At 61.7% G+C, this 230,686-nt stretch carries 197 protein-coding genes, 8 tRNA genes and 3 pseudogenes (2 of these 208 running past the window's edge); 129 read left to right on the top strand and 79 right to left on the bottom strand.

What is annotated here, in order from left to right:
- Together HX866_RS14220 and HX866_RS14215 are read right to left on the bottom strand one after the other, a co-directional pair.
- On the bottom strand, positions 1-198 hold the 5' end (the start) of the coding sequence (locus HX866_RS14220) for a LysR family transcriptional regulator (protein WP_177092377.1). Its footprint begins 693 nt before the window's first position; the window shows 198 of its 891 coding nt (coding positions 1-198); the start codon lies at positions 196-198; the stop codon falls past the left edge of the window.
- Between the two features lie 100 nt (positions 199-298).
- The gene (locus HX866_RS14215; protein ID WP_177092376.1) at positions 299-538 is read right to left on the bottom strand and encodes a hypothetical protein; all 240 of its coding nucleotides are present in this window, start codon (positions 536-538) and stop codon (positions 299-301) included.
- A gap of 217 nt (positions 539-755) precedes the next feature.
- Here HX866_RS14215 and HX866_RS14210 point away from each other — a divergent pair, with 217 nt between their 5' ends.
- Positions 756-1,316 carry an NADPH-dependent FMN reductase gene (locus HX866_RS14210; RefSeq protein ID WP_177092375.1) on the top strand — a complete coding sequence of 187 codons (561 nt, stop codon included), beginning with the start codon at positions 756-758 and terminating at the stop codon, positions 1,314-1,316.
- Here the strand turns inward: HX866_RS14210 and HX866_RS14205 are convergent.
- Complete coding sequence (locus tag HX866_RS14205) at positions 1,313-1,975, bottom strand: TetR/AcrR family transcriptional regulator (RefSeq protein WP_177092374.1); 663 nt, start codon at positions 1,973-1,975, stop codon at positions 1,313-1,315. The genes HX866_RS14210 and HX866_RS14205 overlap by 4 nt on opposite strands.
- Positions 1,976-2,028: 53 nt before the next feature.
- Between HX866_RS14205 and HX866_RS14200 the strand changes: the two genes are divergently transcribed.
- Entirely contained in the window at positions 2,029-3,132 is a 1,104-nt protein-coding gene (locus HX866_RS14200; protein WP_177092373.1) for a DUF2855 family protein, read from the top strand.
- A gap of 26 nt (positions 3,133-3,158) precedes the next feature.
- Here the strand turns inward: HX866_RS14200 and phnX are convergent, their stop codons facing one another.
- On the bottom strand, positions 3,159-3,986 hold the full coding sequence (phnX, locus tag HX866_RS14195) for a phosphonoacetaldehyde hydrolase (protein ID WP_177092372.1): 828 nt from the start codon (positions 3,984-3,986) through the stop codon (positions 3,159-3,161).
- A gap of 124 nt (positions 3,987-4,110) precedes the next feature.
- Positions 4,111-5,235 carry a 2-aminoethylphosphonate--pyruvate transaminase gene (locus tag HX866_RS14190; protein WP_177140016.1) on the bottom strand — a complete coding sequence of 375 codons (1,125 nt, stop codon included), beginning with the start codon at positions 5,233-5,235 and terminating at the stop codon, positions 4,111-4,113.
- A 113-nt stretch (positions 5,236-5,348) separates the two neighbouring features.
- Here HX866_RS14190 and HX866_RS14185 point away from each other — a divergent pair, with 113 nt between their 5' ends.
- Positions 5,349-6,233 carry a LysR substrate-binding domain-containing protein gene (locus tag HX866_RS14185; RefSeq protein WP_177092370.1) on the top strand — a complete coding sequence of 295 codons (885 nt, stop codon included), beginning with the start codon at positions 5,349-5,351 and terminating at the stop codon, positions 6,231-6,233.
- On the opposite strand, the gene HX866_RS14180 is transcribed toward HX866_RS14185, so the two are convergent.
- The gene (locus tag HX866_RS14180; RefSeq protein WP_177124520.1) at positions 6,179-8,011 is read right to left on the bottom strand and encodes a type VI secretion system Vgr family protein; all 1,833 of its coding nucleotides are present in this window, start codon (positions 8,009-8,011) and stop codon (positions 6,179-6,181) included. The genes HX866_RS14185 and HX866_RS14180 overlap by 55 nt on opposite strands.
- Before the next feature lie 214 nt (positions 8,012-8,225).
- On the opposite strand from HX866_RS14180, the gene HX866_RS14175 reads away from it, so the two are divergent.
- Positions 8,226-8,930, top strand: coding sequence for a YebC/PmpR family DNA-binding transcriptional regulator (locus tag HX866_RS14175; protein WP_100942741.1), 705 nt, complete (start codon positions 8,226-8,228; stop codon positions 8,928-8,930).
- Between the two features lie 45 nt (positions 8,931-8,975).
- Here HX866_RS14175 and HX866_RS14170 read toward each other — a convergent pair whose 3' ends face one another.
- Entirely contained in the window at positions 8,976-10,286 is a 1,311-nt protein-coding gene (locus HX866_RS14170) for a leucine-rich repeat-containing protein kinase family protein (RefSeq protein WP_177092367.1), read from the bottom strand.
- Between the two features lie 99 nt (positions 10,287-10,385).
- Complete coding sequence (gene zapE / locus HX866_RS14165; protein WP_177092366.1) at positions 10,386-11,531, bottom strand: cell division protein ZapE; 1,146 nt, start codon at positions 11,529-11,531, stop codon at positions 10,386-10,388.
- Positions 11,532-11,854: 323 nt separating this feature from the next.
- Here zapE and HX866_RS14160 point away from each other — a divergent pair, with 323 nt between their 5' ends.
- From HX866_RS14160 to HX866_RS14125, 8 genes are all read left to right on the top strand, one after another.
- Complete coding sequence (locus HX866_RS14160) at positions 11,855-12,391, top strand: Csu type fimbrial protein (protein WP_177092365.1); 537 nt, start codon at positions 11,855-11,857, stop codon at positions 12,389-12,391.
- 257 nt (positions 12,392-12,648) lie between these two features.
- Complete coding sequence (locus HX866_RS14155) at positions 12,649-13,161, top strand: Csu type fimbrial protein (RefSeq protein WP_177092364.1); 513 nt, start codon at positions 12,649-12,651, stop codon at positions 13,159-13,161.
- Between the two features lie 101 nt (positions 13,162-13,262).
- Positions 13,263-13,787 carry a Csu type fimbrial protein gene (locus tag HX866_RS14150; RefSeq protein ID WP_177092363.1) on the top strand — a complete coding sequence of 175 codons (525 nt, stop codon included), beginning with the start codon at positions 13,263-13,265 and terminating at the stop codon, positions 13,785-13,787.
- A gap of 16 nt (positions 13,788-13,803) precedes the next feature.
- Entirely contained in the window at positions 13,804-14,340 is a 537-nt protein-coding gene (locus tag HX866_RS14145; protein ID WP_177093332.1) for a Csu type fimbrial protein, read from the top strand.
- Between the two features lie 5 nt (positions 14,341-14,345).
- Positions 14,346-14,846, top strand: a complete 501-nt coding sequence (locus tag HX866_RS14140) for a Csu type fimbrial protein (RefSeq protein WP_177100375.1) — start codon at positions 14,346-14,348, stop codon at positions 14,844-14,846.
- Positions 14,847-14,881: 35 nt separating this feature from the next.
- Positions 14,882-15,676: a fimbrial biogenesis chaperone gene (locus tag HX866_RS14135; RefSeq protein ID WP_177092361.1), complete on the top strand. Its 795-nt coding sequence runs from the start codon at positions 14,882-14,884 to the stop codon at positions 15,674-15,676.
- 76 nt (positions 15,677-15,752) lie between these two features.
- Complete coding sequence (locus tag HX866_RS14130; protein WP_371319253.1) at positions 15,753-18,044, top strand: fimbria/pilus outer membrane usher protein; 2,292 nt, start codon at positions 15,753-15,755, stop codon at positions 18,042-18,044.
- A gap of 23 nt (positions 18,045-18,067) precedes the next feature.
- Positions 18,068-19,033, top strand: coding sequence for a Csu type fimbrial protein (locus tag HX866_RS14125; RefSeq protein WP_177093330.1), 966 nt, complete (start codon positions 18,068-18,070; stop codon positions 19,031-19,033).
- Between the two features lie 8 nt (positions 19,034-19,041).
- Here the strand turns inward: HX866_RS14125 and HX866_RS14120 are convergent, their stop codons facing one another.
- The 7 genes from HX866_RS14120 to HX866_RS14090 form a co-directional block, all read right to left on the bottom strand.
- Positions 19,042-20,094, bottom strand: coding sequence for an ABC transporter substrate-binding protein (locus HX866_RS14120; RefSeq protein WP_177092360.1), 1,053 nt, complete (start codon positions 20,092-20,094; stop codon positions 19,042-19,044).
- Positions 20,095-20,127: 33 nt separating this feature from the next.
- Positions 20,128-21,243, bottom strand: coding sequence for an NAD(P)/FAD-dependent oxidoreductase (locus HX866_RS14115; RefSeq protein WP_177092359.1), 1,116 nt, complete (start codon positions 21,241-21,243; stop codon positions 20,128-20,130).
- On the bottom strand, positions 21,240-22,595 hold the full coding sequence (locus tag HX866_RS14110; protein WP_177092358.1) for an FAD/NAD(P)-dependent oxidoreductase: 1,356 nt from the start codon (positions 22,593-22,595) through the stop codon (positions 21,240-21,242). The genes HX866_RS14115 and HX866_RS14110 overlap by 4 nt, the downstream gene beginning before the upstream one ends.
- A gap of 132 nt (positions 22,596-22,727) precedes the next feature.
- On the bottom strand, positions 22,728-23,018 hold the full coding sequence (locus HX866_RS14105) for a (2Fe-2S)-binding protein (RefSeq protein ID WP_177140015.1): 291 nt from the start codon (positions 23,016-23,018) through the stop codon (positions 22,728-22,730).
- Between the two features lie 7 nt (positions 23,019-23,025).
- The gene (locus HX866_RS14100; protein ID WP_177092356.1) at positions 23,026-23,820 is read right to left on the bottom strand and encodes an ABC transporter permease; all 795 of its coding nucleotides are present in this window, start codon (positions 23,818-23,820) and stop codon (positions 23,026-23,028) included.
- Entirely contained in the window at positions 23,821-24,696 is an 876-nt protein-coding gene (locus tag HX866_RS14095; protein WP_121138463.1) for an ABC transporter permease, read from the bottom strand.
- On the bottom strand, positions 24,693-25,721 hold the full coding sequence (locus tag HX866_RS14090; protein WP_177140014.1) for an ABC transporter ATP-binding protein: 1,029 nt from the start codon (positions 25,719-25,721) through the stop codon (positions 24,693-24,695). The genes HX866_RS14095 and HX866_RS14090 overlap by 4 nt, the downstream gene beginning before the upstream one ends.
- A gap of 246 nt (positions 25,722-25,967) precedes the next feature.
- Between HX866_RS14090 and HX866_RS14085 the strand changes: the two genes are divergently transcribed.
- Positions 25,968-26,801, top strand: a complete 834-nt coding sequence (locus HX866_RS14085; RefSeq protein ID WP_177092354.1) for an IclR family transcriptional regulator — start codon at positions 25,968-25,970, stop codon at positions 26,799-26,801.
- Between the two features lie 21 nt (positions 26,802-26,822).
- Here the strand turns inward: HX866_RS14085 and HX866_RS14080 are convergent, their stop codons facing one another.
- On the bottom strand, positions 26,823-27,572 hold the full coding sequence (locus HX866_RS14080) for an anti-sigma factor family protein (protein ID WP_177092353.1): 750 nt from the start codon (positions 27,570-27,572) through the stop codon (positions 26,823-26,825).
- Positions 27,569-28,075, bottom strand: a complete 507-nt coding sequence (locus tag HX866_RS14075) for an RNA polymerase sigma factor (RefSeq protein WP_177092352.1) — start codon at positions 28,073-28,075, stop codon at positions 27,569-27,571. Before HX866_RS14075 ends, HX866_RS14080 begins: the two co-directional genes overlap by 4 nt.
- Positions 28,076-28,260: 185 nt before the next feature.
- Here HX866_RS14075 and HX866_RS14070 point away from each other — a divergent pair, with 185 nt between their 5' ends.
- A complete protein-coding gene (locus HX866_RS14070; RefSeq protein WP_177100383.1) occupies positions 28,261-29,340 on the top strand; it encodes a catalase family peroxidase in 1,080 nt (359 codons plus the stop codon).
- Entirely contained in the window at positions 29,337-29,876 is a 540-nt protein-coding gene (locus tag HX866_RS14065) for a cytochrome b (RefSeq protein ID WP_177092350.1), read from the top strand. Before HX866_RS14070 ends, HX866_RS14065 begins: the two co-directional genes overlap by 4 nt.
- Before the next feature lie 151 nt (positions 29,877-30,027).
- Here the strand turns inward: HX866_RS14065 and HX866_RS14060 are convergent, their stop codons facing one another.
- Positions 30,028-30,744, bottom strand: a complete 717-nt coding sequence (locus tag HX866_RS14060) for a FadR/GntR family transcriptional regulator (RefSeq protein WP_177140013.1) — start codon at positions 30,742-30,744, stop codon at positions 30,028-30,030.
- 352 nt (positions 30,745-31,096) lie between these two features.
- Here HX866_RS14060 and HX866_RS14055 point away from each other — a divergent pair, with 352 nt between their 5' ends.
- The 4 genes from HX866_RS14055 (at position 31,097) to HX866_RS14040 (ending at position 35,699) form a co-directional block, all read left to right on the top strand.
- The gene (locus HX866_RS14055) at positions 31,097-32,452 is read left to right on the top strand and encodes an MFS transporter (protein ID WP_177140012.1); all 1,356 of its coding nucleotides are present in this window, start codon (positions 31,097-31,099) and stop codon (positions 32,450-32,452) included.
- A gap of 28 nt (positions 32,453-32,480) precedes the next feature.
- Positions 32,481-33,833, top strand: a complete 1,353-nt coding sequence (gudD, locus tag HX866_RS14050) for a glucarate dehydratase (protein WP_177140011.1) — start codon at positions 32,481-32,483, stop codon at positions 33,831-33,833.
- Positions 33,834-33,943: 110 nt separating this feature from the next.
- Complete coding sequence (locus HX866_RS14045) at positions 33,944-34,936, top strand: diaminopimelate epimerase (protein WP_177140010.1); 993 nt, start codon at positions 33,944-33,946, stop codon at positions 34,934-34,936.
- A 184-nt stretch (positions 34,937-35,120) separates the two neighbouring features.
- Positions 35,121-35,699: a hypothetical protein gene (locus tag HX866_RS14040; protein ID WP_177124513.1), complete on the top strand. Its 579-nt coding sequence runs from the start codon at positions 35,121-35,123 to the stop codon at positions 35,697-35,699.
- A 6-nt stretch (positions 35,700-35,705) separates the two neighbouring features.
- On the opposite strand, the gene HX866_RS14035 is transcribed toward HX866_RS14040, so the two are convergent.
- The 3 genes from HX866_RS14035 to HX866_RS14025 are packed head-to-tail and all read right to left on the bottom strand — an operon-like array spanning position 35,706 to position 38,721.
- A complete protein-coding gene (locus HX866_RS14035; protein ID WP_177140009.1) occupies positions 35,706-36,677 on the bottom strand; it encodes a hypothetical protein in 972 nt (323 codons plus the stop codon).
- On the bottom strand, positions 36,674-37,918 hold the full coding sequence (gene codA, locus HX866_RS14030) for a cytosine deaminase (protein ID WP_177124511.1): 1,245 nt from the start codon (positions 37,916-37,918) through the stop codon (positions 36,674-36,676). Before codA ends, HX866_RS14035 begins: the two co-directional genes overlap by 4 nt.
- Before the next feature lie 26 nt (positions 37,919-37,944).
- Positions 37,945-38,721, bottom strand: coding sequence for an AraC family transcriptional regulator (locus tag HX866_RS14025; RefSeq protein WP_177140008.1), 777 nt, complete (start codon positions 38,719-38,721; stop codon positions 37,945-37,947).
- A 109-nt stretch (positions 38,722-38,830) separates the two neighbouring features.
- On the opposite strand from HX866_RS14025, the gene HX866_RS14020 reads away from it, so the two are divergent.
- A complete protein-coding gene (locus HX866_RS14020; RefSeq protein ID WP_177092341.1) occupies positions 38,831-39,640 on the top strand; it encodes a sulfite exporter TauE/SafE family protein in 810 nt (269 codons plus the stop codon).
- Positions 39,641-39,792: 152 nt separating this feature from the next.
- On the opposite strand, the gene uvrB is transcribed toward HX866_RS14020, so the two are convergent.
- Positions 39,793-41,808, bottom strand: coding sequence for an excinuclease ABC subunit UvrB (gene uvrB / locus HX866_RS14015; RefSeq protein ID WP_177092340.1), 2,016 nt, complete (start codon positions 41,806-41,808; stop codon positions 39,793-39,795).
- Positions 41,809-42,133: 325 nt separating this feature from the next.
- Between uvrB and HX866_RS14010 the strand changes: the two genes are divergently transcribed.
- On the top strand, positions 42,134-43,330 hold the full coding sequence (locus tag HX866_RS14010; protein WP_177092339.1) for an amino acid aminotransferase: 1,197 nt from the start codon (positions 42,134-42,136) through the stop codon (positions 43,328-43,330).
- 55 nt (positions 43,331-43,385) lie between these two features.
- Here HX866_RS14010 and HX866_RS14005 read toward each other — a convergent pair whose 3' ends face one another.
- Together HX866_RS14005 and HX866_RS14000 are read right to left on the bottom strand one after the other, a co-directional pair.
- On the bottom strand, positions 43,386-44,021 hold the full coding sequence (locus HX866_RS14005) for a hypothetical protein (RefSeq protein WP_177092338.1): 636 nt from the start codon (positions 44,019-44,021) through the stop codon (positions 43,386-43,388).
- Positions 44,022-44,312 (bottom strand): hypothetical protein, encoded by a 291-nt coding sequence (locus tag HX866_RS14000; protein WP_177140007.1) that lies wholly within the window; start codon positions 44,310-44,312, stop codon positions 44,022-44,024.
- 568 nt (positions 44,313-44,880) lie between these two features.
- Between HX866_RS14000 and HX866_RS13995 the strand changes: the two genes are divergently transcribed.
- Positions 44,881-46,209, top strand: a complete 1,329-nt coding sequence (locus HX866_RS13995; protein ID WP_177092337.1) for an OprD family porin — start codon at positions 44,881-44,883, stop codon at positions 46,207-46,209.
- 45 nt (positions 46,210-46,254) lie between these two features.
- Here HX866_RS13995 and HX866_RS13990 read toward each other — a convergent pair whose 3' ends face one another.
- Genes HX866_RS13990 through HX866_RS13975 form a run of 4 tightly spaced genes read right to left on the bottom strand, consistent with a single transcriptional unit; the run spans position 46,255 to position 49,242 of the window.
- Positions 46,255-47,025 (bottom strand): GGDEF domain-containing protein, encoded by a 771-nt coding sequence (locus HX866_RS13990; RefSeq protein ID WP_177092336.1) that lies wholly within the window; start codon positions 47,023-47,025, stop codon positions 46,255-46,257.
- 22 nt (positions 47,026-47,047) lie between these two features.
- Complete coding sequence (locus HX866_RS13985) at positions 47,048-47,437, bottom strand: DUF1987 domain-containing protein (protein WP_177092335.1); 390 nt, start codon at positions 47,435-47,437, stop codon at positions 47,048-47,050.
- Between the two features lie 19 nt (positions 47,438-47,456).
- Positions 47,457-48,026: a SiaB family protein kinase gene (locus HX866_RS13980; RefSeq protein ID WP_177093329.1), complete on the bottom strand. Its 570-nt coding sequence runs from the start codon at positions 48,024-48,026 to the stop codon at positions 47,457-47,459.
- Complete coding sequence (locus tag HX866_RS13975) at positions 48,019-49,242, bottom strand: SpoIIE family protein phosphatase (RefSeq protein ID WP_218179117.1); 1,224 nt, start codon at positions 49,240-49,242, stop codon at positions 48,019-48,021. Before HX866_RS13975 ends, HX866_RS13980 begins: the two co-directional genes overlap by 8 nt.
- A gap of 266 nt (positions 49,243-49,508) precedes the next feature.
- On the opposite strand from HX866_RS13975, the gene HX866_RS13970 reads away from it, so the two are divergent.
- The 8 genes from HX866_RS13970 to HX866_RS13935 all read left to right on the top strand — a co-directional run bounded on the left by HX866_RS13970 (position 49,509) and on the right by HX866_RS13935 (position 54,742).
- Positions 49,509-49,781 (top strand): BufA1 family periplasmic bufferin-type metallophore, encoded by a 273-nt coding sequence (locus HX866_RS13970; protein ID WP_177092333.1) that lies wholly within the window; start codon positions 49,509-49,511, stop codon positions 49,779-49,781.
- Complete coding sequence (locus tag HX866_RS13965; protein WP_177092332.1) at positions 49,778-50,215, top strand: DoxX family protein; 438 nt, start codon at positions 49,778-49,780, stop codon at positions 50,213-50,215. Before HX866_RS13970 ends, HX866_RS13965 begins: the two co-directional genes overlap by 4 nt.
- 56 nt (positions 50,216-50,271) lie before the next feature.
- Positions 50,272-51,036, top strand: coding sequence for an alpha/beta fold hydrolase (locus HX866_RS13960; protein ID WP_177140006.1), 765 nt, complete (start codon positions 50,272-50,274; stop codon positions 51,034-51,036).
- Between the two features lie 58 nt (positions 51,037-51,094).
- Positions 51,095-51,361 (top strand): BufA2 family periplasmic bufferin-type metallophore, encoded by a 267-nt coding sequence (gene bufA2 / locus HX866_RS13955; RefSeq protein WP_177092330.1) that lies wholly within the window; start codon positions 51,095-51,097, stop codon positions 51,359-51,361.
- Between the two features lie 77 nt (positions 51,362-51,438).
- The gene (gene bufB, locus HX866_RS13950) at positions 51,439-52,284 is read left to right on the top strand and encodes an MNIO family bufferin maturase (protein ID WP_177100401.1); all 846 of its coding nucleotides are present in this window, start codon (positions 51,439-51,441) and stop codon (positions 52,282-52,284) included.
- Complete coding sequence (locus HX866_RS13945; RefSeq protein ID WP_177140005.1) at positions 52,281-53,027, top strand: HvfC/BufC N-terminal domain-containing protein; 747 nt, start codon at positions 52,281-52,283, stop codon at positions 53,025-53,027. The genes bufB and HX866_RS13945 overlap by 4 nt, the downstream gene beginning before the upstream one ends.
- Positions 53,028-53,125: 98 nt before the next feature.
- Positions 53,126-53,407, top strand: a complete 282-nt coding sequence (locus HX866_RS13940; protein WP_103498967.1) for a metal-sensing transcriptional repressor — start codon at positions 53,126-53,128, stop codon at positions 53,405-53,407.
- A gap of 27 nt (positions 53,408-53,434) precedes the next feature.
- Entirely contained in the window at positions 53,435-54,742 is a 1,308-nt protein-coding gene (locus tag HX866_RS13935; RefSeq protein WP_177100405.1) for an MFS transporter, read from the top strand.
- A gap of 46 nt (positions 54,743-54,788) precedes the next feature.
- On the opposite strand, the gene HX866_RS13930 is transcribed toward HX866_RS13935, so the two are convergent.
- Positions 54,789-56,144, bottom strand: coding sequence for a hypothetical protein (locus tag HX866_RS13930; RefSeq protein ID WP_177092326.1), 1,356 nt, complete (start codon positions 56,142-56,144; stop codon positions 54,789-54,791).
- Between the two features lie 443 nt (positions 56,145-56,587).
- On the opposite strand from HX866_RS13930, the gene HX866_RS13925 reads away from it, so the two are divergent.
- Positions 56,588-56,663: transfer RNA gene (locus HX866_RS13925), tRNA-Asn, on the top strand.
- A gap of 103 nt (positions 56,664-56,766) precedes the next feature.
- Here the strand turns inward: HX866_RS13925 and HX866_RS13920 are convergent.
- Positions 56,767-58,158: an aldehyde dehydrogenase family protein gene (locus HX866_RS13920; RefSeq protein WP_177140004.1), complete on the bottom strand. Its 1,392-nt coding sequence runs from the start codon at positions 58,156-58,158 to the stop codon at positions 56,767-56,769.
- A gap of 100 nt (positions 58,159-58,258) precedes the next feature.
- Here HX866_RS13920 and ptrR point away from each other — a divergent pair, with 100 nt between their 5' ends.
- Positions 58,259-59,137 (top strand): putrescine utilization regulator PtrR, encoded by an 879-nt coding sequence (gene ptrR / locus HX866_RS13915; protein WP_177140003.1) that lies wholly within the window; start codon positions 58,259-58,261, stop codon positions 59,135-59,137.
- A gap of 56 nt (positions 59,138-59,193) precedes the next feature.
- Here ptrR and HX866_RS13910 read toward each other — a convergent pair whose 3' ends face one another.
- The 5 genes from HX866_RS13910 to HX866_RS13890 form a co-directional block, all read right to left on the bottom strand.
- Complete coding sequence (locus tag HX866_RS13910) at positions 59,194-59,796, bottom strand: phage tail protein (protein WP_177124502.1); 603 nt, start codon at positions 59,794-59,796, stop codon at positions 59,194-59,196.
- Positions 59,783-62,575: a hypothetical protein gene (locus tag HX866_RS13905; RefSeq protein ID WP_177140002.1), complete on the bottom strand. Its 2,793-nt coding sequence runs from the start codon at positions 62,573-62,575 to the stop codon at positions 59,783-59,785. Before HX866_RS13905 ends, HX866_RS13910 begins: the two co-directional genes overlap by 14 nt.
- Before the next feature lie 122 nt (positions 62,576-62,697).
- Positions 62,698-63,039: a hypothetical protein gene (locus HX866_RS13900; RefSeq protein ID WP_177092321.1), complete on the bottom strand. Its 342-nt coding sequence runs from the start codon at positions 63,037-63,039 to the stop codon at positions 62,698-62,700.
- A 37-nt stretch (positions 63,040-63,076) separates the two neighbouring features.
- Positions 63,077-63,658, bottom strand: a complete 582-nt coding sequence (locus HX866_RS13895) for a hypothetical protein (RefSeq protein WP_177140001.1) — start codon at positions 63,656-63,658, stop codon at positions 63,077-63,079.
- Between the two features lie 67 nt (positions 63,659-63,725).
- The gene (locus HX866_RS13890) at positions 63,726-64,274 is read right to left on the bottom strand and encodes a hypothetical protein (protein ID WP_177092319.1); all 549 of its coding nucleotides are present in this window, start codon (positions 64,272-64,274) and stop codon (positions 63,726-63,728) included.
- Positions 64,275-64,574: 300 nt separating this feature from the next.
- On the opposite strand from HX866_RS13890, the gene HX866_RS13885 reads away from it, so the two are divergent.
- The 10 genes from HX866_RS13885 to HX866_RS13840 all read left to right on the top strand — a co-directional run bounded on the left by HX866_RS13885 (position 64,575) and on the right by HX866_RS13840 (position 77,918).
- On the top strand, positions 64,575-67,124 hold the full coding sequence (locus HX866_RS13885) for an ATP-binding protein (protein ID WP_256344924.1): 2,550 nt from the start codon (positions 64,575-64,577) through the stop codon (positions 67,122-67,124).
- A 130-nt stretch (positions 67,125-67,254) separates the two neighbouring features.
- Positions 67,255-67,677 (top strand): hypothetical protein, encoded by a 423-nt coding sequence (locus tag HX866_RS13880; protein WP_177124498.1) that lies wholly within the window; start codon positions 67,255-67,257, stop codon positions 67,675-67,677.
- Between the two features lie 100 nt (positions 67,678-67,777).
- Positions 67,778-68,119, top strand: coding sequence for a hypothetical protein (locus tag HX866_RS13875; RefSeq protein WP_177139999.1), 342 nt, complete (start codon positions 67,778-67,780; stop codon positions 68,117-68,119).
- 101 nt (positions 68,120-68,220) lie between these two features.
- Positions 68,221-69,486 (top strand): TolC family protein, encoded by a 1,266-nt coding sequence (locus HX866_RS13870; RefSeq protein ID WP_177124497.1) that lies wholly within the window; start codon positions 68,221-68,223, stop codon positions 69,484-69,486.
- Positions 69,483-70,715 (top strand): efflux RND transporter periplasmic adaptor subunit, encoded by a 1,233-nt coding sequence (locus tag HX866_RS13865; RefSeq protein ID WP_177139998.1) that lies wholly within the window; start codon positions 69,483-69,485, stop codon positions 70,713-70,715. The genes HX866_RS13870 and HX866_RS13865 overlap by 4 nt, the downstream gene beginning before the upstream one ends.
- Positions 70,712-73,831, top strand: coding sequence for an efflux RND transporter permease subunit (locus tag HX866_RS13860; protein WP_177139997.1), 3,120 nt, complete (start codon positions 70,712-70,714; stop codon positions 73,829-73,831). The genes HX866_RS13865 and HX866_RS13860 overlap by 4 nt, the downstream gene beginning before the upstream one ends.
- A gap of 146 nt (positions 73,832-73,977) precedes the next feature.
- Positions 73,978-74,292: a cyanide-forming glycine dehydrogenase subunit HcnA gene (gene hcnA / locus HX866_RS13855; protein ID WP_177124495.1), complete on the top strand. Its 315-nt coding sequence runs from the start codon at positions 73,978-73,980 to the stop codon at positions 74,290-74,292.
- Positions 74,289-75,689 (top strand): cyanide-forming glycine dehydrogenase subunit HcnB, encoded by a 1,401-nt coding sequence (gene hcnB, locus HX866_RS13850; protein ID WP_177124494.1) that lies wholly within the window; start codon positions 74,289-74,291, stop codon positions 75,687-75,689. The genes hcnA and hcnB overlap by 4 nt, the downstream gene beginning before the upstream one ends.
- 3 nt (positions 75,690-75,692) lie before the next feature.
- The gene (hcnC, locus tag HX866_RS13845; RefSeq protein WP_177139996.1) at positions 75,693-76,937 is read left to right on the top strand and encodes a cyanide-forming glycine dehydrogenase subunit HcnC; all 1,245 of its coding nucleotides are present in this window, start codon (positions 75,693-75,695) and stop codon (positions 76,935-76,937) included.
- Between the two features lie 60 nt (positions 76,938-76,997).
- Positions 76,998-77,918 (top strand): LysR family transcriptional regulator, encoded by a 921-nt coding sequence (locus HX866_RS13840; RefSeq protein WP_177124492.1) that lies wholly within the window; start codon positions 76,998-77,000, stop codon positions 77,916-77,918.
- 6 nt (positions 77,919-77,924) lie between these two features.
- Here the strand turns inward: HX866_RS13840 and HX866_RS13835 are convergent, their stop codons facing one another.
- The 3 genes from HX866_RS13835 to HX866_RS13825 all read right to left on the bottom strand — a co-directional run bounded on the left by HX866_RS13835 (position 77,925) and on the right by HX866_RS13825 (position 79,669).
- Entirely contained in the window at positions 77,925-78,866 is a 942-nt protein-coding gene (locus HX866_RS13835) for a cupin (RefSeq protein WP_177092309.1), read from the bottom strand.
- A 148-nt stretch (positions 78,867-79,014) separates the two neighbouring features.
- Positions 79,015-79,329 (bottom strand): helix-turn-helix domain-containing protein, encoded by a 315-nt coding sequence (locus tag HX866_RS13830; RefSeq protein WP_177092308.1) that lies wholly within the window; start codon positions 79,327-79,329, stop codon positions 79,015-79,017.
- The gene (locus tag HX866_RS13825; protein ID WP_177100435.1) at positions 79,319-79,669 is read right to left on the bottom strand and encodes a toxin; all 351 of its coding nucleotides are present in this window, start codon (positions 79,667-79,669) and stop codon (positions 79,319-79,321) included. The genes HX866_RS13830 and HX866_RS13825 overlap by 11 nt, the downstream gene beginning before the upstream one ends.
- 271 nt (positions 79,670-79,940) lie before the next feature.
- Between HX866_RS13825 and HX866_RS13820 the strand changes: the two genes are divergently transcribed.
- From HX866_RS13820 to HX866_RS13810, 3 genes are all read left to right on the top strand, one after another.
- Positions 79,941-81,110 carry an aromatic ring-hydroxylating oxygenase subunit alpha gene (locus HX866_RS13820; RefSeq protein ID WP_177139995.1) on the top strand — a complete coding sequence of 390 codons (1,170 nt, stop codon included), beginning with the start codon at positions 79,941-79,943 and terminating at the stop codon, positions 81,108-81,110.
- Positions 81,111-81,171: 61 nt separating this feature from the next.
- The gene (locus HX866_RS13815; protein ID WP_177139994.1) at positions 81,172-82,833 is read left to right on the top strand and encodes a choline dehydrogenase; all 1,662 of its coding nucleotides are present in this window, start codon (positions 81,172-81,174) and stop codon (positions 82,831-82,833) included.
- Between the two features lie 14 nt (positions 82,834-82,847).
- Positions 82,848-83,903 carry a GlxA family transcriptional regulator gene (locus HX866_RS13810; protein WP_177092304.1) on the top strand — a complete coding sequence of 352 codons (1,056 nt, stop codon included), beginning with the start codon at positions 82,848-82,850 and terminating at the stop codon, positions 83,901-83,903.
- A gap of 78 nt (positions 83,904-83,981) precedes the next feature.
- Here HX866_RS13810 and HX866_RS13805 read toward each other — a convergent pair whose 3' ends face one another.
- The 6 genes from HX866_RS13805 to HX866_RS13780 form a co-directional block, all read right to left on the bottom strand.
- Positions 83,982-84,743 carry a class II aldolase and adducin N-terminal domain-containing protein gene (locus HX866_RS13805; protein ID WP_177092303.1) on the bottom strand — a complete coding sequence of 254 codons (762 nt, stop codon included), beginning with the start codon at positions 84,741-84,743 and terminating at the stop codon, positions 83,982-83,984.
- A 94-nt stretch (positions 84,744-84,837) separates the two neighbouring features.
- Positions 84,838-86,100, bottom strand: coding sequence for an Nramp family divalent metal transporter (locus HX866_RS13800; protein ID WP_371319261.1), 1,263 nt, complete (start codon positions 86,098-86,100; stop codon positions 84,838-84,840).
- 159 nt (positions 86,101-86,259) lie between these two features.
- The gene (locus HX866_RS13795; RefSeq protein WP_177092301.1) at positions 86,260-88,086 is read right to left on the bottom strand and encodes a glycoside hydrolase family 15 protein; all 1,827 of its coding nucleotides are present in this window, start codon (positions 88,084-88,086) and stop codon (positions 86,260-86,262) included.
- Between the two features lie 106 nt (positions 88,087-88,192).
- A complete protein-coding gene (locus HX866_RS13790; RefSeq protein ID WP_177092300.1) occupies positions 88,193-88,630 on the bottom strand; it encodes an SH3 domain-containing protein in 438 nt (145 codons plus the stop codon).
- A 21-nt stretch (positions 88,631-88,651) separates the two neighbouring features.
- On the bottom strand, positions 88,652-89,596 hold the full coding sequence (locus tag HX866_RS13785) for a 2-hydroxyacid dehydrogenase (RefSeq protein ID WP_177092299.1): 945 nt from the start codon (positions 89,594-89,596) through the stop codon (positions 88,652-88,654).
- A gap of 64 nt (positions 89,597-89,660) precedes the next feature.
- Positions 89,661-90,665 carry a GlxA family transcriptional regulator gene (locus tag HX866_RS13780; protein WP_177139993.1) on the bottom strand — a complete coding sequence of 335 codons (1,005 nt, stop codon included), beginning with the start codon at positions 90,663-90,665 and terminating at the stop codon, positions 89,661-89,663.
- 120 nt (positions 90,666-90,785) lie between these two features.
- On the opposite strand from HX866_RS13780, the gene HX866_RS13775 reads away from it, so the two are divergent.
- Positions 90,786-91,334, top strand: coding sequence for a cysteine hydrolase family protein (locus HX866_RS13775; RefSeq protein WP_177092297.1), 549 nt, complete (start codon positions 90,786-90,788; stop codon positions 91,332-91,334).
- A 61-nt stretch (positions 91,335-91,395) separates the two neighbouring features.
- Here the strand turns inward: HX866_RS13775 and HX866_RS13770 are convergent, their stop codons facing one another.
- Complete coding sequence (locus tag HX866_RS13770; RefSeq protein ID WP_177139992.1) at positions 91,396-92,820, bottom strand: aldehyde dehydrogenase family protein; 1,425 nt, start codon at positions 92,818-92,820, stop codon at positions 91,396-91,398.
- 103 nt (positions 92,821-92,923) lie between these two features.
- Here HX866_RS13770 and HX866_RS13765 point away from each other — a divergent pair, with 103 nt between their 5' ends.
- The gene (locus HX866_RS13765; RefSeq protein ID WP_177124482.1) at positions 92,924-93,847 is read left to right on the top strand and encodes a LysR family transcriptional regulator; all 924 of its coding nucleotides are present in this window, start codon (positions 92,924-92,926) and stop codon (positions 93,845-93,847) included.
- On the opposite strand, the gene HX866_RS13760 is transcribed toward HX866_RS13765, so the two are convergent.
- Positions 93,825-95,315, bottom strand: coding sequence for an MDR family MFS transporter (locus HX866_RS13760; protein WP_177093327.1), 1,491 nt, complete (start codon positions 95,313-95,315; stop codon positions 93,825-93,827). The genes HX866_RS13765 and HX866_RS13760 overlap by 23 nt on opposite strands.
- Positions 95,316-95,364: 49 nt before the next feature.
- Positions 95,365-96,411, bottom strand: a complete 1,047-nt coding sequence (locus HX866_RS13755; protein WP_177139991.1) for an HlyD family secretion protein — start codon at positions 96,409-96,411, stop codon at positions 95,365-95,367.
- A 227-nt stretch (positions 96,412-96,638) separates the two neighbouring features.
- Here HX866_RS13755 and gltX point away from each other — a divergent pair, with 227 nt between their 5' ends.
- The 9 genes from gltX (at position 96,639) to HX866_RS13710 (ending at position 101,697) form a co-directional block, all read left to right on the top strand.
- Complete coding sequence (gene gltX, locus HX866_RS13750) at positions 96,639-98,120, top strand: glutamate--tRNA ligase (protein ID WP_177092293.1); 1,482 nt, start codon at positions 96,639-96,641, stop codon at positions 98,118-98,120.
- A 224-nt stretch (positions 98,121-98,344) separates the two neighbouring features.
- A tRNA-Ala gene (locus HX866_RS13745) sits at positions 98,345-98,420 on the top strand.
- An 87-nt stretch (positions 98,421-98,507) separates the two neighbouring features.
- Positions 98,508-98,583, top strand: a tRNA-Glu gene (locus HX866_RS13740).
- A 57-nt stretch (positions 98,584-98,640) separates the two neighbouring features.
- Positions 98,641-98,716 (top strand) — tRNA-Ala (locus HX866_RS13735).
- A 76-nt stretch (positions 98,717-98,792) separates the two neighbouring features.
- Positions 98,793-98,868: transfer RNA gene (locus HX866_RS13730), tRNA-Glu, on the top strand.
- 191 nt (positions 98,869-99,059) lie between these two features.
- On the top strand, positions 99,060-99,599 hold the full coding sequence (locus HX866_RS13725) for a TetR/AcrR family transcriptional regulator (protein ID WP_177092292.1): 540 nt from the start codon (positions 99,060-99,062) through the stop codon (positions 99,597-99,599).
- Between the two features lie 50 nt (positions 99,600-99,649).
- The gene (locus tag HX866_RS13720; RefSeq protein WP_177092291.1) at positions 99,650-100,084 is read left to right on the top strand and encodes an acyl-CoA thioesterase; all 435 of its coding nucleotides are present in this window, start codon (positions 99,650-99,652) and stop codon (positions 100,082-100,084) included.
- Positions 100,085-100,176: 92 nt separating this feature from the next.
- Positions 100,177-101,136, top strand: a complete 960-nt coding sequence (locus tag HX866_RS13715; RefSeq protein WP_177092290.1) for a tRNA dihydrouridine synthase — start codon at positions 100,177-100,179, stop codon at positions 101,134-101,136.
- Positions 101,137-101,247: 111 nt separating this feature from the next.
- Positions 101,248-101,697, top strand: coding sequence for an Hsp20 family protein (locus HX866_RS13710; protein WP_177092289.1), 450 nt, complete (start codon positions 101,248-101,250; stop codon positions 101,695-101,697).
- A 69-nt stretch (positions 101,698-101,766) separates the two neighbouring features.
- Here the strand turns inward: HX866_RS13710 and HX866_RS13705 are convergent, their stop codons facing one another.
- Together HX866_RS13705 and HX866_RS13700 are read right to left on the bottom strand one after the other, a co-directional pair.
- Entirely contained in the window at positions 101,767-105,072 is a 3,306-nt protein-coding gene (locus HX866_RS13705; RefSeq protein ID WP_177092288.1) for a sensor domain-containing protein, read from the bottom strand.
- A 69-nt stretch (positions 105,073-105,141) separates the two neighbouring features.
- On the bottom strand, positions 105,142-106,032 hold the full coding sequence (locus tag HX866_RS13700; protein ID WP_177092287.1) for a LysR family transcriptional regulator: 891 nt from the start codon (positions 106,030-106,032) through the stop codon (positions 105,142-105,144).
- Between the two features lie 160 nt (positions 106,033-106,192).
- Between HX866_RS13700 and leuC the strand changes: the two genes are divergently transcribed.
- From leuC to HX866_RS13665, 7 genes are all read left to right on the top strand, one after another.
- Positions 106,193-107,611: a 3-isopropylmalate dehydratase large subunit gene (gene leuC, locus HX866_RS13695; protein WP_177093326.1), complete on the top strand. Its 1,419-nt coding sequence runs from the start codon at positions 106,193-106,195 to the stop codon at positions 107,609-107,611.
- A 10-nt stretch (positions 107,612-107,621) separates the two neighbouring features.
- Positions 107,622-108,266 (top strand): 3-isopropylmalate dehydratase small subunit, encoded by a 645-nt coding sequence (gene leuD, locus HX866_RS13690; protein ID WP_177092286.1) that lies wholly within the window; start codon positions 107,622-107,624, stop codon positions 108,264-108,266.
- 159 nt (positions 108,267-108,425) lie between these two features.
- On the top strand, positions 108,426-109,190 hold the full coding sequence (locus HX866_RS13685) for a class I SAM-dependent methyltransferase (protein WP_177092285.1): 765 nt from the start codon (positions 108,426-108,428) through the stop codon (positions 109,188-109,190).
- A 57-nt stretch (positions 109,191-109,247) separates the two neighbouring features.
- Positions 109,248-110,330 (top strand): 3-isopropylmalate dehydrogenase, encoded by a 1,083-nt coding sequence (gene leuB, locus HX866_RS13680; RefSeq protein ID WP_177092284.1) that lies wholly within the window; start codon positions 109,248-109,250, stop codon positions 110,328-110,330.
- Between the two features lie 68 nt (positions 110,331-110,398).
- Positions 110,399-111,511, top strand: coding sequence for an aspartate-semialdehyde dehydrogenase (gene asd / locus HX866_RS13675; RefSeq protein WP_177092283.1), 1,113 nt, complete (start codon positions 110,399-110,401; stop codon positions 111,509-111,511).
- 248 nt (positions 111,512-111,759) lie between these two features.
- Positions 111,760-112,758 (top strand): aspartate-semialdehyde dehydrogenase, encoded by a 999-nt coding sequence (locus tag HX866_RS13670; protein WP_177139990.1) that lies wholly within the window; start codon positions 111,760-111,762, stop codon positions 112,756-112,758.
- A 208-nt stretch (positions 112,759-112,966) separates the two neighbouring features.
- On the top strand, positions 112,967-115,555 hold the full coding sequence (locus HX866_RS13665) for a FimV family protein (protein ID WP_177139989.1): 2,589 nt from the start codon (positions 112,967-112,969) through the stop codon (positions 115,553-115,555).
- Positions 115,556-115,623: 68 nt separating this feature from the next.
- Here the strand turns inward: HX866_RS13665 and HX866_RS13660 are convergent, their stop codons facing one another.
- Positions 115,624-116,283 (bottom strand): M24 family metallopeptidase, encoded by a 660-nt coding sequence (locus tag HX866_RS13660; protein WP_177139988.1) that lies wholly within the window; start codon positions 116,281-116,283, stop codon positions 115,624-115,626.
- Positions 116,284-116,484: 201 nt separating this feature from the next.
- Between HX866_RS13660 and truA the strand changes: the two genes are divergently transcribed.
- From truA to HX866_RS13530, 26 genes are all read left to right on the top strand, one after another.
- Positions 116,485-117,309: a tRNA pseudouridine(38-40) synthase TruA gene (gene truA, locus HX866_RS13655; RefSeq protein ID WP_177100571.1), complete on the top strand. Its 825-nt coding sequence runs from the start codon at positions 116,485-116,487 to the stop codon at positions 117,307-117,309.
- Positions 117,310-117,374: 65 nt separating this feature from the next.
- On the top strand, positions 117,375-118,007 hold the full coding sequence (locus tag HX866_RS13650) for a phosphoribosylanthranilate isomerase (protein WP_177124476.1): 633 nt from the start codon (positions 117,375-117,377) through the stop codon (positions 118,005-118,007).
- 94 nt (positions 118,008-118,101) lie between these two features.
- Entirely contained in the window at positions 118,102-119,022 is a 921-nt protein-coding gene (accD, locus tag HX866_RS13645) for an acetyl-CoA carboxylase, carboxyltransferase subunit beta (protein WP_177092278.1), read from the top strand.
- Positions 119,019-120,326, top strand: coding sequence for a bifunctional tetrahydrofolate synthase/dihydrofolate synthase (folC, locus tag HX866_RS13640; RefSeq protein ID WP_177139987.1), 1,308 nt, complete (start codon positions 119,019-119,021; stop codon positions 120,324-120,326). Before accD ends, folC begins: the two co-directional genes overlap by 4 nt.
- Positions 120,310-120,975, top strand: a complete 666-nt coding sequence (locus tag HX866_RS13635; RefSeq protein ID WP_177139986.1) for an SPOR domain-containing protein — start codon at positions 120,310-120,312, stop codon at positions 120,973-120,975. Before folC ends, HX866_RS13635 begins: the two co-directional genes overlap by 17 nt.
- Positions 120,976-121,071: 96 nt before the next feature.
- Complete coding sequence (locus HX866_RS13630; protein ID WP_177092275.1) at positions 121,072-121,629, top strand: CvpA family protein; 558 nt, start codon at positions 121,072-121,074, stop codon at positions 121,627-121,629.
- A 41-nt stretch (positions 121,630-121,670) separates the two neighbouring features.
- On the top strand, positions 121,671-123,176 hold the full coding sequence (purF, locus tag HX866_RS13625) for an amidophosphoribosyltransferase (protein WP_100942976.1): 1,506 nt from the start codon (positions 121,671-121,673) through the stop codon (positions 123,174-123,176).
- A gap of 63 nt (positions 123,177-123,239) precedes the next feature.
- A complete protein-coding gene (locus HX866_RS13620; RefSeq protein ID WP_177100483.1) occupies positions 123,240-124,451 on the top strand; it encodes an O-succinylhomoserine sulfhydrylase in 1,212 nt (403 codons plus the stop codon).
- A gap of 190 nt (positions 124,452-124,641) precedes the next feature.
- Positions 124,642-124,717 (top strand) — tRNA-Val (locus HX866_RS13615).
- A gap of 57 nt (positions 124,718-124,774) precedes the next feature.
- Positions 124,775-124,851 (top strand) — tRNA-Asp (locus tag HX866_RS13610).
- A gap of 108 nt (positions 124,852-124,959) precedes the next feature.
- Positions 124,960-125,036 (top strand) — tRNA-Asp (locus tag HX866_RS13605).
- A 410-nt stretch (positions 125,037-125,446) separates the two neighbouring features.
- The gene (gene tssA, locus HX866_RS13600; RefSeq protein ID WP_177139985.1) at positions 125,447-126,466 is read left to right on the top strand and encodes a type VI secretion system protein TssA; all 1,020 of its coding nucleotides are present in this window, start codon (positions 125,447-125,449) and stop codon (positions 126,464-126,466) included.
- Positions 126,467-126,495: 29 nt separating this feature from the next.
- A complete protein-coding gene (gene tssB, locus HX866_RS13595; protein ID WP_177092272.1) occupies positions 126,496-127,011 on the top strand; it encodes a type VI secretion system contractile sheath small subunit in 516 nt (171 codons plus the stop codon).
- Positions 127,012-127,049: 38 nt separating this feature from the next.
- On the top strand, positions 127,050-128,540 hold the full coding sequence (gene tssC, locus HX866_RS13590) for a type VI secretion system contractile sheath large subunit (protein WP_177092271.1): 1,491 nt from the start codon (positions 127,050-127,052) through the stop codon (positions 128,538-128,540).
- Positions 128,541-128,611: 71 nt separating this feature from the next.
- Entirely contained in the window at positions 128,612-129,085 is a 474-nt protein-coding gene (locus tag HX866_RS13585) for a type VI secretion system tube protein Hcp (protein WP_177092270.1), read from the top strand.
- Between the two features lie 70 nt (positions 129,086-129,155).
- The gene (locus HX866_RS13580) at positions 129,156-129,650 is read left to right on the top strand and encodes a type VI secretion system baseplate subunit TssE (RefSeq protein ID WP_177092269.1); all 495 of its coding nucleotides are present in this window, start codon (positions 129,156-129,158) and stop codon (positions 129,648-129,650) included.
- Entirely contained in the window at positions 129,625-131,508 is a 1,884-nt protein-coding gene (tssF, locus tag HX866_RS13575; protein WP_256344923.1) for a type VI secretion system baseplate subunit TssF, read from the top strand. Before HX866_RS13580 ends, tssF begins: the two co-directional genes overlap by 26 nt.
- Positions 131,493-132,494, top strand: a complete 1,002-nt coding sequence (tssG, locus tag HX866_RS13570; RefSeq protein ID WP_177139984.1) for a type VI secretion system baseplate subunit TssG — start codon at positions 131,493-131,495, stop codon at positions 132,492-132,494. The genes tssF and tssG overlap by 16 nt, the downstream gene beginning before the upstream one ends.
- Positions 132,495-132,575: 81 nt before the next feature.
- Positions 132,576-132,965, top strand: a complete 390-nt coding sequence (locus tag HX866_RS13565; RefSeq protein WP_177092267.1) for a DUF4280 domain-containing protein — start codon at positions 132,576-132,578, stop codon at positions 132,963-132,965.
- A 16-nt stretch (positions 132,966-132,981) separates the two neighbouring features.
- Positions 132,982-134,910: a type VI secretion system Vgr family protein gene (locus tag HX866_RS13560; protein WP_177139983.1), complete on the top strand. Its 1,929-nt coding sequence runs from the start codon at positions 132,982-132,984 to the stop codon at positions 134,908-134,910.
- Complete coding sequence (gene tssJ, locus HX866_RS13555; protein WP_177139982.1) at positions 134,897-135,403, top strand: type VI secretion system lipoprotein TssJ; 507 nt, start codon at positions 134,897-134,899, stop codon at positions 135,401-135,403. The genes HX866_RS13560 and tssJ overlap by 14 nt, the downstream gene beginning before the upstream one ends.
- On the top strand, positions 135,396-136,733 hold the full coding sequence (gene tssK, locus HX866_RS13550) for a type VI secretion system baseplate subunit TssK (RefSeq protein WP_177139981.1): 1,338 nt from the start codon (positions 135,396-135,398) through the stop codon (positions 136,731-136,733). Before tssJ ends, tssK begins: the two co-directional genes overlap by 8 nt.
- Positions 136,733-137,920, top strand: a complete 1,188-nt coding sequence (gene icmH / locus HX866_RS13545; RefSeq protein WP_218179696.1) for a type IVB secretion system protein IcmH/DotU — start codon at positions 136,733-136,735, stop codon at positions 137,918-137,920. Before tssK ends, icmH begins: the two co-directional genes overlap by 1 nt.
- A 58-nt stretch (positions 137,921-137,978) precedes the next feature.
- Positions 137,979-141,236, top strand: a complete 3,258-nt coding sequence (locus tag HX866_RS13540; RefSeq protein WP_177139979.1) for an ImcF-related family protein — start codon at positions 137,979-137,981, stop codon at positions 141,234-141,236.
- A gap of 315 nt (positions 141,237-141,551) precedes the next feature.
- Positions 141,552-142,247 carry a response regulator transcription factor gene (locus HX866_RS13535; RefSeq protein ID WP_177139978.1) on the top strand — a complete coding sequence of 232 codons (696 nt, stop codon included), beginning with the start codon at positions 141,552-141,554 and terminating at the stop codon, positions 142,245-142,247.
- Between the two features lie 105 nt (positions 142,248-142,352).
- The gene (locus HX866_RS13530) at positions 142,353-143,282 is read left to right on the top strand and encodes a DUF2242 domain-containing protein (RefSeq protein WP_177139977.1); all 930 of its coding nucleotides are present in this window, start codon (positions 142,353-142,355) and stop codon (positions 143,280-143,282) included.
- Between the two features lie 363 nt (positions 143,283-143,645).
- Here the strand turns inward: HX866_RS13530 and HX866_RS13525 are convergent, their stop codons facing one another.
- Together HX866_RS13525 and HX866_RS13520 are read right to left on the bottom strand one after the other, a co-directional pair.
- Positions 143,646-144,686: an AraC family transcriptional regulator gene (locus HX866_RS13525; RefSeq protein WP_177124466.1), complete on the bottom strand. Its 1,041-nt coding sequence runs from the start codon at positions 144,684-144,686 to the stop codon at positions 143,646-143,648.
- Positions 144,683-145,822, bottom strand: a complete 1,140-nt coding sequence (locus HX866_RS13520) for a nitrilase-related carbon-nitrogen hydrolase (protein WP_177139976.1) — start codon at positions 145,820-145,822, stop codon at positions 144,683-144,685. Before HX866_RS13520 ends, HX866_RS13525 begins: the two co-directional genes overlap by 4 nt.
- Positions 145,823-146,034: 212 nt before the next feature.
- Here HX866_RS13520 and HX866_RS13515 point away from each other — a divergent pair, with 212 nt between their 5' ends.
- Together HX866_RS13515 and HX866_RS13510 are read left to right on the top strand one after the other, a co-directional pair.
- Entirely contained in the window at positions 146,035-148,071 is a 2,037-nt protein-coding gene (locus HX866_RS13515) for an NADPH-dependent 2,4-dienoyl-CoA reductase (protein ID WP_177092257.1), read from the top strand.
- Between the two features lie 241 nt (positions 148,072-148,312).
- Positions 148,313-149,230 carry a 1-aminocyclopropane-1-carboxylate deaminase/D-cysteine desulfhydrase gene (locus HX866_RS13510; RefSeq protein ID WP_177124464.1) on the top strand — a complete coding sequence of 306 codons (918 nt, stop codon included), beginning with the start codon at positions 148,313-148,315 and terminating at the stop codon, positions 149,228-149,230.
- An 11-nt stretch (positions 149,231-149,241) separates the two neighbouring features.
- Here HX866_RS13510 and HX866_RS13505 read toward each other — a convergent pair whose 3' ends face one another.
- Entirely contained in the window at positions 149,242-149,793 is a 552-nt protein-coding gene (locus HX866_RS13505) for a cytochrome b (RefSeq protein ID WP_177092255.1), read from the bottom strand.
- 190 nt (positions 149,794-149,983) lie between these two features.
- On the opposite strand from HX866_RS13505, the gene HX866_RS13500 reads away from it, so the two are divergent.
- The 3 genes from HX866_RS13500 to HX866_RS13490 are packed head-to-tail and all read left to right on the top strand — an operon-like array spanning position 149,984 to position 152,135.
- Positions 149,984-150,331: a metalloregulator ArsR/SmtB family transcription factor gene (locus HX866_RS13500; RefSeq protein ID WP_177124463.1), complete on the top strand. Its 348-nt coding sequence runs from the start codon at positions 149,984-149,986 to the stop codon at positions 150,329-150,331.
- A gap of 44 nt (positions 150,332-150,375) precedes the next feature.
- Complete coding sequence (locus HX866_RS13495; protein WP_177139975.1) at positions 150,376-151,662, top strand: arsenic transporter; 1,287 nt, start codon at positions 150,376-150,378, stop codon at positions 151,660-151,662.
- 14 nt (positions 151,663-151,676) lie between these two features.
- On the top strand, positions 151,677-152,135 hold the full coding sequence (locus HX866_RS13490; RefSeq protein ID WP_177092252.1) for an arsenate reductase ArsC: 459 nt from the start codon (positions 151,677-151,679) through the stop codon (positions 152,133-152,135).
- A 175-nt stretch (positions 152,136-152,310) separates the two neighbouring features.
- On the opposite strand, the gene HX866_RS13485 is transcribed toward HX866_RS13490, so the two are convergent.
- Entirely contained in the window at positions 152,311-153,261 is a 951-nt protein-coding gene (locus tag HX866_RS13485) for a DUF1853 family protein (protein ID WP_177124462.1), read from the bottom strand.
- A gap of 88 nt (positions 153,262-153,349) precedes the next feature.
- Here HX866_RS13485 and HX866_RS13480 point away from each other — a divergent pair, with 88 nt between their 5' ends.
- From HX866_RS13480 to HX866_RS13435, 10 genes are all read left to right on the top strand, one after another.
- Positions 153,350-154,240: an NAD(+) kinase gene (locus HX866_RS13480; RefSeq protein ID WP_100942950.1), complete on the top strand. Its 891-nt coding sequence runs from the start codon at positions 153,350-153,352 to the stop codon at positions 154,238-154,240.
- Entirely contained in the window at positions 154,237-155,211 is a 975-nt protein-coding gene (locus HX866_RS13475; RefSeq protein WP_177100575.1) for a metallophosphoesterase, read from the top strand. Before HX866_RS13480 ends, HX866_RS13475 begins: the two co-directional genes overlap by 4 nt.
- Positions 155,208-156,080 carry a rhomboid family intramembrane serine protease gene (locus HX866_RS13470; protein WP_177092249.1) on the top strand — a complete coding sequence of 291 codons (873 nt, stop codon included), beginning with the start codon at positions 155,208-155,210 and terminating at the stop codon, positions 156,078-156,080. The genes HX866_RS13475 and HX866_RS13470 overlap by 4 nt, the downstream gene beginning before the upstream one ends.
- Before the next feature lie 27 nt (positions 156,081-156,107).
- Positions 156,108-156,368 (top strand): YeaC family protein, encoded by a 261-nt coding sequence (locus HX866_RS13465; protein WP_100942947.1) that lies wholly within the window; start codon positions 156,108-156,110, stop codon positions 156,366-156,368.
- Entirely contained in the window at positions 156,365-157,195 is an 831-nt protein-coding gene (locus HX866_RS13460; RefSeq protein ID WP_177124460.1) for a DUF2797 domain-containing protein, read from the top strand. Before HX866_RS13465 ends, HX866_RS13460 begins: the two co-directional genes overlap by 4 nt.
- A 12-nt stretch (positions 157,196-157,207) precedes the next feature.
- Positions 157,208-159,865 carry an aminopeptidase N gene (gene pepN / locus HX866_RS13455; protein WP_177124459.1) on the top strand — a complete coding sequence of 886 codons (2,658 nt, stop codon included), beginning with the start codon at positions 157,208-157,210 and terminating at the stop codon, positions 159,863-159,865.
- Between the two features lie 411 nt (positions 159,866-160,276).
- Positions 160,277-161,329 (top strand): WD40/YVTN/BNR-like repeat-containing protein, encoded by a 1,053-nt coding sequence (locus HX866_RS13450; protein WP_177124458.1) that lies wholly within the window; start codon positions 160,277-160,279, stop codon positions 161,327-161,329.
- Between the two features lie 18 nt (positions 161,330-161,347).
- Complete coding sequence (locus tag HX866_RS13445; RefSeq protein WP_177092245.1) at positions 161,348-163,732, top strand: efflux RND transporter permease subunit; 2,385 nt, start codon at positions 161,348-161,350, stop codon at positions 163,730-163,732.
- A 217-nt stretch (positions 163,733-163,949) separates the two neighbouring features.
- Positions 163,950-164,225 (top strand): DUF5629 family protein, encoded by a 276-nt coding sequence (locus tag HX866_RS13440; RefSeq protein WP_177124456.1) that lies wholly within the window; start codon positions 163,950-163,952, stop codon positions 164,223-164,225.
- A 213-nt stretch (positions 164,226-164,438) separates the two neighbouring features.
- Positions 164,439-164,618: a hypothetical protein gene (locus tag HX866_RS13435; RefSeq protein WP_121138726.1), complete on the top strand. Its 180-nt coding sequence runs from the start codon at positions 164,439-164,441 to the stop codon at positions 164,616-164,618.
- A gap of 122 nt (positions 164,619-164,740) precedes the next feature.
- On the opposite strand, the gene HX866_RS13430 is transcribed toward HX866_RS13435, so the two are convergent.
- The 11 genes from HX866_RS13430 to HX866_RS13380 all read right to left on the bottom strand — a co-directional run bounded on the left by HX866_RS13430 (position 164,741) and on the right by HX866_RS13380 (position 178,548).
- The gene (locus tag HX866_RS13430; protein WP_177139974.1) at positions 164,741-165,352 is read right to left on the bottom strand and encodes a glutathione S-transferase; all 612 of its coding nucleotides are present in this window, start codon (positions 165,350-165,352) and stop codon (positions 164,741-164,743) included.
- Positions 165,349-168,990, bottom strand: a complete 3,642-nt coding sequence (locus HX866_RS13425) for an SbcC/MukB-like Walker B domain-containing protein (RefSeq protein WP_177139973.1) — start codon at positions 168,988-168,990, stop codon at positions 165,349-165,351. Before HX866_RS13425 ends, HX866_RS13430 begins: the two co-directional genes overlap by 4 nt.
- Positions 168,987-170,231, bottom strand: a complete 1,245-nt coding sequence (locus HX866_RS13420; RefSeq protein ID WP_177139972.1) for an exonuclease SbcCD subunit D C-terminal domain-containing protein — start codon at positions 170,229-170,231, stop codon at positions 168,987-168,989. The genes HX866_RS13425 and HX866_RS13420 overlap by 4 nt, the downstream gene beginning before the upstream one ends.
- 20 nt (positions 170,232-170,251) lie before the next feature.
- Complete coding sequence (locus HX866_RS13415) at positions 170,252-171,901, bottom strand: BatD family protein (protein ID WP_177139971.1); 1,650 nt, start codon at positions 171,899-171,901, stop codon at positions 170,252-170,254.
- A complete protein-coding gene (locus HX866_RS13410; protein WP_371319260.1) occupies positions 171,898-173,655 on the bottom strand; it encodes a vWA domain-containing protein in 1,758 nt (585 codons plus the stop codon). Before HX866_RS13410 ends, HX866_RS13415 begins: the two co-directional genes overlap by 4 nt.
- Positions 173,655-174,731 (bottom strand): vWA domain-containing protein, encoded by a 1,077-nt coding sequence (locus HX866_RS13405; RefSeq protein ID WP_177092238.1) that lies wholly within the window; start codon positions 174,729-174,731, stop codon positions 173,655-173,657. The genes HX866_RS13410 and HX866_RS13405 overlap by 1 nt, the downstream gene beginning before the upstream one ends.
- The gene (locus HX866_RS13400; protein WP_121138738.1) at positions 174,724-175,218 is read right to left on the bottom strand and encodes a DUF4381 domain-containing protein; all 495 of its coding nucleotides are present in this window, start codon (positions 175,216-175,218) and stop codon (positions 174,724-174,726) included. Before HX866_RS13400 ends, HX866_RS13405 begins: the two co-directional genes overlap by 8 nt.
- The gene (locus HX866_RS13395) at positions 175,215-176,159 is read right to left on the bottom strand and encodes a DUF58 domain-containing protein (RefSeq protein ID WP_177092237.1); all 945 of its coding nucleotides are present in this window, start codon (positions 176,157-176,159) and stop codon (positions 175,215-175,217) included. The genes HX866_RS13400 and HX866_RS13395 overlap by 4 nt, the downstream gene beginning before the upstream one ends.
- Positions 176,160-176,167: 8 nt before the next feature.
- A complete protein-coding gene (locus HX866_RS13390) occupies positions 176,168-177,127 on the bottom strand; it encodes an AAA family ATPase (protein ID WP_100942931.1) in 960 nt (319 codons plus the stop codon).
- Between the two features lie 210 nt (positions 177,128-177,337).
- Positions 177,338-178,090, bottom strand: coding sequence for a CDP-diacylglycerol diphosphatase (locus tag HX866_RS13385; RefSeq protein ID WP_177139969.1), 753 nt, complete (start codon positions 178,088-178,090; stop codon positions 177,338-177,340).
- 101 nt (positions 178,091-178,191) lie between these two features.
- Positions 178,192-178,548 carry a hypothetical protein gene (locus HX866_RS13380; RefSeq protein WP_177139968.1) on the bottom strand — a complete coding sequence of 119 codons (357 nt, stop codon included), beginning with the start codon at positions 178,546-178,548 and terminating at the stop codon, positions 178,192-178,194.
- A gap of 213 nt (positions 178,549-178,761) precedes the next feature.
- Between HX866_RS13380 and HX866_RS13375 the strand changes: the two genes are divergently transcribed.
- The 8 genes from HX866_RS13375 (at position 178,762) to HX866_RS13340 (ending at position 195,271) form a co-directional block, all read left to right on the top strand.
- Positions 178,762-179,739: a glycosyltransferase family 2 protein gene (locus HX866_RS13375; protein ID WP_371318773.1), complete on the top strand. Its 978-nt coding sequence runs from the start codon at positions 178,762-178,764 to the stop codon at positions 179,737-179,739.
- Between the two features lie 76 nt (positions 179,740-179,815).
- Entirely contained in the window at positions 179,816-180,622 is an 807-nt protein-coding gene (locus HX866_RS13370; RefSeq protein ID WP_256344921.1) for an ABC transporter permease, read from the top strand.
- Positions 180,612-181,958 (top strand): ABC transporter ATP-binding protein, encoded by a 1,347-nt coding sequence (locus HX866_RS13365; RefSeq protein WP_177139967.1) that lies wholly within the window; start codon positions 180,612-180,614, stop codon positions 181,956-181,958. The genes HX866_RS13370 and HX866_RS13365 overlap by 11 nt, the downstream gene beginning before the upstream one ends.
- Before the next feature lie 95 nt (positions 181,959-182,053).
- Positions 182,054-182,848, top strand: a complete 795-nt coding sequence (locus tag HX866_RS13360; RefSeq protein WP_371319252.1) for an ABC transporter permease — start codon at positions 182,054-182,056, stop codon at positions 182,846-182,848.
- Positions 182,849-182,861: 13 nt separating this feature from the next.
- Complete coding sequence (locus HX866_RS13355) at positions 182,862-183,605, top strand: ABC transporter ATP-binding protein (RefSeq protein ID WP_177092233.1); 744 nt, start codon at positions 182,862-182,864, stop codon at positions 183,603-183,605.
- Between the two features lie 17 nt (positions 183,606-183,622).
- Positions 183,623-184,684, top strand: coding sequence for a glycosyltransferase family 2 protein (locus HX866_RS13350; RefSeq protein ID WP_218179695.1), 1,062 nt, complete (start codon positions 183,623-183,625; stop codon positions 184,682-184,684).
- Between the two features lie 402 nt (positions 184,685-185,086).
- Positions 185,087-189,946 (top strand): NAD-glutamate dehydrogenase, encoded by a 4,860-nt coding sequence (locus HX866_RS13345; protein ID WP_177092232.1) that lies wholly within the window; start codon positions 185,087-185,089, stop codon positions 189,944-189,946.
- A gap of 411 nt (positions 189,947-190,357) precedes the next feature.
- Complete coding sequence (locus HX866_RS13340) at positions 190,358-195,271, top strand: dermonecrotic toxin domain-containing protein (RefSeq protein ID WP_177092231.1); 4,914 nt, start codon at positions 190,358-190,360, stop codon at positions 195,269-195,271.
- 63 nt (positions 195,272-195,334) lie between these two features.
- On the opposite strand, the gene HX866_RS13335 is transcribed toward HX866_RS13340, so the two are convergent.
- Positions 195,335-195,598 (bottom strand): DUF4404 family protein, encoded by a 264-nt coding sequence (locus HX866_RS13335; RefSeq protein WP_177104810.1) that lies wholly within the window; start codon positions 195,596-195,598, stop codon positions 195,335-195,337.
- 125 nt (positions 195,599-195,723) lie between these two features.
- Positions 195,724-196,335: an HAD family phosphatase gene (locus tag HX866_RS13330; protein WP_177139966.1), complete on the bottom strand. Its 612-nt coding sequence runs from the start codon at positions 196,333-196,335 to the stop codon at positions 195,724-195,726.
- Between the two features lie 195 nt (positions 196,336-196,530).
- On the opposite strand from HX866_RS13330, the gene HX866_RS13325 reads away from it, so the two are divergent.
- The gene (locus HX866_RS13325; RefSeq protein WP_177092228.1) at positions 196,531-197,217 is read left to right on the top strand and encodes an MlaA family lipoprotein; all 687 of its coding nucleotides are present in this window, start codon (positions 196,531-196,533) and stop codon (positions 197,215-197,217) included.
- Between the two features lie 63 nt (positions 197,218-197,280).
- Here the strand turns inward: HX866_RS13325 and HX866_RS13320 are convergent, their stop codons facing one another.
- Positions 197,281-197,577: a PilZ domain-containing protein gene (locus tag HX866_RS13320; RefSeq protein ID WP_177092227.1), complete on the bottom strand. Its 297-nt coding sequence runs from the start codon at positions 197,575-197,577 to the stop codon at positions 197,281-197,283.
- Between the two features lie 277 nt (positions 197,578-197,854).
- Here HX866_RS13320 and rssB point away from each other — a divergent pair, with 277 nt between their 5' ends.
- Complete coding sequence (gene rssB / locus HX866_RS13315; protein ID WP_177092226.1) at positions 197,855-199,036, top strand: two-component system response regulator RssB; 1,182 nt, start codon at positions 197,855-197,857, stop codon at positions 199,034-199,036.
- Positions 199,036-199,518, top strand: a complete 483-nt coding sequence (gene rssC, locus HX866_RS13310) for an anti-sigma factor antagonist RssC (protein WP_177092225.1) — start codon at positions 199,036-199,038, stop codon at positions 199,516-199,518. The genes rssB and rssC overlap by 1 nt, the downstream gene beginning before the upstream one ends.
- Positions 199,519-199,780: 262 nt before the next feature.
- Here the strand turns inward: rssC and dusA are convergent, their stop codons facing one another.
- Positions 199,781-200,782, bottom strand: a complete 1,002-nt coding sequence (gene dusA / locus HX866_RS13305; RefSeq protein ID WP_177139965.1) for a tRNA dihydrouridine(20/20a) synthase DusA — start codon at positions 200,780-200,782, stop codon at positions 199,781-199,783.
- Between the two features lie 299 nt (positions 200,783-201,081).
- Between dusA and HX866_RS13300 the strand changes: the two are divergent.
- Positions 201,082-201,351: pseudogene (locus HX866_RS13300) on the top strand (transposase); the annotation flags it as partial.
- Between the two features lie 81 nt (positions 201,352-201,432).
- On the opposite strand, the gene HX866_RS13295 reads toward HX866_RS13300, so the two are convergent.
- Positions 201,433-202,497 carry a lipocalin-like domain-containing protein gene (locus tag HX866_RS13295; RefSeq protein WP_177104855.1) on the bottom strand — a complete coding sequence of 355 codons (1,065 nt, stop codon included), beginning with the start codon at positions 202,495-202,497 and terminating at the stop codon, positions 201,433-201,435.
- 489 nt (positions 202,498-202,986) lie between these two features.
- On the opposite strand from HX866_RS13295, the gene HX866_RS13290 reads away from it, so the two are divergent.
- From HX866_RS13290 to HX866_RS13260, 6 genes are all read left to right on the top strand, one after another.
- Entirely contained in the window at positions 202,987-203,289 is a 303-nt protein-coding gene (locus HX866_RS13290; RefSeq protein ID WP_177125178.1) for a putative quinol monooxygenase, read from the top strand.
- A gap of 119 nt (positions 203,290-203,408) precedes the next feature.
- On the top strand, positions 203,409-203,942 hold the full coding sequence (locus tag HX866_RS13285) for an N-acetyltransferase (RefSeq protein ID WP_177104857.1): 534 nt from the start codon (positions 203,409-203,411) through the stop codon (positions 203,940-203,942).
- A gap of 37 nt (positions 203,943-203,979) precedes the next feature.
- Positions 203,980-204,141 carry a hypothetical protein gene (locus tag HX866_RS13280; protein WP_177125179.1) on the top strand — a complete coding sequence of 54 codons (162 nt, stop codon included), beginning with the start codon at positions 203,980-203,982 and terminating at the stop codon, positions 204,139-204,141.
- Positions 204,142-204,398: 257 nt separating this feature from the next.
- A complete protein-coding gene (locus HX866_RS13275; protein WP_177139964.1) occupies positions 204,399-211,028 on the top strand; it encodes a DUF3320 domain-containing protein in 6,630 nt (2,209 codons plus the stop codon).
- 950 nt (positions 211,029-211,978) lie between these two features.
- Positions 211,979-212,497 carry a GNAT family N-acetyltransferase gene (locus tag HX866_RS13265; protein ID WP_177139963.1) on the top strand — a complete coding sequence of 173 codons (519 nt, stop codon included), beginning with the start codon at positions 211,979-211,981 and terminating at the stop codon, positions 212,495-212,497.
- 98 nt (positions 212,498-212,595) lie between these two features.
- Positions 212,596-213,543, top strand: coding sequence for a 2-hydroxyacid dehydrogenase (locus tag HX866_RS13260; protein WP_177125181.1), 948 nt, complete (start codon positions 212,596-212,598; stop codon positions 213,541-213,543).
- A 39-nt stretch (positions 213,544-213,582) separates the two neighbouring features.
- Here HX866_RS13260 and HX866_RS35055 read toward each other — a convergent pair.
- The 5 genes and pseudogenes from HX866_RS35055 to HX866_RS13240 form a co-directional block, all read right to left on the bottom strand.
- A pseudogene (locus tag HX866_RS35055) lies at positions 213,583-214,179 on the bottom strand (methyl-accepting chemotaxis protein); the annotation flags it as partial.
- A 258-nt stretch (positions 214,180-214,437) separates the two neighbouring features.
- A pseudogene (locus tag HX866_RS35050) lies at positions 214,438-215,277 on the bottom strand (MCP four helix bundle domain-containing protein); the annotation flags it as partial.
- Positions 215,278-215,517: 240 nt separating this feature from the next.
- Positions 215,518-215,925 (bottom strand): hypothetical protein, encoded by a 408-nt coding sequence (locus HX866_RS13250; protein ID WP_177092220.1) that lies wholly within the window; start codon positions 215,923-215,925, stop codon positions 215,518-215,520.
- A 47-nt stretch (positions 215,926-215,972) separates the two neighbouring features.
- Positions 215,973-217,499 carry a DHA2 family efflux MFS transporter permease subunit gene (locus HX866_RS13245; RefSeq protein ID WP_177139962.1) on the bottom strand — a complete coding sequence of 509 codons (1,527 nt, stop codon included), beginning with the start codon at positions 217,497-217,499 and terminating at the stop codon, positions 215,973-215,975.
- Positions 217,496-218,728: an efflux RND transporter periplasmic adaptor subunit gene (locus tag HX866_RS13240; protein ID WP_177139961.1), complete on the bottom strand. Its 1,233-nt coding sequence runs from the start codon at positions 218,726-218,728 to the stop codon at positions 217,496-217,498. The genes HX866_RS13245 and HX866_RS13240 overlap by 4 nt, the downstream gene beginning before the upstream one ends.
- Before the next feature lie 151 nt (positions 218,729-218,879).
- Here HX866_RS13240 and HX866_RS13235 point away from each other — a divergent pair, with 151 nt between their 5' ends.
- Positions 218,880-219,701, top strand: coding sequence for an AraC family transcriptional regulator (locus HX866_RS13235; RefSeq protein WP_177139960.1), 822 nt, complete (start codon positions 218,880-218,882; stop codon positions 219,699-219,701).
- A gap of 35 nt (positions 219,702-219,736) precedes the next feature.
- Here the strand turns inward: HX866_RS13235 and HX866_RS13230 are convergent, their stop codons facing one another.
- Both HX866_RS13230 and HX866_RS13225 read right to left on the bottom strand, forming a co-directional pair.
- Positions 219,737-220,543, bottom strand: coding sequence for a polysaccharide lyase family 7 protein (locus tag HX866_RS13230; RefSeq protein ID WP_177139959.1), 807 nt, complete (start codon positions 220,541-220,543; stop codon positions 219,737-219,739).
- 667 nt (positions 220,544-221,210) lie between these two features.
- Entirely contained in the window at positions 221,211-222,131 is a 921-nt protein-coding gene (locus HX866_RS13225; protein ID WP_177092215.1) for a LysR family transcriptional regulator, read from the bottom strand.
- 176 nt (positions 222,132-222,307) lie between these two features.
- On the opposite strand from HX866_RS13225, the gene HX866_RS13220 reads away from it, so the two are divergent.
- The 6 genes from HX866_RS13220 to HX866_RS13195 are packed head-to-tail and all read left to right on the top strand — an operon-like array spanning position 222,308 to position 229,216.
- Positions 222,308-222,925: a thermostable hemolysin gene (locus HX866_RS13220; RefSeq protein WP_177092214.1), complete on the top strand. Its 618-nt coding sequence runs from the start codon at positions 222,308-222,310 to the stop codon at positions 222,923-222,925.
- Positions 222,922-224,487: an AMP-binding protein gene (locus tag HX866_RS13215; RefSeq protein WP_177139958.1), complete on the top strand. Its 1,566-nt coding sequence runs from the start codon at positions 222,922-222,924 to the stop codon at positions 224,485-224,487. The genes HX866_RS13220 and HX866_RS13215 overlap by 4 nt, the downstream gene beginning before the upstream one ends.
- Positions 224,462-225,343, top strand: a complete 882-nt coding sequence (locus HX866_RS13210) for a TauD/TfdA family dioxygenase (RefSeq protein ID WP_177092212.1) — start codon at positions 224,462-224,464, stop codon at positions 225,341-225,343. The genes HX866_RS13215 and HX866_RS13210 overlap by 26 nt, the downstream gene beginning before the upstream one ends.
- Before the next feature lie 9 nt (positions 225,344-225,352).
- Positions 225,353-226,480, top strand: a complete 1,128-nt coding sequence (locus HX866_RS13205; protein ID WP_177139957.1) for an aminotransferase class III-fold pyridoxal phosphate-dependent enzyme — start codon at positions 225,353-225,355, stop codon at positions 226,478-226,480.
- The gene (locus tag HX866_RS13200; protein WP_177092210.1) at positions 226,458-227,798 is read left to right on the top strand and encodes an aspartate aminotransferase family protein; all 1,341 of its coding nucleotides are present in this window, start codon (positions 226,458-226,460) and stop codon (positions 227,796-227,798) included. Before HX866_RS13205 ends, HX866_RS13200 begins: the two co-directional genes overlap by 23 nt.
- Entirely contained in the window at positions 227,795-229,216 is a 1,422-nt protein-coding gene (locus tag HX866_RS13195; protein ID WP_177092209.1) for an amidase, read from the top strand. Before HX866_RS13200 ends, HX866_RS13195 begins: the two co-directional genes overlap by 4 nt.
- Before the next feature lie 6 nt (positions 229,217-229,222).
- Here HX866_RS13195 and HX866_RS13190 read toward each other — a convergent pair whose 3' ends face one another.
- Both HX866_RS13190 and HX866_RS13185 read right to left on the bottom strand, forming a co-directional pair.
- Entirely contained in the window at positions 229,223-230,134 is a 912-nt protein-coding gene (locus HX866_RS13190; protein WP_177092208.1) for a DMT family transporter, read from the bottom strand.
- 186 nt (positions 230,135-230,320) lie between these two features.
- Positions 230,321-230,686: the 3' portion of a cyanate transporter gene (locus HX866_RS13185; RefSeq protein ID WP_177092207.1), read on the bottom strand. It continues 825 nt past the right edge of the window; 366 of the gene's 1,191 nt are visible here — the last part of the coding sequence; its start codon lies beyond the right edge, outside the window; its stop codon occupies positions 230,321-230,323.

Here is a 230,686-nt window from a genome sequence, read left to right as displayed (position 1 = left end):
GGGTTGCAACTCGCGGGTTTCACGGGTCGCCTGCATCCGCCCGCGTACGCTGGCGAACAGCAGAAACCCCAGCTGCTGCTCGGCATCCTGCAGAGTAGCGCTGACGGTGGCCGTGGGCAGTTGCAGCAACTCGGCAGCGGTGCCGAGGTTGCCGGTCTGCAGAAGGGCCTGGATTACTTCGATATGGCGTAAACGCATGCTTGAAGTCCGTGTCCAGCCGGGAGGAGGTCAGTGGACTGATCCTAACTCAAGTCTGCGCACATGACTTCAGGTGGCTACCTGTACCTGTTGTCCCAGGTCAGGAAGCCGCGGTCGAGGTTTCGGGTTCACGGGTGAGCGTGATCCCGGATTGAACCAGTTGGAAGGAATGGTCGTCGATTTTATTGACGCGATCGCCAATGGCCAGTTTGTAGGTGGTGACAGGCTCCGTGCCGGCCAGGCCTTCGGCTGGAGGCGTGGATTCCTGGAATTCATGCACGGAATAGACGCGGCCTTCCGCATCCCTGGCATGAAATTGTCCGACGAGTACTGCGGCCATCTGTTTAGAACCTCTGGAAATGAACACCCGATTTGCGGCTCAGTAGACCGTTGTTTGGCGGGGGAAGTTTTGCGTGTTGGAAAAAATAGTCGCTCTACTCTACAGGCTCCAGGGCATCGATGGGGAAAGCAGTGGACTGACGGGGAAAAATCGTCGGGACAAGGGCGCCCGATCATCTATAACTAATGTTCCCTAGCCCAGATAGTCGAGAGTGCTCATGAGCAACGTCTATACGGTCGCTGTCCTGGTCGGCAGCTTGAGAAAACACTCCATCAACCGCAAGGTCGCCCAGGCCCTGGCCGCACTGGCACCGGCGAACCTGAAGCTGAAAATCGTCGAGATTGGCGATTTGCCCCTGTACAGCGAGGACCTCGATGTCGACGAGCCACCGGCCGCCTACAAGGCTTTTCGCGAGCAAGTCAGGGCCACCGACGCCGTGCTGTTTGTCACCCCGGAATACAACCGTTCGGTGCCCGGGGTTCTGAAAAATGCCATCGACGTCGGCTCGCGGCCTTATGGCAAGAGTGTCTGGAGCGGCAAGCCGGGCGCGGTGATCAGTGCTTCGCCGGGGGCGATCGGTGGTTTTGGCGCCAATCACCATCTGCGCCAGTCCCTGGTGTTCCTCGACGTACCCTGCATGCAACAGCCGGAAGCGTATCTGGGCGGTGCAGGCAGTGCGTTCGACGAGGCCGGCCACTTGTCGGAGTCGGTCAAACCCTTCCTGCAAAGCTTTATCAATGCCTACGGGCAATGGGTTGAACGCAACAGGAAGGTCTAGGGCGGATTTTCCAGGCGCTGACGGATCAGCCCCTGGGTTTCCTTCAACCAGGCATCAATCTGCGTCGGCGATAGCTGCGCAGTGATGCAGTAGCGCCGCCCACCCCAGACCAGTACCAGCCAGGCATCAATGCTTTCCTGCAAAGGTCGGGGGGCGAGGTCGGTGCAGGCGTCGAAGGCCTCCCGCCATTTCTGCGACAGCTCCTGGAATACCCGTTGATGGTGCTTGGGCTCGGCGATCTGGTGCTCGAGCATCAGCAGCGGGTAATCGAACAACGGCTGGTCCGCGCCTGCCGGATGACCGCTGAGGTGCACCAGCCGTTCGACCCGCGTCGGCCAGTCCAGGCCCTCGGCCTGGATCACCTGCTCATCGAGTTGGCGCAGCAGGCGCTCGACGCTATGGCGCACATAACCGGACAGCAGCGCAGCCTTGCTCGGGAAGTAATCGTACAGCGTACCGATGGCCACCCCGGCTTCCAGGGCCACCGCACGGGTGGTCAGGGCGGGCCAGCCGCTGCGTTGCCAAATCCGAACAAAGGCCTCGTAAATGGCCTCGACGGTGAATATGGCCCGGGCCTGGCTGGGCCGCTTGAGCGGCTTGGCGCGGGACTTGAGGCTGTGTGCAGCCGGCTTGCCGGTGTTTCCGAACCCGTTCTTCATGGTCTGCCATTAAGCTGGTTCCACCCGCAATCGTCGCAGAGAGGAGTCTGATTATGCCAAGTGCCAGCACGGTAACACGACTGATCACCCGCAAGAACGGCCTCGACCAGAGCCGCATCGAAGTGCAGGAACGGGCCCTGGTGGCCGGCCCGGGCGAGGCGATCCTCAAGATCGAACGCTGCGCCCTGACCACCAACAACATCACCTACGCCGCCTATGGCGACTCGATGAACTACTGGGGCTTTTTTCCTACCGGGGAGGCGGAGTGGGGGCATATACCGGTCTGGGGCTTTGCCGATGTGCTGGTGTCGAATGTCGACGGGGTGACGGAGGGGGAGCGCTTCTACGGTTATTTTCCTCTGGCCAGTCATCTGTGGATGAAACCGCAGCGGGTGACCGAGCGGGGCTTTTATGATGGCGCAGAACACCGCAAGGACCTGACCTCGGCCTATAACCAGTACACCCGTTGCAGTTGGGACCCTTATTACCGTGCGGATAGCGAGGATCTGCAGATCCTGCTCAAGCCGTTGTTCCTGACGTCGGCGATGCTCGCCGACTTCCTCCAGGACAACCAGTTCTTCGGCGCTACGCGCCTGGTGTTTTCCAGTGCGTCGAGCAAGACCGCCTTTGGGACGGCGGTGTGCCTGGAAGGCCGTTCCGAACTGACCCGCGTGGCCCTGACGTCCGCGTCCAACCGAGGGTTTGTCGCCGAACTGGGCTGTTATGAACAGACCTTGGCCTATGACGAATTGGACCAGCTGGAAGCCGATCAGCCGACCCTGTATGTGGATTTTTCCGGTGACCTGGCGCTGCGTGACCGGGTGCATCAGCACCTGGGCCGGCAGTTGCTCTACAGCTGTTTCGCCGGCTCCGCGCAAACCACGGGCGAGGCGCAACTCACGGCTATCGAAGGGCCGCAGCCGGTGTTCTTCTTTGCCCCGATCCAGATCCGCAAGCGTAACGCCGAATGGGGCCCGGAGCGGGTGAGCCAGTACATCGGCGAGGGTCTGTTGCGGTTCTACCAGGAGGTGAGTGCCGGGCCGACGCCGCTGCTTGAGGTGGTGGTCGGTGAGGGTTACGCCGCGGCCGAGCAATTGGTCTCACGGCTCTATCACGGGCAGGTGCCGCCGGCCCAGGGCAATATCATCAAGCTCTGAAACCCCGGGCCTGGCAGGTATCGCGATCAATCGCCCTGGGGCATTTCACCCTTCGCCAGGCGCTGGTTGATATCGGCGATCACCTGCGGCAGGTCGTTGAGCGTGTCGACCAGGTAGTGCGGCCGGGAACCGGCGAACAGCTGGTGGATACGCTGGCGCTCGGCGTCCAGGGTGGTCCGGTCGAGGGCGCGGTATTGTTCGTAGGTCAGCCCCAGTGCATTGCCGGAACAGACCAGGGCAACGGTCCACATCCCGGCCCGGCGACCTTCGAGGATCCCCGGTACGGTGTCATCGACCTTGACGCAGGCGGCGACATCGTCGATGCCCAGGGCAATCACATTGGCCAGGGCCTGGGCCGGCCAGGGACGACCGTTCGGCACCTCATCGGTGGCCACCACGTGATCGGCGACATAACCATTGCTGGCGGCCAGGGCCACGACCTTTTCCATGACCCGTGCCGGGTAGCCCGAGCACGAACCGATCTTCAGTCCCTGCTGGCGCAGTGCGCTGATGGTCTCCAGGGCGCCGGGAATCAGTGCCGAGTGTTCGGCGATCTTCTCGATCTGCAAGGGCATGAAGCGCTCGTAGATGGCGGTGACGTCGTCATCGCTCGGCGCGCGGCCGAACGCCTTGCGGTAGCGTTCGGTGATCGCCGGTTGGTCGCACAGCGTGCGGATATGGTCCCACTTGCCCATGCCCATCGGGCTGCGGGCTTCTTCGATGGAGACCTGCACGTCGAATTCGGCGAAGGCTTCGACGAAGATCTGGGTTGGGGCGAACGAGCCGAAATCGACAACGGTGCCGGCCCAGTCGAGGATCGCCGCTTGCAGTTGGGTGGGGTTGCGGTAGTTCATGTCAGTCAGCCTTGAATACGATAGTAAAAGTTGGAATGCAGATCTTGTAGGAGCCGGCTTGCTGGCGATGAGGCCCTTGCGCCCTGCAGCGCTCTTCAGGGCGCTATCGCTGGCAAGCCAGCTCCTACAGTCGATGGGCTATAGGTTCCAGCACTTCCATTTCCCTCAGGACCTCGGCGATAGCCGCAACCGCCGCCTGCATATCGTCGCGTCCGACCTGGCCGATACAGCCCACGCGAAACGTCTCGACCTGGGTCAATTTTCCCGGATAAAGAATGAAGCCCTTGGCCTTGACCCGTTCGTAGAACGCCTTGAACTGGTAGCGCGGATCTTTCGGTGCATGAAAGGTGACGATGATCGGTGCCTGGATCGCTGCCGGCAGAAAGCTGCGCAGGCCCAGCCGGGCCATTTCCGCCAGCAGCACCTGGCAGTTATCGACATAGCGGCCGAGGCGAGCGGGCAGGCCGCCTTCCTCGTGGTACTGCAACAGCGCTTCGTGCAGCGCCGCGACCACATGGGTCGGCGGGGTGAAGCGCCATTGGCCGGTCCTGGCCATATAGGCGTGCTGATCGTGCAGATCCAGCGCCAGCGAATGGGAATTGCCGGCGGCTGCGGCCAGGGCTTCCTTGCGGGCAAATACAAAGCCCATCCCCGGTACGCCCTCCAGGCATTTGCCGGAAGCGGCGATCAGCGCATCGAATGGCACCTGGCGGGCATCGATGGGCAGGGCGCCAAACGAGCTCATGGCATCGATGATCAGCCGTTTACCGTGACGAGCGACCACCTCGGCGATCTCCACCAACGGATTGAGGATGCCGGTGCTGGTTTCACAGTGGATCAGCGCGACATGGCTGACGCCCGGGTCAGCCTGTAACAGGCGCTCGACATCGGCGGCGATGGTGGGCTGATCCTCGGCGGTTTCGAAGGTACTGAATGAACAACCCAGGACTTCACAGATTTTCGCCAGGCGCTGGCCATAGGCGCCATTGATCAGCACCAGCACTTTGCCGTCCCGTGGCACCAGGGTGCCGATGGCGGCCTCCACGGCAAAGGTGCCGCTGCCTTGCAAGGGCACGCAGTGATGGCTGTCGGCGCCGTTGAGGATTGCCAGCAGTTGTTCGCACAGGCTGGCGGTCAGCTGGTTGAAGCCCTCGTCCCAGGAACCCCAGTCCTGGCTCATCGCCTGGCGAGTGCGGGCCGAAGTGGTCAGTGGACCTGGGGTGAGCAGGACGGGAGCGGCAGTACGCATGCGGGTTTCTCGCGGTGGGGATCGTTGACGGGATACAGGGCATAAGTTGCCGTTTGACTTGCCATCAATCAAATTGTTTGTTGTTATGCGAGCCATCAGTGAGGCCGATAGTCATGAACCTGTTCCAACTGCGCGCATTCGATGCCGTGGCCCGTGAAGGCAGTTTTACCCGTGCCGCCGCGCGCCTGTTCATCAGCCAGCCGGCCGTGACCGGACATATCAAGGCCCTGGAGGAGCACTACCAGGTCACCTTGCTCAGGCGCACGGCGCGGCGTGTCGAGTTGACCGCCGAGGGCACCCGGCTGGCGGCGATTACCCGGGCCATGTTCGGCCTGGCCGAGGAAGCCCAGGCCATGCTCGAAGCCAATCGACAGTTGTTGACCGGACGCCTGGAAATCGCCGCCGACGGACCGCACATGGTCATGCCGATGCTCGCCCGCCTGCGGGCGCGCTATCCGGGGATTACCGTCAACCTGAGGCTGGGCAATGCCCAGGAAACCCTGGCGGCGCTGTTGTCCGAGCATGCCGATGTGGCGGTTCTGACCGAGGTCGAGCCGCGCAAAGGCTTGTATCTGCAAGCCCTGAGCGAGTCGCGGATCTGTGCACTGGTACCGCAAGGACATCCGTGGCTGGCCGAACCCGAGGGCATTGCCCTGGAGCAACTGGACCAGGTGATCATGGTGCTGCGCGAGCCGAGTTCGATCACCCGGCGCACGTTCGATCAGGCCTGTGGGCAAGCCGCCGTGACGCCGCGAGTACTGCTGGAACTGGACAGCCGCGAAGCGGTGACCGAAGCGGTGGCGGCGGAGTTGGGGGTGGGTATCGTCTCGTCCCTGGAGGTGAGTCACGACCCCCGGGTGCGGGCGCTGCCGATCAACGGTGCCGGCCTGAGCAACCGCCACCAGATCGGTTGCCTGGAGCGCCGCAAGGAACTGCGCTTGATTCAGGCGTTCCTCGGGCTGGTGCCGGAAACAACCGCGTCACTCAGCCCGTCCTGAAGAAAGCCCTGGCGCTGGAGCAGGCTCCAGCGCTGCTGGATGTACTCGTGCAGGGCCACGCATTGTCCGGGGTAGAGCAACCACAACTGTTCCGGCGTGGCCAACAGCTCCTGTGCCAGTCGCCGCCTGCTGGCGGGGCTCAGCAGGGCGGCTCCATGGCGGTCACTGCGACCTTCGAGAAGAATGTCATCACGACTCAGGCGTGCCAGTTCCTTGAGCCCGGGCCGGTGCATTCGCACGACGTACCAGATGTTTTCGCACAGGCAACGGGTCGGTCCTGGCGCGGGTTCATAGGGCTGCTCATACAGATAGAACTCCCCGGGATCATCCTCCGGCGTGGCGACGCTCGTCTGCGCCTCCCACGCCGTGGCGCCGCCGGGCAGCCCGTCGACCAACGGTGGCGGGTCGGAGGCGGCATACAGGTCCCGGTCGCTGAGGAAGCCGCAGATCACCGGCTGGTCCGGTTCGTTCTCGACAAAATCGATCAGCACCCGGCTGCCGACCCGGGGGGCCTGGCCTTCCGCGATGCCGGGCCAGACCCAGCAGCCCGGTGCACTGTCCGCGGGGTGGGTGCTGTTCGGCAACTGCACCCGCAGGCGCCCTTGCGCATCGGGCCGGGCGCTGCCGGCATGTGGCCCGAGCACGTTGCCGATCTGATAACCCTGCGCTGTCGAGCGTTTCTCGCGTAAGGAGGGACGGAACGGTGTGGCCCAGGGGATCGCCCGGAAGTGATTGCTGTAGCCATCGGCGAAACATTCGTCATGCAGGTCATCGTCATCCTCGACACTGAAGGCATCGACGGGGTACGGGTCCAGGGACTGTTCGCCCAGATGTTGCACTTCGGTGATCAGCCATTGATCGTTGAGCGCCTGTCGTGGATGGCCGCCGATCCGGCGGACTTCGCCGCTGCGCAGGCTGTCCAGGTTGCTGTAGCCCTGGATCTGGCGTTGTTCGCAGCGCAGCCGTTCGAGGATGCGCTGGCTGCGTTGCTGTTCGTGGCGCTGGCGCGGCGTGGCGCTGGCGGCGTGCAAGCCGTAGGCGTTGGCCTGGTTCGCGGCGCCGTCGTCGGCTGCCTGGGGTGGCCAGGCAGACGTATGGCCGGGCAGTCGGCTGTCATGGCTGGCGAGCATCTGGTGACGCTCGTAGAGTTGGCTGATAAAGGGCTGTCCAAGTTCCGAAGCGCCCTCGTGACAGGGCACTGTACCGGCCTGCTCGGGAAAGCTCTGCGGGTCTTCGGCGAACACCAGGACATGTCGTTGCGGCGTCTGTTCGAAGCGATAGTGGATGCCTTCTTCCTCGCACAGCCGGTTCAGCAACTGCAGGTCGTTTTCATCCTGCTGCAGGCACAGGGCGCGGGGCGGGTACAGGCCGCGTTCGAGTTCGAAGCGGTAATCGGCGGCCTCCAGGTCGTGGGCTTCGAGCAGCCGCAGGAGAATCGCCGGTACGCTCAGGTCGCAGAACGCCCGACGTCGCGGGCCGCGCGCTAGGGCTTGCAGGCGTGGGACCAACACCACCTGGTAATGACATAGCCGTGGCTCCAGGTAGCGGCTGCTGATTTCGTCAATGATCCCATGCCAGCAGCCCTGCCCGCTGCCCATACTCAGGCGGGCCGGGCGATGCAGCAGGGTCTCCAGGTCCAGGGCAGTGTCGCCCAGCAGTTCCATTTCGAAACGAAAGGGTTCGTTCAAGGCCTCACGGCCCTTGAAGCGGATGACCGGCAAGGGGTCAGGGAGCAAGCCGATGGTCAGTGAGATCTGTCGTTCCTTGTCCTGAGGCATTTCATCTCTTCTCCACGGATTTGCGGCAGAGGGTACGAAATGCCATGGGCGCCTGGACACCGCAAAACGATGTTTGGGAAATTGCCTACAAACATCAGGGTAGAGTCGCAATCTTCGTCAGGTTTTGGTCGATTGGCGGAGACTGGCCGTATAAACTGGGCGGCAAAGCGTCGGCCAATAAATGTCACGACGCCTCTGATCGAGAGAGTGAGTAATGGGCGCACAGTGGAAGGTTAAACACAAAGAAGCGGCGGCCAACGCCAAGGGCAAGATCTTTGGCAAGCTGGTCAAGGAAATCACCATCGCCGCCCGCAACGGTGCAGACGTCTCTACCAACGCGCACCTGCGCCTGGTGGTCGAGCAGGCAAAAAAAGCCTCGATGCCCCGTGAGACCCTGGAACGCGCCATCAAGAAAGGCTCGGGCCAACTCGGCGAAACCGTGCAGTACCATCGCGTGACCTACGAAGGCTTCGCCCCGCACCAGGTGCCGCTGATCGTTGAATGCGTGACCGATAACATCAACCGCACCGTGGCGGAAATCCGCGTGGCATTCCGCAAGGGTCAGCTGGGGGCGTCGGGTTCGGTGTCCTGGGACTTCAACCATGTCGGTCTGATCGAAGCGTCCCCGGACAGCCCCGATGCCGATCCGGAAATGGCGGCCATTGAAGCGGGTGCCCAGGATTTCGAGCCGGGCGAAGAGGGCGCGACCCTGTTCCTCACCGAGCCGACCGACCTTGACGCCGTCCAGAAAGCCCTGCCGGAGCAAGGCTTCACCGTGTTGTCGGCCAAGCTGGGCTACCAGGCGAAGAACCCGGTCAGCGGCCTGAGCGATGAGCAGATGGCTGAAGTCGAAGCCTTCCTCGAAGGCCTGGACAACCACGACGACGTGCAAGACATGTTTGTCGGTCTGGCGGGCTGATTCCCCTGGCCCCCCTGTGAGCAGGGGGGCTATGGACCTGGCCGTTTATGCCAGCGTTGCGCAGATCGCCTCGAATCCCGGCCGGGCCAGCACATCCGGCTGGATACAGCGCAACTGCAGGGCCTTGAGCGATTCAAGCGTGGATTGCTCCATGCCCCCATCGATCCGCTCCAGCAACTCCCCGAGCAAAATCCCGAACGCCCGCACCTCGATACGTTGCAGGGCACGGGTTTCCAGGCTGTCGGTCGGCGCATGGAACGACGCGGCGCCAAAATCCCCGAGCAGACAATCCCCGGCTTCGTTGTAGAGAATATTGTGGGCGTACAGGTCGCCATGGCACAGCCCCAGGCGATGCAGGTGCGCACCCACCGAAGCGACCCCGCGCGCCATGCGCAAGGCCTGTTCGGCACTGAAGCGGGTTTCGTCCCGGTACACATCACGGCTGCACGAATCGAGACTCGGCAGGGCCGCGAGATTGGCGAATTGCCGGTCGATCAGCTCCATCACCAGACCTGCCTGGCCATCGGGATGGCCGGCGATGCGCCCTTCGACCTTGATCAGGTTCGGATGCAGGCCCGCCGCGATGCAGGCGTTCATTTCATTCAGGGGCGAACCGTCGCTGGTCATGCTGCCCTTGTACAGCTTGACCGCCACCGCCTGGGCCGGTGTTGTCGGATGGCTCCAGCGGGCCTGGCTGATCACCCCCGAAGCGCCTTCGCCCAGGCGTTGCTCAAGTTGCAGCTCGCTCCAGTCGATGGTCGGCGTAGTGTCGCCCACCAGCACTTCGCCGGTGTGATCGAGTTTCGGGTTACCGGCATAGGCGATCCAGGCCAGGCCTGGCAGGGTCAGCAGCCACTCGGGCAACTCATCCAGCTGGTTGGCGGCGATGCGGATCAGCTCCAGCTTATGGCAGTCCGCCAGGCTGGCGGGCAGGCTGCGCAGCCGATTGCCAGCCAGCATGAGCTTTTGCAACAACGGCCGGCGGCCGAGTTCTTCCGGCAGCTCGCTGATGCGGTTGTCGGTCAGGATCAGCCAGCGCAGCAGCGGCGGCAGGGCGGCGGCCGGCACCTGCTCGATACGGTTGGCCTTGAAGGCGATCATGCTCAGTTGCGCGCACTGGCCCAGGCACAGGGGCAACTCGGTGAACAGGTTGTCCGAACAGAACAGGATGCGCAGGTGTGGCAAGCGGTGCAGGTCGTCCGGCAGGCTGGTCAGCGCATTACCGCTCAGATTGAGGATTTCCAGGGAGTCGGCCAGTTGGAAGATTTCCCGGGGGAACTCGGTCAGCCCGCAGGACAGGTCGAGTCGCTTGATACCGGTCAGTTGGCCGGCGCGCAGTTGGGCAAGGGTATCCATAAGCGGGCGTGAGTACTCGTCGCGATCATCGAAAAAAGATCGCCATGATAGCAATGTTGTTCAGCGAGGGCGCTGTGATGAGCGAATGCAGGTCAGGTGTCAGCCCTGGTCGCTGACCTCGGGCCCGACTTCGAGCAACTGACCCAGCCGGCTGCGGGTCCGCGCCAGGTCGATGGCGTTGCCGCCGAGGCTGTCACGCAGTGGCCGCTCGCCGATCAGCAGCAGGCGCTTGTCCTGGTCGTAGAGCACGTCGATCAGGTTGATAAAGCGCTGCTGGGCCGCGATCGAGCAGTCTTCCAGGTTGGGCAGTTCGTCGATGATCCAGGTGTCGAAGCGCCGGCACAGCTCCAGGTAGTCCATCACCGCCGTGGGCTGGTCGCACAGGTCGGTGAACTCGAAACGCACGGTGCGCTCGCTACACAGGCGCACGCTCAGTTGCCGGGCGCCAACCCGCAGGGCGAACGCCGGGGTCTGGCGTTGCGGCAACCGCAGGGTCTCGCGCTGGGCCGGGCTGCCCGGCCAGATGTACTGGCCCTGGGTGAACTGCTGCTGGGTATGGCTGCGGGGTTGGCTGCGGTAGTCATGGGGACCGCCGACTTCCATGACTTCCATACGGGTGTTGATCAGGTCGATCACCGGCTTGAAACGAGCGTGATAGAGCGGGTTGGGCAGCAAGCCTTCGGGCGGGTAATTGGAGGTCACCAACAGCAGCACGCCCCGTTGGAACAGGGCCTTGAACAGCCGGCTGATCAGCATGGCATCGCCGATGTCATGGACATGGAACTCGTCGAAGCACAGCAGTCGACAGTCCTTGAGCAGTTCGTCCAGGGTCCGGCCCAGGGCATCCGGCGTTTCCCGGTGACGGAACATGCCCTGATGCAGCAGGGTAAAGAAATCGTGGAAGTGCACCCGCTGCTTCTCGGCAATCGGCACGGCCTGGAAAAAGCCGTCCAGTAACCAGCTCTTGCCACGTCCGACCGCACCGTGCAGATACAGGCTGCGCTGGCGGCCCTGGGGGGCGCTATGCAGCAGTGTGCTGGCCTGCTGGGCCATGCGCTCGATGACCCGCTGTTGACTCAGGCTCAGGGTGTAGCCCTGGTGGCTGGCTTTATGTCGGAAATACTCGTGCACGTCGTGGGACGGCGGCACGACGCTGGACTTGCCGGCGAAAGCCTTGCCAAAAAAACGACGTAAGGCGGGCCAACGGGATTTTACGCCAGGGCGATTGGGGGGCAGAGCGGCCAACGAAGAAGATCCCCTTGCGTAAACATCCAGAGCATCTGGGTCATGGTGGTATGACAAACATCGGGCCTTGGGAGGCACAACGTTATCTTGCCGACGGTCGCGCTAATTTAACCAATGCTCAATACGCCGACCAGCGATCTCTAAAGCGCATGGCAGCCGCTTGACTGCGGTTTTGCCCCCTGAGTCCGGGACATGAGCCCCTGGGTTCATTCGTCCGATAGATCAGAAACAGGATGAAGGCACATAGCCATATCGTTTAATCTTTAACCAGTGGATACCCGACCCGTGTGTGAAACCGGCCCTGAACCCAGTGGAATCGATTGATGAAACACCTCAAGCGTGCTGGGACGGTTTTAGGCCTTGTCTGTCTGCTGGTCAACACGGCGCAGGCAGCGGTCAGCGGGCAGATCCAGGCCCAGTTGATTGTCAGCGCCGGCTGCCAGGTCACCAGTGCCGGCGGTGGGGGTACCGGGAATAATCCGGGACTGCTGGATTTCGGTAGCCAGGGGCCGACCTGGACGGCTCCATTGAATGCCCAAATGCACAGCAGCAACGGCAACCTGGCAGTGACGTGCGGTGCTTCGTCCAGTGGCCCCACCAGCTTCACCGTGAGCATCGACGGCGGCACCCATGGCGACGGCACTGCCCGTTACCTGAGCAACGGCAGCCGGAGCGTTCCCTACCGACTCACCGTCGACGCCGCCGGCACCGACAACTATCGCATCGGCCAGCAACATACCTTTGCCGCGGGCAGCGGCACGCAGATAGCGATTCCTGTCTATGGCGCCGTATTGGCCAACAAGGGAGCCCTGCCAGCCGGTACTTACAGCGATACCCTGACCGTGACGCTGGACTGGTAACACCACCATTGCGTTGCCGTCTGCCCGCGTTCGCAGTGTGATTGCGGAGCCGGGTTTCCGGGCATTGTCGCTGGGGCGGATCATGCGGTCCATAGAGGTTTTTCCAGTGGAAATCAGGGTGAATTCGCGCCGATAAGACAGGAAAAGACCTACAAATTGTTACCGGATGTCTTACTTGACTGGAATCATTTTCCTTCACTGCTAACCTGATTTTTAGCAAGCCATTCCTCAAAAGGATTGAGGCCGTGAATGGATCTATGGTTTTGGCAATCTTGAGCGCGCTGTGTAGCGTGCCGACATTGGCCGCGCAACTCCAGGTAGAGGTGCGGGTCAACGTACAGCGTGGTTGCCAGTTGGTCGGCGTAACCCGTGATGCGGGCATCGAACAGCTGGGCGTGCTGGATTTTGGTGATATTGCTCGTCTCGACGGCCCGGCGGGGGCGCTGGGGGCTGCGTTGCCCAATGATCGTCTGCCGCGGCTGGAATGCAATCCCGACACCCCTTATCAAATGCGCATCGACGGCGGCCTGCATGGCGGTGTCGGCGATGTCCGCTATCTGGCCGGCAGTACGCCCGGCAGCACCATTCCTTATCGACTCTACCGTGATCCGGCGCGACGTTTTGCGCTGCCGGTCAATGAGCCCCTGAGCGGTACCGTGCCTGAAAGCGGTTCGGTTGAATTGCCGCTGTATGGGCGGATCGAGCCGTTGGCGCAGATACCGCGGGTCAGTCGTTATACCGATCTGGTGAAGGTGACCGTCACCTGGTAGCACCGTTTACGCAGCACCTGTCGGTGGATCCGGCAGGCAAGGGAACGCCGCCCAGGGTGGGTGGCCAGTAGGTTCAATCCTGATGGAATTAGGATCGGCATATGAAGTCTGGCAACCACGCATTGATCGCTGTCGGCAGCTTGTTCTTTCTGTCCGACAGCGCTTTCGCGACGATCACCGGGCAGATCCAGGCCCGGCTGGTTATTTCTTCCGCCTGTGAGGTGAGCAGTGGCACCGTCACGAGTTCGAGCATGCCGAATCGGCTGGACTTCGGTAGCCAGGGCCCGACCTGGACTCGCCCTCTGAGCGCCAACCTGCAAGGCAACAGCAGCAACCTTCAGGTGGCCTGCAATTCCCAGGTGACCGGCTTCACCGTGACTATCGACGGTGGCGCTAACGGCGACGGCACTTCCCGTTACCTGAGCAATGGTCGGCAAACCATTCCCTACCGACTGTTTATCGATGCCGGCGGCACCGACACCTACAGCATCGGTCAGCAACGCAATTTCGCGGTGGGCAACGGCAACCAAGTACCGATTCCGGTCTATGGCGCCGTGGTCGCGAATACCAACGCCCTGCCGGCAGGCACCTACAGCGACACCCTGACGGTCACGTTGGATTGGTAACTCAACAGAGGAAAGCATCATGCAGCTTGTATCGCGACTCGGTTTGTCATTGCTCGGCCTGACGCTGATCACCAGCGCCCATGCCGCCACCACGGTCACCGGCCAGATCAACTCGACCCTGATCCTGACCAGCAGTTGCCTGGTCAACGGCGGCGCTGGCAGCAGCGGCCTGAACTTCGGTTCGTTGAATTTCGGTACCACCACCAGCCTGTTCACCAACACCGGTACACAATTGGTGGCGGCCGGTGGCGGGGCGGTGTCGATCCAGTGCTCCTCCGGGACCACGCCCACGGTGACCGTCCAGAGTGGCCTGCATGACGGCCAGTCCGCCGGTGGCACCCGGGCCCTGTACGACGGTGTGGCGAACTTCGTGCCCTACGATCTCTACACCGACTCCGGGTACAACAACCTCCTGACGAGCACCGGGGTGATTCCCCTGGCGGCCAGTACCGGGGCTGCCCAGACCATCAATCTCTGGGGGCGGGCGGTGGGTAAACCCGGGCTGCCGGCGGGGACTTATACCGACACCATTGCCGTACAGCTGAGCTTCTAAGTGCGATGGCCGGGCATGGCTGTGCCGTCTTGCTGCTGGTCTGCGCGAGCAGCCTGCCGCTGCCGCTGGCGGCGGTCACCAGCAGCAGCTTCCAGGTCAGCGCAAGCATTGTCGCCGGTTGCCTGGTGGTGGGCGGGGGCTCCAACTACGGCAACCTGAACTACGGCAGTTACTCGGCGTTATCCACCAGTACGGTGTCGACCTCGTTGACCAGCGGGGTGCAATTGCAATGCACGCCGGGGGTGACCTTGAACATGAGCGTCGACGGCGGGCAGAACAACAGCAGCGGCCGGCACATGAAGCTCGGCAGTGGCAGTGCGCAGTTGGCTTATCAGTTGTTCAGCGACGCCGGCCTGAGCCAGAGCCTGGGGATCAGCCAGAGCGTGAGCGTGGCCTATAGCAATGCGAACAACATCAGCCTGCCGCTCTACGGGCGGGTGGTTTTACCAGGGAATCAGCCGGCGGGGACCTACAGCGATGTGCTGCAGGTACAGCTGTCCTGGTAGGGGGCGTTTTAATTGAAGCGACAAGGAGTTTGCCTATGTGTTCACCCTCCCGGCGCTTGCAGGCCGTGCATTACGGACTGCTGGCCATGCTTTTGCTGGGTGCGGCCAGGGTCCAGGCGGCGAGTTCGGTGCTGATCTGGCCGATCGATCCGGTGCTGGAGGCCGATCAACAGGCCAGTGCGTTGTGGCTGGAGAATCGCGGTAATCAAACCGCCAACCTGCAGGTCCGGGTATTCGCCTGGAGCCAGAGCGGCTTCGACGACCAGTACCAGAACCAACGGGATGTGATCGGCAGTCCGCCGGTGGCGCGGATCGAGCCAGGCCAGAAACAGTTGGTGCGCCTGACCCGCACCCGGGAAGTGCCTGCGGGTCAGGAACAGGCCTATCGCATCATCATCGACGAGATTCCGGCGGCGAAAGCGCCGAACGGGCCGGAGTCGGACGGCAAGACCGCAGCGGCGATCCAGTTCCAGATGCGTTACTCGGTGCCGTTGTTCGCCTACGGTGCGGGGCTCTGGAGCAAGCCGGACCTGACGCGCCAGCGCGATCCGAAGGGCGCCGGGGTCGCCGAACTGAGCTGGCGCAAGGTGAGCCAGGGCGGGCACTCCTACCTGGAGATTCGCAATCGCGGTGCGGTGCATGCACGGCTGACCGATGTGGCGATCAAACAGGGCGGCCAGACTCGACCGGTGGCCGAAGGACTGATGGGTTATGTGTTGCCAGGCGCAACCATGCGTTGGCCGCTGCCGGAGCCACTGGCCGGTGGTCAGGAGTTGCTGCTACGGGTCAACGGTGCGCCGCAGACCCAGAACGTCAAGGCGGATCAGTGAATAACAGGGAGTGAGCTGAGTGTGGGCTCGTTATATCCAATGTCTGCCATGGATCGCGACGGGGTGTTGCTGGCTGATGTTTATCCCCAGGGCCGATGCCGGTGAGTTGCCGCCACCGCCCACCAGCCTGGAGGCGATACCCGATGCGCAGCTGTACCTCGAATTGCTGGTCAACCAGATGGACACCGGCAAGGTCATCGTGGTCGATCAGCGCGCGGGCCAGTTGTTTCTGCCGGCCTCCGACCTGCAGGCGCTTGGCATGAAATTGCCGGCGTCGGTGGCCGCCGAAGTGGCCCTCGACCAGTTGCCGGGTTTGCACAGCGAATACGACAGCCAGGGTCAGCGCCTGTTGCTGACCGTGCCGCCGGAATGGCTGCCGGCGCAGTTCCTCGGCAACCGCCAGGCTTACCCGCGCACCCAGGCGCTGACCAGTTTCGGCGCACTGCTCAACTATGACCTGTACCTCAACGACACCGATGAGGCCGGCACCTACCTGGCGGCGTGGAACGAAGTGCGGGTGTTCGATACCTGGGGCACCGTTTCCAACACCGGGCAGTACCGCCGTAGTTTCGGGGCGAGCGCGGGCAGCGGGTTGAACAACGGTTATCTGCGCTATGACACCACCTGGCGTTATTCCGACGATGAGCGCCTGATGACCTATGAGGCCGGCGACGTGGTCAGCAGTTCCTTGCCCTGGAGCAATTCGGTGCGCCTGGGCGGTGTGCAAGTGTCGCGGGACTTCAGCGTCCGTCCGGACCTGGTCACCTATCCCTTGCCGCAATTCGCCGGCGAGGCGGCGATACCGTCCTCGGTGGACCTGTTTATCAATGGCTTCAAGTCATCCAGCAATAACGTGCAGCCCGGTCCCTATACGCTGACCAATATTCCGTTCATCAACGGTGCGGGCGAGGCGGTGGTGGTGACCACCGATGCCCTCGGGCGGCAGGTGTCCACCACGGTGCCGTTCTATGTCACCAGCACCTTGCTGCAAAAGGGCCTGGCGGACTTCGCGGTCACCGCCGGTAACCTGCGCCGCGATTATGCCCTGCGGGATTTCGGCTATGGCCCGGGTGTGACCTCCGGCAGCCTGCGTTACGGCCTGAGCGACAGTTTTACCCTGGAAAGCCACGCTGAAGCGTCCAGCGACCTGACCCTCGGCGGGATCGGCGGCAACCTGCGCCTGGGCAACCTGGGGGTGCTCAACAGCGCTATCAGCCAGAGTCGTTACGATGGGCGCCAGGGGCAGCAGATCAGCCTCGGCTACCAGTACAGCAGCCAGCGCTACAGCCTGTCCTACCAACGGATCGAACGGCACGACCAGTATGCCGACCTGACGGTGATCGACACGCCCACCCTCAGCCTGAGCAAACGCAGCGAACAGATCACCGCCAGCCTCAACCTCGACAGCTGGGGCAGCCTGGGGGCCGGTTACTTCGATATCCGTGCCGCCGACGACAGCCGCACCCGCTTGCTCAACCTGACCTGGAACCGTCCGCTGTGGGGCAACAGCAGTTTCTACCTGTCGGCCAACCGAGAGATCGGCGACAGCAACTGGGCGGTCCAGGCCCAGGTGGTGATTCCCTTCGACCTCAGCGGCAGCTTGAGCATGAGTGTCGAGCGCAGCAAGACCGGCCAGAGTCGCGAGCGGGTCAACTTCAGTCGCGCCGTGCCGACCCAGGGCGGCGTGGGCTACAACCTCGGCTACGCCCACGGCCAGGGCCCCGATTATCGCCAGGCCGACCTGACCTGGCGCCTGCAATCGGTGCAGTTGCAGGCCGGCGTGTACGGCAGCAGCGATGCGCAAACCCGTTGGGCCGACGCCAGTGGTTCGCTGGTCTGGATGGACAAGCAGGTGTTCGCCGCCAACCGCATCGACGATGCGTTCGTGGTGGTCAGCACCAACGGTTACCCGAACATTCCGGTGCGTTACGAAAATCAGTGGGTGGGCGAAACCGACAAGTCCGGGAAGCTGCTGGTGACCGGGAGCAGTGGCTACTATCGCGGCAAATACGAAATCGATCCGTTGAACCTGCCGGCCAATGTCCAGAGCCCGAATGTCGAGCAGCGAGTGGCGGTGCGCCGGGGCAGCGGTTACCTGCTGGAGTTCCCGTTGAACCGGATCATTGCCGCGAGCATTGAACTGGTGGATGCGCGGAACAAACCGTTGCCGTTGGGGGCCAATGTGCTCCATGAGCAGACCGGGGCCGCTGCGGTGGTGGGCTGGGACGGCCTGGTCTACCTGGAAAACCTGGCGCAACAGAACAGTTTGAAGGTGACCCTGGCCGATGGCAGCACCTGCCACGTGCAGTTCGCCATGGAAGCGTCCGCCGAACAGGTGCCGCTGATCGGTCCGTTGGTCTGCCGATAGACATAAGGAGGTGTCGGGTGAGAATGAGCTGTGTGCTATTGGCTGTGCTACTGAGTGGCTTGGCGTCCCAGGCCCAGGCGCTGTGCACGACGGCTGCGACGACGCCGGTGGCGTTTGGCCCGGTGAGTTCGATCCTGGTGCGGACCACAGTGCAATCGAGTTCGACCACCAACGCCGGATTGCGCTGTACCGGTTCGTTGCTGAGCCTGCTGACCTTGAACGACCATGTCTATGCCACCATCACCTCGGCCACCAGCGGCATGGTCGGTCCCACCGGGGATATCATCGGCTACAACATTTATGCGACCAACAACACGGGTGCGGCGTATCTGATCACCCGGGGCACGCCCTATGATTTTACCCGTAACAGCATCCTTGATCTGCTGGGGCTGTTCGGCGGCTCGACCCCCAAGACGGTGCCGATTTACATGGGAACGGTGATTGGCAGCAATGTCGCGGCGGGGATCTACAGTGAAACCCTGAGCATTTACTGGGACTGGAATTACTGTTCCGGGATCGGCCTGCTGGGGGTCTGTCTCGGCCGCGATATCGGCACCGGCACGCAAACCATCACGGTGAACCTGACGGTCGTCAACGACTGCGCGATCAGCGCGCCGAATATCAGCTTTGGCGGTTTTCCGGTGATCAGCGCGTTTGGCCCGGTCAACCAGACCATCAATATCTCCTGCACCAAGGGCAGTCTCTATACCGTTGGCCTGGACCCGGGCCAGAACGCCAGCGGTGGTCGGCGGCGGATGATCTCGGGGAGCAACTACCTCTCCTACGATATCTTCAAGAGCGCCGGTAGCACGATCTGGGGCAGTGTCGCCACGGCGCGACGTTCGAGCACCGATGCGGAGGTCAATCCGGGCACCGGCTCGGGCACCGGCAGCCAGTTGTTCAACTACAACGCCAAGGTCTACCCCGACCAGACCACGCCGCCAGCCGGGGCCTACAGCGACAACGTGATTCTGGATGTGGGGTTTTGAGAGGGGGACTAGCGCTCGATACTGCGGTTCCAGCGCGCGTTCCACTCAGGCCGCAGCAGGTTGACCTGATCCCAGTCGATGGCCACCGCAGTGTCCAGGTATTGCTTCATGGCCTCGACCTGGCCGCGGGTCTTGTCGGTGGTCGGGGTGTTGGGGTTGGACGGGATCTGGTCGCCATCTTCCAGCGCCGCCGCCTGGGCCTCAGGTGTCAGAAGGAACTCGGCGAGCTTTTGCGCCAATGCCGGCTCCGTATTGTTGGCAATCGCACACTCGGCGACGTTCAGCACCACCGCGCCTTCCTTGGGTTGCGCATACTCCACCGGGATCCCCTTGAGCTTGAGCGCGGTGACCTGGGTCGGCGTCAGCGGGAACAGCGCCGCCTCGTCGGTCTGGACCATCTCCGAGAGCTTGGCCGAGCTCGGGATGTACTCCAGCACATTACGCCCCACGCTGCCCTGCCAGGCCTTGAAACCCGGTTCGACATTGGTCTCGCTGCCACCCTGGATCCGGTTGAACATCAGGAACCCGTGCAGGCCGAAGGTCGAGGAGGACATCGACTGGAACACCACTTTGTCCTTGTACTTGCTGTCCGCCATGTCCATCCACGAGGTCGGCGCGGCCCAGCCTTTTTCCTTGAACAGTCGTGTGTTGTAGGCCAGCCCCGTCACCCCCAGGCTGACCGCCACCGCCTGGTCCTTGATCCGGCCCTTGACCGGGATCTGCGCCAGGGTCGGGCTGTCTTCAAGCTTGCTGCACAGGCCCATGGAGATCGCCCGGTACATGATCCCGTCATCCAGGAAGATCACGTGCAACTGCGGGTTGTCCTTGCTCGCCTGGACCTTGGCGAGGATGTCGGCGGACGTGCCCGGCACAATGACCACCTTGACGTGATTGGCCTTTTCGAAAGGCGGCAGCACCTTGTCCGTGTACAAGCGCTCCATGGTCCCACCGTTCATGCCCAGGTACAGCGTGGGCTCGGCCTGGGCCGGCGCGGCGCCGAACAGGGCCATGAGAGGCAGGCAGGACAAACCGATCAGGGCATTGCGTTGAGTCTTCTTCATGGCGCGATCTTCCTCTGGGTTCTGATGGCCCGCTCAAACGGCGGGAGTGGCATGGAAACGGGTAATGGAAAAAGCTTCGATCGGTGTCGACGACTGGCCCTGGCACACCAGTTCGGCCAGGACTTCACCCACCGCCGGACCGATCTGGAAGCCCGCTCCGGCAAAACCGAAGGCGTGCAGCAGGCCTGGTTGGGTACTGCTCGGGCCGATGACCGGCTGACGATCGGGCAGGTAGCCTTCGGTGCCGCTCCAGGTTCGAATCGCCTGGGCACCTTGCAGAAACGGATAAAGCTCGACGGCCTGGCGGAGGATCTCGAGCACGGCGGTCTGCCCCGGTCGGGCACGGGCGTGGTCGAGGGCAAAACCCTGGCCGCCGCCCAACACGCAGTTGCCGCGAGTGACCTGGCGGGCATAGATGCCACCGCCCTCGACGCCGGTGCTGGCGTCCATCACCAGCGGCAAGGGTTCGGTCACCAGCATCGCCGGATGACCGGAATGCATCGGCACCGCTTCACCGAATTGCGCGGCGAGACTGCCGGCCCAGGCGCCGGCGCAATTGAGCAGCCAGGGCGCACGGACCTCAAGGCCTTGCTGGGTGCGCAGGACAAAGCGCCGGCCGTCATGCTCGACCGCGGTCACCTCGCTCTGTTCCAGCACCGTCGCGCCGCGCAGGCGTGCGGCCCGGGCAAACGCCGGAGAGACCAGCCGGGGGTTGGCATGACCGTCGTCGGGGCAGAAGGAGGCGCCCTCGGCGACCTGGCCGACCCAGGGAAAACGTCGGCGCAATTGCTCGCGATCCAGCACTTGCAGGTCGAGCCCGAAACCCTGGCTGCTGTCGGCATAGGCTTGCAGAGCGGCCAGGTCGTCGAGACTGCGGGCCAGCTTGAGATGCCCTGAACGCTGGTATTCGCCGTCAATGCCGATCAGTTCCGGCAGGCGCGCCCAGATCCCGTGGGCGCGCTGGGACAGCGGCAACTGCGACAGTGGCCGGCCCTGGCGGCGCACACCGCCGTAGTTCACACCGCTGGAATGGGCGCCGCAAAAGTCCCGCTCCAGCAGCGCCACGCTGCGGCCCTGTCGGCTCAAGGCGAGGGCCGCCGAAGCGCCGACGATGCCGCCACCGAGAATGACCACCTCGACTTCGATCATGGCGCGACCTCCACGCCAAAGGGCAGCGGCTTGATGGGTGCCTGGGTCCGCAGACGGCCAATGCTGTCCAGGGCCAGGCCGCTTTCGCAGGCGATGATTTCCGCCGCCGCCGAGCCGCAGATCCGGCCCTGGCAGCGGCCCATGCCGACCCGGCAATGGGCCTTGACTCGATTGATCTCCCAATGGCCTTCACGGACCACCGCGCGCACCTCACCGACGCTGACTTCTTCGCAACGGCAGAGCATCAGCGTGTCCGGGGCCTCGATGGCCCAGCGCTCGGGGAAGGGAAAGGCCTGTTCCAGCCCCTGGCGGAAGGCGCCGATACGTTGCAAGTGAGCCTCCAGAAACCCTGTCCGCTGCGGATCAATGCTGCGCCCGAGGTCTTCCAACAGCGCCAGGGCAGCCCGTTCGCCGGCCATTTCCGCGGCATCGGCGCCCATAATTCCGGCACCGTCGCCGGCCAGGTAGACCCCCGGCACACTGCTGCGCCCGCTGCCGTCGCGTTCCGGTAACCAGGCACGATTCAATGGGTTCCAGCTGAAGTGGCAGCCCAACAGATCGGCCAATTGGGTTTCGCTACGCAGCCCATGGGCGAAGGCCAGCGCGTCGCAATCAAGGGCATGCAGGACCTCGCCCTGGCGCCAGCGCAACGACTGCACACTCTGTTCGCCGTCGACCTGCAGTAGGTGGGCGTCCTGGTGCACCGGGATGCCATGGGCGGTCAGCCAAGCGCGGTAATACAGGCCCTTGGCGAGGGTCAGTGGTTGGTTGAGCAAACCGGGCAGGGCGCGGCACTGGGCGCTGAAGGGCGAGCTGTCGAGCACCGCCAGCACCTTCGCCCCGGCCTTGGCGTATTGATAGGCCACCAGATACAGCAGCGGCCCGCTGCCGGTGAACACCACCCGCTGACCGATGGCACAGCCCTGATACTTGAGGGCAATCTGCGCGGCACCGAGGCTGTAGACGCCGGGCAAGGTCCAGCCGGGGATCGGTAGCACCCGGTCGGTGGCGCCGGTGGCAACAATCACCTGCGAGTATTCCAGGCGGCCGGCTCGACCTTGTTGCAGTGTGTCGAGTGCGCCGTCCTCGGCGTTCCACACCAGGGTGTCGGGCCGGTAGTCGAGTTGTTCGCGCAGACCGTCCAGGGTCTGATGGATCGCGACCGCTTTGCGGGCTTCGAAGCCATAGAGCTTCACCGGCGAACGGCGGAAATTTTCCGGCTGACGCCGATAGATCTGCCCGCCGCCGCGCGCGCTTTCATCCAGCAGGCAGGGGCGCAGGCCATGGGCGACCAGGGTTTGTGCGGCACGAATGCCGGCCGGGCCGGCCCCGACGATAACGATCTCAGACATGGACTACGCCCCCAGTAGGAGCAAGCTTGCTCGCGATGGGCGTCAACGATAACGCGGGTATCCTGGTACTCCGCGGTGCCTGGGCCACCATCGCGAGCAAGCTCGCTCCTACAGGGGTGGAATTTGCGTAGGTCATGGCGTGTTTCTCCCTTCCCGAGTCACCTGCTGCCCGGCTTCGAGCATCGTCGAACAGGCCCGTACCCGGCGCCCGTCGGCCAATCTGACCCAGCAATCCTGGCAGGCGCCCATCAGGCAGAATCCGGCGCGGGGTTCACCGCTGAAGTCGCTGTGGCGCAGATAGTCACCGGCAGTAAGCAGCGCGGTCAGCAAGGTATCGCCCTGCAAACCCCTGGCCGGCTCGCCGTCGAGGGTAAAGTCCAGGGCCGGGCGTTCGCCTTCGGCCAGTCGTTTCAGCAGCGCCATGTCGACCTCATTGTTTGCCTACCAGGACCCGGTCCAGGCCGTAGACCCGGTCGAGCAGAATCATCGTCAGCGCGGTCAGCGCGATCACCAGGGCCGAGACCGCGGCCATCATCGGGTCGATGGATTCGGTGGCGTACACGTACATGCGCACCGGCAGGGTCTGGGTCGAGGGTGAGGTGACGAAGATCGACAGGGTCACTTCGTCGAAGCTGTTGATAAAGGCCAGCAACCAACCGCCGGCCACGCCGGGCAGGATCATCGGCAGGGTGATCTGGCGGAACAGGGTGAAGCGCCCGGCCCCGAGGGACTCGGCGGCCTGCTCGGCGCTGCGGTCCATACCGATGGCCGCGGCCAGCACCAGGCGTAGCACGTAAGGCGTGATCACCAGGACATGGGCGGCGATCAACCAGGCGAAGCTGCCGTTGACTCCCATCAGAGCGAACAGCCGCAGCAGCGCCACCCCGAGCACCAGGTGCGGGATGATGATCGGCGAAAGAAACAGGCCATTGAGAAAGTCCCGCCCGGGGAACTGATGACGGGTCATCGCCAGGGCTGCCGGCACGGCGATCAGGGTCGCCAGACTAGCCGCACTGAAGGCCAGGATCAGGCTGTTGTAGAACGCCTGGACAAAGTCCGCACGTTCGAACACCGCACGGAACCAGCGCAATGAAAAGTCCGTGGTCGGCAGGCTCAGGGTGTTTTCCGGGGTGAACGCCACCAGGCAGACCACCACCAGCGGCGCCATCATGAACACCACGATCAGGCTGTGGAAAAACAGGGCCAACGGGCCGTTTCTGGACATTTACGCGGCCCCCAGGGATTTCTTGTAGCGACGCTCGATCATCCGGTTCCACGACAGCATGATCAGCAGGTTGAGCAGCAACAGCACCACGGCAATTGCCGCGCCCATCGGCCAGTTGAGTTCCGAGAGGTACTGGTCGTAGACCAGGGTCGCGACCATCTTCAGTCGGCGTCCGCCGAGCAGGCCGGGAATCGCGAAGGAACTGGCGGACAGGCCGAACACGATCAGCGTGCCGGACAATACGCCGGGCATCACTTGCGGCAACACCACCAGGCGCATCACCGTGGTGTGGCTGGCACCGAGGGACAGCGCGGCCTGTTCGGCGGCCGGGTCGAGCTTTTGCAACGACGTCCAGACCGGGATGATCATGAACGGCAACATCACGTGGACCAGGGCGATCACCACCGCGAAGGGCGTGTAGAGCAGCTTCATCGGCGCCAGGCCGAAGGCTTGCAGGCTTTGGTTGACCAGGCCGTCGGCACCGAGCAAAAGGCTCCAGCCGAAGGCCCGGACCACCACCGAAATCAGCAGCGGGGTGAGGATCAGGATCAGGAAGATCGAACGCCAGGGCGTGCCCATGCGACTGAGGATGTAGGCTTCCGGCACACCGATCAGCACGCAGAGCAGGGTGGTCAGGCCGCTGATCCAGAAGGTCCGCAGGAAAATCTCGTAGAAATACGGATCGCTGAACAGCACGCCGTAGTGTTCCAGGGTGTAGGCGTCGTTCTTGATCCCGGTCTGGTAATCGAAGACGTTGAACGACAGCACGGCGGTCAGGCCCAGCGGCAGGATCAGCAGGCCGAGGTAGAGCAGCAAGGCCGGTGCCGACAGCAGGTAGCCGCGCCGTCCCTGGCGCATCCGCGTGAGCAGGTTCATGCCGGTACCTCGCTGTTCTCCAGCACCCGCAACAGCTCGGCCGGCCAATCCAGGCCCACCACCGTGCCTTCGTTCAGCGGCGCCGAACCGTCATTGCGACGCACCACCGTGAGCTCGCCGACTGTGCTGTCGATCCGGTACAACCATTGGCTGCCGAGGAAGAACCGGCTGATGATTTTGCCGGGCAGACGCCCGTTGCCGGCGGCCAGCAGGTCGATCTTTTCCGGGCGCAGGCTCAGGGTCAGCGCCCCTTCGCCCTGCAGCTGGCGTACTTGCGGGCAGCCGCCGGCATCAAGGTCTCCCGGCAGCAGGTTGGCCTTGCCGACGAAGCCGGAAATAAACCGCGTGCGTGGGTGTTCGTAGAGTTTGTAGGGCTCGTCGATCTGGGTGATGCGCCCGGCCTGCATCACCACCACACGGTCGCTGATGGACAGCGCCTCGGCCTGGTCGTGGGTGACCATCAGGGTGGTGATACCGACTTCGCGCTGGATACGGCGAATCTCGAACTGCATCTCTTCGCGCAGGTTGGCGTCGAGGTTAGACAGCGGTTCGTCGAGCAACAGCACGGGCGGTTCGATCACCAGGGCCCGGGCGAGGGCGACTCGCTGGCGTTGGCCGCCGGACAGCTCGCGGGGATAACGTTCGGCGTGCTGGTGCAGACGCACCAACTGCAACACCGTCGCTACCCGTTTGCGCACTTCGGCGGCCGGCACTTTGCGCATGCGCAGGCCGAAGGCGACGTTGTCCGCGACGGTCATATGGGGAAACAGCGCGTAGCTCTGGAACACCACGCCGAGGCCACGACTGCTGGGCTTGGCGTGGGTGATATCGCGGTTGTCGAGGAGAATCGCACCGGCGCTGACCTCGACGAAGCCGGCGATCATTTGCAGGGTCGTGGTCTTGCCGCAACCGGAGGGACCGAGCAGCGAGACGAACTCGCCCTTGTCCACCGAGAGATGCGTGGCGACCACGGCATCGATCTCTCCATAACGCTTGCACACGCCTTCAAGTCGTAGAAAGGCCATAACTGCGTTCCACCTGTGTGTTGTTGTGCGCGCCGAGGCGCGCTTTTTTTGTCATGGGCAGAGACGAAAGGGTATTGCCGGGGTGCGTGGTGCTCGACGTGCGTCGGCTACCGGTGTTGTTCGAATCGCCCCTTGTGGACGCAGAGTAGGACGAAGACTAGGATGGGCGGAAGAGTGAATTTCACTGAAAGAATGATTATTTTTACTTTCATTCATTCAATAAATTTTTAGATGAGAAAACCGTCAATGGATTCCACTGAGCGGAATGATAAGAAAAGTGAAGTTGGTGTCAGCGCGGTGTCGCGGCTGTTTGCCGTGTTGCGCAGCCTGGGGGAGACGCCGGAGGGCGGCGAACGGGTAACGCAGCTGGCCGAACGGGTCGGTTTGTCCCAGCCGACCACGCACCGCTTGCTGCGCAGCCTGGTGGACGAAGGCATGGTGGAGCAGGACGGGCGCAGCAAGCGCTATCGCTTGAGCCTGGATTTTTTTGCCCTCGCGGCCCGGGCCGGGCAGACCGGCAATCTGCGCGAACTGGTGCGGCCGGCGTTGCTGCGCTTGTCGGCATCGTTAGGGGATTCATTGTTCCTGCTGGCCCGCAGCGGTTTTGATGCGATCTGCCTGGACCGTAGCGAAGGACCGTTTCCGATCCGCACCTTTACCGGCGATATCGGTGGGCGCGTGGCCCTGGGCGTGGGGCAGGGCAGCCTGGCGATCCTTGCGTTCCTGCCGGAAGAGGAGCGGGAAACGGTGATCCGTTACAACCTGCCGCGGCTGCGGGACTTCCATCTGTATGACGAAGTGCTGCTGCGTTCGGAGGTGGAGAATGTGCGCAAGCTCGGTTATGCCGGTCGCAACACCGGGGTGTTGCAGGGCATGGCGGGGGTCGCGGTACCGATCCTGGATCGCGAGGGACGGGCGGTGGCGGCCTTGAGCGTTGCCACCATCAGCGACCGCCTGGGGCCGGATCGTTTGCCGACGGTGGTGGAGTTGCTCAAGCGCGAGGCGGCGGCGATCGGGCCGCGGATCAATCCGTTTGATCCGTTGTTGCGGCGCCCGTCGCAGATTTTCGGGCAGAAATGACCGTTTTCTACCTGAGAGTCCTCAGAACCGGGTCGTCTGCTGCAGCAGTTGCGCCGCCGGGCTGTTCGCCTGGGTCACCATGGCGTAGTTGTAGCCGCTGCCGGACCAGTACTCGGCCTGCAACTCGCCGTCACGTCGCCCGCCGCGCTCCAGCAGATGGTTCTGCGGTCCCGGTGGCCTTACGTAGTAGCTGATCCGCTGCCCTTGCGGGTTTTCATACAAGACCATGGCCGCCGCGCCCTGTTCGGTGCTCAGCAAGCGCGCACTGACCGGCTTGAACCCGGCGTTCTGCAAGTTCGGCAAGCGGTTGGCCTGGGTGAAGTAGCGGTCGAGCCAGCCTTGCAGGTCGCCGCTCTGCTCAACCTTGAAGTCCGCCGGAAGGATGTCCTGGGTGGCGAACATGCGATAGGCCTGCACCGCATCGGCCATCGGCGCGGGCATCGGGAAGGTCATCTGCCGGGCCTGCCAGCCGCTGACACCGCCGAGGGTCACGGCAATCAGCAACATCGCGGCACTGGCCAGATGGCGACGGGACTGGCCGCGCAAACGCCGGCGAATCATCGCCGGGTCCAGCGCCGGGTTCGCCGGCATTTGCAAGGCACCTCCCAGGGCCGCCCGCAGATGCTGGGCATCGCGCTGCCAGTCGCGGACCTGTTCAGCCAGTTCCGGGTTGCTTGCCAGGTACGTCTCCAGCATCTGCCGGTCGGCGTCGCTGAGTTGATGATCGACGTAGGCGTGCAGGTCACGCTCGCTTGGAGGAATAGTGATCATTTCAGTATCCGCAGGGAGGGGCTGGTGATTTCGCCTTCGCTGAGCTGGCGCAGGGCCTGGCGGGCGCGGGACAAACGCGACATCACGGTGCCGGTGGGGACGTCGAGAATCTCGGCGACCTCCTTATAACTCAAACCTTCTACCGAGACCCAGAGCAACAGCGCCCGTTGCTCGGTGGGCAGCAGCTCGAAGGCTTCCAGGGTCGACTGGGCCACCACGGTGCGTTCCACCGAGGGCTGGGCGTCGTCGCGGCCGGTAAAGAATTCGAGCATCCGCGCATAACGCTTGCCGCGGCGGTGGGAGTCGATGAATTGGCGATACAGGATCGAGAACAGCCAGGCGCGCAGGTCGCCTTCGGCCCGCTTCTCACCCCAACTGGACAGGGCTCGCTCCAGACTGGCCTGGACCAGGTCGTCGGCGCTGCTGGGGTTGCGCGTCAGCGACACGGCGAAGCGCCGCATCCGCGGGATCAGTTCACGTAGCTGTTCATCGAGATCGTTCATGGAATCCTGCAGGTTCTTGACCCGTTACTACGCTTGGACTAGCAAGACGCCTGGCCTTGAAGGTTATTCCAACGGCTGGAAAATAAATATTCGAAAAATAAATCGGAGGGCCTGGAATAAACCGGACCGGCCTTCGTCTTATAGCTCCTTCACCGTGTGGCCGCCTGAGGCCCTGGAGTTTTTTCATGGTAGATCACACACCACCGCCCCTCAGCGGTTCGAGCAAGGTCTTGCGCCTGGCCGGCATCGCCGCCGTGCTCGCGGCCCTGGTCGGGGCCTTTGCCTATGTCAACGGTCGACTTGATCCGGGACGCCTGACCCCAGGGCGCATCGTCAACACCTTCGAGAAAAACAACGGCGTGCATGCCGGCTACCGGCGCAATCATGCCAAGGGCGTGTGCGTGGCCGGGTATTTCGAAAGCAGCGATGCCGCGCGCGCCTATTCCACCGCCCAGGTCTTTCGCGAAGGCAGCGTGCCGGTGGAAGGTCGCTTCGCCTTGCCCAGTGGCAATCCCTATGCCCCGGACAGCAGCGTACCGATTCGCAGCCTCGGCTTGCGTTTCACCCAGGCCAACGGCCAGCAGTGGCGTACCGGGATGAACAGCATGCCGGTGTTTCCGGTGGGCACTCCCGAGGCGTTCTTCGAGCAACTCAAGGCCGCTTCACCCGACCCGAGCACCGGCAAGCCGAACCCGGCGGCCATGGCGGCGTTCTTTGCCAGCCACCCGGAAACCCTGCCATTCCTGCAATGGGTCAAGACCGCCAAGCCGTCGGCCAGTTACGCCACTGAAAGTTATAACGGTCTGAATGCCTTCTACCTGGTTGACGCGGCCGGAAAGCGCCAGGCCGTGCGCTGGGGGCTGGTGCCGCTGAGCCAGGACGCCGTGGGTGCCACGGCGCCGGACGGTGCCGACTTCCTGGCCAAGGACCTGGCCCAGCGCCTGGCGGCGGGGCCGTTGAAATGGCAGCTGCGCCTGACCCTGGCCAATCCCGGTGATCCGACCGACGATGCCAGTCGGCAATGGACCGGCGAGCACAAGGTGCTCAACGCCGGCACGCTGGTGCTGGAAAGCACCCAGCCCCAGGACGACGGCGATTGCCGCGATATCAACTACGACCCGTTGATCCTGCCGAGCGGCATCGAAGCCTCGAGCGATCCCCTGCTGGCGGCGCGTTCGGCGGCCTATGCCAGTTCCTATATGCGTCGTACCAGTGAAGTCGGCTCCTTGCCCGCTGCCCATTCGTCACAGGAGTCCCGCCCATGAGCGCCCCTTCGAATCACTTCGCCCCGCTGGCGCGCCTGCTGCATTGGTTGATGGCGCTGATGATCCTGGCGATGCTGTTTATCGGTGCCGGCATGGCGGCCTCGGTGTCCGAGCGACATGAATGGTTGCTGCATCTGCACAAGCCGCTGGGGATCGCGATTCTGCTGTTGGTGGTGGTGCGTCTGGTGGTGCGTTTCAGTACCCATCAGCCAGCGCTGCCGAATGATTTGCCGGGCTGGCAGGTGCTGGCGGCGAAGCTGTCCCATGTGTTGCTGTATACCTTGATGCTGGTGTTGCCGCTGCTGGGTTGGGCGATGATTTCGGCGGCGGGGGATCCGGTGATGCTGAGTGAGTCGTTGCGGTTGCCGTCGATAATTTCGGCCAATCCGACGGTCTTTTCTTTCCTGCGCAAGGCCCATGGGTACCTGGCGTATCTGTTGTTCCTGACGGTGTTGATGCACCTGGCGGCAGCGCTGTTCCATGGCTGGATTCGTCGGGATGGGGTGCTGGAAAGCATGGTGCGCGGCAAGGATTGATGTCGCCAGGCCCCAAGTCTTGCGGCGGGACACGGACCTGTAGGAGCCAGCTTGCTGGCGATGGCGATTGGCGTGGCACCTCAAGGTTCAGCCTGTCGGCTGATCGCGAGCAAGCTCGCTCCTACAGTGAGTGTGAGTCCCTAAGGGCGGGCTATTCGCGGGAGAAACGTTCGCGGCTGTTGCTCAGGTGCGTCCACATCGCTGCCCGCGCCGCATCCGGGTCCTGGCGGCGGATGGCGTTCAGGATCGCCTCGTGCTCCAGGCTGGCGAGTTGGCCCAGTTGCACCAGGTCGGCATCGCCGCGCTCCGCTCCCGGCACCCGGGTACGCGGAATCATCGAGCTGCCCAGGTGCAGCAGGATCTCGGAAAAGTAGGCATTGCCGGTGGCTTCTGCGATCAGCAGATGAAAACGCTGGTCGGCGGCCACGCAACTGTCGTTGTTGGCCAGCAAGCTCCGATACTCGTCCAGCGCCGCACGCATCTGCTGCAGATGCGTGTCGCTACGCCGCCGTGCCGCCAGCGCCGCAGCCTGGGTTTCCAGGCCCAGGCGCAGCTCCAGCAGATCGCGCACGCTCAACGCGGTTTCCACATTCAGGCGCAAACCGTGGGGCTCCTGGCGTTCCAGCACGAAACTGCCGACACCATGATGGGTTTCCACCCAGCCCGCCGCCTGCAACTTGGAAATCGCTTCGCGCACCACCGTACGGCTGACCTTGTGCTCGGACACGATGGCACTTTCCGACGGCAGCTTGTCTCCCGGTTGCAAATGCCCCAGGCGAATCTGCTGGGTCAGGTGATCAACCAGGTCATGGGCCAGGTTGGGGCTGCGTTTGCGCCGTGGCGCGCTGGGACGGGTTTCAGTATTCATGGGCGTGTCACGCAGGGGCGAGGGCAAAGCTTAACACTCGTATGACAAGAGGCGTAGCCACAGTCACCAGCATGTATGACAAGTTGAAGTCGAGAACGGATGATTCCGATCAATGACGTTGATCAAACAGCCGCGAATGATTTTATTGGGTATTTTTAATTTTATAAAAATACTTATAAATCAAATATATAGATATTTTATTGAGTGATTTTACGTTTGGAATCGGCAATTTTTCCCTGAAAATCACCGCAGAAGCACTTGTTGAGCTATTTTTCTACTCGTATGATGACTGTCGACTGGCTCGTCTGATCCAGCACCCCCGCACACAAAAATAACCCGTGGGAGACCTGTCGTGAACAACACTCTAGATCCGTCCGCCGCAGCGGAACGCGATTCCCTGCTGGCCGTCGCCGTGGCGAAGGTCAAGCGCCATGTGCTGCCGCTGTTCGTCATCATGTTTATCGTCAACTACATCGACCGGGTGAACATCGGTTTCGTGCGCACGCACCTGGAACATGACCTGGGGATCGGCGCTGCCGCCTACGGTTTTGGTGCCGGACTGTTCTTCATCGGTTATGCGCTGTTCGAAGTGCCCTCCAATATCCTCTTGCAGAAGGTCGGCGCGCGGCTCTGGCTGACACGCATCATGTTCACCTGGGGGTTGGTTGCCACGGCGATGGCCTTTGTCCAGAACGAAACCCACTTCTATATCCTGCGTTTCCTGCTGGGTGTCGCCGAAGCCGGGTTCTTTCCCGGGGTGATCTACTACTTCACCCGCTGGCTGCCAGGGGTGGAGCGTGGCAAGGCGATTGCCATCTTCCTTAGCGGCTCGGCCGTGGCCTCGCTGATTTCCGGTCCGCTGTCCGGGGCCCTGTTGCAGATCGAAGGCTTCGGCTGGCACGGCTGGCAGTGGATGTTCATCATCGAAGGGCTGGCCTCGGTGGTGCTCTGCGGCTTCACCTGGTTCTGGCTCGATTCCTCACCCAAGGACGCCAAGTGGCTGAGCGTCGCCGAACAACAACGGCTGGTGCAGGTCATCGAGGACGAACAGCAGCAGCGCGATATGTCGATGCCGGTCAAGCCGTCGATCTGGAGTTTGCTCAAGGACCGCCAGATCCTGCTGTTCTGCGTGCTGTATTTCTGCATCCAGTTGACCATCTATGCCGCCACCTTCTGGCTGCCGAGCATCATCAAGAAGATGGGCCAGCTCAGCGACCTGCAGGTGGGCTTCTTCAACTCGATTCCCTGGCTGATCTCGATCATCGCCATGTATGCCTTCGCGGCGGCCTCGGGCAAGTGGAAACATCAGCAGGCCTGGGTTGCCTCGGCACTGCTGATCGCGGCGTTGGGGATGTTCATGTCCACCACTGGCGGGCCGATTTTCGCCTTTGTCGCGGTGTGCTTCGCCGCCATCGGTTTCAAGTCCGCGTCGTCGCTGTTCTGGCCGATTCCCCAGGCTTACCTGGATGCGCGGATCGCCGCGGCGGTGATCGCCCTGATCAACTCCACGGGTAACCTCGGCGGTTTTGTCGCGCCGACGACCTTCGGCTGGCTGGAGGAGCACACCGGTTCGATCCAGGGCGGTTTGTACGGCCTGGCGGCGGCCTCGGTGATCGCCTCGATCCTGGTGTTCTTTGCCCGCACCCAGCCCAAATCGACTCCTGCATCACCGGGTGCTGCCAGCCCGGTCCTGAACAAATCCCATTGAATACTGCGGTTGAACACAGGTACGAATCATGACGACCAACACTTCGCACGCGGCCGGACAGGCCCCCGTCATCACCGCTTTGCAGGTCATTCCGGTGGCCGGCCACGACAGCATGCTGCTGAACCTGAGCGGTGCCCATGGCCCGTTTTTCACCCGCAATATCGTGATCATCAGCGATAGCAGTGGTCGCACCGGCGTCGGTGAAGTGCCCGGCGGCGAGCGCATCCGCGCGACCCTGGAGGACGCCCGCGCGCTGTTGCTGGGGCAGTCCATCGGCAACTACCAGAAGCTGCTCAACGAGGTGCGCCGCACTTTCGCCGAGCGCGATGCCGGCGGGCGCGGCCAGCAGACCTTCGACCTGCGGATCACCATTCATGCGGTGACGGCCCTGGAAGCCGCGCTGCTGGACCTGCTCGGCCAGTTTCTCGGTGTGCCGGTGGCGGCCTTGCTGGGTGAGGGGCAGCAGCGCGATGCGGTGAAGGTGCTGGGTTATCTCTTCTACATCGGTGATCGCGGCAAGACCGACCTGGCCTATCGACACGAAGCCGAGGCGGATGACGCCTGGTTCCGCCTGCGTCATGAACAGGCGATGACCCCCGAGGCCATCGTCAAACTGGCCGAAGCCGCCCAGGCGCGTTATGGCTTCAATGACTTCAAGCTCAAGGGCGGCGTGCTCAGTGGCGCCGAGGAAATGGAAGCGGTGACCGCCTTGGCCGAGCGCTTCCCCGAGGCGCGGATCACCCTGGACCCCAACGGTGCCTGGTCGCTCAAGGAAGCGATTGCCCTGTGCCGCGACAAGCATGGGGTGCTGGCTTACGCCGAGGACCCTTGCGGTGCCGAGAACGGCTACTCGGGGCGCGAGGTCATGGCCGAATTTCGTCGGGCCACGGGCCTGCCGACGGCAACCAATATGATTGCCACCGACTGGCGCGAAATGGGCCATGCGATTCAATTGCACGCCGTCGACATTCCCCTGGCCGACCCGCATTTCTGGACCATGCAGGGCTCGGTGCGGGTCGCGCAGATGTGCCACGAATGGGGCCTGACCTGGGGTTCGCACTCCAACAACCACTTCGATATTTCCCTGGCGATGTTCACCCATGTGGCCGCTGCCGCGCCGGGTGAAATCACCGCCATCGACACCCACTGGATCTGGCAGGACGGCCAGGGCCTGACCAGGGAGCCGTTGCAGATTGTCGACGGTTTTATCCAGGTCCCGCAAAAGCCCGGGCTGGGCATCGAACTGGATATGGATGCGGTGGCCAAGGCCCATGAGTGCTACAAGAACATGGGCCTCGGCGCCCGCGACGACGCCGTGGCGATGCAGTTCCTGATTCCCGGCTGGTCGTTCAACAACAAGCGCCCGTGCCTGGTGCGCTGAGACCTGTTCGGGGCTGAACGGCGTCACGGCGCCGATCTGCTCGCCGTCGACGCGCACCGCAACTTGCCACTACAGTGGTGGGCTTGAGAGGACGGCTCCAGAGAGGGTGTATGCCGACGTTTTACGATGCCCGTGGGAATATCTATGCCGTGGCGAGCCCCGCTGAAGTGCGTGGGCTCGGTCTGGACGTGCCGGCGAATGCCGCACAGGCGGCGCTGCTGCGCCAATCCTGGGCGCTTGAGGCGGTGGAGGCGCTCTGTGGCTGGGGCGCGCAGGCGCCTGGGCGAGGAGGCAAACACCATCGTTCCGATGGTTTGCTGGTGGGGCCGTTCCAGGCGCAAGCACCGTTCGACCTGTTGATCATCAATACCGACGGCACCCTGGCCGAGCGCAGCGGCAACGGCTTGACGATTTTTGCCCAGGCGCTGACCGAGCAGGGCTTGATGCCGGTTCAGGGCGCTTGTCTGTTGCGGGTCCATCACGATCAGCCGGGTGGTCTCTCTCCTGTCGCCACTTCGGTCGAGCCGGCGCAGGTCGAGGAGCAACAGGGATTCTGGCTGGACCTGGGAAAACCGGCGTTCGGTCCGGAGGCGGTGTCTGCCCTGGGTGTTGCAGAGGCTGAATTGAACGGTCGCAAGCTAAGTCATGTCACGCAGTTGTCGGGTTTGAACAGCGCCTGGCAGCGCAGCCAGTTCGTGCGCATCGGCAATCCGCATTGCGTCACCCTGGTCGAGTCGCCGGCGTTGTTGCCGAGCAACCCACAGATGGGCGAGCCGGCGCTGGAGCCTGGCCTTACCCGGATCGCCTTTGCGCCTCCGAGCGGTGCTGGCGAGCCCTGTGCGGCGGGGGTGAACCTGCAATGGGCGACCCGGGTGGCGCCAGGGCATGTGCAGGCCCGGGTGTTTGAACGTGGCGAAGGACCGACGGCGTCTTCCGGCACCAGTGCCAGTGCGGTGGCTTGTGCAGCCTGGCGGGTCGGTTGGGTCGAGGCCGGTGAGGTCCGGATCAGCATGCCGGGCGGTACGGCGCCGATCCGCCTGGTGGCGCTGGCGGATGAGTTGCAAAGTGTCCATCTGTTTGGCACGGCCCGGCGTCAGTCCTGAAGCTCGGCTCGCTGCCGACACCATGAGCAGAAAAAACACCCCCTGCGCAGGTCCGTTGCGCCCTTGTTCGGTCCAGGCGGTTTTGGCTTGATAAGTGGCAGGGGTTGAAGGCTGACGAGCGCCTTGCCCTGATCGGCCCGTGAGTGCGGGCGCGAGTTTTCGACTCGTATAAATGGAATTTACGATGAGAGCAGTTAAAGGTTTATTCGGTGCGCTGGTGTGCGCCGGGCTTGTGTTCAGCACCGGCTCCACGAGTGCTTACCCGGTGTCCGAGCCGGCTATCAGCGATAAGAAAACCAGTACCGATGCGGTTGAGTCCAGTCCGGCGGAACTGCTGGAGGGCAGTCGCACCGATTATTTTTCATGCTCGGTGGGCCGCTTCAGGGGCGAACTCGAGGCCAGGGTAGTGTTCGCCTCTGCGGGCAACACGGCTTATTTCGATGTCAGTGCGGTGAGGTACCGGATTGTTCGCAGCAGCGGCCAGAGCGGCGGCAACAAGGCCAATGTGAACTTTCACCTGGACACTTTGAACAAACAGGGCGTGGTCCGGGCCAGTGATCCCTACCGCTCGCCGGACACCATGCGCCAGGATGGCAGTTGGCACCTGCTCGACGTCAACCGGATCGTGCGCACGGATTATCAGGGGGCGGTGACGTTCGAGTTCGTATTCGACCGCTCGGTGGCCAGTGATACCCGTTGCGCCGCCCATAAAACCTACCAGTGGGCCGGTGCCGCGACCGCGCGTTCCGGCGCGGCCGACTGAGCCGACTCAAGGGGCGTCGAGCCCTGGCGCCTCGCGAATCAGGAAGTGATCCAGGTTGTCGATTTCACAACTGAACACACTGAAGGTCTGCTCCGGGTTTTTCTTGCTCGGCACTTGCTTCAATTGCGGCGTGACACCGTAGAAGAAGCAATACAGGTCTTCGGTCTGTTCGATGACGCGGTGGATCTCGTCCAGGAACACCGTGCGCTGGCGGTAGTTCTCGATCAGGCTTTTGCTCAGGTAGACATTGATCGAGTAACGCTTTTTGTCGGCCCACAGCGGTTTGTCGAAGACCACGCTGAAGCTGGTCTTGTAGTCCTTGATCTCCTTGATCTTGCCCCAGTAGATCAGGCCCTGGCGGTCCTGGCAGTACTCGACCTTCTTGAAGAAGGCGTTGTAGTTCAGGGTCAGCTCGCCAATGGTCAGGGGCATGCGTTTGAGCAAGTCCTTGTTGGCGTGGTTGGAGACGAAGCACTCTACCGGATGGGCGAACACGCTGGTGCGGTTCGGTGCAGCCTTGGCGTCCTCGGCGGCGTGGACGGCGCTGGGGGCTGGCGTTGGGTCTGCTGGCGGCTGCGGCGGACGGGTGTCGCTAGCGGTCGGCGTTTTTCGCACGTAGGTGCGGCGGGTCAGCAGCAGTTCGACCGGGAAGTTCTGTTCACCTTCGATCTCGTCCAGCGGGTGTTCCGGATCGAGCACGCCCGGTGCGGTTTCCACGCTCAGGAACGGGCAGTCCGCCAGGTGCCGGGTGCTGGGCATGTTCTTGAAGTGCGGGGTCCGTTTGAAGCGCGGGTTGCTGGCGTTGTAGGTGGTGAGCCGGTTTTTGCCGTCGAAGGCCGCACGGCAGGCATCGTTCGGGCACTGGAAGCTTTCCTGGGCCGAATCGAACTCCACCGTCTCATCGAAGTTCAGGTCGCGGACGTCATAGATCGTCAGTTTTTCGTCGAGGCTGACGCAATAGGCCTTGTCGAATTTCATGCCGGCTCCTGCCATTGCAACTGCGCCGGCTCGCGTTTCACCAGGACCTTGCCGTCACGGATCGAATACAGCGGCAAGCCCTGGCTGCGGATCATCTCGTAGTCACTGTCCGCCGAGAGGATCAGTAGATTGGCCGGGCGTCCGACTTCCAGTCCGTAGCGCTCGCCCAGGGCCATGGCCTTGGCACTGTTGTCGGTGACCAGGTCCAGCGCGTTTTGCAGGTTGCGATAGCCGAGCATATGGCAGATATGCAGCCCGGCCTCCAGTACCCGCAGGATGTTGCCGTTGCCCAACGGATACCAGGGGTCGACGATCGAGTCCTGGCCGAAACAGACGTTCATCCCGGCGTCCAGCAACTCGTTGACCCGGGTCACGCCCCGGCGTTTCGGGAAGTTATCGAAACGCCCCTGGAGGTGAATGCTCTCGGTGGGGCAGGACACAAAGCTGATCCCCGAGGCCTTCAGCAGGCGGAACAGTTTGGCGCAGTAGGCGTTGTCGTAGGAGCCCATGGCCGTGGTGTGGCTGGCGCTCACCCGTGAACCCATGTCGCGGCTGCGGGCTTCTTCGGCCAGCACTTCGAGGAAGCGTGAGTGCGGGTCGTCGGTTTCGTCGCAGTGCACATCTACCAGGCAGCCGGTTTTTTCCGCCAGGTCCATCAGGAATTTCACCGAGGAGACGCCCTGGTCCCGGGTGTACTCGAAATGCGGAATACCGCCCACCACATCGGCGCCGAGGTTGATCGCCTCGACCATCAGTTCCCGGCCATTGCGATAGGACTCGATGCCTTCCTGGGGGAACGCGACGATCTGCAGGTCGATCAGGTGGCGGGTTTCCTCGCGCACTTCGAGCATGGCCTTGAGCGCGGTCAGTTGCGGATCGGTGACGTCGACATGGGTCCGCACATGCTGGATGCCATGGGCGGCGAGGCTGCGGATGGTTTTTTTCGCGCGGGTCTTGGTGTCGTCGTGGGTGATGGTGGCCTTGCGTTCGCCCCAGCACTCGATGCCTTCGAACAGGGTACCGCTCATGTTCCAGCGCGGTTCGCCGGCGGTGAGGGTGGCGTCGAGGTGGATATGCGGTTCGACGAACGGCGGGACGACCAGCTTGCCCTGGGCGTCGAGGTCGTCCGGGTCGGCGCTCAACGGGCCGGTTTGTCGGGTGATACTGGCGATCCGTGCGTGTTCCAGATGCAGGTCATACAGGCCTTCGCGGTGACGCAGCTTGGCGTTGAGGATATGCATGGGCGGGGTCCTTGTCGTACGTGTCGTCATAAGGTATCCGAAGTGTGCAGGAAACTGCTCGGAGATCTCCCCATAACTCGCCGGAACATGGTCGAGAAGGCCGCCGGGCTTTGGTAGCCGAAGTCCAGGGCAATGTGCGTCACCGATTCGCCGCTGGTCAGTCGGGCCAGGGCCAGGACCACACAGACACGTTGTCGCCATTGGGAAAAGCTCAGGGCCGTTTGCTCCTGGAACAGTCGTGTGAAACTGCGCAGGCTCATGTGCAGGCGATCAGCCCAGGCCTGGGGCGACTGGCGGATATCCGCTTGCTCGACGAAAGCCTGGCAGAGTGGGAGCAGGCGTGGGTCCTGGGGCAGCGGGATATGCAACGGCAGGGTATTGGCGCTGGCCAGCTCATGCAGCAACAGCGTGATCAGCGTGCCATCGCGGCCCTGTGCGTCATAGTCCACCGGCATGTCGACGGCCGAGATCAGCAATTGCCGCAGCAGGGCCGAGACTTCCAGCACCTGGCAGGCCTGGCTCATGTCACGGACGGCAGCGGGCTCGATGTACAGGCTGCGGGTGCTGACACCGAGCATCAGCACCTGATGGGGCACACCGGGGGGAATCCACACCGCACGCTGGGGCGGGACGATCCAGTTGCCGTCGTCGGTGAGCACATGCATGACCCCCGTGGCGCCATAGAGCACTTGTGCTCGACGGTGTTGGTGGCGGGCCAGCAGGTGTCCGTGGGGGTAATCGGTGCCGATGGCGATCACGGCCTGGGGCAGGTGATCGAACGGGGTGAGTGGGGTGTTGCGCATGGCAGTCTTTATCTGGCCGAATCGCAAATAGTATTGACGGACTTGCGTAAGCGCGCCAAGTGCCCGTTGCTTAAGGTGCAGGTCTCTCTTCCTGAAAGGACCTGACGTGATGCTTTATGGCGTATTGGCACTGTTTGGCGGACTGGCCGGGGTGACCACCGTGCTGTTCGGTTTTGGCGGCGGTTTTGTCGTGGTGCCGTTGTTGTACTGGACCCTGAGCGGCAGCCCGGATCCGGTGATCAGCGCGGCGGCGATGCAGATCGCCGTGGCGACCTCGACCTGCGTGATGATCGTCAATGCCTTGATCGCCACGGGCAAGCACCGACGCGCCGGTAATCTGCGGCGCGCCTATATCTGGCCCCTGGCGGGGTTTATCGGGCTGGGCTCGGTATTGGGGGCGGTGTTGGCCAGTGGGGTCAGCAGTGGGGCGCTGCGTTGGGCCTTTATTGCTTACCTGGCACTGACTATCGTTGATTGTCTGGCGAGGCGCGGGTTTATGCAGCAGGGCGCGACGGGTTTGGCGCAACCGCTCAAGCCGGTCGTCACGGTGGGCGGTGGTTTGCTGATTGGTGCCGTGGCGACCTTTCTCGGTGTGGGTGGCAGCGTCATGACGGTACCGCTGTTGCGGCGCAGCGGCCTGAGCATGAGCCTGGCAACGGCCATGGCCAATCCGTTGAGCGTGCCGGTGGCGGTGGTCGGGACGCTGACTTATGTCTTGATGGCCGGCGTTCGCCAGATTGAGTTGGGCGCCTGGTATGCCGGTTATGTGGATCTGCGGGCATTTGCGTTGTTGATTTTGGGATCGTTGCTCGGTATCCGCCTGGCAACGCCGTTGATCGGGCGTATTCCTGACCGGCTGCATGCCCGGGTCTATATCGTGTTGCTAATGTGTGTGCTATTGGCGATGGTCTTGAAGTAGGAACACAGTTCCCACAGGATCGCGTCTCACCACAAAAGCATCGTGCTGCCACGGTCCCCTGTAGGAGCGAGCTTGCTCGCGATGGGGCCCTTGAGCCTTGCGGTGTTCTTGCCGACGCCATCGCCAGCAAGCCGGCTCCCAAAGTCCGGCGATCACACAGCCAGCAGGCGCTCGCGCAGCTTCGCCACTTCGTCGCGCATCTGCGCCGCCGCCTCGAACTCCAGGTCGCGGGCCAACTGGTACATCTTCTCCTCCAACTGGCGAATGCGCTTGGTGATCTCGCTCGGCGAACGTAGTTCGTTTTCGTAGCGGGCGTTTTCCTCGGCGGCCTTGGCCATGCCCTTGCGTTTCTTGCTGCGCGAACCGGGCACGATGGCGCCTTCGAGGATATCGGCGACATCCTTGACCACACCCTTGGGCGTGATGCCGTTGGCCAGGTTGTGGGCGATCTGCTTGTCGCGACGGCGCTCGGTCTCGCCGATCGCCCGCTCCATGGAGCCGGTGATGCGGTCCGCGTAGAGAATCGCCCGGCCGTTGAGGTTGCGCGCCGCCCGGCCGATGGTCTGGATCAGCGAGCGCTCGGAACGCAGGAAACCCTCCTTGTCGGCATCGAGGATCGCCACCAGCGACACCTCGGGCATGTCCAGGCCCTCGCGCAGCAGGTTGATCCCCACCAGCACGTCGAAGACGCCCAGGCGCAGATCACGGATGATTTCCACGCGCTCCACGGTGTCGATGTCCGAGTGCAGGTAACGCACGCGCACGCCGTGGTCGGCGAGGTAGTCGGTGAGGTCCTCGGCCATGCGTTTGGTCAGGGTGGTGACCAGCACGCGTTCTTCCACGGCCACGCGCTTGCTGATCTCCGAGAGCAGGTCGTCGACCTGGGTCAGCGCCGGACGGATTTCCACCTGCGGGTCCACCAGGCCGGTGGGGCGCACCACCTGCTCGACGATCTGGCCGGCGTGTTCGGCTTCGTAGTTACCGGGGGTGGCGGAGACGAAGATGGTCTGCGGGCTCACCGACTCCCATTCATCGAAACGCATCGGCCGGTTGTCCAGCGCCGAGGGCAGTCGGAAACCGTATTCCACCAGGGTTTCCTTGCGTGAGCGGTCGCCCTTGTACATGGCGCCGACTTGCGGAACGCTGACGTGGGATTCGTCGATCACCAGCAGCGCGTCCGCCGGCAGGTAGTCGTAGAGGGTCGGCGGCGCCTCTCCGGAGGCACGGCCCGAGAGGTAGCGCGAGTAGTTTTCGATACCGTTGCAATAACCCAGCTCGAGGATCATTTCCAGGTCGAAGCGGGTGCGCTGTTCCAGGCGCTGGGCTTCCACCAGCTTGTTGTTGTCGCGCAGGTAGTCGAGGCGCTCCTTGAGCTCCTCCTTGATCCCGTCGATGGCGCCGAGCAGGGTTTCCCGCGGTGTCACGTAGTGGCTTTTCGGATAGAAGGTGAAGCGCGGCAGCTTGCGGATCACTTCGCCGGTCAGCGGGTCAAAGGCCGAGAGGCTTTCCACCTCATCGTCGAACAGCTCGATACGGATCGCTTCCAGGTCGGATTCGGCCGGGTAGACGTCGATCACATCGCCACGTACACGGAAGGTGGCGCGGGCGAAATCCATGTCGTTGCGGGTGTATTGCAGGTCGGCCAGGCGGCGCAGCAGGGCACGCTGGTCGAGCTTGTCGCCACGGTCCACGTGCAGGACCATCTTCAGGTAGGTTTCCGGGCTGCCGAGACCGTAGATGCAGGATACCGTGGTGACAATGATGGCGTCCTTGCGCTCCAGCAGCGCCTTGGTCGCCGACAGACGCATCTGCTCGATATGGTCGTTGATCGACGCATCCTTCTCGATAAAGGTATCGGAGGAGGGCACGTAGGCTTCCGGCTGGTAGTAGTCGTAGTAGGAAACGAAATACTCCACGGCGTTGTTCGGGAAAAACGTCTTGAACTCGCCATAGAGCTGCGCGGCCAGGGTCTTGTTCGGCGCCAGCACCAGGGTCGGGCGCTGCACCTGGGCGATCACGTTGGCGATGCTGAAGGTCTTGCCCGAGCCGGTCACCCCGAGCAGGGTCTGGTGAGCCAGGCCGGCTTCGATACCCTCGACCATCCGACGGATGGCTTCGGGCTGGTCGCCGGCGGGCTGGAAGCGGGTGACGAGCTGGAATTCGGACATAGCCTACCTCTGGGTTCGTTCCCGCCTGACAGTCATGGCGAAAACGAGAAAGTCCTCTTACGACCGATGTCGTAGGGAAAAATCATGATAATGCTGGATATGGTGCCCGGTACGACAGCTTTCAAGGCAATCGTCGTCCATGCATTCTGTTGCAATTGGACGGGCGTCCCGCAAATAAATCAAAAAACTTGTCAGATTCCGACAATAGCCGGTCGCCCTGACCGGTGATGGCCTCTATACTAGCTCCCCGTTTGTGCACCGCTCTAGTGCAATCGGCTGGAGCGTTGTCACTTCCCTCCACCCCCCATTCAGAGCCGCCGCAATAATGAGCCTGTTCTCCGCTGTCGAAATGGCACCACGCGATCCTATCCTGGGCCTCAACGAAGCATTCAATGCCGATACCCGTACCGACAAGGTCAATCTGGGTGTGGGTGTTTACTGTGACGAAAGTGGGAAAATTCCACTGTTGCGGGCCGTTGTCGAAGCCGAAACCCAGCGCGCGGCTCAGCATGCCTCCCGTGGCTACTTGCCGATCGACGGTATTGCAGCCTACGACAAGGCCGTGCAGACCCTGTTGTTCGGTCAGGATTCGCCGCTGATCGCCGCCGGTCGTGTGCTCACCACTCAAGCGGTCGGTGGCACCGGTGCACTGAAAATCGGTGCTGACTTCCTCAAGCAACTGCTGCCGAACGCCACGGTCGCCATCAGCGACCCGAGCTGGGAAAACCACCGCGCGCTGTTTGAAACCGCGGGTTTCCCGGTGCAGAACTATCGTTACTACGATGCCGCGAGCAACGGTGTGAACCGTGCCGGTCTGCTGGAAGACCTCAATGCGCTGCCGGCCAAGTCCATCGTTGTACTGCACGCCTGCTGCCACAACCCGACCGGTGTCGACCTGACCCCGGCCGATTGGCAGGACGTGCTGAACGTGGTCAAAACCAAGGACCTGGTGCCGTTCCTCGATATGGCTTACCAGGGCTTTGGTGATGGCATCGACGAAGACGCTGCAGCCGTGCGCCTGTTCGCCGAGTCGGGCCTGACCTTCTTTGTCTCCAGCTCGTTCTCCAAGTCGTTCTCGCTGTACGGTGAGCGTGTCGGTGCACTGTCGATCGTCAGCGAGTCGAAAGAAGAGACCGCCCGTGTCCTGTCCCAGGTCAAGCGCGTGATCCGCACCAACTACTCCAACCCACCGACCCATGGTGCGACCATCGTTGCGGCAGTGTTGAACAGCCCTGAGCTGCGTGCCCAGTGGGAAGCGGAGCTGGCGGAAATGCGCCTGCGTATTCGCGGCATGCGCATGCAGATGGTCGACCTGCTGGCCCAGCACGGCGCCCAGCGTGACTTCAGCTTCGTAGGCCGCCAGCGCGGGATGTTCTCCTACTCCGGCCTGACCGTCGAGCAAGTGGCGCGCCTGAAAAACGAGTTCGGCATCTATGCACTGGATACCGGTCGTATCTGCGTCGCGTCGTTGAACCAGCGCAATATCGAAGCGGTGGTGAAGGCGATCATTCAGGTGATCTGACCCGGAAAAACCAAAAAGCCCGGCGTAATGCCGGGCTTTTCGTTTGTACCAATATTTAGTTCAGGAGGTGCTTGGCTGCAGCCCCGAGGGCAGCAGAGGCGAGGGCGCCGATAACAACGGCTGCTCCAAGGTATTTAGCCATTGTCACTTTGATGCCGTTGACGTCATCGGCGACCTTTTTGGCGTCAGTCTTGATGCTGCCGACATCCTTCTCGATTCTTTCAAAGCGCGCTTCCGATATCTTTTCCCACGCTTTATCACGCTCAGCCTGAGCCCGAAAGAAACCTGAGAATTTTTCGTCGAGGGCTTTGTCGCGCACGGCCTGCTCTGCCCGAAAGGACTCTTGACGTAAGTCCATCTCTGCCCGAAAAGAATCCTGGCGCAGCGCCATCTCTCGACGAAGCTGATCGTCGCGCAGTTTGAGTTCTTGGCGGTAGTCGGTGATATCGGTCATGGTGTCAGTATCGTTTCGTTTGGGTGGGCTGTCGTTGTCGTGGATTTTTGGCTGATGGCTTTCTAACGGCGTTCCGCCAGTGGCGTCGATTTTTTTACTCGACGTGTTCGGTGTCAAAGAGCCTCGTTTCCTGCTGGCAATGCTGACCCAGTCAAGGGTATCGGGACCTCTGCCGAGTCCCTTCGAACCTTTGAATTGCTCTCCGCCGACTGATTCGTAATCAATACAGGTCAGCATTCAAAATGCCTCGACCACACCGGCCAGGTCGCCGTCGAGCAAAGAATGTTGGCGTACGAATTTGCACTTTTTGCAGATCATCACGAGGACTGGAAGCCCTGTCATATACATCTCGCCGGCACCTGTTCCCCAAGGAAGGGCGTTTCCTCCCATGGAGTGAGCGTGAGGTATTCGCCACTCGTCTGTTTTACAGATAAGGCACTCGACCGAAATGCCGTGGCTGTCGAAGAAGTCCTGCACCTTTTCGATATTTATCCTGTGACGCTTTCCTTGAACGGTTTCTTTGCTCATTCCTTTGTGCTCCCGCTTCCTCAGAGTCCACCAAACCCGATCACTGATGTGATAGGTCGCAGGCTAGCCAGAGAGACGGATGGGCGCCAGGGGGGAGGGTGTTTCTAGGAAGTTTCAGTCAAGAAAAAGCGAGCTGTCTTGCAGGCCATGAGCAATCACCCTGAGAAACATGAACCGCAACTTAAAACTCGGTGAAGAAATTTTCACCGCTACTTAAAACAGTGTTCATGAATGTGGGGGGCAAAAAATTATATATAGGTGGTGGCATTCACAATAACAAAAGAGGCCATGGGTTGACGGTTCAACGTGCGTTGAAACTTATTGGCAAAAAGCCATGAGCGATAGCGTACAAAGCCTTGTTTAAAGGGCTGCGGGGTGTCGTTGATACACCCGGGAATCGGCAATGCAGCACCCGCCACCTCCTTCGCTAACGCGAAGATTGTTCTTGCCTTCGGGCCCTTTCTGCCCTTCACCGTTTTACGTTTCCACCCCTTAGCGCGGAGGACGGAGTGTGCCTCGCCGTTCGCACTAACAAGAGGGTGAAACATTATTAACCAGGGGAATTACAATGATGTCGACCAAACTCAACTTCCTGACGCTGGCGGTCTCGCTGGGCGTGGCCCAGGTGGCCATGGCGGCTACCGTGACGGATCAAGACGACTCCAAGGGTTTCGTCGAGGACAGCAGCCTCAGCCTGCATCTGAAGAACCAGTACTTCGACCGTGACGTGAAAAACGGTCCGGCGGACAAGAAGGACTGGACCCAGGGTATCTTCGGCAACTACAGCTCCGGCTTCACCCAGGGCACCGTCGGTTTCGGCGTGGATGCCTTCGGTTACTGGGGGATCAAGCTTGATGGCGGTGCAGGCACGGCCAATACCGGCAACCTGCCAGTGGGCCGCAACGGTGAGCCCGAGGACGATTACGCCAAGGCCGGCGGCGCTGTGAAAATGCGCATTTCCAAGACCGAGTTGCTCTACGGCGATATGCAGCCCACCGCGCCGGTCTTCGCCGCCGGCGGTACCCGCCTGATTCCGGAAACCGCCACTGGCTTCGATTTGCTGAGCAGCGAGATCAAGGACCTGGACCTGGAAGCAGGTCACTTCACCAGTGGTACCGGCGTGGTCTCGACCAGCAACGATCATTCGTTGTATGCCACTTACGCCAACGTGACCGCCAGCGCCGTCAACTACCTCGGCGGCAAGTACAAGGTCAACGACAACCTGAACTTCACCCTCTACGGTTCCGAGTTCGAAGACGTCTGGCGTCAGTACTACACCAACGCCAACTACACCCTGGGAATCTCTCCAGGCCAGTCGCTGAACTTTGACTTCAACCTGTACAAGACCAATGACGAAGGCGCGGCCAAGGCTGGCCCGATCAACAACACCGCGTTCTCCTTCGCCACGGCCTACACCTTCCTGACCGCGCATACCGTGACCCTGGCGTTCCAGAAGATCCACGGTGACACGCCATTCGACTATGTCGGCTTCGGCACCAACGGCCCTGGCGATGGCGGCGACTCGATCCTGCTGGCCAACTCCGTGCAGTACTCGGACTTCAACGGTCCGGGCGAGAAGTCCTGGCAGGCGCGTTACGACCTGAACATGCTGAGCTACGGGGTGCCGGGCTTGAGCTTCATGACCCGCTATATCTACGGTGACGACATCGACGGCACCAAGATGGCCGCGGACAGCGCGTACAACCAACTGCACTACGGTGCCAACGGTGCGCACCATGAGACCGACGTCGAAGCCAAGTATGTGGTGCAAAGCGGTCCGGTGAAGAATCTGTCGCTGCGTCTGCGCCAGTCGTTCCACCGTGCCAATGCCGATCAGCCTGAAGGCGACAACAATGAGCTGCGCCTGATCGCCGATTACCCTATCTCGATCTTCTGATCACAGGGTGGGAAGAGGAGGGCCCAGGCTCTTCTCTTCCGCTGGTTACAACGGGCTGGCATCCGCCTCTGCCCGCGCCGCTTCGACGCGGTTTCTTCCCGAACGTTTCGCCTGGTACAACGCGGCATCCGCCAAGCCATAGGCACTGTCGAAATTGGTGCCCACGGGGCTGGCGCTGACCCCGAAACTGGCGGTGATCTGCCGGTTTACCGGTTGCCCGAAGACATGCGAGGCAATGCTGTCACGCAGGCTCTCGGCCAGATCGAGGCCTTCCTCCAGGGTGCCGGCGGGAATCAGTACGGTAAACTCCTCTCCGCCCACGCGACCAATAAACCCCGCATTACCCACGGCTCGGCGCAAGCAGCCGACGATGCCTTGAATCACCGCGTCGCCCGCCGGATGGCCGAACTCGTCGTTGATCTGCTTGAAGTGGTCAATGTCCAGCACCACCATCGCCGCCCCGGTTTTCTGCAGGGCCTGTACCGTCAGGTCAATAATGGCACCACGGTTCAGCACATCGGTCAGCGCATCGTGGGTGGCACGGTATTCGAGTTGACGGGCGAGGGTCTGCAGCTGGGAATTGAGCGTGTTCATTTCTCGCTCGGCGCGGTCGCTGCGCCGTATCAGGCGGCGCGTTTCACGCATGAGCCGTTCGAAGTGGGCGGTCAGGTCGCCCAGTGCCTGCTGGTATATCGGCGCGTCAGCCTCAGTCAGGGCCAGAATGGAACGGGCGTGTTCAAGGGCGTCGGTTTCGCTTCTGAACAGGTCGGGTTCCGCATCATCCTGTGTGCCGATGGAAGTGACTGAAGCGCTCATGCTCATCATCCTTCTCGGTGGGTTATGGGAGAGTCGTTGCGTGGTCGTTGAAGATGATGGCGGTAAAGTCAGCCTTCAATTCCTCACCGAACTCGAAAATGGTTTCATCTTCTTCGTCGTGGTACCAGTTCACCTGCATCTCGTTGCCCACCTGGGCCGCCTTGTCCAGGGCATCAAAGATACTGAACAGCATCTTGGTGCTGGAACTGTTGAAATAGGCCAGCGCGATATGGGTGGTGATGGTCGTGTCCTCGCGGGAGGCGAGGTAGGCACGCAGTTGCTGGAGTACGGGGGCATAGAAGGCGGCGGCATTCTCCGGGTAGGATTCGCCCTTGATTGTCAGCAGATTCTGATCGAAACGAAAGTCAACCTCCGGTGAGGTGGGGGTTGCTTCAATGTAAAAATTGTCCATGGCGATTGCGTCACTCTACTTAGATAGTGGCTTTAAGGCAGAACAGCGTGGTTCCCGGCTCGTCCGCTCTTGGGTAGAAATCAAATTCCAACGGTGCGCTGGCGTCGCGCGCCATTGTCAGGAAGCCCAGGCCAGCCCCCTTGCTGTCCACCGGGGTTTCCGCCCGCAAGCTGACCTTGTAGGCCTGCTTGATCTCCTCGAGCGACATGTTGCGCAGGGGCTCCAGCTTTTCACGCAAGCGGTCGACGTCGCTGGTGGCGATCGGATTGGCACAGAGCATCAGGTGGCGGTCACCTTCGGCGCTGATGCACACCGCTCCCTGGCGCAGCGACGTCTCTTCGGTCGGCGGGGTGGGCAGCGAGTCGGAAGAGTAGTGAATGATGTTTTGCGACAGCTCGACGAAGGACGAAAACAGTTTGCGTCGTGTCGGCCCGTTCACACCTGATATTTCCAGCTGCAAGCGAACCACCTCGGCCATCGCGGTGATGATGGTGTGCGAGAAATAACCCATGTGATAGAAAATCACATTGCGCTGCTGGGCCAGGTCGAAGAAGTGGCTGTCGGGGTGTACGGTATTCGAATTAATCATGATCGTTTCCAAGACGCGCGCAAAAGAGGGTGAGATCGTCACGCCGAGCTTGCTCTCCCTGCCAATTGGCCAGCGTGCGTTGCAACGCTTCGCAGATGACGGTCGCCGGCTGATTGCGGTGTTCCAATATCGTGTCGAAGGCCTTGCTCTTGCCGAAAGCGATGTTGCGCGGGCCGCCAATCTGGTCGGTCAAGCCGTCGGTGGTAATGAACACCAGGGTCGCCGGTACGATCTCCACGCGGTTCACCGGCCATTGGTAGTTGATGTCGCTGTCCACGTAGCCGACGCCCACGCGCTGACCCGCCAGGGTCTCCACTTGCTGGGCAGCGGGTGGCAACAGGTTGAGCGACATGCGCGCGCCGGCAAAACTCAGGGTCTGGCTCGTGGTTTCGAACCAGAAGAAAGCCGCATCCAGGCCGTCATCGGACTCGGGTGTTTCATTGACGCCCTGGACCTGGCCCAGCAACTCCTTGACGCTTTTATTCACGGCCGAGAGTAGCGCTCCGGGATCACGGGGGCCCAGATGGGCCAGCGCCTGGGTCAGCGAGGACGAGGCGATCAGGGTCATGAAGGCGCCAGGCACACCGTGTCCGGTGCAGTCGGCAATCGCTCCGAACCAGCCATCGGGGTAGGCGCAGAAATGATAGAAGTCGCCGCCGACCACATCCCGTGGTTCCCACAACAGGACGGCATCGTCCAGGGTCGACTTCAGGGTGTCCCGCGAGGCGCGCAGCATGGCGCGCTGGATAACGCTGGCGTACTCGATGCTCTGCATGATCTGGCGGTTTTTCTCGGCCTGCATGGCCGCGACCACTTCCATCAACTGCAGGCCACTGCCCAATCCGGCGAATTGACCGTGGCGGGTGATGATAAAACCGTCGGCCAGGGTCTTTTCGCCAAATTCCACGGTCTTGAACGTCAGCTCTTCAATGCTCATCCCGGCATCGACGATCAACGGTTCCTTGTCCATGAAGGCAATGCAGCTTTTCTTGTCGTACAGCTCGCGGTGAAACGGCTTGCTCATCATCGACAGGAAGATATTGCGGTTGATCAGGCCGATGGGGCGTTCGCCTTCCAGCACCGCCAGGCAGACGATTTCCTTGTGCGCGTTGAAGGTTTCCATCACCAGGGCATTGGTGCTGCCGGAATCGATCACGGGCACTTCAATGCACAAGTCACCGGCGCAGCGGTGATCTCTAGGCCGCTGTGGACGCATAAAGGGGAAGTTTTCCGCGCGCATGCTGGGGTCGCCGGGCAAGGTGAAGGCACAATGCTATCCGTGCAATATGAAACTTATATGACGGTCTCTCGCCGGGTCCATGTATCACAGTGTGTAGAAACCTGCGGCGGATACATCCGGCGACCTTCTGCCCGGTTCCGCGACACAGAAGGGATACACGCTCGCGATTAACTTTGCTGGTCGAACAACGCAGCCCACGACGCTGCAGGTTCGCGCCATCCATTGTTGATCGGGAGATGTCCATGAAGCGCCCCTACGCGGCCCTTGCCGCCACCCTTGCATTCTCGCTGACGGTCCTCGCCAGCACTGCCCATGCCGCCGATGAGAGCCCCAAGGAGAAATGCTACGGCGTGTCCAAGGCCGGCCAGAACGATTGTGCCGCCGGCAAGGGCACCTCTTGTGCCGGCACCGCCGAAGCTGACTACCAGGGCAATGCCTGGGTACTGGTGGACAAGGGCACCTGCACCCAGATCAAGACGCCCAAGGGTGTCGGCTCCCTGACGGAACAACCATGAGCGGCGGCAACAGCGCCGCGAGCGCCGGCCTGATGCGCCTGTTGCCAGAGCCGCTGTTGCTGCTGGTGGCGCGGCTGGGGATCGCCTCGGTGTTCTTCCTGTCGGGACGCACCAAGGTGCAGGGTCTGCTGACGATCAAGCCGTCGACCTACGTGCTGTTCCGTTCGGAGTACGTGTTGCCGTTGATTCCGTCCGACCTGGCGGCGCACCTGGCGACCTATGCCGAGCACCTGTTTCCGATCCTGCTGGTGCTGGGCCTGCTGACACGACCGGCCGCAGCCGCCTTGCTGGGCATGACCCTGGTCATCGAGATCTTCGTTTATCCCGATGCCTGGCCGACGCACCTGAGTTGGGCCGGCCTGCTGTTGCCGCTGATCGCTCATGGCGGCGGTCGCTGGTCGCTCGATGCGCTGTTGCAGCGCCAATACCGCTAACGCACCACCCATCAATCACCATCACATCAGGCCCTGGCGGCCTGTGGGGAAACATCATGCGCAAGCTTCCAACCCTGGCCCTCGCCGCACTGGCCCTGGCGACACCGATGTGGGCCAGCGCCGCCGATGCGACGCCGGCCACAGGGGCGAAAAACATCGTTATCGTCCACGGCTCCTTTGTCGACGGATCGGGCTGGCGGGTGGTTCACGACATCCTGATCCACAAGGGCTACAACGTCACCGTCGTGCATCAGCCGGCCACCAACATGGACGAAGACATCGCCGCCACCCGCCTGGTCCTCGACCAGCAGGCCGGTCCGGTGGTTCTGGTCGGTCACAGCTCCGGCGGCGCGGTCATCGGCATGGCCGGCGAGCGCGACAAGGTCAAGGCGCTGGTGTATGTCGCCGCACTGCAACCGGAAGTGGGCGAAAGCCTGACCCAGTTGCTGGAATCCATGCCAGCACCCAGCAACGACATCCATGCCACTCGTGATGGCCACCTGTTCGTCGACCGGGCCAAGTTCGGCGAAGACTTCGCCGCCGACCAGACCCGCAATCGCACCGACTTCCTCGCGGCCTCGCAAGTGCCGGCGGCGACCACGACCTTCGGGGCGCGGACCTGGGCCGCGGCCTGGCACCACAAACCGAGCTACGGGATCGTCGCCACCGACGACAAGGCCCTCAACCCGGATCTGCAGCGCTGGATGTACAAGCGCGCCGGCTCCGTGGTCACCGAGATCAAGGGCAGCCACACGCTGTATATCTCGCAGCCCGAAGCGGTGGCGAAGGTCATCGAGCAGGCCGCGCTGAACGTCAAGTAACACCCACCCGCATTTGCATCATGACTGCTGTCCCCCTGACTGAACCTGGAGAAATATCATGGCTAGCACCGCATCCCGTTTGAGCATTGCCACCGCCGCCGCGCTGATCGCACTGGCGTCCGCCTCCTTTGCCGTATCGGCCAGCGCCGCCGAGAAAGAGCAGCCGGGCCGCTGCTACGGCGTCAACAGCTGCAAGGGCGAAAGCCTTTGCGCCACCGCCAAGAGTGACTGCAAGGGGCTGAACAGCTGCAAGGGCCAGGGCGTTCTGGTCAAGACCCCAAGTGAGTGCCTCAAGGCTGGCGGCACCCTGACCGAGTCGAAGTAAGGGTAGGGCACCGCCTGCTCCTAGAGGTCAGGCGGTGCCCTCAAGACAGTATTCCTCTCTCAAGCCGAGTGCATGCGATGTCCACTTCCACTTTCTCGGGCTACGGCCTGGGCCTGCGCAAGGAGCATTATCGGGACTTCCTCGAGACCCGGGTCCCGGTCGATTTCGTCGAGGTGATCTCCGAGAACTTCATGGTCGACGGTGGCCAGCCGCGCCATATCCTGCGCCAGATTCGCGAGCGTTATCCGGTCGCGCTGCACGGCGTTTCAATGTCCATCGGCTCGGCGGACGGGCTCGACACTGCTTACCTGCGGCGTTTGAAGGCCCTGGTCGACGAGATCGAGCCGCTGTTCGTTTCCGACCACCTGAGCTGGTCGCGCATTGATCATTTCAATTCCCATGATCTGCTCCCCGTGCCCTATACCGACGAGGCCCTGGATCAGGTCTGCGAGAATATTTCCCGAGCCCAGGATGTGCTCGGCCGTACGATGCTCTTCGAAAACCCCTCCAGTTACCTGGCCTTCGACGGCGCCTCGATGACCGAATGGGAGTTTATCGCCGCCATGTCCAGGCGTACCGGCTGCGAGCTGTTGCTCGACGTCAACAACCTCTTTGTCAGTGCGAGCAATCACCGTTTCGACGCCCTGGCATTTCTCGAGGGTCTACCCCATGAGCGGGTTCGACAGATTCACCTGGCCGGTCACAGCCAGGGCCGGGAGTTGCTGATCGACACCCATGACAGTCCGATCTGTGCCGAGGTCTGGGCCTTGTACACCGTGGCGATGAACCGCTTCGGCCCGCTGGCGACGATGATCGAACGCGACGACCGGATCCCGCCCCTGGCCGATCTGCTCAAGGAACTGGAGACCGCGCGGATTCTCGGTGCCCTTGATGGGCGGGCCTGCTCGCGGAGTGGCACATGAACCTGGCGCAATGGCAGCGGGAACTGCGCAACTGGCTGGTCAGCGCTTCACCGGAGGCGGCCGCCCATCTGGGCGGCACGGCGAGGGCCGGGCTGTCCGTTTACCAGAACAACTATCGCGGGCAATTGGTGGGGTGTCTTGAAGAAGCCTTTCCCCAGGTCCGTGCATGGATCGGTGAAGAGGCCTTTTTCGCCGCCGCGGTCAGCCATATCGACCAATGTCCGCCCCGGGCCTGGACCCTGGATGCCTACCCACAGGGGTTTGGTGCGAGCCTGGCAAGGCGCTTTCCCGACAATCCCGAGGTGCACGAACTGGCCTGGATCGAGTGGGCGCTCGACGACTCGTTTGTGGCCGCCGATGCCGAGCCCCTGCCCATGGCAGCACTGGCAAGTGTCGATTGGGAGGCCGCCTGCCTGAGACTGACGCCGTCCCTCAGGAGCCATCTCCTGAACAGCAACGCCGAGTCGATCTGGTCGGCCTTAAGCGAAGGGTTGCCGCCCCCCGCGGCTGGACGCTTGGCCGAGACGGCGGGCCTGCTGGTCTGGCGTCGGCAGTTGATAGTGCGGCTGCGACCGGTCGATGGGCTGGAGTACCAGGCGCTGTTGCACCTGGGGGAGGATGGTCGGTTCGCCGGTCTCTGTGAATGGCTGGTTGAACGCCTCGGCGAAACCGCCGGGATTGCCAAGGCCGGAGCGCTGCTTGCCAGTTGGCTGGCGGGTGAACTGATCGTCGGCGTTGACTGATCTTGCTTGGCTACACTCGAAAACCGGGTGCGTGTGTGATTGACCATATCCTATGGGGGGGGATAGTATAAGGATACGTTAATCCTGGAACCGACGTCATGAGTGAGTCCTTGCACGTGCACCAGACACACGAAGCGATCATCAAGCGCCTCAAGCGGGCCGAAGGGCATCTGCGCAGCATCATCGGCATGATCGAAACGGGGCGGCCCTGCGTGGACGTGGCCCAACAACTCCATGCAGTGGAAAAAGCGGTGTGCCAGGCCAAGCGCACGCTGATCCAGGACCATATCGACCATTGTCTCGAGGACACCGTCGGTGCGATGACCGCCGCCGAGCGGGCGCCGCTGGAAGCGTTCAAGCAGATCACCAAGTACCTGTAGACGGCCCCGGCACGTAGGAGTCTCGTCATGTTGGATACCCTGAAGAACACCACCTATCGGCATCTGTTCCTGGCCCAGATCATCGCACTGGTGGGGACCGGGTTGGCCACGGTTGCCCTCGGCCTGCTGGCCTACGACCTGGCCGGCGCGCAGGCCGGGGCCGTGCTGGGCACCGCCCTGGCGATCAAGATGAGCGCCTATATCGGCGTCGCCCCCGTGGCTGCGGCGTTCGCCGAGCGCCTGCCGCGACGGGCGATGCTGGTGAGCCTGGATCTGGTTCGCGCCCTGGTGGCGCTGTCCTTGCCCTTTGTCAGCGAAATCTGGCAGATCTATGTACTGATCTTCGTGCTGCAATCGGCCTCGGCGGCTTTTACCCCGACTTTCCAGGCGACCATTCCCGATATTCTTCCCGACGAGGCGCAATACACCCGTGCGCTGTCGCTGGCGCGGTTGGCGTACGATCTGGAAAGCCTGGTCAGCCCGATGCTCGCCGCCGTGCTGCTGGGGGTGATCAGCTTCCATGGTTTGTTCGGCGGCACCGCGCTGGGTTTTTTCGCCTCGGCCCTGCTGGTCGGCTCGGTCGTGCTGCCCAAGGCCAGGAAAGGCCCGCGGCGCAGCATTTATGAGCGCACCACCCGTGGCGTGCGATTGTTCCTGGCGACGCCGCGCCTGCGTGGGTTGTTGGCCTTGAACCTGGCGGTCGCCGCCGCCAGTGCCATGGTGATCGTCAATACCGTGGTGTTGGTGCAGGCGCATTTTTCCCTGCCGCAGCGTTTTACCGCCTTCGCCTTGGCGGCCTTTGGTGCGGGGTCGATGCTGACCGCGCTGGCCTTGCCTCGGCTATTGAACCAGGTGGCGGACCGCACGGTGATGCTGTTGGGGGCCGGGGTGCTGGTGATCGGCCTGGGCTTGGGCACAACCCTGGTTTCCTACAGTGCGCTGTTGCCGTTGTGGTTCCTGCTCGGGATCGGCTATTCCCTGGCGCAGACCCCCGGTGGCCGGTTATTGCGCCGTTCGTCCCACGCCGAGGATCGTCCGGCCTTGTTCGCGGCGCAGTTTGCGTTGTCCCATGCCTGCTGGTTGATCACCTATCCGCTCGCCGGCTGGTTGGGCGCGCAGGCCGGCCTGGCAACCTCGTTCGCGGTGCTGGGCATGCTCGCCGCCGTGGCGGTCATGGTCTGCCTGCTGATCTGGCGTCCGGCCCACGAGCAGGTGTCGCTCAGGCATAGCCATGCCGACCTGCCGACGGATCACCCGCACCTGCACGGTATCGGCGGCAAGACCCACGAGCACGCCTATATTATTGACGACCAGCATCGTCGCTGGCCGGTGTGACACTGGCCGGGCCTCCGGGCAACGAGTGCCCGGAGGTTGTCGCGGGTTACTCCAGCAGTTGTTCGAGGCTCGGGTCGCGGATCACTTTCTGTAGCGGCTGTGGCGCCGCATTGCCCGGCGTCATCATCTTCAGTTTCAGCTTCATATCGGCGCCTTTTCCACAGGCGTTCGGGCCGTGCGCGTAGATGCCGCTCATGTCACATTTCCAAAGATAGAAGTTCACCAGCCCACCCGACATCTGCAGGCTGTAATCCGTGCTCTTGCTGCCCGGGGTGAACGGGTGGCCGGCCGGGATGTTCTGGAACCACTTCATCCAGTCAGGCGAACCCACTGGCGGAGGGTTTTTCTGGAACAGCGGGTTCATGATCGCCACCTGCGGCGCTTCGGCGGTCATGTGACAGCTCTCGCAGGAGCTGTTGGGGTTGTCCACTGGTCCTACGAGACGACCGTTCCAGCCCAGGTGGGTCGGCGGCAACTCCTTGGTGTTGGCATTGATGGCGCTTTGTTGCAGTGCCGGGTTGATCTTGGTGACTGTCGGTTGCGGGTTGGTGTACTCATTGCTGGTGATTTTTGGGTCGTTGCCCCACATGATCCCCACCGGTACCAGGTTGTCCCAACCGGCTTTGCCGGTCTTGGCGCCGTTGTACTGGAAGGTGCCGAAGATCCAGCCGGTGTCGCTCATGCGGGTATCACGCACGGCGATGTCCATCTGGATCAGCGCGACGTCCTTCACCTGGCGGTTGGCGGACTTGAAGGTCTCGGTGACATAGGCTTTCCACAAGACCGGGTTGACCAGGAACGGCACGCTCTTGAGATCGATGTCGGCAAACAGCGCCTTGCACACCACGGTGCCGTTGGGGAAGCTGTTGGGCTGCGAGGTGTAGCTCGGGTCGGGATTGTTCGGATCTTTCCAGACCTGGCCGATGGTATAGGCGCCGATGTCGTTGTAGATGCCCACCGCGTAGGTCTGGCCGGTGGCGACTTGCTCAGGCGCCAGTTGTTTGGTCTGGATCTGCGCTTCCTTGGTCAGGCCATGAATGCCTTCACGCCCCAGCGGACCGTAGTGCTGCCACGGCATGTGATACCACTGCCGGACCTTGTTGTTCTGCACGTACCAATCGGCCTCGACGTTGCCTTCCAGGCAATAGTTTTTCGCCTCGTTCATGTAGGTGCGCCAGGTTTCGAAATTGTTGTCCGGCTTGGCCGGCAGTTTCTTGAAGAAGGCCGGTGGCGTGCCTTTGGGTTGCAGGGTGGGATAACTCTGGCTGAGCAGGAAGGTGGGGCCTTTATAGGTGTCTGGTGGGGCGTAGCCATAGTCGGGGTAGGTTCCGGCCTGGGCGGTGACGCTGAACAAGGCGGCCGTCATGGCCAATGCTGCGAGCTTTGCTTGGGGCTGGTTCATCGATGATCTCCTTGAGGGGGAAAACGCCTGGCAGAGTTCGAGCAGATGCCCGTCAATGCAGGTCTTCCTTTATTTTTTAGGTCCGGGTTTGGGTTCGATAACCGGGACCGGCTTCACGGGTGAACGGGGTATTGGCTGGTGCACCTCCTCGGTCGCGCCGGACGAACGAACGCGTTCAATCCGCCGGTGTGCCCGGAATGATGGATAAAGAGAGGAAACGGATTGTTCACAGGAGGTGCGAGGGATGTTGTCTTTCGACTCCTGTCGATCGTATGCCGTTCTTCCTTGTTATCAGGTTTAGGCGACTTTCAGAAAAGTGCCATCCTTTTCACATCAATTTCCAGGGGCGGGCGAATGTGTGAGCCAGCGGTCGCTTTGGCCGGTGTCTCGGCTGTTCGGGAAGGGCTTGACTTCTCTTTTTATATCAGTAACATACACGCCATTCCGCAATAGCTCAGTTGGTAGAGCAAGTGACTGTTAATCACTGGGTCCCTGGTTCGAGTCCAGGTTGTGGAGCCAGATAGAAGAAAAAGCCTGCAGCGATGCGGGCTTTTTTTTGCCTGTAAGAAAGGGGTCCTGGGGCAGGCCCGGGAGTGTCAGGCTCCCGGGCCGAGGGATCACCTCAGCGGCGATCCGACCACACCGTCTGGGCATTGCAGAACTCGCGTACCCCGAAGTGCGACAGTTCGCGGCCAAAACCGCTTTTCTTCACGCCGCCGAAGCTGACCCGTGGGTCGCTGGCGCTATAGCCGTTGATGAACACGCCGCCGGTTTCCAGCTCGTCGGCGAACTGGCGGGCCAGTTCCAGATCGGCGGTGTAGACGGTTGCCGTGAGCCCGAACTCGCTGTCATTGGCCAGCGCCAGTGCATGCTCGGCATCCCGCGCGGTGATGATGGAGGCCACCGGGCCGAACAGTTCCTGTTTGAACGAGGTCATCTGGTCGGTGACATCGGCCAAGACCGTGGGCGCGTAGAAGTTGCCCGGTCCTTCGGCTTTGCCGCCACCGAGCAGTAATGTCGCGCCCTGCGCCAGGGTGTCCTGGACCTGTTGATCCAGTTCGTCACGCAGATCGAAGCGAGCCATGGGACCGATATAGGTGTCGCTGGCCAGCGGGTCGCCGATAACCAGGCGGCGGGTGGCTTCGACGAACTTTTCAGTGAAGGCCTGGACGACGCCTTGTTCGATAATCAGGCGCTTGGCGGCTGCGCAGACTTGCCCGGTGTTCTGGTAGCGGCCGATCACGGCGGCCTTGACCGCTTCGTCGAGGTCGGCGTCATTGAGCACGATAAACGGGTCCGAGCCGCCCAGTTCCAGCACGCACTTCTTCAAGGCCGCACCGGCCTGCGCACCGATGGCCATGCCGGCGCGCACGCTGCCGGTGAGGGTGACCGCCGCGATGCGCGGGTCGGCAATGGCCCGGGAGACGCCGTCGGGCGTGACATTGATGACTTCGAAGACGCCCTCGGGAAAGCCGGCGCGCTTGAAGGCATCCAACAGCAGGTAGGCGCTGCCCATGACGTTGGGCGCATGCTTGAGCACAAAGGTGTTACCGGCCAGCAGCGTCGGTACGGCGCCGCGCAGCACTTGCCAGATGGGAAAGTTCCACGGCATCACGGCGAGGATCGACCCCAGCGGGCGATATTCTATGCGCGCCTTGCCGCCTTCCACCTGGGTCGCTTCGGCACTGAGCATGGCCGGGCCGTTTTCGGCGTACCACACACAGAGCTGGGCACATTTTTCAATTTCGCCGCGGGCCTGGGCGATAGGCTTGCCCATCTCCAGGGTGATCATCTCGGCCATTTTTGTGGCGTTGTCACGCAGCGCCCGGGCCAGGGCGATCAGTGCCTGGGAGCGTTGTTCCACTGGCGTACGCCGCCAGAGCGAGAACCCGGCTGCGGCCCGGGACAGGGCGGCATCCAGGGCCGACTCGGATTCGAAAGGGTAGTGGCCGATCTGCTCGCCGTTGGCGGGGTTGATCGACAGGGCATGGGTGAGGCTGGAGATCGAAGACATGACACCGTCCTGCTGGGTGGGTATGGCCTCAGATTACGGTGGTGTTGGTGTTCTGAAAACTGAATAATGGTGAGCATATCGTTCACGATTGGAGAATGACTTGGATCTGGTCCAGTTGGAGATTTTCAAAGCCGTTGCCGAGCACGGCAGTATCAGCGCGGCCGCCCAGCACATCCATCGGGTGCCGTCGAACCTGACCACGCGGATCAAGCAGTTGGAGCAGGATCTGGGGGTGGATCTGTTTATCCGCGAGAAGAGTCGCCTGCGGCTGTCACCGGCGGGTTGGAGTTTTCTCGACTATGCCCGGCGCATTCTCGACCTGGTTGGCGAAGCGCGGGCCACCGTGGCCGGTGAGGAACCGCAAGGCGCCTTTGCCCTGGGCTCGCTGGAGAGCACGGCGGCGGTGCGTATTCCGCAACTGCTGGCGGCCTATAACCAGCGCTATGCCAAGGTTGACCTGGACCTGTCCACCGGCCCGTCCGGGACCATGATCGATGGCGTGCTGTCCGGTCGCCTGGCGGCGGCGTTTGTCGACGGACCGGTGCTGCACCCGGCGTTGGAAGGGGTGCCGGCCTTTGAAGAGGAGATGGTGCTGATCGCGCCGTTGCAGCATGCGCCCGTCCAGCGTGCGCAAGAGGTCAACGGCGAGAGCATCTATGCCTTTCGTGCCAACTGTTCCTACCGGCACCATTTTGAAAGCTGGTTTACCAGGGATAACGCGGTACCCGGCAAGATCCACGAGATGGAGTCCTATCACGGCATGCTCGCCTGCGTGAGCGCCGGGGCCGGCCTGGCGTTGATGCCCCGCAGCATGCTGGAAAGCATGCCGGGCTGCAGCACCGTGAGTGTCTGGCCGTTGATCGAGTCCATGCGTTATTTGCGAACCTGGCTGGTGTGGCGCCGGGGCACGGTGTCGCAAAGCTTGAGCATGTTCGTGCGTCTGCTCGAGGAGCAGGGTGTGGTTTGCGAAAAGCCCTGAGACGCCTGTGGCATCGACCCGACGTCGTGTGCGCGTGGGGCCGGAGTTATTCGGTTTTAGTGTGCAACCCGATACCGAAAACGAATGATGTAATTGAGGTACAGGTTGATAGGCCGCGTTTCTGTTGAACTGCGCGGTGGGTGGTCATCCGGATTGGTGTCTTCGATAATGTCGACGGTGGGTTTGGGCAGCGGATCGGGAATATAGGCGAGCGGTCCCTCTCCAGGTGCCAGCGTCACCTGCGCCGACACCATGTCGGTGTAATGGTGTTCGTGCCCTTGAAACGCATCGAGTTGCAGGGAGCCGACATGATTTCCGACCGCCCCGGTTCCATTACTGCCGTTATGATCCGACGCCTTGCGCCCGGCGCTATCGGGATCCGTCGAGCTGTCGGCGCTGACGCCTCGGATAAAGCGACCGCGCAGGTCTGGCAGGTTGAAGTGCTCGGCGTCTGCGTAGCCGAACCCCGACCCGATCACACCAAACAACTCGGGATAGTCCTGGCGCGATAACGAAGTTCCATCACAAAACAACCAGCCTGCACGGGCAAGATTGGTTCTGATCTGATTCAGGTTTACGCCATCGCCCGCATCGGTGCTGGCCAGCGGACCCGCATAGGGGACGACGGCCCCCACCGGGAAAAAATCATTCATGTCCATGGGCGATCATCTGTGCTGCTCCTTGAGGGGCGGTCAGCCGTGCGGGTAATTGCGCGTCTTGTTGCAAATATAACATCGAGGTTGGCAGCCGTACTGTCCAGTGTTGCGGTTGCCGGCTGTGTTCGGCATGGTCGGGACGTGGCCCCAGTTGTTCTTCCAGCAACGCAAGCGTGCCTTCGGTGGCTGGCGTGTCGTGTGGATCGCCGATCCAAGGCTGTGGGAATTGCAAGGCGAACAACAGGCTGGCTTCATGTCCGGGTTCGACGGGCACGAATGCAATGGCAACACTGGCTTGCAAGAAACGCTCGAACAACCGTTCGCGGGCCTGGACGGTAATGACGGGGTAGCTTGGCGGCGGGGCAGCGTTGACCGGTGTCTCATAGCGCCAACTCATCTCTGCCCAGTTCAATTGTGTCGTCAGGTACGCGGCCTGAGTGGACGGAGCTGGCGCCAGCAACAGCAGGCACCCCTGCATCAGAACCGTACGTTGGATTTCAGTGGTATGCCCGGCACTGTCGCGCTCTACCTGCCGGGCCAGTGCCGATTGATAGTCTGCAAGCGCCTGTTGCCAGGCCTGCTGCAGACGTTCGTAGGTGCGCAGTTGCCAGTCCACCAGCAACGGGTCGCCGCCTGCGGTGCCACGTTTGCAGTTCACCTCGATCGTCACTCCCCATACCGCGGCTGCCGACATGGCCGTCAGGGAAATCGGACCGGTGAGGCCCGTGACATTTTTCAAGGCCAGGCTAGTGACCTGTGAGAGCGGCGCGGTCAGTGGGGTGATCAGCACATTACCCACGCTGGTGGCGCTGCTGGTCGCTGGCGCGACAACCGTCAAAGCCGCCGGGGGGCTTGGAGTGGCAGAGAGGGTTTCGACCTGGCCGGCCACCGCGCAGGTCAGATTGTGCTGGTTGTCCATAAGTGCCAGGGTCATCTGTCCATCAACGGCCTGATAACCCTTGGGAACGGTCAGCACGCTCAAGTCGCCCACCAGCATCTGGTCGACACTGGCGATCACCCGGCGTGTATCCGCGGGCGGTGGTGCCAGGTCGCTGATTCCGTACTGTGCGCCAAGCGCCTGATAGTTGCTCGGCAGGACATCGCTGTAGCTGGTGATCGCAGGTGTTGAGTCGGCCAGGGACTGGGGTTCACTCAGCGGCGGGGAGGATGATTGCTGCACCTGCTCGAGCCAGGGTTGGGCGGGGTTCTTCAGCTTGAACTCCAGTACCAGGCGCCGGCCGATATCGACCAGCCGCACCTGCATCAACTTGTCCACCCAGTGAAAGATGCCCACCAGGCGCTGGCTGCCAGCGTTGTCGATCAGGCTGCTTTGGCGCCGCTCGCAGACCTGTTGCCAGACCTGGCCCCGTTGCCGGCTCACCCGGTCGCCGATATGTCGGGCGGCCTTTTCGGTGAGTTGCCGGATCAACTGCGAGCGATCCTGTTCCGCCCAGGACGCGCCGGCATTGGCACCTGTCCATGAACCGCTGATGTACTCATTGAGGTTTTCATAGGTCGGTGAGACGTTGCTCAGGTTGCGTGCAATGCCGTCGCTGGCCATGACTTCCTGAAGGGCATTGGTGAGGTCGCTGCTGGCGGAGGTCTGGCGACTTTCGTCACGGGCGCTCTGCCGTTCGGTATTGTCGCTGTCGTGTTCTTCACGATAGTTGCGCAACTGTTCCTGACGTTCCTGGCGTTCGTGAGGCATGACGTTGACGATATCGGCCAGTTCCCCGGGCCGATAGCCAAGCAGGCACTGGTGCGCGCGCTTCAGCGTCGCCGGGCCGAGCACCCGCCAGGTGTTGTCGGCCGCCTGTGGCATGAGGGCCAGGTCAGTGGTCGTGACGGCGTCGGGCAACGCAGGGATTGCCGACAATACCAATGCCCGGCCCCTGGGCGTTTCGAGTGCCGGGTCGCAGTGCTCCAGGCGGCTCAGGAAATGCCCGACACGCAATATATCGATGAGTTGTGCGGCCAGGACGCTCTGTTTACCGGTACCCGTCAGGCTCAGGACAAACAGGCTTTGCCAGACGCTGGCCTGGCTGCTGGTCCACTGTTCGCTGGCAAGGAAATGATCCACTTCCTGACCCAGCAGGCTTTCGGTCTGCTTCCAGACAGCCGGCAATGACAGCTCGCCCGAGAGACTGGCAAGCAATTCCAGGCGCAGTGCCGGGAAGTGATTGATCGGGGGCGGCAAGCTCGAAATATCGGCGACGAAGCCACTGAAGGCCTGGGCAGCAGCCTGTTTTTCGGCGGCGCTGGTGCACTGGCTCAAGGTTGTGTAGAGCGGCAGATCCTTGGGGGATTTGAGGCGAATGAAGCGCAGGCGGATATCCGTGCGTTCGGCAGGTGTGAACGGGTGCAGCCAGATGAAGGGCGGCAGGTCCATGGCCTGAAAAGGTGTTTCGCTGAAGGGTTGTCCGCCCTCGTCGATGTCTTCGGGGGGCAGGTGGCCCAATGACCAGTGGCCAATGACGGTGTTGAGAAACTTGTCATGGGAGAGGGGCAGGTTGCAGGTCAGTTGAGCTTCCCTGTGCTCGATCTGCAACGTCAGCGTGACCTCTATATTGCCCACCTTTATTTCCACGGCGTGTGCCGGGTGAGCCTGGGTACCTAGCTGGAAGGGGTGGGGTTCATTGATATTGCAATAGAGGATCTCGCCTGTGACGCAGGTCTTGTCTTCGCCAACGAGCCAGGAAATGTCCAGCTCGATGCCGCCGCGCGCGACGACTTTCCAATGGTCATGTTGGTGTGGCATGCCCACAGTTTCGGTGTTGCTCATGGTGTGCTCCTGCATAAGTCATGAACAGCGGTTTGAGCCGGCCTTCGCCCTGACCGAAGGCCTGGAGAAAGCGTTTGGCGCAGCGCGTGGGACCGCTGGCCGCTGTGGGCAGTCCTTTGGGCTCAGCTGTTTTGCGGCGGCCCGACGTCCGGGGTCTTGCTGTCGTCGACGTTGCTGACCTGTGTCAGTTTGTACGTGGATTCGCCGGTGGGGATCGAACATAAAAGCGTTGCATCGGCCGAGGTGGGGAGCAACTGGGGCGTCAGAACACTGATCTTGGTTTTGTTGGACGTCACGGTGGCATAGGCTCGCCATCCGCTGCTGCCCGGATCGGTAGGGTGTGTCGCCTGACCGCCGGGAGGCAAGGTCAGCATGGTCAGTTGATCCGCACTGTCCGCGATCAGGTAGGTCACCTGAGCGTCCGTGACATCGGCGGTGAGCGTCAGTTTTGTCGAATCGGTCATTCTCTTCGTTCCTGTCAGGAGGAGTGAGCATCGGGCATCAGCGCAGAGGCCCGCGTACTATCAGGTTGATTGTGGGGGTGGCGTTGCCATGGTGAGCTCGGGTATCGATCAGGAGGTCGCTAGACCACTGGTTGATCGACACGCGCTCAGTCGTGATGCCATTGACCAGTGCCGTGACTTCCATGCCCGTCGCCGTCAACAGGCCGGTGTGTGCGCCCTGCAGTTCGAACGTGCGGATGAAAGGACTGCGCAGAAACCGTGCTTCAAACCTCACACTGCCCGAGCACTGGTTATACAACTCGATGCCTTCGGCGGTGCTGGCGGCTTCGTTGTCGAGACTGAACTGATAGGTGTTCGCCCTGGCTTGCATCTTGGCGACCAGGCGCCCCGATTTCGCCGGGGGGCGGGCGGGAGCCATATGGGTGACACAGGTGTTTTCGTCAGTGAAGTAAGCGCGGATATCGATATCACAGTCCCTGGGATCGGGAATCGAGAGACCAGCGCCGGCACCGAGCCAGGAATCCCAGATCAGACAACTCTCCTGGTAGAACCTGAGGTGCACGGCGCAAAGGCTACGATTGAGAGCCCTGAGAGCGGACGTCCGAGCGTTTAGAGTCACGGGAATTATCCTGGCAGCGAGGCAACCAAAATGGCAGTGTGCCATTATGGCCGCCTCTGGTGGCTGCTTAGCCGGCGATCGTCAGCGAGTAGTAGTCGCGCTCAAGCATCGAGCCGTTGGTGACGGCGGTGATGGTGGCTGCGGGACTGGAAGTCACCAGCGTTTCGGTGGTGACGCCGTTGATGACGGCGTAGATGTAGAAGGTGTTGCTGATGTCCAGGGTCTTGTTCTGGCCGCTGTCGTTCACCACGATGTTTTGCAGCGCCTTGCCATCCTTGAGAATGGTGAAGGTTACCGGGTTGATGCAGGTTTTCTGGAAGCTCAATTGATCGGAGGCGCTGCTTGGAAATTCAACGACATCGAACTCATAAGTGCCCTGGGACTTGACCTGCAGAACTTGCGCCAGGAAACCCATGCTGCCTGAGACATTCAGCGGCGCGGAGGTGTAGGTGTTGCCTTCGATCAGGGTGGTGGCAGTGACTTGGTAGGTGTCGGCCACCGGAACGGTCTGCTTGGCGTTCGGTTGAATGGCCGGCAGGTTTGAAATGATTTGTTGGCCCTTTTTGACAACGTACTGAGCATCGAATTGGGTCAGGTTGAGCAAAGTAATAGTCATGAACAGCTCCTGGGTACGGTTTGGCCTTGGCCCGAATGGGCTCTGGTGGCCTGTGCAAAGTGTCGGTTTCCAGTTCCAACAGATTTGAAAGCTGGGTTGGCAATTTCACTGCGTCAGCATGGCCACTGGCTCGGGAGAGATTCTCTGGAGGTTGGCCCGGTTGACGGAAGTGACTTTCAGGCCCAAAGGGCTCTTCAGTCCTTAAGCACTCTGAAGCCTGGCTGAAATATTCTGAATACCCGTGCTCGCTAGGATTGAGCAGGACGTAGAGGGACGGGCAAGCTGTTCACAGGGAAGAAGATGAAGCGCGACTACCGATTTGGACGATTTGAAGTTCGCCCGGCAGAGCGGAGGTTGTATGTCGATAGCCGCCCCGTAGCCTTGGGGGCTCGCGCTTTTGATGTATTGCTGGCCTTGATTGAACGGCGCGAGCGCATGGTCAGCAAGAGTGAACTGCTCGAGTTGGTGTGGCCGAACCTGTTTGTCGAGGAAAACAACCTGCAGGTGCAGGTTTCGACGTTGCGCAAGGTGCTGGGGATGCAAGCCGTGGTCACGGTGACCGGCCAGGGCTACCGCTTTGCGATGGCGCTGGAGGAGCGCTCGCTCCCGCCTGCCGAGGCCGTTCCTGGGCTTTCGACGAGCCTGCCCGCCGCGCCGCGTAAACTCATAGGGCGAGACCAGGAGCTTGTCGAGCTACTTGAGCTTGTTCAGGCCTACCCGTTGGTGTCCATCGTCGGGGCTGCGGGGATAGGCAAGAGTGCATTTGCGCTCACGGCGGCCCATCGGTTAAAACCGGCCATTTGGGTTGAATTGTCCGCCATCACCGATCCCGAACAGTTGGTGCTGGCGGTCGCGTGTGCCTTGATGCTGCCGATCCCCACGAGCGAGCCATTGGCTGAATTGCTCTTGGCACTGGCGTCCCTGGATATCGTGTTGATCCTTGATGGCGCCGAGCATCTCCTGGAGGCTATCGCCCGGCTCGCCTGGCTCATTGGTGAGAAGGCGCCGCGGATTCGGCTGCTCATTACCAGCCAGGCAGCGCTCAGAGTTGAAAGTGAGCGGGTCTTTCGCCTTGGCGGCCTGCCGGTACCCGGCATCGATATGTCGGCCGACGAGGCCATGCAATATGCGGCTGTGATGTTGTTTGCCGATCAGGCCCAGGCGCTCGACCGCACCTTTAGAGTGACTCCACAGAATGTGGCGGCGGTGATTTCCGTGTGTCGACAACTCAATGGCATGGCCTTGCCGATCAAGCTGGCCGCCGCCAGGCTGCCCTTGCTCGGGGTGCGGGGCGTGGCTTCCCGGCTGGGTGAGCGACTTGAAATGCTCAACGGTCTTCGGCGCGGCGGTAACGGCGGCCGTCAGCAGACACTCGGGGCCGGATTGGAGTGGAGCTACAGCCTGCTTTCCCCCGTAGAGCAGACCTTGTTGCGCCGCTGCGCGGTATTTGTGGGGGGCTTCACCCTGGAGCTGGCGACAGCTGTATGCGCTGAAATAACGCTGGATAAGTGGGCGGCGATCAATGCCCTGGATGCTTTGGTGGATCGTTCGTTGGTCGAGGTGCAGGATGGTCCGGTCCGGCGTTACCAACTGTGTGAGTATGTTTGCGAGTACGCTATGGCCAGGTTGGATCGGGCGGGAGAAACCGGGTTTCTGCGCCATCGGCATGCCTTGAGCGTTACCGAATTGATGATTCGGGCTTATGAGGCTTACTGGCGTGCAGCGGATAAGTCCTGGTTGGAGGAGTACGCAGCGGACACTGACAACGTTCGAGCGGCATTGGATTGGAGCCAGGACCATCAGCCGGAATTGGCCTTGAAATTGTTGGGTGTATCCGGCCCGTTGTTCTTTCAGCAGGGTCTGGTCAGTGAAGGCCGTCAGCGTTTTCTTTCGTTTGAGTCTGTCGCCATGGCATTGATGCAGACCCTGGTGCTGGAGATCTCACCTTTCGATCTGGAAACCTTGCTTGCCAGGTATTGGCTGGAGTTCAGTCGGCTGCACACAGGCAGCAGCACGACGCGTTCGGCTGGTTTTTCCTCGCGCGCACTGGTGTTCTATCGCTCGCTCGGCGATCAATGTGGGGTTTTCCTGGCCTTGTGTCGTGCCATGGACAGCGCTGTCCTACCCTCGTGCGAAGCGCGTTGCATACTCGAGGAAATCATCGAGATCGAGTGTGCCGACTGGCCCCCACGTTTACGTGCCGAGCGGCTACTGGCTGAAGTCATTCTGTATCAACGTTGCGAGCAACCCGAAGACGCCTCTTTTGCCCTGGAGTCATTGCAACTGCTGGCACTGTCAGCGGGGCTGGAGAGCACTGAACGGTTGGCTCTCAATGGCCAGGCCAAACTCAATCTGGCCAAGGGCGAGTACGAGTGTGCCTTGCAGCGCAGTCAAGCGTTGTGTGCCCATCGCGGCACCTATCGAAATATTGTGTTGCCACATGCCTTGGCCACAATGGCCATGGCGTTGCTCTCATTGGAAAAAATGCGCGAAGCGCGCAAGGTACTGGCTGATTTTGTCTGCGAGTCCAGAAGTCTTGGCTGGGAGTGGTTCGGTTTGTATACCGACCTTTTTGTCTGGTTGGCGACATTGGAAAGCCGTATTGCCGTCGCTGCGCGGCTGATGGGGTATGCCAAACTCGCCTATGATCCTGCGGGTGCCCGTGATTTCAATATGACCAGGATCCGCGTGCGTATTTCACACAAGATTTACGAGCGCCTGGATAAATCCTTCATTGCCCGGCTGATGACCGAAGGTGCCCGTATGGACCGTGAGATGTTCTGCACCCTGGCACTGTCCAGGCAAACCGTTGGGCTGGATGTCCCGACAGTCTCCGATCTGGAGGGTTGAGTGTTTGTGGCGCACGGCTGTACTGCCCGCTGTTTTGACATCAGGCAGTCAAGGGATTAACTTCGCGACTTTTTATCCGGGACTCCAAAGGGTTGCGGGCAGTCGCAACCTATTGTTAAGGAAGGGCACGATGACGGAAATGGCACAGCAGGACGATTTGTTTCAGACGGACAAGCGACTTTCCCTCAAGCCCGTGACGGATTTCAGCGCTTTTCTGCTCCAGGCTTTTGCCGATGGGCCGTGCCAATGCTTGCGTTGCGTGGAGGCGGCAGGTGTGGAAACCGGCTATGCCTTCCAGCACACCTTCGAGCTGGGCAAGGTGGTCAACCGCCAGTTTGCCAGGACTACCCCGAGCGAGGTGCTCCTGATGCTGAAGAAGGCCTGGTTGTCGTTCTTCAAGAGTGAACTCGAGGTCCCAGGTGCGCTGGATTTGTCCAGGGTGCATGAGTTCGTGAAGCCGGAACTGCATATCCGGGTGCGCCCGCTGCTGCTGGCCAGCGGCCTGATCGTGGAGCAAGACGACGTGTGGATGTTGCAGGCGGTTGCGGAGTAAGGCGTGGGCAAGCAGCGCTGCCACGAATATTAATGTCTACTTAACCTGCAGCGGTTTAAGTAGCCTACCTTCACCGCAACCCCTTTCATTGGCGCATTCGATGTTCAGGTTTCAGCTGATCTTGACCTTGCTACTCAGCCTGATGCTGCCGATCTTCGGCAGCGTGGCTGCGGCAGCGTCTTTCGCTGAACCTTGCCCGATGCCGTTGATGAACCACGCCGGGTCGAAAATGACCGGCGCGCCCTGCTGCAATGATATGGAACACGGTGCCGCCTCCAAGTCGCCCTGCAAGTCGGGGGAGGAGTGCAAGATTGGTAGTCTGGCCCAGGTCTTGACGATCCGGACCTTCAGCCCGGTTCTGCCGCTCCCGCTTACCCTGCAACCGCCCGCCGTGCTCCTGTCTGAGCCTGCCGATCTGTGGCGCCCTCCGCGTTACGTCTGATGCCTTGATCCGAATCCCCGTACGCCCGCACAAAACGGCGTAGGGGCCATCGCGACCGCTATTTGCAGCGGACGCGTCGATCCTGCATTGGAGACGAAAGCATGTTCGCTTTCCTTCCCTCACACCGCGTATTGGCCGGTGTGATCGCTGTTGTCCTGGGCGCAAGCCCGCTGGTAGCCGTCAGGGCCGAGCCGCTGAGTTTCGAGCGTGCCCAGCACCTGGCCGAAAATACCGCCCCCGAAAACCTCGCTCGCCTGGCGCAGGTCGAGTCGGCACAGTCCTCGGTCGGTCCCGCCGATGCGTTGCCCGATCCCAAGCTGATGCTGGGGATCCAGGACCTGCCGATCCAGGACTCCGATCGTTATTCGTTCCACAGCGATTCGATGACCGAACGCCAGATCGGCCTGAGCCAGCAGGTGCCCAACAGTGACAAACGCCTGGCCCGCAAACAGCTTGCGCTGGCGAACGTGGATGTCGCCGAAGCCGAGCGCCGGGCCTCGTTACTGGAGATCAAGCGACAAACCGCGCTGGCCTGGCTGAATGTCTATTACGCCGAACTCAGCGTGAAAAACTTCGACCAGCTGGATCATCAGGTTGCACTGTTGCGCAGCACCACCCCATCGCGTATCGCCGCCGGTACCGCGCAGGCGGGCGATCTGCTCCAGGCTGATCAGCAAGCCCTGGCGCTGGCCGACCGACGTGACGAGCTGGTACAGAACATCGCCATGACCCGGGCCAAGCTGCGCCGCTGGATCGGCGCCGATGCCGACCAGCCCCTGGCCGACGGGCCACCGACCTGGGGCCCGATTCTGCCCCATACCCAGCACAGCCTGGAGCGCCATCCGGACCTGCAAGCCGCCACGGCGCGGGTCAGCGAGGCCAATGCCGAACTGGCCGATGCCATCGCGCAGAAGAAACCCGACTGGGGCGTCGAGCTGGTCTACGCCCAGCGTGACCGGCAGTTGGGCGGCGATACGGCGTCGCTGAAATTCACCTTCGACCTGCCGCTGTTCACCGGTTCCCGCCAGGGACCGAGGATCAATGCGCGCCAGCATGAAGTCGAGCAACGCGAGGCCGAGCAGGAAGTCATGTTGCGTGAGCACAAGGCCGAGCTGGAAAGCGGCCTGGCCGAACTCGATCGCTTGAAGAAAGCCCTGGAGCGTTCGCAACAGTCGGCGATTCCCCTGGCCGAGCGCCGCGCCGAGCTTTCGCTGGCGTCCTACAAAGCCGGCAAGAGCCCGTTGAACGAAGTGATAGGCGCCCGTCGCGATCTGATCGAGGCACAGCTGCGCAGTGTCACCCAACAGAATCAGTTCAGCCAATTGTCCGCCAGCCTGTATTACGCCTATGTCGAGGGCCTCAAATGAAAACGCTCACTTACTCCCTGTTGACCCTCGCGCTGGCGGGACTGGGTGTTGCCGGGGGCTTCTGGCTCGGCCACGGCGGGACTGGGATGTCAGCCATGGGCGATGGCGCGAAGAAAGATCGCCCGGCCCTGTACTGGTTCGATCCGATGTACCCGACCCAGCATTTCAATTCGCCGGGCAAATCGCCATTTATGGACATGCAACTGGTGCCCAAGTATGTCGATGGCGCCGAGGACACCTCGTCCATCAGCGTATCGCCACAACTGGCCCAGAACCTCGGCATGCGCACCGCCGCGGTGGTGCGCGAACGCCTGCCCGGAGGGCTCGATGCCGTCGGTTCGCTGGGTTACAACCAGCGCGATATCGCCAATCTGCAAGCCCGTGCGGCGGGCTTTGTCGAGCGTGTCTATGACCGCGCACCCGGTGACGTGCTGCCGGCCGGTGCGCCCCTGGTGGATCTGTTGATACCCGAGTGGTCGGCCGCGCAACTGGAGTTCGTCGCGGTCCTCGCCAGCGGCGACAGCCGCTTGATCCAGGCCTCGCGCCAACGCCTGCAATTGCTCGGCATGCCCGAAGCGGTGATCGCCCAGGTGGCGAAGACCCGCAAGGTTCTCCCAGTGCTGACCCTGTCGACGCCGATTGCCGGTGAACTGCAAAGCCTGGACGTGCGCGCGGGGATGAGTGTCTCTGCCGGGATGAGCCTGGCGCGCATCAACGGCCTGGGTAGCGTCTGGCTCGACACCGCGATCCCCGAGGCGCAGGCGACCTCTGTCGAGGTCGGCGCGCCGGTGTCCGTGGCCTTGTCCGCGTATCCCGGAAAGACGCTGGCGGGACAGGTGGTGGCGGTATTGCCCAGTGTCGATCCGCAGAACCGTACCCTGACGGTGCGTAGCCAGTTGTCCAACCCCGACGGCAAGCTGCGGCCGGGCATGTTCGCCAGCGTGCGCCTCGCCGATCCCGATCCGACCCCCAGCCTGTTGGTGCCCAGCGAAGCGGTGATCCGCACGGGCAAACGCACCCTGGTGATGCTGGCCGGGGACCAGGGCCACTATAAACCGATGGAAATTCGTATCGGACGCGAGTCCGCCGGGCGTATCGAAGTGCTCGACGGCCTGAGCGAGGGCCAGAAAGTGGTGACCTCCGGGCAGTTCCTGCTCGACTCGGAAGCCAGTTTGCAAGGCATCGTCCCCACCGATGAGCCAATGGAAAAGATGGAGGGCATGAAATGATCAAGCGCCTGATCCATTGGTCCATCGGCAATCGTTTCCTGATCCTGCTGGCGACGCTGTTTATCGTCGCCTGGGGGATCTGGTCGGTGCGCAATACGCCGCTCGATGCGTTGCCGGACCTGTCCGATACCCAGGTGATCGTGCGCACCAGCTTTCCCGGGCAGGCACCGCAGATCGTCGAAAACCAGATCACCTATCCGCTGGCCAGCACCTTGCTGTCGGTCCCCGGGGCCAAGACGGTGCGCGGCTACTCGTTTTTCGGCGACTCCTTTGTCTACGTGATTTTCGAGGACGGTACCGACCTCTACTGGGCCCGCTCGCGGGTATTGGAATACCTTAATCAAGCCCAGGGGCGCTTGCCCCAGGGCGTCACCAGCACCTTGGGCCCGGATGCCACCGGGGTGGGCTGGATCTATCAATACGCGCTGGTGGACCGTAGCGGCCAGCATGACCTGGCGCAGTTGCGTTCCATCCAGGACTGGTTCCTCAAGTACGAACTCAAGACCGTACCCAATGTCGCCGAAGTCGCCACCATCGGCGGCATGGTCAAGGAGTACCAGGTCCTGCTCGATCCGCAGAAAATGGTGACCTACGGCATCACCCAGCAACAGGTCAGTGAGGCGCTGAAGAGTGCCAACCAGGAAACCGGTGGCTCGGTGCTGGAATTGGCCGAGCGCGAATACATGGTGCGGGCCTCGGGTTATCTGAAGAGCCTGGAGGATTTTCGCAATATCCCGTTGAAAACCTCGGCGCAAGGTGTGCCGGTGTTGCTCGGCCAGGTGGCGACGATCCAGATCGGCCCCGAGATGCGCCGTGGCATTGCCGAACTGGATGGTGAAGGCGAGGCGGTCGGTGGCGTGGTGATTCTGCGCTCCGGCAAGAACGCCGACGAAACCCTGCAAGCGGTGAAAGCCCGCCTCGACAGCTTGCGCGGCAGTTTGCCGCCCGGAGTCGAGCTGGTCACCACCTACGACCGTTCGCAACTGATCGATCGTGCTGTGCACAACCTCAGCTTCAAACTGCTGGAGGAGTTTGGCGTGGTGGCGCTGGTCTGCCTGCTGTTCCTCTGGCACTGGCGCTCGTCCCTGGTGGCGATCATTACCCTGCCGCTGGGGGTATTGATGGCTTTTATCGTGATGCGTATCGAGGGGGTCAACGCCAACATCATGTCCCTGGGTGGTATCGCCATTGCCATCGGCGCGATGGTCGATGCGGCGGTGGTGATGATCGAGAATGCGCATAAACATATCGAGGCCTGGCAACTGCGCCATCCCGGCCAGAAGCTGCAAGGCGAGGCTCATTGGCGGGTGATCGGCGAGGCCGCGGCGGAGGTAGGGCCGGCGCTGTTTTTCAGCCTGTTGATCATCACCCTGTCGTTTCTCCCGGTGTTTACCCTGGAGGCCCAGGAAGGGCGGCTGTTCGGTCCGCTGGCGTTTACCAAGTCCTATTCGATGGCGGCGGCGGCGGGGTTGTCGGTGACCCTGGTGCCGGTGCTGATGGGCTACTGGATTCGCGGTCATATTCCCGGCGAACAGGAGAACCCGCTCAATCGCTGGTTGATCGCGGCCTATCGTCCGTTGCTAAACGCGGTGCTGAAATGGCCGAAGTGGACCCTGGCGCTGGCGCTGCTGATCTTCCTTTCCAGCCTCTGGCCCTTGAGCCAATTGGGCGGGGAATTCATGCCGGCGCTGGATGAAGGCGACTTGTTGTACATGCCTTCGGCATTGCCAGGTTTGCCGGCCAGCAAGGCCAGCGAACTGCTGCAGCAGACCAACCGGATGATCCGCACGGTGCCGGAAGTCGAGCATGTCTTCGGCAAGTCCGGGCGGGCCGAAAGCGCCACCGATCCGGCCCCCCTGGAGATGTTCGAAACCACCATCAAGTTCAAGCCCCGTGAGCAATGGCGCGCCGGCATGACCCCGGAGAAACTGATCGAGGCGCTGGACCAGGCGGTGAAGGTGCCGGGGCTGTCGAACCTCTGGGTTCCGCCGATCCGCAACCGCATCGATATGCTCGCCACCGGTATCAAGAGCCCGATCGGGGTCAAGGTGGCCGGTACATCCCTGGCGGATATCGATGAGGTTGCCCACCAGGTCGAAACCGTCGCCAAGCAGGTTCCGGGGGTGAGTTCGGCCCTGGCGGAGCGCTTGACCGGGGGCAGCTACCTCGATATCCGGATCAATCGCCTGGCGGCGGCCCGTTATGGCCTGAGCATTGCCGATGTGCAGGCGGTGGTGTCCGGTGCCGTGGGCGGCAGCACGGTGGGGGAGACGGTCGAGGGCGTCGCCCGTTATCCGATCAACCTGCGTTATCCACGGGAGTGGCGCGACAGTCCGCAGGCCTTGCAGCAATTGCCGATGCTGACGGCGAACGGGCAGCAGATCACCCTCGGTGCGGTGGCGGATATCGGAGTGAGTGCGGGGCCGCCGATGTTGCGCAGTGAGAATGGCCGGCTGTCCGGCTGGGTCTATGTGGATGTCCGTGGCCGCGACCTGGCGTCCACCGCCCGCGACCTGCAGCAACAGGTGGCGCAACAGGTGAAGCTCAAGGCCGGGATGACCGTGTCCTATTCCGGGCAGTACGAGTTTCTGGAGCGGGCCAATGCCCGTCTGATGTGGGTGGTGCCCGCCACTTTGCTGATCATTTTCGTGCTGCTCTACCTGACCTTCGGACGTTTCAGCGAAGCGGGCCTGATCATGCTGACCCTGCCTTTCGCACTCTCGGGGGGCGTCTGGTTGCTCTACCTGCTGGGTTTCAACCTGTCGGTGGCCACGGGCGTGGGCTTTATCGCCCTGGCTGGGGTGTCGGCGGAGTTTGGCGTGATCATGCTGCTGTATCTGAAGAATGCCTGGACGGCGCGCCTGGATGCCGGGCGAGAGGAGGACAAGGACTTGCTGGAGGCCATCGGTGAGGGCGCGGTGTTGCGGGTTCGGCCCAAGGTGATGACGGTGGCGGTGATTATTGCCGGTCTGCTGCCGATCCTCTGGGGCAGCGGCACCGGTTCGGAGGTGATGAAGCGGATTGCCGCGCCCATGGTGGGCGGCATGATTACCGCGCCGTTGTTGTCGATGCTGGTGTTGCCGGCGGCGTATTGGTTGATGAAGCGCCGGCGTTAGCGTGAGCAGGGGGACGCCCTACAGTTGTAGGTAGTGCTGCCGGTCGCCCCCCTGGATTTTTGTTGTTCTTTACTGGCCTGGATCAAATTCCCGACGCATCGAATCCCTTAGCGTGCACGTTCACGCTAGTCATGGACGATGCACCTATGCAAAACCTGGATCGACAACACGATATCCAACCCCTTTCCCAGGTGGACATGACCGTCCACCTCAACGGTCAACCCGTATCGGCTGCCGTCGGCGAGACCGTGCTCAGCGTGCTGCAATCGGTCGGCCTGCGACAGCTGGCGCGCAATGATCATGGCCAGGTCGCCGGAGCCTTCTGTGGCATGGGTGTTTGCCAATGTTGCCTGGTTTCGATTGATGGCCGACACAAACGCCGGGCCTGCCAGACACTGGTACAGCCCGGCATGCAGATCGAAACCGGTGTCAGCCGCTTCCCTGTACTGGAGGCGCTATGAACCGCCTGCCCGTGGTGATTGTCGGCGGTGGTCCGGCCGGCATGGCGGCGGCGGCCGAGCTGGCCCGACACTCCGTGCCCAGCGTGTTGTTCGAGGAAGCTTCGCGCCTGGGCGGTGTGGTCTATCGCGGGCCGCTGCGCCGCGGGGTTGACCTCGGCTACCTGGGCACGCGTTATCGCGAGGTGCTGGAGCGGCTGCACGGTGAGTTCGCACGCTATTGCGATCGGGTCGATGTGCGCCTGGGTACGCGGATTCTTGGTGGCGAAGGGATGCGAGCGTTGATGGCGCTGGATGCCGATGAACGCCTGTATCAGATCGAGTATTCGCAACTGTTGCTGGCGGCCGGCTGCCATGAACGCAACGTGCCATTTCCCGGTTGGACCTTGCCCGGGGTCATGTTGCTCGGTGGTTTGCAGTTGCAGATCAAGAGTGGTGTGGTCAAGCCGTTGGGGGCTACGGTGATTGCCGGCACCGGGCCCTTGCTGCCCCTGGTGGCGTGCCAGTTGCACGCCGCCGGGGTGTCGGTGGTGGGTGTCTATGAAGCCAGCGCGTTGGGTCGGATCGCCCGTGAAAGTCTGGCCTTGCTGAACAAACCGCAGATGTTTCTCGATGGCTTGAGCATGCTTGCCTATCTGAAGTTGCACGGCATCCCATTCCATTATGGCTGGGGCGTGGTCGAGGCCCAGGGCAGCGAAGAGTTGAGCAGCGTGACCCTGGCGCCTTATTCCAGCGATTGGCAGGCGGACCTTACCCGGATGCGTCGGGTCGAGGCACAGACCCTGGCGGTCGGTTATGGCTTTGTTCCACGGACACAACTCAGCCAGCAAATGGGCCTGGCCCATGGCTTTGGCGAGGACGGTTGCCTGCGGCCCGAGATCAATGTCTGGCAGCAGAGCAGTGAGCCGTTTATTCATCTGGCCGGCGATATGGGGGGGATTCGTGGAGGCGAGGCGGCGATGTTGGCCGGCAGGATTGCCGCGGTGTCGATCCTGATGCAACGCGATGTGCTCGACACCGAGGGCGCCCTGGCCCTGCGCCAGGTCTACCTGGACAAGCTGGAGAAGGTCAGGAAGTTTCGCGCCGGTGTCGATCGCTACACCCGCCGTGGCACCCGGCAGATCGACCTGCCCAGGGCCGATACGGTGATCTGCCGTTGTGAGCACGCGACCCGCGCCGACATTGATCTTGCCCTGTCCCAGGGCGTCGAGGACATGGCCTCACTGAAGATGCGCACGCGGGTCAGCATGGGCGATTGCCAGGGACGCATGTGTGTCGGTTATTGCAGCGACCGCCTGCGCCAGGCCACCGGACACCCCGATGTCGGCTGGCTGCGCCCGCGCTTTCCCATCGAGCCGATTCCCTTTTCCGCCTTCGAGAACCTGGGCAAGGACCTCTGAACCATGAACAGAACCTACGATGTGGTGATTGCCGGTGGCGGTGTGATCGGTGCTTCCTGTGCCTACCATCTGTCCCGGCGCAACAAGCTGCGGATCGCTCTGATTGATGCCAAGCGCCCTGGCAATGCGACCCGCGCTTCGGCCGGCGGCCTGTGGGCCATCGGCGAATCAGTGGGGTTGGGTTGCGGGGTGATCTTCTTTCGCATGATGTCGGCCCAGCGGCGTCGCGAGGCCCATGGCGCAGCGGTGGCGGTGGACGCGAGCACCTCGCATATCCTGCCGCCGGCGTTCTTCGACTTTGCCTTGCAGTCCAACGCCCTTTATCCGGAGCTGCACCGCGAGCTGATCGAGCGCCACGGCATGGATTTCAAGTTCGAACGCACCGGCTTGAAATACGTGATCTACGACGATGAAGACCGTTTGTATGCCGAGCACATCGTGTCGCGGATTCCGCACCTGGCGGACCAGTTGCGCTGGCTGGATCGCGAAGCATTGCGCGAGGCCGAACCGGCGGTGAGCCAGGCGGCGCAGGGCGCGCTGGAGTTTCTCTGCGATCACCAGGTCAGTCCGTTCCGCCTGGCCGACGCCTACACCGAGGCCGCGCGGCAGAATGGCGTCGACCTGTACTTCAACACCCATGTCACCGGCGTTGAGCATGAGGGCAGCCGGGTCAGCGGCGTGCGCACCGCCGAGCAGGGCACCTTTCATTGTGCGACGTTGATCAACGCCTCCGGGGCCTGGGCCGCCGATCTCAGTGAACAGGCCACCGGAATCAGGCTGCCGGTCAAACCGGTGAAGGGCCAGATCCTCCTGACCGAGCGCATGCCCAAGTTGCTGGAGGGCTGCCTGACCACCAGCGACTGCTACATGGCGCAAAAGGACAACGGTGAAATCCTCATCGGCAGCACCACCGAGGACAAGGGCTTCGATGTCAGCACGACCTTCCCGGAGGTCGCCGGTCTGGTGCAGGGGGCCATACGCTGTGTGCCCGGGCTCAAGAACATCAATCTCAAGCGCTGCTGGGCGGGCTTGCGTCCGGGCTCGCCGGACGAACTGCCGATCCTGGGGGCCATGGCCGGTGTCGACGGCTATCTCAATGCCTGCGGGCATTTCCGTACGGGCATCCTGACCTCGGCGATCACCGGTGTGATGCTCGAACGGCTGGTCCATCAGGAGCCCTTGCCCCTGGATATCACGCCATTCCTGGCGGACCGTTTCGATCCGGGCTTGCTCAAAGACGTCGGATAACGGTATCTACTCAGGTGTTTCGGCGGCTCACCCATTGAGCCGCACCCGAGTGGATACCCCATGGACTATTTCGCCGCCCTCACGGCCTTTGTCGAGGCCGCCCAGGCCAATAATTTTTCCCGGGCGGCGGAGAAGCTCTCGATCAAGGCTTCGACCGTATCGCGTTATATCAAGGACCTGGAGCAGGACCTGGGCATCGCCCTGTTCAATCGTTCCACCCGCACCCTGCGCCTGACCGAGGGCGGCGAGACGTTTCTGCACCATGCGTTGCGGGTGCTCGCCGAGCTGGACCAGGCCCGGGCCGCGACCTCGGCCCTCAACCAGCAACCCCGGGGGCTGCTCAAGCTCAACCTGCCTCCGGCGTTTGCCCGGCACCATGTGTTGCCGTTGCTCGGCGACTTTGCCGCACGTTTTCCGCAAATCCGCCTGGAGCTGACCCTGGAGGACAGTCACGTCAACCTGATCAGTGCCGGTGTCGACCTGGCGCTGCGGGTTGGGGTGTTGCCGGACTCCTCGCTCAAGGCGCGCAAGCTGGCGGCTGAACACACGCTGTTGTGCGTCAGCCCTGAATACGCCCGGCAGCATTCGGCGCCACGCTCTCCAGGGGAACTGGCGGAGTGTTCCGCGATACTGAACGGCAATCTGCCTGACGAAGTGTTTTTCGTTGCGCTGCAAGCCCCGGGTGCCCAGGTCGAGCGCGTTGCAATCAAGGGCCATCTGCGCATCAACGACCTGGATGCGCAACTGCTGGCGGTGCGTCAGGGATTGGGCATGGCGTTGTTACCGGATTGGCTGGTGGCCGATCAGCTCAGGCAAGGCGAACTGGTGCACTGGCTGCCCGACTGGCAGGCCCAGGCCACGCAGATCGCCGCGTCGCTGTGGTTTGTCTATCCACCCAAACGCACCGTCTCGTCGAAGGTGCGCAGTTTTATCGACTTCATGCTTGAACGCATCGGTACGCCACCCTATTGGCAGCGTTGAGTCCGTTCAACTGAAGCGAATGTCCAGGGCGCGCAGATAGGTCTGCAGGCCGGCATCCTGGATCGGAATCAGGAAGGCTTCACGGTCCGATTCGTTGTAGTGGGCATGCCAGTAACCCGGCGGCGTCACGAACGCCAGTCCCGGTGTCCAGTCGACGCGGGTCGGGTTGCGGATCTGGCCGTGTTCGTCGACGTCGGTGCCGACCAGGCTGTAGCAACCGGGCGGGCAGTCGATGATGAAGTCCAGGGCGATCGACTGGTGACGATGGGGTTTCTGCACCGAGCCCGGTGGCAGGATGCCGTACATTGCCCAGAGCACATGGGTCACGGTGCGGGTCTGGGGAAAGTGCCGATTGCCCAGCAGGATGCTGATACGACTGCGGTCCTGGGCCCGTGGGTCGTCGGCGGCTTCGCGCAGTTTGGCGTTGGCGGTTTGTGCCGGGTACAAGGTGGCACTGAAGCGGTCTTCCTGGCTGCTGACGCCTAGGTAACGCAGCAGGGGTTCGTCATGCACGTAGTAGAAGCGGCTGTCGTCACTGGCGCTCAGCTCGACGGCCTGGCGGCCGGGCAGGGCGATAAAGCAGCCCTTGTCCCACTCGAACCGGGACTCGCCCTGCACCAGGCGGCCATGCCCTTCAATCACATAGAGCACCTGGGAGGTGGCATTGGGCTGCAGTGTCAGCGAGTCGCCGGCATTCAGCCGGATAAAGTTCGCGCACAACCCGGGACCGGTGGCCGGGCCTTCGCAGCCCAGGGCCTGGCTCAGGTCCAGCGGCACCAGCCGCGACGGCCCGCTATTGTAGAGCGTGGCCGGAAAGTCCTGATAGGGAATGCGCGAGATCAATCCGGCGCTGATCGGGTTGGCGGCCTTGCTGTATTCGAAGTACTCGGCGTCCTGCTCGCAAGCGGGCAGTTCGGTGCTGGCGATCATCGGCTGTTGCTGGCTCATGCTCGGGCCTCTCGACGTTGTGGTTATAGGGCGCAGAGCACTCACTATACGAAGCACACAGCGCTGGATTAAGGCCTCAACGGGAACAGCAGTTATGCGCAAAAGGGCAGCGGGGAGATGGCGTCGGACGGCAAGCTTGCCCGTCGCTTCAGGTCAGGGAAGCCAGGCGCTCCACGGTTTCAGGGTATTTCTCGACCAGGCGGATCAGTGTGGTGGCCTGGGCATTGGGCTTGGCCCGTCCCTGTTCCCAGTTTTCCAGGGTCCGGGTGTTGGTGCGCAGGTACAGGGCGAACACCGCCCGTGACAGCTTCAACTGGGTACGGATTGCCACCAGCTCATCGGCGCCGATGGGTTGCAGTTTGTTCAACTGAACCTTGTGGGTACGCAGGGTGACCTTGCCCTGGCGGTCATCGGCCAGGGCATCGAGGCCCTCAAGCAGTTCTGCAAAAATGTCACGCTTCATGATGGTTTCTCGCCTCTATCTCGCTGTTCAGAAGCCGCTTCAGGGTTGCCTTCTGTTGCGGGCTCAAATCGTCCTGCTCGTCCTTGCCGTACAGGGTGAATAGCCAGAACTGGGAACCTTGTGGCCATTTGTAATAGATCACCCGGATGCCACCCCGTTTACCTTTGTGTCGCGTCATGTCCATGCAGCGGACCTTGCGCAGTCCACCGGTGCCCTGGATGACTTCGCCCGCGTCGGGGTTATGCAGCAAGGCGAGCTGGAAACAGTGAAACGCCTCGTCGCCCAGGTAGGCTCTGCGATGACGTTCGAAGGGGGGCAGTTCGATAAACAGAGCATTCATTATTTGTACGCTACTCACGTATAGATTTAAAGAGGTAATGTGTGTCTGCTCTTCACCCTAGTTGAGTCCTGACAGCCTCTTTGTGGGACTTTTCCTGCGGATTTTCAGCGCTGGGAACAATGTTTGTCAGGAGATGGAGGCTGATCGCGATTGATTTTTTTCCTGCTCAACGAGTCGCTTTCCATCAATCCCGGCCCGGGAGGGTGCTCTAGATTGGATTCCAACGCCGGCAGCCGAACCGAGCGCTCAATCCTGGTCGAGGAGCACGTCCATGCAGCCTATTCATATCCAGAAACAACAATCCCGGGTCGAAGGTTGGGATCAGCAGAATCCCGAAGAAGCCTTCACCTTGCCGTCGCGGTATTTCTTCGATGAGGGGCTGTTCCAGGCCGAGCGCGACAATATTTTCATGGGTGCCTGGCATGTCGCCGGGCACCGCAACGAGTTCGCCGAACCGGGGCAGTACGTGGTCTGCGACCTGTTCGACCAGAGCATCGTGGTGGCCTGCAACCGGGAAGGGCAGATCCATGCTTTCCATAATGTCTGCCAGCACCGCGGCAACCGTTTGCTGGAACAGCGCCGTGGCACTACCGGCGGAGTGATGCGCTGTGCCTACCATTCCTGGTGCTATGAGATGGACGGCAGCCTGCGCAGCGCGCCGCGTTGCGAACGGATGAAGAACTTCGAGGCACAGCAGTTCAATATTCCCAAGGTGCGGACCGAGGAGCTGGGCGGTTTCATCTACTTCAACCTGGACCCCGAGGCGCCCTCGTTGCGCGAGCTGTTTCCCGGGGCCGACGAGGAAATGCGCCGGGTATTTCCCGACCTCGATGGGATGCAACTGATCGAAGAGCAGGATGTGATCGTGCCGGCCAACTGGAAAGTGATCATGGACAACTCCATCGAGGGTTATCACTTCAAGCTGTCCGGCCCGTGCCATATCGACCTGGCCAGACTGATCGACTTCAAGGGCTACCAGTTGACCAAACGCGACAACTGGTGGACCTACGCCGCGCCGGCCAATCTCGCCGCCACCGAGGCCTATGGGGTGAAACTGCGCAGCGACCTGAACCCCGAGGAATGCTTTTTCAATATCGGCCTGTGGCCGAACAACACCTTCTACACCTTCCCGTTTTCCGAGTTCCTCGGCTCGTTCATGATGATTCCGCTGGATGCCGAACGCTCGCTGCTGCGTTTCGGTTACTACTCCTCCAATGCCCGCACGGCTGAGGTCAGTAGCGCCTGCATGAAGTGGATGAATGAGGACCTGGGCCCCGAGGATATCGCCCTGAATATCTCGGTGCAGAAGGGCCTGCGTTCCCTGGGTTACGACCAGGGGCGCTACATGATCGACGCCCAGCGCAGCAACGAAAGCGAGCACCTGGTGCATCACTTCCATCGGTTGGTGTTCCAGGGCATTCACGGCCAGAACGACCGCTGAAATGCCAGGAGGTGGGCCGCGCAACTGCCCGCCTGAATCTTGCGAGGGAGTAGGTCCGATCATGTCCGAAGACGAATTCGATTACCTGATTGTCGGCGCCGGCTCGGCCGGTTGTGTCCTGGCCCATCGCCTGGGCGAAGATCCGGCCGTGCGTATCCTGCTGCTGGAAGCCGGTCCCGCTGATAGCAGTTGGACCATCGACATGCCCTCGGCGGTGGGCATTGTCGTCGGCGGCAGCCGCTATAACTGGAGCTACCTGTCCGAGCCCGAACCCGGGCTCGACGGGCGGCGGATCGGCACGCCACGCGGGCGCACCCTGGGCGGTTCGTCGTCGATCAATGGCATGGTCTATATCCGTGGCCATGCCCGCGATTACGACCAGTGGGCCGCCCAGGGTTGCAATGGCTGGAGCTATCAGGAGGTGCTGCCGTACTTTATCCGCGCCCAGGCCCATGCCGAGGGGCCGGACAGCTATCGCGGCGCCCATGGGCACTTGCACGTCACTCCGGGGAATATCGGTACGCCGTTGTGTGCCGCGTTTGTCGACGCCGGAGTCGAGGCCGGTTATGCGCCGAGCAACGACCTCAACGGTTATCGCCAGGAAGGCTTCGGTCCGGTGGACCGCACCACCCGTGGCGGCAAGCGCTGGAGTACCGCCAAAGGCTATCTACGCGAGGCATTGCAGCGAGGCAATGTTCAGGTGGTGACCGGTGCCCTGGCGCTGCGGATCCTGTTCAAGGGCAACCGTGCCTGTGGCCTGGAATACGAACAGAACGGCCATGTCTGGCAGGCCCTGGCCCGGCGTGAGGTGTTACTCACGGCGGGGGCGATCAACTCACCGCAGTTGCTGCTGTTGTCCGGTATCGGCCCGGCGGCTGAGTTGCGTGATCTGGGTGTGCCGGTCCGGCATGACTTGCCGGGCGTTGGCCAGCGCCTCAACGATCACCCCGATGCCGTGGTGCAGTACCTGTGCAAGCAGCCGGTGTCGCTTTACCCCTGGACCACCGCGCCGGGCAAATGGTGGATCGGTGCCCGCTGGTTTGTCAGCCATGACGGCCCGGCGGCCAGCAATCATTTCGAGGCCGGTGCGTTTATCCGCTCGCGGGCCGGGGTCGAGCATCCGGACCTGCAACTGACCTTCATGCCCCTGGCGGTCAAGCCCGGCAGCGTCGACCTGGTGCCGGCCCATGCGTTCCAGGTGCATATCGACCTGATGCGTCCCAGCAGCCTGGGCAGTGTCACCCTCGCCAGCAGCAACCCACGGCAGCCGCCACGGATCCTGTTCAACTACCTCGGCACCGAACAGGATCGCGCCGACATGCGAGCGGGGGCGCGGCTGGTGCGCGAAATCATCAGGCAACCGGCGATGGCGGTATTTGCGGGGGAGGAGTTGGTGCCCGGTGCTCAGGTACAAAGCGATGGAGAACTCGACGCCTGGGCCCGGCGTGTCACCGAAACCGGCTACCATGCCAGCGGCACCTGCAAGATGGGGCCGGGCGACGATCCGGAGGCGGTGGTCGATCCACAACTGCGGGTCCATGGCGTGGAGGGCTTGCGGGTGGTGGATGCCTCGATCATGCCGGTGATCGTCAGCGGTAACACCAATGCGCCGACGGTGATGATCGCAGAGAAGGCCAGCGATATGATTCGTGGACGGACACCCTTGCCGGTGGCGCAGGCACCGGTGTGGATACACCCGCATTGGCAAACCGAACAACGTTGAGAGGCCTGTTTTCGATGAGCCCGCAAACCAGTACCCACTCACCCGACTGGCGTCGTGCCGATGCCGCGCCCTTGCGGATTGCCGTATTGCTGTTGCCGTCGTTTTCCCACCTGGGCCTGGCGGCGGTTATCGAGCCGCTGGTGATTGCCAACTGGCTGACCCAGCGTGCGCTCTTCGAATGGACCCTGCTGTCCCTTGACGGTCAGCCGGTGCTCGCCAGCAACGGCTTGTCCACGATGGTTGCCGGTAGCCCCGATGCCGAACAGGGCTTTGATGCCTGCCTGGTGATCGCCAGTTTCGATGTGCACAAGCACAGCCGCAATCAATCGCTGAAAAGCTGGCTGCGCAAGCAGGCGCTGTTCGGTGCGGTGCTGATGGGGGTGGAGACCGGCACTGAACTGCTGGCCGCCGCGGGCGTGCTGGATGGTTATGAAGCGGCGGTGCACTGGGACAATTGGCAGGGCTTCCAGGAAAGCTACCCGCGGGTGAAGGCCCGGACCCAGCTCTATACCCTGGAGCGTCAGCGCCTGACCTGTGCCGGCGCCACCTCGACCCTGGACATGATGATCAGCTGGCTCGGGCAGAGCGTGGACAGCGACCTGGCCCGCGAGATTGCCATGCATCTGCTGATGGGCCGTGTGCGCCAGCCGCTGGATAACCAGCTCGACGATGGCCTGGCGAGTACCCGGCTGTCCAGCGCCAAGATGCGCCGCGCGGTGCAATGGATGGAGCAGGCGCTGGAGGAACCGCTGGACTGTGAGGCGATTGCGGCCAAGGTCGGCTTGTCCCAGCGTCAGTTGGAGCGTCAGTTCAAGCAACACACCGGCTTGTCACCGCTCAAGTACTACATGAGCTTGCGCCTGGCGCGGGCCCATAACCTGTTGCAACAGACCCGCTTGAGCGTGGCCCAGGTCGCGGCCTGCTCGGGATTTGGTTCGCTGGAGCATTTCTCCCGCACCTACCGGGCACGTTTCGGCTGCCCGCCGAGTGAGGACCGCAGCCAGGTGTTCAGTGCTCCGGTGATGCGCCAGCCACTCTGTAGGAGCCAGCTTGCTGGCGATGAACGATAACGCGGTGTGCCTGAAACACCGCGACGTTCTTGCGATTCGCCGGCAAGCCGGCTTCCACGGTGGCTCAGTGGCCGTCGGTTAGTCCGCGAACTCCGGTTCCTCCTCTTCGAGAATCCCCAGCAACGCGGCAAAATGCTTTTCGGCAAACCCCGGATAGTCCCGCCATTGCCGCGCGGTCTTGCGCGCCACCTCGTCGCTGGCGATACGCAAAGGCCGTCCCGTCGAGAGCGCGGTGATATACACCTCGCACGCCCGCTCGAAGTAATACAGATCATCGAAGGCCTGGGCCACGCTGGGGGCCGCCACCAGCAGGCCGTGATTGCCCATCAGCAGGATCGGCTTGTCCCCCAGCAGCCGGCCGACCCGCTCGGCCTCGTCGCCCAGGCCCATGCCGTCGAACCCTTCATCGATCGCCACCCGTTCGAAGAAACGCATGGCGTTCTGTTCGATGGGCGGCAGCCGCGAATCCGCCAGGCAGGCCAGTGCGGTGGCATATTTCGAATGGCTGTGCAGGATGCAACGGGCATGGGGCTGATTGCGGTGCAGCGCACTGTGCAGGGCCGAGGCGGTGATATCCGGTGCATTCGGGCCGGCCAGGCTCGAAGGATCGTCGGCGTTGACCTGCAACAGGTCACTGGCCTTGATCCGCGAGAAATGCCGACCGTAGGGGTTGATCAGAAACTCCCGGCCATCCGCCGACGTGGCCACGCTGAAATGGTTGGCAATCGACTCGTGCAGCCCCAGCCGCGCCGCCCAGCGAAAGGCGCAGGCCAGTTCCCGACGCAGCCGTGCCTGTGGCGATGACAGTGCGGCAGCGGTGTGTTCGATGGCGATGTTCATGCTGGACTCCTGACTCCGGCGGATGATGCTCAAGAGTCTAGGGATCCGACCCGTGGCCGCTTGATGGGAAGCGACACGGGTTGACGCCATTGCCTCAGTCGCCGCTGAAGACTTGCACGATCAGCCAGGCGTTCGCCGCGCTGATCACCATGAACAGGCCCCAGGCCAGGACCTTGGTGTACCAGCGATTGACGAAGGGTCCCATCAGGCGCTCATCGCTGGTCATGCGAATCAGCGGATACAGCGCAAAGGGCAATTGCAGGCTCAGCACCACCTGGCTCAGCACCAGCAATTTACCCACCGCGTCTTCGCCCATCAGCCAGACCCCGGCAAAGGCCGGGATCAGTGCCAGGCCACGGGTGATCAGGCGGCGCTGCCAGCAGGGGATCTTCAGGTTCAGGTAGCCTTCCATGATCACCTGGCCGGCGATGGTGCCGGTAAAGGTCGAGCTTTGCCCGGACGCCAACAGCGCGATGCCGAACAAGGTACTGGCGAACGCGCCGCCCACCAGCGGGTCGAGCAGGTGATAGGCGTCCTGGATCTCCACCACTGCGGTATGCCCGTTCTGGTGGAAGGCCGCCGCGGCAAGGATCAGGATCGCCGCGTTGACCAGCAAGGCCAGGGCCAGCGAGCCCAGGGTGTCGATGCGTGCCAGTTGCACGGCGTCCTGGCGGCTGGCGAGGTCGCTGCCGATCAGCCGGGTTTGCACCACCGAAGTGTGCAGGTAGAGGTTATGGGGCATCACCGTGGCCCCGAGAATGCCGATGGCCAGGTACAACGGAGCGGCATCGCTGATGGCCGAAAGGGAGGGTTTGAAACCCTGGAACACGTCCGGCCAATAGGGTTTGATCAGCACCAGCTCAATGAAGAAACACACGCCGATGGTCGCCACCAGCACCAGCATGATGGCTTCCAGGCGCCGGAAACCACGGTTCTGCAACGCCAGGATCAGCAGGGTATCGAAGGCCGTCAAGGCAATGCCGAAGGTCAGCGAGCAACCCAGCAGCAGATGAAAGGCCAGGGCGCAGCCGAGCACTTCGGCCAGGTCCGTGGCGATGATCGAGATCTCCGCCAGTGCCCACTGGAATTTGGCCGAACGCGGGCTGTAGCGTTCCCGGCACAACTGCGCCAGGTCGCGGCCCGTGGCGATCCCCAGGCGTGAGCAAAGGCATTGGACGGCCATGCCAGCGAGGCTCGCCAGCAGCACCACGAACAGCAGGTTGTAGCCGTAACGCGAGCCGGCCTCGATCGCCGTGGCCCAGTTGCCGGGGTCCATATAGCCGATGGAAATCAGCAGGCCGGGGCCGGCGAAGCGCAGGGCGCGCTTGAAGAACGGCGCCCCGCGATCGACTGCAATCGAGCCGTTCACTTCAGACGGACAGAAGGGGGCGGTGGCAACTTTCGGCAGGCTGAATTTCACACGGCGTTCCAGGACAACAACTGAGGAAGCGCCAGCTTAGACGTTTGGCGGGCGCAGCCCAAGCTATCGAGGCGATTGAGTCTGTCGCTAGTGGCCTCAGGGTTGCCACGGCGTGACATCGCCGCTGAGCTTGCGATCGAGGAAACACGCGGCGCTGATCAGGGCCAGGTGGGTCAGCGCTTGTGGGGTATTGCCCAGGTGCCGGGCTTGGGAGTCGAACTCTTCGGCGTACAGCCCAAGGGGGTTGGCATACCTCAGCAGTTGTTCGAACTCCAGGTGCGCCTGTTCCACGCGCCCGGCCCGGGCCAGGCACTCGACGTACCAGAACGAGCAGGCGGCGAAGGCGCCTTCGGCGCCGGGCAAGCCGTCGATGGGGTGATCGTCGTTGCGATAGCGATAGACCATGCCGTCGCGCACTAGGCTTTTCTGGATCGCCTCCAGGGTTGCCAGCCAGCGTGGATCGGTGGCGCCGACAAAGCGCACCAGCGGCATCAGCAGCATCGAACCGTCGAGGCCGGTGCCGCCGCTATGCTGGACGAAATGCCCGCGTTCCGCGTTCCAGAAGTTGCTCCAGATATCGGCGTGTATCGCTTGGCGAGTCTGGTCCCAGCGGGCGAACGGCGCCGGTAGCGAGCGCTTGGAAGCCAGGCGGATGGCGCGGTCCAGGGCGACCCAGCACATCAGCCGCGAATGCAGGAAGTGATGTTTCTCGCCACGCATTTCCCAGATCCCGACGTCGGCCTGGTTCCAGGTGGCGCAGACCTGATCGACGATCTGGCCTACATGCAGCCAACCTTCATGGGAAATCGCTTCGCCGTATTTGTTGGTCAGGTACACCGCGTCCAGCAGCTCGCCGAAGATATCCAGCTGGATCTGCTCGTAGGCCTGGTTGCCGATGCGTACCGGGCGGGCATTGCCGTAGCCGGACAGGTGCGTCAGTTCGGTTTCCGGCAGTTCCTGGGTGCCGTCGATGGCGTAGAGGATGTTCAGCTTCAACGGCTGGTCGCTGCAATCGCCGACCCGTCCGCGCAACCAGCGCATGAAACCATTGGCTTCCTCGACGTAGCCCAGGCGCATGAAGGCGTAGATGGTGAAGGAGGCGTCGCGGATCCAGGTGTAGCGATAGTCCCAGTTACGCTCGCCACCAGGGCTTTCCGGCAGGCCGAAGGTGGCGGCGGCGAGGATTGCGCCGTGCTTGCGTGAGGTCAGCAGCTTGAGGGCCAGGGCCGAACGGTTGACCGCTTCGCGCCAGCGTCCACGATAGTTGGAGCGGCTGAGCCAGTGACGCCAGAAGGTCAGGGTGCGTTGCAGGGCGAGATCGCTGCCGCCGACCTTGATCCGTGGATCGTCGGCGCCGCCGAGGAGGAACTCGGCGCTCTGTTGTTGTTCCAGGCTGAAGGTGGCGACGGCAGCCTGCCGGTCCAGTTGCAGCGCTTGGTCGGCACACAGGCGCAGGCTGGGCTGGTCCGGCGCGTCGAAGCACACATCATCGCCGTCGAGGCGGGCGCGGGTGGCGGCACGGGCGTAGTCATGGCGCACGGCGCAACGCAGTTGGAAGGTGGCGCGGCCGCTGATCACCCGGACCCGGCGGATCAGCATCGGCAGGTCGTCCTCATCGTCGCTGACCGGCAGCAGGTCGGTGATTTCCACCACTGCGCTGTCGCTCAGCCAGCGGGTTTGCAGGACATTGGTGTCCGGCAGGTAGATCTGTTCGCGACGGGCATCGGGCAGGTCCGGGGCCAGTTGGAAAATCCCGGCGTCGGGGCTGTCGAGCAAGGCGCAGAAGATCGAGGGGCTGTCGAAGGCCGGCCAGCAGAAAAAGTCGACGCTGCCACGGTCGTTGACCAGCGCGGCGCTACTCATGTCGCCAATGACGCCGTGGGCCTCGATGGCGCTCTGGGGTTCGGTGGAAAGATCAGGCATGGCCGCGAAACTCCGGGTAGAGAGGCATGCCGTTGTCAGCGCAGGCCTTTGAATGCACTTACTGAGCTGACTGGCATTCCTCGGCGGAGTTCAGATGGGCTGGGGCTTATTGCTCCGGCGTGGTCTCGGGCGCCGGGTCACCGCCGTAGTGCTGGCCCAGTTCGACGCGGTTCTCCTCGACCCAGCCGGTGAAGTCGTCACCGCTTTTGGCGATATACATGACCTGGGCCCAGCCATCTTCGGTGCTGGCATACACCGTGAGGCCATCGCCGGGAACGACGAAGACTTTTTTGGTGATGCAGGTGCTGTTCGGGGCGCTGTGAAAGTAGGCCCGGCCCTGGCCGATGACCTTGCCTTCGACGGGCGGGCGGTAGCTGCCGGCTTCGGCATTGGCCTTGTCATTCAGGGCGTCGCAATCGACCGGCGCTTCGCCGGCAAAGACCACGGACGAGAGGCTTAGCAGCAAGCAGGCAAAGGGCAACAGGCGGGCGGTGCGTTCCATGCGATAGGTGTCCATCAGGGGTTGGGAAAGTGGGCTGGTCATCAGCGAAGGGCCGGTTGCGGATCAGCCGGGCAGGGCAACCGGCGTGAGCACCGGTTGGCCGGAAAAATAGGCCAGCAGGTTTTCTTCCACCAGCCTCACCGTGGCTTCGGAGGCTTCCGGCGACAGGCCGGCCACATGAGGGGTCAGCACCACATTGTCGAGGTCCTTGAGAACTTGCGGTACATTCGGTTCGTCGTCGAACACGTCCAGTGCCGCGCCGGCGAGGCGACCTTGCTGGAGCGCGTCCACCAGATCGCGGGTCACCACCACGCTGGCGCGGGCAATGTTGACCAGGAAACCTTGTGGCCCAAGTGCCTCGAAGACCTGGCGGTCGATCAGGCCGTCGGTGCTGGCACCGCCCGGCGTGGCGATGATCAGGAAGTCCGAGGCCAGCGCCAGTTCGGTGGTCGTGGCGCAATACTGGTAATCGATATCCGTACGTGGACGGCGGTTGTGGTAACTCACCGTCATGTCGAAGCCCAGGGCCGCGCGCTGGGCAATGGCCAGGCCTACCGCGCCCATGCCGAGGATGCCCAGGCGTTTGCCGCCGAGGGACGGGCGGGTCAGCTTGCGCCATTCGCCGCGCCGCACCGAGGCATCGGCCTGGGGAATGTCCCGGACCAGCGACAACAACAGGGCCATGGCGTGATCGGCCACGGGCGAAGCGTTGGCGCCGGCGCCGTTGGTCACGACAATACCGCGTTGTGCCGCGGCGTGCAGGTCGACCTTTTCATAACCGGCACCGAGCACGCAGATGATCTCGAGTTTCGGCAGGGCGGCCATTTCATCGGCGAACAGCCCCAGCGGACCGCGGGTCAGCACCACGTTGATGCGCTCGCCGTGGGTGGCGATGGCCTGCGCACGCAGGGCTTGGGTCGGCGCCAGGATCAGTTCGAAGCCGTGCTTCTGGATGATCGGCAAGTAGTCGTTGACGGTTTCCACGAGTACCAGCAGCACGTTGCTCATGTGTTTCTCCGGGCCGTATCAATAAGGAATGACCGGCAAGGCATCGCCCTGCCGGTGGTTGAGCTCAGGTCGCTCTGGCGCCGTAGCGACTTCGGTAGTCACTGGGGGAAAAACCGGTGATTTTCTTGAAGGTCGAACGGAATGCACCGGGGTCCTGGTAACCCACGGTCCAGGCGATATGGTCGACGGTGCCGTTGGTGAATTCAAGCATTTCCCGCGCCTTGCCGACTCGCAGGTGTTGGCAGTACTCCGTCGGGCGCAGGCCGGTGGCAGCGCGAAAGCGCCGCAGAAAGGTGCGTTCTTCCAGGCCGGCCTTGTCGGCCATGGTATTCACGCTGGCTTCCAGCGCGCCGCTGCTTTGCAACCAGTGCTGGACCTTGAGGATCGCCGCATCGCCGTGTCCCAGTATCGGCGCAAAGTTTCCAGCGCATTCGCTGTTGTCCCGGTGCTCGATCAGCAGGTAGCGCGCCGTGCGGGTGGCGATGCCCGGCCCCAGCAGCCGTTCGACCAGGCGCATGCCCAGTTCGGCCCAGGCCATCAACCCGGCGGTGGTGATCAGGTCGCCGTCGTCAATGATCGGTTTGTCGGTGTCGAGGCGTATCTGCGGGTAGAGCGCGGACAAGGCCTTGGCCGAATTCCAGTGGGTGGTGGCGGGGCGCTGATCGAGCAGGCCGGTCTGTGCCAGCACGAAGGCGCCCATGCACACGGAGCCGATGATCGCTCCGCGGCTATGTTGTTCGCGGACCCAGTCGGCACTGAGCAGCAAGGCCGCCGGTGAGGGCGTCTCGCCCAGGGAGGGCGGAATGACCACGGCGGCCGGGTGGCTCGCCGTGCCCGGTCGGCTGTCGTAGACCCGCTCGATCGACTCGCCCGTGGCGCTGGTGGCCCAATGGCTGATGCGCAGCAGCCGGGCCGCATCGCCGTGTTCGGCGACCATGCGATTGGCCACGCTGAACAGGTCGGTCAAGCCGTGGATGGCGGCGGTCTGCGCGCCGGGATAGAGGAGCAGGCCGATTTCGGCCACGGCGCTGTCTTTCAACCCATGGGTTGTCGGGTCGGTCGCGTCCATTGTCAGTTTTCCCCTCGAAAGTGTCGGTCCGGCCAATCCCCGGAGCACGCTGCGAACTGGATACTTGATCCGGTAACGCAAAGCAACCGAACGCTGCACCACTCAATCGAGGAAAATGATATGTCCGTACAAGCACTGATCCTGGTGGATATCCAGAACGACTATTTCCCAGGTGGCAAATGGACCCTGAGCGGCGCCGATGCAGCGGCCGACAAGGCTGCCGCGATTCTGGCCGCAGCGCGCGAGGCCGGCGACCTGGTGGTGCATGTCCGCCATGAGTCCGCGAGCGCCGATGCGCCGTTCTTTGTCCCGGGGTCCGAAGGCGCGCAGTTGCACGCCAAGGTGCTCAATCGTGCCGATGAGCAGGTGATCCTCAAGCATTTCATCAACTCGTTTCGCGACACCGAACTGGGCGCGGTGCTGGAACGCAATGACGTCAAGGAACTGGTGGTGGTCGGCAGCATGAGCCACCTGTGTGTCGACGCCATCACCCGCGCGGCGACTGACCTGGGTTACCCGGTCACGGTGATTCATGATGCCTGTGCTTCACGGGACCTGGAGTTCAATGGCCTGACGGTGCCGGCGGCCCATGTGCATGGAGCGTTCATGGCGTCCCTGGCGTTCGGTTATGCCTCGGTGGTATCCGCCGAGCAATGGCTGGCGCGCTAAGCCGTCACGGGCGAACCCGGTCTCCCCGGCAGGCGTCGGCCTGCTGGGGAGGACACGGCGGTTATTGAACGCCCCCCAGAATCGATTTCGGCTCGAGGAACGCCTCCAGCCCGAAGGCCCCGTATTCCCGGCCGATGCCCGACTGCTTGAAACCGCCGAAGGGTGCCGCCGGCTCGTGGGCCAGGGTGTTGATCAGCACGCGTCCGGCCTCGAGGCGGTCGGCAACCTGGCGGGCCCGTTCGGCGTCGCTGGACATCACATAGGCCTGCAGGCCGTAAGGTGTGTCATTGGCGATGCGGATGGCGTCTTCCTGATCACGGTAGGTGATGATCGACAGCACCGGACCGAAAATTTCCTCACGGGCGATGGTCATTTCGTTGGTCACGCCACTGAACACGGTCGGGCGCACGAACCAGCCCTTGTCCATGCCCTCGGGCAGGCCTTCGCCGCCCACCAGCAGTCGGGCACCGTCGTCGATACCGATGCGGATATAGCGTTGCACCCGCTGCCATTGTTTTTCACTGACCATCGGCCCGACGCTGGTCTGTGGGTCCAGTGGATTGCCGACCTTGACCGCGTCGATGGCCTGGAGCACGGCGGCTTCGACTTCGTGCAGGCGTGCCTCGGGCACCAGAATCCGGGTCCCGGCGATGCACGCCTGGCCGCTGTTCATGAAGCCGGCCTGCAAGGCCAGGGGAATGGCCTGGCTCAGGTCGGCATCGTCGAGGATCACCACCGGCGATTTGCCGCCCAGTTCCAGGGTGACGCGCTTCAAGGTTTCGGCGGCGCTGCGCAGGATGCTCTTGCCCACCAGGGTGGAGCCGGTGAAGGAGATCTTGGCGATATCCGGATGGCTGCTGATCGTGGCGCCGACGGTTTCACCGCGACCGGTGACGATATTGAACAGCCCCGGCGGCAGATCGGCTGCGTGCAGGGCCTCGGTGACGATACGGGTCTGGATCGCGCTCATTTCGCTGGGTTTGATCACCGTGGTGCAACCGGCGGCCAGGGCGGCGGCCAGTTTGCCGCAGATAAAGCCGGCGTCATTGTTCCAGGGGGTGATCAGGCCCGCCACGCCGAGGGGCTGCATGATCACCTCGGCGGTCCTGGCCCGGCGCTTGAAGTCGTAGTTTTCGAGGACCTTCGCCGCTTCCAGAAAGACGCTGGCGGCATGCTGGGCCATCCAGCGCGAGCGCGAGGCGGGGGCGCCGTATTCCTCGATGAGGGCGTCGTTGAGTTGGTCTTCCCGGGCGACAATGGCCGCGTGCATGCGCTGCAACATGGCCAGGCGTTCGGCCTTGCTGGTGCGGGAGAAGGCCGGGAATGCGGCCTTGGCGGCGGCAATCGCGGCGTGGGCATCCTGTTCGTCCGCCAGGCGTACCTGACCGATGACTTGGCCGGTCGCCGGGTTGAACAGGTCGAACAGTTCCTGGCCATGAGGGGTGACAAAGGCGCCATTGATATAGATATGGTCGATGCGTTGCATGGCTGCTCCGAGGCGTGGGTCTGTGGTGTCAATCAGGATAAGCGTCTAGGATTGGCCTGATAAGCCGGATGAAGCGGCATGAGTTAGTGAGTGATATAGGATAATGCGCACATCAGGCCTGACAGAATTGGAGGCGGTGCTGGCCGTGGCCCGGCATCGGAGTTTTCGTGCGGCGGCCACCGAGCTGGATGTCTCGACCTCGGCGCTGAGTCATGCGGTGTCGGCGTTGGAGGCGCGCATCGGTGCTCGGCTGTTCAATCGCACCACCCGCAGTGTGGCGCTGTCCGAGGCCGGGGCGCAGTTTGTCGAGAGTATTGCGCCGGCGATGTCGAGCATTCGCGAGGCGATGGAACAGGCCGGCAACCACGGCGATGTGCCGACCGGCACCTTGCGCATCAACAGCGCGGTGGGTGCGGTGAAGCAGGCGATGCCGCTGTTACTGGAGTACATGCGGCGCTATCCGCAGATGAAGGTGGATATTGTTACCGAGGGCAAGTTGATCGATATCGTTGTCGAGGGCTTCGATGCCGGGATCCGTCTGCACGACAGTGTGCCCCAGGACATGATCGCCATCCCGCTGGGTTTGCCGTTGCGGTTGTTGGTGATGGGTAGCCCGGAGTATTTCTCACGTAATCCGGTGCCGCAGACGCCGATGGACCTGTTGAACCATCGCTGTATCCGCCTGCGTTTGCCCAGTGGGCGGATCTATCACTGGGAGTTCGAGCGCCATGGCGAGTCCTATGAGATCGATGTGCAGGGTGTGCTGACCCTGGATGAATCGACCCTGGTGCTGGAGGCCGCGCGGGCGGGGTTGGGCCTGGCGTATGGCTCGCAGTGGAATGCCAGCGCCGACCTGGCGGCGGGCACCCTGGTGCCGGTGCTGGAGGAGTGGACGCCGCCTTATGGTGGGTTGTCGTTGTATTACCCGGGGCGGCGGCATGTGCCGGCGGGGTTGCGGGCGCTGGTCGAGTTGATTCGCGAGCGTAGTGAACAGGGCCTCAATGTCAATGCGCTTCCCCGGCCTTGACCCCCGCCGGCAGCGCCTTGGTCAACAGCACCGCCAACATGCTGATCCCCAGCGCGATCCCGACAAAATGGAAGGCGTCGTTATAGGCCATGATCGATGCCTGCTGATGGGTGATCTCGCTCAGCTTGCCCAGCGCCGCGCTGTCGCTGCCCAGGGTATTCGTCAGCGCCGCCAGGCGTTCGGCTACCTGCGGGTTGCCCGGTACCACCGCCTCGCGCAGATAATCGAAATAGACCTTGGTCCGTGCATCCAGCAAGGTCGCGAGCAGGGCGATGCCGATGGCCCCGCCGAGGTTGCGCAGGATGTTGAACAGGCTCGACGCCGACCCCGCGTCCTGGGGCTGGATATAGGCGGTGGCGATCAGCGAGATGGTCACCATGATCAGCGGCTGCCCCAGGGCGCGGATGATCTGGATCTGGTTGAACTGTGGGCCGGCAAAGTCCGGGTTGAGCACCCCGGAAGAAAAACTCGCCAACCCGAACAGACCAAACCCCAGGGCACAGAGCAGCTTCGGCGAAACGAACTTCATCAGCTTGGGCACCAGCGGAATCAGGAACAGCTGCGGTACTCCCATCCACATGATCACTTCGCCGATCTGCAGGGCGTTGTAGTTCTGGATCTGCGCCAGGTACAGCGGTAGCAGGTAGATCGAGCCGTACAGGCCCACGCCCATGCCCAGGCTGGAAATGCTCGACAGGCCAAAGTTGCGGTTCTGCAGGATGCGCAGGTTGATCAACGGGTTGGGTTTGGACAACTGCAGAATCACGAACGTGATTAGGCTCAGCAGGGCGATGCTGCCCAGCGTCACGATCAGGTCCGATTCCAGCCAGTCCTTGCGGTGGCCTTCCTCGAGGAACACCTGCAGGCACCCAAGGCCAATGCCGAGGCTGACGATTCCGGCGTAGTCGGTGCTCTTGAGCAGTTCCCAGTGGGCTTCTTTCTTTTCCAGTCCGTAGAGCAGCCCCGCGATCATGATCAGGCCGGGCGGGATGTTGATGTAGAAGATGTATTGCCAGCCCCAGTTTTCCGTGAGCCAGCCACCAATGGTCGGACCGATGGACGGGGCAAAGGTGGCGGTCATGGCGAACATGGCCATGCCCTTGGCGCGGTGGTGGTCCGGCAGCTTGATCAAGGTCAGGGTGAACGCCAGGGGGATCAGCGCGCCGCCGGTGAAACCCTGCATGGCGCGGAACACGATCATGCTTTCCAGGCTCCAGGCCATGGAACAGAGCAGCGACGAGCCGAGGAAACCCAGGGATACCCAGACCGCCAGCCGCCGCGCCGAGAGCAATTGCACCAGCCAGGCGGTGAGGGGAATCATGATGATTTCCGCCACCAGGTAGGAGGTGGAAATCCACGAGCCCTCTTCCAGGGTCGCCGAGAGTGCGCCCTGGATATCCTTGAGCGAGGAGTTGGTGATCTGGATGTCGAGCACCGCCATAAAGGCGCCGAGCATCACGCTCATCACCGCGATCCAGTCCCGGCGGGTCGGTTCACCCACCGGTCGGATCAGTTGATCACCGGCCATGCTGGGCGTCGCGCAGGTCGACCTTGACGGTGACCGACATGCCCGGACGGATCTTGCCTTGCAACGGGTTGTCGGCGGCAAAGGTCAGCTTGACCGGGATGCGCTGCACCACCTTGGTGAAGTTGCCGGTGGCGTTGTCCGGCGGCAACAGGCTGAACTGGGCGCCGGAGGCGGCGAACAGGCTCTCGACCTTGCCCTGGATCGGCGTGTCCTCATAGGCGTCGAAGGTCAAGGTCGCGCTCTGGCCCGCCTGCATGTGGCCGATCTGGGTTTCCTTGAAGTTGGCCTGGATCCAGATGTCCTGGTCCGGGACGATGGACAGCAGGTAGGCACCGGCCTGCACATACTGGCCGTTGCGTGCCGCGCGCTGACCGACCAGGCCGCTGATGGGCGCATGGATCTCGCTGCGGGTCAGGTTCAGTTCGGCCTGGGCCAGGTCGGCCCGGGCGTTGGCGATCTGCGCATCGAGGCGCTTCAGTTCGGCCCCCAGGGCGATCACTTGCTGGCGCTGGCCTTGCAGGTCGGCCTGGGCCTTGGCCACTTGCGAGCGGGCGATATGGTTATCGGCGGAGAGCGTGGTGACCCGTTCTTCCGAGACGTAGCCGGGTTTACGCAAGGTCTGCGCGCGGTTCAGGTCGAGTTGCGAACGGCCGAGGCTGGCCTGGCTGGACGCGACCTGGGCATCGGCGGCGGCGATCAGGCTGGCCTGCTGGGTCAGCTTGCTCTGGGCCTGCACTCGTTCGGCCTCGCGGGTGGCGAGGGCGGCATTGGCGCGGTCGATGGCCAGCTGGAAATCAGCCCCTTCGAGCCGGACCAGCAACTGGCCCTTTTCCACATGTTGGTTGTCCGCCACCAGCACTTCGTCAATGCGTGCGCCCAGCTGGCTGGAAACGCGGGTGATCTCGCCCTGGACATAGGCGTTATCGGTGCTTTCATAAAAGCGTCCCCTGAAGAACCATTGGGCGAAAAAGCCCAGGGCGATCACCAGGACCAGGAACAGGAAAATAAACAGTCGACGCTTGAGTTGAGAGGGCATGGGCAGTAACACATCAATGTGTAAGTGAATTTTACGGTAGACGAATCTGGCACAGCAGGATTAATGGGTAAATGCCAGTCGCCGAGAAAGCCCGGTTTTCGGGGCCTGGAGCCATTTTTAGACCGAAGCTTGGCTTATATGCCCTGGCCCGATGCCCTGCGCTGGAGCCGGGACGGTTGCGCCTGTTACCATTCGCCCTTTGTTTTATCTCCACTTCGAGACCGCCCATGACCACCGTTCGCACGCGCATCGCGCCATCGCCCACCGGCGATCCCCACGTCGGCACCGCCTACATCGCCTTGTTCAACTACTGCTTTGCCAAGCAGCACGGCGGTGAGTTCATCCTGCGGATCGAAGACACCGATCAGTTGCGTTCGACCCGCGAGTCCGAACAGCAGATTTTCGATGCCCTGAACTGGCTGGGTATCACCTGGGCCGAAGGCCCGGATGTCGGCGGCCCCCACGGTCCGTACCGGCAGAGCGAGCGTAGCGAGATCTACAAGCAGTACACCCAGCAACTGGTCGACATGGGCCACGCCTTCCCGTGCTTCTGCACCGCCGAAGAGCTGGACCAGATGCGTGCCGAGCAGACGGCCCGCGGCGAAACCCCGCGCTACGACGGTCGTGCCCTGCTGCTGTCGAAGGAAGAAGTGGCCAGCCGCCTGGCCGCCGGTGAACCCCATGTGATCCGCATGAAGGTGCCGAGCGAAGGCGTCTGCGTGGTGCCGGACATGCTCCGTGGCGACGTCGAGATCCCGTGGGACCGCATGGACATGCAGGTACTGATGAAGACCGACGGCCTGCCGACCTACTTCCTGGCCAACGTGGTCGATGACCACCTGATGGGCATCACCCACGTGCTGCGTGGCGAAGAGTGGTTGCCGTCGGCACCCAAGCTGATCCTGCTCTACGAATACTTCGGTTGGGAACAGCCGCAGCTGTGCTACATGCCGCTGCTGCGCAACCCGGACAAGAGCAAGCTGTCCAAGCGCAAGAACCCGACCTCGGTGACCTTCTACGAGCGCATGGGCTTCATGCCTGAAGCCATGCTCAACTATCTGGGCCGCATGGGCTGGTCGATGCCCGACGAGCGCGAGAAGTTCTCCCTGGATGAAATGGTCGAACACTTCGACCTGTCCCGCGTCTCCCTGGGCGGGCCGATCTTCGATATCGAGAAACTCTCCTGGCTCAACGGCCAGTGGCTGCGCGACCTGCCGGTGGAAGAGTTCGCCAGCCGTGTGCAGAACTGGGCGCTGAATCCCGAGTACCTGATGAAGATTGCACCGCTGGTCCAGGGCCGGGTCGAGACCTTCAGCCAGGTCGCACCGCTGGCGAACTTCTTCTTCGCCGGCAGCTTGCCGCTGGATGCCAAGCTGTTCGAGCACAAGAAGCTTTCCGCCGATGACGTGCGCAAGCTGATGCAGTTGATCCTCTGGAAGCTGGAAAGCCTGCGCCAGTGGGAAAAGGACAGCATCACCGCGACCATCCAGGCGGTAGTCGACTCCCTTGAGTTGAAGCTGCGCGATGCCATGCCGTTGATGTTTGCCGCGATCACCGGGCAGGCCAGTTCGGTGTCGGTGCTCGATGCCATGGAAATCCTCGGCCCGGACCTCACGCGTTTCCGTCTGCGCCAGGCGCTGGACTTGCTGGGCGGTGTGTCGAAGAAAGAAAACAAGGAATGGGAAAAGCTGCTGGGCGCGATTGCCTGAGTCAGTGTCGGCCATGCACCAGCCGTTTCCCTGGCTGGAGGCGTGGCCGACAACCCCCCGTTTTTCCGGGGGAGGGCGGTAAGTGATTGTTATCCCGGAAAATTCTTTTAAGAAATGTTTAAAAAAAGTTTGACAGGGCAATGGGTCGCACTTAATATGCGCCCCGTCCACAAGACAACACGGAAACACAGCGGCAACGCGAGTGAGAAGTGAATGTCGAATGTGGGGCTATAGCTCAGCTGGGAGAGCGCCTGCATGGCATGCAGGAGGTCAGCGGTTCGATCCCGCTTAGCTCCACCAATTTTAGAAGCTTCAGGGTAAGCTACACTGCTCTGGGGTTTGTACTATGAATCGGAACCAGCACCGATCAGGTACACAAGGGTTTATGTCCCCTTCGTCTAGTGGCCTAGGACACCGCCCTTTCACGGCGGTAACAGGGGTTCGAGTCCCCTAGGGGACGCCAGTTTTACAGAAACGATGTTGCAGGTTGATATCGTTCCGCCTCCGAGGCGATAAATCCGGGGCTATAGCTCAGCTGGGAGAGCGCCTGCATGGCATGCAGGAGGTCAGCGGTTCGATCCCGCTTAGCTCCACCAATTTACACTTCAAGGTCTGGCCACACCGGCCTTGAAGCGATCAACACTCAGTGTTGATCATGTTAGAAGGGTTTGTGTCCCCTTCGTCTAGTGGCCTAGGACACCGCCCTTTCACGGCGGTAACAGGGGTTCGAGTCCCCTAGGGGACGCCACGATTGCCCGCTCTGCGGGATTTTATAAGGGTCATTCAATTATTGAATGGCCCTTTTGTTTGTCTGGCGTTTGGCCTTTTTCCTCTGCAATCCACTTTTTGATACCCATGGCTCGGACCAGCGGTCAAAATAAACCCTTGCGGAAAAATATTATGCGAATAATATTTTCTGCGTGATGTCTGGAGGTGGCAATGAACGACAAGAAAGCTCAAACCCGCGAACGCATCCTGCAGGCGGCGAGTAACGCCTTGATCCAGCGCGGCCCGGTCGAGCCGAGTGTCAGCGAAGTGATGGGCGCCGCCGGGTTGACCGTGGGTGGTTTCTACGCACACTTCGAGAGCAAGGACGCGCTGATGCTGGAGGCGTTCAAGCAATTGCTCGCCCAGCGTCGGGCGAAGATGAGCGAAGTGGACAGCCAGTTGCCGGGAGAGGAGCGGCGCGCCTTGTTCGCGGCGTTCTATCTGTCACGCAAACACCGTGACGCGGTGCAGCAGGCCTGCCCTATCCCCTCGATCGTCGGCGAAATGTGCAACCTGCCGGAGTGCTTTCGTGAAGCCCTGAACGAGCATGTGGAGCTGATGGTCGCGCAACTGGCGGCCAGTCCCGAGGACACCGACAAGGCCCTGGCCGATATCGCCCTGATGATCGGCGGCCTAGCCGTGGCCCGGGCGCTGGGTCCTGGCGAATTGTCCGACCGACTCTTGCGGGCGGCCAAAACGGCGGTCATCTGAGGACTGTTCCGTTACACTGCTACGGTCTTTGATTTGACCGGGAGCAGTACATGAGTTGGGATCTGGCGACACCCTTCGTCCTCGATTTGCAGGTGGCCGACGAGGATATCGACGGTCTCGGGCATGCCAACAACGCGGTGTATGTCAGCTGGCTGGAGCGCTGTGCCTGGCGTCACTCGCAGCGCCTGGGCCTGGACCTCACCGAGTATCGGCGCCTGGACCGGGCCATGGCGGTGGTCCGCCATGAGATCGACTACCTGGCCGCCGCCTACGAAGGCGACGAGTTGCAACTGGCGACCTGGATCGTCGACTGGGACGAGCGCCTGAAGATGACCCGGCGTTTCCAATTGGTCCGTCCAAGCGACAACCTGACCCTGCTGCGGGCGCAAACCACCTTTGTCTGCATCGAGCTGTCCAGCGGCAAGCCCAAGCGCATGCCGGCGGAGTTTATCGAGGGTTACGGGCCGGCCGTGCAGCCGGTCTGAGGGCATACCGGTTTGTGCCGGAACCCCGTAAACTGCGGCACTTTTTTGAGGGTCGTTTTTTTTGATGACCCCTTTTTCCTATGAGAGTCCCCATGCAAATTGCCCTGGCACCCATGGAGGGGTTGGTCGACAACATCCTGCGTGATGTGCTGACCCGCGTCGGCGGTATCGACTGGTGTGTCACCGAATTTATCCGGATCAATGACTCGCTGTTGACGCCTGCCTACTACCACAAGTTCGCCCCCGAACTGCTGACCGACGCCCGCACGGCTGCCGGCGTGCCGCTGCGGGTGCAACTGTTGGGCTCCGACCCGGTGTGCCTGGCGGAAAACGCGGCGCTGGCCTGTGAGCTGGGCTCGCAGGTCATCGACCTGAATTTCGGCTGCCCGGCCAAGACCGTGAACAAGTCCCGGGGCGGGGCGGTGCTGCTCAAGGAGCCGGAGTTGCTCAACGCCATTGTCGAGCAGGTTCGCCGTGCGGTGCCGGCGCATATCCCGGTGACGGCGAAGATGCGCCTGGGGTTCGACAGCCCGGATGGGGCGCTGGTCTGCGGCACGGCGCTGGCCGAAGGCGGCGCCTCGCAGATCGTCGTGCACGCCCGCACCAAGGTCGACGGCTACAAGCCTCCGGCCCATTGGGAGTGGGTGGCGCGGGTGCAGGAAGTGGTCAAGGTGCCGGTGTTCGCCAATGGCGATATCTGGTCGGTGGACGACTGGCGGCGCTGTCGCGAAGTCAGTGGCGCCGAGGACATCATGCTCGGCCGCGGCCTGGTGTCGCGCCCGGATCTGGCCCGGCAGATCGCTGCGGCGCGGGCCGGCGAAGAGGTCGTGGAGATGACCTGGACCGAGCTGCAACCGCTGCTTCGCGACTTCTGGGCGCAAGCAGTGGCGCAGCTGACGCCACGTCAGGCCCCGGGCCGGTTGAAGCAGTGGCTGGCGATGTTGACGCGTAATTATCCGCAGGCTGTGGAGTTGTTCAGCATCATGCGCCGCGAGACCGATTGCGACGCGGTCGGACGTCTGTTGAACGTGCCGTTGCCGGAAGCGGCCTGAAAAATTTCACGACGATCTCTTGAAATACCTGGGCGAGTTCCTATCTAGGGAGTACGCGATGCCGAATTCGGGTCGCGGACTAAACCACTCGCTGAATTTCAGGAGATTGACATGACTACCGCATTTTCCCTGGCTCCACTGTTCCGTTCTTCCGTCGGTTTCGATCGTTTCAACGATCTGTTTGAAACCGCATTGCGCAATGAGCCGGGCAGCAGCTACCCCCCTTACAACGTTGAAAAACATGGCGAAGACGAATACCGCATCGTCGTGGCCGCGGCCGGTTTCCAGGAAGAAGACCTGGAGCTGCAAGTCGAGAAAGGCGTGTTGACCGTCAGTGGCGGCAAACGTGAACCCAAGGTCGAAAACATCAGCTACCTGCATCAGGGGATTGCCCAGCGTGCCTTCAAGCTGTCCTTCCGCCTGGCTGACCATATCGAGGTCAAGGCGGCCGGCCTGAGCAACGGTCTGTTGAACATCGACCTGCTGCGGGTCGTGCCGGAAGAGGCGAAGCCAAAGCGCATTGCCATTAACGCCGGGCAAAAACCGGTTCTGCAGCACTAAGCGCCAGCTTGCTAAAAAAGAACCCCGCTTCGGCGGGGTTCTTTGTTGATGCCATATGCAAAATGGCTCCTACAGGTCGGTGCTGTGCTCGGGAATGGGCAACTCCAGGAGTTTCCTGAATTCATCCAGGGGCAACGGCCGACTGTGCAGGTAACCCTGGTACAGATGGCAACCCAACCCCTCAAGAAACACCAGTTGCTCCGGCAGTTCCACCCCCTCGGCTATCACCGTCAGCCCCAGGCTGCGGGCCATGGCGACAATGGCACGGATGATTTCCGCGTCGTTGGGGTCGTGGGTCGCGTCGCGTACGAACGACTGGTCGATCTTCAAGGCGTCCACCGGCAGGCGCTTGAGGTAGGTCAGCGACGAATAGCCGGTACCGAAATCATCCATGGCAAAACTGACGCCGAGCTTGTTCAGGCGGCGCATCTTGCTGATGGTGTCCTCCAGGTTCTGGATCACGATGCCCTCGGTGATTTCCAGTTTCAGCATCGAGGAGGGGACGTTGTAGCGGGTCAGCGTGCGCTCGACGCGTTCGACGAAATCGGTCTGGCGGAACTGCCGCGGGCTGATGTTCACGCACAGGCTGAATGCGTGGCTGATCAGCCCGTCCGCCAGCAGAATGCCGAAGGCCTCACAGGCATGGTCGAGGATCCAGGTGCCGACCTCCAGAATCAGCCCGCTGTCTTCCAGGACTTTGATGAACTCGGTCGGCGCTTGCGCGCCCAGTTCCGGATGGTGCCAGCGTACCAGGGCTTCGGCGCCGATGATGCTGTTGTCGCGGGCGTCCACCTGGGGCTGGAAGTGCACGCTGAACTCGCCCCGGGAAAGCGCCTGGCGCAGGTCGTTTTCCATGCGCAGGCGTTCGCTGGCGGCTTTCTGCATGGTGCTGTGGAACAGCTGGGTGATGTTACGCCCGGAATCCTTGGCCCGGTACAGCGCGATATCGGCGCGCTTGAGCAAGTCGGCGGGAGTCGTGCCGTGATCGGGAATCAGCGCCACGCCGATACTCGGGGTCACTTGCAGGCGCTGGCCGTCGAGGAACATCGGTTCGGCCAGCAGTTCGCGAATGGTGTCCGCCAACTCGCGGACTTTGTGCGTGACCTCGCTGCGTGAACCGTCCAGGCCGCTGAGCAGCACCACGAATTCGTCACCACCGAGGCGCGCGACGGTGTCCTCGGCACGCACGCTGGCTTCCAGGCGGGCGGTCACCACCTTGAGCACGGTGTCGCCCACCGGGTGGCCGAGGGAGTCGTTGATGTGCTTGAAGTGGTCCAGGTCGAGGAACAGCAGGGCGCCGCGCAGGTTGTGGCGCTTGAGCAGGGCGATCTGCTGGCTCAGGCGGTCCATGAGCAAGGCGCGATTGGGCAGGTTGGTCAGCGGGTCGTGATAAGCCAGGTGGCGGATCTGCGCCTGGGCGTTCTTCAACTGACTGATGTCCCGGGCCGTCAGCAGCAGGCAGGGGGTTTCATTGAGGATGATCGGCTCGACCGAGACCTCGACGGTGATCACATCCCCGCGTTTGTTACGCCCGAGCATGTCGCGGTGCGGGACATGGCCTTTTTCCTTCAGCTCCGCCAGCAGCGCGGTGCGTTGTTTGTGATCGGCCCAGACGCCGATTTCATACACGGTACGGCCGATGACTTCGCTGCTGGTGTAGCCGGTCAGCCGGCAGAAACCGTCGTTGACCTCCAGGTAGCGCCCGCTGTCACGCTCGGTGATGGTGATGGCGTCGGGGCTGGAGTGGAACGCCTTGGCGAATTTTTCCTCGCTGGCCTTGAGGGCCGCCTCGGCCCGTTGCTGCTGGGTGATGTCACGCAAGGTGGTGACGATACAGAGCTGTCCCTCGACCATGATCTGCCGGCTGCTGATCACGCAGGTCAGGGCGTGGCCGCGCTTGTGGTGAACGATCACCGCGACATTGTTCAAGGCCTGGTCACGGATCACCTGCTGGATGCGTTGCAAGCGCTTGGCCGAGTCGTCCCACAGGCCGATCTGTTCGGCACTGCGATTGCGCACTTCGTTGAGGTTCCAGCCGAACACCTGGGTGAAGGCCGGGTTGATTTCGATGAACTGTCCGGTGTCGTGACGGGTGACGCAGATGGGATCGGGGCTGGCCTGGAACAGGCTGGCAAATTTCTCCTCCGAGGCCACCAGGCGCTGTTCGCGTTCGACCTGTTCGGTGATATCCAGCAGGGTGCCGGCCATGCGCAGCGGATTGCCCTGTTCGTCGCGGTAGAGGCGGGCGCGGCTTTCCAGGTAGCGCGATAGGCCGTTTTCCAGCTGCACCCGATAGGTCAGCTGGTAGTTGCCTTCCGGGCCTTCGCGCAGGCTGCGGTAGGCGTTGCGCATGCTGTCGCGCTCACTGGCGGGCACGCCGTCGAAAAACGCCTCGAAGGATTCATGGAAGGGTTGCGGTTCCAGTCCGTGCAACTGCGCGGCGCGTGCCGAGCCATAGAGCATGCCGCTGGGGATATGCCAGTCCCAGGTGCCCAGCTGTGCCGAGTCCAGGGCCAGGTCGAGGCGGTCCTGGCTGTCCTTGAGGGCCAGCTCGGCATTTTTGCGTTCGGTGGTGTCGAGAAAAGTGCTCAGCAGATAAGCCTGGCCTTCCAGTTCGACCCGTTGGGCGCTGAGGATGCCGGCGTGGATCTGGCCGTTGCTGGCCCGTAGCTGCACTTCCTGGCTGACCGACTCGCCCTTGATGCTGATCGATTTGACCAGACGCTCGCGTTCTTCGGGATTGACCCAGAGTCCGATCTCCACGGTGGTCCGCCCGATCACCTGGAGCGCCGGCCAGCCGAACAGACTTTCGAAGTACTGGTTGGCCTCGCTGATCAAGCCGTCCTCCTCACGGGTCAGCAGGACCATGTTGGGGGATAGATGAAACAGGGTGGCAAAGCGCTTTTCCGAACTGCTGAGGGCATGCTCGCGCTGGCGCTGGTGGGTGATTTCACGGATGACGCCGATCATTCGCGGCTTGCCGTTCTTGTCCGGCAACAGGCTGCCATTGATTTCCAGCCAGTGCAGGCTGCCGTCGGGCCAGAGGATGCGGTGATGCATGGCCTGTTCGACGGGCTCGCCTTGCAGTACCGCGTGAAAGGCCCGCAGGGTGCGGTCACGGTCCTCGATCGGCAGCAGGTCGAGGTAGTCCATGTCCTTGGACAAGGGTTGGTGCGGATCGAAGCCGAACAGCGCCTGGGTGCCGCGCGACCAACTGACCTGGCCACTTTCGATATCCCAGCACCAGGCGCCGAGGCGCGCGCCATTGAGGGCGGCAAGCAGTTGCGAGGCGCTGTCCCAGCTCTGTTCCGACACCTGAGGGTCGAGTGCATGAATGCGTGGCAGGGGCGGAATACGGCTGGCGTGCTTGGGCATTTACAGCAGTCCTTGGGATGAAAGGAACGTTGTGCCGCAAAAAGCTGTTTGGAATAAAGCAGGCTTGTCTTATGCCGTCAATCCTGGTTTGTCACCCTGCGCATCCAGTAAAGCCATGAAAGCCCGGGCGGCATTCGACAGTGTCCGTTCCGTATGCAGGATATAGCCTAGCTGGCGAGTCAGTTGTATGCCCGGTAAAGGAATACTTGCCACTTGATCATCGAGCATGGTCCGGGGCAGGACGCTCCAGGCCAGGCCGATGGAGACCATCATCTTGATGGTTTCCAGATAGTTGGTGCTCATGGCGATATTTGGCGTCAGGCCCTGGGCTTCGAACAGGCGCTGGACGATATGGTGGGTAAAGGTGTTGCCGCCCGGGAAGACCGCCGGGTGATGGGCGATGTCCTTGAGGCTGACCGGGCCGTGGTTGACCAGCGGATGCTCGAGGGCGACGACGAAATCCAGCGGGTCGTCCCACACCGGCACGGCACGCACCAGGCCGTGGGGTTCCGGCGCGAGGGTAATGACCGCCAGTTCGGCGCGGCCGTGGAGAATTTCCTCGTAGGCGATTTCCGAATCGAGAAACTGAATATCCAGCGCCACCTGTGGGTAACGCCGGGTAAAAGCGCGCAGCAGCGGCGGCAGGCGGTGCAGGCCGATATGGTGGCTGGTGGCCAGAGTCAGGCGCCCGCTGACTTCGCCGGTGAGGTTGGTCAGCGCCCGACGAGTGTCGTCCAGCACGTTGAGAATCTGGTAGGCGCGCGGCAATAGCGCCCGGCCGGCCTCGGTCAGGCCGACTTCGCGGCCCAGGCGGTCGAACAAACGGACATTGAGTTGCTGCTCAAGACCGGCGATACGTTTGCTGATTGCTGGCTGTGTCAGGTGCAGGCGTTCACCGGCGCCGGAAAAACTGCCGGTCTCGGCGATGGCGATAAAAGCATTGAGGTTGGCCAGATCCATGTGCAGTATTCCAAAAAGTTATCCAAAGCATAAAGAATGTGAATTTGAGTTATTCACTCTAACCCCATAACATCGACCTCACAAGCCAGAGGGTTATTGAGAACTGATAGCAGTCATCGATAACCCGGGGCATAGAAACAAGCTGATGAGGAAACGTCTGATGGCCGGCAAAACGCTTTACGACAAGCTCTGGGATTCTCATGAAGTGAAACGGCGCGACGATGGGTCGTCGTTGATCTATATCGACCGTCACATCATCCATGAAGTGACTTCGCCCCAGGCTTTCGAAGGCCTGCGTCTGGCCGGGCGCAAGCCCTGGCGTGTCGACTCGATCATCGCCACTCCGGACCACAACGTGCCGACTACCCCGGAACGCAAGGGTGGGATCGAGGCGATTGTCGACCAGGTGTCGCGTCTGCAGGTACAGACCCTCGACGATTACTGCGATGAATATGGCATCACCGAATTCAAGATGAATGATGTGCGTCAAGGCATCGTTCACGTGATCGGCCCGGAGCAGGGCGCGACCTTGCCGGGCATGACCGTGGTCTGCGGTGACTCCCATACCTCGACCCACGGTGCCTTCGGCGCCTTGGCCCACGGTATCGGTACCTCCGAGGTCGAGCACGTGTTCGCCACCCAGTGTCTGGTGGCCAAGAAGATGAAGAACATGCTGGTGCGGGTCGAGGGCACCTTGCCGTTTGGCGTGACCGCCAAGGACATCGTCCTCGCCGTGATCGGCAAGATCGGCACCGCCGGCGGTAACGGCCATGCCATCGAGTTCGCCGGTAGCGCGATTCGCGACCTGTCGGTCGAAGGCCGCATGACCATCTGCAACATGTCCATCGAAGCCGGTGCCCGCGTGGGCCTGGTGGCCGCCGATGAAAAAACCGTGGCCTACGTCAAGGGTCGTCCTTTCGCCCCGAAAGGCGCGGAGTGGGACCTGGCTGTCGAAGCCTGGAAAGAGCTGGTGTCCGATGTCGATGCGGTGTTCGACACCGTGGTCGAACTCGATGCCGCGCAGATCAAGCCACAGGTCAGTTGGGGCACCTCGCCGGAAATGGTCCTGGCCGTTGACCAGAACGTGCCGGACCCGGCTCGCGAGACCGATCTGGTCAAGCGTGGCTCCATCGAGCGCGCCTTGAAATACATGGGCCTGACCGCCAACCAGGCGATCACCGACATCCAGTTGGACCGGGTCTTTATCGGTTCCTGCACCAACTCGCGGATCGAAGACCTGCGCGCCGCGGCGGTGATCGCCAAGGGCCGCAAGGTGGCTTCGACCATCAAGCAAGCCATTGTCGTGCCGGGTTCGGGCCTGGTGAAAGCCCAGGCTGAAGCCGAAGGCCTGGACAAGATCTTCCTCGAAGCCGGTTTCGAATGGCGCGAGCCGGGTTGCTCGATGTGCCTGGCGATGAACCCGGACCGCCTGGAAAGTGGCGAGCATTGCGCCTCGACGTCCAACCGTAACTTCGAAGGACGCCAGGGGGCCGGTGGTCGTACGCACCTGGTGAGCCCGGCCATGGCCGCCGCCGCCGCCGTGAGCGGTCGTTTTGTCGACGTTCGTGAATTGATCTGAGGAGCGCAGCATGAAAGCCTTTACCCAGCACACCGGTCTTGTCGCGCCTCTGGATCGTGCCAACGTCGACACCGACCAGATCATTCCCAAGCAATTCCTGAAGTCGATCAAACGCACCGGTTTCGGTCCCAACCTGTTCGACGAGTGGCGCTACCTGGACGTGGGTTATGCCTACCAGGACAACTCCAAGCGTCCGTTGAACAAGGATTTCGTGTTGAACGCCGAGCGTTACCAGGGTGCCAGTGTATTGCTCGCCCGGGAAAACTTCGGTTGCGGCTCGAGCCGCGAGCACGCGCCGTGGGCTTTGGAAGAGTACGGCTTCCGCAGCATCATCGCGCCGAGCTATGCGGACATCTTCTTCAACAACAGCTTCAAGAACGGCCTGTTGCCGATCATCCTCAAGGACAGTGAAGTCGACGAGCTGTTCCAGCAGGTCGAAACGACCCTGGGTTATCAGTTGACGGTCGATCTGCAGGCGCAGACGGTGACTCGCCCGGATGGCAAGGTCTACCACTTCGAAGTCGATGCGTTCCGCAAGCATTGCCTGCTCAACGGCCTGGACGATATCGGCCTGACCTTGCAGGACGGCGAGGCGATTGCCGCATTCGAAGCCAAGCATCGGGCCAGCCAGCCCTGGTTGTTTCGCGACGCCTGAGGGGAGGCTGGCACACCTTGTGTAGGAGCCGGCTTGCCGGCGATGGCGGCCGGATGATCGATGCAGGGCTCAAGGGCCTGATCGCGAGCAAGCCGGCTCCCACAGGGTTGTGGTGTTTCTGATTTTTCCGTTCCGCGTTGATATCCAGAGGATGGTTCCATGACCGGCAAGGCCCATACCGCAGTCGTACAAAAGCAATTCGGCGAACAAGCCAGTGCCTACCTGAGCAGCGCCGTGCACGCCCAGGGCGCCGAATTCGCCCTGCTCCAGGCCGAACTGGCCGGACAGGCCGACGCCCGGGTCCTGGACCTGGGTTGTGGTGCCGGCCACGTGAGTTTTCACGTTGCCCCGCTGGTCAAGAAAGTGGCAGCCTACGACCTTTCGCAGCAGATGCTCGATGTGGTCGCCGCCGCCGCTGCCGAGCGCGGCCTGAACAATATCGCCACGGTCTGCGGCGCGGCCGAAAGCCTGCCGTTCGCCGATGCCGAGTTCGACTTCGTCTTCAGCCGCTACTCCGCACACCACTGGAGCGATCTGGGCCTGGCCTTGCGGGAAGTGCGGCGGGTGCTCAAACCCGGTGGCGTGGCGGCGTTTATCGACGTCATGTCTCCCGGCAGCCCGTTGTTCGACACCTACCTGCAAAGTGTCGAGGTTTTGCGCGATACCAGCCATGTCCGTGATTATTCGGCGGGCGAGTGGCTGCGCCAGGTCAGCGAGGCCGGGCTGCAGGTGCGCAGTACCCAGCGTCAGCGCCTGCGTCTGGAGTTCGGTTCCTGGGTCGAGCGCATGCGCACCCCGCAGCCGCTGCGGGTGGCGATTCGCGATTTGCAGCAGGCAATGGGCGCGGAAGTGCGAGAATATTTTGAGATTGAGGCCGATGGTTCGTTCAGTACAGATGTCCTGGTGCTGTGGGCCGAGCGATAGACTTTTTCCCAGCGCGCCCGTGACCATGGGCGCGCCGACAGATGACATGAGGAACGCATGAGCAAGCAGATTCTGATTCTCCCAGGCGACGGTATCGGCCCGGAAATCATGGCCGAAGCGGTCAAGGTGCTGGAATTGGCCAGCGAGAAGTACGGCCTCGGTTTCGAGCTGAGCCACGATGTGATCGGCGGCGCGGCCATCGACAAGCACGGCGTGCCCCTGGCTGATGAAACCCTGGAGCGTGCCCGCGCGGCCGATGCCGTGCTGCTGGGCGCCGTGGGCGGGCCGAAGTGGGACAAGATCGAGCGCGATATCCGCCCTGAACGCGGCCTGCTGAAAATCCGTGCGCAACTGGGCCTGTTCGGCAACCTGCGTCCGGCGATCCTCTACCCGCAACTGGCCGACGCTTCCAGCCTGAAGCCGGAAATCGTCTCCGGCCTGGATATCCTGATCGTTCGTGAACTGACCGGCGGTATCTACTTCGGCGCGCCACGGGGCACCCGTACCCTGGAAAATGGCGAGCGTCAGGCCTACGACACCCTGCCGTACAGCGAAAGCGAAATCCGCCGTATTGCCCGGGTCGGCTTCGACATGGCGCGGGTACGCGGCAAGAAGCTCTGCTCGGTGGACAAGGCCAACGTCCTGGCCTCCAGCCAGCTGTGGCGTGAAGTGGTTGAGCAGGTTGCCCTGGATTACCCGGACGTCGAGCTGAGCCACATGTACGTCGACAACGCCGCCATGCAACTGGTGCGGGCGCCAAAGCAGTTCGACGTGATCGTTACCGACAACCTGTTCGGCGATATCCTGTCCGACCAGGCGTCGATGCTCACCGGCTCCATCGGCATGCTGCCGTCGGCGTCCCTGGATGCCAACAACAAGGGCATGTACGAGCCGTGCCACGGCTCTGCGCCGGACATTGCGGGGCAGGGCATTGCCAACCCGCTGGCGACCATCCTGTCGGTGTCGATGCTGTTGCGTTACAGCTTCAACCTGCACGAAGCGGCCCAGGCGATCGAGACCGCGGTCAGCCATGTGCTGGACCAGGGCTTGCGCACCGGCGACATCTGGTCGGCCGGTTGCACTAAAGTCGGTACGCAGGAAATGGGTGACGCAGTAGTCGCCGCGCTGCGGAATCTGTAATCTCTCGGGCCCACCGCCTCTTCCATCCCTGGAGGCGGTGACCCACTTTTGTAAAAGGTGTAGTTGCGATGAAACGTGTAGGTCTGATCGGTTGGCGCGGTATGGTCGGTTCCGTGCTCATGCAGCGGATGCTGGAAGAGCAGGATTTCGACCTGATTGAGCCGGTGTTTTTCACCACCTCCAATGTCGGTGGCCAAGGCCCGTCCGTGGGCAAGGATATTGCTCCGCTGAAGGATGCCTACAGCATTGAAGAGCTCAAGACCCTCGACGTGATCCTGACTTGCCAGGGCGGCGACTACACCAGCGAGGTTTTCCCCAAGCTGCGCGAAGCCGGCTGGCAGGGTTACTGGATCGATGCGGCCTCCAGCCTGCGTATGCAGGATGATGCGGTCATCATCCTCGATCCGGTCAACCGCAAGGTCATCGACCAGCAGCTGGATGCCGGTACCAAGAACTACATCGGCGGCAACTGCACCGTCAGCCTGATGCTGATGGGCCTGGGTGGCCTGTTCGAGGCGGGTCTGGTGGAATGGATGAGCGCCATGACCTATCAGGCGGCCTCCGGTGCTGGCGCGCAGAACATGCGTGAGCTGATCAAGCAGATGGGCGCGACCCACGCGGCCGTCGCCGATCAACTGGCCGACCCGGCCAGCGCCATCCTCGACATCGACCGTCGTGTGGCCGAAGCCATGCGTAGCGACGCCTACCCGACCGAGAACTTCGGTGTACCGCTGGCCGGCAGCCTGATCCCCTGGATCGACAAGGAACTGCCGAACGGCCAGAGCCGTGAAGAGTGGAAGGCCCAGGCCGAGACCAACAAGATCCTCGGTCGCTTCAAGAGCCCGATCCCGGTGGACGGTATCTGCGTGCGTATCGGCGCCATGCGTTGCCACAGCCAGGCGCTGACCATCAAACTGAACAAGGACGTGCCGATCGCCGATATCGAAGGGTTGATTAGCCAGCACAACCCGTGGGTCAAGCTGGTGCCGAACCAACGTGAAATCAGCATGCAGGAACTGAGTCCGACTCGGGTCACCGGCACGCTGAATATCCCGGTGGGCCGTCTGCGCAAGCTGAACATGGGTTCGCAGTTCCTCGGTGCCTTCACCGTGGGCGACCAGTTGTTGTGGGGCGCGGCCGAGCCGCTGCGGCGCATGCTGCGTATCCTGCTGGAGCGTTGATTCGCTGACGCTTTGAAAAACCCGCGCCTCGTCAGAGTCGCGGGTTTTTTTATGTCGGTGCCGTCTTCTCCCTGTAGGAGCGAGCTTGCTCGCGATTGGATCGTCCGGGCGATACATTTGTGTCGGATGTTCCATTTTTCGCGAGCAAGCTCGCTCCTACATTGGGTGCGCGGTGTGGCTGGATAAATTGCCTGACCGGCTGGTCAAGGGTAAAGTGCCGCTCCCCCCGTTTTACCTGAGGTCACCCCATGAGCCAGTCCTTTGATATTGCCGTGATCGGCGCCACCGGCACCGTCGGCGAGACCCTGGTGCAGATCCTCGAGGAACGTGATTTCCCGGTTGCCAACCTGCACCTGCTGGCCAGCAGCGAGTCGGCGGGGCACTCGGTGCCGTTCCGGGGCAAGAACGTGCGGGTGCGCGAAGTCGACGAATTCGACTTCGGCAAAGTCCAACTGGTGTTTTTCGCCGCCGGTCCCGCGGTCACCCTCAGCTTTGCCCCACGTGCGACGGCGGCGGGTTGCATGGTGATCGACCTGTCCGGCGCCTTGCCCGCGCCCCACGTGGTGCCAGAGGCCAATCCCGAAGTGCTGGCGACCCTCGGCAAGCCGGCGCAGGTCAGCAGCCCGAGCGCAGCAGCCACGGCGTTGGCGGTGGTGCTGGCGCCACTCAAGGGCCTGGACATCCAGCGGGTCACCCTGACCGCGTGCCTGGCCGTCTCCAGCCAGGGCCGCGAGGCGGTGACCGAACTGGCCCGACAAACGGCGGAGTTGTTGAACGTCCGTCCGCTGGAGCCACGTTTTTTCGATCGGCAGATGGCGTTTAACCTGCTGGCCCAGGTCGGTAAACCGGATGCCCAGGGGCATGTGTCGCTGGAAAAACGCCTGATCAGCGAACTTCGCGAACTGCTCTCGGCACCTTTGTTAAAAATTTCAGTGACTTGCATTCAAGCCCCGGTGTTTTTCGGCGATAGCTATAGTGTCTCTTTGCAAACCGCTGGCGAGGTTGATCTGGCCGCGGTGAGCGCTACGCTGGAAACAGCGGCGGGGATCGAGCTGGTGGAAGCCGGCGACTACCCGACCGCGGTGGGTGACGCGGTGGGTCAGGATGTGGTTTATGTCGGACGGGTGCGTAGTGGTGTGGACGACCCGTGCGAGCTGAATCTGTGGCTGACAGCCGATAATGTACGCAAAGGTGCGGCATTGAACGCTGTGCAGTTGGCAGAGCTGTTGATAAAAGACCTGCCGTAAAAGATACTTGGCGGCAATTTGCAGAATGATTCTAGCCTGACACTATGCTCAGGCGGGTTGCTGGAGGTGAACCTGTCCTCTTGCATTTGCAAGGGCGTCGGCTGAAACCGCGCGCTGCGGCGATGTTTTCAAGGGCGCGCACGCTGCCGCAAGGCGAGCGACACCACCTTCTCGCTAGCCGAGGAATGCACAAACAAAGGAAGAGGCTATGGTTCAAGTTCGCAAACTGGTGTTAGCAATAGCGGCCGCTTCGGCGCTGTCTTCCGGTATGGCACACGCGCTTGGGCTTGGGGAAGTGACCCTCAAGTCAACTCTGAACCAGCCATTGCTGGCAGAAATCGAATTGCAGGATGTCAGCGGCCTGAGCGCCTCCGACATCGTTCCGAGCCTGGCCTCGCCCCAGGCCTTCGCCGACGCCGGGGTCAGTCGCCAGGACTTCCTCAATGACCTGACGTTTACGCCAGTGATCAACCCCAGCGGTCGCAGCGTGGTGCGTGTCACTTCGAGCAAACCGTTGTCCGAAGCCTATGTACGCTTCCTGGTGCAGGTGCAGTGGCCCAATGGCCGGTTGATGCGCGACTACAGCGTGTTGCTCGATCCGTCGAAATACGCCCCGCCCGCCGACGCCGCCAAGCCTGCCACCGCTCCCGCGGCCAGTGCACCGGCCGCGCCGACTGCGCCCGTCGCACCGGTCATCGCCCCGACCAAGGCCAAGCAATACACCACCGGCCCCAAGGACACCTTGTGGGACATTGCCCTGAAAGAGAGCAATGGCGCCTCCGTGCAGCAGACCATGCTGGCCATCCAGGCGCTGAACCCGGGGGCTTTCCTCGATGGCAACATCAACCGCCTGAAGACCGGCCAGGTGCTGCGTCTGCCTGATCGGGTGGAAAGCCGCGCGTTGGCGCAACCCAAGGCCATCGCCGAAGTGGCGGCGCAGAATGCCGCCTGGCGTTCGGGACGGCGCTCGGTGCATGGCGGCAAGCAACAGATCGATGCCACCCGGCACAAGGGGACCGAGGCTGCGCCGACCAAGGCCGCCGGCAAGGACAACCTGAGCCTGGTCTCGGCCGAGTCCGGCAAGAAACACGCTAAAGGTGCTGCGGGTGACAGCAAGTCCCTGAGCAACAAACTGGCGGTGACCCAGGAAAGCCTGGACACCACCCGTCGCGATAACGCCGAGCTGAAAAGCCGGATGGAAGACCTGCAAAGCCAGTTGGACAAGTTGCAGCGCCTGATTCAGTTGAAGAACGATCAGTTGGCCAAGTTGCAGGCCGATGGCTCGACAGCTGCACCCGCTGCACCTGCTGCCGGACAACCGGCGAATGCGATGTCTGCCCAATTGACGGCCAAGCCGCAAGCGGCTCCGGTCGCGCCTGCGCCTATCGTTCCGGCGGCAGAAGTGGCCAAGCCGGCGCCGGTTGAAACACCGATCCAGCCGGTACCCGCCGTGCCACAGGAGCGCAAGCTCGATGACCTGCTGGCCAGCCCGATTCTGATGGGGCTGCTGGCCGGTTCCGTGGTGCTGGTGTTCCTCTTGCTCCTGCTGTTCCTGGCGCGCCGTCGCAAGGCCAAGCAGGAAGCGGAAAAGCACCTGCGAATGGCTCGGGCGCTCAATGAAGAAGGTGGTTTTTCCGAAGAGCAGGACTTGCCTGAAAGCAGTTTCGAGGGTCTGGAGGTCCCTCCGCCGAGCGTAAAGCTGGCAGCCGCTCCGGCCCCGGTCCCGGCCGCTGAGCGTCCTACTGATGTGGTGGACCAAGCCAATCTGCATATCCAGCGCGGTCACCTGAACCAGGCGGCCGGCTTGCTCGAAGAGGCGGTGAAGTACGAGCCGCAGCGTACCGACGCGCGCCTGAAGTTGATGGAAGTCTACGGCCAGCAGGGCGATCGTGATGCCTTTATCGCCCAGGAACGGCAGTTGCCTGCCGGTCAGCATGTGGCCGAGGTCGAGCAGCTCAAGAGTCGCTTCCCGGCAATGATCGCGGTTGCCGCGGTGGCGGGTCTCGGTGCGGCTGCGGTGGCGGCTGAATTGAGCGAGGATTACGTCAAGGAGTTGCTGTCTGATGAACCACCGGCTCCGGCCCCGGTTGCACCTGCGCCTGAAGTGCAGGCGCCTGTGGTCGCGGCGGATGATCTGTTCGACAGCGATTTCGACCTGAGCCTGGATGATCTGGAGGCCGCCTCGCCTGCAGTGGTTGCGCCGCCTGCGGTGGATCTGGATGACCTGCAACTGGATGACGACTTGAGCTTCGAGTCGGTCCTGGAACAGCAAACCCAGGCCAAACCAGCCCTCGACGACCTGGATGATTTTGATCTGGACCTGGGTGGGGAGGCGCCGTTGGCGACTTCGACGGATGAGGACTTCCTGCTGAGCCTGACCGAAGACCTGAAGGATTCCGATGCCGAGGTTCCGACCCTGGGCGGCGGCGATCTGGATGACCTGGATCTGCCGGCGGATTTCGATCTGTCGCTGGCGGACGAGTTGGAGGCGCATTCCGCCCCCAATGCGTTCACCGACGAGCTGGATGACGTCAACGCCGAGCTGGATCGCCTGTCCCAGAGCCTGGAGCAGCCACCGCTGGCAACGCCGAGCCTGGTGGCTGACGAATTGCCTGAGGACGAGTCGTTCGACTTCCTCTCGGGCACCGACGAGGCGGCCACCAAGCTCGACCTGGCCCAGGCCTACATGGATATGGACGACAGTGATGGGGCGCGGGATATTCTCGCCGAGGTGCTGAACGAAGGCAGCGAGGCGCAGAAAACCGAAGCGCGGGAGATGCTCAAGCGTCTGGCTTGATCAGCGCTTCAACAAAAAAACGGCAGCCTCGGGGCTGCCGTTTTTGTTTGCCGCATCCCTTGTAGGGTTCAGGCCAGCAGGTCTTCGTAAAAGGCGCCGAACGGCCGCGTCGGGTGGGCGATCTGGATTTCCAGGATCCACAGGCCGACATTCGGACAGGCTTCGAAATTGCCCAGGTCTCCGGCCCGGTAGATCGCATGGGGGAAATCGCTGACACGATGCCCCTTGATCTCCAGGTTCAGCACCCAGCCCATGGCCTCGGCCTGTTCTTCGGCATAACGATACAGCTCGGGGCCGGCCACCTGGTGTTCGCGCCAGTGCGCTTCAACCCGCTCGAACAGGGTCTTGGCCGCCGCCGCACAAGCAACCATCTCGGGATCGTTGCCGGTGGTGTACGTCGCGCCGCTGTCACCTTCCTGGCCTTTCCAGACCACGCCCAGGTCGATCAGGAAAATATCGTTCTCGCCCAGCAGCGGGTCGCCGTCGGAAGGCTGCTTGAAGGTTTTCAGGGTGTTGGCGCCGAAGCGGACCTTGGTCGGATGCCAGATCCGATCCATGCCCAACTCCGTCATCACCTCAAGGCCCATGGCCTGGGCCTCGGATTCACGCATGCCGGGTTTGATGCGGCGGGCCATTTCCTCGACGGTCTGCCAGGTCATGTGCCGGGCGTGCAGCATGCCTTCCAGGCTGTAGGCCTGGCCGACGGCTTCCTTGTGGATCGCGTTCATTCATCAGGTCTCGGTTGGCGATGTTGTCGTTATTTACTGTTTTATATAACGCTAGCGGTCAGGCTCCACAATATCTGCCCGTGGGATCAACTAAAAGTCCCTCACGCATGGCGTCTCGGCCGGCTGGCCTTATAATGCCCGCCTTTGCGTCAACCAGCAGGCTGTGAGTTCTTGGCAAATATAGATAATCCGGCCGCCGAAGTGGCGGCCGAAGGCCTTTTCAGGATCGCCCTGGGCGTCGAGTACAAGGGTTCGCGCTATCGCGGCTGGCAGCGTCAGGCCTCCGGTGTCCTGACGGTGCAGCAGACCCTGGAAGAAGCGCTGTCGAAGGTGGCGGACTCCCCGGTTTCACTGATGTGCGCCGGGCGCACCGATGCCGGCGTGCATGCCTGTGGCCAAGTGGTGCACTTCGATACCAGCGCCGAACGCTCGCTGAAGGCCTGGGTCATGGGCGCCAATATCAATCTGCCCCATGACGTCAGCGTCAGCTGGGCGCAGGTGATGCCGGCGCATTTCCATGCGCGGTTCAAGGCTATCGCCCGGCGTTATCGCTACGTGATCTACAACGACCAGATCCGTCCGGCCCACCTGAACCAGGAGATCACCTGGAACCACCGTCCGCTGGATGTCGAGCGCATGGCCGAGGCCGCCCGCCACCTGATCGGCACCCATGACTTCAGTGCCTTCCGTGCCGGCCAGTGCCAGGCCAAGTCGCCGATCAAGGAAGTGCATCACCTGCGGGTCACCCGCCACGGCAAGATGATCGTGATCGATATCCGCGCCGGGGCCTTCCTGCATCACATGGTGCGCAATATAGCCGGGGTGCTGATGACCATCGGTACCGGCGAGCGTCCGGTGGAATGGGCCAGGGAAGTCCTGGAAAGTCGGGTCAGGCGCACCGGCGGTGTCACCGCCCATCCGTTCGGCCTGTACCTTGTACAGGTGGAGTATCGCGACGAGTTTGCCCTGCCGCAGCGTTACATCGGGCCGCACTTTCTCACCGGCTTCTCGGAACTTGACGGCTGACGCCCGGAAAAGCATTTGTTACCATCCGGGACTTTCTCGGAAAAACACCTGGGGTTCTTCACGACATGTCCGCCGTTCGCAGCAAAATTTGCGGGATTACCCGCATTGAAGATGCGTTGGCCGCCGTCGAAGCCGGGGCCGATGCCATTGGTTTTGTGTTCTATGCCAAGAGTCCGCGGGCGGTAACGTTCCAGCAGGCGCGGGCGATCATTGCCGCCTTGCCGCCGTTCGTGACCACCGTCGGCCTGTTCGTCAATGCCAGTCGCTGCGAGCTGGGGGAAATCCTCGATGCGGTGCCGCTGGACCTGTTGCAGTTCCATGGCGATGAAACCCGTGAGCAATGTGAGGGGTATCACCGTCCTTATATCAAGGCGCTGCGGGTCAAGGCCGGTGATGACATCGCCGCGGCCTGCGCGGCTTACCCGAGTGCCAGCGGAATTCTCCTCGATACCTATGTAGAAGGGGTTCACGGGGGAACCGGCGCGGCGTTTGACTGGTCCCTGGTACCACGGGGCCTGAGCAAGCCGATTATCCTGGCCGGCGGCCTGACCGCCGACAACGTGGCCGAGGCCATTGCCCAGGTCAAACCCTATGCCGTGGATGTCAGCGGCGGGGTGGAGCAGGGCAAGGGCATCAAGGATCGTACAAAGATCGAAGCGTTCATGCGCGCCGTACGCGGTTGCGCAGCGCCAATGTGACGGCTGGCAGCCTGCCGCCGTCCATGCATACCGCCGCAGAAAACAGGCGGGCCCGGTTGTTCGACGGGCCGAAAACGAATTGGAGAAAGACAGCATGAGCAACTGGTTAGTAGACAAACTGATCCCTTCGATCATGCGTTCCGAGGTGAAGAAAAGCTCGGTGCCTGAAGGTCTGTGGCACAAGTGCCCATCGTGCGATGCGGTGCTCTATCGTCCGGAGCTGGAAAAGACCCTGGACGTCTGCCCCAAGTGCAACCATCACATGCGCATTGGCGCCCGTGCCCGCATCGATATCTTCCTCGACGCCGAAGGCCGCGTTGAACTGGGTGCCGACCTGGAGCCAGTGGACCGCCTGAAGTTCCGTGATGGCAAGAAGTACAAGGATCGCCTGACCGCGGCCCAGAAGCAGACCGGCGAAAAAGACGCCCTGGTGTCCATGAGCGGCACCCTGTTGGGCATGCCGGTGGTGGTTTCCGCCTTCGAGTTCTCGTTCATGGGCGGTTCGATGGGTGCCATCGTCGGCGAGCGTTTCGTACGTGCCGCCAACTACGCCCTGGAAAACCGTTGCCCGATGATCTGCTTCGCCGCTTCCGGTGGTGCGCGGATGCAGGAAGCGTTGATTTCCCTGATGCAGATGGCCAAGACCTCGGCCGTACTGGCGCGTTTGCGTGAAGAAGGCCTGCCGTTTATCTCGGTGCTCACCGACCCGGTCTACGGTGGTGTTTCCGCCAGTCTGGCGATGCTCGGCGACGTGATCGTCGGCGAACCCAAGGCGCTGATCGGCTTCGCCGGCCCGCGCGTGATCGAGCAGACCGTGCGCGAGAAGCTGCCTGAAGGCTTCCAGCGCAGCGAGTTCCTGTTGGAACACGGCGCCATCGACATGATCGTCGCCCGCCAGGAACTGCGTCCACGCCTGGGCAACCTGCTGGCGCAGATGATGGGCCTGCCGACGCCTGAATACATCGCACTGCCTGTTGAACCTGTCATTGTCCCGCCGGTGCCTGCAAGCCTATGACCGAACGTACCCTGGGCGAGTGGCTCGCCTACCTGGAGCAATTGCACCCATCGGCCATCGACATGGGGTTGGAGCGCTCGCAAGAGGTAGCGAACCGCATGGGGCTGGGCAAGCCGGCGCCTCGGGTAGTGACCGTGACCGGCACCAATGGCAAGGGTTCGACCTGCGCCTTTGTTGCCTCGTTGCTGCAAGCGCAGGGGCTCAAGGTCGGCGTTTATAGTTCGCCGCACCTGCTGCGCTACAACGAACGTGTGCAAATCAACGGGGTCGAGGCGACGGACGCGCAGCTGTGCGCCGCTTTCGCCGCCCTCGATGCCGGGCGTGGCGAGACGTCCCTGACTTATTTCGAGATGGGCACCCTGGCCGCGCTCTGGTTGTTCGAGCGTGCGGGCCTGGATGTCGTGGTGCTCGAAGTCGGTCTGGGCGGACGCCTGGACACGGTCAATGTGGTGGATGCCGACCTGGCGTTGGTGACCAGTATCGGCGTCGATCATGCCGAATACCTGGGGAACACCCGCGAATCGGTGGCCTTTGAAAAGGCCGGGATCTTCCGTCCGGGCGCCCCGGCGCTGTGTGGCGACCTGAACCCGCCGCAGCCGCTGCTGGACAAGGCTCGCGAACTGGGTAGCCCGTTCTTCCTGCGCGGTCGGGATTTCGATCTCGGCCTCACCGATCTGAACTGGCAGTGGCGGGGTGTTGACCGCCAGGGTCAGGTGGTCGAGCTGCGGGATCTGCCGTTGCTCGGCTTGCCGATGGAAAATGCCGCCCTGGCGTTGCAAGCCTATCTGCTGATGGACTTGCCGTGGCAGCCGGAGCGGATTGTTCAGGCGTTGCTGGATACCCGTATTGTTGGTCGGCTGGATCGGCGTCAGCTGAACTGGCAAGGCAAGTCCCTGAGCTTGATGCTCGATGTCGGGCACAACCCCCATGCCGCCGAATACCTGGCCGAGCGCCTGGCGCGCAGTCCCTTGAAGGGGCGACGCCTGGCGGTGTTCGGGTTGTTGTCGGACAAGGATCTTGATGGCGTGGTCGGCCCGCTTGAGCGTCACGTCCAGCATTGGGCGGTGACGCCCTTGCAGACGCCGCGCAGTCGCCCGGCCGCTGAACTGCAAGCCGCCCTGGTCGCACGTAATGCGCCGGTCAGTGTCTATGGCAGTGTCGCCGCCGCGCTGGAAGGGCAATGTGCCCAGGCCACGGCGGATGACGAGATTCTGTTGTTCGGATCGTTTTTTTGTGTTGCCGAGGCGCTGGAGTGGCTGGCCCGGCGCGCCACGGAGGAGGCTGCCAATGGCAATGCTGGATAAAGCGTACAAACAACGGATGGTCGGTGCGCTGGTGCTGGTGGCGTTGGCGGTGATTTTCCTGCCGATGCTGTTTTCCCGCCAGGACGAGCAGCGCCAGGTTCGCGTCGAGGCGCCGACGGCGCCTCAGGCCTCGGCTCTGCCGCAGGTCAAGGTCGAGCCGGTGCCGGTTCCCGAGCCCCAGGTATTGCCCCAGGAACCGGTGCCGGGCGATGACGAGGTTGAGCAAACCCCGGTCCCTGTCGCGCCAGCGCCGGTCCCCAAACCCGTTGCTCCGGTTGTGGCGCCCAAGCCGGCAGCCCCGGTTGCGGTCGCCAAGCCCGCCCCGGCACCGGCGCAAACGCCGGCCCAGGTGGTTGCGGTGGCGCCGTCCAAGCTCGATACCACGCAAAATCGTGTGGACCCCAACGGCCTGCCGATCAGCTGGTCGGTGCAGTTGGCCAGCCTGTCCAGTCGTGACAGTGCCGAAAGCCTGCAAAAGACCCTGCGCAGCCAGGGCTACAACGCCTATATCCGTTCTTCCGATGGCAAGAACCGGGTCTTTGTCGGTCCGCTGATCGAGCGAGCCGAAGCCGATCGTCTGCGTGACCTGTTGGGTCGTCAGCAGAATCTGAAGGGCTTTGTCGTACGTTTCCAACCAGAACGCGGTTAAGCACGCGGCTTTGTATCGAAATGCTCTGACAATCGCCTTACCAGTGGGGCGGCGCTCTGCTAAAATGCGCCGCCTTATCCGTCTGTAGGCTGCACTGTGCCATTTACCTGGGTTGACTGGGCGATTATTGCGGTAATCGTCGTTTCTGCATTGATCAGCTTGAGCCGTGGTTTCGTCAAGGAAGCCCTGTCCCTGCTCACCTGGATCATTGCCGGCGCGGTCGCCTGGATGTTCGGTGGCTCGTTGTCCGTGTACCTGACCGACTATATCCAGACACCTTCGGCACGCGTGATCGCGGGCTGTGCAATCATGTTCGTCGCCACCCTGCTGGTGGGCGCCATGGTCAATTATCTTATTGGCGAGCTGGTTCGCGTCACCGGCCTGTCCGGGACCGACCGCTTCCTCGGCATGGCCTTTGGCGCCGCCCGTGGCGGGCTGCTGGTGGTGGTCGCCGTCGGGCTGTTGAGCCTGGGACCGGTCCAGCAGGATTCGTGGTGGCAGGGCTCTCAGCTCGTGCCAAAATTTCTATTGGTCGCCGACTGGTCCAAGAACCTCATCCTGGGGTGGAGCAGTCAGTGGCTAGCCAGCGGAATCAGCGTACCCGCTGACCTTCCGTTCAAGGAACATCTCTTGCCGGCCAAAACGCCTCAGTAAGTGCTGTTCAGTTCAGATTCATTAAGTAGGGGTTGCGTCGCATGTGTGGCATCGTCGGTATCGTCGGTAAGTCGAACGTCAATCAGGCGCTGTATGACGCGCTAACCGTGCTCCAGCACCGCGGCCAGGACGCTGCCGGTATCGTGACCAGCCATGATGGCCGGTTATTCCTGCGCAAGGACAACGGCCTGGTTCGCGATGTATTCCATCAGCGGCACATGCAGCGCCTGGTCGGTCACATGGGTATTGGTCATGTGCGTTATCCGACCGCAGGCAGTTCGACCTCGGCTGAAGCCCAGCCGTTCTATGTCAACTCTCCGTACGGCATCACCCTGGCACACAACGGTAACCTGACCAACGTTGAACAGTTGGCCAAGGAAATCTACGAGTCGGACCTGCGTCACGTCAACACCAACTCCGATTCGGAAGTGTTGCTCAACGTGTTCGCCCACGAGCTGGCCCAGCGTGGCAAGCTGCAACCGACCGAAGAAGACGTGTTCGCCGCAGTGACCGACGTGCATAACCGTTGCGTCGGCGGCTACGCGGTGGTGGCGATGGTCACCGGCTACGGTATCGTCGGTTTCCGCGATCCCCATGGCATCCGTCCGATCGTGTTCGGCCAGCGTCACACCGACGAAGGCGTCGAGTACATGATCGCCTCCGAAAGCGTGTCCCTGGACGTGCTCGGTTTCACCCTGATCCGCGACCTGGCACCGGGCGAAGCGGTGTACATCACCGAAGATGGCAAGCTGCACACCCGTCAATGCGCGACCAACCCGTCGCTGACCCCGTGCATCTTCGAACACGTCTACCTGGCCCGTCCGGATTCGATCATCGACGGTGTGTCGGTGTACAAGGCGCGTCTGCGCATGGGTGAGAAGCTGGCGGAGAAGATCCTGCGCGAGCGTCCGCAGCATGACATCGACGTGGTGATCCCGATCCCGGACACCAGCCGTACCTCGGCCTTGGAACTGGCGAACCACCTGGGCGTGAAGTTCCGCGAAGGTTTTGTGAAGAACCGCTACATCGGCCGTACCTTCATCATGCCGGGCCAGGCCGCCCGCAAGAAGTCGGTGCGCCAGAAGCTCAACGCCATCGAGCTGGAATTCCGCGGCAAGAACGTCATGCTGGTGGACGACTCCATCGTGCGTGGCACCACCTGCAAGCAGATCATCCAGATGGCCCGCGAAGCCGGCGCGAAAAACGTCTACTTCTGCTCGGCGGCCCCGGCGGTGCGTTACCCGAACGTCTACGGCATCGACATGCCGAGTGCCCACGAACTGATCGCCCACAACCGCACAACCCAGGACGTGGCTGATCTGATCGGCGCCGACTGGCTGATCTACCAGGACCTGCCGGACCTGATCGAGGCTGTCGGCGGTGGCAAGATCAAGATCGAAAACTTCGATTGCGCGGTGTTCGACGGCAAGTACGTCACCGGTGATATCGACGAGCACTACCTGGCCAAGATCGAGCAGGCGCGTAACGATGCGTCCAAGGTCAAGACCCAGGCGGTCAGCGCGATCATCGACCTGTACAACAACTGAGTAAATACCGGCCCTGAGGGGCCGGTTTTGTATCCTCCAAAGAATCGAGCAAGGAGTGGCAGCATGAGTCAGGAATGGGATGCCGGTCGGCTGGACAGCGACCTCGAAGGCGTAGGTTTCGACACCCTGGCCGTCCGCGCCGGTCAGCACCGTACGCCGGAAGGCGAGCACGGCGACCCGATGTTCTTCACCTCCAGCTACGTATTCCGCACCGCCGCCGATGCGGCGGCGCGTTTCGCCGGGGAAGTGCCGGGCAACGTTTATTCGCGCTACACCAACCCCACCGTGCGTTCGTTCGAAGAGCGCATCGCGGCCCTGGAAGGGGCTGAGCAAGCCGTTGCCACCGCGACCGGCATGGCGGCAATCCTCGCTGTGGTGATGAGCCTGTGCAGCGCCGGCGACCACGTGCTGGTCTCGCGCAGTGTGTTCGGCTCCACCATCAGCCTGTTCGAGAAGTACTTCAAGCGCTTCGGCATTGAAGTCGACTACGTGCCGTTGGCCGAGCTGTCCGGCTGGGACGCGGCGATCCGCCCGAATACCAAGCTGCTGTTCGTCGAGTCGCCCTCCAACCCGCTGGCTGAACTGGTGGATATCGCCGCATTGGCTGACATCGCTCACGCCAAGGGCGCGATGCTGGTGGTCGACAACTGCTTCTGCACCCCGGCCCTGCAACAGCCGTTGAAGCTGGGTGCGGACATCGTCGTGCATTCGGCAACCAAGTTCATCGACGGCCAAGGCCGTTGCATGGGCGGTGTAGTCGCCGGGCGTAGCGAGCAAATGAAGGAAATCGTCGGTTTCCTGCGGACTGCCGGGCCGACCCTCAGCCCGTTCAACGCCTGGATCTTCCTCAAGGGCCTGGAAACCCTGAACCTGCGCATGCGTGCCCACTGTGCCAATGCCCAGGCCCTGGCCGAGTGGCTGGAGCAGCAGGACGGCATCGAGAAGGTCCATTACGCCGGTCTCAAGAGTCACCCGCAGCACGAACTCGCCCAGCGTCAGCAGCGCGGTTTCGGGGCGGTGGTGAGCTTCGAGGTCAAGGGCGGCAAAGAGGGCGCCTGGCGCTTTATCGACGCCACCCGGCTGATCTCGATCACCGCCAACCTGGGTGACAGCAAGACCACCATCACCCACCCGAGCACCACGTCCCATGGCCGTCTGGCGCCGCAGGAACGTGAGGCCGCGGGCATTCGCGACAGCCTGATCCGTATCGCCGTCGGCCTCGAAGACGTTGCCGACCTGCAAGCCGACCTGGCCCGCGGATTGGCGGCCTTGTGATTGGAACAGCTGAAAGCTTTGAGCGGCAAGCTGCAAGTCAAAGCCAATCGGTGAGGCTGCCGCAGCCTCTCGCATCCTTTGACTTGGCGCCTGAAGCTTGTGGCTCGAAGCTGTTTTTGAAAAAAACTTCAAGCGGGCTATTGACTTAGGTCCGCTACCTGCGTAAATTTCGCGGCCTCAACGAAGCAAAGGGTGATTAGCTCAGCCGGGAGAGCATCTGCCTTACAAGCAGAGGGTCGGCGGTTCGATCCCGTCATCACCCACCATTCGTTGAGCTTCTCGCAAGAGAATCGGATGTTCCGCAAGGAGCCTCCAACCGACGCGCAGCGGTAGTTCAGTCGGTTAGAATACCGGCCTGTCACGCCGGGGGTCGCGGGTTCGAGTCCCGTCCGCTGCGCCATATTTGTACAGGTCGCCTTGTGCGGTCTGCGATTGAAAAGCACCGAAGCTTCTCGATCACGGGTTTCAAGATTTCAAAGGTTTCAACGGACGCAAGTCCGAGCGATACGCAGCGGTAGTTCAGTCGGTTAGAATACCGGCCTGTCACGCCGGGGGTCGCGGGTTCGAGTCCCGTCCGCTGCGCCATACACCGATTCAAGGCCCTTGAACTCCTTGAAGCAAAGAAAATGCCCCGGCTTGCCGGGGCTTTTTTTTGCCTGTTTTTTGTCAACGGCTACCCGCGCTTCGGGTGTCGATTTGAAATAAAACCCTGTTGGCGGCTTATTGCACCTTCCGCGTCCTGTGGATGTTTGAACCCGGTCATATAACTTTCTTATTTGCACTGTCATTCGACGTTGCAAACAGTCGCTATTAATCGCCGTTGATAGGGAACTTCGCGGCTGTCCGATCTAGGACTATTCCTATGTTTTCGTTCCCCCCCTTTGACTAGAGTGAATCCACGCAACGCCTGACTTGCCGTGTGCACAGGCGCCTGGGCTTAACGGCTTTCATTGTGGTTTAGCGTGCCTGCTGGGCATCTTTCATGGGGTTGGAATATGTCGATAAAAGAACTGATTCCTTATATTAATACCCTGCCTGACAGAGCCTGCGGAGCAAACTTGGAATACCGCGCAGACTTTATTCAACTGTTACAAGAAATAGACGGCGGCAATGAAGTTCAATACGGCGATCATGTTTATCCCGCGACGCCCGTGGACTGGCAGCGGGTACGCTCGCTGTGCCTGACACTGCTGGAAGAGTCCCTCGACTTGCGGGTGGCCGTCTGTCTGGCGCGGGCTTTGCTGGAGTTGCAGGGGCTGTCCGGTTTTATCGACGGGTTGCGGCTGATCGACAACCTGCTGCGTGAGCGCTGGGACGATGTTCATCCGCAGCTCCTGGCCGAAGACGATCACGATCCGCTGATGCGGCTCAATACCCTCGCTGAGTTGGCGGTACCGACCAGCGTGGTCCTGGTGCTCAAGCGTCAGCAACTGGGCAGCACCATGGGGCTTGAGCCGCTGCGTCTGGCCGATCTGGCCTGCATTGCCGAGTCCGCTGATGAGGAGGCCCGGACTCAGGGACTGGCACGCCTGGGCGGCCTGATCGAATCCCAGGCCCGCGCCGAGCTGGTTGAAAACCTGCTCTTGTTGAGGGCTCTGGTCGAGTTGATCGCGCAGATCGGCGTTTGCCTGGAGGAAAAAATCGCGGCGCCCGGTATTTCCCCCCTGGGTGGACTCGGGCGGACCCTGGACAAGTGGTGCCGCGTCGCCGAAGAGCGTTGCCGTGCCGTCTTGCCGCCGCCGGCCGACGACTCGCCACTGGCGGTGTTGGCCGCCGATGCGACTTGTCGAGCTCCGACCACCTGGAGTGGCGTCTGCCAGTCCCGCGAAGACGTGGTCCGTGCCCTGGACGCCATTTGCGCCTATTACGCCCACCACGAACCGTCGAGTCCGGTGCCCTTGCTGGCGGCCAGGACGCGTCGGCTGGCCACCATGAGTTTTCTCGAAGCGATCGCCGAACTGGTGCCGGGCAGTCTCGCCGACTTGCACGCCCTGGGCGGTATCGCCAATGACTAACACTTCTCTCCCTGTTCAGGTTGATCTCTATGTCCAATAACAACAGCCAGAAATTCATTGGGCGCAACCGTGCGCCACGGGTCCAGATCGAATATGACGTCGAGTTGTACGGCGCCGAAAAGACCATCGAGATTCCCTTTGTCAACGGTGTGTTCGCCGACCTCTCGGGGGCCAACCGTGCCGACCTGCCAGCGGTGGCCGAGCGCAAGTTCCTGGAAATCGATATCGACAACTTTGATGAGCGCATGGCGGCCATCGAACCTCAGGTCCGCATCAGTGTGCCCAACCAACTGACCGGGGAAGGGCAGATGGCGGTGTCACTCGCTTTCAAGAGCATGGATGACTTCTCGCCCGGCGCCGTGGCCCGCAATGTCGAGCCGCTGCGTGAGTTGCTGGAGGCGCGCAACCAGCTGGCCAACCTGCTGACCTACATGGACGGCAAGAGCGGCGCCGAGCAACTGATGGCCAAGTTGCTGGAAAACCCGGCGCTGATGCAGTCGCTGCTGGCCCAGGCCAAGCCGCCTGCCACCGAGTCCGAAGACTGATGCCTTCGATGATCGCTCCCTGAAACAGGTAAATACCCGTGTCCGTCACCCCTCAGAATCAGTCCGGCATCGATCCGGCGGTCGAACTGTCGCCCAGTGAATTCAACGACCTGCTGCAACGCGAGTTCAAGCCCCGTGGCGAACCGGTGCGCGAAGCCATCGAGAGTGCGGTGCAGACCCTGGCTCAACAGGCGCTGCGCACGACCCATCTGATCGCCCACGACACCCTCGGCACCATTCAGGCGCTGATCGGCGAAATCGACGCTCGGCTGTCGGCGCAGGTCAATGACATTCTCCATCACCCGGATTTCCAGGCCGTGGAAGCGGCCTGGCGTGGCCTCGATTATCTGGTGAGCAACACCGAGACCGATGAGAAACTCAAGATCCGCTTCCTCAACGTCGCCAAGGACGAAGTGGCCCGCGAGCTGAAGAAGTTCAAGGGCGCGGCCTGGGACCAGAGCCCGCTGTTCAAGAAGATCTACGAGCATGAGTACGGACAGCTGGGCGGCGAGCCGTTCGGCGTGCTGATCGCCGATTTCTATTTCGACAACAGCCCGCCGGATGTGGAACTGCTGGCCTCACTGGCGAAGATCGCCGCGGCGGCCCATGCGCCGCTGATCAGCGCGGCGTCGCCGGCGGTGATGCTGATGGACTCCTGGCGCGAGGTCGCCAACCCCCGCGACCTGAGCAAACTCTTCCTTACCCCGGAGCACGCTGCCTGGCGCAACCTGCGGCGCTCCGAGGATTCACGCTATATCGGCCTGACCATGCCGCGTTTCCTCGGGCGTATTCCCTACGGCGCGCGCACCGCGCCGGTGGAGGAGTTCGCCTTCGAGGAAGTCACCGAAGGTCAGGCACAGAACTACCTGTGGAGCAATGCCGCGTATGCCATGGGGATCAATATCAACCGCTCCTTCAAGGAGTACGGCTGGTGCTCGCGGATTCGCGGTATCGAGTCCGGCGGCGCCATCAGCGGCCTGCCGGTACACACCTATCCGACCGAGGAGGGCGGCGTCGACATGACCTGCCCGACCGAGGTCGCCATCAGTGATCGGCGCGAAGTGGAGTTGGCCAAGAATGGCTTCATGCCCCTGGTGCATTGCAAGAACACCTCGCTGGCGGCGTTTATCGGCGCGCAGTCCTTGCACTGTCCCCAGGAATACGACGACCCCGACGCCACCGCCAATGCGCAGTTGGCGGCGAGGTTGCCGTACCTGTTCGCCACCTGCCGCTTTGCCCATTACCTCAAGTGCATCGTGCGCGACAAGATCGGCTCCTTCAGTGAGCGCGAAGACATGGAGATCTGGCTCAACAATTGGATTGTCAAGTACGTCGAGCATAACCCGGCAACCGCCAGCGATGCCGACAAGGCGCGCAAACCGCTGGCGGGTGCCGAAGTGGTGGTGCAGGAAGTGGACGGCAGCCCGGGCTTTTACCAGGCCAAGTTTTTCCTGCGTCCCCACTATCAATTGGAAGGCCTGAGCGTATCCCTGCGACTGGTCTCCCAACTGCCCTCGGTCAAAGGCTGAGGGGTTCACGCCCGACCGGGGCCTGGCCTCGGAACAGGTGCTTAACCATTCAAATAAATGTTGGAGTCCGCATGATTGTATTGAAATTCAAAACCGAGATTAAGGGGAACTGCCAGGAGAAGGATCACCAGGGCTGGATCGTGATCGACTCCTGGGGATTCAGCAGCGGTCGTTCGATTGCCATTGGCAATGACCGTGAGCCGAGTGTCGGCCATGTCACCGAGATCACCTTGAACAAGACCACCGATATCGCCTCGCCCAATCTGTTTATCGAGTCGGTCAGCGGCAAGTCCCTGGAAGAGGCGACCCTGCGGGTCATCCAGACCAGCGGCAGCTCGACCAGCAAGAACGAACCCTACGTCGAGTTCACGCTGACCGCACCGATCATCAGCAGCTACTCCATCAGCGGTGGCAGCGACCGTCCGACCGAGACCTTCCAGATCAGCTTCACCTCCATGAAGTACAAGTACAAACACTTCGTTGACGGCAAGTCGGTTGCCGAACTTGAAAAGAGCTACAACCTGCTCAGCAATACCACCGTGTGATCGAACGTCGGCGGATCCTGCAGCCTGCTGCGGGATGCGCCGGTGCCTGGGGTTTTTCAGGAGGATTTTCATGAACACGTCCATGACACCACTGCTCGAACGCCTGCTGCGTCCCGCGAACCCTGGCGAACAGGTGACCCGGCGCCGGGCAGGAGCGGGCGCGCAGCAAGAGCTGGAACACCTGTGCCGGGATCTCACCTTGTTGTTCAATGCCACCGGCCTCGGGGCGATTTGCCCGCTGGGCAGTCAGCCCCACGTCACCCGTTCGGTGCTCAACTACGGACTGGGCAACCTGGCGGGGGTGGTGCTGTCGAGCATCGATACGCAGAAGCTCGAGAGCCGCATCCGTGAAATCGTCCTGGATTTCGAACCGCGCATTCTGCGTTATAGCGTCGCGGTGCAGCTGCTGTCGGCGAGGGCCTGCTGCGCCAGCCTGAATTTTCTGATCGAAGGTGAGATCCGCGGCCTCGATGCGTTGCACGCCTTCCGCCTGGAGTCAGCCTGGAACATCGAGAGCGGTGAGGTGCGGGTCCGTCCCTATGGCCGCCCGTCTGCCCATGGATGAGCGGTTGCTGCGGCATTACGAACGTGAGCTGAGTTTCCTGCGTGAAGCCGGTGCCGAGTTTGCCGAGGACTATCCGAAGATTGCCGCCACCCTGGGGCTGCGCCCCGAGGAGGTGACCGACCCGTCGGTGGAGCGCTTGCTGGAGGGGCTGAGTTTTCTCACCGCCCGTGTGCAACTGCAAATGGAGGCTGAATTCCCGCGTTTTACCGAGAGCCTGCTGGAGCTGGTGCAACCGCAGCAGTTGTTGCCGGTGCCGTCCATGGCGGTGCTGCAGTTTTCCCCGGATTTGCAGGAGGGATCGCTGGTCTCGGGGTTCACCTTGCCGGCCGATAGCGTGGTGCGCTCGTTGGGCGAAACGGCCGGGCAAGACCCTCGTTGCGAATTTCGCAGCCTGCGCCCGGTGACGCTCTGGCCCCTGGCGCTGGAGTCGGCCGATTACTTGCCCAGCGCCGGGCTGCTCAAGGGCTTGCCCGCCAGTGTGCTCAGGCAGGACGGCGGCGCCCTGCGCCTGCGCCTGCGGACCACTGCCGGGGTGTCTTTCGAGCAACTGGCGCTGGAGGAGTTGACGCTTTTTCTGCGCGGCGACGACTCGCTGCCGCTGGCCGTCCAGGAAGCCTTGCTGACCCGCGCCGAAGGCCTGTTCGTGCGTTGCGGCGAAGGCGAGGGCGGGTGGAGTTCGCGGATCGACCCCGAGCATATCCGCCAGCCGCAGCCGGGTCCTCCTTCCAGCCAGTATGCGCGATCGTTGAACAGTGACGCGGTGTGTGCGCAGCTCAAGACCTTTCTCGCCTTCGCCGAGGGTGAACGCTTTGTCAGCCTGGGTGGCCTGGGGCCGGCGTTGCGCAATTGTCCGGCGCGCAGCCTGGAGCTGGTGGTGGTCTTCGCGCCCCTGTCACAACCCTTGTCGGCGCTGCTCAATGCCAGTCACTTCGGCCTGTTCTGCGTGCCGGTGATCAACCTGTTCCGCAAGCGGGTCGAGCGTATTGTCGTCGATCCTTATCGGCATGATTTGCCACTGGTGGTCGACAAGGCCCGGCCACTCGCCTACGAGATCCAGGAGGTGCTGGCGGTCCATGGTTATGCCGCCGGCTCCAAGGAGCGCCAGGTCATCCTGCCGTTGTATGCCCCGCAACGGCTGGACGCGGATGATCGTCGCCTGGCGGGTTTCTACCAGATGCAGCGTACGCCCAGTCGCGTTCCACAGCGTTTTGTCGACGGGCAGCGGCGTTATCGCGGCTATGACGCCAGCCTGGTGGTGGCGCTGGAGGCGGGCGCCGAGTTGCAGCGCCTGGCGGTGGACGTGCTGTGCTCCAACCGAGACCTGCCTTTGCGCCTGCCCCTGGGGGCGGGCAACACCGACTTTGTCCTCGACGTGGGCGCCCCGGTGCTGGCGATCCGTTGTGTGGCCGGCCCCTCGCGACCGCTGTCTGCGCCGTCCCAGGGCGACCGGCAATGGCAGGTGGTGCGACAGCTGTCGCGTAACTACCTGCCCCTGGCTCACCGCGAGGGTGCAGCCGGGGCCCAGGCCTTGCGCGAGCTGTTGGCGCATTACCTGCCCGAGGACGACAGCAGTCGGCACAAGTTGCTGCAAGGCATTGTCTCGTTGCGCGCGCAGGTCGTCACCCGGCGCTTGCCCGGGGCCGGACCGGTGGCCTTCGGTCGCGGCCTGAACTTGACCCTGGTCCTCGACGACGCCGCCTGCGAAGGCACCGGGACCTATCTGTTCGGCGCCGCGCTGGAGCGTTTTTTTGTTCGTTATGCCGCGCTCAATGCCTTTATGCAGACCGAGTTGCACAGTGTGAGCCGAGGGCTGATCAAGACCTGGCAGGCGAGGGCGGGTCAATGCATGATCTGGTAGACCCACCGCCCGACCTGGTCGCGCAGCCCTGGCGCTACGACTTTTTCGCCGCGCTGCGTTTGCTCGAGCGCACTTACCCCGATGTGCCGCGCTGGGGCACCGCGCAGCGCCTGGGTGACGACCCGTTGCGCCTGGCGCAGCACGTCTCGCTGGCCTTCGAGCCGGCGATGATCGCCCAACTGCGCCTGCGCGAGGGCCGTGCCGCGTTGCTGGCGGTGAACTTCTTCGGCCTGACGGGGGCGAACGGGCCGATGCCCCTGCATTTCAGCGAAGATGTGCTGTCGCGCCAGATCAACCATGGCGACAGTACCCTGGCGAACTTTCTCGACGTGTTTCATCACCGCCTGCTGAGCCTGCTTTATCGAAGCTGGGCGCGGGTGCGGCCAGTGGTCTGGGCCGATCGCCCGGCCGACGACCGCTTTGCCGACTATGTGTCGGCGTTCTCTCCGGGTGAGTCCCGTGCCTTGCCCAGCGCCACGCGCTTCTACGCGCCGCAATTGATTGATCAACGCCGCAGTGCCGCCGGCTTGCTGGCCCTGGTTCGGGATCTGCTGCGCCTGCCGGTCGCACTGAGCACCCTGGGCCGGCATCGGACCGTCCTGGCCTTCGATGAGCGCTTGCAACTGGGCCGGCGGCGCGAGTCGGCGCGGCTGGGCGGGGCTGCGTTGCTGGGGCGGCGGTTGTGGAATATCCAGCACGGTTTCTGCCTGCACCTGGGGCCGTTGTCCTGGGCGGACTATCAGCACCTGCTACCCGGAGGGCGTTACTTCGAAGCCTTGTGCCAACTGGTCGAGTGTTATGTCGGTCCGGCTTTGCAGTGGGATCTCGATCTGCGTCTGGAGTCGGGGCAGCGGCCAGGTCTGCGCTTGGGGGCGCCACAAGGCCTGGGGCGTGGCTGCTGGTTGGGGCACAGGTGTGCGGCGACACCGGGGTGGCGCTTCGAGCCCGCCCGTTTCCAGCGCGCCACCCCGACCAGCGCCGGTTGATTTAGGAGTTATCCGATACCCCACGGGGCACCCTTCACTGACACTGCACGGGCTTTCCATGGATGTCTGTCTGGAGCCCGCATGAATCAGCAAGTTGTTATGGGGGCCTTGCTCTCCTGTTCGTTCGGCGCTGCACCGGCGCGCCTGAGTGTATTGCCACTGGGGCGGGTCACGGCCGAAGGTCAGCCGGCGGCGAACATTCTCGATCATCAGCCCCTGGTCAATATCCCGACCTTCGGTCTCTGCCGCAGCCCGGCCAACCCCCAGGTCGCGGCGGCAACGGCCGCCGCCATGGGCGTGCTGACGCCGATGCCCTGTGTGCCCGCCACCGCTACACCCTGGCAGCCCGGCGCGGCGCGGACACGGATTGCCAAGCTGCCGGCCCTGGATAACCGCTGTACCTGCCAGTGCAACTGGGGCGGCCAGATCCGCGTCAACGCCAGCGCCACCCTCAAGACCACGATTGCCTGAGCGAGCCCCTGTCACCATGTCCGAAAACACCTACCACCGTGTCCAGGTGCCTGGCATCGACGCCAAGCTGTCGTTGCTCGACCTGATGGGCCGGGAAGGGCTGAGCCAGATCGGTGAGTACGAACTGACCTTCTCGTGTGCCGATGACGGCTTGCAGGTCGATGATTTGCTGGGCCGTCCGCTGGCACTGAGTCTCGGTGTCGAAGCGTCACGGGCGCGGCATATCCACGGCTATATCAGCGCCTTCAGTGCCATGGGCTGGGTCAAGCGTCAGGCGTGCTACCGGGTTTCCCTCAGGCCCTGGCTGTGGTTTCTGACGCAGTCCCGGCGCCAGCGGATCTTTCAGAACCTGACCCTCAAACAGGTGCTCGAAGAGGTCTTCGGCGACTACCCCGCCAGCGTCGACTGGCAGGCCGAATGCCCGGAGCCGATGGAATATTGCGTGCAGTTCGGCGAAAGCGACTTTGCCTTTTTCAGCCGTTTGCTGGAGGACGCGGGTCTCTACTATTTCTTCGAGCATCAAGCTGACGATCATCTGTTGGTGATCACCGATTCGATGAGCGCGCACAAGCCGGTGCAGCACTTACGGGAAATGAGCTACCGGCCCAGCCAGGACAAGGTCCCGGGCAGCATGCTGAACTGGGAAACCCATGGCGAACTGCGGCCCGGGATGTTCAGCCTGGTGGATTTCGATTTCACCAAGGCCAGCAACCGTGAAGCCAGCGTCCTGTCGGCGAGTCATGGCGCGGCGGCGACGGCGCGCCACGGCGATTATCGACAAGAAGATTTTCCAGGGCGGTTCAGCCGTAGCGAATCTGGCGAAGCCCTGGCGCGGGTCCGACTCGAAGCCGCGCATGCCCGGCAGCAGTGGCGCTGGGGCGTCAGCCAGTCGCCGTACCTGGTGCCCGGGCAATGCTTCACGCTGGTCGATCACCCGCGCGCCGAGCAGAACAGCGATTACCTGATCGTGGCCGCAACCCTGCAGTTCGATGCCACGACCGAGCTGCGTTGCGAGGTCGAGGCGATCCCGACCACCCAGGTGTTCCGTGCGCCTATACAGACTGCGCGGCCGTTGATCGCCGGGCCCCAGACGGCCTTTGTGGTGGGCAAGGAAGGCGATCCGATCTGGGTCGACGAGTTCGGCCGGATCAAGGTGCAGTTTCACTGGGACAACAGTGGGCGGCGTCACGAGGATTGTTCCTGCTGGGTCCGGGTCGCCCAACCGACGGCCGGCAAGCGCTGGGGGGCACTGTTTGTGCCACGGGTCGGCCAGGAAGTGGTGGTGGAATTCCTCGGCGGCGACCCCGACCGGCCCCTGGTCACCGCCGGGCTCTATAACGCGGGTCACCGGCCACCCTGGGAGCTGCCGGCCCAGGCGGCCCGCAGTGGTCTCAAATCGCAGTCCCTGGGCGAGCAGGATGTCTACAACGAGTTGCGCTTCGACGACAGGAAGGGCCGTGAGCAGTTGCTGATCCATGCCGGACGCAACCAGGACCTGACAGTGCGCAACGATGCCTTCGCCAGCATCGGCAACGACTGGCACCTGACGGTCGGCGCCAACCAGTTTCTCAAGGTCGAGGAGGATCTCCATGAGTCCGTGGGTGGTCAGCGCAACACGCGGATCGACGCCGATTATTCGCTGGATATCGCGGGCGACAGCCATTGCAGGATTGCCGGCCAATGGCAGTCGACAGCGGCCGACATGGATTTCAAGGCCCACGGCAATCTGGTGCTGGAAGCCGGCAAGAGCCTGACCCTCAAGGTCGGTGCCAGCACCCTGGTGCTCAGCACCGCGGGCGTGGCGATCAACGGCAAGAGCATCAGCCTCGACGGCTCGGCTTCGGTCGATATCAATGGCGGTGCCGCTGCGGCCAGCACCTCGGCCAAGTCGGCGAAACCGGCGGCGGCCAAGCCACCCAAGGAGGCGGACGATGGTCGCGATTAAACCTGGGTTTCGCTGCGTCACCTGGCTGCTGTTGGCGTTGGCACTGCCAGGCTGCAGCGGGTTCTGGTCTGACGAACCGCCGCCTGAACCGCGTATCGGTTTGTCCCTGGAAGCGGCATTGGACAGCAATCCCGACCTGCATGGCCGGCCGTCACCGGTGATCGTCAGGCTCCTGCAACTGGCCGACAGCAAGCGCCTGGAACAGGTCGAGCTGTTCCAGTCCGAAGCCGCGGCCGAGCAGGCGCTGGGCCGTGATCTGCTACGCCAGGAGTCGCTGTTGCTGCGCCCGGGCCAGCAGCAGGAGCAGGTTTTTCTTCCGGTGCCGGGCACCCGCTTTATCGCGCTGGTGGTCGAGTACCGCAATATCGACCATGCCCAGTGGTGGGCCTGGGCCGAAATCGACCCGACGCGTCCCTCGCGGCTGACGGCCCTGGTGGCTCGCCAGCGTGTGGCGTTGACGTCAGCGCCGGCAGAGGAGAAGGCCGATGAGTAGTCACGACGGTGTCGTCTGGTCCGAAGGCATGTTTCTGCTGCCGCAGCACTTCCAGCAGCAGGAGCGCCATAACCGGGCCCGGCTGGCTCAGGTTCTGCGCGCCGTGCAACCCCATGGCTGGGGCTTTGCCGCGCTGAAAATCGAGGCCGCGCAGTTGGCTCTGGGGACCCTGGCCTTGAGCGCCTGCGAAGGGATCATGCCCGATGGTAGCCCCTTCGCCCTGACGGACGAGGAGTTGGTCCAGCTGCGTTATCCGGTGGCCGACAGCGAGCGTGATGTGCAATTGGTGTTGGCCCTGGCGCTCAATCGCCCAGGAGCGGTGGACACCGAAACCGCCCCGGGGGACGACAGTCTGGCCCGTTACCGGATCAGCGAAGTTCTGGTCGCCGACGCCAATACCGAAGGTGGCGAGCCGGCCTGTGTGCAGGTCAGTCGCCTGAACCTGAAGCTGGCGCGGGAGGCTGACGTCGCCGCCTCCCATGTCTTTTTGCGCGTGGCCCGGGTGGTGGAGCGCACTGCCGCGGGCCTGGTGGTGCTCGACCGGCAACAGGTGGCACCGTTGCTGGCCTGGCGTTGTTCGCCGGTGCTGGCGCGCTCCGTCGACGAACTGATCGCCCGCGCCCGCCAACGCGGCACAGCCCTGGCCGGTGGGCTGGGTCAGGGCGGGCTTGGCGGGCTGACGGAGATCCAGCAGTACGTGATGCTGCAAAGCGTCAACCGCGCCGAAAGCCTGCTGATGCACCTGGCCAGCCAACCGGCGTTGCACCCCGAATTGCTGTACCGCGAGCTGGTGCGGCTGGCCGGTGAACTGGCGATTTTCTGCCAGGAGCGCAAGCGTCCCAGGGCTTATCCGCCATACCGTCACGACCGCCTGGGGGAGAGCTTTGTGCCGCTGATCCAGGACCTGTTGCAGGCGTTGAGTGCGGTGGCCAGTGCCGAGGTGGTGACCCTGGCGCTCAAGAACGGTGCCTTTGGCTTTCGTTTTGCCCAGGTGCCGGATATCAACCTGTACCCATCGGCGCGTTTCATTCTCGCGGTCCGCGCACAGGTGCCCGACGAGGAGTTGCGCAAAAGTTTCCCCAACTGCTTGAAGATCGGTCCGGCCGAGCGCCTGCACGACCTGGTGAACCTGCAGTTGCCGGGGTTGGCGATCCAGGTGCTGCCAACAGCACCCAGGGAGCTGCCTTACTATCCTGGCTTCAGCTATTTCCAGCTGTCGAGCGAGCATCCCCTGTGGGCTGATCTGGTGGACACCAGCGGTTTCGGTTTGCATGTGGCCGGCTCGTTTCCGGGACTGCAATTGGCGTTCTGGGCCATCAGGGAGGCGTGATGGCGTTTGCCCGAATGGCTTTCGGATCGCGCCAAGACGCCCGCGCCAGCGAGCGTGTCCAGGCCGGGCCGGCGGCTGCCGACGAAAACCTCTGCACGCTGGCTGACGACCTGCTGCATGAAGTGGTGGTGTTCCAGCGCCTGAGGCGCCAGCCCGACTTGCCGGCGCTGCGTTTGCGCCTGATCGCCCGGGTGCGGACCTTCCAGCAGCAAGCCCTGGCTTGCGGTATCGAGTCACGCATTGTGTTACGTGCCCGTTATGCCCTGTGCACCTTGCTCGACGAAATCATCGCCAGCAGCGAATGGGCCCGGGGCGCCTGGTCACGCCACAGCCTGCTGATGACCTTTCACCAGGAAGCCGAGGGCGGCGAAGGTTTCTTCGCCAATCTGGACGCGGCGCAGCTCAAGCCGGTAGAGCATTTGGCGTTGCTCGAGCTGATGTACCTGTGTCTGGCGCTGGGCCTGGAGGGGCGTTATCGAATCCAGCGCGAAGGCCGTTCGATCCTGGCCCTCAAACGTGCCCAGCTCTACGAAACCCTGCGCCTGCACCGCGAGCGTTATCCACGTCCGTCGCTGAAAACCGCGCTGCCGGGCAGGTGGCCACGGCATGCGCTGCGCTGGACCTTGGGCGGCCTGCTGGTGTTGCTGATTGGCCTCGCGGTTGCGGGTGCATACGACCTGCAGATGCGTTCCAGCCAGCAGTGGCTTGAATTGTCGCGGCTGTCGTCAGCCGAGCTAGCACTCCCTTCCGTGCCGGCGACCTTGCCTACGCTGGCTGAGCGTCTGGCCGAGGATATCCAGGCCGGCCGCTTGACGTTGCACGATGAGGCGGGTGCCGTGCGACTGTTGCTCGGCACCACGCAGTTGTTTACCCCGGGTGGCAGCGTGATCGCTCCAGAGAGTCGAGCGACCTTGCAGCGTATCGCCACGGTGCTGGCGGATTGGCCGGGGGCTATCCGGATCATCGGACACAGTGACGCCACCCCCGTTGGCAAGGGTTTGGTTTCCAACCAGCAGCTCTCGCTGCGGCGCGCCCGTGCGGTGTTGTTCGAGATGTTCGGCGAGGCGGCCGATCTCGGGCGTGTCCAGGTCCTGGGGCGTGGCGCCAGTGAGCCACGGGTGCCGAATGACAGCGCGGACAACCGGGCGCGCAATCGTCGGGTAGAGATTGTGCTCGAACCGCTGTGACCGCCATCGCCCTGCCGTGGGCACTTCACCTATTTGCCCTCGCCGGATGACTGCCGCCATGTTCCTGAGATTGCTGAAAAACCTGCTGCGGGCGCTGCCGCTGATGGTTGGACTTTATCTGTTGACCTTGCTGGTCCGCCAGCAGGGTCCGCGTCTGTCCATCGACGATATTGCGCCGCTGGCGCATGACTGGCAGCAGTGGCTGTTGCTGGGACCCTTGTACCTGGCGGGGCTGGTTTTTTTCGGGTGGGCCCGGCGGCGGCGCAAACGGCGAGAGTTGCTCGGCGTCGAGGCGGCGCAGTTGGCGTTGCAGGGGCTGAACCCGCCTTGTGCCCGGGAACGGCGCTTGCGCGAGCGGCTGGAGCGCTGGCGTCTGGAAAGCCAGGCCAATGCCAGCGGCCCGGTGTTCCTGCTGTTGGGGGCGACCGGCGCCGGCAAGCGCAGCCTGATGGGGGAGAAAGGCCGTCGCGCGCGCGCGGACGGCGAGTCGCCGCAGGATGATTTGCACCTGGGGCGTCTCGGCGCTTTTTCCGTCATGGCCGTGAGCGCCGCCTTGCTGACCCAAGCAGACCGAGACTGCATCGGGTTGTGGCGTTGTCTGCTCGATGAACTGAAACGCTCGCGCCGTCACGGCTTGGGTGTTGCGGGGGCGGTGCTGGTGCTCAATGCGGTGCATCTGCTGCGCCTGGCTCCGCCTGCTCGTGATGCCCAGGCCCTGATCCTGCGGGCACGCCTGGAAGAGCTGGCCGCCGAGTTCGGCCAGGGCTTGCCGGTGCAGGTCATCGTCACCCACTGTGATCGCTTGCCGGGATTCGAACCCTCGTTGCTGGCCTTACCAGTCGAGGCGCGAGATCTGGTGCTGGCCTTTGTCCGTGGGCGCAACCGGCATAACCTGGCGCGGCTGGCCGAGCGTCTTGTCAGTCGCTTTGCGACAGTGCAAGACGGACTCCCCGAGCGCCTGCAGAAGGCAGTGCAGACCTCGGCACGGGTTCAACTCTACGGTTTCCCGCGCTTGTGGCGACAGTTTGCCGAGGTCTTGCAGCCCTATTTGCAGACAGCGTTTTTCGAGCAGCCGCGGGTTTCGCAGGTTCATCTGCAAGCGTTGCGTTGCAGCGGCCACTTGCAGGTCGAACCGGGAACTCGGGGCCCCAGCCAGCGCTTGGTCCGCTGCCTGCAACAGAGTCGGCGCCACACATGCTGGCCGGGATTTTTGCCACCGGGTGGGGGCCGTTGGTTGCTTGCACTCGGCGCCGCTGCCTTGGTGGTTCTGTCGGCAACATTGCTCGGCAACAGTTACTGGCAGCAGACCCGACAGTTGCACTGGCTGGCCGAGCAACAGGTATTGCTCGCACAGATGCCGGCCAGCGCCGCCGGGACGCGTGTGACGACGGCCCTGCTCGAACGCCTGGCGCGGTTGCGTAACCTGGCCTATCCGCCCTCGGACGGTGGGTGGTTGCCCGGTTCCTGGCTGAGCGAGTATCGCCGCTTGCTGAGCCAGACCCGCAGCCTTTACCAACGGGCGTTGCTCGATGAATTGCTGCCCAGCGTTGTGCAAAACCTGCAGCATTCACCGCCGAATGAGCCCCACCGCCAGCGCCAGGAACGCTTGCGGTTTTACCTGATGTTGGGCGGTCAGGGCCGGTTCGAATCGGCTGCCGTTGAAGAGTGGTTGTCAGCCCAGGTGCAGGGCGATCTCGGTCAGTCGCTGGTCCCGGAGCAACGCGAGTCATTGCAGGCTCATGTCCAGGCGCTGATACCGCTATTGGCGAAGGGGCCGGTGCTGAGCGTTGATCTGCGTTGGGTCGAGCAGGTGCGTCGACAACTGCGCCGCGAGCCGCAACAGCAGCGTCTGTATGAGCGGTTGAGCACCTTGTTGGCAAGCGCTGACGACGGGGATTTCAGCGTTGTCGCGGTCAGCGGCAGCGAGGGGCTGCTGAGTCTTTCCCGACGCAGTGGCGAGCCCTTGAACCGAGGTGTGCCTGCCCGCTTCAGCCCCAAGGGTTATGCACAGCTACGGGCCCGTCTGCCGTTGCTGATAGCCGAGGCGCTCAAGGATGAAGACTGGGTCATGGGCGCGGGGCTGCGATTGGACGCGCCGACCTTGTACAGCGAAGTGTCCGCGCTTTATGCACAGGACTATATCCGGCACTGGGAACACTTCTTCGCCGACCTGCAACTGGTCGGTCTGGATCCGACTGAGTCCCTGGCCCTCAGGCTCGAGCGGCTGTCGCGGGCCGACTCGGCGCTGTTCAGTTTGCTGCGTGCGGCGGGGCGTGAAACCCGTCTGGAGATCCCCCAGGTTCCCCCGCGTCTGATCGACAGGGCGCGTCAGCAAGTGTCGTCGCTGACCTCCGGTTTCTCCTCCGATCTGGCCAAGGCACTCCCCGACCCACCTACCGCCGAGGCGCACCCGGTCAACCGGCACTTTGCGGCGTTGCAACAGTTGAGCGAAGGCAGCGCCGCCCCGCTTGAGGCATTACGCGAAGCCCTGGCCCAGGCGGCGGTTTACCTCCGGGCCCGGGAGCAGGCCTTGGCGATGGGGTTGCCGAACCCGCCGGTGGATGGCCTGGAACTGTTGCAGCGGCAGATCGACAGCCTGCCGCCGATGCTGCAACCGCTGTTCGCCGATATCGTTAGCGTTGGCCGGCAGCACCTGCACCAGAAGACGCTGGCGACGGTCGGCGCCAGCCTGAACCTGCAACTGGGCCCCGAATGTTCACGCCTGCTCGCCCAGCGTTACCCCTTCGATCCACTGGCCCGGGAGCAGCTATCGCTGGCCGACTTCAACCGCCTGTTTGCACCGACCGGGCTGTTGCAGGATTTTCAACAGCGTCATCCGGATGTCACGCTACTGCAGGGCCCGGTGGCGGCACAGTTCCGGCGCGCGGAGCAGATTCGCCGGGCGTTTTTCCCGGCTGCGTCCGACGTCGCACGGGTCGATTTCGAGCTCAGCCCTGTGTCCATGGATGAAAACATCGCTCAGCTGCGCCTGACCCTGGACGAGTTGCAGCTCAACTATGCCCATGGTCCGATCCACCCGAGTCTGTTCACCTGGCCGACCCGGGCCCTGGGCAGCCAGTTGAAGATGGTGGTCACGCTGATCGACGGCCGCAGCCTGGTGCGCTCGGCCGAAGGGCCCTGGGCCTGGTTTCGTTTTATGGAGCAAGGGCGCCTGGTGCCGGCGCCCAGCGGTGAGGGCTACTGGTTGACCCTGGGCTTCGAGGACGTTGAGGTGGTGCTGCAATTGCGCAGCGCCAGCCTTGACCATCCCTTCGGCCGCAAGATGCTCAGCGATTTCCGATGCCCCACGACGTAGCTGCTGTAGGTATCTGGCCTGTCCCGCAAGAGGAAGGTCGTTTTCGCAGTGGGCTCGTGGAAATGTCCTATGTCGGATGCGCCGACGACTGTTTAGCATGGCCACCCATAGCCCACGCCAGAGGAGCCGGTCGCCAGTGCGGCGCGGCTGTCAGGCGTAGATCTGGCGCAGGGAGAGGGGCCTTGCGGATCAGGGGATATATCGGTTGGGCAGGATGCCATTGTGAAGGGGTGGCGGTCCGCACAACGATTTCGCGTCGGTCGGACCTGACCACTGCCGAGTCAGTTTTTCATTGGCAGCAGTGCAGGAGAGTTCATGCTCGAGAAAAAGCCTACCCGCCTCATGATTCTGGACGACCACAGCCTGGTCCTGTGTGGCATGGAGATCAAGATCCAGGCCGAGACCGATCTTCTGTTGCTGGGCAGCTTCACCCGCGGCTCGGCGCTGATGGCGGCCTTGCGCGAGCAGGACGTCGACCTGGTGGTGATGGACTACTCGTTGCGCTCGGGCGAGGTCGACGGCCTGAACCTGATTCGCACCTTGAAAATCCGCTTTCCGAAGCTGCGGCTGCTGATCATCTCGTCCCTGTATGTGCCGGCGACGGTGGCGTTGGCGCTGCGTTGCGGGGCCAGCGGCTTTATCGGCAAGGAGCTGAATTCCGGCGAGTTCGTCCTGGCTATTCGTCAGGTGGCGGCCGGCAAGGTCTACCTGCACCCGGACATGGTCGAGGCGTTGCAGGTCCATGAAGTGTCGCGGCTGGATATCGCCACGCCAGCCTCGGAGTCCGAGGTCGCCAGTCTCGACGTGCTGGCCCGGACCTCCGAATTGACGGTGCGTGAGCACGAGGTGCTGCGCTGTTGCCTGGACGGCTTGTCGGTGACCCACATCGCGCGCAAGTTCTCCCGCAGTATCAAGACCATCAGTACCCAGAAGCAGGCGGCCTTTCGCAAGTTGGGCCTGCGTGGCGATAACGAGTTGTACAAGGTGCGTTATCAGATGGAGGGGCGCTGAGACGCATTTTCCTGAAAAATCGCTGTCACAACCTGTTCAGTGTGCGCTCAGCGATGTCGAACTGATGCACAATACGCCCCGGACCGTTTTCCCTCAGGATTTTCAATGTCGACATCATTCCACTTGCGTGCCGTTGCCTTGGCACTGATGTTGGCGGGCGCCGCGGGCTGCTCGTCGACCACCAAGACCGCCGTTTACGAACGGGAGAATTTCGACGACGCCGGAACCTTTTCACGCAACTACGGCGTGAGCGACGCGGCGTCCTGTGAAGCGGCCCGGCGTGCCTTGCTCAGCCAGGGTTACATCATCACCAGCAGCGACCCGAAGCTGATCAGCGGCAACAAGAGCTTCCAGCAGACCGGCGATACCCATATGCAGATCAGCTTCAGCGTGGTCTGTGCGGCGGATGGCACGGCCAATCATCGTTCGACCATGTTCGCCAACGCCCTGCAGGACCGTTATGCCCTGAAGAAGGTCAACAACTCCGCCAGCCTGGGCGTGGGTGTGCTGGGTTCGGTGTCGATGCCGATCGGCTCGACGGATGACTCGATGGTCAAGGTTGCCAGCGAGACCGTGTCTTCGGCGACCTTCTATGACCGCTTCTTCACCCTGGTGGAACTGTTCCTGCCACCGGAAGTGAAAAAAGAAAAACATACCGACGACAAACCCAAGGCTGAACTCGGGATGCCCGAGGTGACGCCGGCCAAGGCCCAGGCCGACAAGGCTGCAGAAACCAAGGCAGTAGAAACCAAGGCGGCAGAAGTCAAGCCGGTGGACGTCAAACCAGTGGAACCGGCGCCAGCACCGAAGGCTGCGGAGCCAGTGCATAGCGTTCCTGTGGTCCCTGCCACGCCGGCGGCTCCTGCCACGTCCGTACCGGTCGCCGCGCCAGCTGAAGCCGCTCCGGTCACACCGTTGGAGAAGGCTCCCGCAGCCCCGGCCGCCCCGGTAACCCCAGCTGAGCCGACGCCTGCCCCGGCGCCTGCGACCAGCGAGCCGGCGACTCCAGCCGCTCCAGTCACTCCGGCTCAGTAAACCCGAGACCAGGTGACGGGATCGGGTTTGTCGACCTCGAGCCCGTGACCTTGCGATCGGGGACGTTGGCTGCAAAATAAAAGTGGGTAAATTCTGACCGTTCTGCTAGTTTTTTATTTCAGGCGCTTATTTCAGGTGCCTGGGCAGACGGGGTGCTTCATTTTTCCTTCACATGGGACCCCTATGCTGGATTCAGCCCCTCCCAAAGGAGTGGTCAGCAAGACAGTGGTTTACCCTCGAACGGAAAAAGGAGTTTGACGATGGATGACTATCAAGAAGAACTGTTGGAGTACCGGGCTTTTGAGTTGGACCCGGTTGAGCCGGCTGAAGACGCGACCGAGCTGTAAGCGGTCGTTTTTCGGCTCAGGCCGAATGCCGCTGACTGCGGCGGAACTCGCCGGGTGTCTGGCCGTTCCAGCGTTTGAAAGCCCGTTGAAAGGCCTCGGCTGAGGCAAACCCGAGCAGGTAGGCGATCTCGCCGAAGGCCAGCTCGGTGTCGCGAATGTAGGTCATCGCCAGGTCACGGCGAGTGTCATTGAGAATGGCGCGAAATTGCGTGCCTTCCTCGGCCAGTTTGCGACGCAGTGTCCAGGTCGGCAGCTTCAGGCGTGCCGCCACTTCTTCCAGGTCGGGTTCCCGGCCGCCATTGAGCAAAGGACCCAGCAACTGAGTGATACGTTCACGCAGACTGCGGGTGCGCGTCAGTTGTTCCAGTTCCCGTTCGCACAGTTGCAGCAGATGCCGCCAGGTTCCCGGGCAATGGTGCGGGTTGCGCAGACCGAGGCTGGCGTGGCCCAGGCGCAGTTGATTGTGTTCGGCGGCAAAGTGCACCTGGCAATCGCCCAAGCCTTTGTAGGCCGCGGCATAGTCCGGTTCGGCGAATTCGATGTCGATGCGTTCGGCGTGCAGCGTTTCGCCGCTGACGCTGGCGAGTTGTTGCAGCCAGCCGGCGATGATCGAGTCCACCACGAAGCGGTTGTAGGCGTTGTACGGACTGATGGAGTAGAAACGCAGCCACGCGCCGTCGGCGTCTTCGTGGAAGCTCGACTGCCCGCGATAGTTGGAGCCGTAGAGGGCCTCGAAGCGGGTCAGGGTTCGTGCCGCTTCGCGTACCGTCGGCGCCTGGGCGGCGGTGACCCCGGCGAGGCCGGCCTGGCTGAGCCGGCTGAAGTGGCCCATGCGCAAACCCAGCGCCGGGTCGCCGGTCAGCTGGATCGCGGCGTGTCCCAGGCGCATATAGCGCGGAATCGACAGGCGGGCGCCGGGTTCGGCCAGGCGCGCCGGGTCCAGCCCATATTGCGTCAGCAGCACCTCGGGGTCCTGGCCGTGACTGCGCAGCGCATCGGCGAGGCTGTGGACAAAGCTCACGGACAGGTCGCCGAGGCGCATCGATACCGGCTTCATGGCAGCCACAGGTTCAGCAGGCGGGCGCCGCGATCACTGCCGTCCTGCCCGTCGATGGCGCGCCCGTCCTGGCTGATAAAGCTCTGCCCCGAATAACGCTGGTTCCAGAACTGGCCCCGCAGGAACACGGTCATGCCCGCCGTGGACTGGCTGGCGGGGGGGCGGCCGATTAAGGTCAGGCGGTGCCAGGCTTGGCCTTCGCCGAGTTCGCCGGGCCTGAGGCTGATTTCCGCTGGCGTGGCCGCGTTCTTGAAACCGCGCCAGGGTTGCTCCCAACTGTTTTTGCCGGGCAGCGAGGCGGACACCGCAATCAAGGACACGCCGAGCTCATCCAGGCGACGGTAGTTGTCCGGGTACCAACTGTCGCTGCCGATCAGCACACCCAGGCGCCCGGCCGGGGTCTGCACGGCGTTCAATTCCTGGCGTCCACCACCCTGGATATAGCCGCGTTCGTCGAAGGTCGGGTAGAGCTTGCGTTGCGGCTGGCCGAGAGGGCGCCCGTCGGCGGCGAAGACCAGGCTGACGTTGTACAACGCGCCCTTGCCGATTTTCAAGGTGCCTTGCTCGACGCTGGGGTCCGGCAGGACGATGGAGCCAGCCACCAGGGTGACGGCGAACTCTTTCGCCAGGCCGCCGAATACCGCCTGGTAATCCTGGGCCATGGTCCTGGCCTTCATGCGCAGGCGGGCGTCTTCGAGGACGCTGCGGCCCTTGGCATTGAACAGCGCGCCGAGCAGCTTCAGCGGGTTGCCGAGCATCAGCCAGTTCATCGCCTCTTTCTGGTCGGAGGCCTGGTAGAGATCGTCTTTTTCACCGCGCAGCAGCAACCAGGTGCCGATGTGTTCGGGCAGCACGACGATGGTTTTTTCGTTCAGCAGTCCCAGGCTGCGGGCCTGCTGTAGATAGGCCGCAAGCTTGCGGTGCAGGCGTGCCGGGTTCTGGTAGTCGTTGGGAAACAGTTCTGGTTGCAGGCCCAGCAGGTTGCCGTGGTCAGCGGCCACACCCTGGTTCACGACCAGGCGGATACGCAGGTCGGAGAGGTAGTGGCCGCTGCTGCGCTGGTGTGTCCATACCCCGTAGCCGGTGGCGACGGCGACCAGCAGGACCAGCAGGAAGAAGAGAAGAAGTTTGCGCATGGGAGCGAATGACGAACGACCGTGTGCGGGAGTCGTCGACTAGGGTAGGGCCCGCGGGCGTCCTTGCCAAGGGGCACTGCACATTTGGATCAATAAGTTGTCAGTTTCGGTCATTGAGCCTGGGCCTGGGCCTCTTTAATGTGCCAGTCATACAACTGACGGGGGCCGAAGAGCTTCCCGCATTCCGTGATCTTGCCCGTTGTGGAGTTTCTATGACCGCCGCCCAATACCCGCACCTGCTGGCCCCGCTCGACCTGGGTTTCACCACGTTGCGTAACCGTACCCTGATGGGCTCGATGCACACCGGCCTTGAGGAAAAGCCCGGTGGTTTCGAGCGTATGGCGGCCTATTTCGCCGAACGCGCCCGGGGTGGTGTCGGCCTGATGGTGACCGGCGGTATCGCGCCGAACGAAGAGGGTGGCGTGTATTCCGGCGCGGCCCGGCTGACCACCCAGGCCGAAGCCGACCAGCATCGCATCGTCACCCACGCGGTGCATGAAGCTGGCGGCAAGATCTGCCTGCAGATCCTCCATGCCGGGCGTTATGCCTACAGCCCGAAACAAGTCGCGCCGAGTGCGATCCAGGCCCCGATCAACCCGTTCAAGCCTCGGGAGCTGGATGAGGAAGGGATCGAGAAGCAGATCGCCGATTTCGTGACCTGTTCGACCCTGGCTCAGAATGCCGAGTACGACGGCGTCGAAATCATGGGTTCGGAAGGTTACTTCATCAACCAGTTCCTCGCGGCCCACACCAACCACCGCACCGACCGCTGGGGCGGCAGCTACGAGAACCGCATGCGCCTGCCGGTGGAGATCGTGCGTCGGGTGCGTGAAGCGGTGGGCGCGGAGTTCATCATCATCTTCCGCCTGTCGATGCTCGACCTGGTGGAAGGTGGCAGCACTTGGGAAGAAATCGTCCAGTTGGCCAAGGCCATCGAGCAGGCCGGTGCGACCATCATCAATACCGGCATCGGCTGGCACGAAGCGCGGATTCCGACCATCGCCACCAAGGTGCCGCGCGCCGCGTTCAGCAAGGTCACCGCCAAGTTGCGCGGTTCGGTGGGGATTCCACTGATCACCACCAACCGGATCAACACCCCGGAAGTGGCCGAGCAGATCCTCGCCGAGGGCGATGCCGACATGGTTTCCATGGCGCGGCCGTTCCTGGCCGACTCGGAGTTCGTCAACAAGGCCGCGCAGGGGCGTGCCGACGAGATCAATACCTGCATCGGCTGCAACCAGGCCTGCCTGGACCATACCTTTGGCGGCAAGCTGACCTCGTGCCTGGTGAATCCGCGGGCGTGCCACGAGACCGAACTGAATTACCTGCCGGTCACCCAGGTGAAGAAAATCGCTGTGGTCGGCGCCGGGCCTGCCGGTTTGTCGGCGGCGACCGTGGCGGCCGAGCGTGGGCACCAGGTGACGCTGTTCGATTCGGCCAGTGAGATCGGTGGTCAGTTCAATGTCGCCAAGCGTGTGCCGGGCAAGGAAGAGTTCTTCGAAACCCTGCGTTACTTCAAGCGTAAGCTGCAGACCACCCATGTCGAGGTCTGCCTCGATACGCGGGTGGATGTGGCGCAACTGGTGGCCGGCGGTTATGACGAGATCATCCTCGCCACCGGCATTGCACCACGCTTGCCGGCGATTCCCGGCATCGACAGCCCCAAGGTCCTGAGCTATCTGGATGTGCTGCTGGAGCGTAAGCCGGTGGGCCACACAGTGGCGGTGATCGGCGCTGGCGGTATCGGCTTCGATGTGTCGGAGTTCCTGGTGCATGAAGGCGTGGCCACCAGTCAGGATCGCGCGGCGTTCTGGAAGGAATGGGGCATCGACAGCCATCTCGAGGCGCGCGGCGGTGTGGCCGGGATCAAGGCTGAGCCCCATGCGCCGGCCCGTGACGTGTTCCTGTTGCAGCGCAAGGCTTCCAAGGTCGGTGACGGCCTGGGCAAGACCACTGGCTGGATTCACCGGACCGGGTTGAAGAACAAGCGGGTGCAGATGCTCAACAGCGTCGAGTACCTGAAGATCGACGAGGCGGGCCTGCATATCAGCATCGGCGGTGGCGAGCCGCAGGTGCTGGCGGTGGATAACGTGGTGATCTGTGCCGGGCAGGACCCGTTGCGCGAGTTGCAGGACGGGTTGCTCGCGGCCGGGCAGAACGTGCACCTGATCGGTGGCGCGGACGTGGCGGCGGAGCTGGATGCCAAGCGGGCGATCAACCAGGGTTCGCGGTTGGCGGCTGAGTTGTAGCCGTCAGTCACGGTGGGGCGCGGCCTTTTGGGGGCAATGATATTTTGTGCTGATGCGCGGACTTGTAGGAGCCGGCTTGCTGGCGATGGCGACTTGATAGTCGATGCAAGTCTTGCTGGCCTCATCGCTGGCAAGCCAGCTCCCACAGGTGTCGTTGAGCGTTAGCGGGCAAGAACAAGGGAAATGCCACGGGGTTCTAGCTGTTAAACTGCCGGAATCCCTCCACCCGGACCTCTTTGTAATGCTGGCCCCTGTCGACTGGCAGCCTCACGCGCCCCTCGAACCCCTGCATCTGGACTGGTTGACTCAGGCCGGGGTCGAGGTGGCTGTGCTGCGCCTCGATCTGATCGATCCGCTGATCAGCGGCAACAAGTGGTTCAAGCTTACCCCGCATCTGGACGCCGCCCGACAAGCGGGCGCCGAAGGCTTGATCAGTCTCGGCGGCGCGCACTCCAATCATCTTCACGCCCTGGCGGCGGCGGGCAAGCGTTTCGGCTTCCCCACCGTTGGCCTGCTGCGCGGAAATCCTCTCCAAACTCCCACCGTCATCGACCTCCAGGCCTTCGGCATGGAACTGCATTGGCTCGGTTATGGCGGTTATCGGGCGCGGCATGCGCCAGGCTTCTGGGCGCCGTGGCGCCAGCGCTATCCACACCTGCACGGTGTGCCAGAGGGCGGCGGTGGCTTGATGGGCGCCCGCGGCTGTGGGGTCTTGCTTGAGCGGGTACAGGAGCAATTGTCGACACTCGGCTGGAACGACTATCACGGCTGGTGGCTGGCTGCCGGAACCGGTACCACCCTGGCCGGGCTGGCGTTGGCCGAGGCTGGGCGTCGACCGGTGTACGGCGCCCTGGCGGTGCCGGCCGACCATGGCGTGGCGCCGTTGGTCGCGGCGATTCTGGAGGAGGGTGGAGCACCGGGCTCGACGTTTGAACTGATTGACGCCTGCCGTGGCGGTTTTGCCAAGGTCGATCCGGCATTGCAGGCGTTTATCGCGCAAAGCGAGCAACAGAGTGCTGTGCCGCTGGAGCCGCTGTATACCGGCAAGGCTTTGTTGGCGCTTCAGGAAGCGGTGACTGCCGGACGCTTCGCACCGGGCACCCGGCTGGTCTTCGTACACACCGGGGGTTTGCAGGGCCGCCGGGGGTTCATCCGATAAAATGCTTCGGCTCAGCCTTTACGCTTGGGCATTATGCGCAGCAGGGTGTTATCCCGGACAAAGTAGTGATGAAACAACCCGGCCAGGGCGTGCAGGCCGATCAGCCAGTAACCGGTGTTGGCCAGCAGTTCATGCCAGCCCTTGATCTCTTTGGCAAAGCCCAGGTTCTCGCCTGTGAGCGCCGGCAGTTCGAAACCATAGAACAGCACCGAATGTCCCTGGGCACTGACAACCAACCATCCCAGGACTGGCGTAACGATCATGAACAGGTACAGCGCCCAGTGCATCAGCTTCGAAATCAGCATCTGCCAGACCGGCGGTGCGGGGACGATCTTCGGCGCCACGCCAATGGCGCGTGCCAGCAAACGCAGCCAGACCAGCACGAACACGGTCAGGCCGAACATGTAGTGCGCCTCGACGATCAGTGTCCGGCCGCCACTGCCCTTGGGGAAATAGCCGCGCAGTTCGATGCAGGCGTAGACCACCGCCAGCAGCACCAGCATCAACCAGTGCAAGGTAATCGACAGGCTGCTGTAGCGGCTGTCGGTATTTTTCCAGGGCATACGGTGTTCCTCGGATCATCAGGGCTGGAACCTCCGTTCTTGAGCGACGGAGTCCCTACACTTTAATAGGTTTAGCAGCATTTTGCCCAAGGCCGCTCAGGGCAAGGGCCTGTATTCCCCGCAACTGGGATTTGCTTTTATATATGGATTTTCATATATTCGAAAAACCATATATATAGGCGCGCTTGTGATGTCCTGTTTTGCCTCCCCCGTGGAACTCTTCAAGTGCCTGGCTGACGAAACCCGTAGCCGGATCGTATTGCTGGCGGCCCATGAAGGTGAACTCTGCGTGTGCGAGCTGACGGCTGCCCTGGAACTGAGTCAGCCGAAAATTTCCCGGCACCTGGCGCAACTGCGCCAGGGCGGATTGCTGGCTGATCGGCGTCAGGGACAGTGGGTGTTTTATCGCCTGCATCCCGAACTGCCGCAGTGGGTCTCGGCGTTGCTGCAGGGCACCCTGCAGGCCAGCGAGCACTGGCTGGCTGCGGATATCCAGCGCCTGCAGGCCATGGACGATCGCCCGGTGCGTTGCTGCTGAGCCTGTGAACCGCCCTTCTTGCTAACCTGACAAGGTTGTTGTGCATGCTGATTGCCGTATTGATTTTCCTGCTGACCATTACCCTGGTGATCTGGCAGCCCAAGGGCCTGGGCGTCGGCTGGAGCGCCTGCATCGGGGCATTGCTGGCCTTGCTCTGCGGTGTGGTTCATCTGGCTGACATCCCGCTGGTCTGGCAGATCATCTGGAATGCCACCGGCACCTTTATCGCCCTGATCATCATCAGTTTGTTGCTGGACGAGGCCGGCTTCTTTGCCTGGTCGGCGCTGCACGTGGCGCGCTGGGGGCAGGGCAGCGGACGCAAGCTGTTCGCCGCCTTCGTGCTGCTGGGGGCGCTGGTGTCGGCGTTGTTCGCCAATGATGGCGCGGCGCTGATCCTCACGCCGATTGTTATTGCGATGCTCCTGGCCCTGCGCTTTTCCAAGGCGGCGACCCTGGCGTTCGTCATGGCCGCCGGTTTTATCGCCGACACCGCGAGCCTGCCGCTGGTGGTGTCGAACCTGGTGAACATCGTCTCGGCGGACTATTTCAGGATCGGCTTCAATGCCTACGCCTCGGTGATGGTCCCGGTGAACCTGGTCAGCGTGGCGGCGACCTTGCTGGTGTTGTTGTGGTTCTTCCGCCGGGACATTCCCCGTGACTACGATCCGCAGCAGTTGGAACTGCCCGCCAGCGCGATCCATGACAAAGCGACCTTTATCGCCGGCTGGTGGGTATTGGTGATCCTGCTGGTGGGCTGCTTTGCCCTGGAACCCCTGGGGATTCCCATCAGTGCGATTTCGGCGGTGTGTGCCGCCTTGTTGCTGGGGATCGCCGCCCGTGGTCACAAGATCTCGACCCGCAAGGTGTTGAAAGAGGCGCCCTGGCAGATCGTGATTTTCTCCCTGGGCATGTACCTGGTGGTCTACGGCCTGCGCAATGCCGGGCTGACCACTTACCTGGCCAGTTGGCTGGACCACTTCGCCGGCTATGGGATCTGGGGTGCGGCCATGGGCACCGGATTGCTGAGTGCGTTCCTGTCCTCGATCATGAACAACCTGCCGACGGTGCTGATCGGTGCCTTGTCCATCGATGCCAGCCAGGCCAGCGGGGTGGTCAAGGAGGCGATGATCTACGCCAACGTGATCGGCAGCGACCTGGGCCCGAAAATCACCCCCATCGGCAGCCTGGCCACCTTGCTCTGGCTGCATGTGCTGGAACGCAAGGACATCCGTATCGGCTGGGGTTACTACTTCAAGGTCGGGATCGTCCTGACCCTGCCCGTGCTGCTGGTGACCCTGGCAGCCCTGGCGTTGCGTTTGTCGCTGGTCTGACGAGGAGTGGGATGATGAAAGTGCTGTTCATGTGCACGGCCAACAGTTGCCGGAGCATCCTGTCCGAAGCGGTGTTCAACCACCTGGCGCCTGCCGGCTGGCGGGCGGTGAGTGCCGGCAGCTTTCCGTCCGGCCAGGTGCATCCGCTGAGCCTGAAGACACTTGAGCAGTTGGGGATTGCCACCGAGGGTCTCGCCAGCAAGGGTTCTGAGGCGTTTGCCGATGAGGTGCCGGATATCGTGATCACGGTGTGCGACCAGGCGGCGGGGGAGCCGTGCCCGGTGTATTTCGGTCCGGCGCTCAAGGCGCACTGGGGCTTGGAAGATCCTTCCCATGTGGATGGCGATGAAGCGGCGGTGATGGCGGCGTTCAGGGCGACGGTGGTGCAAATCGAGCGGCGTTGCCGGGCGTTGTTGGCGTTGTCGTCTGCGCAAATCGACGTGGCCCACTTGCAGCGGATCGGTCAGTTGTAGGTCGTGCTGAAATAGCGCGCGGTTCCCTTTATATTCACCTGCGAGCAGCCTGCCCCCTGTAGGAGCGAGCTTGCTCGCGATGGCGGTCGCAAGAGCGATGCAAGCCTCAAAGGCCTCATCGCGAGCAAGCTCGCTCCTACAGGGGGGACGGGGTGAGCGCAGATTTCGGCGAGAGTCAGCGGGGATCGGGCACATTCGGCCAGAGGTCGGCCACCAGGAACAGCCGTTCGGCTTCTTCCCAATTGCCCTGTGGATTCTCGGTCAGACGCACCAGCAACTGCGCCGGGGCATGCGGGTCCAGTTCTTCCAGCCACTGGGCCAGATGCTCCCGTGACCAGGCATCCGCTTCGGCATAGTGTGCCGGCGCCAGCCAGGCGTGGCGGGGCAGGGGTTGCCAGCGGCCCGGCGGGCTGCGTTTGATAAAATCCGACCAATCACGCTGATGCAGCCAGTGCCCGCGCAGATGCTGCGGGTGCGCGCCCCGCGGCGGGCGCGCCGTCCCAGGCCAGGGATACAACAGATAACCCCCCAGCCACAACTGCGCGCTGAACTGATGAATACCCAGTGTCGCCAGGGCCTCGCGGCTCTCCGGGCGGGCGGAAATCGGCAACTGGTGCTCGCTCAGATGGGCCAGCTTGCGGTCCAGTCGATCATGACAACCCGGACCGAGCCAGCGCGCCGGGTCTTGGCCGCCGCCTTGCTGCGGGCCCAGGTACAGCTTGATCGCCAATTCCAGGTGATGCACGCCATCGCGATCACGCAACAGCAAGTCCAATTCACCCAGGGTATGGCCCTCGCGCCGGATCGGCAGGTTGGCGCCGATCAACTCGATCCCCGGCGCCTGTTGCACCGCGAACTGCCACAACCGCTCGTAATACAGCCCCAGTCGCCGGGTCGCCCCGCGTACCAGCCAGGCCTGTAGCTCGCCGGGATCGCGATCCAGCCCGTGCAGCCACTGCTCCAACAGGTCCGGCGCCACTACCCAGTCGCTGCCAGCCAACGGGTGGCGTTGCGGCCACGGGGTGTCTTCCAGCATCGGCGGCGCCAGGATGACCCAGGCCAGGTCGCGCACCTCGGGATGGCGCAACTGTCGGGGCAGGTTGAGCAAGTCGGGGAAGAGGATCATCCTGCGAGCATAGCTGAAAGGGTTTTGTCTCGGGCCGGCTTTCGCCCATAATCTCCCCTTTGCCCGTCCCAGACCCCGCAGGAGCCCCATGGAGCAATTTCGCAATATCGGCATCATTGGCCGCCTGGGCAGTTCGCAGGTGCTGGATACCGTTCGCCGGCTGAAGAAATTCCTCCTGGCGCGGCACCTGCACGTCATCCTCGAGGACACCATCGCCGAGGTCCTGCCGGGCCACGGCCTGCAAACTTCGTCGCGCAAGATGCTCGGCGAAGTCTGCGACATGGTCATCGTCGTCGGCGGCGACGGCAGCCTGCTCGGCGCCGCCCGTGCGCTGGCCCGGCACAATATCCCGGTGCTGGGGATCAACCGCGGCAACCTGGGCTTTCTCACCGATATCCGCCCGGATGACCTCGAAGTCGAGGTGGCCAAGGTCCTCGACGGTCACTACCTGGTGGAAAACCGCTTCCTGCTGCAAGCCGAAGTGCGTCGCCACGCCGAAGCCATCGGCCAGGGCGATGCGCTCAACGACGTGGTGCTGCACCCCGGCAAGTCGACGCGGATGATCGAATTCGAGCTGTATATCGACGGCCAGTTCGTTTGCAGCCAGAAGGCCGACGGCCTGATCGTCGCCACACCCACCGGTTCCACCGCCTACGCGCTGTCCGCCGGCGGCCCGATCATGCATCCCAAGCTCGATGCCATTGTGATTGTGCCGATGTACCCCCATACCTTGTCCAGCCGCCCCATTGTGGTCGACGGCAACAGCGAGTTGAAAATCGTGGTGTCCAAGGACATGCAGATCTACCCGCAGGTTTCCTGTGACGGGCAGAATCATTTCACCTGTGCCCCCGGCGATACGGTGACCATCAGCAAGAAACCGCAGAAGCTGCGGCTGATTCATCCGCTGGATCACAACTATTACGAAGTCTGCCGCACCAAGCTCGGCTGGGGCAGTCGGCTGGGTGGTGGAGGCGACTGATGCTCGATCCCGCGCGTGGCTACGATCTGATCGGGGATGTGCACGGTTGCGCCCATACCCTCGAACATCTGCTGGACATGCTCGGCTACCAGAAGCTGGGGGGCATCTGGCGTCATCCGTCGCGCATGGCGGTGTTCCTCGGCGATATCATCGACCGTGGTCCGCGCATCCGCGAGGCCCTGCATATCGTCCATGACATGGTCGAGGCCGGGCAGGCGCTGTGCATCATGGGCAACCACGAGTTCAACGCCCTGGGCTGGAGCACGCCGGCGGCAGCGGGCAGCGGCAAGCAGTTCGTGCGCGAACACACGCCACGCCATGCCCGCTTGCTCAAGGAAACCCTGACCCAGTTCGAACAGCACCCGGCGGACTGGCAGGATTTCCTCGGCTGGTTCTACGAACTGCCGCTGTTTGTTGACGCCGGACGTTTCCGCGTGGTGCATGCCTGTTGGGATGGCGGCTTGATCGCGCCCTTGCGGGCGCAGTATCCCGACGGTCGCATCGATGAGGCGTTCCTGAAGGAATCGGCGCTGTCCGGCAGTTTTGCTGCAACGGCGTTCGACCGCCTGCTGCGCGGTACCGATATGCGTCTGCCGGACGGCCTGACGCTGACCGGCGGCGATGGCCTGACCCGAGCGTTCTTCCGCACCAAGTTCTGGGAAGACGACCCGCAGACCTACGGCGATATCGTTTTCCAACCGGATGCCTTGCCCGAGTTGGTGGCGAGCAAAGCGCTGTCCTCGACCGAAAAAAATGCCTTGCTGCGTTATGGCCTCGAAGAACCGATGTTGTTCGTCGGCCACTACTGGCGCAGCGGCAAGCCCGCGCCGATCCGTCCCAACCTGGCCTGCCTGGATTACAGCGCCGTGCTCTACGGCAAGCTGGCGGCTTACCGGCTGGACCAGGAAACCACCCTCGACCCGCAGAAATTCGTCTGGGTCGATGTCGAACGTCCCGAGGCTTTGCGATGAGTGCCACTGCTGTCTTACGCCTGCCGTTGACCACTGACCTGAGTGGCTTCGTCAAACTGCTGGAGCGCATGCAGGTGCCGCACCGGGTCAACGAGGAGTCCGGCGAGCAGGTGCTGTGGGTGCCCGAGTCGATCAGTGCCGACGTGTTGTCCCTGTATCAGCGTTTCCCCGCCGGCGATCCGGACAACCACCTGGAAGTCCCGGACAAGCCGGTGCCCATGACCCGGCCCAACTTCCTCACCCAGGTCCAGCAGAGCCCGGCTACGGCGACGATCCTGCTGCTGTGCCTGATTGTCGCCGGCGTGACCCTGCTCGGTGACAATCTCCAGACCCTGCACTGGTTCACCTTCCTCGACTTCCAGGCGAACGGCAACTACGTCCAGTTCACGCCCCTGGCCGACGGCCTGGCCGCGGGGCAGTGGTGGCGCCTGGTGACGCCGATGCTGATCCACTTCGGCATCCTGCACATCGCCATGAACGGCATGTGGTACTGGGAGCTGGGCCGGCGCATCGAGCTGCGCCAGGGCAGCATCAACCTGCTGGGGCTGACGCTGCTGTTCAGCCTGGTGTCCAACTACACGCAGTATTACGTCAGCGGCCCGACCCTGTTCGGCGGCCTGTCCGGGGTGCTCTACGGTTTGCTCGGGCATTGCTGGATCTACCAGTGGCTGTCGCCGAACCCCGTTTATCGCCTGCCGCGCGGCGTGCTGGTGATGATGCTGGTCTGGTTGCTGTTGTGCCTGTCGGGCCTGGTCTCGATGATCGGCTTCGGCGAAATTGCCAACGGTGCCCATGTCGGCGGACTGCTCATCGGATGTTTCACCGGTTTGTTGGGCGGCCTCTGGTCCCGTCGTAAACTGGCCGTCTAGTCGACTTTTTTCAAGCGTGGAGAGCGCATGTCCTCTTTTATCGAAATGATTGAAAACATCACCCCCGACATCTACGAGAGCCTGAAACTGGCGGTGGAAATCGGCAAATGGTCCGACGGGCGCAAGCTCAGCGCCGAACAGCGTGAGCTGTCGTTGCAGGCGATGATCGCCTGGGAAACCCAGAACCTCCCGGAAGACCAGCGTACCGGCTACATGGGCGCGCAGGAATGTGCCTCGAAGTCGGCGCCGGTGCCGAACATCCTGTTCAAGTCGGATGCCATCCATTGATCGAGCTTGGCCGCGGTGCAATCAGCAAGATGTCGACGCACCTTGATGGCGCGGATGTGCAGTATGCGTTTCGCCTGGGTGACAGCGAGGTGCCGGTCAATCCGTTGATCGGCCAGAAGCTGCGCCTGGAATTCCTCGGGGCGATTCATTGCACCCATTGTGGACGCAAGACCAAGACCAGCTTCAGTCAGGGTTATTGCTACCCGTGCATGACCAAGCTGGCCCAGTGCGACACCTGCATCATGAGTCCCGAGCGCTGCCATTACGACGCCGGCACCTGCCGCGATCCGTCGTGGGGTGAGCAGTTCTGCATGACCGAGCATGTGGTCTACCTGGCCAATTCGTCGGGGATCAAGGTCGGTATCACCCGCGCGACCCAGTTGCCGACCCGCTGGCTCGACCAGGGTGCCAGCCAGGCGTTGCCGATTGTGCGGGTCGCGACCCGCCAGCAGTCCGGTTTCGTCGAAGACCTGTTCCGCAGCCAGGTGGCCGACAAGACCAACTGGCGCGCCTTGCTCAAGGGCGATGCGCCGGCGGTGGACCTCAAGGCGGTGCGCGAGCAGTTGTTCGAATCCTGTGCCGAGGGCTTCGCCGCCTTGCAGGCGCGCTTCGGCCTGCAGGCCATCCAGCCGGTGCGGGATATCGAACCGCTGGAGATTCGCTACCCTATCGAGCAGTACCCGACCAAGGTGGTCAGCTTCAACCTGGACAAAGACCCGATTGCCGAAGGCACGCTGATGGGGATCAAGGGCCAGTACCTGATCTTTGACACCGGTGTGATCAATATCCGTAAATACACGGCCTACCAGCTCGCCGTGCATCAGTAAAAGGACGCCCTCATGCGCACTGAACAACCGAAGATGATTTATCTGAAGGACTATCAGGCACCGGACTACCTGATCGACGAGACGCACCTGACCTTCGAGTTGTTCGAGGACCATACCCTGGTCCATGCGCAGCTGGTGATGCGCCGCAACCCGGCCGCTGGCGTGGGCCTGCCGCCGCTGGTGCTGGACGGCCAGTTGCTGGAGTTGCTGTCGGTGCAACTCGACGACCGCGTGCTGTCGAGCAACGACTACCAGATCGACGACAGCCACCTGACCCTGCATCCGGGCAGCGAGCGCTTCAGCATCGACACCAGCGTGAAGATCCACCCGGAAACCAATACCGCCCTGGAAGGCCTGTATAAATCCGGCGCGATGTTCTGCACCCAGTGCGAAGCCGAAGGCTTCCGCAAGATCACCTATTACCTCGACCGCCCGGACGTGATGAGCAAGTTCACCACCACGGTGATCGCCGAGCAGCATCGTTATCCGGTGCTGCTGTCCAACGGCAACCCGGTGGGCAACGGTCCCCAGGACGACGGTCGGCACTGGGCGACCTGGGAAGACCCGTTCATGAAACCGGCCTACCTGTTTGCCCTGGTGGCGGGCGATCTGTGGTGTGTCGAAGACAGTTTCGCGACCATGAGCGGTCGTGACGTGGCACTGCGCATCTATGTCGAACCGGAAAATATCGACAAGTGCCAGCACGCCATGAACAGCCTGAAGAAGTCCATGCGCTGGGACGAGGAGGTCTATGGTCGTGAGTACGACCTGGATATCTTCATGATTGTCGCGGTCAACGACTTCAACATGGGCGCCATGGAGAACAAGGGCCTCAACATCTTCAACTCCAGCGCCGTGCTGGCCCGTGCCGAAACCGCCACTGACGCCGCACACCAGCGGGTCGAGGCTATCGTTGCCCACGAATATTTCCACAACTGGTCGGGCAACCGCGTGACCTGCCGTGACTGGTTCCAGCTGTCGCTCAAGGAAGGCTTCACGGTGTTCCGCGATGCCGGCTTCTCGGCCGACATGAACTCGCGCACCGTCAAGCGTATCCAGGATGTGGCCTACCTGCGTACCCACCAGTTCGCCGAAGATGCCGGCCCCATGGCCCACGCCGTGCGCCCGGACAGCTTTATCGAGATTTCCAACTTCTACACCCTGACCGTGTATGAGAAGGGCTCGGAAGTGGTCGGCATGATCCACACCTTGCTGGGGGCCGAGGGCTTCCGCAAAGGCAGCGACCTGTATTTCCAGCGCCATGACGGCCAGGCCGTGACCTGCGACGATTTCGTCAAGGCCATGGAAGATGCCAATGGCGTCGACTTCAGTCAGTTCAAGCGCTGGTACAGCCAGGCCGGTACGCCGCGCCTGGCCGTCAGCGAAAGCTACGATGCGAGCGCCAAGGCCTACAGCCTGACGTTCCGCCAGAGCTGCCCGCAGACCCCGGACAAGCAGGAAAAACTGCCGTTCGTGATTCCGGTGGAGATCGGCCTGCTGGATGCCCAGGGCGCTGAAATCGCCCTGCAACTGGTGGGTGAGGCGGCCCCTGGCGCTACCAGTCGTGTGCTTTCGGTGACTGAGGCTGAGCAGACCTTCACCTTCGTCGGTCTGGATGCCAAGCCGCTGCCATCGCTACTGCGGGGTTTCTCGGCGCCGGTGAAGCTGAGCTTCCCCTACGACCGCGACCAGTTGATGTTCCTGATGCAACACGACAGCGACGGCTTCAACCGCTGGGACGCCGGCCAGCAATTGTCGGTGCAGGTGTTGCAGGAACTGATCGGCCAGCATCAGAAGGGTGAAGCGCTGGTGCTTGATCCGCGTCTGGTCACGGCCTTGCGTGCTGTGCTGGCCAACGAGCAGCTGGATCAGGCGATGGTTGCCGAAATGCTCTCGCTGCCGGGCGAGGCCTACCTCACCGAGATCAGCGAAGTGGCGGATGTCGAGGCCATTCATGGCGCTCGCGAATTCGTTCGCCGGCAACTGGCCGAGCAGTTGTTCGACGGTTTGTGGCAGCGTTACCAGGCCAATCGCGCAGTGTCGAAAACCACGCCTTACGTGGCTGAGAACGAGCATTTCGCCCGTCGCGCGCTGCAGAACATCGCGCTGTCGTACCTGATGCTCAGCGGCAAGCCTGAAGTGCTCGCGGCGACCCTGGAGCAGTTTGAAAGCGCTGACAACATGACTGAGCGCCTGACCGCCCTGGCGGTGCTGGTGAACTCGCCGTTCGAGGCCGAGAAGGCCCTGTCGCTGGCCAGTTTTGCCGAGCACTTCAAGGACAATCCGCTGGTCATGGACCAGTGGTTCAGCGTCCAGGCCGGCAGCGTGTTGCCCGGCGGTCTGCAGCGGGTCAAGGCGTTGATGGAGCACCCGGCGTTCACCATCAAGAACCCGAACAAGGTGCGGGCGTTGATCGGGGCCTTTGCCGGGCAGAACCTGATCAACTTCCATGCGGCGGACGGTTCCGGCTACCGCTTCCTGGCGGACCTGGTGATCCAGCTCAATGCGCTGAATCCGCAGATTGCTTCGCGGCAATTGGCGCCGCTGACCCGCTGGCGCAAATACGACAGCGCCCGTCAGGCGCTGATGAAGGCGGAGCTGGAGCGGATTCGCGGTTCCGGTGAGTTGTCGGCGGATGTGTACGAGGTGGTCAGCAAAAGCCTGGCCTGATCCCATTCGAACGACCAACACCGCCCCTCTGTAGGAGCGAGCTTGCTCGCGATGGTAGCCGGGGCACCACGACTCTCCAGGCGCCACGCGTCATCGTTGACGTCCATCGCGAGCAAGCTCGCTCCTACAGGGTCGGTGTTGTTTCGTAAACTCCTGCCAAAGGCCACATTCGTGGCCTTTGTTCATCACCCCACCTGATGCCCCATCATTCAGGTTCCCCCTCAACGCCCCGGGTTAACAAAAGATAACGTGGCGTCGATTGTCAGACGATTCCAAAGCCCGATAGGATAGCTCCAGCTTTAGAAGGGGCTCTAGATTGCCGGTTTCAGACGATCCGGCAATCATGAAAATGCCCTCGAAGGCGCCCTGATAGGTTGGATGACCTGACAATAATAATGGGGAGAAAGGTCTATGAATGAGCCTGTGAGGCCTACGGGTTCTGGCTGTCCGCCGACATGGCGCGGTGCGGCATTGCTGGTGACGGCACTGGCGCTGTCGGGGCTGGCGACACTGCCGGCCAGCGCATACGCGGCGGCGTCCACCGCCGCCGATACGGTCTACTCCATCGAATCTTCCAAGGCGAGCAAAAGCCTGCTGCTTGATGTGGTCCACGCCGGCAAGCGCCTGGTGGCCGTTGGCGATCGCGGGCACATTGTCTTTTCCGATGACCAGGGCGCCCACTGGACCCAGGCCCGGGTCCCAACCCGGCAGATGCTCACCGCCGTCTATTTCGTCGATGACCAGCACGGCTGGGCCGTCGGCCACGATGCACAAATCCTCGCCAGCGTTGACGGCGGCGCCACCTGGACCCGCCAGTTCCAGGACCTCAAGCGTGAAGCGCCGTTGCTCGATATCTGGTTCAAGGACGCCAGCAGCGGTTTTGCCGTGGGCGCCTACGGGGCCCTGCTGGAAACCACCGATGGCGGCCAGCATTGGGAAAACGTCAGCGAGCGTATCGACAACCCCGACCAGTTCCACCTCAACGCCATCGCTGCGGTCAAGGACGCCGGGCTGTTCGTGGTCGGCGAGCAGGGCAGCATGTTCCGCTCCGCCGACTGGGGCCAGACCTGGGAACACGTCGACGGCCCTTACCAGGGCTCGTTGTTCGGCGTGATCGGCACCGCCCAACCCTCCACGCTGCTGGCCTACGGCTTGCGCGGCAATCTCTACCGCTCCACCGACTTCGGCAGCAGCTGGGAGCCGGTTGAACTCAAGGCGGCCCGTGGCGCCCTGGAGTTCGGTCTGTCCGGTGCGACCTTGCTGGCCGACGGCTCGCTGGTGATTGTCGGCAACGGCGGCAGCGTGATCCGCAGCAGCGATGACGGCGTGACCTTCAGCGTGTTCAACCGTCCCGACCGGATTTCCCTGTCGGCGGTGACGGCGGCCGGCAACGGCAACCTGATCCTCGTCGGCCAGGGCGGCGCCCACACCACCACGCCCACGGGCGCTGAGCTGGGCCAATAACAAGAAAGGCGGGAATGTATGAACAGTCAGCAAAGTCATCATCAAGACAAGGCGACGTTTCTCGAACGCCTGATTTTCAACAACCGCCCGGCGGTGATCGTCATCTGCCTGCTGGTCAGTGTCTTCCTGTTCTGGCAGGCCACGCTGATCCGGCCGTCCACCAGCTTCGAGAAAATGATTCCGCTCAAACATCCTTTCATTGAAAAGATGATGGAGCACCGCAACGACCTCGCCAACCTGGGCAACACCGTACGGATTTCGGTGGAGGCCAAGGACGGCGATATCTTCACGAAGGAGTACATGGAGACCCTGCGTCAGGTCAACGACGAGGTGTTCTATATCCCCGGTGTCGATCGCTCCGGCCTCAAGTCCCTGTGGAGCCCCAGCGTGCGCTGGACCGAGGTGACGGAAGAAGGTTTTGCCGGCGGCGAGGTGATCCCGCAGAGCTATAACGGCTCGGCCGACAGCCTCGAAAAACTGCGCAACAACGTGCTCAAGTCCGGCCAGGTCGGCCGCCTGGTGGCCAACGACTTCAAGTCGAGCATCGTCGATATCCCGCTGCTGGAGTCCTACCCGGACCCGCAGGACCAGGGCAAGTTGCTGGCCCTCGACTACCAGAAATTCTCCCACCAGCTCGAAGAGAAGATCCGCGACAAGTTCGAAGCACAGAACCCCAATGTGAAGGTGCACATCGTCGGTTTCGCCAAGAAGGTCGGTGACCTGATCGATGGCCTGGTCATGGTGGTGCTGTTCTTCGGCGTTGCCTTCATCATCACCCTGGTGCTGTTGTACTGGTTCACCCGGTGCATCCGCAGCACCGTCGCGGTGCTGATCACCACCCTGGTGGCGGTGGTCTGGCAACTGGGGCTGATGCACGCGTTCGGCTTCGGTCTGGACCCTTACTCGATGCTGGTGCCGTTCCTGATCTTCGCCATCGGCATTTCCCATGGCGTGCAGAAGATCAACGGTATCGCCTTGCAATCCAGCGACGCCGACAATGCCCTGACGGCGGCCCGGCGGACCTTCCGGCAACTGTTCCTGCCGGGGATGATTGCGATCCTCGCCGATGCCGTGGGGTTTATCACCCTGCTGATCATCGATATCGGGGTGATCCGCGAACTGGCCATCGGCGCGTCCATCGGCGTGGGCGTGATCGTGTTCACCAACCTGATCCTGCTGCCGGTGGCCATCTCCTATGTGGGCATCAGCAAGCGGGCGGTCGAGCGCAGCAAGAAGGATGCGACCCGCGAGCATTCGTTCTGGCGCCTGTTGGCGAACTTCGCCAGCCCCAAGGTGGCTCCGGTGTCCATCGTCCTGGCCCTGCTGGCCCTGGGTGGTGGCCTTTGGTACGGGCAGAACCTGAAGATCGGCGACCTCGACCAGGGCGCGCCGGAGCTGCGTCCTGACTCACGCTACAACAAGGACAACCGCTTTATCATCAATAACTACTCCACCAGTTCCGACGTGCTGGTGGTGATGGTCAAGACACCGCCCGAGGGCTGTTCGCACTATGAAGCCATGGCGCCCATCGACGAACTGATGTGGAAGATGCAGAACACCGAGGGCGTGCAGTCGGCGATTTCCCTGGTGACCGTGTCCAAGCAGATGATCAAGGGCATGAACGAGGGCAACCTGAAATGGGAAACCCTGTCGCGCAACCCGGATGTGCTGAACAACTCCATTTCTCGGGCTGATGGCTTGTACAACAACAATTGCTCGTTGGCCCCGGTGCTGGTGTTCCTCAACGACCACAAGGCCGCGACCCTCGACCGCGCGGTACATGCGGTGCAGGACTTCGCCAAGGAGAACAACAAGGACGGCCTGGAATTCCTTCTCGCCGCCGGTAACGCCGGGATCGAGGCGGCCACCAACGAAGTGATCAAGGAGTCGGAACTGACCATCCTGATCCTGGTGTACATCTGCGTGGCAACCATGTGCATGATCACCTTCCGTTCCTGGGCCGCGACCTTGTGCATTGTCCTGCCGCTGGTGCTGACTTCGGTGTTGGGTAACGCACTGATGGCATTCATGGGCATCGGCGTGAAGGTCGCGACCTTGCCGGTGGTGGCGCTGGGGGTGGGGATTGGCGTGGACTACGGCATCTACATCTACAGTCGCCTGGAAAGCTTCCTGCGGGCGGGCTTGCCGTTGCAGGAGGCCTATTACCAGACGCTGAAATCCACGGGCAAGGCGGTGTTGTTTACCGGCCTGTGCCTGGCGATCGGGGTCTGCACCTGGATCTTCTCGGCGATCAAGTTCCAGGCGGACATGGGCCTGATGCTGACCTTCATGCTGCTCTGGAACATGTTTGGTGCGCTATGGCTGCTGCCGGCGCTGGCGCGGTTCCTGATCAAGCCGGAGAAGCTGGCGGGCAAGGTGGGTGGGTCGTTGTTTTCCCATTGAGGGCGAGTACAGATCCCTTGTGGTGAGCGGGCTTGCCCGCGCTGGGGTGCGAAGCAGCCCTAAAACCAGTGATCGCGGTGTGTCAGGTAGAACACGGTGATCGGTTTTGCGACTGCTTCGCAGCCGAGCGCGGGCAAGCCCGCTCGCCACAGGTAATGGCTCCGCTGGAGGGCAATATCGCCTATCATGGGCACTTCCTCAAACACGATAGAACACCATGACCGCTGCAACCGAGACCCTGCTCAACGTCCTTGAAACCTGCAACATGCTTGAAGTCGACGGCCTCCACGCCTTCGATTTCACCCTCGACGACAACCGCCTGCTGATCGAATGCATGGATGGCCGGGCCGAGAAGCGCTGGAGTTTCACCCGCGCCCAGCTTGAAGCGGCGACTTTCGACGAGGCTCTGCAAAGCTGGACCCTGAGCGACGACTCCAGCGAGCATCGCCTGGTCTGCATGAGTGCTTTCACCGGTCGCGACGAAGAAGAGTAAGGCGTTTGCACCATCGATTCAGCGCCTCGTCCGAGGTGTGCGAGCTGCGACAATAGACCGCAGACCCTGATGAATCAGGGACTTGCGCTTCTATTAATGACGCTGATATCCGCTACTGCTCCAATGAATTTCAACGATAGAAGCCTCCGGATGTACTTTTGACTCACGGCCTGAAAGGGCAAGCAAGCCAACTGACATTCGAGGGTGACCACCATGAACTTCAATCTTTTCTCCATCATCGCCGCTTCCGCTGTTTCCGCTACCGTGGCCCTGCCTGCCAGTGCCAGCGTGGAAATCAACAGCCCTAAAAGCCACACCCAGAGCTACACCCAGAAGTATCTGCAACAGAGCGCCAACTTCTACGCCGCCCTGGATCACAAAGCCCAACACTGAGCATCGGTTGTCGTTGTAGGAGCAGCCGGTCGACGCTCGATTGCTCGCGATGGTAGTTGCAGCACCGCGGAGTATCAGATTTTCCGCGTTATCGTTGACGTCCATCGCGAGCAAGCTTGCTCCTACAAAGGCTTGGCCATCACAGAGTTGAACAGTTCCGAAGCCAGGAACCGCTCCAGCCAAGTCTGTAAGTGTTTGTACGGCGCTTGCGCAAACCACACCTGATCCACATGGGCAAATTGACGCACGAAAGGTGCGACTGCAATGTCCGCCAGGCTCAGGTGTTCGGCCAACAGATGGCCGTTACGCGCAAGCAAACCGTCCAGCTTCAACAGGAACTCTCCACCCTGTTGCCGATAGTGCTCCATGGGAAACTCCGGGTAACGCACCGCATACTTGTAGCGGTCGAGCCACAGTTTGAAAACCCCGTCGTTCTCCTCGATCAGCAGCGCCGCAGCCTCTGCCGCCGCCGGATCGCGGCTGAGTCGCCAATCCTGCGGATCATGCTGAGCCAAGGCCCAGTGCATGATCTCCAGACTCTGCTCGATCACCCGCCCATCCGCACACGCCAGCACCGGCACCGTGCCCTTGCTCGACAATGCGAGCATCTGCGCCGGCTTGTCCTTGAGGCTGACCTCCTCGATATTCACCGCCAGCCCCGAATAGCGCAGCGCCATGCGTGCGCGCATGGCGTAAGGGCAGCGACGGAACGAATACAGCGTGGCCGGCGTCATTTCACCTCCAGGGTGCTCAGTCCGTTGCCCTGGCGCCGTACCTGAATCTGCACCGGTATCCGCTCATGCATTTCCTGCACATGGGAAATCACCGCGACCTTGCGCCCCTGGGCCTGCAAGCCGTCCAGCGCATCCATCGCCAATTGCAGGGATTCCGGGTCAAGGCTGCCGAAACCTTCGTCGATAAACAGCGATTCGATCTTCAGTGTGCTCGAGGCCATCGACGCCAGGCCCAACGCCAGGGCCAGGGAGACCAGGAAGGTCTCGCCGCCGGACAGCGAATGCACCGAACGCAGTTCGTCGCCCATCTCGGTGTCCATCACCAGCAATCCGAGCATGCTGCCGCCGCGCTTGAGGCGATAACGCCGCACCAGTTGGCGCAATTGCGCGTTGGCGTGGTGCACCAGCAGGTCGAGGTTGTAGGCCTGGGCCAGTTTGCGGAAGCGATCGCCGGTGGCCGAGCCGATCAGCGCGTCCAGGCGGGCCCAGCGCTGATACTCGCTGTTGGCCTCGGCGATCCGTTGTTGCAGCTCCTGGTTGGCGTCCTGGCGGCGCTGGTCTTCGCTCTGTTGCGCGCGCAGTTCGGCACAGTGCTGTTCGCTGGCCGCCAGTTGGTTGTGCAGATCGGCCAGGGCGACATCCAGTGCCGCTGCATCGAGATGGCCGTTGTGCTGGGCCTGATGGTGCTGAAGGTGCTTTTCCCGCTCCTGTAGCAACACCCGGGCTTGCTCGACGGCTTTTTCGCTGAGCTGTAATTGCTGGCGCAACTGGCTGATGTGTTCATCATCGCAGGCCAGCAGATGCTCAAGCCCGGCGTCGTCCAGTTCCGGATGGCGAGCACGCCAGTCTGCAACCTGCTGCGCCAGTTCCAGGCTTTCCTGTTCCAGGGCCTGCCGGCGTTCCTGGCGAGACTTGAGGTCGGCGTCGAGCTGGATGCGTTGGCTATCGAGCGCCTGCAACTGCTGGCTGGCCGACGCATCGGCCTGTCGGGCGTGTTCCACCGCCTGATCCATCTGCTGCTGCCAGGCTTCGACGCTGGCGTGTTCGCCGATCAAGCCGACCAGCGTGTGCTGACTGGACTGTTGCTGTTCAAGCAGTACGGCGCAGCGTTGTTTCAGTTCTTCGTATTGCTGCTCGCGGGTCTGCTGGCGCACCTGCTCCAGTTCGATCTTTTCCTGGCGCTCGCGCTGTTCCTGTTGCTCCTCGCGCTGCTGTTCGCACTGGTTGAGGCGTTGCGCCACCTGTTGATCGAGCTGCATGAAGGTCGCCGCCGGATCATCACGCAGCCCTTGCAAGGTCTCGGCCGGCAACAGGCTGGCGAAGGCGCCTAGTTCCTGTTCCAGTCGCTCCTGGTCGGTGCCCATCTGGCGTTGCTGATCGAGCAACTGCTGGTGCGCGGCCTGGCTGGCCTCGGTGGCGGCCTGCAATTGTTGCTGGAGCCGCGCGGCATCCTGTTGCAGGGTGAGCAGGGCGGTTTGCCGTTGCTCGTCCTGATTGATGTTCTGCTGCAACTGGTTCAACTGCTGGTTGAGCCAGGTCTCGCGGCGAGCGCTGTCCTGCTCCAACAACGCGTCGTGCAGCGGATGCGCTTGCAGGCTCGGCGCCAGTTCCTGTTGTTGCAGGGCCAACTGTTCCTGCTGGGTGAGCAGCTCTTTCTGCTGGGCAATCAGCCCGCCGACCTTTTCCCGTAGCTGGTTGAGCTTTTCCGTCAGTGTGTCGACGGCCTGTCGTGCCGCGGCTTCTTCGCTCTCATCGTGACGGCCGAGGCTCTGTAACAGGGCCTCGGGTTGATGGTAGGGATGTTCATGGCTGCCGCACACCGGGCAGGGTTGATCATCCTGCAACTGTCCGCGCAATTCCTCGACGCTGGCGCTGCGGGCCAGACGCTGACGCTCCAGCAGTTGCCGGGTAATCGTCAGGGTCTGCTCGGCGAGCTTGAGTTCGTCCCGTGTCTGCAAGCCTTCGCGATTGAGTTCGTCGCGTTGCTGCTGGATACCTTGCAGCCGTTCCTGCAACTGCTCAGTGCGTTGGTCCAGCTCGCGTTGGCGGCTCCACAGGCGTTGCAGTTCTTCGAAGGCGCGCAGTTGCTTGCGATTGTCCTGCAGCAGGCTGCCGAGAATCTGGATCTGTTCACCGACGGCAGCCGGTTCCGCCCCGGCTTCGCTGTACAGCACTTCGAGTGCGCCGCGTTGCTCGGCCAGTTGTTGATCGGCGTGGACGACGCGGGTCTGCAACTGCACCAGTTCGCGCTGGCCCTGGTTGAGTCGGTTGCCGATCAGCATCAACTGCTGCAACCGATCGCGGTAGGCGTTCCAGGCCTCGCTCAACGGGGCGAGGGCGGCACTGTGTTGCAACTGCCCGGCGATCTGTTCCAGGCGCGTGGCAACCTGCTGCTGTTGATCGAGCAGGTTGCCGAGCTGCGTGCGGCCTTCGACACTGGCCTGTTCGGCGGTCAGTTTCTGTCGCTCGGCATCGCCCAGGTCCTTGTCCAGGTGAATCAACGTGGCCTGTTCATCGAACGCCTGGCGCAGCCGTGGTGCGCTGTCGTTTTGCCGGGCCAGGGCCTCGGTCAACTGGGCGTGAGCGGTCAACCGGCTCTGTTCAAGTTGCTGCTGACGGGCCTGCAAGTCGGTCTGCTGATCCATATGCTGCTGGATCTGCGCGGCCAGTGGCGCCAGTTGCTCGTTCAGCTGCCGCTCACGGGCGAACTGATGCCGCTGAGGGGCCAGTTGTTCCAGGCGGGCGAGCTGCTGACGTTCGATGCCGCGGGCCTGCCAGTCCTGTTCGGCGCCTTGCAGTTGCTCGACGGCGGCCTGGTGCTGCTCCTGCCATTGCAGCAACTCCTTGAGCCAGGTGTGCTGCGACTCCAACTGCTTGAGCTGGGCCTGCTGGCTTTTGAGTTGCTGTTGGGCCTCACTGAAGCGTCCATCCAGTTCGGCGCGTGCTTCAGCCGCCATGGGCGCGACGCCACCGGCCTGGTCCAGCAACAGCTTGTGGGCTTCGCGGGCCTGCTTGGTTTTGTCGAAGGCGCGACGACCGAGGCGAGTGTAGAGGGCGGTGTCGGTGAGTTTTTCCAGCAGTTCGCTGCGCTCGTTGTCGTCAGCCTTGAGAAAGGCGCTGAACTCGCTCTGGGCCAGCAACACGGCGCGGGTGAACTGTTCGAAGTTCAGGCCCAGGCGGCTTTCCAGCAGGGTCTTGTATTCGCCTTTCTGGCTCGCCAGCAGTTGATCGCTGTCGAGATCACGCAGGCTCTGGCGGCTGGCCTGTAATTTTCCGCCGGCCTTGTCCCGGGCGCGGTTGGCTTCCCAGCGGGCGCGGTAACGACGGCCATCGATGCCGACAAAATCCACTTCGGCATAGCCGGTGCCGGTGCCACGGCGCAGCAGGGTACGTGGGTCGCCTGTGCCGATTTCACCGTCGGCGTCCGGCACCTTGGCGTCGCGCGAAGCATTGTTGAGCCGTGGCACGGCGCCGAACAGCGCCAGGCACAAGGCGTCGAGTAGGGTGCTTTTACCGGCGCCGGTGGGGCCGGTAATGGCAAACAGGCCAGCGCTGGCCAGGGGCTCGGCGGTGAAATCCAGTTCGAAGGGCCCGGCGAGAGACGCCAGGTTTTTCAGGCGGATGGCGAGGATCTTCATGGCTGTTCGCCCTCCAGCTGGACTTCCTGCAACAGCACGGCGAAGTCATTCAGGGTCGCTTCGTCCACCGGGTTGCCATAGCTGTCCTGCCAGGCGCGACTGAACAGTTCCTGGGGGCTGAGCTGATCGAGGTTGATCAGTTGCGTGTTGTCCGTGTCGCCTTCGCCGCCCTGGGTGCCGGCGTATTCGGCCGCGATGCGGACCAGGCGCACGGCCTTGCCTTGCAGGGCCGTTTCCACTTGCTGGCGCAGGTCCGGTTGCGGCTCGTCCAGGCGCACCCGCACTTCCAGCCAGGGCTGGCGTTGCAGGTCGGCCAGAAGGTCGACGTCGGGCAACTGCGTCAACTGTTCGAGAATCTCGGCAAGGGGCGCGGGACCCAGGCGCTGCAGGTTCACGGCGCGGGGGATCAGGCGGCTGTCGACGCTGACCAGGGTTTCGCCCTCAAGGACGATATCGAGGATCTGGTGCTGATAGGCGATTTCCGAGAACGACAGCGGGATCGGCGAGCCGCTGTAGCGGATGCGCGCTTCGCCGTTGACCTTCTGCGGCTTGTGCAGGTGGCCGAGGGCGACATAACTGACGCTGGCGTCGAACAGGCTCGCGGGCAGGGCTTCGGCGCTGCCGATGATCAGGCTGCGTTCCGAATCCTCGGACACCGAGCCGCCGGCCATGTGTGCGTGGCTGATGGCGACCAGGGCCTGGCCCGGCTGGCGCTTGGCGTTGGCCGCGGCGATCAGGCGCCGATGCACCTCGCCGATGCCGCGCAGGTAGTCGTCACCCAACTGCGTGCCGGTGACTTCGGCGGGCCGCAGAAAGGGCAGGGCCAGGCACCAGGCGGCGATTTCGCCGTTCGCAGCGGGCAATGGCAACAGCAGGCGTTCGCTGTCCAACTGGCCGTCGTCGAGCCATAGCACCCGACCCACTGCATGGGTGCGCAGGCGGCGCATCAGCGGCGCGGGCAGCTCGATGCGGGAACCGGAATCGTGGTTGCCGGCGATCATCACGATGGTCAGCAGCGGCTGCTGTTCGTGGGCGCTGACGATAAAGTCGTAGAGGCGTTCCTGGGCTTTGACCGGCGGGTTGACGGTGTCGAAGATATCGCCGGCGATCAGCAGGACATCGGGCTGCTGCTGCCCGAGTTGGGCCAGCAGCCAGGTGAGAAAACACGCGTGTTCGAAATCCCGCTCCTGGCCATGAAGGTTCTGGCCCAGATGCCAGTCGGAGGTGTGAAACAGACGCAAGGCAAACTCCAACTTATCGATTATTTGGGGTAGAGCGGCGGCAGGCTGCTGTCGCTGACCGGGTCCTGGACCCGCTCGGCGACCGGGATCGCGCGGATCGCCCGCCACAATTCCTCACCTTGCCAATACAGGCCGCTTTCGCTGTAGAGCGCGCCGTTGAGGCCGTCCAGCGCATCGGACAGGGTGACGAAACGCGCGGCCATGTCGGCCAGGGTTTCCGGTTGCTGCCGGGCCCAGGCATCCAGGGCCTGGCGGGTGGCCTGGGGGTCGTTGGCCAGGCAGGTGCGCTTGAGGTCATCGAGCAGCGTGCGTGGGCTCGGGCCGGTCTGTGCGGCGCGATGCACCGCCGGTTGCGAGCGGGCCCGCCACCACAGGCCGAAACCGAGCAGGGTGGTGCAGGCGAGGAGCAGCGTGCTGAGCTTCCAGGCCCAGAGCAGCGGTGGCTGGGGCGGCGCGTTGTTGGCCGCGCTGCTTACCGGAGTGTCCACCGCCAGGCTCGGGTTGTTCGCCACTTGCAGGGTCCGCGCCGGCAGACTGCTGCGCTCCAGATGGTCTTCGTGGGTGTTCCACCAGACCACCTCCACCGCTGGCAGGTCGAAGCTGCCGCTGTGGGTCGGGACCAGGGCCTCACGCTCCTCGCGAGTGCCGATCAGGCCGCGCTCGCTGTTCTGGTTGCTCAGTTGCGCTTGATCCGGGTAGCGGCGCAAGCCATTGAGGGTGGTGGCCGGCAGGGGCGGCAGTTGCCCGCTGGAGAGTCCTTCGGCCTTGACGGTCAGGCTGCGGGTCAGGGAGTCGCCGACCTGGCTGTGATCCGGTTCCGGGTTCCAGCTTTCGCTGAGGCTCAGGCTGCGGGCCGGCAACCAGGGGGCGTCGGCCGGCCAGGTGGCGGGCTGCGGCTTGACTTGCAGGAGTATCGGCGTGGAGCTGACACGCATCAATTTGCCGGGTTTGGCGGCCTGGGGCACCTGGCCCTGCACCTGATTCGGCTGGGCGTCCACCAGGGTGGCGCTGAATACCTGCACGGGGATCGCCAGTTCGCCGCTGTGCTGCGGATAGATCGCATAACGCCATTCGATCACACCATGACGCACGCCATTGATCAGCTTTTCGTAAGTGCGCGACTCGCCCAGCTGTTCTATGCGGGCGTCGGGGATCTGCAACGGGGTGAGGCTGCTGTCGTCATACAGCGACACCGAGTGATAGATACGCAGGGTCAGCACGGCCTGGGCCTGGACGTAGACCGCGTCCTGGTCGAGGCTGGTTTCGATGAACACCGGCGCCAGGTTGCTGGCCACGGCCTGCTCTTCGCCTTGCACGATCTGCAGGGTGATCGGTTCGCTGCTGAGTTCGCCCAGGTGCAGGGGGGGAATCACCACGCTGCCGTTTTCTTTCGGCGTCACCGTGACGATCCAGCGCGTGGTGGCCTGGCTCTCGCCGCCCAGGCTGGTCAGTTGGTTGACCTGGCGGGTGCCGCGCACTTCGAACTGCGCGTCCAGTGGCGTCAGGTCGGGTTTGCCGAACTGGGTGACATCCTTCGATTCGAGGGTCAGCTCCACCGACTCGCCGGAGTTCAGGCGCGTGCGGTCGACGCTGGCCAGCAAGCCCTCGGCATGGGCCGACAGGTTGGCGCAGAGCAGCAGCGTAAGGAACAGGGAGAAGCGCAGGGTCATCGGGTCTTGTCCTGATGGAGCTGTTGTTCGTACCAGAATTTACGCCGCAGCAGTTCTCCCGGATCATCGGGGATCTGCCGCAGCCATTGTTCCAACGCCTGATGGCGTTCACCGTCGATGATCTCGGCGGCGGCCCGCAAGGGCGGGTGGGTGGTCTGTTCGTCGCCCAGTTCGCTGCCCGGTACGTCATTGCCGCCCGGCTGATTGCCCGCCTGGCTGGCCTGGGCATCGGGCGGTTGATTGCCGCTCGGTGGGTTCTGCTCCTGGGGCGCGGATTCGGCCGCGGCGGTGCTGGACGAACTGGTGCCGGCCGGAGCCGATTGTGCCGCGCTTTGTTCGGTGCCGGTTTCAGCGGGGTCGGTGGTCTTGCTCGGCTCAGCCGGTGTCGCGGCCTTTTTTTCCCTGAGCAGTTCTTCCACCAGTGTCCGGTTCTGCAAGGCCGGTCGCAAGTCCGGCTGGCGTTCCAAGGCCTGTTCGTAGGCGTCCAGCGCGGCCTCCAGTTCACCACTGCGGGCCAGGGCATTGCCACGATTGTAGTGGGCGTTGGCATCGTCGCCTTCGGCAAACTTCTTCGCGGCGGCGCTGTAATCGCCGGCCTCATACAGCGCGAGGCCTTGCCATTGCGGGTCTTCGAAATGTTCCGCCGCTTCGAGCGGATGTTTTTGCTCGAGCAACTGTTGGCCCTGCTGGTCCGGCCGCAACCACAGGTCGGTCAGCTCAAAGGCTTGGCTCGGCTGCGGGAACAGGAAGAACAGTGGCAGGCAGAACAGCCAGCCACGGCGTCCGGCGCAGGCGGCCAGCAGCAGGAGCGGCAGCAGCAGCCAGTAACCCTGGTCGGCCCAGCTGTCGAGCTGCACGGTCTGGCCGTCCTTGCGCAGGTGGCGCGGGCCGTCCAGTAGGCCGAGGCTGCGCAGGTCGCTGTCGTCCAGGCGGGCCTGGCGGTAGCGACCACCGATTTCGCCGGCGAAGTCCTTCAGGCTCTGGCTATCGAGATGGGGGACCAGGATGGAGCCCTGGGCGTCCTTGAGGAAACCGCCGTTCTCCTGGGCCACCGGTGCGCCATCACGGGTGCCGACCCCGAGGATCAGCAGGCTGTGGGGCTTGCCCTCGAGGGCCTGGCGGATACCTTGGCGCTCTTCTTCGCTGAGGGACGAGCCGATCAACAGCAAGCGACCTTCGCCGAGGGATCCACGTTCGAGCAGGGTCAGGGCCTTTTTCACCGCGAGGTCGGCGCGATGACCTTCTTCGGGCATGATCGAAGGTTTGATCGCGTCCAGCAGATTGCGGCTGGTACCGAGGTCATCGGACAGGGGCACCAGCGTGTGGGCGCTGCCGGCGTAGACAATGATCGCCGTCTGCGAGTCGCTGCGGGCGTGCAACAGGTCGAAGAGTTTGCGGCGGGCCTGTTCCAGCCGGTTCGGCGGCGTGTCGGTGGCGAGCATGTCCGGCGTCAGTTCGAGCAGCACCACCAGCGGGTCCAAGGGTTTCTGGGTGGACTCTTCGACCCGTTGCCAGCTCGGGCCGAGCAGAGCCAGGGCGGCCAGGGTCCAACCCAGGCCGAGGGCGATCAGGTGCAGTTTGCTGCTGTTGCGGCTGCCGCCATTGAGCAGGACCCGGTGGAAAGCCGTCGGCAGGATCATCTGCCAGCGGCCAGCGCGTTTCTGCCGGTGCCAGAGTTGCCACAGCAGCCAGCCCAGCAGCGGCAGGACCAACAGCCAGGCGGGGCGGAACCAGTGGGGCCAGAGGGTTGCGATCATCGACGCCTCCGCAAGCGCAAGCGTTCCAGGCGCTGGCGCCATTCCGGGCGCTGTGGCAGGAACTGTCGGCGTGCGAGCCAGCGTTGCAACAGGTTGTCCGGCCAGCGTTCGCGGATCACCAGCAACACGCTGATCAGCAGCGCGAGACTCAGGGGCCAGTGATACAACGCCCGAGCGGGGCGGGCCTGGGTTGGCTGCTGGGCGACGGGCTCAAGCTTGTCGAGGGTTTCCTTGATGGTTTTCAGCTCATCGCCGTCGCGGGCACGGAAATAGCGACCGCCGGTGATGCTGGCGATTTCCTTCAGTGCCGGTTCGTCGAGATCCATGCTCGGGTTCAGGCCGAGCATGCTCAGGGTGCCGGTTTGTTGCGGATCGGCGCCCATGCCGATGGTGTAGATTTTCACGCTTTCTTCGGCGGCCAGTTGCGCGGCGGTGATCGGATCGATTTCGCCGGCGTTGTTGGCACCGTCGGTGACCAGGATCAGCACCCGACTTTGCGCCGGACGCTGGCGCAGGCGTTTGATGGCCAGGCCGATGGCGTCGCCGATGGCGGTGTTCTTGCCAGCGATGCCGATTTTCGCTTCGTCCAGCCAGACGCGTACAGTGCGCCGGTCGAAGGTCAGCGGTGCCTGCACATAGGCCTTGCTGCCGAACAGGATCAGGCCGACGCGATCGCCTTCGCGGTGTTCGAGAAAATCGCCGAGCAGGTGCTGGACCAGGCCCAGGCGGCTGATGTCTTCGTCCTGCCAGCGCATGTCGGGGTATTCCATGGAACCGGACAGGTCCACCGCCACCAGCAGATCACGACCGCTGGCGGCCACCGGCAACGGCTCGCCCAACCACTGCGGACGGGCGGCGGCGGACAGCAACAGCAGCCAGAGCAGGAGGTGGGGCAATTGCTGGCGCCAGCTCGGCAGGCTGACCCGGGCGCGGCGGCGGGCCAGGCTTTCCAGGTCGGCGAGAAAACTCACTTTCAGCGCCGCTTCGCCGCTGTCGGCCACGGGCAGCAGCAGGCGCATCAGCCAGGGCAGCGGCAGCAGGGCAAAGAGCCAGGGCCAGGCGAACTCAAACATGTTTGCGGATCCAGGTATCGATCGCCTGGCTCAACCCGGCGATGGCCTTGTCGTCGAGCTTGCATTCGGGCTTGTAGGCGCCTTCCACCAGCACCATCCAGCGGGTCAGGCCGGCAGCCGGGCAGCGGTTGTCGAGGAAGGCCAGCCATTTGCGGCCATTGAGGGTGTGGCTCTGGCTGTAGGGGTAATGGTTGCGGCACAGGCGCTTGAGCAGGCCGTTGAGTTGTTGCAACCAGGCCCCGGCCGGGGCGCCGTCGTAGGGTTTGGGCAACTGCGCGAGTTCCGCCAGGGCCGCCAGGCGAACCGGGTCCAGGGGCTGTTCGGCGCGGGCGACGGGACGCTTGGCCGGCAGGAAGCGGCGCAGGTACCACGCACCGACAGCCAACAGCGGAATCAGCGCTAGCAGCAGCCACCAGCCCGGTGCCGGCGGCCAGAAACCCTGGATCGGCGGGGTGATCAGCGGTTGCAGTTGCTCCAGGCTGCTCATGGCTGTTTCCCCGGACGTTGCGGGTTCAGGTATTCGCGCAACTGCTCGACCATTTCGCTCTGGGTGCTCAGGGGCATCAGCAGCACCCGCAGTTTCTGCGCCAGCAACTCCCAGCGGGCAATCCGGGCTTCACCCTGGGCGCGGTAGCTCTGGCGCAGTTCCAGGTTGAGGGTGTCGAGTTCCAGTTGCGCGCCGCGTTCGGCAAAACGCAACAAGCCGGCAGCGGGGAGGGCATGGTCGAGGGGATCGGAGACCGGCAGCATCAACAGATCGCAATGGCGCGAGAGCAGGCTGAGCTGTTGCTCGGCGGCATCGCTCAGGGCCCGCTCGTCACAGATCACGATCACCAGGCTGCCGGGGCGTAGCACCTTGCGTGCGCGGATCAGCGCCAGGCCCAGGGCATTGGGCTCGGCGGCGGCTTCGGTGTGCAGCGAGTGGTTGACCCGCACCAGGCGGTTGAGCAGTTGCAGCAGGCTTTGCTTGCTGCGCCGCGGCTTGATTTCGTAGTGCTCGCTGTCGCCATAGACCAGGCCGCCGACCCGGTCATTGTGACCCAGGGCGGCCCAGCCGATCAGGCTCGCGGCCTGGGCGGCGAGCACCGACTTGAAGGTCAGTCCTGAGCCGAAGAACAGTTGGCGGCTTTGTTCCACCAGGATGAAGATCGGCCGTTCGCGTTCTTCGTGAAAGAGCTTGGTATGGGGTTCCTGGGTTCGCGCGGTGACGCGCCAGTCGATGGTGCGCACATCGTCGCCAGCCTGGTAGACCCGCACTTGGTCGAAGTCGACTCCACGCCCGCGCAACTTCGAGTGGTGCAGACCGATCAGCGGGCTGCGCTGGCTCGGCGTCGAGAACAGCTGCACTTCGCGCACGCGATGGCGCATCTCGATCAGTTCGGCGAGGGTGGTGCGGATGCCGGGCTCGGCGGGCAGGGGCGCGATCATCGTCCGGGTCAGGCGACGGCGACGACATCGAGGATGCGCTGCACCACCCGGTCCTGGTCGATCCCGGCGGCTTCGGCCTCGAACGACAGGATGATGCGGTGACGCAGCACGTCGAACAGCACCGCCTGGATATCCTCGGGGCTGACGAAGTCGCGCCCGGCCAGCCAGGCATGGGCCCGTGCGCAACGGTCGAGGGCGATGGAACCGCGAGGGCTGGCGCCGTAGGCGATCCACTCGGCCATTTCCGGGTCGAACTTGGCCGGTGTACGGGTCGCCATCACCAGTTGCACCAGGTACTCCTCCACCGCATCGGCCATGTACAGGCCGAGGATTTCCTTGCGGGCGGCGAAGATCGCCTGCTGGCTGACCCGGCGCTCCGGCTTGGTTTCGCCGTTCAGGGCTTCACCCCGGGCCTGCTGGAGGATGCGGCGTTCCACCGCGGCATCGGGGAAGCCGATCTTGACGTGCATCAGGAAACGGTCGAGCTGGGCTTCGGGCAACGGGTAAGTGCCTTCCTGCTCGATGGGGTTCTGGGTCGCCATGACCAGGAATAACGGTGACAGGTCGTAGGTGCTGCGCCCGACACTGACCTGGCGCTCGGCCATGGCTTCGAGCAGCGCCGACTGGACTTTGGCCGGGGCACGGTTGATTTCGTCGGCCAGCACCAGGTTGTGGAAGATCGGCCCTTGCTGGAACACGAAGCTGCCGGTTTCCGGGCGATAGATCTCGGTGCCGGTGATATCGGCGGGCAGCAGGTCGGGGGTGAACTGGATGCGATGGAACTGCGCTTCGATGCCTTCGGCCAACTCCTTGATGGCCTTGGTCTTGGCCAGGCCCGGGGCGCCTTCGACCAGCATGTGACCGTCGGCCAGCAGTGCGATCAGCAGGCGCTCGACCAATTTTTCCTGGCCAAGGATCTGCGCGGAGAGAAAGGTTCGCAGCGCAAGCAGCGCTTCACGATGTTCCATCGATGAGTGTTCCTGGAGAGGGTGGCCGACGGCATTCGAATTAATGTCACGGCTGGGGGCGTTACTTTAATGCATCGGGGGCGGTGGCGACTAACGGCTATGGGGATTTTTATGGATTTTGAGGAAAAGTCTTACCTTGTTGAGAATCATCTCCTGCAAGTTGCCCCGCCCTGGCGATTTTCCACCGGGCAGGGCGAGGGGCGCTACGGGTTATTGGGCCAATGCGCAGCCATAGTCCTGGATTTCCTCGGTGGAGCCGCGGCTGAAGTCCTTCAGGCTCAAACGGTTGGCCAGCAACAGCAGATCGCCGCCTGGCGCTACCACCAGCGCCAGGCCGTAGTAGGACAGGCTGTCGCCCTGTTTGCCGGCGTACTCACCCAGCACTTTGAACGGGTTTTCCTGTTTCAGGTCCTGGCCGTTCAGGCGTTTTGCCAGGTACTCATGACCTCTCAGCTTGACTGTCAGGGGTTGCCATTCCCGGGTAACCTGCGGGGCGTGTTCGACCAGCTGTTGGTAGACCTCGGGGCGCAGGCAGGCCAGGTGGATATGCAGTTGGCCCTGGGAGCGGCCGTACGGCGAGTTGATGGCCAGGGAGAGGAACGCTTCCTTGATCGGTTTGCCGGCTTCGGCGGACAGGCGCCCACGTTGCTGCCAGGCGCTGGCGAAAAAGGCGTAGTCATTGTCCTGCAACAGCAGCGGGCTCTCGATGCCGGTGATCCGGTCCGTCGGAATGGTCAGGTTGTGCAGGGGGCCCTTGCGATCCTTGAGCAAGGCAACGTGCTGCTGCAGATCCACCATCAGGCATGGCTCGGGGTTCCCGGCGTCCTGCTGATGGGGCACGCATTGCTGGCTGACGATCTGCCAAAGCGCATTACCTTTGCCAAGCCCCCAGATCAGCCAGGACCCCGCCGCCAGTATCGCGACCACCAACACCAGCCCTGAAATTTTCAGCCACTTACTCATGCCACTTTCCTGATCAGAAGTAAAAACCAGGACACTCTAAACCAGCTCTTCGTGCTTTTTTGTGTCGATTCTGATCGCGGATGTTTCAAGCCAATCGGCTGTCAGCCCAGTTCGCTGATATAGGTGCCGGTGCCGTCGAGAATGTTTTTCAGGGTTTGTTCGACTTCGGCCAGGTCGGCCGCGGCGGTCTGGTGCTGGATCTCCAGGTGATCGTCGCCGTTGAGGACGTCGGCATCGGCGGCGGCGATTTCGATCAGCAGGCGCGTGGCGCTCAAGGTGACCTTGACCCCGTCCAGGGTCGACGGATCGCCATCGAGGGTGATCTCCAGCTCGTCCTCGTCGGGGTAGCGGGTCATCAGGAACATCTCGCCCTTGTCGCTATGGCAGCAGAGCATGGCCATGTTGTCTTCTTCGTCATCGCAGGGGTTGACGATAAGGTGGGCGGTACTGAGCTGCATGGGGGAGCGTCCTGTCTGGGCGAGGGGGAGCGCTATTTTGCCTGCATCCGGGATATTTTTCAGGGCTGAATGACGGGAAGCTCAATAGTTATAAGAAGCATCCTGATGTGGTTTAACTATTACTATTGTCAGGCGGACTCGTACAGACCTGTCATTTCTGACAGTAGACGCTGCCGACTGAAGTGCTGATAATCACTGCCAAGCCGAGTTTCAGTGTTCGTCGTCCGGTTGAAGATTTTTTATAAAAATCTTTTCGCGGAGGGCGGGGCATTGAAAGTCTCAATCTTGATGTGTACCTATAATGGCCAGCGCTTTCTGGCCGAACAGATCAACTCCTTTGAGCGCCAAAGCCATTTCAATTGGAGCCTGGCGATATCCGACGACGGCTCTACGGATGGAACCCTGGACGTCGTCCGCAGTTGTGCCAGTGGCTGGCCCGCGGAGCGCCTGAAAGTATTCTCTGGTCCGAAGAAGGGATTTGCGGCCAATTTTCTCTCGTTGACCTGTCGTGCTGAAGTTCAGGCGGACTTTTATGCCTGGTCCGATCAGGACGATATCTGGAACGAAGACAAACTCGAAACCGCCTTGATGTGGCTGCAAAGTGTCCCGGAGCAGGTCCCGGCACTTTATTGTGGTCGCACACAATTGATCAGTGAGTTGGGTATCGCCGCTGGCCAGTCGCCGAGATTTTCTCAGCCACCGAAGTTTGCCAATGCCCTGGTACAGAGTATCGGTGGCGGCAATACGATGGTGTTCAATCACGCTGCCCGGGAGATTCTCCGCGAAGCGGGTCCGCATATCGCCATTGTTTCCCATGACTGGTGGGCTTATCAACTGGTGTCCGGCAGCGAGGGTGGGGTGGTCTTCTACGATCCCCATGCCAAGACCCTCTACCGTCAGCACAAGAGCAATCTGGTGGGCAGCAATGCCGGTTGGTGGGCGCGCTTTTATCGGTTGTGGATGGTGATCCATGGGCGCTTTCATGAGTGGAACAGGAAAAACATCCGAGCCTTGGAAGTGATGAGCCATCGTTTGGATAAGCAGAGTCTCGAAGTTCTTTCAGCTTTTAAAACAGCCCGAGATCAATCGCTGCTCCAGCGGGTCGCCGGTATCCGCCGTTCTGGCGTCTATCGGCAGACGCTTGGTGGCAATCTGGGGCTGCTGTTTGCCACGTTGATCAGAAAGATTTGAAAGCCTTTTGTTATTGGCTGCTTGTCTAGCTCGACCGAGAGGTCGTTGTTTTTTGATTTTCAGAGGCATTGACCGGATGGATGAATTCACCAGCAGGTCGAGAGGAGTATGGCGTCACCGAAGTCTCGCGGTGATGCTGGCGCGGCGTGACATTATCGGGCGCTATCGTGGTTCATTACTGGGTGTACTCGGGTCGCTGATTTATCCCCTGTTCATGTTGGCTATCTACTCTTTTGTCTTTGGCGGCATATTCAAGTTTCGTTGGGAAACCGACAGTAGTTCGTTGTTTGAGTTTTCCCTGATTCTTTTTATCGGCATGGCGGTTTTCAATCTGTTCTCTGACTGTGTCAGCCGGTCGCCGGGCGTGGTGCTGGCCCACGGCAGCTATGTCAGGAAAATCGTATTTCCTCTTGAAGTGCTGCCGGTTGTGTTGCTGGCGGGTGCGCTGTTTCAGTTTCTGGTCAATCTATGTGTCTGGCTGCTGTTCTATGCACTGTTTTTCCACCGGCCGCCTCTGACTGCACTGCTGCTACCTCTGGTGATCCTGCCTTTGCTGTTGTTTACCCTCGGTGTGTCCTGGGGCCTGGCGTCATTGGGAGCTTACTTTCGCGACATCGGTCACCGGGTTGACGCATCAGTCACTGCCCTCTTGTTTCTGTCACCGATCTTTTATCCCGCCACCGCGTTGCCTGAGGGATTCCAGCGGCTCATGTACCTGAATCCATTGGCTCGGGTGATTGAAAATGCCCGAATGGTATTGATTTGGGACCGGTTGCCTGATCTCGGATCCTGGTGCCTGTCGTTACTCGTCAGTGGCTTGGTGGCCTGGCTCGGGCTGGTTTTTTTCCAGAGAACCCGTGGAGGATTTGCCGATGTCCTCTGATATTGCCATCTGTGCCGAGGGACTCAGCAAGTGCTATCCGATCTACAACAAGGCCAGTGATCGGCTCTTTCAAGTGCTGTTGCCGGGGCGAAAGTGCCGCTATCGGGAGCTTTGGGCGTTGAAGGATGTCTCGTTCGAACTGAAAAGGGGCGAGGCCATTGGTGTTGTCGGGCAAAAGGGGTCTGGCAAGTCGACCCTGCTGCAGCTGATTTATGGAACCTTGAGGCCTACCTCCGGGGCTTTGCGCGTTCAGGGACGTGTTGCGGCACTGCTGGAGTTGGGGGGCGGTTTCAATACCGAGCTTACCGGGCGTGAAAATGTCTATATGGCGGCCGCGCTGTATGGGCTGAGCCTCGAGGAAATCAATCTGCGCTTTTCCGCGATTGCGGCTTTTGCGGATATCGGTGGGTTCATGGAGCAACCGCTCATGACCTATTCGAACGAGATGTACGTCCGCCTGGCTTTTGCGGTTATTGCCCACGTAGACGCCGATATCCTGGTGATCGACGAAGCTCTTTCCCTGGGCGATGCCTGTTTTTTCAAGAAATGCATGCGGTTTCTCCGACAGTTCAAGGAAGAACATTCGCTGATTGTTGTCAGCCACGATACGGCAGCCCTTATCCATCTGTGTGATCGGGTGATCTGGCTGGACCGCGGGGAAGAAAAGCAGACGGGGCCATCTCAGCGGATCTGCGAGGCGTACCTGGAAGACTTATTTCGTTCGAAGAGTGATGAGCTGGCGGCCCCGGCGGGCCATAGAAACATGATCAAGTGCCATGGCCACGGCAGCCTGAAGCTGTGTGATCAGCGCGGCGCCACAATCAATTCGAATGGTCTGGAAGTTATTCGATTCGACCCACAGGCGCCTGCTGTAGATGCTTTTGGTGGGGAAGACGCTCGTATTGTCGACGTCAGTCTCAACGACTCTTCGGGTGCCGGATCGACATGGTTGCTGGATGGCGAGCGTGTCACGCTCAAAGTCGAGGCACAGACCGTTGTTCTGCTGGAAAGCCCCATTATCGGTTTTTTTATAAAGGATCGTCTGGGGCAGACGCTCTTCGGCGACAACACCTATATCAGTCAGATCGGCAAGGATCGTACTGCTCCAGCAGGCTCTATGTTGTCGGCGGAGTTTGAGTTCTGCATGCCTTGTCTGGCCAAGGGTGACTATGTCATCCAGGTTTTGATTGCTGACGGCGAGCAACATGATCACAAGCCACTGCACTGGTGCCACGAGGCCCTGTTGATCAGGTCGCATCGTGATCCCGTGTCGACAGGAATCATCAGTAGTCCGTTTATCACTATAAGTCTTATCAATGTGTGCCAGATTAAATAGAGCGCGCTTTTAGGGGCTGTGCCAAAAATACTGTAAAGACCCTCCATTCAGATGGCTTTTGCGTAAGCCCTGAACTCTAAGGCTAGGTGGGACGAGTGAATAATTTTAAATTAGCGGCAGGTGATGTTGCAAAAAGTCTAGCCAGAAGCCAGCTTTTTTTAATGCTGGGTTGGCAGGATGTAAAACAACGTTATAAAAGGTCGAAAGTTGGTCCTTTCTGGCTAACCATCAGCATGGGCGTCATGATCGCGACGATTGGGCTCGTGTTCGGAAATATCTTCAGCTCACCCATGGCTGATTTTCTGCCCTTCCTGACGCTGGGCCTGATCCTGTGGGGGTTTATCTTTAGCTGCGTCACTGATGGCTGCAATGCCTTCATTTCGTCTGCCTCCATCATCAAGCAATTGCCGGTGCCGCTGCCTATTCATGTGTTTCGAGTGATCTGGCGCCACTGTGCCATCCTGTTGCATAACCTGATTATCTTGCCTCTTGTGTATCTCTGCTTTCTGAAGCCTGTTTCTTTCGTTGTGCTACTCAGCCTGATCGGCTTTGTGTTGATGGTGATCAATGTCAGTTGGATGGCACTGTTGTTCGGCGTGCTGAGTACCCGCTTCAGAGATGTTCCACAGTTGCTGCAAAGTTTTTTCCAAGTGGTGTTTTACCTCACTCCAATTATTTGGATGCCGCACTTGCTGCCCGCTCGTGCCAGCACCTTGCTGCTGAGTTGGAATCCCTTCTATCACATGTTGGAAGTTGTGCGCGCTCCCCTGTTGGGCAATATCCCGTCTCTCGACAGCTGGATCATCAGTATGGGTATGGCTGTGGTGGGTTGGCTGGTTTCACTGGCGGCCTATGGCGCCTGTCGAAACAAAATAGCGTACTGGCTCTGAGGCTGAGTTTGTTATGGCACACGTTAAACTCGAAAATGCGTCTGTTGAGTTTGAAATCTTCGAAGCAAGCAGTCGTTCGTTGAAACGTCAGCTCATCCAGACCGCCACTGGTGGCAGGCTGCACTCCAATGCTCATCAACGTGTGGTGATCAAGGCGCTGGCGAATGTGTCCTTTAGCGTCAAGAGCGGTGAGAAGGTTGCCTTGATCGGCCATAATGGCGCGGGCAAAAGTACGCTGCTCAGGGTACTGACCAAAATCTATGTTCCCTCCAGTGGTAAAGCCACTATCGAGGGTCGGGTGTCCTCGCTGATTGATATTTCTCTGGGCATGGATCCGGAGTCCTCGGGGCGAGAGAATATTTTCATTCGGGGCGCATTGCTGGGCCAAAGTAAGAAAGAGATACAGAAACAGCTAGATGAAATCATTGGATTTTCGGAGTTGGGGCAGTTTATTGAAATGCCTATCCGAACGTATTCAAGTGGCATGAGCATGAGATTGGCTTTTGCTATTTCTACTGTGCTTAAGCCTGAAATCTTGATCATGGATGAATGGTTGTCGGTCGGTGATGAACATTTTACTAATAAAGCTGAAGATCGCATGAATTCTTTGTTGGAAAAAACGGAGATTCTAATTTTGGCGAGCCACTCGTTCGATTTGATTAGGAAAACTTGCAATCGGGCGCTGGTCCTGCAGCACGGCTCAGTTATTTTTGATGGTAGTGTTGACGCGGCCATCAATCACTATCACCAGATTTGATTGTTGGAGACTTTGAAATGACAGAAGCTAGTGGAGTGTTTGAGGCGCCTATGATCTACTTTAAAGCAATGCAGGCCAAGGTGACCGTCGCGGTTATCATCCCGTTTTACAATGGTGCTGACTTTATCGAACGTGCATTAGTCAGTATTGAGTCTCAAACGATTCCGGCGGATGAAGTGATTGTGGTCAACGATGGCTCAATGGCTGAGGAGCAGGAAGCCCTTTACAAGCTGCAGGAAAGGTACGAATTTGTTCTTATTGACAAGGAGAACGGCGGTCAGGGTTCTGCACGCAACGTTGGTGTAGCATCGTGTAAATGCGACTATGTGTGCTTTTTGGATCAGGACGACTTCTATCTCGAAAATCACATCGAAATTTTGGTTGAGGGTATCCCCGCACGTGATGCCCGGCTGGGTTTTGTGTACGCTGATTTGTATGAGGCCGATGGTGACGGCCATATCATGCGCACCAGCATGGTAAAAGAACATGCCAGCCATCCAAAACGATCGATTATCGATTTGCTGCGCTATGATATGTTTGTGTTGCCCTCTGCGTCACTGATCTGTGTCAAGGCCTTTAATGCCGTAGGCGGTTTCGATCCGCAATTTACGGGTTATGAAGATGATGACTTGTTTATGCGTATTTTTCGCAAGGGATATACTAACTACTATATCGATAAGCCTGTGACCGTCTGGTGCATTCACTCGGCCAGTACGTCGTATGGCATCAAGATGAGCCGCAGCCGCTATCGCTACTTCGAAAAGCTCTGTGGACTGTTCCCTGATGAGGAAGACAAAGCGCGCTACTATTTTCGCGACTGTCTAATGCCGCGTTTCGGAAATATGTTTATATTGGATGCCATCAAGGCCACCAGGATAAACTTTCAGCATCGTGATGAAGTGAATGGGATTCTAAAAAAATACGCTGTCAAGGTTTTCGAAAACAAGCACGTACCTCGAAAAGTTAAATTCAAGTTGGGCCTGTTGGTCAGGTTAGTGTCGTTGCCGTCAGTGAAGTTGGTTCGATTTTTGGCTCGAGTCCGCCGTTACTCCCTGCTGAATCGAATCATTCGTTTCTAGGTGTTTGCCACCAATGAGATGATTCGTGCGTATGGGCACGCCTATCAGAGGGTGCTCGGCGTGGTCGGACGCACCCATGCGTCCAGTGCCTGACGCGCCCCATTTTGCCCTCCCTACCAGCCAATGTCCGAATATGTCGCAGCACCGCAAGCAGCGGCGTTCGCGCACTCGTTAAGCTGCGCAACGGAGCGTCGCCCGCGAAAATACAGCCTGTGCACCCGGCCGTTAACGTCGTGTGCGACTATCTTGAACGTGAATGTGACCCCTGGGTCGCGGCCAGCTTCATCAACCTGTCACTCTGTACTGCCCAGCTTCACCCTGCAGAGTGATGCAGGTCCCCCTTTTCGGGGAAGAAAACGCGACGCTTCTCTCTATATAACAAGCCCAAGCGGAGTACCACAGATGGCGTTCTTCACCGCAGCCAGCAAAGCCGACTTCCAGCACCAACTGCAGGCGGCACTGGCGCAGCACATCAACGAACAGGCACTGCCACAAGTGGCGCTGTTCGCTGAGCAGTTCTTCGGCATCATCTCCCTGGACGAACTGACCCAGCGTCGGCTCTCCGATCTCGCCGGCTGCACCCTCTCGGCCTGGCGTCTGCTGGAGCGTTTCGACCACACCCAGCCACAGGTTCGCGCCTACAACCCGGATTACGAGCGTCATGGCTGGCAGTCGACCCACACAGCCGTCGAGGTCCTGCACCCCGACCTGCCGTTCCTGGTCGACTCGGTCCGCACCGAACTGAACCGCCGCGGTTACAGCATCCACACCCTGCAAACCACCGTGCTGAGCGTGCGTCGCGGCAGCAAGGGCGAGTTGCTCGAAGTCCTGCCCAAGGGCACCCAGGGCGAGGGGATCGACAAAGAATCCCTGATGTACCTGGAAATCGATCGCTGCGCCAACACCGCCGAGCTGAGCGTGCTGTCCAAGGAGCTGGAACAGGTCCTGACGGAAGTGCGCATCGCGGTCGCCGACTTCGAACCGATGAAGACCAAGGTCCAGGACCTGCTGGCCGGTATCGATGCCAGCCCGTTCGCCATCGATCCGGAAGAAAAAGCCGAGATCAAGACCTTCCTGCAGTGGCTGGTGAACAACCATTTCACCTTCCTCGGCTACGAAGAGTTCGTGGTCCGTGACGAGCAGGACGGCGGTCATATCGAATATGACGCCAGCTCCTTCCTCGGCCTGACCAAATTGCTGCGCGCCGGCCTGACCCCCGACGACACCCGCATCGAAGACTACGCCGTCAACTACCTGCGCGAACCGACGCCGCTGTCGTTCGCCAAGGCCGCGCACCCGAGCCGTGTGCACCGCAACGCCTACCCGGACTATGTCTCGATCCGTGAGATCGACGCCGACGGCAAGGTCGTCAAGGAATGCCGCTTCATGGGCCTCTACACCTCTTCGGTGTACGGCGAAAGCGTGCGGGTGATTCCTTACATCAGCCGCAAGGTTGCCGAAGTCGAGCGCCGCTCGGGCTTCCAGGCCAAGGCCCACCTGGGCAAGGAACTGGCCCAGGTCCTCGAAGTGCTGCCCCGCGACGACCTGTTCCAGACCCCGGTGGACGAGCTGTTCAACACCGTGATGTCGATCGTGCAGATCCAGGAACGCAACAAGATCCGTGTCTTCCTGCGCAAGGACCCGTACGGTCGTTTCTGCTACTGCCTGGCCTACGTGCCGCGTGACGTCTACTCCACCGAAGTGCGGCAGAAGATCCAGCAAGTGCTGATGGATCGCCTGAAAGCTACCGACTGCGAGTTCTGGACCTTCTTCTCCGAGTCCGTGCTGGCCCGTGTGCAACTGATCCTGCGGGTCGATCCGAAGAACCGCATCGACATCGATCCGCTGCAACTGGAAAACGAAGTGGTCCAGGCTTGCCGCAGCTGGCAGGACGACTACAAGAGCCTGGTGGTCGAAGGCTTCGGCGAAGCACAGGGCACCAACGTGCTGGCGGACTTCCCGAAAGGCTTCCCGGCCGGCTACCGCGAGCGCTTCGCCGCGCACTCGGCCGTGGTCGACATGCAGCACCTGCTGAGCCTGAACGACAGCAATCCGCTGGTGATGAGCTTCTACCAGCCGCTGGGCCAGGTCTCCGGCCAACGCGAGCTGCATTGCAAGCTCTATCACGCCGACACGCCACTGGCGCTGTCCGACGTGCTGCCGATCCTGGAAAACCTCGGCCTGCGGGTATTGGGTGAGTTCCCGTACCGCCTGCGCCACAACAACGGCCGCGAGTTCTGGATTCATGACTTCGCCTTCACCGCTGCCGAAGGCCTGGAGCTGGATATCCAGCAGCTCAACGACACCCTGCAGGACGCGTTCGTCCACATCGTCCGTGGCGATGCCGAGAACGATGCGTTCAACCGCCTGGTACTGACTGCCGGCCTGCCATGGCGCGACGTGGCGCTGCTGCGTGCCTACGCCCGTTACCTGAAGCAGATCCGCCTGGGCTTCGACCTGGGTTACATCGCCAGCACCCTGAACAACCACACCGACATCGCCCGCGAGTTGACCCGGTTGTTCAAGACCCGTTTCTACCTGGCCCGCAAGCTCAGCGTCGAAGACCTCGACGACAAGCAACTGCGCCTGGAGCAAGCGATCCTGACCGCCCTGGACGACGTCCAGGTCCTGAACGAAGACCGCATCCTGCGTCGCTACCTTGACCTGATCAAGGCGACCCTGCGGACCAACTTCTACCAGACCGACGCCAACGGCCAGAACAAGTCGTACTTCAGCTTCAAGTTCAACCCGCACGCGATTCCCGAGCTGCCCAAGCCAGTGCCGAAGTTCGAAATCTTCGTCTACTCGCCACGGGTCGAGGGTGTGCACCTGCGTTTCGGCAACGTCGCTCGCGGCGGCCTGCGCTGGTCGGACCGCGAAGAAGACTACCGCACCGAAGTCCTGGGCCTGGTAAAAGCCCAGCAAGTGAAGAACTCGGTGATCGTGCCGGTGGGTGCGAAGGGCGGCTTCCTGCCGCGTCGCCTGCCACTGGGCGGCGGTCGTGACGAGATCGCGGCCGAAGGCATCGCCTGCTACCGCATCTTCATTTCGGGCCTGTTGGACATCACCGACAACCTGAAAGACGGTGCCCTGGTGCCGCCGGTCAACGTCGTGCGTCATGACGACGATGACCCCTACCTGGTGGTGGCGGCGGACAAAGGCACCGCGACCTTCTCCGACATCGCCAACGGCATTGCCATCGACTACGGCTTCTGGCTCGGCGACGCCTTCGCTTCCGGCGGTTCGGCGGGTTACGACCACAAGAAGATGGGCATCACCGCCAAGGGCGCGTGGGTCGGCGTACAGCGCCACTTCCGCGAACGTGGCATCAATGTCCAGGAAGACAGCATCACCGTGGTGGGCGTCGGCGACATGGCCGGCGACGTGTTCGGCAACGGCCTGTTGATGTCCGACAAGCTCAAGCTGGTCGCGGCCTTCAACCACTTGCACATCTTCATCGACCCGAACCCGGAGCCGGCCAGCAGCTTCGTCGAGCGCCAGCGCCTGTTCGACCTGCCGCGTTCGGCCTGGTCGGATTATGACGCGACCCTCATGTCCGAAGGCGGCGGTATCTTCTCGCGTAGTGCGAAGAGCATCGCGATTTCCCCGCAGATGAAAGAGCGCTTCGACATCCGCGCCGACAAGCTGACCCCGACCGAACTGCTGAACGCCTTGCTCAAGGCTCCGGTGGACCTGTTGTGGAACGGCGGTATCGGCACCTACGTCAAGGCCAGCAGCGAAAGCCACGCCGATGTCGGCGACAAGGCCAACGATGCGCTGCGCGTGAACGGTAACGAACTGCGCTGCAAGGTAGTGGGCGAGGGCGGCAACCTGGGCATGACCCAGCTCGGTCGCGTCGAGTTCGGCCTCAATGGCGGCGGTTCCAACACCGACTTCATCGACAACGCCGGTGGTGTGGACTGCTCCGACCACGAAGTGAATATCAAGATCCTGCTCAACGAAGTCGTGCAGGCCGGCGATATGACCGAGAAGCAGCGTAACCAGCTGCTGGGCAGCATGACCGATGAAGTCGGCGGCCTGGTCCTCGGCAACAACTACAAGCAGACCCAGGCCCTGTCCCTGGCGGCCCGTCGCGCAGTTGAGCGGATCGCCGAGTACAAGCGCCTGATGAGCGACCTGGAAGGCCGTGGCAAGCTGGACCGTGCCATCGAGTTCCTGCCGTCGGAAGAGCAACTGGTCGAGCGCGTTGCGGCAGGCCAGGGCCTGACCCGTGCCGAGCTGTCGGTGCTGATCTCCTACAGCAAGATCGACCTCAAGGCGGCGTTGCTCGAGTCCAAGGTTCCGGACGACGAGTACCTGACCCGCGACATGGAAACCGCGTTCCCACCGATGCTGGTGAGCAAGTTCGCCGACGCCATGCGCCGTCACCGCCTCAAGCGCGAGATCGTCAGCACCCAGATCGCCAACGACCTGGTCAACCACATGGGCATCACCTTCGTGCAGCGCTTGAAGGAGTCCACCGGCATGAGCCCGGCGAACGTCGCCGGCGCCTATGTGATCGTGCGTGACATCTTCCATCTCCCGCACTGGTTCCGTCAGATCGAGGCCCTGGATTACAAGGTTTCGGCCGAGACCCAACTGGAGCTGATGGATGAGCTGATGCGCCTGGGCCGTCGTGCCACGCGCTGGTTCCTGCGCAGCCGTCGCAACGAGCAGGATGCTGCTCGCGACGTCGCTCACTTCGGTCCGCACCTGGCGGCCCTGGGCCTGAAACTCGACGAACTGCTGGAAGGCCCGACCCGGGACGTCTGGCAGGCGCGTTACCAGGCTTATGTCAAAGCCGGTGTGCCGGAGTTGCTGGCGCGTATGGTGGCTGGTACCACGCACCTGTACACCCTGTTGCCGATCATCGAAGCCGCCGACGTGACCGGTCACGATGCTGCCGAAGTGGCCAAGGCCTACTTCGCGGTGGGCAGTGCGCTGGACCTGACCTGGTACTCCCAGCAGATCAGCGACCTGCGCGTGACCAACAACTGGCAGGCCCAGGCCCGTGAAACCTTCCGCGACGATGTGGACTGGCAGCAACGTGCGATCACCATCTCGGTGCTGAAACTGGCCGACGCGCCGCAAGACATGGAAGCCCGCGTGGCCCTGTGGCTTGAGCGCAACGCGAGCATGGCCGAGCGCTGGCGTTCGATGCTGGTGGAAATCCGTGCCGCCAGCGGCACCGACTACGCCATGTACGCGGTGGCTAACCGTGAGCTGATGGACCTGGCGTTGAGCGGTCAACCAGCGCTTTGATAGCCTGAAGCAAGTGGTAACTGAAAGCCCCGGCTCGTAAGAGTCGGGGCTTTTTTGTTAATGGCGGTAAAAGAATCTTCGCGGTTTATATAAGAGGCGCTTGTGCTCAGTCGAAAAGCCGTTCACCGGTTTAAACTTTGAAGGGCGTTAATAGATATATCACGGTTGGATAATATGGATAGAAGGCAGGCGCAAGCGATTGGCTATTTGCGCTTTTTATCGAGGGAGTGAAGATTAGTATAAGGGGATTGAAGTTATTTAAGGCTTTTGGGAATGACGGTTTCTGCTTTTGAAACATCGGATGTTGCAATACTGCTTGATGCTGAAGGGTATCATGCGCTGGTGGCCAGCCGCTTACCGGATTGGCTGAAGAGTGCGCCCTTCGCAACCCGTAGCGCCTATGCGCACAGCATGCGTCGCCATCAATCGGACAAGGCCCGCCTGGCCGCCTACCTGGGGGGCTTGCAGAGTCCGGAAGCCTTCGCCGCGCCACGCTTGCAGCGGGCCCTGGACAAGGCGTTCGGCCCGGGACTGGACGTGCATCGGGATCAGCTCAGACATGTTCACATACTGGCGGCACAAACGGCGTCTACGCCGTATCAGCAGAAACTGACGCAACAGACACTTTTGCAGGCCGCCTTGCAGAACTTCGAGGAAAGTGAAACCACTTACGTTGGTTTCGATCGAGGCTCGCAGATACTGCGCACGACTCAAAGTGTCTTGCTCAAGGAGTTTACGCCACGGGCGTTTGCCCGGTTATGCCGCGATCTGGATCTGGGCGGGAAATATAAAGAACATATCGAGTCTTTCCTGTTGCGCAAGAATGCTTCCGGGCAGCGCGATGATGAGTTTCGTCGACTGTTCATGGCCCACGAGATTTCCGAATTGTCGGTCCAGGCCGATATTGCCGTGATGAAAGGGCATATCGACGACTCGGCTTACCGGATGCTCAAACAGTGGGTCGGCGGAAACTCCAGCCCGCTCTGGAGCCTGCATGCCGTGCAGTTTCATGAGATCAAGATGCTTGATGTGCCTATTCCCGATAGCGGCTATCGAGGCGCCTTGCTCAAGGGTGTACTGCTGACCCGTTTCGACGTCTCGGCAACCCGGGATTCCTGCCCTTGCGTGGTGTACCTGTCCGGTGATACCGAGCAGGCGCTCAAACAGTATTCGACTCTGGCGGTGTTCGAGGATGACCTCAGGCGCAGGCTGCGTGACGAAGGTTATCAACACGAATTTCGCCGCTACCTCCATTTGCGCACTCAACCGGTGTTTTTCAGCACGCTGAACGAGCTGCTGAATCCCTGGAACCCCGCGACGCGTCGGCGTGTGCCCGATGAACAGGCGCGCTTGCAGCTCCAGCTCGCGCAAATAACCGGAGATCTCTTTTCCGAGCTTTATGTGCAGCACACCGTCAAGATGCTCGACGATGCCCGGATACTGGCGGTGTCGACGGATGCGGAGGACAAGAAGACTCGCAGTGCTCGCTGGCATTCCTTTCTGGACTGGGGTGTCAACCTGCTGTTTTTTGTGCCAGGACTGGGAGAGGCGATGCTGGCGGTGGCCGGTGCCCAGTTACTGGTCCAGGTCTACGAAGGCATCGAGGACTGGCAGCATGGCGACAAGACGCAAGCCGTGCTGAGCTTTCTCGGTGTAGTACTGAACCTGGAGCTTGGGGCCTTCATGCAGGTCCTGGCGCGCGATGCCGAAGCGGCTGCTTTCATTGATGGCCTCAAGCAGGTCAAGCTGCCGGACGGCGGAACCCGGTTATGGAAAGGCGATCTTTTGCCCTATCGCCATGCCCCGGCCTTGCCTGAGGGGCTGAGCCCCGACGAGTCGGGCTTGCGGGTGCGCAATGCCAGCAGTTACCTGACGCTGGACGGGGCTTACTACAAACTCGGACCCACTCGCGTCAGCCATGAATATCGCGCCGAGCACCCCACCCGGAGCACTTATCCGCCGCTGTTCAGCCATAACGGCTCGGGTGCCTGGACCCATGAGTTGGAGGCGCCGTTGCAGTGGGATGCCTTCAAGCTGTTCGAGCGCCTGGGGCCCGATATGGCCGGTTTTTCCCCGGAGCAGGCGACTCGAATCATGACCGTCAGCGGTGTGGGCGCCGAGCAGTTGCGTCCGGTCTACCTGGACCAACTGCGCCGGCCTGCCTTACTGAGCGACACGCTGCAGCGCTTCAGGATCGATGCGGATATCCAGCGGTTTATCGAGCGCGGTACGACTAACGGCGGCGTGGTTGATTGGCGTATCCGGGAACAGTTGCTGGAAGCCTTGTGGCCGCCTACAAAGGTGTTGCGCTTCGTCAATGGCGAAGGGCGGGTGTTGAAGGAGTATGGGCCGGCGGATAAAACGGGGCTGCCGGTGGTGACCGTCAGCGATGCCCAGATATATGACGGCAAACTGCTGCAGGTGGTGTTGCAGGGACTTGACCCGGGCGAGATCGATACGTTGCTCGGGCGCCAGGTGGGTGAGGCGCAGTTGACCCGTGCCGAACAACTGGCGGCGCTGGACACCCGACTTGCCGCCGAGGCACAGAACCAGCGCAGTGCGTTGTTCGAGTCCTACTACGAGTTTCGTAGCCGCTCCCGAAATGCCTTTGTCGCCTTGTTCAAGCGCGACTTTCCCAACTTGCCGACGGCGATTGCCGATGAGTTGGCCAATGCGGCCAACGGCTATGAGGTCGAGTCGCTGGAAGCGGGAAGGGTGCCGCTGCGGTTGGCGGAAGAAAGTCGTTGGTATCTGCAACAAGTGCGGATCGCGCGGGCCTATGAAGGGCTTTTCATCGAATCATCGGTCAGCCTGGATGCCGACCGGTTGTTCCTGCATTCACTGGAGAACCTGCCGGGCTGGTCGAAAAAGCTCCGTATCGAGCTGTATGAGCCTTCCGAACTGGCACCGGGTGGGCGGCGCTTGGTCGACAGCCTGGGCACGACCTCAGCGGAAACACCCGTGGAGTTGCTGCGCAAGTCGGGGGGCTATGAGATCAAAGAGCAAGTCCTGCCGGGTAACCTTCAGGTGGCGCTATTGCAGGCTCTGCCGGAGAGCGAACTTCAGGCACTTGGCTTCTCGCGCACAACGGGCCCGGAGTTGTTCAAACAAACGGTGGTGAACCACCTGACGCTGTCTCGCGCGCGCATTCGCTCGTTGCTGGACATGCAAGCGATCAAGCCCGGATTCAGGTCGCCAATGCGTTTGAGCGATGGGCGATTCGGTTATCCGCTCGGTGGGGGGCCGAGTTCGGAGTCAGTGTCGCCGAGCCATTTGTGGCTGCTGGTGGATAAGCTTTATCCCGGCCAGGAGCTGGAGGCGGTTCGACAATTCCTGTCGCTTGAAGGGCAGGATGACAAGGTGTTCCTCAAGGCCCTCAAGAAGCAGCAGGGCGAGTACCACAGGCTGAAACAGATGCTCGAATACTGGCGCATCGACAGTGAGTACGAGCATGGCAGTGGTGGTGTCGGTAATTGGCTGGTCGGCAAGGCCTCCAAGTCACGCGTGCTGGAGCGGATAAAAAAGTGCTGGCGCCGGGAGTCGCAGCCCGTGTTCGATGCCGGTGGCCAACCGTTGGGATATGAGCTGGACCTTTCCAGGGAGCACCTGCTCAAGTTGCCTGAACTGGAAGAGGGGAGTTTCGAGCATGTGGTCTCATTGAAGCTGACCCTGGTCGGACGTCGGGAGCGCCGTGACCTAGAAGCCTTTCTCAAGAAGTTTCCCAAGTTGCGCGAGTTGCAGATCACGGGGGGCAGGCTGACGCAATTGCCTTTAAGCATTGGTGGAATGGCTGAGCTGCGCAGGTTGCAGCTCAACGGCAACCGGATTGTCTGGACCCCGTTACTGGGGCAGCAATTACGCAGCATGGTGCGCCTGAGGCGACTGAACCTGGATGGCAACCCTCTGGGGCTGTTCAGTGCCAGGGGCATGCCGGGGCTACAGGGGCTCCAGTTGCAGCGTACCGGCTTGTCCGCCTGGCCGATCGGAGCACTGGAGTTGCTCGATCTGATGGTGCTGGATTTGCAGGGAAACCAATTGACCACCATTCCCTGGGATTTTTATAACCTGAGCAGTCGCAGGATGAGAACGGTATTGCTTTACGGTAATCCGCTGGACAGTACGACACGCTATAGGGTTTCCCAGTTCATTGATCGACCGTCGATACGTTTCGTCCTGCCGGAAGACACGGGCGTCGTGGATCAGGGGCTGCCGAGATTGACGCCCGTCGTGGAAAACTGGCTCGACAGCAGTTTTCCGCTGGCCGAGCAGGAGCGCAGGAGGGCGCAGTGGAGCCTGATCGTCGATGAGCCCGGGAGCCAGGAATTTCTGGAGGCGATTGCCGCGCTGCGTTACACGGCGGACTATCGCGCCGAATACCGGCCGGAGTTGATCCGGCGTGTCTGGCGAATGATCGATGCGGCCATTGCCGACTCCGCCTTGCGTCAGGTGTTGTTCGACTGGACCACCGACCTGGAAACCTGTGCCGATGGTTTTACCGAGGTGTTCAGCCGGCTGGGGGGCGAGGTGTTGCTCTACGAGGCCGGGCAGCTGGCGGGCGATGCACGGGAAGCGACCTACCTGGCCTTGGCTCAGGGACGCTCGCGGCTGGCGCGGTTGAACGATATCTCCAAGGTCGAAACCGCCAATCAGGACATCGTCAGGGCCGGCCACATTGAGGACTCCAGGGTGCAAGCCATCGAGACGGCGCGCGGACTGCGCCTGGGCGAGGCTGAAATCGAGGAGGCCGGGCGTGTGGCGGCCGAGGCCGCTGATGAGCGCTGGCCCCATGTCGATGAAGTCGAGATCTACCTGGCCTACCGTGTTGATCTCGCCGAGCGCCTGGGACTGCCCTGGCAACCTTTGTCCATGTTGTATCGGGGCTCCAGCAATGTCACCCGGGACATGACCCGGGAGGCGGGCGATCGCATACTGGCGGCCGAGCAAGTATCTGGCAAGCAGGTCGAGCTGCTGCTTGAACAGCCGCTCTGGAAGGATTATCTGAAGACCTTGCCCGATACGGAGCAGCAGGAGGTCGTGGCACAGGAACGCTTGCAAACCCTGGAAGAGTTGCGTGAAGCGCTGGAGAAGCTGGCACGGCAGCCGCAGGCCTCGGCGCGGGAAATCGCCGGCTGGACTGCGACGGTGCAACAGTGGGCGAGAATCCTGGGTATCGCCGAGGCGGATATTCCCATTGGCCAGGAAATGAGCGATACGGTCTATGAGCAGGCGCTCGAAGTGATTGATCTCGAGCGAAAAGCCGGGGAAGTACAGATCACCCAGAAAGCGCTCGACCGTGCCCGGATGCCCGAGAGTTCAGACCTGTGAAGCCCGCCCCTTGAAAACAGCCTCTGCTCTGTCGGATAGGGGCGGGCCGCTGCGTAGCCTGGTTCAGATACCGATATTGCCCAGGGTCTGGACGATATTGCGCAAGGTCACGGCGATGGCGGGGTGTTCGAGCTCGAAGCGCTCCACCGCGAGGTTGACGCCGTCCGCCAGACTGGCGTCCTGGGTCGAGGTTTCCAGTTTGATCTGTGCTTCGATCTGCTGCATCAGCACTTGCAGATGTTCACGCTCTTCCGCTGAAAGAGGTGGGTTCTGCTCCAGTTGCTCGCGCAGGGTATTGAGTTGGTCTTGCAGTTCGCGGGCAGGCATCGTGGTACTTCCTCTTTGGATAGACTCTGGCACATAGACCGCCATATGGCGATAAAGGTCTGTACCTGAGTGTCAGAGTAATCCACTCCCGCGTGGCCTGCATGACCTCGATCAAGATCACCTTGTCAGGGCTTCTCGCCCTTGAGCCGGCGCAGGGCGATATCGTCCAGGCAGGTCGCCAGTTCACCCAGGTGATCGATCACCGAGTGCACGCCGAGGCCGAACAGCTCGACAGTGGCCTTGCCGCGTTTGCGTTCCCGCTCCTTTTGCGGCAGCGCCTGCCATTCCACGGGCGAGAGACCACACAACGGGCCGCAGGAGGCCAGGCCGATGGTCCACAAGCCGGCATTCAGGCCCGATTGCAGCAGGCGCGGTTCGCCACTGACCAGCACGCAGCCGTCCAGTTGTTCCACGCCGAGGCTCATCAGCGCATGCCAGCAGGCGTTGGGCGCCGGCCATTGGGCGCAGTTGGTGGGAGTAAGCGAGGCCTTGACCCAGTTCGGCAGGGTGGTGGCAAGGGGGTGGCTGACCGCAGAGGGCAATTCATCCAGCCAGGCGCAGGGCACGCCGCGTTGTTGCAGGCCCTGGAGTATCTCCAGCGCACCCGGTGTCGCGTGATTGTGCTCGCCCGGGTCCAGGTTGGCGCGGGCGCGGGCACCGAAATCCACCAGGCAACCGGTCAGGCCGAAGAGCAGGGCGGTGGGGGCGGGCAGCGGTACGGCGGCGGGTAATGGCATGGCAACGTCCCTGAAATGACTTCGCAGAGTAAGACACCGCCATGACAGTTGGATGACGGCGGCCAGCCCCGCGTAATCTGTAAATCTTTGTAGGACTTGTCTCGACCAGACTGCCTAATCGAAGTTATCCGCTTTATACTGGCCGCTTTTCGAGGGCGCGGTTGCCCAGCCCGTCTTATCCAAGGAGTTCTTTTTATGCGCTGGATCCATCGTCTAGCTCAACTGTCCCTGTGTGCCAGCGTTGCGCTGGTGCCATTTGCCGCACAGGCGGCAGACGAAGATCCGTGGGAGAGCGTCAACCGCCCTATCTTCAAGTTCAACGATGTGCTGGACACCTACGCGCTGAAACCTTTGGCCCAGGGCTACCAGGCAGTGACGCCGCAGTTCGTGGTTGATGGCATCCACAATATGTTTCGTAACATCGGCGATGTGAAGAACCTGGCCAACGACGTGCTGCAGCTCAAGCCGCACGCGGCGGGCGTGGATACTTCGCGGATCTTCTTCAACACCATTTTCGGTGTCGCGGGTTTCTTCGATGTCGGCACCAAAATGGGGCTGCAGCGTAACGACGAAGATTTCGGCCAGACCCTGGGGCACTGGGGCGTGGGCAGCGGTCCGTACGTGGTCATCCCGTTCTTCGGCCCGAGCACCTTGCGTGACGCGCCGTCGCTGTACATCGACACCTACACCGAACCCTATCGCTACATGAACGACATTCCGGCGCGTAACATTGCGTACGGCGTGGACATCGTCGACGTGCGTACCAGCCTGTTGTCGAGCGAAAAACTGATCTCTGGCGACAAATACATCTTCATCCGCAACGCCTACCTGCAGAACCGCGAGTTCAAGGTCAAGGACGGCAAGGTTGTAGACGATTTCTAGTTTTTACCGGCTAAATGAAAAAGGCGACCTCGACGGGTCGCCTTTTTTTATATTCGCCGGGCCTCAATTCATCTTGAGGATCTGCAACCCCAGTCGTTGGCCGCCGCCGTCCTCACGCACCCAGACCACCTCGGTCTCGGCTTCCAGGCCCTTGAGGGCCGGGTGGTCGGAGTCGATGCGCACCAGCAACGTGTCGCCGGCCTTGAAGGCCCGTGGTGCGGCGATCTGCATGCCGCTGCTCGACAGGTCCAGGCAGGTGGCGGAAATCTCCAGCCCCGCATGGATCAACGTGACGTCGGCCTCGACGCGCATACGGATGTAGTCACGCTTTTCACTGTAGTCCTGATCGGTTCGACTCATGGGGGCAGTCCTTCAATTCCGTTGTGGTTTGCACTGTTCTTATAACTCCCGGTGATTTGAGGTGTAAAGACGTCAAGCGACCATCGGCATGAGCTTGAAACGCCCGGCGGATGGGAGTACCGTCTGCGCCTTAGAAGGGCACCTCTGATACCGATGCACCGGACGTGATCGTCCGACCCGATTCGGGACAGAGAGGCTAGAAAGCGAATCCAGTAGTACGAGTCGGGCCCGTTGCCTTGCTGTCTACGCCAACCTAATTCTGGCGCCGTTTGCCCACATGCAAAAAACCAGTGCCACGCTGCTGATAATTGATGACGACGAAGTAGTGCGCGCAAGCCTTGCGGCCTACTTGGAAGACAGCGGATTCAGCGTCTTGCAGGCCGGCAATGGCTTGCAGGGTCTTGAGGTATTCGAGCAGTCCAAGCCCGACCTGGTCATCTGCGACTTGCGCATGCCCCAGATGGGCGGTCTCGAGCTGATTCGTCAGGTGACCGACCTTTCGCCGCAGACGCCAGTGATCGTGGTGTCCGGTGCGGGTGTCATGAACGACGCTGTCGAAGCGTTGCGCCTGGGCGCTGCCGACTACCTGATCAAGCCCCTCGAAGACCTCGCCGTTCTGGAGCATTCAGTGCTGCGGGCGCTGGACCGTGCGCGCCTGCTTCTGGAGAACCAGCGCTACCGCGAGAAGCTGGAAACCGCCAACCGCGAGCTCGAAGCCAGCCTGCACCTGCTCCAGGAAGACCAGAACGCTGGCCGCCAGGTGCAGATGAACATGCTGCCGACCAGCCCCTGGAGCATCGACGAGTTCCAGTTCGCGCACCAGATCATTCCGTCGTTGTACCTGTCTGGCGATTTCGTCGACTACTTCCGGGTTGATGAGCGCCGCGTGGCGTTCTACCTGGCAGATGTGTCCGGCCATGGCGCGTCCTCGGCGTTTGTCACCGTATTGCTGAAGTTCATGACCACGCGCCTGCTGTTCGAGTCCAAGCGCAATGGCACCTTGCCGGAGTTCACCCCGTCGCAGGTGCTGGGCCACATCAACCGCGGGCTGATCAGCTGCAAGCTGGGCAAGCACGTGACCATGGTCGGCGGCGTGATCGATGAAGAAACCGGGTTGCTGACCTACAGCATTGGCGGGCACCTGCCATTGCCGGTGCTCTACACCCCTGACAGTGTTCGTTACCTGGAAGGGCGTGGTTTGCCGGTGGGCTTGTTCAACGAAGCCACCTATGAAGATCACATTCTGGAATTGCCGCCAGCATTTAGTTTGACGTTAATGTCTGATGGCATTCTGGACCTTTTGAAGCAAGATACACTCAAAGAGAAAGAGGCTGCTTTACCTGAACTGGTAAAAACAGCCGGGGGCAGCCTGGATGGCTTGCGCCAGGTCTTTGGATTGGCCACGCTAGGGGAGATGCCGGATGATATCGCCCTGTTAGTGTTGAGCAGGAACATTTGATGAGTACCGGTAGAATCCAGTTCGCCGAGCAGGATGGCACCTTCGTTCTGAAGTTTGTCGGTGAAGTTCGCCTGACCCTCTGTTCAGCGTTGGATGCAACAATTGAGCGGATTTTCACGGCGCTGAACTTTTCGGCGATCGTGATCGACCTGACTGAGACCCGCAGCATCGACAGCACCACGCTGGGATTGCTGGCCAAACTGTCGATCTTGTCGCGGCAGAAGGTTGGCTTGTTGCCGACGGTGGTCACCACCCACGACGACATCACCCGGTTGTTGCAGTCCATGGGGTTTGACCAGGTCTTCAACATCGTCAACCGGCCGATTCCGTGCTCGGACTGCCTGATCGACTTGCCGTCGCAGGACCAGTCGGAAGAGGTGGTGCGGATCAAGGTGCTGGAAGCGCACAAGATCCTGATGGGCTTGAACGAGTCGAACCGCGAAGCCTTTCACGACCTGGTGAATGCGCTGGAGCGCTCCTGACCGACTGACGCCGCGGGCGTACAAAAAAGGGCGACACCTTTCCCAGGTGCCGCCCTTTTTGCGCTTCTCTCGAACCTGTAGGAGCCGAGCTTGCTGACGATAAGCGCCAACACGGTCCCTTGTAGGAGCCGAGCTTGCTCGCGATGAACGATAACGCGGCCCCTTGTGGGAGCCGGGCTTGCTCGCAATGAACGATAACGCAGTCCCTTGTGGGAGCTGGCTTGCCAGCGATGAACGATAACGCGGTCTCTAGCCGGCCGCGTTACCGCCCCTCCAACAACTCCCCAGCCTGATCCAGCAAGGCCAACGGATCCTTGGCCTTGTGAATATCCACCGACAGCAACTGCCGAAACCGCCGCGCCCCCGGAAACCCGGTCCCCAGCCCCAGCACATGCCGGGTGATATGGTGCATCGCACCGCCATCAGCGATATGCGCCGCCACATAAGGTCGCAACTGCGCCAGGGCTTGCGCCCGTGAAATCACCGGCGCCTCACTGCCAAACAACTGCTGATCCACCTCAGCCAGCAGATACGGGTTGTGATAAGCCTCGCGGCCCAGCATTACCCCGTCAAACGTCTGCAAATGCTCGTGGCATTGCTCCAGCGTCTTGATCCCGCCGTTGAGGATGATTTCCAGCGCCGGGAAGTCCTGCTTCAACTGGGCGGCCACGTCATAACGCAGTGGCGGAATATCCCGGTTCTCCTTCGGCGACAGGCCTTCCAGAATTGCGATCCGCGCATGCACGGTGAAGCTGCGGCAACCGGCTTCCTGCACTTTACCGACGAAATCGCAGAGTTCGGCGTAGCTGTCACGGCCGTTGATACCGATGCGGTGTTTGACCGTGACCGGAATCGACACGGCATCGCGCATGGCCTTCACGCAATCGGCCACCAGCTCGGGATGCCCCATCAGGCAGGCGCCGATCATATTGTTCTGCACCCGGTCGCTGGGGCAGCCGACGTTGAGGTTCACTTCGTCGTAACCGGCGTCCTGGGCCATACGGGCGCAGGCGGCGAGGTCGGCCGGCACGCTACCGCCCAGTTGCAGGGCCAGCGGGTGCTCGGCTTCGTTATGACGCAGGAAACGCTCATGGTCGCCATGGAGGATGGCGCCGGTGGTGACCATTTCGGTGTAGAGCAGGGTGTGCTTGGAGAGCAGGCGTAGGAAGAATCGGCAATGTCTGTCAGTCCAATCCATCATCGGGGCAACGCTAAAGCGTCGAGATGGCTCGGAGCGGGAAGGTGTGGCGTCGTTCAAAGGCATGGAAGGTCTGTCGCTGTGGGCGCAGCCGGCGCGGATGAGGCAGGGCGCGGGCTTGAGTGGCGTGAGGCTGAATGGGGCGGAGTTTATCAGGAAATGGGTTTGGTCGTCGGGGCTGGCAAGGGCGGCAGGCGTTTGAAATGTTTCGCTTCAAATGCTGGCTTGAGTGCCTTGGGTGCTCCGCTATCCTTGAACTGTCGCTGCCCATTCAGCGACCGGGCCTGAGAATCCGTGAAACAATAGGCGCACAGGGGGGGGCAGAAATTTTGTGTTCGGGCATAACATGTTGAAGAGGTGCATGTATGCCGACCAAAAAGAAACCGGCCCGTGAGGCCCCGCGTGACCTTCCATCCATTCCAAAAGAGCTGATCGACCAGTTCGTCAGCGGCCCGATGAATGCCGAAGCCATTCAGGATGCCTCGATGGCGTTCAAAAAAGCGCTTATCGAGCGGGCCCTTGGCGCCGAGTTGGGTCACCATCTTGGCTACCCTCAGGGCGCGGAGCGCCCTGAGGAATCGAGTAACCAGCGCAACGGTAAGAGCGGCAAAACGGTGCTGACCAATGAGGGCCCAACGTGGGAGCGTCGATCGATTGATCTCTCCTCCGAGCAAGGCCGGCCCCGATATCTGAAACAAGACATCGGGGCCATCTCCCTAAGACTGTTGCTCGTTCCAGGCCGTGCCCTGCACAAGTTCGCCTTTGAAGGTGCCAGTGGCCTTGGCCACGCCTTCATAGGTATCACTGGGCTTGTTGCCAGGAAGCGTGGGGAAGGGGAAGTCTTGTGCATCCACCAGGCTGACAATATGGAGCACGGCATCGAATGATGGAATCTCGACCTTGAACTCCATGAAGAACACCACGCCGGTCGGACCGGTCCAGGTCCTTCCGGTCGGCGTCATCGTGCAATCCGTCTGGAAGTAGGTGGTCCCATCGGGGAGCTCGATCGTTGCTTTGCTCGGCACCGGCACATCGAGCTTGGGCGCAGGAGCCCCCTTGCTGAATGTCGTGTAGTGCGAGATGTGCACGCCGTTATCCAACTGCATTGTCTGCAGGAACCACAAGACCGGGTTGGCAGCGTCTCCGAAGTTGCCATACTCGTGATCCATCCATGTAAGCCCCTCCACTGCAAACACATCGTCGCCGACGGTCAGTGTCCCCTCCGTGTGTATCCGCGTCAGCGAGTAGTAATAGTTGTTCTGCTTCAGGCCACCCGGTTTTTCCGGATAGTTCAGCACACCATGGCCCCATACAAACAGCGGCCGTCCTTCCTGTGACATCCTCAACGAAAACTTCACGACCGTCTTGGTGTCCGTGTCCACTATCACGGCCTCTACCTGCATGTTTTTTGTCGGGTCAGCCTGTGGCGCTTTCATCGTCACATACGACACGCCGTCGAGGGCCGCTTGTTTCACCCACCAGTCCTTGCTCGGGTCGCTTTCCGCCCAATCTTTGATACCTGGAATCAAGGCGGTCAGTTGATAGTGCTTCTGGTTCTCGACATCCGTCAGCATCACCTGGAAGAAGCCTAGCGGATAGAACGCCGCCGTATTGATCTCAAAACCGAAGACACGCCCGCCCGCCTTGAGCGTGCCGGTATGCCACCACCACTCGGTGGGCGCGCCGACGTGCAGGTACTGGTCCTTGGGAAGGTGGAGGACCACTTCGGACGAGGGAATGGGAACAGGAGCAGAAGCATGCGCAAGCTGTGATGACTTCACGATGTCGCCTCTCTATGTAAACCAGGTTGTGGGTGTTGACCGCACCTGTACCTTCGCACTGCTGTGCGCTTGTGCAGGCGAAAGAAATCTACTGTCAGCGACGGCCGGGGCAATGCTGCTCGGCAAGGGAAGGGCTGTAGAGGGAGGAGGAGGTGTCGCACACTCGAGGTGACACCTGGGCTGGCCATGTCATTCTTCCATGAAAGAGGAGCATCGTGATTGGCCGGTTATCGGGGCTGGGAGCGTCAAACGTCCTGGCCGGTAAGGCTAGCTGACAATTCCGAAGCTGCAATATCAATTTGATGTCATTGGTCGTTCCAGGGCTGGACACCGAAAGGACGTTACCGGCATGACCTCCCAAAGGTAGAGTACTACTCTGACCTGACTTGCTGCACGGACGCCAATCATGCTTTCCTGCCATGTCCGTCGGACCGGTGGCATTACCGCAATGTGCAATCAAACTTCTGAGTACCAGCATGGAGCCTGTTTATGCCGAGTGAAGTGAAGCTAGTCATTTTGATTGCTACACAGGTGGGGCGAGGGAAAGCGCAAGTTGATGCGTTTGAAAAGCTTGCTCCATTGGTCAGAAATGAAGAGGGGTGCCTGCAATACGATCTTCATCGGGTTGCTGGCAATGACGACCAGTTTGTTTTGATTGAGCGATGGACATCGAAATCAGCACTTGAGGCCCATGACGTTACGTCTCATATGATTGCAGCGGCTGCACACAACCCTACTTTCAGAGCGGGCCCCGCAACCGTTTTACACCTTGGGCCAACGATTCCAGTCTAGCTGACTCTGTATGGGGGGCAGCGGAAAGCTCTACGTAACGCCTCGAAACGAAAGGCTCCAACCCATCTAGTTCTCAGACGTTATTCTGGCGACAATCAGCATTGTCCCATTGGTTGTGCATGTCTAAAAACCGTGGAAATGGATACCGCTACCAGATCCTCCGGTCGGAAGCTCGGAAGGCCGCCCAACAGTGGGCTCGAGAAAATCAGAACTTGATCTTCAGAGGGATAGATACGTCGAAGATTAGCTATGAGCCTATTACTCATGCTGCCGTTGAAGCATCAAGTCTCTGGGCTGATGAAGATACCTTGTACCCTTGGCATGAAGTACATGATTGGAAGCAAGACGATACGCGAGGCTTCGACGTATCCCTATGGTTCGATCAAGAACTTTGCGGCTTGTGCTACGCATCTCCCCGAAAGAGCAAGCTGTGCATCAAAATTGTTATTCTCGAAGGGAAGCCTGACCGGACCCACCCTTTGCGGGGCGCTGTCGCGGCCCTGGCTCTGACGGCACTTGAAAACTATGCTGTGATGATCGGTTGCACTTACATCGAGGTGCAAGAACCAGCCGTTGGTGCTGTACGTGTCTATGAAAGCCTCGGCTTTGCATTCGATCCGACCGGCCGCCTTGTTATTGCCGTTGAGCAGTAATACTATTCCGTCAAATCTCAAGACCCGTGAGGTGTCTATGAAAAAGCCTAAGCATGAACCCAAGCCGATGATGGTTGCTCGCTTCCAGGCTGAGGCCCGCGCCGCATTGGCCAAGCGCACTGACAAACGCAGCCGTTTCCTTGACGCTGCCCTTGCTCAGGGTGCCGAATTCGAGCCTGTTGGCCGCCTTGCCGGCTGAAGTAGCTTTGAATCAGCAAAAGCTGCCCTAATCGGCGGCTTTTTTTGTGTCTTGCGATTTACACCCTGACATAGGAACGCCAATGCGTTGGGGATACCACAGATCTCCGAGGGTTGGGCCTTAGTATCTACGTCCTCGACCAAAGGATCATTACGACAACGGCAAGAAGCGCTATCATCGAGCCACTAGCTCAAAAGGGATATTTGGCCAGGTATCCGCCTGCACCTCTTGGGCGCCGATGACAAGGATGGTTGCGCATGGACGAAATCGTTCATCCCCTCACGCCCCACGAAGAAATCCCGCCTAAAGAAGTCAAAATTCTCGCCACACTGGTGGCTAAGCTTAATCTCGCGGACTTCCAGAACGCCGTTCCTGTTATTCGAGAGCTACGTATCTCGAACGAGACTGATGCCCGTTTCATCAATGCGACTTTGACGTTGACCTCGGAACCTGAGGTTTTCAAATCCAAGGTCTGGCGGATCGACGAGATAGCTGCTGAAAGCTTCAGGACCATTCCGGGGCTCGATCTTGTCTTGGACGGCCCGTTGCTGAGTCGCTTGACTGAAGCAGAGCTGTCCACGTTCACCTTCGTACTTGAAGCCGATGACAAAACATTGGAGGGTGGCCGTAAGGAGCTGGCTCGCATTGAACAGGTCGTAGAGCTTCTGCCACGAAATCAGTGGGGCGGGCTACGGCACATTCCTGATATGGCCGCCGCGTTCGTCCAGCCCAATGACCCCGCAGTTGAGCGTTTGTTGAAGCAAGCTGCGGAGCTACTTCGCCTCAGCGATAAGCCATCATCGCTCGATGGTTATGAGGGCGGCTCCAAGCGGGCTTGGCAGCTCACCTCGGCAGTATGGGGGGCCGTGGCGCGCATGAAGCTCGACTACGCTTTGCCACCAGCGAGCTTCGAGCAGTCAGGTCAGAAGGTTCGGAGCCCTAGCCAGATTGCTGATGCAGGATTGGCCACCTGCATGGATTTGACCTTGCTCTTTTGCGCTGCGCTCGAGCAGATTGGTCTCAATCCAGTCATCGTCTTTACTCGCGGTCATGCTTTTGCCGGTTTATGGATGAAGCCTGAGGAGTTCACTACTGCCCTGATAGATGATGTCACGGCAGTTCGCAAGCGTGTGAAGCTCCAAGAACTGGTGCTGTTCGAGACCACGCTCATCACTCAAAGCCCAATTCCGTCTTTCTCGTACGCTGTGGAGAGGGGGGCGAAGCAGATTGCCGAAGATGCTGAGAGCAACTTCGAAATGCTGTTGGATATTCGCCGTGCTCGCCTGCAGCGGATCAAGCCGCTCGCCAGCTCCGAGGCTCAGATCGCCCGTGTTGTGGTGGAAATGGCAGATGATGCACCTCCACTTCTGGTTGAGGATGCGATCGGTTTCCATGACGAAGCTATCGAAGTTCAGGTCGAAGACCTGTCCAGGCTTGACCCTGCTGACCGCCTTGGTCGTTGGCAGCGTAAGCTGCTCGATCTCTCGCTTCGAAACAACCTCCTCAATTTCAAAATGGGCAAGCGAGCGCTGAAGCTCGAATCTCCAGATCCAGGTGCGCTTGAGGACATTCTCGCGAGTGGGCAGTCATTGAAACTGCTGACCAGGCCGGATCTTATGGACGGAGCAGATCCGCGGGAACGTACCCTTTATGAGCAACGTGAGCGTGAGGATGTTCGCCGTCGCCATGCCGAAGACGCGCTCAAGCGCAGAGAGGTCTTCGTCGCACTCTCGTCCAACGAGATGGATGTTCGTCTTACCGAGCTGTATCGGGGCGCTCGCACTGCCTTGCAGGAGGGGGGCTCCAACACTCTGTTCCTGGCTATCGGTTTCCTTAGCTGGACACGTGAGGACAGAGCCGGGCAGAAATACAAGGCGCCGCTAGTCCTGGTTCCTGTCACATTGGAACGTAGAAGCGCGCGATCAGGCTTCACCCTGGTGCTGCACGATGATGAGCCGCGCTTTAACCCGACGCTGATCGAAATGCTGCGCCAGGATTTCGAGCTCGGCCTGGGATCGCTGGAACATGAGCTGCCTCGCGACGACTCCGGATTGGATATTGCGGGTATCTGGAATAAGGTCGGTCACGCCATCAAAGAGATCCCGGGATGGGAGTTGAACGAAGATGTCGTACTGTCGATGTTTTCGTTTGCCAAGTACCTGATGTGGAAGGATCTGGCCGAGAATGCTGAGCACCTGCGCCAGAGTCCTGTAGTCCAGCATCTGTTGGATACCCCACGCGATTCGTTTGTTTCTGATACTCCCTTCCCTGAGGCAGCCTCGCTCGATCGTGATTACAGCCCCACTGATGTGTTCTGCCCACTGCCTTCGGACTCGTCTCAGCTTGCGGCTGTGATGGCTGCTGCCAAGGGTAAGGACTTCGTGCTAATCGGGCCGCCCGGCACTGGCAAAAGCCAGACGATTTCCAACATGATCGCTCAGTCGATTGCGCAAGGGCGCCGAGTGCTGTTCGTGTCCGAGAAGATCGCAGCCCTGGATGTGGTGTACCGGCGTTTGCGTGAAATTGGTCTAGGTGAGTTCTGTTTGGAACTCCACTCCAGCAAAGCGCGAAAAGCTGATGTCCTCGCCCAATTGCAGTCGGCGTGGGAAGCCAAAGGGCAAGTGGACTCTGCTGTGTGGGAGGTGGAGGCACAGCGGCTCGCTTCGCTGCGTGATAGTTTGAATATCTATGTCGAACGACTTCACTGTAGATATCGAAATGGGTACAGCATTTACGACGCGATCGGTACGGTGACATCAGGTGTTGATGAGACTGTGGCGGCCGTTGTCTGGCCATCCCCTGACATGCATGACCAGAAGGCCATGCTTGGGCTTCGTGAGTTAGGTGACCGCCTTGAGGTGAACGCTCAAGCGGTGGGTTATGGCCAACTCGCCGGCACTGCCTTGTCCGCGGTTGGCCAGTCAGAATGGTCGACTCATTGGCAGCAGCAGTTTACCCAGGCCGCGCGTGATGTACTGCCTGCAGTGCTGGACGTGCAAAGAGCTGCTGATCGCTTCGTAGAGTTATCCGGGCTACCTTCGGCGGATTACACTCCCGCGACGCTTGAAGGCTTGGTTAGCCTTTCGCAGACACTTCCGGCGGCTGCCGGACACGACTGGCGTTTCGCACTGCGGATTGATGCTCGCACAATTACTCAGCGCCTGGTCGATGGCTGTGAGTGGGTAGAGCAGCACCGGGGTATCAACTCGAGGCTTTCTGCCCTGTGGACTTCTCGTGTTGTTGCCGACGCCAAACAGGGCATCGATCTTTTGCAGCAACGCCGTGGCATATACGCTGAGCTTTGCCCAGCTTGGCCGGAAAGTGTCACTGATGCTCTGGGCGAGGCAGCGACACTGCTAGGCCAGATAGATGATCTGAAACAGCAGCTCAGTGCGACTTACAGTGATGCAGTTGAAGCGCTGGACGTCGAGCTCCTGCAGCGTGAATGGAAGGAAGCCGAGGAGTCATTCTGGCCAAAATCCTGGTTCGCGAAGCGCCGAATCGTTGGGCTGCTGGCGCCGATGCAGACAACCAAAGGCGAGCCAGACAACGGCCAGGATCTGGCTACCTGGGTTGAAATTCGGTCTGTGCGCCGAGCTATTGATGAACTTGAGCCCGGTCATGAATGTGTTGCCGTTTGGCAAGGCGCCAAGTCAGAAGCGGCGCAACTCGCGACAGCGATCAAGCTGCAAGAAGCAGTGCGGCTTCAAAAGAGTGGCTATGCCTGGGTCGATGATGGCTTCTTGTCAGTCGAGCAGGGCCAACTGGGCGATGAGTTGAAGGAAGAGCTTCGACGACTGCGTACCTTGGTCCGCCTTGATGCTGAGATGGAACATCTGGGTGGCCTTGGCTTAGGCACCAACTCGCTGTGGAGAGGTTTAAGCACTGATATCGATGTTCTTGTTGCAGCGCTGCGCTTCCAGGCAGAGCGTCGTGATATCGAGGAGCGCGGTCGACTTGTTGATGACCATCCTTATGTAGAAGAGGGGCGTTGTGGCGAGTCGTTGAAAGATGATTTTGAGCTGCTCAAGCAGAGAACGGCAGTCGAGCGGGATTTGGCTGATCTGGCTGATTTGCGAGAGCTAGTCCCGGTCTGGAGCGATTTGAAGACCAAACTTGAAGTCGCACGCCAGGCCGTTGCATTCCAGCTCCAGATAGCTACCTCGATAGCCAAGCTTGCGCTTAATCCAGAACAAATAGCGGCCTATAAAGCACCACTACAAACGCTGCTGGGGGATGGGAATGCATTGCTGGAGCCAGAGGGCGCCATAGCGGTTGCCGGTAATGCGCTGTGCGAAAAGCTTGGGTTGCTTCAGGCGCGATCAGCGCAGCTGACCTCGATAGGTCAGTTCACTGACATAGCTATCGATGAAACTGCGCACCTGTCTCTGAATGACCTCAAGAAAAACTGCGAAACTGTGGTCGCGTTCGAGTCACGGCTCAAGGCGTGGTGTTCTTGGCGCAAGGTTCGCGATGAGGCCTATGCGGTAGGCTTGGCTCCGATTGTCCAAGGTATGGAAAGTGGGGCGATCACTTCTGGAAAAGTCCGGCGTGTCCTGGAAGTGAACTACGCTCGCTGGTGGCTGAACCACACCGTGGACAACGAAGAGGTGATTAGGACATTCGTGAGCGTGGAGCATGAGCAACGTATTCGTGATTTTCGCGCGCTTGACGACAAATTCACGGAGTTGACCAAAGACTGGCTTCGGGCTCGCCTATGTGCTGACCTGCCGAGCCAGGAGGGCGTTAGCCGCTCTTCGGAATGGGGCCTTCTGCGCCACGAGATGGGTAAGAAGACCAAACATATTCCACTGCGGGAGCTGATGACACGTGCCCCCGATGCTCTGACAAAGCTGACCCCCTGCCTGCTGATGAGCCCGCTCTCCATTGCTCAGTATCTGCCTCCTGCTTCCACACCATTCGACCTTGTTGTATTTGATGAGGCGTCTCAGATTCCGGTATGGGATGCTATCGGTGCCATGGCGCGAGGGAAGCAGGTAGTGATGGTGGGTGACCCGAAACAGCTCCCGCCGACGTCATTCTTTGACCGCGCCGAATCCACCTCTGATGATGAAGACGTTGAGGCTGATCTCGAGAGCATTCTTGATGAATGCATTAGTGCAAACCTGCCAACGCGAAACCTGAACTGGCACTACCGCAGTCGGCATGAGAGCCTTATCGCATTCTCGAACCAGCGGTATTACCAATCGAAGTTGGTGACCTTTCCATCGCCGTTTACTGCCGACAAGGCAGTACGGCTGTGCCCGGTGGCAGGCGTCTATGACAAGGGCGCATCACGCACCAACCTGATTGAAGCGAGAGCGTTGGTTGCTGATCTCGTCGCCCGTCTTCAGTCGCCTACATTCCGGGAAAGCAGGCGGACTGTGGGGGTAGTCACTTTCAATGGCGAGCAACAAAAACTCATCATGGACATGCTTGATGAGGCCTGCCGGAAAGACCCGTCCCTCGACGCTTACTTCGCTGAGTCCGAACTGGAGCCTGTGTTCGTAAAGAACCTGGAAAGCGTGCAGGGCGATGAGCGAGACATCATCTACTTCTCGACCACCTATGGGAAAGACGCTGCTGGGGTGTTGTCGATGAATTTCGGCCCGATGAATCGTCCCGGCGGTGAGCGCCGACTCAACGTTGCAATCACTCGAGCCCGTCAGGAACTGCTGGTGTTCTCGACTTTGCGTCCAGAGCACATTGATCTGGCTCGGACCCAGGCGATAGGGGTACGCGACCTGAAGCATTTCCTCGAATTCGCGGAGCGTGGGCCACAGGCTTTGGCTGAAGCCAATTTTGGTAGCGTAGGAGGATTCGATAGCCCATTCGAAGAAGCGGTTGCCGCTGCTTTGGCTAAGAAGGGATGGCAGGTTCATACCCAGATCGGTGTTTCATCTTTCCGTGTTGATCTAGGTGTTGTAGACCCTGACGCCCCTGGCCGATTCCTCGCCGGGGTGGAATGTGATGGCGCCACTTATCATCGAAGTGCAACGGCTCGGGATCGTGACAAGCTCCGCGAGTTCGTGCTTCGTGGGCTTGGATGGGAAATAGTCAGAATCTGGTCAACAGACTGGTGGGTTGATGCCGCTGGAACTGCAGAAAAGGTGCATCAGCGTCTGAATGAAATCCTCGCCGAGTCCAGGGCAAAGCAAGCTGTTGTCGATGCCGCACAGGAGGCGGAACGCCTTCGAGTCGATGCTGCAATGGCTGAGGTCATAGCGGTAGTAGATCAGGTAACGGTGCTTGCTACTGCATCTGGTATTACAGAGGCCAATGATTCTGCGGGTGCACTGCCAGAGTTGAAGTACGCCAGAGTAGCTGCTGTTGACCCAGTGGCAGATGTCGTCGCCATGGCCAGGGCCGTTGAACAGCTGATCTACCGAGAGGCGGACCCTAGCCAGGCGGTCGAGATAGTCGATCCAGATCAGTTCTTCGACGCGAGCTACACCGCAACTCTGGAGCAGATGATCGCGCATGTCGTCGCCAAAGAGGGGCCGGTTCTGGACTCCGCGCTCGCAAGACGTATTGCCCGGGCTCATGGTTGGGTGAGAACGGGTTCCCGTATTCGGGATCGCGTTGATCAACTTGCACGCGCACGATTCCGCTCGCATGAAGAGGAGCAGACAGGAGTCTTCTTTTGGCCCAGTCATATCGAGACAAATTCCGCTGTCGTTTTCCGTCGTCCTGGTGAAGATGACTCGATGAGGGGGCTCGCTGAGATCTGCATGCCGGAGCTGGAAGCCCTTGTTCAGGAGATGGCAGAGCGGGGTCATGAAGGAGACTCGTTGATATACGCGGTTGCTAAGGAAGCGGGTGTCAGCAAGCTGGCTCACTCGGGGCGTCAGCGAATCGAAAAAGCGATACGTCGAACGGTTGATTGATCGCTATCAGGGGCACTGTACCAGTGCCCCTTTTTTGCAGATTACACGAGGGGCTCAGACCGGCTGTGCGTATATGTTAAATGTGTAGTAACGCCAAGAAAGGTCGAGTACTACCCCGACCTAGCTGGCTGCACGGACGCCAATTATGTTTTCCTGCCATGTCCGTTGGACCGGTGGCATTACCGCAATGTGCAATCAAACTTCTGAGTACCAGCATGGAGCCTGTTTATGTCGAGTGAAGTGAAGCTGGTCATTTTGATTGCTATGCAGGTGGGACGATGGCAAGCGCAAGTTGATGCGTTTGAAAAGCTTGCTCCACTGGTCAGAAATTAAGAGGGGTGCCAGCAATACGATCTTCATCGGATTGCTGGCAATGACGATCAGTTTTTTTGATTGAGCGATGGGCATCGAAATCAGCGCTTGAGGCCCATGAGGCTACGACTCATATGATTGCAGCGGCTGCACACAACCCTACTTTCAGAGCGGGCCCCGCAACCGTTTTACAACTTGGCCCAACGACTCCAATCTAGCTGTACAGTCCCGGAATGAGGGGGTATTTGATATGTTCAGGATCGAGTCTACAAACTGGTTGTGATGGTTGTGGTTCGGTGAACAGCGCATAAGAACCTGACGCTGCATGGCGTGCCGCTCAACGAAATGATCAAGCGTTATCTTATTGTAGTCATTTTTGACACATTTTTTCATCTTCGCCGATGTCGATTTGTGCCTATGGAGAGCAACTCCGATAAGACTCTTCTGAACGGCTGAACAGTCCTTTCGCCCACTCGAAAAGTTTCATGTTCGGATGCTTGAGGTGTTTCAGTGCATCAGCGAATATCCCTCGGCTAAGCTATACCGATATAGAGAGTCCTCAGACTCAACAGCCCAAGCCCGGACTGACGCCATGTGCCGGAGCACGATCTCAAACCCGCTCAAGAGGTTTCGCGTCTATGCAAGACAGCCCTATCACCGTCAGACCGCTGTCGGAGATTGATGCGCAACCGTATAGAGAAATCCGCCTTCGTGCGGTTGCTGATTCCCCCTCCACCATGTGGCCAACGATTGAGGAGGAGCTGGCGTGGCCAGTGGAGCAAACTGCGGCGCTGCTTCATGCCACCGTGCATCAGATTGTGTTCGGGGCCTTTGCAGGAGAAGACCTGGTGGGGGTTACCAGTCTGCACCGTGAGCCTGTCCGGCAGGCCGAGCATACGGGGATGGTATGGGGCGTCTTTGTTGATGCGGCCTACCGCCGACAGGGAACGGCCCGACGACTCTTCGAAGCCGTATGCGCGCAGGCCAAGGCGACTGGTGTCATTCAGCTCCATCTGTGTGTCAATACCGAGAACGTCGCTGCGAACCGCTTCTATCGGTCGCTCGGATTCGAGTCCTTTGGCATCAAGCCGCGGGTGCTGTGGGTAGGTGGGCGCTTTTATGATGAAGAGCTAATGGTGCTAAATCTGGACACCTGACCGGATGCCGGGTGTCAGCTCCCAGGTGCACCCCATCGCGTAGTCTATGCTGCAGGGCATTCCCAAACCCGCACCTGCTAAACCAAGAGTACCTGCCCATGCCCCGAGATCTCCTGGTTCTGATCGAGTTGGCACCTGAGGGCCTTGCCCACCTCGAAGCTTCCGGCTTCAAGGCCCATGTGGCGTTGTCGGCTGAAGCGAAGGCCCACACGTTCAAGACCCTGGGCCCTCAGCTTCAAGCGGTTCTGACAAACGGGTCTACGGGACTCTCGGCCGACGAAATAGCCTTCCTGCCTCAACTCAAGATCATCTGCGCCCAGGGCGCGGGCTACGAAAAGGTCGATCTGGTTGCGGCGCGCGCACGCGACATCGTCGTGACCCATGGTCCCGGTACCAACGACGCCTCGGTCGCTGACCATGCAATCGCACTGTTGATGGCCATTGTCAGAGGTATTCCGCAAGCCGACACCGCTGTCCGTCACGGTCAATGGGCTCAATCCAGGCAGCCACGTCCGATGCTCTCGAAAAAGAACCTGGGGATTCTGGGGCTGGGGAATATTGGACAGCAGATTGCCCGGCGCGGTGCCGGTGGGTTCGAGATGTCGGTGGGATACCACAGTCGTCATCCACGAGAAGCATCGCCATTCACTTATTTTGATACGCCAGTGGCCTTGGCAAGTTGGGCCGATTTCCTGATCGTCGCCACGCCCGGTGGTGCGGCGACATTTCACCTGGTCGATGCGACAGTACTGAAAGCCCTTGGTCCCAACGGCTATCTGGTCAATATCGCCCGAGGCAGCGTTGTCGATACCGCTGCACTTGTCTCGGCACTGACAAACAGGGAAATCGCCGGGGCGGCACTGGATGTCGTGGAGGGCGAGCCCGATGTGCCAGCGGAGTTCGCCAATCTGAACAACCTGATCCTGACGCCGCATATCGCCGGGCGATCACCAGAGGCGGTCACCGCCACGCTGCAACTGGTCATTGAAAACCTGAAGGTGTACTTCTCGGGAAGCCCCGTCCTGACCCCAGTGCCATTGGCTTAGTAACGATTTCATGGCTGTACCGCTAGCCGCCCCAGCCCTTCAAAGCTTGAACTGCGCGACCAGAACATTGAAGGCGATGGCCAGGCGTGACAGGTCCTGGCTGGAGGCGCTGGTCTGGTTGGCGCCAGCCGCGGTCTGGGTCGAAAGGTCCTGGATGTTCAGCAGGTTACGGTCCACCTCACGGGCTACCTGGGCCTGTTCTTCGGACGCCGAAGCGATCACCAGGTTGCGCGCGTTGATACTGACGACCCTGTCGCTGATCTTCTCCAGTGCCGCCCCGGCGCTCTGGGCCAGTTCCTGGGTGCTGGTGGCCAGTGACAGGCTCTTGCCCATGGCCGTGACGGCCCCATTGGCACCCGATTGCACGCTGCTGATCATGCCTTCGATTTCTATGGTTGAGGTTTGGGTGCGGTGGGCGAGTGCTCGTACTTCATCGGCCACCACCGCAAACCCGCGTCCCTGTTCGCCAGCACGGGCGGCTTCGATGGCGGCATTGAGCGCCAGCAGGTTGGTCTGTTCGGCGATGCTGCGGATAACGTCCAGTACTTTGCTGACGCCCTGAATGTTCCCGGCCAGTTCGATCACCGTCTCGGTCGACTCGGTGATCTCTTCCACCATGGTGCTGATGCCTGTGAGCGTATGGTTGACCTGGCTGCGGCCATGAGCGGCGTCGTCGGTTGCGGCTTTGGAGGCCTCGGACGTCGACACGGCATTGCGCGCTACCTCCTCGACGGCCGCCGTCATCTGGTTGATGGCAGTGGCTGCTTGCTGGATTTCGTCATTCTGCCGTGTCAGGCCATGGGTACTTTCCTGTGTCACTGCGCTCAGCTCTTCGGCTGCCGAGGCCAACTGGTCCGAGGCACTGGCGATCTGCTGAAGGGTTTGCCTCAAGCCGTTTTGCATCTCCGCCAGGGCATTGAGCAATTGCCCCGCTTCATCGCCGCGGGTAGTGGAAATACTCTGGGTCAGGTCGCCACGGGCAATGCGCTGTGCATGCTCGACCGCTACCGCCAGTGGGCGAGTAATCATGCGGGTAATCAAGATGCCAAGCGTGGCGGCCACCAGAAAGGCGATCACAATCCCCGCCAGCAACATCAGTGTGGAGCTTGCTTTGAGCGCCTGGGCACCCTCGGCTCCTTCCTTGATCTGCCGATTGTTCGAATCGATCATGATTCGCAGGTCATCGCGAGAGATGTTGAACACCTCAAGTGACAGCGCGTTCAAGCGAATGCGTGCCTGGACAAGATCGTTGGCATCCATCAGCTCAATGACCTTCTGCGCACCTGCCACATAACTGGGCCACCGCGCTGCGTACTTGTCTCCCGCCGCCCGCTCATCAGCCTCCAGCGGCGTGGCCCGGTAGGTCGTGAAAGCCTTTTCCGCCCGCGCCAGATAGGTTGCCAGGGACTGGCGAATACGTGTCTTGTCCGCTTCGGACACGCCGCCGTCCTGAGCATCGAGCAAGCGGTAGAGTTCGCGGTTGTGAGCGATCAGGCTGGACAGCGTCTCGTTGACGTTGCCCACCGAAACCAGGCTGTTGGAGAAGGTCAACGACAGCGCATTGGCCAAACGGTTGATCCCCGCCATGCCTAACCCACCGACGGCGAGGGTGATCAGGGCACAGATAGCGAATGAGGACAAAAGCTTGGTCGAGAATTTGGATTGATTCAGGATGTTCAAGTGGCAAACTCGGTGAATTAGAGGTGATTTCTCGGTGCTTAAACGATTCTTCACGGCCTAATCCGAGTGATATCAAAATAACATCAATCTTTCGTTGACGCTTGCCGATCTTGACACGGACAGGTCGCTTCGAGGGCTGTTCCCTGTCACTTTTTGAGGCCGGGGGCACGGCACGCTGCGCTCTATCCATGGGCCCTGGCGGGCCGCGAGATAATGCTGCAGTTGTCGGTTGCTTGTAGCCTTGATTCAAGACCGGCTGATGGGTGTCCCCGCTTTTCGGGTCAAGGACCCCCTTCAATCCATCTCCAGCAGTAGCCGTCGCGCGAGTAGCTGCGCCTCTTCTCGCGTCGCCGTGGTTTCAAGGGCAACGCCAAACACTTTGGCCAGATCCTGCGCACGTGCCTGTGCCTGTTCGCGCTCCCGGGCATCGTATTCGATGCTGATCAGCGCCCGGCAGACACTACCCAATCGCTGCCGGTTCGCCTTGAACCATGCCATCCTGCGTTTGCGATCCTCATGGCTTTCTGCTTCAGGCCGGCCCTCTGGAAAAATGATCACAAAGGGCTGCGGCTGCGCTACCAGCGCATCCAGTTCCCGTTCCCACTGCTCGGCATAACCGGGAACGATGGCCTCATTGCAGGCAATAACGAGGGGGAATGCCTGAATGTCGTAGACAGTGAAACGTTGCGGATCAAGGATCATGGGTGTTCTCCAGGGATGGGTATTGAGGGGGCGCAGGCGATCACGGCTCATGCCTTGGCCCTCGGGACGAACGGTGGCTTGGCGAACCACACCAGGGCGATGGCCACCAGGAACGCCGCGCCCAGGACCAGCGCGACATCATTGAAGGCGATCTGTGTCGCCTGGACATCGACCATACGGTTCAGCAACTCATGACCGAGCGCCGGATTGCCATGCCCCAGCGCCGAGACCGCTTGCCGGGTCGCGGTGTCGTAGGCACTCAGCGACTCACCCAGCCGAGCGTGGTGCTCCGTGGTGCGCCGGTCCCACAGCAGCGAGGTGATGGAGACCGACAAGCTCGCGCCCAGGGTGCGCAGGAAGGTCGACAAGCCGGATCCGGCGGCAATCTCTTCCGGCTTCAGGTCGGACAGCAGAATGACGTTGATCGGCATGATGAACAGCGCCAGGCCGAGGCCCTGCAACAGTTGGATCAGGGCGATGGTCTGGAAGTCGATCTCGACCACGAAGCCCGCGCGCAGGAACGATGCGCTCGCCAGCAAGACGAAGGCGCCACACACCAGCAGGCGCATATTGAAGCGCGCCGCATACTTGCCCATGAATGGGGTCAGCAGCACCGGCATGATACCCATCGGCGCCACGGCCAGGCCGGCCCAGATGGGCGTGTATCCCAGGGTGCGTTGCAGCCACAGCGGCATGATCACGTTGACCGCATAAAAGGCCGAATAGGCGAACACCAGAGCCAGTGCACCGGCCGCAAAGTTACGATGGCGCAGTAGCCGCAGATTGACGATGGGCTCGCGCTCGGTCAGTTCCCAGATCAGGAAAAAGACCAGTCCGATCACCGCGACGATGGACAGCGCGACGATCAGCGGTGAGTTGAACCAGTCCGCGTCATTGCCCCTGTCCAGGACGATCTGCAACGCGCCCACGCCGGCGATCAGCGCCACCAACCCAATCACATCCACTTTGGCCCGCTCCGTGACCTCCGGCCGACCCCGTAATTGGCTGGCCACCAGGCTGCAGGCGAAGAGGCCCACGGGAATGTTGATCAGAAAGGCCCAGCGCCAGGAATAGCTGTCGGTGATCCAGCCCCCCAGCAGCGGCCCGGCAATCGGTGCGACCACGGTGACCATGGCGATCATCGACAAGGCGAAACCGCGCCGCTCGGGTGGATAGATCGACAACATCAGGGCCTGGGTGGTCGGGATCATCGGCCCGGCCACCGCGCCTTGCAGTGCGCGACAGAGGATCAGCAGGCCCATGCTCGGCGCCAGGCCGCACAACAGCGAAGCCAGGGTGAACAGTCCCGTCGACCACAGGAACAAACGCAGTTGCCCGATGCGCCGGACGAGAAAACCGGTCAGCGGCAAGGCAATGGCGTTGCTGACCGCAAAGCTGGTGATGACCCAGGCGCCCTGGCTGCTGCTGACCCCCAGGTTGCCGGCGATGGTGGGCAGCGAGACGTTGGCGATGGTGCCGTCGAGCACCTGCATAAAGACCGCCAGCGCCAGGCCGACGCTGGCCCAGCCGACACTGGCGGGACGAAAGCCCCCGGCCGGAGCGGGGCGGCTCATGAGTGGTCCGGCGCGCGTTCGCCGGCTGTGTGAGAGGTTTTATTGCTATTGGCCTGGATGATGCGCTCGATCAGTGCGTCGGCCTGGGCCAGCTGGTCGCGGTAGACCGTGGTGTCGAGCACCGGCTGGGTCGGCGGTTGTTGCGACAGGAGCGCGCCGCGGGTGTCGTGCAGATCGACGCTGACACTGGTGGACAAGCCGATGCGCAGCGGATGGCTGTCCAGTTGTTCGGGCCGGGTCAGGGCGATACGCACCGGCAGCCGTTGCACGATCTTGATCCAGTTGCCGGTTGCGTTCTGCGCCGGCAGCAAGGCGAAGGCGCTGCCGGTGCCGATCCCAAGGCTTTCTACTCGGCCGTCGTAGCACACGGTGTTGCCATAGACGTCGGCATGGATCTCGACCGCCTGGCCGATGCGCATATCGGTCAACTGCATTTCCGTGAAGTTGGCCTCGATCCACACTTGATGCAGCGGGACCACTGCCATCAGCGGCTCTCCGGGCTGGACCCGCTGACCGAGCTGGGCGCTGCGCTTGGCGACATAACCACTCACCGGCGCCACCACGGTGGCCCGTGCCTGGCCGAGGAACGCCGTGCGCAAGGTGGTGACCGCCGCCTGTACCTCGGGGTGCGACGTCAGCACCGTGTCATCGACCAGTGACTTGCTCGCCTGGTAGCGCTGACGCGCCGCGTGCATTGTGCTCTGTGCCACCAGCAGGCTGTCGTGGGCATGGGCCAGTTCTTCGGCGGGGATCGCCCCCGAGGTCGCCAGCATTTTGCGCCGCTCGTAGTCGGCCCGCGCTTTGTCCACGGTCACACCGAGGGCCGCCCAGTCGGCCTGGGCGCCATCGACGTTGCTGTAGAGGCCACGGACCTTGCGCACGATGCTGGCCAGGTTGGCTTCGGCACTCGCCAGGGCGAGCTGGCCGTCGCTGGGGTCCAGGCGCACCAGCACCGCGCCGGCTTGGACCAAATCGCCGTCATCGGCGCCAATCGACACGACGGTGCCGGGGATCTGCGGGGTAACCTGCACGACATTGCCCTGGGCGTAGGCGTTGTCGGTGGTTGCGTACCAGCGTCCGTACAGGCGGTACCAGCTTCCCCAACTGATGGCTCCCAGCACAACCACCACCACCAACAGGCGCAGCAGCCAGGGTCGTTTGCTTTTGGCTGGCGGGGCGAGGTGCTCTGTAGCCGGTATTGCAGGGGGAATGGGTTGGGTGTTGCTCATGGGAGGGCCTTGGCAAGTTCGACTGACGTGGACATGGGCATGAACCGGGATGGAAGCCTCCATCAACGGCGTTGAAACCATGAAGACAGTGTTGGACGATCTCGCTAAAGGCAGATAACGTTGTTTTATCTAAAAATACTGAATTCGAATCATGTCGGCATCAACCGAAATCTCCATGGCTCCCGCGCTGGACCACAGTGAACGCAGCGACGGCCCCGCGTTGATCGCCTTGAGAGGGGAGGACACCCCGGACAACGAGTTTCGCCTGGGGACTCGCGAATATGACTGGCACCATCACTTGCGCGGCCAGTTGTTCTGCGTCGAGAGTGGTCTGGTCCACGTCCGCACCAGCCATGGTTCCTGGCTGCTGCCGCCCAACCGTGCGGGTTGGATACCCGGCAACGAACCGCACAAGGTCAGCATCAGCGGCGCCATGAGTGGCTGGACGGTGTTGATCGCTGCACAGGCCTGCGTTGAGCTGCCGGATCAGCCTTGTGTCATTGGCATCAGCGAGTTGATGAATGCCCTGGTGCGCCGCGCGGTGTCCTGGTCGGCACAAGAGGTGTTGCATGCCTCACAGGAGCGGATGATTGCGGTGCTCCTGGACGAAATCCGACAGGCGCCGCACGAACCCCTGCATCTGCCCATGCCCAGTGATCGACGCTTGTTGCGCATTGCCCATGGGGTACTGGAGCAACCGCAAGACACCCGCACCCTGCAGGCCTGGGCATCCTGGGCCGGGTTGTCGTCCAGCACCTTGTCACGGCTGTTCCTGGCTGAAACGGGAAACAGCTTCGCCCAATGGCGGCAGCAGGCACGGTTGACCCATGCATTGGAAATGCTCGCCAACGGTGTTTCCGTGGCTGAGGTGGCCGACGCGCTGGGGTACGCCACCCCCAGCAACTTCATTGCGATGTTCCGCCGCTGTTTCGGTGATTCGCCGGCCCACTATTTTTCGAAAAGATTGCGCTGATGTGGGGGCAGAAGATTGCAGGGGGGCGTCTGTTGTTATGGGTTATTAATATTCAGCGCGCCATACGCCACAATAGCGGCATCTCCGCCAGTGTCGGAGGTTTGATTATAATTTCCGGCTTTGAAGTATAAGTTCACACCGTCCCATCCTGACTTCGGGAAGCTGAGCGTTTGGCTCGATGTTTTCCCCTCGGCTGAAACATTAATCAACAAGGTCATTTCGTTAGCGGACCCTTTGGCTTCTATCGTGTAATTTATTTTGTCGTTGAGGGCGATGCCTGATAGCAAGGTTGATCGGCTTTCTTTATCGCCATAGTTTGTTTTGGTTCCCGCGATAATGGCGCCGTCTTTCCAGCGAAGTTTGAGCAGCTCGGAGCCGCCGGGTTTGTCTCCATGAATCTGGGCAAAGATAATCGACTTGCTTTGCGGGTTCTGCACAATATAGACCTCACCGGACTGGCTGGCACTCAACGGCCCGCCGACGGTGAAGGTTCTCTTGCCCCTCAGCTCAACGCGTGGGTAATCGCTATGGGCGGTTGCCTTGAGCCCTGAGGGCGTGTTGAAGATGATGGCGCCTTCAGGTACACCGGTGTGGCAATTGTTTGCGTTATAGCAGTTTGTGTAGAAGTAGGCGTTTTGCAAGTTGTCAGTGATCGGGACTTCCTCTGGCATATTGGCACTATTGAAGTCCTGGAGAAGGTACGCGCTGATCAGAAGGGGGAAGTTGTGGCCCGGTGCCTGGTTGGCGTCGAGTGAAAACGCATAGGTGCTACTGAATGTCATGGCGATGGCCGCGATGGAGTTGATGATAAATTTGCTGTTGATCAGTTTGCCGGGACTCACAATCATCTCCTGTTGCCTCAGGTGTCAGATCCCTTTAAAGGAACGGGACTTTAGTGTTCTACGATAGCCTGTCCGATGGTGGCCACCAAATGAAACTTGAGTAATCAGCGTTTCTGGTCCGCAGGCTATTCGTTGATGAATGGGCCGGGCTTTGGTGTTTTGCCGACGGTTGTCAAGGGCGCGCGCCGAGGGGGTGTAGGGCTCTTGCGGTCCATGGGCACAGAGCCGGGCAATAGCGCGCTTCAACTGGAGTGTTCATGGCCGTTCAGTTGTTCGGTGAGCGGAAGTTATTCGTTTCAGCTCGCCAGCCCATGAGCCGGATTTTCCTCCAGGGGCAGGAAGATCGGCTAGCGTGTTTGCAAGATATTCTCAACAATATAATGACGTCAACATATTGCCGATGCCACCCATCATTCGCGAAAGTACCTACAGATAGGCGTGATCTGGTTGCTGGCGAGCATACTGAAGAGTATGTAACTGGATATTGGGCTGGTGGGTGAGGGCAGACGGCCCCATGTTCCACGCCAAGTTATTATTGGCATAATATTGTCTGACGGTCTTCCGAGCTGGCCAACCGGTCTTTGCATGAGGGGGACGCAATCGTTTGCGAGTGGCCGATCACTCTTGCAGTGCAACTTCATAATGAGCTTTTTGGTGCGAGCCGTTCTTAGGCGCACACCTTGGCAATCTGTTCGCGCAGCCAGGTATTGGCGCTGTTCTGGCCGGCTTTCCTATCCCACAGCATGTCCATGGTGAAGCTGGGCAAGCCCGCGGGTGGCTTGCAGAAGGCGAATTTGCTCTCGTCGCAGATCAACATCTGGATACGGCGCGGCAGGGTCAGGACCAGGTCGGTGCCGGTGATCATTTCAAGTGCCGCGACATAACTGTTGGTGCGCGCCACAATCTGCCGGGTATAACCCTGTTTACCGAGCCAGCCATCCACCATATTGGTATCGGACATCCACGGCGTGGGAAATATATGTTGGCGGGCGACAAAAGTTTCCAGGCTGAACTTGTTTTCCACGGGCACAAAGTGTTTGTCGACCACGCACACCAGATCGTCGTCCATGAGTATTTTTGATTTGAAGTTTTTCGCGTCGCGATGAAAATTCGGGCCGGAACAAATCACCAGATCAATGCGGCCATCGGCCAACTTTTCAACTGGAATATCCTTGTGGAATTTATGCGTATTCAAGATGACCGGGAAACTGCTTTTGATAAAAATCTTCAGCAGGCTGGGGAGGATCAGTAGCTCGAAATACTCCGGTGCGCAGATATTAAAAGTGATCTCTTTTTTGGCCGGATCGAATGTTTTTACTTCGGAGTGACAGAGGTTGATGCTCTTGATGATGTTGGCCACATGGCTGTACATGCTGGTGGCCTTGCTGGTCGGCCACATGGCGTTGCGGGTGTGGATGAACAGCTCGTCCTCGAAGCTGGTACGCAGCTTTTTCAGGCAGTAGCTCACGGTGGACTGGCTGACGCAGAGGGTTTCGGAGACCTCGGTGACGCTGCTCTGCTCATATATGGCGACAAAAACCATGAGGTCCTGCATGTCCAGCTTTCGCAGCAAATTGCTATTGAGCATGAAGTCCGTCTCGATAAAGATCCAAGGATATTACTTTTTGTTTGAACGCTGGCCAATTGGCATATTTGTATATTAGCGGATGCATTTTAGTTTTTAAATAGCCTGTTTGAGTTCTCCTCCATATATTCGCAGCTCCGGTGTTTTTAGAACCCCTAAACAGGGACAAGGAGGACGTTATGTTGGTACGTGTCACGGAAGGCCAGACACCCTTATGGACCCAAGCAACTGAAGTTGTGAGGGAAAAATTTCGCAGCTCTTATAAAGCAACGGTAGAACCCAATCCGCAGTATTTTGCGCTCACCCAAGACGCTGACGAACGCATTCTTTCTTGTGCGGGTATAACGTTTGGCGATCACCGCACACTTTTTTCCGAGCAGTATCTGCCCGAGCCGATAGAAGTGATTCTGTCACGTCGCTTTGAAAAATCGATTGATCGGTCAACTATTGCCGAGATTGGCAGTTTGGTTTCTCACCACCTGACGGCGGGGATCATCATGGTCAACATGATCCCGCTGCTGGCCTGGTGCATGGGCGGCCACTACCTGCTGTGCACGGTCACGCCCAGGGTCCGGGAAATGATGGAGAGCTGCCAGATCGTCTTCGAACCGCTGCTCGTCGCCGACCCGCAGCGCCTGGCCGATGAAGGCGGCAAGAAGTGGGGCAGCTACTACTCGAAACAGCCGGTTACCGGCTTTATCCGCGTCGACCCGCAACGCTCGCGCTTCGCCGCGCTGACCCTCAACACGATGTTCACTCAGTCGATGACCGATTTGCCGGTGAGGGCGCAACCATGAGCCGTGCTTTCATTGCTGATTTGCGCCTGGCCTTGCAGGTCAATCGCCATACGGTCTGCGTCGTCGACTGCGCCGCCGCCGGCCCGGAGCACGGGACGGCCATGACCTATGGCGAACTGGAATACCGTGCGCTGAACCTGGCGGCTGAGTTGCAGCAGCGTTTCGAAGGCGGTGCCCATGGCGAGCGCGCGGTGCTGGGGATTGCCACGCGCAACAGCAGTGACTGGCTGGTGGCCGACCTGGCGTGTCTGTTTGCCGGGATCACCGCATTGCCTTTGCCTCTGGCGTTCAGCCAGTCCCAGGCCGAACACCTAGCCGAGCGCTGTGACGGCTTTCTGGTGGACAGCGCCGGGTTGCGCACATTGAGCGAACGCTGGGGTCTGGATTTCCCCGAGAGCCGTCTGCGCCGTATCGACCAACCGGCCGTGGAACAGCCACTGCTGCGCGGGCCGGACGAGAGCGACTGGATCTGCAAGATCATTCACACCTCGGGCACCACCAGCCGGCCCAAGGGCGTACGCCTGAGCACGGCGGCGGTGGGGGCGGTGTTGGGTTCCCTGCGCCAGGGAATGCCGGCCGATGCTCACCGTCGTTACCTGTCGCTGGTGCCTTTGAGCCTGCTGCTGGAGCAGGTGACCGCCGCCTATTTGCCGCTGCTGGCGGGCGGCACCGTGTATTTCCTGCCGGAGCAGGAGCCGCTGCTGGGCGAGCCGGGTGCCGCACCGCAACGTTTGATCGACTGGATCCTGCGGGTCGAACCCACCGCCCTGACGGTGCCGCCGGTCATGCTCAATCGTTTTTACGAACAATTGGCCCAGGGCGACGAGCAAGGCGAGCGCCTGTCGCGCTACCTGCACTCGGGCGTGCACATCACTTGCGGCGGCGCGGCAGTCAGCGTCGATATCCTCAATGCTCTGGCCGAGGACGGTATTCCCGTCTTCCAGGGTTACGGCCTCTCCGAGAATGCCTCGGTGGTCAGCATGAACACCGCGCAGCACCAGCGCCTGGGCAGTGTCGGCAAGCCGCTGCCCCATGTGCAGGTGCGGATCGGCGCCGACCAGACCATCGAGGTCAAGAGCAGCTCGCTGTTCAGCGGTTATTCGGGCCTGGACCCGAGCGCCTGTTCGATGTCCGACGACGGTTGGATGGACACCGGCGACCTCGGTGAGCTGGATGCCGACGGCTACCTGTATGTCCGCGGCCGCAAGAAGAATGTGATCTGCCTGCCCAACGGCCGCAACGTCAGCCCGGAGCAGGTGGAGCTGGAATACCGCGAATACCCGGGTGTTCGCGACGCCGCGGTGTTTTTCGATGACGTCCATGGCCTGGTGGCCTTGCTCTGTGTCGAGGCGCAACCGGACCGTGCCGAGCTGGCCAGCTGGTCGGACCGGCGTTTCTCCGATATCGAGCGCCCGAGCCGCCTGTGGTTGCTGACCAAGGACGACCCACTGCTCGAACAGCTCTATACCGTCACCGGCCGCCCGAAGCGCGCCGATATCGCCACTGTTTTTTCCAAACTGCAAGGGAATGCAACTGATGAACTCGCCTGCCTATCACTCTGAAAATCCCGACGTCTCGATTATCGAGTCACGCCACTTCGCCAGCCTGGGCAAGCCCGAGCTGTATGACTTGCTGGGGCACTACGGTGTCGTCCTGTTCCGTAACTGCATCCACACGGCCGAGGACTTCAGTGCCTTTGTCCGCCTGAACAGCTCGCGGCTGAGCCTGGACCCGGCGCGGGCGATGGTCGGTGGCGCGGCCCAGTTGGTGGATGCCGGTCGCGATGCGATCGGCCTGCATTGCGAGAATGGCAACTCGCCGTTCTGGCCGGACATTACCTGGTTCTATTGCCAGGAAGCCCCGCGCAAGGGCTCGCAAACCACCTTGTGCGACGGCGAGAAAGTCCTGGCGAAGCTGTCGCCGGCGTGCCGCACGTTCTTCGAGGAAAACCCGATTCGCTACAGCCGCACCGTCGCCGGCGATAAATGGCGCCGCTTGGTTTGCCATTATTCGTCGACGCTGTCGGACCCGGCAGCGGTGGTCATCGGAGACCTGATGCAGATCGTCGGCGATGACCCGCAGACGCTGATTTCCTTCAATCCGGCCGATGACTCGATTCACTACGCGTTCAGCACCTCGGCGATTCTGACCTCGGCGTTCAGTCAGCGTCCGGCCTTTGCCAACAGCATCCTCGGCCCTTCCTTCAACTATGAAGTACCGGTGATCGACACGGTGTCCGGGGCGCCGATTCCCGGCGAGTTCCTGGTGGAGATCGCCGCGGTAACCGCCCAGGAAACCTACCCGGTCGGCTGGCGCGACCACGACATGGTGATGATCGACAACCGTCGGGTGATGCATGGTCGCGAAGCCATCGTTGACGAGCGTCGTCGCATTTTCAATGCCCTGAGCTACCGTTGAGACCTTTTTATGAAAACCCATAACAAACAAATCATCACCGGTCAGTACGAGACCTACACCGACGGCAACGGTCGCCAGATCGTCGACCTGAGCGGCGGCTTCGGTTTCCAGGTCCCCGAGGTCATCGAGGCGGTCAGCCGCCAGGCCGGTGTCATGGGCCTGTCCAACCGGGTGCTGATGTCCGAGCCGCTGATTGCCCTGTGCCGCACGCTGGCCGAGCACCTGCCCCAGCCCTTGGTCAGCTCCTACGTGTGCAGCTCCGGTGACGAAGCCTTCGAAGGCGCCTTGAAACTGTGCAAGGGCCTCAAGCCCAAGCGCAACACCGTGGTCTTTATCCAGGGCGGCGATTATGGCTCGTTGAGTTACGGCCGTTGCCTGAGTGCGTCGCAGGATTACCAGGAGATCCAGCGCTTTCTCGGTTTCGAGCGGGTGGCGATCAGCCAGGTCACTGACCTGGACAAGGTCGATTGGGCCGACTGCTTCGCGGTGTGCCACACCAGCACGGTGATCGATGCAAACGGTCGCCTGGGACTGATCGAACAGGCGCTGCTCGATCAGCTCTATGCCCGTGCGGCCAAGGCGTTGGCCCCGGTCATTGCGGTGGATGTGCAAAGTTGCCTGGGCAGCCTGGGTCAGTTGTTCGGTTTCCAGCGTTACCAGAACACCCCGGATATCGTGGTGCTGGGTGGCGCGTTGGGCGGTGGCGCGATTCCCATCGGCACCTACACCTGCTGCGAACAGATGGCCTATCAGGTCTATGGCCGCAGCAGCCCGGCAAAACATGGCAGCACCACGGCCGGTAATCCGATGGCCTGTGTCGCCGCGCTGACCGCGCTGGAGTATGTGCGCAAACACGACTCGGCCAAGCAATGCGTGGAGAACGGCCGGCTGCTGGCGCAGACACTGGCCTCGGTCGGTGCCGTCGCCTGCGGTGCCTGGGTCAGCCTGCCGCTGCCCCGCGATCTCAAGCCGGCCGAGCTGTGCGAGACGTTGTATGAACGTGGCGTCTACGTCACGCCACCCCGTGGCGGCGAGTTGATCTTGCGTTGCCCGATCACCGCGCGTTCCGAACCCATCCAGCGTGCCGCCCAGATTATCAAGGAGACTTTCAGCCATGTCCTTAACCGTGCCGCATGAGCAACTGCTGGATGATTGCCAACGTCATTGGAGTGCCTCGGCGGCCAAGCTCTATCGCCTGGGCAAGACCAGCGTCGAACAGCACACCGATGGCATCTATGTCACCGACCACGCCGGCAAGCGCTTTATCGACTGTGCGTGCAGCTATGGGGTGTTTATCGTCGGCCATCGCAATCCGCTGGTGCGCGAGCAGGTGCAGAACCAGCTGAACCAGATGGCCTGGGTCCCGGAGGGGCGCGTACACCCGTTGCAGGATACGTTGTCCGAGCGTCTGCGGGCGTTGGTGCCGGGTGAGTGGGGCGATGTGCAGTACATGGTTTCGGGCGCCGAAGCCATCGAGCAAAGCCTGCGTTATGTGCTCAAGGTGCAGAAGCACCGGCAGGGCATCGTGGTCATGGGCGACTCCTACCATGGCAAAACCCTGGCCGCGATGAGCATTCTCGGTCAGCAACAGCATCACAGCAGCTACGGCACCCATGCGCCCCAGGTGACCTATGTGCCGTACGGCGATTTCGCCGCCTTGCAGAAGGCGGTGGGCGAGGGCGTGTGCGCGGTGTATGTCGAGCCGATCCTCGGTGGCGCGCATTTGCAGGTGCCGCCGGTGGGCTACATGGCCAATCTCCGCGCCCTGTGCGACGCCACCGGGACCTTGCTGATCGCCGACGAAATCCAGACCGGGTTTGGTCGTTGTGGCAAATGGTTCGCCGTGCAGTACGACGATGTGGTGCCGGACATCATGATCCTCTCCAAGGGTCTGACCGGTGGCTACACCTCGTTTGCCTGCGCGATGTACAGCCAGCGTCTGAGCACCCAGTTCCCGCTGCTGGAGATCGAGCCGGACCAGCGCACCAATGGCGGTCATCCGGTGGCCTGTGCCTCGGCACTGGCGGCGATCGATTTCATCGAGCAGAACAACCTGGTCGAGCAGTCACGGATCAATGGCGGCCTGCTCCGTCATGGCCTGCAACGGCTGGCCGAGCGCTACCCGCAGATCGTCGAGGATGTGCCGGGCGTGGGGCTGATGACCGGCTTGCGTTTGCGCGGTTCGGTCTATGAGGCCTTGATGAGCATGGAGTTGGGCAAGCGTGGCATTCATGCCGGGCATTCGATGAATGAAAAAGCCAGTCGCCCGGTGTTGCGCTTCTATCCGCCGCTGAACATCACTCCCGAGGCGCTGCGGCATGTCCTGAGCATGACCGAAGAAGCCCTGGAGGCGATTGCGCGCCGGCCGAAGCTGGGCGTCAAGGCGTTTTCCCTGGTGGTCAGGAACATGTACCAGATCCCCAACAAGCTGTTGCGCAGCAAGGGGGAGCGATGAGTCTGTTCAATCCGGACACCCTGACCTTGCGGGAAATGGCCGGCCTGCTGCGTCGCGGCGCGCTGACCAGCGTCGAGTTGCTGGAGTTCTACCTGCAGCGTATTGCCGAGCGTAATACCTCGATCAATGCGCTGATCCAGCTGGAGTCGGTCGATGAGCTGCGCCGGCAGGCCCGGGAGGCCGACGAGTTGGCCAGTATCGGCAAGCTTCGCGGGCCGCTGCACGGGGTTCCGCTGACCATCAAGGACGTCTGCCATGTACGTGGTTTCCGCATGTCGCGGGGGCTGGAGGAGCTGCTCGGCGAAGCCAGCGAGCAGGACGCCACGGTGGTGGCGCGGCTGCGCGAAGCGGGGGCGATCATCCTCGGGATCACCAATGTGCCCGAGCTGTGCATGGCCTTCGAGACCGAGAACCTGGTCTATGGCCGTACGCTCAACCCCTACGATGCGCGGCGCTCCGCCGGGGGCAGCAGTGGCGGCGAGGCGGCGGCGATTGCCGCCGGCTGCTCGCCGGCCGGGCTGGCCTCGGATGCCTGCGGCAGCGTGCGGATTCCGGCGCACTTCAATGGGATCTGCGGCCTCAAGCTGACCCAGGGCCGGGTGCCTTTGACCGGGCAGTTTCCCAATGACCGTTCCGGGCTGTTCCACCTGACGTCGGCGTTTGGCGTAATGGGGCGTTATGTCGACGACCTGGCGCTGCTCGGGCCGCTGATCAGTGGTGCCGACGGACAGGACCCGGACACCGTCGATGTGCCGTTCACCGAGAGCAGGCCTCTGGCCGAACTGCGTGTCGCGCTGTCCTGGGAGTCCACCCGGACTCAGGTCAGCACGGCGGTGAAGCAGGTGCTGCAACGGGTCGAGTCGTGTTTGAACAGCGTGGTGGCGCAGGTCAGCCCGGCGACACCGCCGATGCTCGAGGAGGCTTGTGATGTCCTGTGGCGGGTGTTTATCACCGGCGGGGATGCCGGGCGGGGTTGGAAGCGGCTGTTCCAGGCCATGAACAAGAAGACCTATACACCGGCCACGGCGGAGTTGGTGCGCCTGAGCGAAGAGGTCGAGCTGAGCGTGGACGAGGTGAAGCGGGACTGGATCGCCATCGACACGTTCCGCTACCAGTTGGCGAAGTTCTTCAATGAACATGACCTGTTCATTTGTCCGGTGTTCCCGGACGTGGCCTTCGCCCACGGTGAGTCCCTGGACGATCGCGATCGTTATGCCTTCGTGTTTCCGTTCAGCCTGTCCGGTTCGCCGGCGGTGGTGATCCGTGCCGGTCATGACCCGGCCACCGGGATGCCGATCGGCATCCAGATAGTCGGTCCGCATTGGCAGGAAGAGCGCTTGCTGGCCGTTGCTGCGTTCCTTGAGCGCAAACTGCAGCAGTGGGCCCCGGTTGTTCCTGCCGGGGCGGCGATTGGCTGAGACTGTTCAAGCCATGACGGGTTTGGCGCTGCGACTGCTGATGACCAGCGCCAACATCCCGAGACTCACCAGCACGGCACCGGCGGCTTCGATCAGCGTCGGTTGCTGTCTGAGCCAGAACCAGTGAAACAAGGTCACGAACAGGGTGTTCAGGTAGACGTAGGAAATCACGGTGGACGGGGCAAGCACCCCGATGGCCCGATGCAACAGCCAGAAGGTCGCCAGCGTGCCGAACAGCGCCAGGTAGACCAGCCAGAACACATCCCCTCCCGTCAGTTGCGCAGCGCTGCGCCACCCCCCGCTGAACAGGCAGAACGCCAACAGGAACAATGCGCCGAAGAGCATGTTCCAGAAGGTCATGGCCACCGGATCACGGCCCTTCAAGGTCTTGGCCTTGAACCGCTGGCTCAGGGGCGAATAGAGCGCCATCGCCAGGCAGCCGACACCAAAGACCAGCACCGGATACAGCGCGGGCAGTTCCCCCGGGGCCGAACCCTTGAGAATCAGCAGTACGGCACCGACCGCCGCGGCCAGCATGGGCAGCAAGCGGGTTTTCAGGTTGGGGCTGGGCAGCAGGAAGACTTCGAAGCACAACGTCATCAGCGGCACCAGGGTGTACAAGGTCGCGGTGTTGACGGCGCTGGTGTAGCGCAGGGCTTCGAACAGCGAGCCAAAATACGTTGCCAGCAGCAATCCCAGCACGGCATGGGCGAGCAAACCCCTGACCGATAATGGCGAGTGGTTTTTCAACAGTAGCAGCGGCAGGAACAGCAAGGCTGAAAACAGCAGGCGTAACCCGGTCAGCAGGATCGGGTCTATCGATTGGCCCACCTCGGCGGCGGCGAAAAAAGACGCGGCGATCAGGATCGCCCAGATCAACATGCCCCAATGAGCGGAGGCAAAACCGGTTTGTTTCATGAGTTCCCCAGGAGTGGGTGCGCAGCACCCTGATGGCCGGGTTGGCCGAGATGCACGGGGCAGTGCCCCGACGGCATGCTGGGCCGACACTGGCAAAGGAAAGGATCGACGATGTCGTGAGTCGAAGCGGTCCTTTCAAGGCAGGCTGATCAGCCAGTGAGGAAGCCTTGAAAGGACCGTCGATGACTATTGGATGTGTTGTGCGTAGTGCTTGGGGTTGAAGCGCAGGACGATCACGATCATCACGGCCATCACCGCCGCCAACGACCACCAGGCCCACTCGAAACTGCCCAACTGGTCACGAATCACCCCGGCAATCAGTGGCGAGAGTCCGGCGATCAGATAGCCGATGCCTTGGACGAAGGCGGTCAGGCCACCGGCACGGCGTGGGTTATCCAGGTGATCGAGGGAGACGATCAGGCTCATCGGGAACAATCCGCCGATACCCAGACCCAGCAGACACGGCCAGAGCAGGGTGAAGCGTTCCGGACTGAGGATCAGCCCGCAGAAGCCGGCGATGATCAAGACCAGCAATACCGCCAGCACCAGGCG

The sequence above is a fragment of the Pseudomonas gingeri genome, from assembly GCF_013386165.1.
Classification (GTDB): domain Bacteria; phylum Pseudomonadota; class Gammaproteobacteria; order Pseudomonadales; family Pseudomonadaceae; genus Aquipseudomonas; species Aquipseudomonas gingeri_C.
Note: the sequence above shows the minus strand (reverse complement) of the source record. Positions and strands in the feature narration are given on the sequence as shown.

Coding starts and splice junctions, on each gene's coding strand:
- HX866_RS13330 (WP_177139966.1), bottom strand. CDS start 196,335: ATGCCATTACCCGCCGCCGTACCGCTGCCCGCCCCCACCGCCCTGCTC.
- HX866_RS13565 (WP_177092267.1), top strand. CDS start 132,576: ATGAATCAGCAAGTTGTTATGGGGGCCTTGCTCTCCTGTTCGTTCGGC.
- HX866_RS13225 (WP_177092215.1), bottom strand. CDS start 222,131: ATGCTCAATAGCAATTTGCTGCGAAAGCTGGACATGCAGGACCTCATG.
- HX866_RS14075 (WP_177092352.1), bottom strand. CDS start 28,075: ATGAACGATCTCGATGAACAGCTACGTGAACTGATCCCGCGGATGCGG.
- leuB (WP_177092284.1), top strand. CDS start 109,248: ATGAGCAAGCAGATTCTGATTCTCCCAGGCGACGGTATCGGCCCGGAA.
- hcnC (WP_177139996.1), top strand. CDS start 75,693: ATGAACAGAACCTACGATGTGGTGATTGCCGGTGGCGGTGTGATCGGT.
- HX866_RS13580 (WP_177092269.1), top strand. CDS start 129,156: ATGAACACGTCCATGACACCACTGCTCGAACGCCTGCTGCGTCCCGCG.
- HX866_RS13435 (WP_121138726.1), top strand. CDS start 164,439: ATGAACTTCAATCTTTTCTCCATCATCGCCGCTTCCGCTGTTTCCGCT.
- HX866_RS14185 (WP_177092370.1), top strand. CDS start 5,349: ATGAACCTGTTCCAACTGCGCGCATTCGATGCCGTGGCCCGTGAAGGC.
- HX866_RS13265 (WP_177139963.1), top strand. CDS start 211,979: ATGCAAGACAGCCCTATCACCGTCAGACCGCTGTCGGAGATTGATGCG.
- tssB (WP_177092272.1), top strand. CDS start 126,496: ATGTCCAATAACAACAGCCAGAAATTCATTGGGCGCAACCGTGCGCCA.
- HX866_RS13415 (WP_177139971.1), bottom strand. CDS start 171,901: ATGACCCTGCGCTTCTCCCTGTTCCTTACGCTGCTGCTCTGCGCCAAC.
- HX866_RS13790 (WP_177092300.1), bottom strand. CDS start 88,630: ATGACCAGCCCACTTTCCCAACCCCTGATGGACACCTATCGCATGGAA.
- HX866_RS13870 (WP_177124497.1), top strand. CDS start 68,221: ATGTTCGCTTTCCTTCCCTCACACCGCGTATTGGCCGGTGTGATCGCT.
- HX866_RS13445 (WP_177092245.1), top strand. CDS start 161,348: ATGAACAGTCAGCAAAGTCATCATCAAGACAAGGCGACGTTTCTCGAA.
- HX866_RS13260 (WP_177125181.1), top strand. CDS start 212,596: ATGCCCCGAGATCTCCTGGTTCTGATCGAGTTGGCACCTGAGGGCCTT.
- HX866_RS14105 (WP_177140015.1), bottom strand. CDS start 23,018: ATGGCGCTGCTGAAACGACTGGCCGAAGGCGAACGCCCGGCCCTGGAC.
- HX866_RS13520 (WP_177139976.1), bottom strand. CDS start 145,822: ATGCGCAAACTTCTTCTCTTCTTCCTGCTGGTCCTGCTGGTCGCCGTC.
- HX866_RS13485 (WP_177124462.1), bottom strand. CDS start 153,261: ATGATCCTCTTCCCCGACTTGCTCAACCTGCCCCGACAGTTGCGCCAT.
- HX866_RS13470 (WP_177092249.1), top strand. CDS start 155,208: ATGAGTGCCACTGCTGTCTTACGCCTGCCGTTGACCACTGACCTGAGT.
- HX866_RS13795 (WP_177092301.1), bottom strand. CDS start 88,086: ATGCCTGATCTTTCCACCGAACCCCAGAGCGCCATCGAGGCCCACGGC.
- HX866_RS13245 (WP_177139962.1), bottom strand. CDS start 217,499: ATGAGCCGCCCCGCTCCGGCCGGGGGCTTTCGTCCCGCCAGTGTCGGC.
- HX866_RS13200 (WP_177092210.1), top strand. CDS start 226,458: ATGTCCTTAACCGTGCCGCATGAGCAACTGCTGGATGATTGCCAACGT.
- HX866_RS13400 (WP_121138738.1), bottom strand. CDS start 175,218: ATGAGCAGCCTGGAGCAACTGCAACCGCTGATCACCCCGCCGATCCAG.
- HX866_RS13935 (WP_177100405.1), top strand. CDS start 53,435: ATGTTGGATACCCTGAAGAACACCACCTATCGGCATCTGTTCCTGGCC.
- HX866_RS13465 (WP_100942947.1), top strand. CDS start 156,108: ATGTCCTCTTTTATCGAAATGATTGAAAACATCACCCCCGACATCTAC.
- HX866_RS13480 (WP_100942950.1), top strand. CDS start 153,350: ATGGAGCAATTTCGCAATATCGGCATCATTGGCCGCCTGGGCAGTTCG.
- HX866_RS13890 (WP_177092319.1), bottom strand. CDS start 64,274: ATGACTATTACTTTGCTCAACCTGACCCAATTCGATGCTCAGTACGTT.
- HX866_RS14130 (WP_371319253.1), top strand. CDS start 15,753: ATGTTTATCCCCAGGGCCGATGCCGGTGAGTTGCCGCCACCGCCCACC.
- HX866_RS13990 (WP_177092336.1), bottom strand. CDS start 47,025: ATGAGCGCTTCAGTCACTTCCATCGGCACACAGGATGATGCGGAACCC.
- HX866_RS13285 (WP_177104857.1), top strand. CDS start 203,409: ATGTCTAAAAACCGTGGAAATGGATACCGCTACCAGATCCTCCGGTCG.
- HX866_RS14040 (WP_177124513.1), top strand. CDS start 35,121: ATGAGAGCAGTTAAAGGTTTATTCGGTGCGCTGGTGTGCGCCGGGCTT.
- HX866_RS14200 (WP_177092373.1), top strand. CDS start 2,029: ATGCCAAGTGCCAGCACGGTAACACGACTGATCACCCGCAAGAACGGC.
- HX866_RS14085 (WP_177092354.1), top strand. CDS start 25,968: ATGGATTCCACTGAGCGGAATGATAAGAAAAGTGAAGTTGGTGTCAGC.
- HX866_RS14065 (WP_177092350.1), top strand. CDS start 29,337: ATGAGCGCCCCTTCGAATCACTTCGCCCCGCTGGCGCGCCTGCTGCAT.
- HX866_RS14120 (WP_177092360.1), bottom strand. CDS start 20,094: ATGAAGAAGACTCAACGCAATGCCCTGATCGGTTTGTCCTGCCTGCCT.
- HX866_RS14175 (WP_100942741.1), top strand. CDS start 8,226: ATGGGCGCACAGTGGAAGGTTAAACACAAAGAAGCGGCGGCCAACGCC.
- HX866_RS14215 (WP_177092376.1), bottom strand. CDS start 538: ATGGCCGCAGTACTCGTCGGACAATTTCATGCCAGGGATGCGGAAGGC.
- hcnB (WP_177124494.1), top strand. CDS start 74,289: ATGAACCGCCTGCCCGTGGTGATTGTCGGCGGTGGTCCGGCCGGCATG.
- HX866_RS14020 (WP_177092341.1), top strand. CDS start 38,831: ATGCTTTATGGCGTATTGGCACTGTTTGGCGGACTGGCCGGGGTGACC.
- HX866_RS13685 (WP_177092285.1), top strand. CDS start 108,426: ATGACCGGCAAGGCCCATACCGCAGTCGTACAAAAGCAATTCGGCGAA.
- HX866_RS13830 (WP_177092308.1), bottom strand. CDS start 79,329: ATGAAGCGTGACATTTTTGCAGAACTGCTTGAGGGCCTCGATGCCCTG.
- HX866_RS13405 (WP_177092238.1), bottom strand. CDS start 174,731: ATGTTTGAGTTCGCCTGGCCCTGGCTCTTTGCCCTGCTGCCGCTGCCC.
- HX866_RS13500 (WP_177124463.1), top strand. CDS start 149,984: ATGTCCTGTTTTGCCTCCCCCGTGGAACTCTTCAAGTGCCTGGCTGAC.
- tssG (WP_177139984.1), top strand. CDS start 131,493: ATGCATGATCTGGTAGACCCACCGCCCGACCTGGTCGCGCAGCCCTGG.
- HX866_RS13860 (WP_177139997.1), top strand. CDS start 70,712: ATGATCAAGCGCCTGATCCATTGGTCCATCGGCAATCGTTTCCTGATC.
- tssA (WP_177139985.1), top strand. CDS start 125,447: ATGTCGATAAAAGAACTGATTCCTTATATTAATACCCTGCCTGACAGA.
- HX866_RS13755 (WP_177139991.1), bottom strand. CDS start 96,411: ATGCCCTCTCAACTCAAGCGTCGACTGTTTATTTTCCTGTTCCTGGTC.
- HX866_RS14150 (WP_177092363.1), top strand. CDS start 13,263: ATGAAGTCTGGCAACCACGCATTGATCGCTGTCGGCAGCTTGTTCTTT.
- HX866_RS13785 (WP_177092299.1), bottom strand. CDS start 89,596: ATGAGCAACGTGCTGCTGGTACTCGTGGAAACCGTCAACGACTACTTG.
- codA (WP_177124511.1), bottom strand. CDS start 37,918: ATGCATATCCTCAACGCCAAGCTGCGTCACCGCGAAGGCCTGTATGAC.
- HX866_RS13620 (WP_177100483.1), top strand. CDS start 123,240: ATGAGTCAGGAATGGGATGCCGGTCGGCTGGACAGCGACCTCGAAGGC.
- HX866_RS13510 (WP_177124464.1), top strand. CDS start 148,313: ATGCTGGCCCCTGTCGACTGGCAGCCTCACGCGCCCCTCGAACCCCTG.
- HX866_RS13425 (WP_177139973.1), bottom strand. CDS start 168,990: ATGAAGATCCTCGCCATCCGCCTGAAAAACCTGGCGTCTCTCGCCGGG.
- HX866_RS14045 (WP_177140010.1), top strand. CDS start 33,944: ATGCCGACGTTTTACGATGCCCGTGGGAATATCTATGCCGTGGCGAGC.
- HX866_RS13995 (WP_177092337.1), top strand. CDS start 44,881: ATGATGTCGACCAAACTCAACTTCCTGACGCTGGCGGTCTCGCTGGGC.
- HX866_RS13905 (WP_177140002.1), bottom strand. CDS start 62,575: ATGAGCAACACCGAAACTGTGGGCATGCCACACCAACATGACCATTGG.
- HX866_RS13825 (WP_177100435.1), bottom strand. CDS start 79,669: ATGAATGCTCTGTTTATCGAACTGCCCCCCTTCGAACGTCATCGCAGA.
- HX866_RS13700 (WP_177092287.1), bottom strand. CDS start 106,032: ATGGATCTGGCCAACCTCAATGCTTTTATCGCCATCGCCGAGACCGGC.
- HX866_RS13650 (WP_177124476.1), top strand. CDS start 117,375: ATGTCCGCCGTTCGCAGCAAAATTTGCGGGATTACCCGCATTGAAGAT.
- HX866_RS14025 (WP_177140008.1), bottom strand. CDS start 38,721: ATGCGCAACACCCCACTCACCCCGTTCGATCACCTGCCCCAGGCCGTG.
- HX866_RS13885 (WP_256344924.1), top strand. CDS start 64,575: ATGAAGCGCGACTACCGATTTGGACGATTTGAAGTTCGCCCGGCAGAG.
- icmH (WP_218179696.1), top strand. CDS start 136,733: ATGGCGTTTGCCCGAATGGCTTTCGGATCGCGCCAAGACGCCCGCGCC.
- HX866_RS13670 (WP_177139990.1), top strand. CDS start 111,760: ATGAGCCAGTCCTTTGATATTGCCGTGATCGGCGCCACCGGCACCGTC.
- uvrB (WP_177092340.1), bottom strand. CDS start 41,808: ATGTCCGAATTCCAGCTCGTCACCCGCTTCCAGCCCGCCGGCGACCAG.
- accD (WP_177092278.1), top strand. CDS start 118,102: ATGAGCAACTGGTTAGTAGACAAACTGATCCCTTCGATCATGCGTTCC.
- HX866_RS13835 (WP_177092309.1), bottom strand. CDS start 78,866: ATGAGCCAGCAACAGCCGATGATCGCCAGCACCGAACTGCCCGCTTGC.
- HX866_RS13535 (WP_177139978.1), top strand. CDS start 141,552: ATGCTCGAGAAAAAGCCTACCCGCCTCATGATTCTGGACGACCACAGC.
- HX866_RS13250 (WP_177092220.1), bottom strand. CDS start 215,925: ATGATCCTTGATCCGCAACGTTTCACTGTCTACGACATTCAGGCATTC.
- HX866_RS13945 (WP_177140005.1), top strand. CDS start 52,281: ATGAACCTGGCGCAATGGCAGCGGGAACTGCGCAACTGGCTGGTCAGC.
- HX866_RS13215 (WP_177139958.1), top strand. CDS start 222,922: ATGAGCCGTGCTTTCATTGCTGATTTGCGCCTGGCCTTGCAGGTCAAT.
- HX866_RS13960 (WP_177140006.1), top strand. CDS start 50,272: ATGCGCAAGCTTCCAACCCTGGCCCTCGCCGCACTGGCCCTGGCGACA.
- tssJ (WP_177139982.1), top strand. CDS start 134,897: ATGGTCGCGATTAAACCTGGGTTTCGCTGCGTCACCTGGCTGCTGTTG.
- HX866_RS14000 (WP_177140007.1), bottom strand. CDS start 44,312: ATGAGCAAAGAAACCGTTCAAGGAAAGCGTCACAGGATAAATATCGAA.
- rssB (WP_177092226.1), top strand. CDS start 197,855: ATGCAAAAAACCAGTGCCACGCTGCTGATAATTGATGACGACGAAGTA.
- HX866_RS13970 (WP_177092333.1), top strand. CDS start 49,509: ATGAAGCGCCCCTACGCGGCCCTTGCCGCCACCCTTGCATTCTCGCTG.
- HX866_RS13195 (WP_177092209.1), top strand. CDS start 227,795: ATGAGTCTGTTCAATCCGGACACCCTGACCTTGCGGGAAATGGCCGGC.
- HX866_RS13840 (WP_177124492.1), top strand. CDS start 76,998: ATGGACTATTTCGCCGCCCTCACGGCCTTTGTCGAGGCCGCCCAGGCC.
- HX866_RS13775 (WP_177092297.1), top strand. CDS start 90,786: ATGTCCGTACAAGCACTGATCCTGGTGGATATCCAGAACGACTATTTC.
- HX866_RS13815 (WP_177139994.1), top strand. CDS start 81,172: ATGTCCGAAGACGAATTCGATTACCTGATTGTCGGCGCCGGCTCGGCC.
- gltX (WP_177092293.1), top strand. CDS start 96,639: ATGACCACCGTTCGCACGCGCATCGCGCCATCGCCCACCGGCGATCCC.
- HX866_RS13280 (WP_177125179.1), top strand. CDS start 203,980: ATGAAAAAGCCTAAGCATGAACCCAAGCCGATGATGGTTGCTCGCTTC.
- HX866_RS14180 (WP_177124520.1), bottom strand. CDS start 8,011: ATGCCTCAGGACAAGGAACGACAGATCTCACTGACCATCGGCTTGCTC.
- HX866_RS13275 (WP_177139964.1), top strand. CDS start 204,399: ATGGACGAAATCGTTCATCCCCTCACGCCCCACGAAGAAATCCCGCCT.
- HX866_RS13875 (WP_177139999.1), top strand. CDS start 67,778: ATGTTCAGGTTTCAGCTGATCTTGACCTTGCTACTCAGCCTGATGCTG.
- HX866_RS14110 (WP_177092358.1), bottom strand. CDS start 22,595: ATGTCTGAGATCGTTATCGTCGGGGCCGGCCCGGCCGGCATTCGTGCC.
- HX866_RS13900 (WP_177092321.1), bottom strand. CDS start 63,039: ATGACCGATTCGACAAAACTGACGCTCACCGCCGATGTCACGGACGCT.
- HX866_RS14115 (WP_177092359.1), bottom strand. CDS start 21,243: ATGATCGAAGTCGAGGTGGTCATTCTCGGTGGCGGCATCGTCGGCGCT.
- HX866_RS13920 (WP_177140004.1), bottom strand. CDS start 58,158: ATGTCTTCGATCTCCAGCCTCACCCATGCCCTGTCGATCAACCCCGCC.
- HX866_RS13635 (WP_177139986.1), top strand. CDS start 120,310: ATGGCAATGCTGGATAAAGCGTACAAACAACGGATGGTCGGTGCGCTG.
- HX866_RS13765 (WP_177124482.1), top strand. CDS start 92,924: ATGCGCACATCAGGCCTGACAGAATTGGAGGCGGTGCTGGCCGTGGCC.
- HX866_RS13210 (WP_177092212.1), top strand. CDS start 224,462: ATGAACTCGCCTGCCTATCACTCTGAAAATCCCGACGTCTCGATTATC.
- HX866_RS13490 (WP_177092252.1), top strand. CDS start 151,677: ATGAAAGTGCTGTTCATGTGCACGGCCAACAGTTGCCGGAGCATCCTG.
- HX866_RS14135 (WP_177092361.1), top strand. CDS start 14,882: ATGTGTTCACCCTCCCGGCGCTTGCAGGCCGTGCATTACGGACTGCTG.
- bufB (WP_177100401.1), top strand. CDS start 51,439: ATGTCCACTTCCACTTTCTCGGGCTACGGCCTGGGCCTGCGCAAGGAG.
- pepN (WP_177124459.1), top strand. CDS start 157,208: ATGCGCACTGAACAACCGAAGATGATTTATCTGAAGGACTATCAGGCA.
- HX866_RS14100 (WP_177092356.1), bottom strand. CDS start 23,820: ATGTCCAGAAACGGCCCGTTGGCCCTGTTTTTCCACAGCCTGATCGTG.
- HX866_RS14090 (WP_177140014.1), bottom strand. CDS start 25,721: ATGGCCTTTCTACGACTTGAAGGCGTGTGCAAGCGTTATGGAGAGATC.
- HX866_RS13395 (WP_177092237.1), bottom strand. CDS start 176,159: ATGATCGCGCCCCTGCCCGCCGAGCCCGGCATCCGCACCACCCTCGCC.
- HX866_RS13350 (WP_218179695.1), top strand. CDS start 183,623: ATGACAGAAGCTAGTGGAGTGTTTGAGGCGCCTATGATCTACTTTAAA.
- purF (WP_100942976.1), top strand. CDS start 121,671: ATGTGTGGCATCGTCGGTATCGTCGGTAAGTCGAACGTCAATCAGGCG.
- HX866_RS13865 (WP_177139998.1), top strand. CDS start 69,483: ATGAAAACGCTCACTTACTCCCTGTTGACCCTCGCGCTGGCGGGACTG.
- HX866_RS13450 (WP_177124458.1), top strand. CDS start 160,277: ATGAATGAGCCTGTGAGGCCTACGGGTTCTGGCTGTCCGCCGACATGG.
- folC (WP_177139987.1), top strand. CDS start 119,019: ATGACCGAACGTACCCTGGGCGAGTGGCTCGCCTACCTGGAGCAATTG.
- HX866_RS13430 (WP_177139974.1), bottom strand. CDS start 165,352: ATGACGCCGGCCACGCTGTATTCGTTCCGTCGCTGCCCTTACGCCATG.
- HX866_RS13930 (WP_177092326.1), bottom strand. CDS start 56,144: ATGAACCAGCCCCAAGCAAAGCTCGCAGCATTGGCCATGACGGCCGCC.
- HX866_RS14010 (WP_177092339.1), top strand. CDS start 42,134: ATGAGCCTGTTCTCCGCTGTCGAAATGGCACCACGCGATCCTATCCTG.
- HX866_RS13370 (WP_256344921.1), top strand. CDS start 179,816: ATGGATGAATTCACCAGCAGGTCGAGAGGAGTATGGCGTCACCGAAGT.
- hcnA (WP_177124495.1), top strand. CDS start 73,978: ATGCAAAACCTGGATCGACAACACGATATCCAACCCCTTTCCCAGGTG.
- HX866_RS13820 (WP_177139995.1), top strand. CDS start 79,941: ATGCAGCCTATTCATATCCAGAAACAACAATCCCGGGTCGAAGGTTGG.
- HX866_RS13880 (WP_177124498.1), top strand. CDS start 67,255: ATGACGGAAATGGCACAGCAGGACGATTTGTTTCAGACGGACAAGCGA.
- HX866_RS13440 (WP_177124456.1), top strand. CDS start 163,950: ATGACCGCTGCAACCGAGACCCTGCTCAACGTCCTTGAAACCTGCAAC.
- HX866_RS13805 (WP_177092303.1), bottom strand. CDS start 84,743: ATGAACATCGCCATCGAACACACCGCTGCCGCACTGTCATCGCCACAG.
- HX866_RS13770 (WP_177139992.1), bottom strand. CDS start 92,820: ATGCAACGCATCGACCATATCTATATCAATGGCGCCTTTGTCACCCCT.
- HX866_RS13380 (WP_177139968.1), bottom strand. CDS start 178,548: ATGCAGCTCAGTACCGCCCACCTTATCGTCAACCCCTGCGATGACGAA.
- HX866_RS13665 (WP_177139989.1), top strand. CDS start 112,967: ATGGTTCAAGTTCGCAAACTGGTGTTAGCAATAGCGGCCGCTTCGGCG.
- bufA2 (WP_177092330.1), top strand. CDS start 51,095: ATGGCTAGCACCGCATCCCGTTTGAGCATTGCCACCGCCGCCGCGCTG.
- HX866_RS13525 (WP_177124466.1), bottom strand. CDS start 144,686: ATGAAGCCGGTATCGATGCGCCTCGGCGACCTGTCCGTGAGCTTTGTC.
- HX866_RS14170 (WP_177092367.1), bottom strand. CDS start 10,286: ATGGATACCCTTGCCCAACTGCGCGCCGGCCAACTGACCGGTATCAAG.
- HX866_RS13710 (WP_177092289.1), top strand. CDS start 101,248: ATGACTACCGCATTTTCCCTGGCTCCACTGTTCCGTTCTTCCGTCGGT.
- HX866_RS14080 (WP_177092353.1), bottom strand. CDS start 27,572: ATGATCACTATTCCTCCAAGCGAGCGTGACCTGCACGCCTACGTCGAT.
- HX866_RS13715 (WP_177092290.1), top strand. CDS start 100,177: ATGCAAATTGCCCTGGCACCCATGGAGGGGTTGGTCGACAACATCCTG.
- HX866_RS13385 (WP_177139969.1), bottom strand. CDS start 178,090: ATGAGTAAGTGGCTGAAAATTTCAGGGCTGGTGTTGGTGGTCGCGATA.
- HX866_RS14060 (WP_177140013.1), bottom strand. CDS start 30,744: ATGAATACTGAAACCCGTCCCAGCGCGCCACGGCGCAAACGCAGCCCC.
- HX866_RS13985 (WP_177092335.1), bottom strand. CDS start 47,437: ATGGACAATTTTTACATTGAAGCAACCCCCACCTCACCGGAGGTTGAC.
- HX866_RS13220 (WP_177092214.1), top strand. CDS start 222,308: ATGTTGGTACGTGTCACGGAAGGCCAGACACCCTTATGGACCCAAGCA.
- HX866_RS13335 (WP_177104810.1), bottom strand. CDS start 195,598: ATGCCTGCCCGCGAACTGCAAGACCAACTCAATACCCTGCGCGAGCAA.
- HX866_RS14125 (WP_177093330.1), top strand. CDS start 18,068: ATGAGCTGTGTGCTATTGGCTGTGCTACTGAGTGGCTTGGCGTCCCAG.
- tssF (WP_256344923.1), top strand. CDS start 129,625: ATGGCCGCCCGTCTGCCCATGGATGAGCGGTTGCTGCGGCATTACGAA.
- HX866_RS14210 (WP_177092375.1), top strand. CDS start 756: ATGAGCAACGTCTATACGGTCGCTGTCCTGGTCGGCAGCTTGAGAAAA.
- HX866_RS14035 (WP_177140009.1), bottom strand. CDS start 36,677: ATGAAATTCGACAAGGCCTATTGCGTCAGCCTCGACGAAAAACTGACG.
- HX866_RS13975 (WP_218179117.1), bottom strand. CDS start 49,242: ATGCGTCCACAGCGGCCTAGAGATCACCGCTGCGCCGGTGACTTGTGC.
- HX866_RS13705 (WP_177092288.1), bottom strand. CDS start 105,072: ATGCCCAAGCACGCCAGCCGTATTCCGCCCCTGCCACGCATTCATGCA.
- asd (WP_177092283.1), top strand. CDS start 110,399: ATGAAACGTGTAGGTCTGATCGGTTGGCGCGGTATGGTCGGTTCCGTG.
- HX866_RS13940 (WP_103498967.1), top strand. CDS start 53,126: ATGAGTGAGTCCTTGCACGTGCACCAGACACACGAAGCGATCATCAAG.
- HX866_RS13515 (WP_177092257.1), top strand. CDS start 146,035: ATGACCGCCGCCCAATACCCGCACCTGCTGGCCCCGCTCGACCTGGGT.
- tssK (WP_177139981.1), top strand. CDS start 135,396: ATGAGTAGTCACGACGGTGTCGTCTGGTCCGAAGGCATGTTTCTGCTG.
- HX866_RS13235 (WP_177139960.1), top strand. CDS start 218,880: ATGTCGGCATCAACCGAAATCTCCATGGCTCCCGCGCTGGACCACAGT.
- HX866_RS14140 (WP_177100375.1), top strand. CDS start 14,346: ATGGCCGGGCATGGCTGTGCCGTCTTGCTGCTGGTCTGCGCGAGCAGC.
- HX866_RS13540 (WP_177139979.1), top strand. CDS start 137,979: ATGTTCCTGAGATTGCTGAAAAACCTGCTGCGGGCGCTGCCGCTGATG.
- HX866_RS13355 (WP_177092233.1), top strand. CDS start 182,862: ATGGCACACGTTAAACTCGAAAATGCGTCTGTTGAGTTTGAAATCTTC.
- phnX (WP_177092372.1), bottom strand. CDS start 3,986: ATGAACTACCGCAACCCCACCCAACTGCAAGCGGCGATCCTCGACTGG.
- HX866_RS13720 (WP_177092291.1), top strand. CDS start 99,650: ATGAGTTGGGATCTGGCGACACCCTTCGTCCTCGATTTGCAGGTGGCC.
- leuD (WP_177092286.1), top strand. CDS start 107,622: ATGAAAGCCTTTACCCAGCACACCGGTCTTGTCGCGCCTCTGGATCGT.
- HX866_RS13240 (WP_177139961.1), bottom strand. CDS start 218,728: ATGAGCAACACCCAACCCATTCCCCCTGCAATACCGGCTACAGAGCAC.
- HX866_RS13340 (WP_177092231.1), top strand. CDS start 190,358: ATGCGTCGCCATCAATCGGACAAGGCCCGCCTGGCCGCCTACCTGGGG.
- HX866_RS13560 (WP_177139983.1), top strand. CDS start 132,982: ATGTCCGAAAACACCTACCACCGTGTCCAGGTGCCTGGCATCGACGCC.
- HX866_RS13810 (WP_177092304.1), top strand. CDS start 82,848: ATGAGCCCGCAAACCAGTACCCACTCACCCGACTGGCGTCGTGCCGAT.
- HX866_RS13530 (WP_177139977.1), top strand. CDS start 142,353: ATGTCGACATCATTCCACTTGCGTGCCGTTGCCTTGGCACTGATGTTG.
- HX866_RS14095 (WP_121138463.1), bottom strand. CDS start 24,696: ATGAACCTGCTCACGCGGATGCGCCAGGGACGGCGCGGCTACCTGCTG.
- HX866_RS14005 (WP_177092338.1), bottom strand. CDS start 44,021: ATGCTGACCTGTATTGATTACGAATCAGTCGGCGGAGAGCAATTCAAA.
- HX866_RS13290 (WP_177125178.1), top strand. CDS start 202,987: ATGCCGAGTGAAGTGAAGCTAGTCATTTTGATTGCTACACAGGTGGGG.
- HX866_RS13190 (WP_177092208.1), bottom strand. CDS start 230,134: ATGAAACAAACCGGTTTTGCCTCCGCTCATTGGGGCATGTTGATCTGG.
- HX866_RS13495 (WP_177139975.1), top strand. CDS start 150,376: ATGCTGATTGCCGTATTGATTTTCCTGCTGACCATTACCCTGGTGATC.
- dusA (WP_177139965.1), bottom strand. CDS start 200,782: ATGCCTTTGAACGACGCCACACCTTCCCGCTCCGAGCCATCTCGACGC.
- HX866_RS13780 (WP_177139993.1), bottom strand. CDS start 90,665: ATGGACGCGACCGACCCGACAACCCATGGGTTGAAAGACAGCGCCGTG.
- HX866_RS13965 (WP_177092332.1), top strand. CDS start 49,778: ATGAGCGGCGGCAACAGCGCCGCGAGCGCCGGCCTGATGCGCCTGTTG.
- leuC (WP_177093326.1), top strand. CDS start 106,193: ATGGCCGGCAAAACGCTTTACGACAAGCTCTGGGATTCTCATGAAGTG.
- HX866_RS14160 (WP_177092365.1), top strand. CDS start 11,855: ATGAAACACCTCAAGCGTGCTGGGACGGTTTTAGGCCTTGTCTGTCTG.
- HX866_RS14155 (WP_177092364.1), top strand. CDS start 12,649: ATGGTTTTGGCAATCTTGAGCGCGCTGTGTAGCGTGCCGACATTGGCC.
- HX866_RS13725 (WP_177092292.1), top strand. CDS start 99,060: ATGAACGACAAGAAAGCTCAAACCCGCGAACGCATCCTGCAGGCGGCG.
- HX866_RS13325 (WP_177092228.1), top strand. CDS start 196,531: ATGCGCTGGATCCATCGTCTAGCTCAACTGTCCCTGTGTGCCAGCGTT.
- HX866_RS13585 (WP_177092270.1), top strand. CDS start 128,612: ATGATTGTATTGAAATTCAAAACCGAGATTAAGGGGAACTGCCAGGAG.
- HX866_RS13505 (WP_177092255.1), bottom strand. CDS start 149,793: ATGCCCTGGAAAAATACCGACAGCCGCTACAGCAGCCTGTCGATTACC.
- HX866_RS13910 (WP_177124502.1), bottom strand. CDS start 59,796: ATGGACATGAATGATTTTTTCCCGGTGGGGGCCGTCGTCCCCTATGCG.
- HX866_RS13980 (WP_177093329.1), bottom strand. CDS start 48,026: ATGATTAATTCGAATACCGTACACCCCGACAGCCACTTCTTCGACCTG.
- gudD (WP_177140011.1), top strand. CDS start 32,481: ATGACGACCAACACTTCGCACGCGGCCGGACAGGCCCCCGTCATCACC.
- HX866_RS13660 (WP_177139988.1), bottom strand. CDS start 116,283: ATGAACGCGATCCACAAGGAAGCCGTCGGCCAGGCCTACAGCCTGGAA.
- HX866_RS13345 (WP_177092232.1), top strand. CDS start 185,087: ATGGCGTTCTTCACCGCAGCCAGCAAAGCCGACTTCCAGCACCAACTG.
- HX866_RS13390 (WP_100942931.1), bottom strand. CDS start 177,127: ATGGAACATCGTGAAGCGCTGCTTGCGCTGCGAACCTTTCTCTCCGCG.
- HX866_RS13205 (WP_177139957.1), top strand. CDS start 225,353: ATGAAAACCCATAACAAACAAATCATCACCGGTCAGTACGAGACCTAC.
- HX866_RS14070 (WP_177100383.1), top strand. CDS start 28,261: ATGGTAGATCACACACCACCGCCCCTCAGCGGTTCGAGCAAGGTCTTG.
- HX866_RS13320 (WP_177092227.1), bottom strand. CDS start 197,577: ATGAGTCGAACCGATCAGGACTACAGTGAAAAGCGTGACTACATCCGT.
- HX866_RS13365 (WP_177139967.1), top strand. CDS start 180,612: ATGTCCTCTGATATTGCCATCTGTGCCGAGGGACTCAGCAAGTGCTAT.
- HX866_RS14205 (WP_177092374.1), bottom strand. CDS start 1,975: ATGAAGAACGGGTTCGGAAACACCGGCAAGCCGGCTGCACACAGCCTC.
- HX866_RS14190 (WP_177140016.1), bottom strand. CDS start 5,235: ATGCGTACTGCCGCTCCCGTCCTGCTCACCCCAGGTCCACTGACCACT.
- rssC (WP_177092225.1), top strand. CDS start 199,036: ATGAGTACCGGTAGAATCCAGTTCGCCGAGCAGGATGGCACCTTCGTT.